This window comes from Vibrio agarilyticus (assembly GCF_012641465.1).
Lineage (GTDB): Bacteria > Pseudomonadota > Gammaproteobacteria > Enterobacterales > Vibrionaceae > Vibrio > Vibrio agarilyticus.
The window spans coordinates 1-230,686 of record NZ_JABAIK010000006.1; the positions used below are offsets into that span (position 1 = coordinate 1).

Sequence of the window (230,686 nt, forward strand, 5' to 3'; positions counted from 1 at the left end):
GATGTCACCGAGAGAGTACCGAGCTCTTAAAGTGGCGAGTTAAACTGTCCGTTTTAGTGGGGGCAACTACATCAGAGGCTTTGCTCGTTTTCCGCCTAGCTGCATCTTCAAGTGGTATAGGTATAGGTATAGGTATAGGTATAGGTATAGGTATAGGTATAGGTATAGGTATAGGTATAGGTATAGGTATAGGTATAGGTATAGGTATAAATAGAAAATAGAAAATAGAAAATAGAAAATAGATTTTAATTTATTAAAATAATCAATTTACCGACTAATTGATAAATTTGATCTTATTTCATATGAGATTTACGAAAAAAAACAACCGTGAAATAGCTCACTGGATTTGAGGATTTCACCCTTCTGATATCACATTTTGTTCATTGTCGCTCGACTAAGGTAAAGACTCATTTACTCAAGAGGGACAATTGATGAAAGTTAGACACGTTTCACTGCTTATTGCACTCGCGGCTTGCTCTGCACCGTCGTTCGCACTCAATGGTAAACTTGTACCCAATCAGGGCATTTTAACCTCCGTCGGTCAAGATGTGGATTCGGTGAACGATTATGCCTCCGCTATGGGCGTCACACCCGCAGGGGTCACGAACTACGTAGGCATCGTCTCGTTAGATGGTCTGAACTCAGACGCAGACGCGGGAGCGGGTCGTAACAATGTTGTCGCCCTTGCAAATCAATACCCAACAAGTGCGTTGATTGTCGGCGTATCAATGAACGGACAAATAGCGGCGGTGGCCAATGGCACTTATAACGCCAATATCGACACACTACTCAACACCTTGGGTCAGTTAGATCGCCCTGTTTACTTACGTTGGGCTTATGAGGTTGATGGTCCGTGGAATGGGCACAACCCTGAGGATCTCAAACGCAGTTTTCGCTATGTTCATCAACGTATTCTCGATTTAGGTCACGCTGATGCCATTTCACTGATTTGGCAAGTCGCGTCTTACTGCCCCACTCCTGGCGGTCAGTTATCACAGTGGTGGCCTGGCGCTGATGTCGTGGATTGGGTTGGCCTCTCCTATTTTGCCCCACAAGATTGTAATTGGGATCGCGTCAATGAAGCGGCGCAATGGGCACGTACGCACAACAAACCGGTGTTTATTAATGAATCGACTCCCCAGCGTTATCAAACCTCAGATTTAACCTATTCTGCCGATCCCGCCAAAGGCACCAATCGCGTCAATAAATCACAACAGCAAATATGGAATGAGTGGTTCGCGCCGTATTTCCAATTTATGACGGACAACCAAGATATTGTAAAAGGCTTTACTTATATTAACGCCGACTGGGACAGTCAGTGGCGCTGGGCCGCACCTTACAATGAGGGTTATTGGGGTGATAGCCGAGTTCAAGTTCAGCCACAAATCAAAGCGAACTGGCAAAATGAGCTAGCAAAAACGAAATACATCAATCATTCCGAACAATTATTTGCTCAACTTGGTTATGATGCCAGTGGCGATCCAACCGATCCGCCCACTAACCCACCAACAAACCCACCTGTGACACCACCGAATCCAACGCCATGCGATGAAGAATTTAGCTATCGCTATATTTCTGATAATACGATTGAAGTATTCCACAAAGACAAAGGTTGGAGTGCCAATTGGAATTATGTCTGCTTGAGCGATTATTGTTTGCCTGGCGTGCGCGAAAATGGGGAATTTACTAAGCAATTTAGTGCGACGTTGGGCCAAGAGTATGGCATTACGTTTAAGGTTGAAGATAATCAAGGGCAACAAATTATCGATAAAACCATCACCTTTGAAAATAAGAGCTGCGCTGCCAATTAATTTCTTATTTTGACACATTTATACCCAAGCAACTTGAAGATGCAGGTAGGCGGCAAACGCATCACCTTTAGCGAGACCAGTTGCGGTCAGTAATCGCTAGTATAAATCTCACACCGCTGTGTTGACGATGCGCTGAACAAGCTCTCGTAACCAGCGGTTTTTTTCTTCATTTGTTCGTGAACGATGCCATAACAATCCAATCTCGAAATCAGCCACGGGGATAGGTGGTGTAATTGACGCAAGATTATCGGCAAACACCGGAGCCATCGCCATTAAGCGTGGCACGATGGCGACTAAGCGTCGTTGACCTATCAAACGGCGCACTGTTAGAAAATGCCGCGAAGCAACGGTAACACGACGAGTCAGCCCTAAGTTGGCCAAAAGTGAGTCGACGCCAGTCACTAAATTACCATCAGCACTGACCAAAGCTTGCTCTACCTTGGCAAATCGCGCCACGTCGGTGATTTCATCCACCGCTACTCGCTTTGGATCGAAAAGACAAACATGTTGTTCTTGATACAGAGTCAGCGATTCAAATTGCGCAGGTGGGTTCGGTATACTTCCTATCACCAGATCCAATTTTTCTTGCTCAATAAGCTTTTGATAATTAGCGTGATTAACATGAATAAAACTGATTTGGGCTTGCGGCGCTTGCTGGCGCAGCGCATCATACAACGTCGGCGCAAAAATAAACTCGGCGTAATCGCTTAAACCCATTCGAACAACGCCTTGGTAACTGTCTGAGCTAAACGCTTCTCTATGAAGCAACTTATCACTCACCGTCACCAGTAATTGCTCAATCGTCGGCGCAATATGCTGAGCATAATCGCTTGGTACCATCACATACCCTTGACGCTCAAACAAGGGATCGCCAAATAGGGTACGTAATCTCGCCAAACTGTGACTCATCGCCGATTGACTCACGCAATTTTGCTCTGCAGCCAGACTGACGCTGCGATGCTGATACAGTGCGTGAAACGCGACTAATAAATTAAGATCGACCGATCTCCAGTTGATACCCTGTGCCATTGTCACACCTTCACTGATTGGCTTGCGCTACGAACCTATTTCATTCATACATACTATCCAAAGTATCAATTTGAGTCATTAACCAATTGTGCGTATTCTGGTTACAAACGACGCGAAGCACATACCGAATAGGCGTGATTCTTTAATGTCGTCATTTCATTGATTCCATAAAAAGTGAGAAAATGATGTTCTCGATATTTAAAACCTTTTTTGCCCTAGGATGGGTCAGTTTTGGTGGTCCTGCAGCGCACATTGGCTATTTTCGCCACACATTTGTTGAAAAGCTAGGCTGGTTAACGGACGAGGAGTACGGACAAATTGTGGCTCTGAGCCAATTTCTGCCCGGCCCCGGCTCTAGCCAAGTAGGCTTTGCGCTAGGTTACACGCGAGGTGGTTTGCTCGGCGGCTGCATGGCCTTTCTTGGATTCACATTACCGTCCATTTTACTCATGATGGTTTTGGCTTACGTCAGTAGCACCATCATGGATAACTCGCTATTTCAGCAAGTGGTCCATGGACTAAAATTACTCGCCGTGGTCGTGGTGGCTGATGCCACCTTGGGTATGTATCGCAATTTTTGTAAAACCCGCCTTGCGGTTGGACTCTGCGTCGCGACGGCATGCGCCCTCTTAATGCTGCACAGTGTGACCACACAAATTGTGGTGCTGATCGTCGCCGCCCTAGTGGGAGTGAAATATTTACGCCAAGATAATCTCACCGCATCAGCGCCGTTCAAACCGTCTATTTGGCCATTAGCACTGTTTGCGATACTGCTATTTGGGCTTCCTTTCGTTGCCTCACTGGCACCAAGTTTGGCACTGTTTGATCATTTCTACCAAGCAGGAAGTTTAGTCTTCGGTGGTGGACACGTCGTTCTTCCATTGCTACAAAATCTTATTGGGGGTGAACTCTCTCAAGACACGTTTTTAACCGGTTACGCTGCGGCTCAAGCCGTACCCGGTCCAATGTTTACCTTTGCTACCTTTTTAGGGTGGGAACTCATGCCGCAAAGCCCGGTGTTCGGCGCAATTGTTGCCACTATTGCGGTCTTTCTTCCCGGTTTTTTGCTTTTGCTTGGGGTGCTAAAGAACTGGCAATCCCTTGCCCAAAAGCCAGCAATTTCAGGAGCGGTTAATGGCGTTAATGCCGCGGTTGTCGGCTTACTTATTTCCGCGCTGTATCAACCTGTGTTTACCAGTGCAGTGACAGCGCCCTACGATCTCGCTGCCGTGTTGGTTGGACTCTATTTATTAAAGCAGTGGAAATTGCCGATCGTTTGGATGGTTTTACTGTTTATGTTGGTCGGCATTGTATTAGGCTTCGTTTATTAATTTAACTTCATTGACTAACGGGCGGGGTTTTCCTATCCCCGCCCTTTTTCAAATTGCAGGGCTTTTTGTCAACAAGATAAAGGCTGACTCTTACAAACCTCATCACATAGTTCATCTATGTTCACGAAGTGCTCAGAGGCTTTGTTCGTTTGCCGCCAACCTGCATCTCCAAGTTGTTTGGGTATATCAATATATCGCCGCTCAAGTCGCAATTTCGCACCTCATCCCTGTCGCATAAAAACTCAAACATGCTACGATTAACATGTTTTTAACAAACCATAAGATTATCAGAACTTTTTCCTTAGCTCTCAGCAAGACAAGCCCAACCCACAAACTGGACTTTTTCTATCGAAAGTCGGCACTTCATGGAGTGATATCATGGCTGATAATGGCGAAAATAGCGCGCGCTGCACCTTACCCCCACCAAATGAATTGATCTTGAAATGGGCCGATGAGCGGCCCAACGACGTTTACTTGAAACAGATCATCAACCGTCAATTCGTTGAATTCACCTTTGCCGATGTTGCCGGTCAAGCCTTGCGTCTGGTCAGCGCATTGCAAAGTCTTGGGGTCCAGCGTGGCGATAAAGTGGCGCTCATTTCAAAAAACTGCGCGGAATGGTTTATTTGCGATCTGGCAATGATGCTCGGCGATTTTGTCAGTGTGCCGATTTTCCCAACTGCAGGCAGCGACACGATTGATTTTTGCCTAACCCACAGCGACAGCAAAGCACTCATCGCGGGCAAACTCGATGATGTCAGCGCAACAGAAAAGGTACTCAGCCAATACCCTGCGCTCATTAGCATCAGCTTACCCTACGCCAGCGCCCCCTCGTGCCAGCATCAATACCGTGACCTAATTGCGCAGTTCGAACCTAGCACGCTGCGCCCAGAGCATCATGACGATAAATTGATGTCATTAGTATACACTTCAGGGACCTCCGGTGAGCCTAAAGGCGCCATGCTAACCTATGGCGCCTACAGTTGGTCAGTGCAACAATTGATCGATTGCATCGAAATCCAAGCAGACGACCGACTGTTTTCTTACCTGCCACTGGCCCATATTACTGAGCGAGTTTACATTTTTGGCTCATCCATCACCGGCGGGCTCGAAACTGCGTTTCCAGAAGCCCTCGATACCTTCATTGATGATGTCAAAATGCAAAGGCCAACCCTGTTTATTTCGGTGCCAAGACTATGGACGCTATTTCAGCAGCGTATTCAAGATAAACTGCCGCAAAAACGCTTATCCTTGCTACTGAAAATTCCATTGGTCAGTGGCCTTATCAAAAAGAAACTGGCCGATGGCCTTGGGCTTGATAAAGCTCGCGTACTCGGTTGCGGATCGGCTCCGGTCTCTCCTGCACTGCTTGATTGGTATTACAGTGTCGGGTTGAATATCACAGAGGCGTGGGGAATGACAGAGTCCTTTGCTTATAGCACGCTCAACTACCCATTTCGCGCGGACAAAATCGGCAGTGTTGGCCGAGCGGGACCTGGCGTAGAACTGAAAATTGCGGAAGACGATGAAATTTTGGTCCGCAGTAAAGGGGTATTTTCAGGCTACTATAAAAACAGCGAAGCGAGCGCGGAGAGTTTTAATCCGGAAGGCTGGCTGCACACCGGCGACATAGGTGCGATTGACAGCGACGGGTACTTAACCATTCAAGGGCGCAAAAAAGATACCTTTAAAACCGCAAAAGGAAAGTTTGTTGCGCCAGTTCCCATCGAAAAACGCCTAGTCGAATACTTGCGTGTTGAAATGCTCTGTCTGATCGGTCTTGGGTTGCCTGCTCCGATTTTACTGATTGTGCCCCATCAATTTCCCAACTTTGATCGAGAGCGCTACGAGCGCAGCGCGAAACGTGTGGTAGAACGCCTTAACAGTGAATTGGAGTCCCATGAGCAGATTAAAGGGGTTTTGATGATAAAATCGCCATGGAGTATTGAGAATGGCATTCTTACGCCAACGCTTAAGATTAAGCGCCACTTACTAGAAAAGCAGTATCATGACCAAGGCGCAAGCTGGCCAAAAGGCCAGCTTGTGGTTTGGGAATAACGATTAATCCCAAAATGATCGCCGCACTTCGTCTCTCACTTGGTGCGGCTCAATGCCAACATCCCGTAACAAGTGAGGGGGTAGCTCGTGCAGTTGACGCCGAGTGCGAGCATTACGGCGGTATAAAACCCACCGATATTTCAACACCTTTATCCAACGTTCTTTTGTAGCTAATGAGCGAACAGTAAAAGCGGTTAATGTAGTCATAGTTAGCTCCTATTGATGTCGGTGATGTACTGGACATATTTCAATAGTTTCAGCAATATGACAAACAATACTCAACCTCACTCAGTTAAGGAAAACTAATGTGATGGATAAGCTGCCTCCGCTACAAGGACTTTACTATTTTCATTTAGCTGCCGCGCGTGGTAGCTTCAAACAAGCAGCCCAAGAGCTGTTTGTGACCCCCGCCGCGATTAGCCAGCAAATTCGCCAACTCGAAGAGACGCTTGGGGTGCGACTTTTTATTCGCCAACATCGTAAAAATACACTCACCAGTGAGGGTGAACTGCTCGCAAGAGAAGTGGCTCAAGGCTTTACCTTATTGCAAAACGGCGTTCGTCAAATCAATCAAGATCCCCACCCCAATCAATTTTCGCTCTCTACACAACCGTCGTTTGCTCAGCACTGGTTGGTGCCGAGGCTCGGAAATTATCGCCAACGTTATCCTGAGCTTGAGCTGTTAATTGAGCCAACCAACAGTTTGATTAATTTCCAACAATCCACGATAGATCTCTGCGTTCGCTACGGCTGCGGCGATTATGCAAATGTTCAGTCGCATTATTTAATGAATGAGGTGCTTTATCCCGTTTGCCATCCGCTCTATCAGAAGCAGCATGGCATTTATCAGCTGAGTGACTTGCCCCGTGCAGAGTTGATTGAGGACAGTTGGCCCGATATCGACTGGCGTATCTGGCTTGAAACCATTGGCCAAATGCCTAAAGCAACACTGCGTTATAGTGGCTCCCAGTTTGTCTTGGAAGGGGCTCTGGCAGTTCAAGGCGTCGCGCTCGTCAAGCACAGTTTGGCATGGCGTTATTTGCAAGAGGGTAAATTGGTTCGAATTGGCGATCTGGGTATTAAACCGATTTACCAATATTACCTTTGCGCGCCAACGGGCTATTTCCGTCGTCCTAAGGTGGAACAATTTTGTGATTGGATCAGTGCGCAAGTCACTGAGTTTGAGACACAAGCACCATGGGATTTTAATGTGGTCGATGCGAAATACTAATCAAGCGCAGAAATAAATATACCCAAGTAACCTCAAGATGCATGGTTCAGCGTGAATGACTTGGTTTGTCAGTGAGGCGAGGATTTGAGGATTGAGTGGTTCTCAATCGAAAATCGTCAACAAAGCTGATGAGCCAAGGCTGCTCGCCCTTCGGGAGCCAATCACTGGACCGATGGCTGCGTTAAACAACTTGAAAATAGACTGGCTATTTCACAGCGTTGTTTGCCTTGCCCTCAGCCCAGTGAGCAGGCTCTGAATCCTGCATCTTGCAGTCACTTGGGTATAGGCCATCAATAAAAAACAAAAAGCCCGAAACCATATTGGTTTCGGGCTTTTATTAAGCGAGTAAGCTAAGAATTACTTCTTCGCGTCACGTGCTTTAACTTCAGCGATAACTTGCTCAGCAACGTTCATCGGACATGGCGAGTAGTGTGAGAACTCCATAGAGAACTGACCACGGCCAGAAGTCATAGTACGTAGAGTACCGATGTAACCAAACATTTCTGATAGAGGTACATCACCCTTGATACGTACGCCAGTTGTGCCTGCTTGTTGATCTTTGATCATACCACGACGACGGTTCAAGTCACCGATAACGTCACCAACGTGATCGTCTGGCGTGAACACGTCAACTTTCATGATAGGCTCAAGAAGCTGTGCGCCTGCTTTAGGCATAGATTGACGGAATGCGCCTTTCGCTGCGATTTCAAATGCAATTGCAGATGAGTCAACTGCGTGGAAGCCACCGTCGAACAGTTCAACTTCAACGTCTAGAGTTGGGAAGCCAGCTAGAACACCGTGGTCCATCATGCTTGCAAAACCTTTCTCTACTGCTGGCCAGAATTCCTTAGGAACGTTACCACCAACAACGGTAGACTTGAACGTAAAGCCTGAACCCACTTCACCTGGTTTGATACGGTAGTCGATCTTACCGAACTGACCTGAACCACCAGACTGTTTCTTATGCGTGTAGCTATCTTCAACTGGTTGAGTGATAGTTTCACGGTAAGCTACTTGTGGAGCACCTACTTCTAGCTCAACGCCGTAAGTACGTTTTAGGATGTCCACTTTGATGTCTAGGTGAAGTTCGCCCATACCTTTAAGGATGGTTTCGCCTGAATCTTCGTCAGTTTCAACTTGGAATGATGGATCTTCTGCAACCATTTTACCGATCGCGATACCCATTTTCTCAGAACCGTTCTTATCTTTAGGCTTAACAGCGATAGAGATTACTGGCTCTGGGAAGATCATTGGCTCAAGAGTCACTTCGTGCTTAGGATCACATAAAGTGTGACCTGTCTTCACGTTCTTCATACCAACAACTGCGATGATGTCACCAGCTTGTGCTGAATCGATCTCGTTACGCTCGTTCGCGTGCATCTCAACCATACGGCCGATACGCTCAGTTTTACCAGTAGCTGAGTTAAGGATAGTGTCACCCTTCTTCATCTTACCAGCGTAGATACGGATGAAGGTTAGTGCACCAAAGCGGTCGTCCATGATCTTGAACGCAAGCGCTTTTAGTGGCTCATCAGCAGATACAGTTGCAACTTCGCCAGTTGGCTCACCAGTTTCTGGGTTAGTCAGTGGTTGAGGATCTACTTCTGTTGGAGAAGGTAGGTAGTCAACTACTGCGTCAAGAATAAGTTGGATACCTTTGTTCTTGTACGCTGAACCACAGTAAGTTGGGAAGAATGCTAGGTCACGTGTACCTTTACGGATACAACGCTTGATGTCTTCTAGAGAAGGCTCTTCGCCATCCATGTAAGCCATCATTAGGTCATCGTCTTGCTCAACGGCAGTTTCGATTAGCATTTCACGGTATTCAGCCGCTTGATCAACTAGATCAGCAGGAATGTCTTGAACTGTGTAGTTTTCTGGAAGACCAGAGTCATCCCAGATGTACGCTTTTTGGCTTAGTACGTCAACCACACCGCAGAAGTCATCTTCGATACCGATAGGTAGCGTCATAACCAGTGGTTTTGCCGCTAGAACGTTTTGTACTTGGTCAACAACTTTGAAGAAGTCAGCACCCATACGGTCTAGTTTGTTAACGAAGATAATACGAGATACGTGAGATTCGTCAGCGTAGCGCCAGTTAGTTTCTGACTGAGGCTCAACACCACCAGAACCACAGAATACACCGATACCACCGTCTAGTACTTTAAGAGAACGGTATACTTCGATAGTGAAGTCAACGTGTCCAGGGGTGTCGATGATGTTTAGGCGATGGTCGTTCCAGAAACAGGTAGTTGCTGCTGACTGGATTGTGATACCACGCTCAGCTTCCTGCTCCATGAAGTCGGTAGTTGTTGAACCGTCGTGAGTGTCGCCGATTTTGTGGATTTTACCAGTTAGCTTAAGGATACGCTCGGTAGAGGTAGTTTTACCCGCATCTACGTGAGCAAAAATACCAATGTTTCTGTATTTTGATAAATCAGTCATTGTCATACTCTGTTAATAAGGTATAAAGTGCGCGCAGAGTATAACACAATCTGTCAAGACTGATACCCTTGCGTGCGGTTGGTGAAAAAAAAATTACCCCAGAGAAAATCAAGGATTTTGCGGTTCGCCACTTAGTTGCATTCTCAAAAATGAAACCTAAGCAATCTCAATAAGAAGACATTTCATTCAGAATTTAGACTGAGCTCAACTTAGCTCATCCCCCTTCCTCTCTCCTCCTAAGATCACAGTTCTGGAACCATTAAATTCAGTTTCAAAGCGCGAGACAGCGCTGCTGAATAATAATGCCTCTGCACAGGAGCGTCACAATGAACGGTAAGACTATCATCTTAGCATCGCTTGCTACATCTATAGGTATAGGGTTTGCTGCCCATGCGCAGTTACCCAACCCAAGTTATAGCCAAGATTTCTCCGGTTATGACAATCAATTTGACCGACCCAGCTGGGGGCTGATTGATCCCATTCCGTTTGATTTTCAAACCCGCGGCGTTAAAGCGGTCGATAAACCCAATTATACTCAATCTGGCGACATAGAGTTTGACGTTCGCTGGACGCGAAAAACGTTAAAGACACTGTTAGGCGATAACTTTGCGCCACTTAAAAATACGATTGGGATCCGTGGCATTCGGCAAGCATTCAACGCCCCGGATAGTCCATGCAAAGCCAAATTAGAAGTTGGTAAAGATTCAATTTATGACTGGGCTTTTACCTCTGGTTATGCCGCCGAGCTTGACAGTGACCGATACGATTGTGGTGATAGCATTGTCATCAATGGGCAGCCATACCCGTTAGATCGTTCAAACAACCCTTCGAGTATTCGAGTCCGTACCTTTATTCCAACCATTCCGGGCGCGACGTACTCTTTTGATATCCACTATAACAAACGCCTTGGTGCGCCCCACCATTTTGATGACAATGATGCGTTAATTGTTAAAGTGCAGGCGAAAAGCTTTGAGTCGGTTGTGCTGGATGGCATTCCGACACCAATAGAGGATGATACGTTTGAAGGGGGCCGAATCACGCTGCCTTTTGATGTTAATACCACCACCTATAACGGCTACTACAAAGCGACCATCACCTTCGTCGCGCAGCATTATTTTACGCGAATTATCATGCGAGGCACCGATGATCCAGACTCCTATGGCGTCATTATAGATAAGGTTGCGTCATCCAAAATTTCCGTGCCTCAAGGCCCATTCCAAATGTGCAGCATGTTTTACCAATATGGTTCGAAGAACTTTAAAAAGTGCATGCACGGCAAAAATGACGATTTGAACTTTGCTTGTGACTTTAATAATGTCGACCCCAACTCGCCCAATAGCGTACGCTACATTATTAATAAGCCGGGAATCCATACGCCAGGCAACCCTCAACGTTACCAGCCGATTAATATGGCATCGCAAACCCGCATCGACGGTAATGGCTCGCTGGGAACCTTTTACTCTGTTGGATTAGAGGGGAAAACGACGGTAAAACTTAACTGCCCAGTGGGGGGGAAATCGATTGTCTTTAACGAGTTCACCAACGGCGTCAACCAAGATATCAATTCTTACCCCGAGCGCGGTAAAGTGAAAGCCAAAATCAAATGTCTTGATCCTAACAATGACAACGATGGCTGGATTTTGCTAACGCGTGACTCCACGGACGTCAACGGAACAGAAGACAATTTCTTACTGACCAATGAATACATCAGTTATGATTTCAACGCCGAAGACTATAAAGGCTGCCGAATGACAAAACTGGTGTTCATCGATAAAACGACCGATCTGCCAAACGCGCCAAATGGTACCGATGGTATTGAAATTCAAGGATTGAAATTCGTACCAACGCCTCCGTAGAGCTTTACCTTATTTGAGTATCACATCAAAAAAGCGCGATTCGTTGTCGCGCTTTTTTATGCGGTTACTTCGGTATATAAGCTAAAGCACTCTCAGTTAAAGTTCATCAAACGCCTCAATCGCTTCAGACAACTTCTTAACCCCGTGAATTTGCATACCTTCAATGCCCCCTTTGGGCATATTTGCCGCAGGCACAATCGCGCGCTTAAAGCCGTGTTTAAACGCTTCATTCAACCGCTCTTGTCCACTCGGCACAGGGCGAATTTCACCCGCCAGACCCACTTCACCAAACACCACCACATCTTTAGGTAATGGCCTATCACGGAAACTCGACAATAACGCCATCACCAAAGCCAAATCGGCACTGGTTTCTGTCACTTTGACACCGCCGACCACGTTGACAAACACATCTTGGTCGGCCATTTGCAAACCGCCGTGTTTATGAAGCACCGCAAGCAGCAGCGACAATCGATTTTGCTCGAGCCCCACGGCGACCCGGCGCGGGTTAGCCAACTGCGAATAATCCACCAGCGCTTGAATTTCAACCAGCAGTGGTCTCGTTCCTTCCCACACCACCATAACCGAACTTCCCGAGGTTTCTTCCTCGCCACGAGACAAAAAGATGGCCGACGGATTGGAGACCTCGCGTAACCCTTGCCCTGTCATGGCAAAAACGCCCAACTCGTTGACGGCGCCAAAGCGGTTCTTATGGCTGCGTAGCGTGCGAAAACGGCTGTCACTGCCACCATCGAGCAATACCGAGCAATCGATAATATGTTCGAGCACTTTCGGGCCAGCCAGCGTGCCGTCTTTGGTCACATGACCGACAATAAAGACCGCCACATTATTTTGTTTCGCATACCGTGTCAGCGCAGTGGCAGACTCTCTGACTTGCGCGACACTGCCGGGCGAGGATTGTACATCTGATACGTGCATCACCTGAATCGAGTCAATCACCATAATGCGTGGCTGCTCTTTTTCAGCAATTTGGCAAATTTTATCCACGTTGGTTTCCGAGAGCATTTTCAAGTGCTGCTTAGGTAAACCGAGTCTTGATGCTCGCATCGCCACCTGCTGCAAAGACTCTTCCCCCGTCACATAAAGCGTTGGCATCTGGGCTGACAGGTAACACATGGTCTGAAGCAGCAAAGTCGATTTGCCCGCCCCAGGACTACCGCCGATCAAAATTGCAGCGCCTGGCACTATTCCACCGCCTAGCACACGATCCAGCTCTTTAAACCCGCTGGTAAAACGCGGCACTTCTTGCAGATCAATCTCGGCCAGCGTTTGAACTTTACTTTCCGCTGCATTTCCTGCATATCCGGAAAGACGCTCGTTGCGCGCGGCGGCAGGAGATGCGGCAAGGCGCACTTCGCTTATCGTATTCCAGCTCCCACAAGCATTACATTGGCCTTGCCAACGGGGAAAGTCTGCACCACAGTCATTACAGACATAAGCGCGTTTTGCTTTTGACATAGAGCCTCTTAGCCTTAATATTTAATAAATCAGCCTGTTATTGATGGCATTAGCCACACAACTTAATATCGTCACGCAGTGACGCCGTACCAAGTGAGACTGGCATCGCACTCTTAAATTAAATGAAGTGTGCGCTTCCAATTCAGCGCAATTGCAATTCAAGCTGCTAAACTTTCTGCCGATAACATGCTATTGAGTCAATGCCGATACCCAATGCGCTTCTAGTGACTGCATCGCGTGATTTGGGTGTAACGCCAACGCGAGTTTGGCCACCAATACTTTTACGAGCGATACCTTAACAAAAAATGGACCAATCCGAAATTATCACACTTGCTGAGCGCTTGATCCCGGTGTATCAAACCGATGAATTTGAGCGTGTGCTTCACCAAGTAATGAGTGACCGCCCAGCCTCTGGCAAGCTATTGATCAAAATGGAATTAAACCGATTGATGCAGCCATGTAAAAAAAGCATCGATTTACGCGGTCGTGTGCAAGGCGAATGTTGGGAATATCAGCTCGATGGCATAACGCATTGGCTGGATGACGTGGCTTTCAACGCATACCACAAAAAGGTCGAAAAATTTGGCGGGTATACGGAAGGGGTTTGGGATGCTCTGGTCAATACGCGCAACAATTTCCGCGTGATGCATCACAACACTCACTCGACTAACCCAAAAGTGCGTAAATCAAGCCCCTATGAAGCAGAAACGGTTCATCTTGGGTTCAATTTACGTCGCCAAGAAAAACGCTTGCGCGTGCAATCTCAAGTTTCGATCACGCTCGACAAAGGCCAAGTATTGCATGGCGTTAGCGTTGATCTTTCGCCCTCTGGCGCCAAGTTTAAGGTGCCAAGCGCCTTTGTCTATCGCTCAGGACAAATCATTCAGGTACGATTTGTTGAACTCGCTGCACAATCAACCTTACCCAAACTCGATAAACCTATCGAGTATCGAGTGCTCGCGATTGAAGAGTGTTACGACAACGACGCCGTCAAATTCATTCGCACATTACGCTTAACCGAAACAGACCGCATTGCTCGAGCCATCGATGAAGTTCTTAATAGCAATCTAAAACGGCTGCGCCACGATAACCAAGATAAAATCACGCTGGCTCGCAATCGTGGCTTTGAGCATGTGTTTATGAAACACACCTCTTCACTGCCGCTATTTTTCCACGGCGCGCGCGCCGAGCTGGCTCTGTTGACCCAAAATAACCAAGAGATTTGGCATTACTGGCACGATGAACGCAATCAACAGATGTTTGGCACGCTGTTCACGCCTGCGCGCATGAAAGCGATGATTCGAGCAGGCGTAAAAGGGGCCAGCTGCACGCTGTATGCTTTTAAGCATCATCACCAAAATAAAGACTGGTTCTACTCGATGTTGATGCCTGAAGCCACTCGTGAGCAACGACAACTATTTTGGCATTTAGGGGCGAAAAGGGACAGTTGGCGCGCCTTTCGAGTTTCGATTTATCCTCTGACCGCGAAAGAACGTCAGCATGTTGCGCAGTTTGCCGATGAACTTGGCGGCGCGACCGAATCGTTAACACACTATGGCACGATTGAAGAAATTGCGAGTGCGCTGGAAGGTGAGCAATACCTTCTAACCGAAAAACCGCAGTTACCATCGTCAACGCTGAATGGGTTCCGTCACCCGCGTAAAATTATTGGCAATCCCAAAGGACTTTCATTTGATGCGCTATCGCGCCGCAAAGAGCCGCGTTATGATTTTACCACTCCGCTGATTATCAAAAAGGCCGACGGCCAAGAAGTGCATGGGAAAACGGTAGACCTTTCCAAACGAGGCTTGAGTGTCGCGCTTGATACACCGTCAGCGTTCACTCAAGCAGAATCTGTACAGGTCAACTTTTTGGAATTGCAGCTTTATGATAAAAGCCTGCCGCTCGATGCCCTTCCCTACACCGCCGTTCGCCTCAGTCCTGACGGGACTCGGCTGCAACTGATGATCACAGAAAACAGTAAGACAATGAAATCGATAGCGTTCTTCAACGCCATCATTCATAACAACCAAGATAAACTGGTGATCCGTCAAGAAGTCCTACCGAGCGCGCCACTGCTACAAGCTCTACGTGGGATTATTTTACGCCGTATGGTTAGTACGCCAGTTTTTATTGGTCGCGAGTCGGGTGGGTTTTCCACGCGAGCGATTGGCGTTAATCATCCACTTGAGAGTTACTTACACGTTTTGGCTAAGTGGGGACAAAAAGAGCGGATTTCGTTAGAGCCCATTTACAAAGGCCGCACTAATACGCTACTTGCAACGCCTACCAAACGGATTGACGGCGCCAAACCGACGCAGCATGAAATTTATTTATCGGTCACTTTACTTGGTAATAAAGTCATTGACTTAGATGCTCAGTTAACCAGCGAATTCATCAGTTTGCAGGGTCGAATCGCCTTTATCAAACAAGCAAAAGCGCAAGGCAATTTCTTTGCCCTACGCTTAACAACGGCGCCAATCTTTGATATTCAAAGCGTTTTGCTTCATCAAGACTTGGTCGATCTCTCTCAGATCAGCATCCAATGCGCTGCAGCGATTGAAAAAGAACTGACCTCATTAATTGGATATGTCGAAATTCACGACATCACCGAAGAGGTATTAGTTCGTCTTGAATTAACTTAAGCGCATCGAACATTAAGGTTTACGCTGCCAACTCACCTTTTGCTGACGCGCCAACGCGCCTGACAAAATACAAATAACGCCACCAAGACCCGTAAAGCGGATCGCGCATTGCGCTTGTGCCTCTACTTTGGGTTTGGCGTGGTAAGCAATGCCTAGCCCTGCTTCAGCCATCATGACTAAATCATTCGCTCCGTCGCCCACGGCCACAGTGTTGTGCAACTCAACCCCATATTGCTCCGCTAGAGCGACCAAAATCTCAGCTTTGGTCTGAGCCGATACAACCTCACCAAGTACGTTTCCGGTGAGCACTTGGTCGACAATTTCAAGCTGGTTTGATTGAGCATAATCCAGCCCGAGCATCGATTTAAGGTGATCAGAGAAATAAGTAAAGCCGCCCGATGCTATCGCGGTTTTCCAGCCATACGCTTTCAATGTATTCATCATCGGCAGCAAATCTGGCATCAACGGAAGGCTTTGGCGGACTTCCTCTAAAATGCCAGCGTGAGCTCCCGCTAACTGTCCGACCCGCTGACGTAAGCTTTGTTCAAAGTCTAATTCGCCTTGCATTGCGCGCTCGGTTACCGCTGCAACCTGCTCGCCAACCCCTGCCAACTTGGCAATCTCGTCAATGCATTCAATTTGAATCACGGTTGAGTCCATATCAAACACAATAAGGCCGGGTTTGCTGAGATCGGGCACCTCACTCATTTTGGCAAAATCCAGCCCGAGCTGCGGCAGCAAATCGCTCTGTTCGATGCTTAACTCACCCGCCATTAATGCAACTTCGTATGAGCCGACTCGCCATGCATCAACGATGCGGCAAGGTATGCCGGTACGTTCGGTTAATGTGTCAAAGTGAGCCACTGTTAAGTGGCTGGCAAAAACAATCCAACCCGCTTGGCGTCTATCATGCTGTGTCGCTAAATGAATTTCGGGAAAACGGTGCAGAAACGATGTGTGACGACAGATCGGCAGGGTATTCAACATATCCATGTAACTTAGTCCTTTGCAAAATTAAGCCAACACTACCCTATTGCAATTTAAAAAGGCAAGTCCCAAACTGAGGATCACTTTATTGTTTACCTCAGAGTTTCATGAACGAATCACTTTTTTCATGGCGCAATGCGCTGCGTATCTTGGCTCTTATGGTGCTGAGCACCATGCTATTTATCACGATCCAAAACACCGTGGTGATAAGCCAAGGCAATGGCAAAATCCAAGCGCAGCAGCTAGAAACCCTTACTAAGGTTCTGATTTCACAAGCATCACTCTCGGCAAGTGAGCTATTGCGCCAAGACGACCCTGAACACTTACGCCGTCTTGCGAATCAGTTGGCACAAGATAATTTGGTGTTCGATGCGAGCATTTATAATGCAGAAGGGGTTCGACTGGCCGCAAGTGATAGCGCAACGTCGGTACGAGATGTACTGGGCTTAGATACGCCTCTGGCCACAGCCAGCATTGGTCGCCAACAGTTGGTTGAGCCAATTTATCAAGATAATCATATTGTTGGCTTTGTTCGCCTGACTTTTGAAACCGGTAAAGTGACGGCCATTTCCGACCACCACTACCGTAAAAGCGATCGCTACATGCTGCTTATGGTGCTAATGAGCTTTTTAGGTGGTGCGATCTTCATTGTGGTGCTGCGCAAAAAACCACAAGCGGGACAAGCGAATTTGCTACTCGAGAATCAAGATTAGACTGCTATACCCAAACAACTTGAAGATGCAGGTAGGCGACCAGCGAACAAAGCCTCTGAGCACTTCGTGAACATAGATGCGCTATGTGATGAGGTTTGTGAGTGCCCGTCCCTATCTCGTTAACAAAAAGCGCTGCAACTTCAAGTCGGACGGGTATATACCCAAGTTACCTCAAAATGCATGGCTCAGCGAGAATGACTTGGTTTATCGGTGAGGCGAGGATTTAAAGAACATTAGCGGCTTTTAATCGGGTGAATATAACAAGGCCCGCACAGTGTGCGGGCCTTGTGGTTTCATCTTAACTCAATTCTTTGGCAAGAAGAGCGTTTACTGTTTATCACCAATCAAAACAGACTCAAGAGCGATGATCATCATGTCATTAAACGTGTTTTGACGCTCTTCAGACGTGGTTTGCTCACCGGTCTTAATGTGATCAGACACAGTACAAATAGTCAGTGCTTTCGCACCGTACTCTGCAGCAACGCCATAGATACCCGCAGCTTCCATCTCAACGCCGATGATGCCGTATTTATCCATCACATCAAACATGCTTGGATCTGGCGTGTAAAACAGTTCAGCAGAGAACAGGTTACCAACTTTTACCTCGACACCGCGCGCTTTTGCCGCTTCTTCAGCCGCTTTCACCATGTTGTAGTCTGCGATAGCAGCAAAGTCATGATCTTTAAAACGAATGCGGTTTACTTTTGAGTCAGTACATGCGCCCATACCAATCACGACATCACGCACTTTAATATCTTCGTTAACCGCACCACAGCTGCCAACACGGATCACTTTCTTAACGCCAAAATCTTTAATTAGTTCAGTCACATAAATAGAGCATGAAGGAATACCCATACCATGACCCATCACAGAGATTTTACGGCCTTTGTATGTGCCTGTGTAACCGAACATATTACGTACATCACACACTTGGACAACATCATCAAGGAAGGTTTCTGCAATGTATTTCGCGCGTAGCGGATCGCCAGGCATCAATACTACGTCTGCAAAATCACCCATCTCAGCATTAATATGTGGAGTCGCCATGTTTATTTTCCTTGTTTTTGCGCTCGTTAACACCAAACACGCTTATTTGTGCGGCGGTTCAACGAGCGATTGGTGGTCTCATGAGCGGTATTTAGGCCGCTCCGTTTTATTAAGAGTTAAAGATCGAGCGTTATAAAAAGCTACGACCGTAATCCATTGCCGTGGTGTCAAAATAACTCGCTAAGGTTTGGCCAATATCGGCAAACGAGTCACGACGACCTAATGATCCTGCGGGAATCTTTTCACCATAGACCAACACAGGGATGTGCTCACGAGTATGATCGGTTCCCGGCCAAGTGGGATCGCAACCGTGATCGGCAGTTAAAATCAGTATGTCATTGGGTTGCATCAATGCCAAAATTTCAGGTAAACGCGCGTCAAAATACTCAAGCGCCGCGGCGTATCCAGCCACATCTCGACGATGACCAAACGCAGAGTCAAAATCGACAAAGTTCGTGAAAACAATCGTATTATCTTGCGCGTTAGCGATTTGCTCTAAGGTAGCGTCAAACAGCGCAGGAATACCGTTAGCTTTGACCTTTTGGGTAATACCACAGCCAGCGTAGATATCGGCAATTTTACCAATAGAGACGACCTCGCCCCCTTTCTCATCCACAAGCTTTTGCAAAACAGTGGTGGCAGGCGGTTCAAGTGAAAGATCGCGGCGGTTGCCCGTGCGCTCAAACTGCCCTTTACCCGCGCCGACAAAAGGACGCGCAATGACACGACCAATATTGTAATCACCCAGCTCTTCACGGGCAATTTGGCAAAGTTCTAGCAAACGATCTAAGCCAAAAGTCTCCTCATGACAGGCAATCTGAAACACTGAATCGGCCGAGGTATAGAAAATCGGCAATCCTGTGCGCATGTGCTCTTCACCAAGATCATCAAGGACTTGCGTGCCCGAGGCGTGACAGTTGCCCAAAAAGCCCTCAAGCCCTGCGCGCGCCAAAATGCGATCGGTTAACTCTTTCGGGAAACTGTTACTCTTATCCGTGAAGTAGCCCCAATCAAACAGCACAGGAACCCCTGCGATTTCCCAGTGCCCCGACGGTGTGTCTTTACCCGAAGAGAGCTCTGCGGCATGGCCATAAGCGCCAATGATCTCCGCATTCGAGTCCAACCCTAACGCCAACGCACCAGTAGACTCTTTATGCGCCAACGCCAAACCCAATTTGCTTAAGTTTGGTAACGAAAGTGGCCCTTGACGTTCATGATTGTCAGCCAACCCTTTGTCACATTGCTCTGCGATGTGGCCGAGTGTATCGGCGCCCACATCACCAAACTGCTGCGCATCTTCCGTCGCGCCAATCCCAAATGAATCTAGGACTAAAATAAATGCTCTTTTCATCGTTATTCTCCAGATCTTACGAACATGACATCACTCGATATCCTGCGTCTCTTTGATGGCGCATTCATGCGATAAGCAAGTTATGCCGCAGATCGTTACAACATAGAAATGAATCGGTATTGGTTCGCATGCCGTGACGCTATCAATGTCATCAGGCATGCGGAAATTTGACTAAATATCCGTTGCGCGAATTTGCTCATAGACATTTGGGGTGGGTTGATACTCACCACCAATCACAATCGCTTGGCGTAATGCGTTGGCCGCCTCTTGCCATTGCGCTTCGCTGCGAGCGTGAATGACCGCCAACGGTTTATCCGCATTCGCGTGCTCACCAAGACGAATAAAATCATCAAAGCCGACAGCGTAATCAATCGTATCGCTTGCCACTCTGCGACCACCGCCCATTGCAACCACCGCCATGCCGATAGCGCGCGTATCCATTGCTGATACGACACCGTCGAATTCAGCGTAGACCGGCTTAACAACCTCAGCGCGCGCCAAATAACGGTCGTAATGCTCAACGAAGTCGGCTGGGCCGCCAAGCCCTACTACCATTTTGCCAAAGCGGCGAGCCGCTTCGCCATTGTCGAGTACCGCCATCAATTTGGCGTTAGCCTCTTCGGTATCGCTTGCCAGCTGACCAAGTACTAACATCTCGGCGCACAGTGCAAGCGTCACTTCCAGTAGTCGAGGGTTACGATATTCGCCGGTCAGAAAACGTACGGCTTCGCGGACTTCAAGCGCGTTGCCCGCAGATGAGGCAAGCACTTGATTCATGTCGGTTAAGATCGCGGTGGTGCGGGTTCCCGCGCCATTGGCGACAGCAACAATCGAACGTGCAAGCTCTTTCGATGCCTCATAGGTTGGCATGAAAGCCCCTGAGCCGACTTTGACGTCCATGACCAAAGATTGCAGACCAGCTGCCAATTTTTTAGACAAAATCGACGCAGTGATCAGTGAAATGTTATCGACCGTAGCCGTAATATCGCGCGTGGCATAAACACGTTTATCCGCTGGAGCTAAATCACCAGTTTGACCAATAATCGCGACACCCGCTTCTTTGGTGACTTGACCAAACACGTCATTGGTCGGCGTAATGTTATAGCCGGGTATGGACTCGAGCTTATCCAGCGTGCCACCAGTGTGGCCGAGACCACGTCCGGAAATCATCGGCACAAAACCGCCACAGGCTGCGACCATAGGGCCAAGCATCAAGGAGGTCACATCGCCGACACCACCCGTGGAATGTTTATCAACGATCGGGCCATCAAAATGCCAAGCACTCCAGTCGATCACCATGCCGGAATCACGCATCGCGCAGGTGAGCGCAATGCGCTCAGGCATGGTCATTTCATTGAAGAAAATGGCCATTGCAAACGCCGCGATTTGGCCTTCGGAGACCGTATTGTCTGCGACACCTTGAATGAAAAAATTAATTTCATCTGCGCTAAGGACTTCGCCATCGCGTTTTTTACGAATAATTTCTTGAGGTAAATACATAAGCGCCTCTCAAAACCGTTAAGGTCTGTGCGTGAGGAGTTGCTGAGCGATGAACCCTCACTCAGCAACCGAATTAACAGCGAAAAATGATTAGTATGCGTTTGGATCCGCTACGTCGCTGCTAACGTCCAATGTATTTAATAGGTTGGTCAGTAAGCTTGATGCGCCAAAACGGTAATGACGCGCATCAGCCCAATCACTGCCGAGAATTTCATCCGCCATGGCAAGGTAAGCTGCAGCATCTTCTGCCGTACGCACGCCACCAGCAGGCTTAAAGCCAACCGTTTTGGCCACGCCCATATCACGAATCACTTCAAGCATCATGCGAGCGTAGTGTGGCGTTGCGTTTTCAGGCACTTTACCCGTTGACGTTTTAATAAAATCGGCACTAGCTTTAATCGCCACCTCTGACGCTTTTTTGATCAAAGCTTCTTCTTTAAGCTCACCGGTTTCAATGATGACTTTTAATAATACGTCATCGCCGCATACGTCTTTACACGCGCGCACAAGATCAAAACCCACTTGTTCGTTGCCATCCATTAACGCACGATAAGGAAACACCACATCAACCTCATCAGCGCCGTAAGCGACAGCGGCTTTGGTCTCTGCAATTGAGATCTCAAGATCATCATTACCGTGAGGGAAGTTAGTGACGGTTGCGATACGCACCTCTGGTGTGCCTTGCTCACGAAGCGTCTTCTTTGCAATAGGAATAAAGCGAGGGTAAATACAGATGGCAGCGGTATTTCCAACCGGTGTTTTTGCATCGCGACACAAGGCGATCACTTTTTCATCAGTGTCGTCATCGTTGAGTGTCGTTAGGTCCATCAGTTGAAGTGCACGTAGTGCTGCTGCTTTTAAATCGCTCATTTCTAGCTCCGATCAATTATCTTAAAAAGTTTTCACTCAACCGCCCAAAGGGGACTGAGTCAACATTGATGAACGGACTTGGTTCCTTGAAGACTCGATAACGGCTGCGTTATCAATTGCTTTCCTTGTCACCGCACAGTACCAGTTTGGTCTATGGCACGACAAACTCGATTGTCGTGTCTTAATATCACCCTTTATGACGAAACGTCATAACTCGGTGAAAAAGGCATTCATTGCCCTCAATTTACCAACCCACTGCCAGCAAATGCACTGGCCACTGCGGTATGGTGTGTACAGTATAGTTTTTTTCGAAAAAACTGTAGCGGCAAAAATAGCGCAAACGGTTTGGATCTCAATTTAATCGTTAGTCTCGCAAGCGACTAAATTCAACAGATACTGCATTGAAATTTAAAGTAAATAAAAAATAATATCGCCCTGCAACCAAACGGCTGCAGGGCGATAAATTCAGTTTAATTGGCGTCTATATTACAAACCGATGTAATTATAGAGCCGATAGGCTTAGGCAGAAGCCCGCAATCGTCGCTGCCATCAGGTTAGATAACGTACCAGCCAGTACTGCTTTCATACCCATGCGAGCAATGTCGCCACGACGTTTTGGCGCAAGACTACCCAGACCACCAAGCAAAATTGCAATTGATGATAGGTTTGCAAAGCCACATAGCGCAAATGAGATGATTGCGACTGTTTTCTCAGACAGCTCACCAATTACTGGAACGAACTCAACGTAAGCCACAAATTCATTGAGTACCAGTTTTTGACCGATGAATGAACCTGCTGTAATCGCTTCTTCCCATGGCACGCCGATTAGGAACGCAAGTGGTGCAAACACATAGCCAAGAATCAGTTGTAGTGTCAGCTCAGGGTAACCGAACCAACCGCCAATACCACCAAGCATACCGTTCACAAGCGCGATCAAACCAACGAAAGCAATCAGCATTGCACCTACGTTAAGTGCCAATTGCAGACCAGCTGCTGCGCCGCCTGCGGCTGCATCGATAACGTTCGCAGGCTTGTCTTCAACGCCAGCCATCGCTTCTTCAAAGTCTTCATTCGGCGTATCGGTTTCTGGATGCAGAATTTTTGCAAACAGTAGACCACCAGGCGCTGCCATAAATGACGCCGCAACCAAGTACTCTAGTGGCACACCCATTGATGCATAACCTGCCAGTACACCGCCAGCAACAGATGCCAAACCACCACACATTACCGCAAACAGCTCTGATTGAGTCATTTTTGGTACGAATGGACGAACAACCAAAGGCGCTTCTGTTTGGCCCACGAAAATGTTTGCCGCTGCTGACATCGATTCTGCGCGAGAGGTACCCAACGCTTTTTGCAGGCCGCCACCAAGGATCTTGATCACCCATTGCATGATGCCGACGTAGTAAAGAACAGAAATTAATGCAGAGAAGAAGATAAGCGTTGGCAATACGCGGAAGGCAAAAATGAAACCGCCGCCACCGAACACTTCAAACATTTTATCTGAAACCAGACCGCCGAAAAGGAACGCAATACCATCGTTACCATAGTTAATAACGTTAGAAACGCCGGTAGAGAAACTGTTTAGGAGGTCACGACCCCATGGAATGTAAAGAACAAATGCACCGAGTACAAATTGGATAGCGAATGCACCACCCACGGTTCTGAAATTGATAGCTTTGCGGTTTGAGGAGAATGCAACTGCAATCGCAATTAGCACTACCATACCGATCAGGCTCATTAACAAACTCATAGTCAATGGCTTCCTTATAAAATTGTTGGCGTGTAAAAAAGGGCTTAAAGCGGGCGCATTATACTCAGTGCGCCGCAAGGAAAGTAATACCGCCTTCTCACTTTCTTATAAAATTCATTATTGATTCATCCCATAACGTGATCACAATCACACTTTAGTTGTGAAATGAAATCGTTTGCAATTTTTTTTCCGGTCAATAATCATTCAATGAAAATAAATGGTTGCTATTTTCCCACAACTGTAGCGCAAACGGTTGCAGTGCTTCACTTCTCAATATCGCAATCGTTTCCAGCACCACACGCACGTTTTTAGGTTCATTTGCTTGACCTTGTTCACCATAAATGGGCATATCCGGCGCGTCGGTTTCGAGCAAAAAGCGCTCAGCAGGAAGACGAGACACCGCATCACGAGTTTTGCGCGCTCGTGGATAAGTAATAACCCCACCAATTCCCAAATAAAAACCGAGTCGCACCCACTCCATTCCTTGTTCATAACTGCCCGAAAAGGCATGTATCACACCACCATGAATTAGCTTGGCTTGTTTAACCAATTGAATCATTCGATTATGCGCGCCTCGGCTGTGTAAAATAATAGGCTTACGATGAGCTTTCGCCAGTGTGAGCTGTCTCTGTAATACCTCTTCTTGTACCGCCATCGGTGTCGGTGAAGTGGTATCTAAGCCACACTCACCAATGGCAACGCAAAGTACGTCGTTGTATGCCAAATATGTGTCGAGCAGGCCCCAGTTGGCCTCATCCATTCCATCGAGAAATTGCGGGTGAAACCCCAACGCGTAGTATAGACCCTGATATTGATGCGCCATCGCCTTCACTCGCGACCAATTTTGCGCGCCAACTGAGGGGATCAGCGCGCGCTGCACACCAGCGTGCTGCGCTCTTAACCACAGCGCCTCAAATTGGGATGAAATTTCGGTAAAATCAAGATGGCAGTGGGTGTCAAACAAAGGAATATTGCTAGGTAGAAGGGGCGATGTATTGTTGTGGCTCATCGGTCACTCCTTAGCTAAGGAAATGGGAGCGCGTTCTCTTGGCGCGATGTCTGCATTTGAGTAAAAAGAATAGACCCCGCAAAGCGGGGTCTAAACAAAGCGATTAATGTTCGCGAGTGGCTCTAAATTGAATATCAGGATGACGCTCCTGAGCAAGATTCAAGTTAACCATCGTCGGCGCGATATAAGTGAGGTTATCACCGCCATCAAGCGCTAAATTCGACTGGTTCTTACGCTGAAACTCATCCAGTTTCTTCGCATCACCACACTCAACCCAGCGCGCTGTCGCGACGTTAACACCTTCGTAGATGGCTTCAACGTTATATTCCGACTTCAAACGCGCAACCACCACGTCAAACTGCAGCACACCCACCGCACCAACGATCAAATCGTTGTTTTGCAACGGACGAAACACCTGTACCGCCCCTTCTTCAGAAAGCTGTACCAGACCTTTGAGCAGCTGTTTTTGCTTTAATGGATCTTTCAGACGAATACGGCGGAACAATTCTGGCGCAAAGTTGGGAATACCAGAGAATTTCAGCGCTTCACCTTGAGTGAAGGTATCACCGATTTGAATGGTACCGTGGTTGTGCAACCCGATGATATCCCCAGCAAACGCTTGGTCGGCTCGTGAGCGGTCACCGGCCATAAAGGTGACGGCATCTGAAATACTCACTTGTTTACCAAGGCGCACATGGTTCATTTTCATACCTTGAGTATAAGTGCCGGAAACAATACGCATAAACGCGATACGGTCGCGATGCTTAGGATCCATGTTCGCTTGAATTTTGAAAACGAAACCTGAGAATTTTTCTTCGGTTGCTTCCACATCACGTTCAACCGCTTGGCGCGTTTTTGGCGCAGGCGCCCACTCAGTCAAACCATCGAGCATGTGATCAACACCGAAGTTACCTAATGCGGTACCAAAGTACACCGGGGTTAATTCGCCTTTAAGGAACAATTCGAGATCAAACTCAGCGCAAGCGCCCATGACGAGCTCGAGTTCTTCACGAACACTTTCCGCAAGATCTGCGCCGACTTTGTCATCCAGCTCAGGGTTATTTAACCCTTTCACGATGCGCACTTCTTGGATTTCGTGACCGTGGCCTGATTCGTACAAAATCGTCTCATCACGGTGAATGTGGTAAACACCTTTAAACTCTTTACCACAGCCAATCGGCCAAGTGATTGGCGCGCACATCATGCCAAGTTCGTTTTCAACTTCGTCGAGCACTTCCATTGGATCGCGAACATCACGGTCCAATTTGTTCATGAAAGTCACGATAGGCGTGTCACGCAAACGGGTCACTTCCATCAATTTGCGAGTACGATCTTCGACACCTTTTGCCGCGTCGATCACCATCAAGCACGAGTCAACTGCCGTCAATGTACGGTAAGTATCTTCTGAGAAGTCTTCGTGTCCTGGAGTATCAAGCAGGTTGACCAAGCAATCGTTGTATGGGAACTGCATCACCGAGGTAGTCACCGAAATGCCACGCTCTTTTTCCATTTCCATCCAATCGGATTTTGCGTGTTGATTCGAACCACGACCTTTTACCGTACCGGCTTTTTGAATGGCGTTTCCGAACAGCAGCACTTTTTCAGTGATGGTGGTTTTACCCGCATCGGGGTGCGAGATGATCGCAAACGTACGACGTTTGGCCACTTCGCTCATAAAGGCATTTGACATGAATTGGTCTTCTTTTACGTAAGCTACGCCCACTGAAATCGCGTCAGCGACGGCGCAGTTTTATACCCAAACAGCTTAGCGTTGCAGGTAAGCAACAAGCACACAAAACCTTCAAGCATAGATGGACTATGTGGTGAGGTTTGCAAGTGCCAGTCAGCAAGACTGCAACTTAAAGTCGAAAGGGTATAGGATTCGATTCAAATTTGCGCGGTATTCTCGCTTATTATCGCGTTAGGGGCAACTTTGACAATGCACCACTTTAATCCGTTTGCGTGCGCAAACCCTCGCAATAAAGTAACGGCATTATTATTTTTGAGACAAAACCCCACCAATAAGACTTCGATTGCATATATTTCAGCAAATCGAGTTCGAACTCAGCCTCTCTAGCCTATAACTACCAAAGTAGAAAAATAAATTCGTTCAGTAGGCTTACATGCAAACAACGGCATCTCAATCTCTTGCCTTTATACAGGCCAAGACGGTATTTTGGCTTTCAATTACTATTGGTTTCTTATTTAGCGGGTACTGGCTCGTGCGCGATCTCAACCAAGAGCAAGCCCGTGTCATTGCGCGTTATCAAACTCAAATTCAGCACAGCCAAGCGTACGCAATCGCAGCCGCAAGTCGCCACAATGAAGGTTTGGCAAAGCAATTTATCACTCAGCTGATGAGCGATGATTCGATTCTTGCAGCGACATTAACCGATGATAGCGCTCAACTGCTTGCGCATCACAAGCGTCCTCATGCGTTTGCACCACCGCTCTACTTGTGGCTTAGCAAGCAAATTTTCCCCGACAGCAGTGAACTCAAATTTCCCTTAAATAACGCTGAAACTCCCGTTGGCGAGTTAACCATTACTGTTTGTGCCGTGACGGCCGCAAAACAATTTGTTGAGCGCAATGTGGGGCTGCTACTGAAAGATTTTCTCCACACGATGCTTTTGGCGTTCACCCTACTTGGGCTTTTTTATTGGCGACTCTCGCGCCCTATTGCATTATTAGACAGCTGGGTGACCACGCATCAAAAAAAACGCACACCCATGCCGCTGTTGCTGCGTGACCGCCGTGACGAACTGGGCCGCTTGGCTTTTTCATTTGACGCACTGTGTCGCGCTAGACAAACAGCAGAGAGTCGCCTAAACGCGCTGGCTTATTATGATTCGCTGACTGGGCTTGCCAATCGAAGTCGTCTATTACAGCTACTTGATGAGCGCTTAGAGCCGCTCAACGAAGCGGGTGCGTTACTGCATCTTGATATCGACCGATTTAAAACCATTAACGACTCGCTCGGTCACCCTATTGGTGATGAGCTCATGCGCGTTATCGCTTACCGAATTAATCGTTGGCTTACCGACAGTAATGTTTGCGCTCGTATCGGAGGCGATGAATTTGCGGTATTGCTACACCGAGTCACTCTGGCACAAGCAAAAACTCACGCCCAGACTCTGCTTGATCTGATCTCTCAGCCTTACAGCATTGATAACCACCAGCTCTATTGCAGCGTCAGCATTGGTATTGCCGCATTTTCACCACAAGCGCCGAGCGCCAGTATTGATCTCTTGCGCCAAGCAGACACGGCACTAAACCGCGCTAAATTGGCGGGAAAAAATTGCTTTGCCAGCTACGAGCAAAGTATGCAAACTCAAGTAGATACCTTTCTTGAAACCGAAAAAGGGCTGCATTTGGCGTTAGCCGAACACCAATTGGAGCTCTATTTTCAAACTCAAGTCAATGAAGCGTTTCAGCTGGTTGGCATGGAGGCGCTCGTGCGATGGCACCACCCGGAACGAGGGCTGCTTGGTCCGGATCAATTTATGCCGATTGCCGAAGAGACGGGGCAAATCCTGACCATTGGCCAGTGGATTGTTGAACGAGCTTGCCAGCAGATGGCTCGGTGGCTCGATATGGACATTTTGCCAAGTAGCTTTCAACGCTTGGCAATCAATATCAGTCCGCTGCAGTTTAATCACCGCAAGTTTGTCGACCAATTTCAAGAGGCGCTGAATAAAGCCCATCTTGACGGCCGCTGGATTGAGCTGGAAATTACTGAAAATCTGTTACTGGAAAATGTCTCCAACGCAGCTCGTAAAATGCGTCAGCTTAAACAATTTGGCGTCAGTCTCGCGATTGATGATTTCGGTACGGGCTATTCATCGCTGCGCTATCTGAAACATTTGGATCTTGATGTGCTCAAGGTCGATCGCTCGTTTGTCACAGGGCTGCACCTCAATGACAGCGATCAGGCAATCGTCGATAGTATCATCACCACAGCAAAACGATTAAACCTAGAGATTGTTGCCGAAGGCGTTGAAGACATTTTAGAAATGAAAGCGCTCACGCAAATGGGGTGCGAACGCTTTCAAGGCTTTTTGTTTGACACACCGCAACCGGTGGAATTTATCAATCAGCAATTAAGAAGTGGCAAAGGGCATCGCCATCAGGATGAACCCGCAATGACACACTGGTGATCTCACGTTAAGCGAAGCTAAAAAACATCATGCTCATGATGATGGCATCTTCTTTGCCATTTGAGGTTGGGTAATAGCCACGACGACGGTCGATTTCATTGAAGCCAGCCTGTTGGTATAAGGCAATTGCCGTATGGTTACTTTCGCGCACTTCAAGCCAAGCGCTCTCGGCACTGGCGGCATCACATTGCTCAATGAATCCGGTTAAAAGCCGTTGACCAAAGCCCTGACCTTGCGCCTTAGGTGCCACCGCTAAATTAAGCAATGTCACTTCGCCGACGATGTTTTGAGCATAAAAATAGCCCACCACCTCATCTTGTACAGTTAACACATGGTGACACGCCCCACGGCCGTTCAAATCGCGTAAGAGGCTTTCAGCCCATGGGTGAGAATGGGCTGCGCGCTCAATCTCAATCACGGCATCAAGATGCTGCGCCATCATAGGCTCAAGCTTTACATTAGAATTCATAGATAACCTTAGCTTTGGCGCCCTTTAAACGGGAGCGCCTAACGTTGCCAAACTGAATGTCATTACGCATTACCGGCTTGAGCCGATTGAATTTGCTGCCAAAGATCTCGGCGATGTTGCGTGTGGCCATCAATGTCTGACAAGCGAGGTGATGTAAGCACCCACCTTTCACGTTCGGTATCCAAACCTTGCGCAGAGCATCCTGCAAACCACAGCCATTGTAATGCTGAGCTTGGTTCCACTTGCGTCCACTGTTCTGGTGTCACCCACTGGGCCTGACTGAGCGTTAAATGCATCGCTTTGAGTACTCGCTCAAACAAACTCACTTCAGCGTCATTTGGCGCGACTGGAGTAACGAGCAGTAATTGGCAATCATGACTTAGCGTGATGGATGGGGGTTGATAACCAGCAAGCCGTTCTGGGTGCGCCAGCACATATTGATCGATACCCATTTCGCGCAAGTAGATAGCAGATACGGGAGACATGGCACACTCTCATCTCGGTCGTTTCAAATTGGGGCGATACTAACAGCGATACTGGCCGAACACCAGATATCGCTTAAGCTAAAACGTATCCTGTTGAAAAGCCAGTTCACCGTGTACCGCATCAAATCCACTGGTTTGCAGCGGCAGCAAATAAACTGGTTCGAAGCCATGTTGCCAGGTCACATTCACGTTCGCCGTACTTGCTGGCACCATGCCAAGCGAAGTCAATAACGCATCCTCACCTTGGGCAACGCAGACGGGATAACCTAATTCTGCCAGCATCTCGATGCCTTGCTGAGCCAAGTCTTGCGCAACTTGAGTGCAAAATTGCGGTTCAGCTTTCTCGTGCTGATGCGTTGCTTCTGGTTGCTCATCAAACAGATCAAGGCTGTCGCATTCCATCGCTAGATTGACAGTAAGTTGCGCCAATCCTTGCCAATAGGACTCTTCACCATTAATTAAAATCGGGCTAAACAGCGCATGCCCGACCAATACACCATCATCGCGGCAGGCGACCAAAGATAGTGTAGCCAGTCCATTCTCACGTAACCTCGCGACCGTATCAGCGCGAGAGCCGGTTGTTTGAGTGGCATTATCAACTGAGCGCAATAGACGCTCAATCACCCGTAGATCTGCGGGCGCTTCAGTTCGAATAAGCATGAGAACGACTCGTCACGGTTTCAGGTTGAACACCAAGATGAACAAATTGCGCAAGTTGATTTAAAGCCACTTGCATTGGTTTTGGCAGCTGAGTCAAATCAACACTGTCCATCAAGTTCTTAATTTCCAATCCAAGCTCAGTATCTCCCTCAATTTGCAAGCGACGCTGGAAAAACAGCGTATCGGGATCTTCTTTACGGCCAGCAATGAGCACCATGTCATTCAGCGTGCCGGAAAAACTCACATCTTCAGACTGAGGCTCATCAGCCACCACCAATTGTTCATTTTGGTAACTAATATACCAGCAAAGATTGAGATCTTTTATTTCAACTTTCAACCACTTATCTTCTAGAAACTCGAAGTCACCGTCTTCTAACGCCTCTTTAAAGACCAGCTGTAATCCTTCAAGTAGAGCTCGCTTTTGTAAACGATGAGGCAAAAGCTGGACTGGAGATCTCAAAATTGAAGCAGCATTTTGAACCAGTTGACGACGAATCTTGTTTAACACGCTCATTTTCCGTTATTTTGTCATATGGATGATCATCTTAGTGGATAGAATATGGCTTGTTTATGTCGTGCATCAATAAAGCATAACATGAACGGTCACCTTTCCACGGTGTCATACATCGAGTGAGATGTGCCAGTGTGAGTCAAATAAAAATTCGCTACGAACCTAGCTGACCAAGCTGCGACAAGAAGACTCACTCGATTGCCAATGCAGAGTAATACCATTGCCATCGTAGGGCAATAACGTCATTTCTTTGACCTGTGATGAAATATTGGCGCTATTTTGTTGATAAATACTTTAACTACCTGATATAGGACGTTATAGTAATTTTGTTCCTACCCAGACGGACCACCAATTCGTCGTTGAACACACCCACGCTATGGATTCGCGTGGCAAAGCGCATCAGGGCCTCTGCATGGACGCCATCGCGCAGTGTGACAAAAAAGGGTAAGCAATCTTTTCCAAATCGGAGTTGAATGGTCATGCTCTTAGGAGATGGTAGTCCCTGATGCCTACTCAGCAATTACATCATTGGTTTTCCAAGCTGACAGCCCATAGCCCGTTTTTCTTTGCGGTGCTTGATGCAAAGCACCATTATTGCATGGTCAACGAACGCTACAGTGAGCTTTCTGGTATTGCCTGTTCAGAATTGGTCGGGATGAATGATGCTCACGCATTAGGCGCTCATGTATACAACCAGCTTGCGCCCTACTATACCCAAGCGTTTACAGGCCGCTCTGTTGAAGCCGAAGTGATACTTGAGGGTGGCCAATTGAACACCACTCTCTATTTTTGCGCGTCACCGCTAAAACACAATGCCGACGGTAATGTGGAACAAATCGTGTTTCATGCGGTTGATATGTCAGAAAAACATATCTTACTGCGTTCACTTGAAGAGTCAGAAATCAAATTTAATCGGCTGAGCCAGCTGTTACCCGATGGGTTACTGCTCATCGAAGATGATGCCATTCTCTCGGCAAATCCGGCTGCCGCAAAAATATTGGGATTTCAGAGTGGCGGTGAGCTACTTGGAGAAACGCTGTCCAGCTTATTGGTTGCAGATAAACCCAATTTACACTACCGTCAACGCTTGTCTGAACAGCTATCCCAAGACGCTCTGTACTGCACCACTAGCGAACGTTGTCAGCGCGACACTCGAGTGCAGCTCTTTGCTGAGCAAGCAACAACTTATGGTCGCACCACTCAGCTTGTTTTGCTGCAAGCGTTAAACGCCACCGACAACGCGGTATCAGACAATGACAATAAGGCCAAAATCGATCCGTTAACCAACCTATACAACCGCTGCGGTTTTACAGAACGACTGGAGCAGTTCATTGAAGAAAATACGCCACTGGTTTTGCTGTATCTTGACATTGATAACTTCAAAAACATCAATGACTCTCTAGGGCACCACGTTGGCGATCGCGTGATCAAAGAGGTCGCGAAACGCCTTAAGCGCTTACTTCCTATTCAAGCGGTTATCGGCCATCTTGGTGGCGATGAATTTGGGATTGTACTGCCACAACCTGAGCACAAACGCATTCCTGAAGTGATGGCGGATCGCATCATCTCTTTGGTCAATCAACCTTTTGATTTGCAGCACTTTAGCAAACGCCTTGCCTGTTCTATGGGCTGCGTGATTTACCCTGATGATGCACAAGATGCGCGTCTTTTGTTGCAAAATGCCGATACGGCAATGTATGAGGCCAAAGAGCGTGGCCGTAATCGTATGATCCGCTTTGATGATCAAATGAACAAAGAAGCGCGAATGCGTTTATGGCTGGAAATTGAATTACAAAAAGCGTTAGCCCAAAACAGCCTTGATGTATGGTACCAACCCAAAGTCAATGCTCGTGACTTTAGCATCAATGGTGCCGAAGCGCTGGTGCGTTGGAAACACCCCGTTGAAGGTTATATTAGCCCAGCGGCTTTCATACCGGTTGCCGAGCGAGCTGGCCTCATTGAACATCTCGGCCGTGTGGTCATGCGCGAAGTGTTCAACACCGTCAAACGCTGGAAGCTGCAAGGGATCTTACCGGGTCGTGTGGCTATCAACCTATCGCCTGAGCAATTTGGTAATCCTCAGCTCATTGATTATATGGAAAAGTTACTCCATACCACCAAATTAGACCCAAGCTGCATCACCTTTGAGCTAACCGAAAGTGCGGTGATGAGTAATAGCGAACATACCATTCAGATGCTCAAAGCGATTAAAAAACTCGGTTTTCATTTATCGATAGATGACTTTGGTACTGGCTACTCTTCGCTCGCTTACTTAGCTCGTTTTCCGATTGATGAATTGAAAATTGATCGCGCATTTATTAATGAAATCGATACACTTCCTAAACAAGTGACGGTCATTGAAAATATCATCAATTTGGGGAAATCGCTTGATCTTAACGTGGTGGCGGAAGGGGTTGAAACTCAGCAGCAAGCAGCGCTGCTGTCTAATTTGAAGTGTCACTCAATTCAAGGGTTTCACTTTCATAGGCCGCAACCCAAACACGAAGTTGAGGCACTTTTTGCCATGAATCGTCGCCACAAACATTGAGCAAATTATCAGCACATTAACGCAAAACTAACAATTTATTGGGTCAAACCTAATTTATATCAAGTTCGTTATTCATAATTCTTCATAAAATGCGACCATGATTTTTTGCGTTAGAACACTGAGTATATGGAACTCCTTTGTCCTGCGGGCAACCTACCTGCGCTCAAAACCGCTATCGATTGTGGTGCCGATGCGGTTTACATCGGTTTTAAAGACGACACCAATGCGCGCCACTTTGCTGGGCTTAATTTTACCGATAAAAAGCTCGATAAAGCCGTACAGTATGTGCATGACAATGGTAAAAAGATCCACGTTGCGCTTAACACTTTTGCGCACCCCAATGGATTTGAGCGTTGGACACGTGCGGTTGATTGTGCTGCCGACCTTGGCGTCGATGCGCTGATCATCGCAGACATCGCAGTGCTTGAATATGCCGCGCGTCGATACCCTGAAATGGAATTGCACCTTTCGGTACAAGCCTCTGCCACTAACGTCGCCGCTATTGAGTTTTATCACCAAAACTTCAATGTCAAACGTGTGGTTTTGCCTCGCGTGCTTTCCATTCATCAAGTCAAACAGCTATCGCGTAATATTCCACCCAGTGTGGAACTTGAAGTATTTGCCTTTGGCAGCTTGTGCATCATGTCAGAAGGTCGCTGTTACCTTTCCTCTTACCTCACAGGCGAGTCGCCAAATACGGTGGGCGCTTGCTCTCCGGCCAAGTATGTGCGCTGGCAAGACACCGAACACGGGCTTGAATCACGCCTTAATGATATTTTGATTGACCGTTATGGCCCAGGCGAAAATGCCGGTTACCCGACGTTGTGCAAAGGCCGCTTTGACGCTCAAATAGACGGGCAAGCAAAGCGTTATCATGCGCTTGAAGAACCGACCAGTCTGAACACCCTATCAATGCTTCCTGAGCTGTTTGCTGCAAATGTGGCATCGGTGAAAATTGAAGGTCGCCAACGCAGCCCAGCCTATGTTGAGCAAGTAACGCGTACGTGGCGCGCAGCCATCGATCGCTACCTTGCCAATCCTGAGGCCTATCAGGTTGAAGAAGCTTGGAATGCGGCACTGGCAAATGTTTCAGAAGGCACTCAAACCACCTTAGGTGCTTATCATCGCAAATGGCAATAACCGCGTAGGAGAACGACATGAAATACGCTCTTGGCCCACTGCTCTATTTTTGGCCCAAAACCGAAGTCGAAAGCTTCTACCAACAAGCCGCAACGAGCTCTGCTGACATCATTTATTTAGGCGAATCGGTTTGCTCAAAGCGCCGTGAGCTGAAACCCGGTGATTGGTTTGAGTTGGCTCGCACACTTAATCAAGCCGGAAAACAAGTCGTTCTCTCGACTATGGCTCTGCTTGAGGCGCCGAGTGAAGTGACTGTAATGAAGAAATACATTGATAACGGTGACTTTATTATCGAAGCCAATGATGTCTCAGCCATTCAATTAGCCTCTGAAAAGGGTGTGCCTTTTGTGGTCGGCCCTGCGGTCAATACCTATAACGCGCACACATTAGCGCTGTTCTTAAAGCAAGGAATGACGCGCTGGTGCATGCCTGTCGAGCTCTCACGTGAGTGGCTGGTCAATGTCCTAGGTCAATGTGAGGATTTGGGCATTCGCGGCCAGTTTGATGTCGAAGTGTTCAGTCATGGTTATCTTCCTTTGGCCTATTCAGCGCGCTGCTTTACCGCTCGTGCAGAAAACCGAGCCAAAGATGAGTGTGAAACTTGCTGTGTTAAATATCCGACGGGCTTGCAAGTGCATAGCCAAGAAGGCCAAGCGGTGTTTAATTTAAATGGCATTCAAACGCAATCAGGTTACTGCTATAACCTGATTAATGATCTGCCTCAGATGCATGAGCTGGTTGATGTGGTGCGCCTAAGCCCACTTGGTGTGGATACACTACAGCACCTCGATCGTTTCCGTGCGAACGAGCAAGGGGAAAGACCCGAGCCACTAACGTCTCATCAGTGCAACGGCTATTGGCACCAATTAGCCGGGCTCAATGTGGTGAGCTAGTTCACTACAATACAAAGACGAATAGAAAGATGGCCAGTGTTATCACACTGGCCATCTTTTTGAACAATAACCTATCGCAGTTCTGGCTGAGGTTGTATTGTTCCACTCGGATCTCGCGGTGAATAACGCACATCACGCCAAAACATCACAATCACAACCGCACTCAACGCAATATTCGATAACGGAAAGGCCAACCACACCCCATCCAAACCCCAAATTTTGGGCATAATGTACAAAAAGGGCAGTTGAACTAGCATATTGCCTATCGTCACAAACATCGCTTTGCCACCACGATTAACCGCTTGATAATAGGCGGCAGCAACCACCAAAAAGCCATCCAAAAACATGGCAAACAAGTGCAAACGTAGCCCATGAACCGTGCTGTCCATTAACGCTTGATCGCTGTTGTTAAAGACTGACACAAATTGGTAAGGCAGCGCATTAAGCAGCAGCACAAACACAACCCCTACAGCGACAGCTGTAGTGATAGCAACCTTGACTAACTTTCGAATATTACTGTGGTTTTTGGCACCATAATGAAAACTGACCAGCGGCTGCATGCCATTGGCTACCCCTTCTGCAATCAAGTAATACATGGTTACTATGTAGCCTAAAATCGCATAAGCGCCAATTAATATCGGACTACCATATTGGCTAAATAGGGCATTGTGAATTGCCACCATAAACGACCCGTAGGCATACATAAAAAAGCTTGAGGTGCCAATCATAACGATGCTTGGGATCGCACTAAGGTTCAAGCGAAGCGTGGCTCGCGACAAACGCAGCGTTGCACGTTTGGAAAAGAAATACGCTAAGCCCAGCACCGTCACAACAATTTGAGCAATCATGGTTGCTAATGCCGCTCCGGTGAGCTCCCAGCCAAATCGAGCAATAAAAAGATAATCTAAAACAATATTAACTAATGCGCCCACGACCATGAGCATAGTGGCTAAATTAGGGCTGTCGTCATTCCGCAACAAAAATGGCATCGCGATCGAGCCTAAGGTAAAAACACACCCGATAATAAGCACATTGAGGTATTGCGAACCTAACTCAAAAATACGCCCTGAGACCCCTTGCCATAGCAAAAAGCTCTCAGAAAAATAGTAAAGAGTCACCGCAATTAAGGGGGCTAAAACCAGCAACATAATTAGGCCAGTGGCCAAAACCGACCGAGCGGCAGTCAAATCCTTTTCGCCTTGTTTGATGGAAGCAAGCGAACCGGTCCCGACTCCCACCATCATGCCTAAACCTAAAATCGCGCCAATAATCGGCCACGAGACGTTGATGCCCGCAAGACCATCTGCCCCAACATAGTGACCAATAAAAATACCATCTACCACTTGATACAATCCGTTCACCAGCATCGCGGCAACCGTTGGAATGGTGTAACGCCAAAATTGGCGATAAATCGATATTGCTTTCATGTTTCTTCCAAAAAAGTTAGCTAGGCTAACTAAATAAACGCACGAATACTCAAACAGTTGCATTAATGATCATCGGCGAACGAGCAACGTTGGGCTCATCCGCTGCATAAAGCTTTACTCAATAACGCGGTAAGTTGGTATTGTTCTTCACCGCTCAACTCTCGACATAGATCGTCAGCAATCGATTGATAAATACCTTCCTCGAGAGCCAAATGTTGCCGCGCTAGATCCGTGAGTACCACGCGCTTTGATCGCGCATCGTATTCACACGCAATTCTCTGAGCCAGACCACGCCGCTCAAGTCGCTGCACCATATTCGTCACTGAAGGTTTACTGACCTCCATTTCGACGGCCAAATCCGTTAAGCGAATTGGCGCTTGAGCCATCTGCAGCACTTTAAGATAGTCGTACTCATTAAAACTCAGCTGAGCCAACGGATCTTCTTTATTATGTTTACGCCAAACCTTAGCCGAAATACGTTCCAACTGAGCCAGTTGTAAAGGTAAGGCATCACTCTTATCGATATTGATTACGCTCATAACCGCCCCCTAGTCGACGAGATGAAGTGTACTCGAACTGCATTTAGTTAGCCAGACTAATCAAATGCAATTGCAATAAAAAAACCGCGTCGTCATAACGCGGTTTCCTTAACTTAATTCCACCGCATCCCTTTTCACTTGAAGCTGCTGGGGTTTTGGTTGCAAAGTAGAGGACTAGCTCTCACAAGCCTTATCACATAGCTTATCTATGTTCACGAAGTGCTCAGAGGCTTTGTTCGCTGCTCGCCTAGCTGCATCTTCACGTTGTTTGGGCAATGTTCATGAAGTGGTCAGAAGCTTTGCTCGTTTGCCGCTACCTGCAACCCCAGCTGATTGGGATATCAGTTATAAGCCATCTGCGTTTTCAGTGGCCGCTCGCTCTGCCTGCAACTGACGGTAAATCACCGCTAACTCTAAGAAGGCATAACGGTGTTCAATGTATTCGTAAACATTAAATGAGACCGCCAGCTTATACAGCGAAATGGCACTGGCGAAATCATTGGCCATTTGATGACGTTTACCTAGATAGAAATACGCCTCCGTTAAACGCTGAGCCAGTAACTCATTTTCTCGCGATCCGGCGATAATGGCACGAAATGCGTCTTCTTCCGTCACTTCGTCAAGCATCATAGCAACCAATACCCAGCCCCACTGCTCATCCTTGTGCTGATATAATTCGAGCAAATCCTTGCGTGCTTGCTCTGGTTGATCTTTTGCTTCAATAATATAGAGCCAAAGTGCTCGAAACGGATCTTGCTCATCTTGGACAAAGTGAGCACGAATCGCCTCAAGAGCGAGCGTCTGACGCCCACCGTAATAAAGTGCAATCGCTCGGTTACGCTCAGCGTAAATATTATCGGGGGCAAGCTCTAACGCCGCATCAAAAGCATCAAATGCTGCATCAAACTCACCTACTTGAGTAAAATAAACCCCAAGCAAATTAAAGATATCGGGTTGCGCTGGGTTGATCTGTAGCGATTGATTAAAGTCCAAGCGCGCTAAATCACGCAAACCGACACTGTCGTAATAATTACCCCGCTCGTACAGCATTTTTGCTCGAACGTCATCCTCGAGATCGCTGCGTTGCAACAATTGGGTCAAGCGCGCGATTTGCACTTCCTGCTGTAAACTCGGCTGCAGTGGAATTGCCATTGGCGGATAAACCCACTGACCTTGCGGCGCTTGCCCTGACGGCGCAGCACAACCGACCAGCGCTAGTGTGAGCAGCGCAGCAATACTACGAAACCATTTCACTCATTTATCTCCCTTCATACCCAGCAAGCTGCGTATCAAATCATCGGTATCAGTAAGACATGCCATAATGTCACACCCACGGATCCATTATCACAAGTCTTTAAAACCACAACAAATCACAACCATACGTCATACTCAACCAAATTGGTATGACTCAAGCGCTAATTTCTTGTACGAAAAAGGGAGCCTCTCGCTCCCTTTTTAATCTCACTACCGCTGCAAGTCTAAGTCAAAGCCGTTAGACATGTCACGGTAGTTACCGCTTCAAGCGAATGATCGCTTATTCAGCAGCTGGTGCATCTTGTGCATCATCAGCTTTTTCTACCGCTTCTTTCATGCTCAAACGAACACGGCCCTGACGGTCGATTTCCAGTACTTTAACTTGAACTTCTTGACCTTCGGTTAGGTAATCAGACACTTTCTCTACACGCTTGTCTGCGATCTGAGAAATGTGCACTAGACCATCTTTACCCGGTAGGATGTTCACAAACGCACCGAAGTCCGCTAGACGCGCCACTTTACCTGTGTAGATCTTACCCACTTCCACTTCAGCCGTGATCGCTTCGATGCGACGGATAGCCTCTTTCGCTTGCTCACCATCGGTTGCTGCGATCTTAACAGTGCCGTCTTCTTCGATTTCGATAGTCGTGCCCGTTTCTTCGGTCAACGCACGAATCACAGCGCCGCCTTTACCGATCACATCTTTGATCTTATCAACACCAATCTTCATTGTATGAATACGAGGTGCAAATTGAGAGATCTCTTCACGAGACGTCGAAATGGCTTGATCCATCACTGAAAGAATGTGAGTACGTGCGCCTTTCGCTTGGTTAAGCGCAATTTGCATGATCTCTTTAGTGATACCTTCGATCTTGATGTCCATTTGCAGCGCTGTGATACCAGTGTGAGTACCCGCTACTTTAAAGTCCATGTCACCAAGGTGATCTTCGTCGCCTAGGATGTCAGAAAGAACAACGAAGTCGTCACCTTCTTTTACTAGACCCATTGCGATACCCGCAACAGAAGACTTGATTGGCACACCAGCGTCCATCAGCGCTAGCGACGTACCGCATACCGAAGCCATTGAAGAAGAACCATTTGATTCAGTGATTTCTGAAACCACACGTACTGTGTATGGGAATTCTTCTGGAGATGGCATTACTGCTGCAATACCACGCTTCGCCAACTTACCGTGACCGATTTCACGACGCTTAGGAGAACCAACAAAGCCAGTTTCGCCTACACAGTATGGAGGGAAGTTGTAGTGAAGGAGGAAGTAATCTTTCTTCTCACCCGTCAGCTCATCGATGATTTGCGCATCACGTTGAGTACCAAGCGTTGCCGTTACGATAGCTTGCGTTTCACCACGGGTGAACAATGCAGAGCCGTGAGTACGTGGCAGAACGCCAGTGCGTACATCAAGTGCACGAACCATGTCTTTTTCACGGCCGTCGATACGTGGGTTACCCGCGATGATGCTGCGACGTACCACTGTTTTTTCTAGATCGTGGAAAATGGTGTGAATTTCTTTTGTATCCGCTTCTGGATCTTCAGCCAGAATCGCTGCGTTGACTTCACCTGCGATCTCGTGGATGCGGTCGTAACGCGCCATTTTTTCTGTAATTTGGTACGCTTCAACCAGTTTCGCTTCCGCAAGCGCTGCAATTTTATCATTAAGTGCAGTGTTCGCTTCTGGCGCAACCCAGTTCCACGATGGTGTCGCCACTTCGGCTTTGAACTCGTTAATCGCCTTGATAACCGCTTGCTGTTGATCGTGACCAAATACCACCGCTGCTAACATTTCAGCTTCAGTTAGGTTGTCAGCTTCTGATTCCACCATCAATACAGCAGATTCCGTACCAGCAACCACAAGATCAAGACGAGAAGCGTCAAGTTCTTTGTTGCTTGGGTTCAGAACAAGTTGACCATCGATGTGACCAACACGCGCAGCACCGATAGGACCGTTAAACGGAATACCAGAGATAGCGAGCGCGGCAGATGTACCAATCATGGTTGGGATGTCTGGCTGAACGTCTGGGTTAACTGACATTACTGTCGCGATAACTTGAACTTCGTTGGTGAAACCGTCTGGGAATAGAGGACGGATAGGACGGTCGATAAGACGAGCAGTCAACGTTTCGCCTTCAGAAGGACGGCCTTCACGCTTGAAGAAACCACCTGGAATTTTACCTGCTGCGTAAGTACGCTCTTGGTAGTTAACCGTTAGCGGAAAGAAATCTTGACCTGCAACTGCTTCTTTTTTACCAACAACAGAAACAAATACCGCTGTATCATCCATAGTAACCATAACCGCTGCGGTCGCTTGACGTGCGATGACACCCGTTTCTAGAGTGACAGTGTGGTTACCGTATTGAAACGTCTTAACAACTGGTTTTTCGAACATTAGATTTTCCTTGCTCTTTAAAGAGCTGAGAGTGTTTTACGATGCTCACTCGGTTACAAATCGCGACTAGTCCAAAGCGACGGCGTCCATTTTAATGGGCCATCGATTTGGAATAGTCGCGACCTTGTGGTCGACGAGGTTGACTGTAACGCCGTGAGCGTAAAGCGAGTTTCTTCGCAAAAATCGCCGTGCGTAGTATAACGATTAAATAGCACTTTGGCTAAATTTGGCGATGAAAAAAGGGGCTTACGCCCCTTTTTAAACAAACTTTCTATGCAGTCACTGATTAGCGACGTAGGCCTAGACGTTTGATTAGGTCTTGGTAACGTCCTAGATCTTTACCTTTTAGGTAGTCTAGAAGTTTACGACGGCTAGAAACCATGCGTAGAAGACCACGACGGCTGTGGTGATCGCCTTTGTGCGCTTTAAAGTGACCTTGTAGGTGGTTGATAGAAGCAGTTAGTAGTGCTACTTGTACTTCTGGTGAACCAGTGTCGCCTTCGCCACGTGCGTATTCAGCAACGATTGCTGCTTTAGTTTCTGCATTCAGAGACATAATTCTCTCCTAATAAGAGTAGGTTAATAACTGTGCCAGCCAATCTCTGATTCAGCCGACACGAGGAGCGCGAATTATAAGGAAGATTCGCTTACGAAGCAAGCAACGTTTACGCTTGCTCTTCGCGGCGAAACACCACCAAACGTTTTGGTGCAATTTGCCCTTCATCTGTCGCTTCAGCAACGCCGATAAACAGACGCTCGTCTCCGGCAGTCATACGAACCGTACCCACAGGGCTACCCAGCAACTGAACAGGTTGGCCATGCTGAACCATGTGCACCATTTGCGCGGTTAAATTCACCTCAGGCAAATCTTGTACCGCCGTGTCCATGGGCATTAAAAGTGCATCGAGTAACTCACGTGGTGCTCTTTCGTCACGATGTGCTTGTTCAACCAAGTCATTCAGTTGCTCTAGGGTAACCATTTTGTCATATGGATACTTCGCGACACCGGTACGACGCAGCATGGTCACGTGGGCACCACAGCCCAAAAGCTCACCTAGGTCATCAACAATCGTTCGAATGTAAGTACCTTTAGAACAGTGTACTTCCATCTCGACTTCATCGCCTTCAAAACGATGGAGTACGATCTCATACACGGTGATCTTACGTGATTCACGTGGCACCTCGATCCCCTTGCGAGCATATTCGTACAAAGGTTTCCCTTGGTACTTCAATGCCGAGAACATCGATGGCACTTGATCAGACTCACCTCGAAACGTCTCAATCGCCGCTTCCAGTTGGGTCAGATCCACATTCACGGGACGCGTTTCGACTACTTCGCCATCCGAGTCCGACGTATTCGTACGCTCACCTAATTTGGCGATAACACGGTAACGTTTATCGGAGTCCAATAGGAACTGAGAAAACTTAGTGGCTTCACCCAAGCAGATTGGCAACATGCCTGTTGCTAATGGGTCAAGCGCACCAGTATGACCCGCTTTTTCTGCAAAGTAGATGCGTTTCACTTTTTGCAGCGCATCGTTTGACGAAATACCGGTAGGCTTATCCAACAGGATCACGCCATCAATAGGACGACCTTTGCGACGACGTGCCATTACTCTTCGCCCTCACGGCCTGCATCTTGTTTACGAGCATTATCATTGTTGACCACTTCGGTGACCAAGTTTGACATGCGCATACCTTCAACCAAGGTGTTGTCGTAGTAGAAACGGATTTCTGGGGTCAAGCGCAGGCGAATGCGTTTTCCAAGCATCATACGAATGTGAACTTCATGTTCACGAAGTGCAGACAAACACGACTCTGGCGTTTGCTCACCAATGCACAAAAAGGTCACGAATACTTTGGCATAAGCCAAGTCACGAGACACTTCTACGTCAGAAATGGTCACCATACCTAGGCGAGAATCACGAACTTCGCGCTGAAGGATCATCGCAAGCTCTTTTTGCAGCTGCTGTGATACGCGCTGCGTGCGGCTAAATTCTTTTGACATATCTTTTCTCTCAAATAGCAAGAATGGGGGGATGGTTAACCCAGCCCCCCATGGCGTATTCAACGACCGATTATTGCCAGATCGCTGGCAATTGTAGTCAATTAATCGATAGTACGCTTGATTTCGATAACTTCGAAGACTTCGATTTGGTCACCAACGCGAACATCATTGTAGTTCTTAACGCCGATACCACACTCGTAGCCATTCTTAACTTCAGCAACGTCATCTTTAAAGCGACGCAGTGACTCAAGCTCACCTTCGTAGATAACCACGTTATCGCGCAACACGCGAATTGGGTTATTACGTTTGATGGTGCCCTCGGTTACCATACAGCCTGCGATTGCACCCAGTTTCGGTGACTTAAACACGTCACGAACTTCAGCAAGACCAATGATCTCTTGCTTAAATTCTGGCGCAAGCATACCGCTCATTGCCTGTTTCACTTCGTCAATCAATTGGTAAATGATTGAGTAGTAACGTAGGTCAAGCGCTGCGGTTTCAATCGCGCGACGTGCAGAGGCATCAGCACGTACGTTAAAGCCAAGAATGATAGCATTTGAAGCTTCGGCCAGTACTGCGTCAGTTTCAGTGATACCACCTACACCAGAACCGACGATGTTCACTTTCACTTCGTCCGTAGACAATTTCACTAGTGAATCAGCAATCGCTTCAACAGAGCCTTGTACGTCCGCTTTCAGTACTACGTTCAATTCAGCCACTTCGCCAGCTGCCATGTTCGCAAACATGTTTTCTAGCTTAGATTTCTGCTGACGCGCCAGTTTCACATCACGGAATTTACCAGCACGGTAGTTTGCAACTTCACGCGCTTTACGCTCGTCACGCACAACGGTTGCTTCGTCACCTGACGAAGGCACGCCAGATAGACCCAAGATCTCAACTGGAATCGATGGACCTGCTTCTGTGATCTCTTTGCCAACTTCATCGCGCATTGCACGTACGCGGCCGTATTCTTGACCACATAGTACGATGTCACCCTTACGTAGCGTACCAGACTGAACCAGTACCGTCGCAACTGGACCACGACCTTTATCGAGACGTGATTCAACCACTACGCCAGATGCCATACCTTCCGCAACAGCCGTTAGTTCAAGAACCTCTGACTGAAGAAGGATTGCTTCTAGTAGACCATCGATGTTCGTACCCTGCTTCGCAGAAATGTGAACGAACATGTTTTCGCCGCCCCATTCCTCAGGAATAACGTCGTATTGAGCAAGCTCATTCTTAACGTTGTCTGGGTTCGCATCTTCTTTATCGATCTTGTTTACAGCAACGATAAGTGGAACGCCCGCCGCTTTCGCGTGCTGGATCGCTTCCACAGTCTGTGGCATTACTCCATCGTCTGCTGCCACAACAAGAACAACGATGTCCGTCGCTTGAGCGCCACGAGCACGCATTGCAGTAAACGCCGCGTGTCCAGGAGTATCAAGGAAGGTGATCATACCGTTGTCAGTTTCTACGTGGTAAGCACCGATGTGCTGAGTAATACCACCCGCTTCACCTGAAGCAACGTGTGTACGACGAATGTAGTCAAGTGTCGATGTCTTACCATGGTCAACGTGGCCCATGATAGTTACAACTGGCGCGCGTGGAACCGCTTCTGCGTCGCTATCGCGATCAGATAGAACCGCTTCTTCCAGCTCATTTTCTTTACGCAACACCACTTTATGACCCATTTCCTCTGCTACCAATTGAGCAGTTTCTTGGTCAATCACTTGGTTGATGGTCGCCATTGCACCCATCTTCATCATCACCTTGATAACTTCTGTCGCTTTTACCGACATCTTGCTAGCAAGTTCAGACAATACGATGGTTTCACCGATCACGACATCTTGCTTCGCCACAACCGCTGATTTGTCAAAACCGTGCTGCATTGAGCTTGGTTTGGCCAATTTGCCTTTACCGCGGCCACGTGCACCACGCGGGTTACGGTTATTGCGTTCAGCTTGCTCTTCTTGTTTGGCGGAAGCTTTCTTCTTTTTCTTGCGACGAGAGCTTTCGTCGCGGCGATCTGCTTCATCTTCGGCTTCACGTGCATAACGTGAGGTCGTTACATGGTAATCTGTATCTTCCATATCACCCTTTTTCTTTTCAGCAGCAGACCAGCGTTCTTCGTTTTTCTCAGCCATCTCGCGGGCTTCTTCAAGCTTGCGCTGGCTTTCTTCTTCAGCTTTACGCTTAGCTTCTTCTTCCTGGCGACGCTTTAGCTCATCGGCTTCTTTTCGCGCTGCTTCTTGCTTCATTTTTTCAGCATCACGTTTTGCTGTATCCTCAACAGAACGTTTTGCATTCTCTTCTGCATCACGTTTGGCTTTTGCTTCTGCCTCACGTTTTGCAACCTCCGCGGCTTCACGTTTCGCTGCTTCTTCAGCGGCGCGTTTCGCTGCTTCTTCCGCTTCACGTTTCGCGGCTTCTTCAGCTTCACGTTGAGCTGCTAATTCAGCCTCACGTTGCGCTGCTTCTTCCGCTTCACGTTTCGCTTGTTCATCAATGGCACTGCGCTTCACATAGGTTCGCTTTTTGCGCACTTCTACTTGAACATTCTTACTCTTGCCACCACCAGCATTAACACTCAGCGTGCTGCGTGTTTTGCGTTGTAGTGTTAAACGAGTCGGCTCAGCGTCACCTGGGGCAACGCCATGCTCTTTTTTCAGGTGGGCTAACAGCTTTTGCTTCTCTTCATCAGAAACAAAATCCGCGCCCGATTTACTCATTCCAGCATCAGCAAGTTGATCTAGTAAGCGGTCAACTGGCGTACCAATTTCTTCACTCAGTGCTTTAACCGTAAGTTCTGTCATCCGCTCTCTCCTTGCTGAAATTATGCTTCTTCGCCGAACCAACAAATATTACGAGCTGCCATGATAAGTTCACCAGCACGCTCTTGTGTCAATCCGTCAATACCGTCTAAATCGTCAGTGCCTTGGTCAGCCAGATCTTCTAGCGTCACAACACCTTTTGCTGCCAACGCGAACGCCATTTCGCGCTCAAGTCCTTCAAGAGCAAGCAGATCTTCTGCCGGCTCAAGGCCTTCAAATGTCTCTTCTTGTGCAAGTGCAATCGTTGTAAGCGCATCTTTTGCACGGTTACGCAGCTCTTCAACCAAATCTTCGTCAAGACCATCCACTTCAAGCAGCTCGTTAACAGGGACGTAAGCCACTTCTTCTAGTGTTGAGAAGCCTTCTTCCACCAACAACTGAGCGAAGTCCTCTTCAATATCAAGGTACTTCATGAAGTTATCGATAGACGCTTGTGATTCTGCTGCGTGTTTTTTCTCAAGATCTTCAACGGTCATGACATTCAGCTCCCACCCAGTTAACTGAGAGGCGAGACGAACGTTTTGACCGTTACGGCCGATAGCTTGAGCTAAATTGCCTGCTTCAACGGCAATATCCATCGCGTGCGCATCTTCATCAACAATGATGGATGCTACGTCTGCGGGCGCCATTGCGTTAATAACAAACTGCGCTGGATTATCATCCCACAGCACAATGTCAATGCGCTCACCGCCAAGTTCGCCAGAAACCGCTTGAACACGAGCGCCGCGCATACCCACGCACGCGCCAACAGGGTCAATACGTTTGTCGTTGGTTTTTACAGCGATTTTCGCGCGCGAACCAGGATCACGAGCGGCACCCTTGAGTTCAATAATTTCTTCGGCAATCTCAGGCACTTCAACGCGGAACAGTTCGCAAAGCATATCAGGCTTTGAACGTGTTACGAAGAGTTGGAAACCGCGCGCTTCTGGTGCCACTTTGTAAAGGAGACCACGGACGCGGTCACCTGGGCGATGATTTTCACGCGGCAGCTGATCGTCACGTAGAATAACCGCTTCAGCGTTATTACCAAGATCCAATACGATAGTCTCGCGATTGACTTTCTTAACAACACCAGTCACAAGCTCGCCTTCGTTGTCAATAAATTGCTCAACGATTTGCGCACGCTCTGCTTCACGTACTTTTTGTACGATAACTTGTTTTGCTGTTTGGGTCGTGATGCGGTCAAATGTTACTGACTCGATTTGATCTTCGATGAAGTCGCCTAATTCAATGCTGTCGTCGTCATAACGAGCCGCTTCAAAAGAGATCTCTTTGGTTGGGCTCTCAACCTCTTCAACCACCAACCAACGACGGAAAGTGTCAAACTCGCCCGTTTTGCGGTCAATAGCAACACGAACATCAATTTCGATTTCGTATTTTTTCTTAGTTGATGTTGCTAGCGCAGTTTCTAACGCTTCAAAAATACGCTCACGAGGTACAGCTTTCTCGTTTGAAACCGCCTCTACAACCGCTAAAATTTCTTTACTCATTTAGTTAGCCTCTAAGCTTCAATTTTTAGGGACCTAGAATTTAGGGATCAGGTTTGCTTTTGCAATATTGCTAAGGGCAAACTGTTCTTCTTGCCCATCAACCATCACGGTAATAGTTTCGCCATCCACACCTTGGATGATGCCTTTCCATTTACGACGGTTACCAACGGCCATTTTTAGAACCAGATTGACCTCGTGACCAACGTACTTTTCGTAGTGGGCTGGTTTAAATAGAGGACGATCCAGACCTGGAGACGATACTTCAAGGCTGTAAGCCACCGAAATTGGGTCTTCAACATCGAGAACCGCACTCACTTGATGACTCACTTCGGCGCAATCGTCGACATTAATGCCATTTTCGTGGTCGATGTAGATGCGCAAAGTCGAATGCGCGCCTGCTCGAATAAACTCTAATCCAACCAACTCATAACCTGCTGCTTCTACAGGAGCTTCAAGCATTTCAGTCAGTTGTCTCTCTAAACCAGTCATTTAACCACTCCAGAAACAAAAAAAGGGCTCAGAGCCCATTCGATTTACCAAGCAACATTGAATTTTTCGGTGATTAACCTGAAAAAATTCAGATAACAAAAAACCCCGAAAGTCGGGGTTTTATGTTGCTGGACCCTGATACGTTGAGTGTAAGTGTAACACTCAACCCGCAGTGTGGTTAGCACTGCGCAAACTTGTACCAAACTTATCTTAAATTTGGTTGCGGGGGCCGGATTTGAACCGACGACCTTCGGGTTATGAGCCCGACGAGCTACCAAGCTGCTCCACCCCGCGTCCGACTTGCTGTGCATTATAAACGCAACAAGCTATGGTTTACAAGTTTGTGAACACATGGTGCCGAGAGAGGGACTCGAACCCTCACACCAAAGGCACTAGCACCTCATGCTAGCGTGTCTACCAATTTCACCATCTCGGCAAATAAGTTAAAACTTATTGAGGAATTTCATCACCTTTCGGCGCTGGAATGTCCTTTGCTGCATCAGCTGGCTGAACGATTTGACCTTGAGTTGGGTCAATCCATTGAGACTCTTCTTTGTGCGTAGTCATACGACCAAGAAGCAAGCTGCCTACAAAAAATACGGTTGCTAAAATCGCAGTTGTTCGGGTCAAAAAGTTACCAGAGCCGCTTGCGCCAAACACTGTGTTTGATGCGCCCGCACCGAACGAGGCTCCCATATCTGCGCCTTTACCTTGTTGAATCAACACAAGGCCAATCACACCGGCCGCTGCCAACAGGTAAATCACAAGTAGAACTGTAAACATTTTTCCACCTATGTTCCAAATTGTTGAGCTAGCGCCATTTAAACCGAATAAAACATCCAAATTCAAACTAAGCCAGCGTCCTCCTTACTGAAGGCCGAGCAATACTAGCGAATGCGCTTAGCACTGACAAGGGAAAAACGAAAAAAAGTTGGCGAAAGCCACTCAAGCGGATAAAAAAAACACAAAAAACGCCATTTCACCGACAATGCACACTACAAGGGAGTACATTGTCGGTGGTTTCATTATCTATTAACTGCTCATTCGCACCGCATCTGCGATTTGTTCCGCACAGCGTTGAACTTGAGCCTCGTCTTCCCCTTCAACCATGACGCGAATGAGAGGTTCGGTACCCGACTTGCGCAATAGCACACGACCTTTTTCACCCAATTCGTTCTCAGCCATTTCTGTTGCCATCAATACCGCTTCACTTTGTAATGGATTACCCTCACCACTAAAGCGCAAGTTAATCAGTACTTGCGGGTAAAGCGTCATACCTTGAGAAAGGTCATGCAATGTCATTGCACTGCCGACGACAGAGGCAAGTACTTGCAGCGCGGCAACGATGGCATCACCGGTAGTCACTTTATCAAGCAAAATGACATGGCCTGAGTTTTCAGCACCGATTTTCCAGCCTTTTTCTAGCAGTTTTTCCATCACATAACGGTCACCCACTGCCGCTCGTATAAATGGAATTCCCAGTTGTTTTAGCCCATTTTCCATGCCAAGGTTTGTCATCAAAGTGCCGACGACGCCCCCTTTTAGCTCACCACGGCGCAAGGCATCACGAGCAATAATATACGCGATTTGGTCGCCATCGATTTTATTGCCCATGTGATCAACCATAATAATGCGGTCGCCATCACCATCAAACGCCAAGCCTACGTCGGCATTTTCGGCAACCACACGCTGTTGCAACGCGCGCACATCAGTGGCGCCAACTTCGTCATTAATGTTGGTGCCATTTGGCTCCACACCCATTGCAATGACATCGGCGCCAAGCTCAGCAAATACCGATGGCGCAATGTGGTAGGTGGCACCGTGAGCGCAATCCACCACAATTTTTAATCCCGCCAAACTCAACGAGGAGGGGAAGGTACTTTTACAAAATTCGATATATCGTCCAGCAGCATCGTTGAGACGCGTTGCTTTACCTAACAAAGCCGACTCAACACATTCAATTGGTTTGTCTAACTCCGCTTCGATAGCAAGCTCAATATCGTCAGGAAGTTTGGTCCCTTCCGATGAAAAAAACTTAATCCCATTGTCGTAATAAGGATTGTGCGACGCCGAAATAACAATCCCAGCCTCAGCTCGAAACGTTTGAGTCAAATAAGCCACTGCTGGGGTCGGCATCGGTCCAGTAAAGGTGGCCTTTAACCCCGCAGCGGCAAGCCCGGCCTCAAGCGCAGACTCAAGCATATAACCAGAGATGCGCGTATCTTTACCAATAATGACCTTTTTCGTACCTTGTTTTGCTAATACGCGTCCAGCTGCCCAGCCAAGTTTGAGTACAAAATCAGGAGTGATAGGGTATTGTCCAACCTTACCGCGTACTCCATCTGTACCAAAATAACGTCGTTTTTCAGACATGTGATACCTTCATTTTTTTTTGTGATATTGAATTTATTGCTTGAGCGCAGCAAGAATTTTCATTGCTTGCTGAGTTTGCGCGACATCATGCACTCGAATGATCTGAGCTCCTTTTTGCGCTGCGATGGTCGCGCATATAACACTGCCCACTACGCTTTGCATCGGCGTAACGTCAAGCAGATTACAAACCATGGATTTACGCGACATCCCCACAAGTAGAGGTAAGCCAAACTGATGAAGCTTTTCAAGATGCGCTAACAACTGGTAGTTATGTTCGAGTGTTTTGCCAAACCCAAACCCGGGATCCAATACCAAGCGCTCGCGCGCAATACCCGCAGCTTCACATACTGCGATACGCTCTGCTAAAAAAGCACTGACGTCATCTTCAATATTTTGATAGCAAGGTGCTGATTGCATGGTTTTCGGCTGTCCCTGCATGTGCATTAAGCAAATCGGCACATTTGACTGAGCGGCCACTTCAAGCGCACCAGGCTCGGCTAATGCCCGCACATCATTTATCAAATCAGCGCCAGCCGCAACGGCTTGGCGCATCACTTCGGCTTTGCTGGTGTCGATGGATATCCAGACATCAAAACGAGAACGCAGAGCTTCGATGACGGGGATGGTTCGTGCTAACTCTTCATCAAGGGGTACCTCTGCGGCCCCCGGTCGTGTTGATTCACCACCAACATCAATGATAGTTGCGCCCGAGGCTATCATCGCCTCTGCTTGCGCAAGCGCATTATCAAGTGAGGTGTAACGCCCGCCATCTGAAAAGGAATCTGGCGTCACGTTTAAAATCCCCATAATTTGGGGCTGAGTGAGATCTAATGTTTTATTATTCGTAATTAATTTCATGGCAAAAACACAAAAACCCCGAGTTTCCTCGGGGTTTTACCGTTAAATTAAGAGATCAATCTGCATCTTTTTTATCTGCAATCGGCGCTGCGTTTTCAGCAGAAGCGCCATCTTGAGACTTCGCTTGAACGCTTTCTTGATCACCCTTTTGCTCTGGCTTATCCGTCGGCTCTTGGGATTTAGCTTCAGAGCTTGGTGGTGTATTGTCACCATCAGTCCAGCCAGCAGGCTCACGGATTTCGCTCTTACGTGCCATCAAGTCGTCGATTTGACCCGCATCAATGGTTTCATATTTCATCAATGCATCTTTCATTGCATGCATGATATCCATATTGTCTTCAAGCAGCTTACGCGCGCGTTCATAGTTACGGTCGATAAGTTTGCGCACTTCGTCATCAATGGTCTTCGCCGTATCATCTGACATATGTTTGCTTTGACTCATCGAGCGTCCTAGGAAGACTTCACCTTCCTCTTCCGCATAAAGCATCGGGCCCAATTTCTCAGAGAAGCCCCATTGAGTCACCATCTTACGCGCAATATCTGTCGCACGCTCAATGTCATTTGATGCTCCAGTCGATACCTTTTCTTTACCGTAGATAAGCTCTTCTGCCAGACGACCACCATATAAACTCGAAATCATTGACTCCAAGTGCTGGCGCGACATACTGACGCGATCCCCTTCCGGTAAATACATAGTAACGCCAAGCGCGCGACCACGAGGAATAATCGATACTTTGTAGACAGGATCATGCTCAGGAACCAAACGGCCTACAATTGCATGACCGGCTTCATGATAAGCCGTCGACTCTTTGGTCTCTTCAGACATCACCATAGAGCGACGTTCCGCACCCATCATGATTTTGTCTTTTGCTAATTCAAACTCAACCATAGAGACATTGCGCTTGTTACCACGCGCCGCGAACAATGCTGCCTCGTTGACTAAGTTAGCTAAATCAGCGCCCGAGAACCCTGGCGTACCACGCGCAATAAGTGAAGGCTCAACGTCACTTGCTAATGGAACTTTGCGCATATGCACTTTAAGGATTTGCTCACGCCCACGTACGTCAGGTAAGCCAACCACGACTTGACGGTCAAAACGCCCTGGTCGAAGCAGTGCAGGATCTAGCACATCTGGACGGTTTGTTGCGGCGATAACAATAATACCTTCATTACCTTCAAAACCGTCCATTTCCACCAGCATTTGGTTCAATGTTTGCTCACGCTCATCGTGACCACCACCAACACCCGCACCACGCTGGCGACCCACAGCATCGATTTCGTCAATAAAGATGATGCACGGTGATGCCTTTTTCGCTTGCTCAAACATGTCGCGCACACGAGAAGCACCCACACCGACAAACATCTCAACGAAATCAGAGCCTGAAATAGTAAAGAAAGGCACTTTGGCTTCACCAGCGATCGCCTTCGCCAGCAAGGTTTTACCTGTACCTGGAGGACCAACCATCAGTACGCCAGTTGGGATTTTACCCCCCAACTTTTGAAAGCGGCTCGGGTCGCGAAGATAGTCGACCAGCTCTTTAACATCTTCTTTCGCTTCATCACAGCCAGCCACATCCGCAAAGGTCGTTTTGATTTGCTCTTCGCTCATCATACGCGCTTTACTTTTGCCAAAAGACATGGCTCCTTTGCCACCGCCCCCTTGCATTTGACGCATAAAGAAAATCCATACGCCGATCAGCAAGATCATTGGGAACCACGAGATGAAGATGGTGCCCAATAGACTCTGCTCTTCTGGTGGTGTGCCTTGAACTTTTACGTTGTGATTGATGAGATCATCCAACAGCTTTTGATCACGTAGTGGCATGTAAGTAACGTATTTACCGCCACCACCACGACGCATATAAGTGATCTCGCCGCCTTTAAACGTTGCTTCTTGAACTTGGCCTTGGCCAACTTCATGTACAAACGTGCTGTAATCGACCGTGCGTCCGTTGCTTTCTCCAGGACCGAAGTTCTGGAATACCGACATCAGTACGACAGCAATTACAAGCCACAGAATTAAATTTTTTGCCATGTCACTCAAGGTGTCAGCCTCGCGATAACCAATTGTAATGAAAGGTAGGGTACTACAGTTTTTCAGCCGTAGCCATAGTGTTAACTTGTGCTAAAAGCAGCAAAAGCGTTAGCCTTTGTAACCAGTTGCGACTACAAAAACTTCTCGCGAACGCGCTCGAGACGAGTCAGGTTTGCGAATTTTTACCGTATGAAACAGTTCTCGAACCTCTTTGACATATTGGTCAAAGCCTTCACCTTGGAACACTTTAACCACATAACTGCCGCCGGGCGCGAGCACTTGTCGACACATATCCAGCGCTAACTCAACAAGATACATTGCACGAGGTTGGTCTACAGAATTGTTGCCTGCGATGTTGGGAGCCATGTCTGACATCACAACATCCACCAGCGAGGGTTGAATTCGCTCAAGTAACGCTTCAAGTACTGCATCATCACGAAAATCACCTTGTAAAAAGCTGACGCCTGCGATGGGATCCATCGGCAACAAGTCACAAGCGATGATTTGACCTTGCTCTCCTACTATCTTAGCAGCATATTGCGACCAACCACCGGGCGCAGCACCTAAATCGACGACTGTCATCCCATTTTTCAACAATTTGTCTTTGTTTTGGATCTCTTCAATCTTGAAATAGGCACGCGAACGATAGCCTTTTTTACGCGCCTCGTTAGCGTATTTGTCGTCGAAGTGCTCTTTTAACCAACGGCCAGAACTGGCCGAATGCTTTTGTTTACTCATTAATATCCCAACAAGCTATGCGTATCCATTGCCAATAAATTATAGTCTTTGACAATAGATGGCGTTAATATGACGGCTTTTCAACCCATAGATTACAGAAATTGGCGGCGCAATGAACCTAAGCACCAAACAAAGACAGCACCTCAAAGGCCTAGCACACAGTTTAAAACCTGTGGTTTTGCTTGGCGCAAATGGCTTAACTGAAGCCGTGCTGGCCGAAATCGAAATCGCGCTCGATCACCATGAGCTGATCAAAGTAAAAGTGGCTTCAGAGGATCGCGAAACCAAACAATTGATCATTGATGCGATTGTGCGTGAAACTGGCGCTGAGAAAGTACAGACCATCGGTAAAATCCTTGTTCTGTTCCGTCAAAGCGAACAACGCAAAATCGAGCTACCACGTAAATAATCGTCATTATTGTGTCGATGATGAAAAAGGTCGCATTTGCGACCTTTTTTGTTTTTATACCTAAACGACTTCACAATATGAGGCTGGGCATAACATCAATGATTGGATCAATTAGAGATATTCAACGCGATCTATCTCAAAATCCTTCTGGCCACCAGGGGTCGTAATCACCACCTCATCGCCTTCCATTTTGCCAATCAAACCACGCGCCATCGGTGAGCTTACCGAAATCAAACCAAGTTTGATGTTTGCTTCATCATCGCCGACGATTTGGTATTTTTTCTCTTCGTCACTTTCTAAATCAATCAGAGTAACTGTTGCACCAAAAATAACTTTGCCGCTGTTATCCATCTTAGATACATCAATCACTTGAGCGACAGAAAGCTTATATTCGATATCACGAATTTGCGCTTCACAAATGCCCTGCTCTTCACGAGCAGCGTGATACTCAGCATTTTCTTTCAGGTCACCTAACTCACGAGCTTCGGCAATCGCTTCCGAAATTTGTGGACGAAGCTTTAACAATCTTTCGAGCTCAGTACGAAGCAACTGCTCTCCGCGGACGGTCATCGGAACTTTTTCCATTTAAAACTCCCATGCCAAAGTCAAACTTTGGACAAAATAAAACCACCCGACCGACAGGTTGGGTAGTTATCAAAATCAATGAATTTGACTTAGTTTAAACAAACTTTGCGGCTAAATCATCTTAATTCGTCATAGCCAATTCGGCAGAAAGAACCATTTTGCGCAAAAAAACTCGAGCCAAATCACAGTTTTAATTTTCGACATTTAGACCAAAAATATAAAATTTTATAAATCACCCAAATAAAACCTCTCACCCTTCCGGTTACAACACGCTGTTTTTTATAGTGAAGCCGTTATACCACAGTGCCTACAGCAGAATTTCGACCGAATTTATATATTTTTACTCACCTATTGCCAATTTTATCAGTAAAACATTCCCAGCTCAGAAGCGGTCACATCGCGAATCGAAAACTATAAGTGACCCTTTCTGCCAGCCATGCAGTGCTCATGTTGGGCACGAGTGGAAAACATAGGAATGAACAATGAAAAAGACTCTAATTGCACTGACTATCGCGTCGATGGCAGCAGGCGTAAACGCAGCTGAACTGTACAACCAGAACGGCAACACACTAAACCTAAGTGGTCGTGCAGAAGCAGTTGTCTCACATCAAGACGCAACCGCAACTCGCGGCGATTTTGAAGATCAATCTCGCGTTCGACTCAATGTTGCAGGTACGACCCAAATCAACGACGCCCTGTACGCCGTTGGTGTTTGGGAAGGCGAATTTGTTACAGCTGATAAATCGGCTATCGATACTCGCTACGGTTTTGCCGGTATTGGCGGTGAATTTGGCCTAGTGACCTATGGTAAAAACGACGGTTCTCTTGGCATGATCACCGATTTTACCGATATCATGTCTTGGCATGGCGCGGGCGCGGGTCAAAAGTTGTCAGTTGCGGATCGTACAGAGAACAACTTGGGCTACGTTGGTAATTTCGCTGCACTAACCGTGAAAGCAAACTATCGCTTTGACGATGCGACGGCAGGCCAAACATCTACCGATGGCTTCTCTATCGGCGCTAAATATGCACTAGGCAACAGTGGCTTTGCTCTAGGTGCAGGTATGGCAAGCGAAAGCTCTGTTGAGCAATATATGCTGGGTGCAGGATACGAACTAAACAACCTTTACTTCGGCGCTCTTGCAACAAGCAAAACCTTTGACAACAGCAACGATTACTTCGGTTACGAGCTTGCAGCTCAATACACGCTAGACAAAACTGTACTAACAGGTACTTATGCAAATGGTGAGTTTGACAACGATACCGATGCTAGCGTGGATCAAATCGCACTTGAAGCGGCATACTTCTTCAAGCCAAACTTCCGTGGTTACACATCTTACAACTTCAACATGGTTGATGGTCAAGATGACGAGCTAATCCTTGGTCTTCGTTACGATTACTAAGAGATACCCTTAACAACGCCAGCGCCATGCTGGCGTTGTTGTATCAGACCATAGGGCCAGCTGCTTCAAGTCTGCAAGGGATGGGTATATACTCAACCCATCACATTTCAGCCCACTGCCACTATGCGCTCCCTTTTTTCTCTTCAATCACTGCTAGTTATTGGGATCATTGTCCTATCTATTGCTTCAGCGCGCTCTTCTTCTCTCATGGCTGACCGATATCATGCGATTGAGCCTTTAGCTAACCGCGACACGCGGCAAAACAGTCAGAAAAAAAATACGTTAAAATCCACAGGTTCACATCAAACCCTGTCTGTTTTAGACAACACACACACACAACTTTACCCACCAGCGAGCACACTCAAGATCCTTACTGCGCTAGCCGCGAAAGCCAAACTGGGGGATGAGTTTCGTTACACCACAGCATTAAGCGCAAGTGACTCAGACTGGGTATTACGGTTTTCTGGTGACCCCACTCTAACTCGTGAAGATCTTAATCGCTTACTGGTAACAGCCAAACGACTCGGTCATCGAAAGATAAACGGCGATTTGTGGCTCGATGACAGCGCCTTTAGTGGTTATGACCGCGCGGTTGGCTGGCCTTGGGACGGGCTTGGAGTGTGTTATAGCGCGCCCGCTTCGGCTATCAGCCTCGATGGCAATTGCGCTCACGCAGCGTTATATAGCCAAAAAAATGGCCAAACTCGAGTTAACCTGCCAGCTCATTATCCACTCAAGGTGATTACCACAACCCAAACCGTGTCAGAAAAAGAACAAAAAGCGCGTCATTGCGGTTTAGAGTTACACAGCGACAACACCAATCGCTATCACCTTTCTGGCTGCATGACGTCGCGTGATAAACCGCTGCCGCTTAAATTTGCAATCCAAAACAGCGCCTTGTACACCAAAGCGGTGCTTAAAACCCTATTAAAAGCCAACGGCATCGTACTCAATGGCTCGATTCGCATAGGACAGCCTTCAACGAATACAGCGCGCCAAACCATTGCACGTCATCACTCAAATCCCCTGCCATCGTTGTTAAAGGTGATGCTACAAGAATCAAACAATCTCATTGCAGACAATCTCACGAAAAGCCTAGGCGCGGCGGTCTATCAAACGTCCGGCTCATTTGCCAATGGCACGGCAGCCATCATTGAGGTATTGGCTCAGTTGGGTATTTCTTTAGAAGGCGCACAATTGGTCGATGGTTCTGGCTTATCACGCAACAATCGACTATCACCACAGCAAATGTTTGCCGTCCTGCATTACATTGCAAACCACGATGCGCAATTACAGCTGATTACCTTGTTGCCCAGTTCGGGGCTAGACGGCACACTAAAATACCGCCCGAGCATGCGCGCTGAAGACATAACAGGACGTATAAAAGCCAAAAGTGGCTCCTTGTATGGCAGCTATAATATGGCCGGGTTTGGTCTTAATGAGACAGGAACACCACACACCGCCTTTGTCCATTTTGTGCGAGATTTCTTCCCCGACAAAACACTTGGCCAAGGTTATCAGATGCAAGATCTGACCAACATTGAACAACACTTCTTTCGCCAAGTGATTAAGCAAAGCCAATAGGTTAGCGTTCGCATTATTCTCTGCGAACCTCGCGACTTGAGCTGAGCTAGTTTATCAATATAAAAAAAGCGCCCAAAGGCGCTTTTAAATTTCGGTACTCAATGCTTGTTCTAAGCAATCGTTACTCGAGCAAATTTACGCTTACCCACTTGAATAACGTAACAACCTGCAGCAAGCTCTAACTTCGCATCGGTGATTTTCTCGCCATCAAGTTTTGCAGCGCCTTGTTTGACCATGCGCATCGCTTCAGACGTCGATGAACACAGCTCAGCGTCTTTCAAGACATTTGCCATCGCCGTTCCCACGCTGAATGTAAATTCAGGCATCTCATCCGGGATTTGATTTTTCGCAAAGCGATTAACGAACTCTTGCTCTGCATTGTCAGCATCCGCCTCGCTATGGAAACGCGCAATGATCTCTTTTGCCAGTAATACTTTAAGGTCGCGAGGGTTTTTACCTGCTGCAACGTCAGCTTTAAACTGAGCAATTTCTTCGAGTGGACGGAAAGAAAGCAGATCGTAGTAGCTCCACATCAAATCATCGGAAATCGACATGATCTTGCCAAACATCTCACTCGGCGCTTCGCTAATACCGATATAGTTGTGTGCTGACTTTGACATTTTCTTTTCGCCATCAAGCCCGACAAGCAATGGCATAGTCAATACCACTTGAGGTTTTTGACCGTACGCTTTTTGCAATTCACGGCCCATCAAAAGGTTGAACTTTTGATCGGTACCACCAAGCTCGACATCAGTTTCCATCGCAACCGAATCGTAGCCCTGCAATAGCGGGTACATGAACTCATGGATTGCAATTGGCTGACCGCCGGTATAGCGTTTCTTAAAATCATCACGCTCAAGCATACGTGCTACCGTTTGCTGAGCGGCAAGACGGATCATTCCTTCAGCGCCAAGCTCAGAGAGCCATTCAGAGTTAAATTGAATTTTCGTTTTGGCTGGGTCAAGGATCTTAAACACTTGCTCTTTATACGTTTCCGCATTACGCAACACGTCTTCACGCGTTAGCGGCGGACGGGTTGTGTTTTTACCGGTTGGATCACCAACCATACCGGTAAAGTCACCAATCAAAAAAGTGACATCATGACCTAGCTCTTGGAACGTGCGCAGTTTGTTCAAAATGACGGTATGGCCTAGGTGAATATCTGGCGCGGTTGGATCGGCACCCAGTTTAATTCGTAGTGGACGTCCTTCTTTTAACTTTGCGATCAGCTCTTCCTCAGGAATCAGCTCTTCAACGCCGCGCTTGATCTCGGCTAATGCAGCTTCAATGCTCGCCATTCTTGTTACCCCACAGATTTGGCAAAAATATTCTAGTCGAACATCTTACTTGAATAGCGATGCATTTTGAAACAGGTTAGACTAGAGCGTTGTGATTTTTCTTCTTGTGCGAAACTTGGACTCTCATGCTATCCATTTATTCCAGTTTGCCAAAACTGCATAAAATTTTGATTGCGACGCTCACTGCGGCGACGCTTATCGCAGTGATGTTGTTGCCCGACCCAAAACAACTGCAACCCAAAGTTGGAAAATTACAAGTTGGCCAACTCTACCCGGTTGCGATAGACACTCAAAGTCTCAACACATCAAACTCATCGTTCCCAGTCTCAATTCGTTGGGAAAATTATACGGTTCAAAACGGCGAAAGTGCTGCGGTTTTATTCTCTCGTATCGGCCTGACACCAGCGCTTCTTCACCAGTTGGTTAGCACCAATAAAACGATCTCTGAGCAGCTTTCTCGCTTACGTCCTGGCGATGAATTGCAATTTGGTTTCGACGCCGATAGTCAACTGGTTCAGCTCAAAAGACCACTCAATATTTACGAAACCTTTATCATCACCCAGACAGCCAATGGATTTGAGAGTCGTCTCGAGAAAAAAGAGCTCGATTATCGTTACAACTACGCAGAAGCGACGATTACCTCCAGTTTTTGGAATGCCGCTATCGCGACGGGACTTAGTGCCAATCAAATTATGGAAATTGCCGGTATTTTTGGTTGGGATATTGATTTTGCACTTGATATTAGGGCCAAAGACCACTTCAAGGTGTTGTATCAAGAAGAGATTTATCAAGGTGAAGTGATTGGTCGCGGCAAAATTATCGCCGCGGTATTTCAAAACCAAGGCGACACTTTCATGGCTATCTTAGATGATAAGACTGGGAATTATTACGATGAAAACGGCCGAGCGATGAAGAAAGCGTTTCTCCGCGCGCCAATCGATTTTCGCCGCGTCAGTTCTAACTTTAATCCGCGCCGTTTGCACCCAGTCACCGGAAAAGTCGCTCCTCATAGAGGCACGGATTACGTTGCGCCGGTTGGCACCCCAATTTGGGCTGCAGGTGATGGCATCGTCGAGAAATCCTCGTACAACAAGTTTAATGGCCACTATGTTTTCATTCGTCACAGCAACACATACATTACAAAATACCTGCACTTAACAAAGCGAACAGTGAAAACCGGCCAACGTGTTAAACAGGGCCAGACCATTGGCACACTCGGTGGAACGGGCCGAGTCACTGGGCCACATCTTCATTACGAATTTTTAGTCAATGGGGTCCATAAAAACCCTCGAACGGTGAAGCTACCACAATCGAAATCGCTCACGGGTAAGGATCGCACTACTTTTATCGCTAATGCCAATAGGCGTCTCGCCGCCTTAGAGCAATATGGTCGCATATTGCTCATGGGGGAGACCAATCCGAATCAATAGCTATTTGCTATCTCTTTTGTCACCTTCGCGCTAGAGGAAGGTTGCGAGCGTGAGTCACGCTCGCCTTGATTCAAAACGACTTTTTGCCCCTCAAGCGCGTGGGTCGTTTCACATGGCGGCACGTTTAACTCACCGCGCGCCGCTGGAGAAGTTTCATTGTTCTCAAGTGGCGACGTTATTTTAGGCGCTCGCCCTAGCATTAATAAGCATGGGGTTAACACCAGCGTGAGTACGGTTGCAAACGCCAATCCTCCAGCCACCGCAGTAGCCAATTGCGACCACCACTGGGTACTAGGCGCGCCGAACTCAATACGTTGATTGATCAAATCAACGTTCATCTCTAACACCATCGGCATTAACCCTAAAATGGTAGTGACAGTCGTGAGCAGAACCGGACGAAGACGCTGAACCCCAGTACGCAATATCGCCTGCTCTTTACTTAAACCTCGCTTCAACAGTTGATTGTAGGTATCAATCAGTACGATATTGTTATTCACCACAATGCCCGCTAACGCAATCACTCCAATACCGGACATCACGACGCCGAAAGGACGCTGAAAGATCAATAACCCAGCAAAGACGCCCACGGTCGAGAAAAGCACCGCGCTCAAAATCAAAAATGCTTGGTAGAAGCTATTAAACTGCGTCACCAAAATCAAAGCCATCACTGCAAGAGCGACTAAAAATGCGTTTTGCAAAAAGGCCGATGAGTTCTGCTGTTCTTCATTTTGGCCACGAAGACGAAACTCAATCGTTCTTGGCAGGCCAAGCTCTGTCAACGCTTGTTCAATTTTCGGCAACTCTAACGCCAAGTTATAGCCTTCTGCTATATCGGCATTAATGCTTATTACCCGCACGCCATCAACACGATTAATCGTATCTTGCTTTTGCTCTGGTTTAATATCAGCAAAGTTAGTGATCGGCACCAAGCCAGCAGCCGTCTTCACGCGAAGCTCGTCAAAACGACCAATATCACGCTTTGACTCCGGATAGCGAACCAAAATATCGACTTCTTCATCCGCATCGTCTGGCAAATAATCACCGATTTTGAGCCCATTGGTAACAAATTGAACCGTATTCCCCACTAAGGTGGCGTCCGCACCAAAGCGTGAGGCGTCATCACGGCGAATATCAATTTGCCAATCAATGCCCTCTTTGCTTGAATTGTCGCTCAAATTTGTCAGTGCTGGATTTTGATTCGCCCAAGCGCGAACCCGTTTTGCTGCGCTGTCCAGCTCTGCAGGCAGGCGCGCAGCCAGTTCAATAACGAGATCATTTTCGACTGGCGGCCCCGCATCAGGAAACTTAAATTCAATTTCAACCCCTGAAAAACGCGCGGTGGTCTGGCGCAATTCGGCAATGATGGCATTCACTTTACGTCGATACTGCCAATCCACGGGGGTAATTTGAATTTGGCCAATTTCGTCTTTTCCGCCCGTGCGAGTGTAGACACTCTCAAATTCATCATGACCTATCATCACCGACTCAATTTGACGCATGACAGCGTCCTTTTCATCGATGGAGAGATCGCCATAAGAACGCACTTTCACGGTGAAATAAGCAGGATCAACCTCAGGGAAAAACTCGGCGCCAAGCCCTGCTTTTGAATAGCTCACGCCAACACCAACAGCCAAGGCAATGGCCGCCAGCAATATTTTTACCGGATGGCGAATCGCTATCGCTAAGGTTTTGTAATAAGCACGAGTTATGCCCTTAGCTTGAGTAAAATCACCATTATGCAGCGCCTGCATTTGCGCTCGCTTAGCCGCAGAAAATGCTTGAGGTCGGCCAAATAAACCACCCAATACAGGCACAAAAAGCAGAGCCATCATTAAAGAGGCGGTTAAGGTTGCAATTAATGTCAGCGGTAAAAAGCGCATAAATTCGCCAGTAATATCTGGCCAAAACAACAAAGGCGCGAACGCGGCAAGTGTGGTGGCGGTCGATGCGGTAATTGGCCATGCCATGCGCTTAGCTGCATCTCGATACGCCTCTTTACGGGTGCGCCCTTCCAACATGCGTCGATCGGCAAATTCTGTCACCACAATCGCCCCATCGACGAGCATGCCCACGGCCATGATCAATGAAAATAGTACGACGATATTGACGGTCAGACCAAAAACAGAAAGCACCAATAACCCGGTAAGAAAAGAGCCAGGAATGGAAATGCCAACCAACAGTGCAGTTCGAACCCCCATGATGGCAATGATCACAATCACGACCAAAATAATCGCTGATAAGATGTTATTTTGCAGATCGTTGAGCATGACTTTAACGTCATCCGATTGATCAAACGTATATTTGACCAATAGATTACTCGGCCATTGTTCGCGTTTTTGTCCTTCAGTGATGACCGCTTTGACAAGTTCAACGGTTTCGATGATGTTCTCACCCGCGCGTTTTTTTACATCCAACACCACGGCCGATTCACCATCTAACCGTGCATAGCTATCGGGATCGCGAAACGCACGCCGTACTGTAGCGACATCGCCAAAGGTAATCACTTGCTTACCGTCAACCTTGATCGGCAATTCCAAAACATCTTTAAGCGAATCAAACACCGACGGCACCTTGACCGAAAATCGGCCATAACCTGTGTCAACAAAACCAGCAGCAACAACACGGTTATTGAGCGCAATCAAATTATAGATATCCGCCTGATCCAGCCCATAGCTCTCCATCAGCAAAGGATCGACAATAATTTCAACGACGTCATCTCGATCACCTGCGATATCCACTTCCAAAACTTGTCGATAGCCTTCCAATGTGTCGCGCAGTTGTCGCGCTACGGCGATAATGGTCCGTTCTGGTACGGTGCCATATAACACCACCGACAACACCGGCTCTTCAGACGCAAACGTCACCTCATTCACCGTCGGCTCATCACTGTCCTCTGGCAGTTTTGGCTTCGCCAAATCAACCGCATCGCGCACATCTGCCATTGCTTTATCAAGATCGGACCCAACACTAAATTCAAGTGTGACTGACGCATGGCCTTCCGATGCGGTCGCGGTCATCTCTTTGACCCCTTCAATCGCTCGCAGCTCTTGTTCAATCGGCCGCACTAACAAGCGTTCAGCGTCTTCTGGCGAAATGCCCTGATGACCCACAGAAACGTAAATAATAGGAATCGTAATGTCCGGACTGGACTCTTTGGGAATCGTAAGATAGGTGGCAATACCGGCAATTAATATCATGACCAGCAGCGACAGCATCGTCCGCGAACGAGCGAGGGCCGCATCAATTAAAGCGTACATGATCCCCCCTTACGGCTCAGATTTGAGTTCAAGTGAGGTATCATCAAGCTGGCGACGCGCAATGACATCATCGCCATCACGAACAAAACCTTGCCCTAACGTAATAATGTCAGCTTGCGTTCCAAGCCCGCTAAGCCAAACGCCATCTTGTTCCGCTTTGACGAGTTGAATAGGGACAAAATGAACTCGAGAATTCTTGAGCGTTTTTACGCCCAAATTGCCCTGCTCATCAAGCGCCAACATGGCAGCCGTCACCTTGATAGCAAGCGCATCACTCAGAGGTAAATCAACCTCGGCACTCACGCCCGCCGGAATACTCATATCACGATTATCTATCGCAATTTCAATTGGGAACGTGTTGGTTGACTCAGATGACAGTTGGCCAATATAGCGAATTTCGCCCTCAATCTGCTGACCATTGATAAGCTTAACATGCGCTTTCTGACCAAGTTGCAGCGCCTGCACATGGCGCTCGCTGACATCGGCTTCAATCAATAAGGTATCAAGTTCGATTAACGTCGCGATTGGGTCGCCAACAGAGACAAAATTGCCTAGTTCAACAAATCGGTGATCCAAAATGCCGCTAAACGGTGCAACAATTTCTGTTTTCCCCAATGCCGTCTCAACATTACGCACATTGGCTTGCGCTTCAACAAGCGCTGCCTGAGCGGTTGCTAAAGCCACTTCACCTTGTAAGCCGCGTTTGTTCAGTGATTGAGCCGCTTGATACTCTTTTTGCCTTACCGTTAGTTGCGCTTGAGCGCGTTTCAGCTGAATGGCCAAATCACCACTATCAATGCGCGCAATCAACTCCCCTTTGCGCACAAACTGACCTTTTTTCGCCACGAGCGTGCGTATCGTTCCGGAATATTCCGCGCCGAGTTGAGCCTGACGAATGGGGGCGGTGCGGCCATATAACTCAATCGTTTTGTGGGTTGGCGTTGCGACAAAAGTATCAAAAACCACTTTCGCAAGTGGGATCGGTGCCTCACCTGAGGCCTGGGTGGTGGGCTCCTGTGCTTGACCTTGAGCCAACCACAAAGAGAGTAGAATAATAAGAACTAATGAGACGATCCACGGCCGCTCATTCAGCGCGTGACGCGCGAGATTAGTAGGCATACGACATTCCTTTGTTATGCGCTCAATCGAGCACTCTTTACGCAACCTCCTTATACGCAAAGAATGACGTTTACTGCCAATCAGATGGCAGTAAACGATAAGTCCATTTTATGCTTATACGCTAAACGACGCACCGCAACCACAGGTTGTGGTGGCATTGGGGTTATTGACAAAAAAACGCGACCCTTCAAGCCCTTCGGTGTAATCGACTTCTCCTCCAATGAGGTACTGTAAACTCATCGGGTCGACCACCAAGGTGACGCCGCTGTTTTCAATCGTAGTGTCGCCCTCATTAACGGCTTCATCAAAAGTAAAACCATATTGAAAGCCGCTACAACCGCCACCCGTGATGTAAACGCGCAGCTTTAGTGCAGGGTTCTCTTCTTCAGCGATTAGGGCTGCCACACGCTGCGCTGCAGCATTAGAAAACGACAGTGGAATAGTTACTTCACTCACGATGACCTCTCTCAATCGAGTCCGGCTCAGTCTGATACCTCACAGGCTGCAAGGCGTTACTCCGTCTCGTTATATTACTTTGTTGAGGATTATCCATTACCTGACCAATACGTTCAAGTATTCACCCTATTTCTTCGACTTGATTCTGATGCTGCAACCGCATAATCATGGCGAAGAAGCAACTGATGTAACTTTAGTAAAGACAATAAGATATCGACAATTTTTAACCAAAATTTCAACTCATGTAACCTATCTTGGCAAAGAAATCGTTGCAAAAGATTTCTTACTGTTCGCCAGAGGGGTACAATCGCTGCCAAATTGGCATTTGCTTTTTCGCATTGCAAAGCGGCCACGACTGTAAAAAACCGAATCAAGAAGGATAACCCATGACCAAATCGTCTGAGTTGTATCAAAAAGCGCAACACACCATTCCTGGTGGCGTTAACTCACCAGTGCGCGCATTTAATGGCGTGGGGGGCTCACCAATCTTTATCGAACGAGCAGACGGCCCACTGATTTTTGATGCCGATGGTAAAGCCTACATTGACTATGTCGGTTCCTGGGGACCCATGATTCTTGGCCATAACCACGCCGCAATTCGTGAAGCGGTCATCGATGCTGCGCAACGTGGCCTCAGCTTTGGCGCACCGACCGAAATGGAAATCGCGATGGCAGAACTGGTGTCTCAGCTCGTACCGTCAATGGAGCAACTGCGTATGGTCAGCTCTGGAACCGAAGCCACCATGAGTGCTATTCGTTTGGCTCGTGGCTTTACCGGTCGCGATAAGATCATGAAATTTGAAGGTTGCTACCATGGCCACGCAGACAGTTTGCTCGTAAAGGCAGGCTCAGGTGCTTTAACCCTTGGCCAACCGAGCTCGCCTGGCGTTCCTGCTGATTTTGCGAAATATACGCTAACCGCCACGTTTAATGATCTCGACTCCGTTCGCGAACTGTTTGCGGCCAACAAAGGTGAAATTGCCTGTATTATCGTTGAACCTGTTGCGGGCAACATGAACTGCATTCCACCTGTTCCGGGCTTTCACGAAGGGCTGCGTCAAATCTGCGACGAAGAAGGCGCGTTGTTAATTTTTGACGAAGTTATGACTGGGTTTCGCGTGGCACTTGGCGGCGCGCAAGCACACTACAACATCAAGCCAGATTTAACCACATTAGGTAAAGTGATTGGCGGTGGTATGCCGGTTGGCGCATTTGGTGGTCGCAAAGAGGTAATGCAATATATCGCACCGACAGGTCCGGTTTATCAAGCTGGCACCCTCTCTGGTAACCCTGTTGCTATGGCGGCGGGTTTTGCTTGCTTAAATGAGCTAAAAGCCCCTGAAAATGAAAAACGTCTGGCACAAATTACCGCGCAACTGGCACAAGGCTTTAAAGAAGCGGCAAACAAACATGGCATTCCACTGGTGGTAAACCAAGTCGGTGGCATGTTTGGCTTTTTCTTTACCGCTCAAGAACAAGTCACTTGCTATCAAGAAGTTGCACAGTGTGATGTCGAACGCTTTAAGCGTTTTTTCCATCTTATGCTTGACCATGGTATCTATCTAGCGCCTTCTGCTTTTGAAGCCAGCTTCACGTCACTTGCCCACGGTAGCCGTGAGATTGCGGCAACACTTGAGGCGGCTGATCGCTGCTTTGCCATTTTGGCCCAAGAAGCCTAATTACAGCGAAACCACTTGGAATTGCCGCTAAGGGAAATGAATACAGCCTCATCATATCGATGAGGTTTGTTAAAATTGGTCAACTGCACCGCAGTTTCAAGTATGTGTATACCCAAGTAACCTCAAGATGGATGATTCAGCGAGGATGACTTGGGTATAGTATCATTGCCATGCAATCCAATTAGCGTCATTATTAATGCACTCTATTATGCTAATCGGAAAATACATTGTGCCCACCCCCGTTCGCATTACGTCAAGTCACTGGGTTTTAATTGTTGCCTTATTGGCTGCCGCACTCGCCTGTTATTTGCTGGTCGCCCCATACATGAACTCCATTGTGATGGCGTTTATCTTGTCTCTGCTGATTTTCCCTATCCATCAGTGGTTCGACAATCATTTACCTAAGCATCGTAATATTTCATCCTTGCTTTCATGTGTGACTTTGACGGTGATTATTGTGATGCCTCTGCTGCTGGTTTTTGGCGCTATTGTCCAGCAAGGTACTGTCTTTGCCCAAAATATGTACCAGTGGGGTTCGCAGGGGGGGATTCAAGAGTTGTTGGCTCATCCATGGGTCAAATCTGGCTTAGCGTTTGTCAATCACTACTTACCTTTTGAAACGATTGAACCCAAAGAGATTGCTCAGCGGGTCGGCGAATTCGCCACCACAACAGGCTCAACCTTAGTCAGTTTCAGCGCCAAACTCTTGGGCGATGCCACTAACTTCATTTTGCATTTTTTCCTGATGCTGTTTGTTTTGTTCTTTTTGCTCCGTGATCATGACAAAATTATTCGCTCATTGCGTCATATTTTGCCGTTATCACGCAGCCAAGAAGATCGACTACTCGATCAGATCGAAAAAGTATCAAAATCCGCTGTCATGGGATCTTTTCTTACCGCTATCGCGCAAGGCTTAGCCGGTGGTTTTGGTATGTGGCTCGCCGGATTTCCTGGGCTCTTTTGGGGCACCATTATGGGCTTTGCCTCATTCATTCCCGTGGTAGGGACTGCGCTCGTATGGATTCCAGCGACTATCTATTTGCTGCTTACCGGCCAATTTGGTTGGGCGACCTTTTTGCTCATTTGGAGCGTTGCCGTGGTCGGTTCAATTGATAACTTGTTACGTCCATTCCTAATGCAAGGCAGTGCAGGAATGAATACGCTTTTGATCTTTTTCTCACTATTGGGCGGCATTCAGTTATTCGGTTTGATCGGCCTAATCTACGGACCTTTGATTTTTGCCATTACTATTGTGCTGTTCAATTTGTACGAAGAGGAATTCCAACAGTTTCTTGATAAACAAGACAACAGCTAAAACGCGCTTGTACCCAGGATGCGTTAACCTTGCATGCTGGGTGCAATTCCCCTTCCGCAAAGCTTGCCATTGCGAACGATTGTGCGAAAATCGCCGCATCTTTTTTTGATAATCTCACTCACCGCTTATGTCTGCTTATACCGCCCCCAGCCAAATCGCCCAGCGCCAACTCGACTATTTCGCGGATAAGCATGTGCTTGTCGCTGGTGAAATTGAAGATCAATTCCCGCTTGAACTGGTCGATCATTGTCAATCCGTCACGGTGTTTAGCTCCAATTACAGCTACTACCGTTCGATAAAAGACAACGCGAAAATCACCGCTTATTTTGGTTGTGAGTTTAAGGCCGATACCAACGCTGATCTTATTTTACTGTACTGGCCAAAAGCCAAAGCAGAGGGTGAATATCTGCTTGCTATGCTACTTGCAAAACTCGGCGTTGATACTGAAGTGGTGGTGGTCGGTGAAAACCGCTCGGGAGTCAACAGCATCGCTAAGTTATTTGCTCAGTATGGACGGATCACCAAATACGATTCGGCGCGCCGCTGCTCATTTTACTGGGGCGTGTGCCAAACCGCGCCAGCGGCCTTTGACCAGCAAGCATGGTTTAAAAACTATTCGATTGAGGTGGCGGGCGTTACTCTGACAATTAAAAGCTTACCTGGCGTTTTCAGTCACGGCAGCTTTGATCTTGGCAGCCAATTACTGCTCGAGACACTACCAGCACTTGATGGCAAGGTGCTTGACTTTGGTTGTGGTGCTGGGGTTATTGGTGCCTATATGGCGAAAACCAATCCCAACGCCAGCGTCCATTTATGCGACATTAACGCTTACGCCCTAACCTCAAGCGCCGCAACACTTGCGGCAAATCATCTTAGAGGTCACGTGTTCGCTTCCGATATTTATTCTGATATCAGTGAGCAATATCAATTTATAGTGTCAAACCCACCCTTTCACAGTGGGCTTGAAACCAATTATAACGCCGCCGAAACTCTACTTGGTGAGGCACCAAACCATTTAACCGGTGGTGGCAGTCTGATCATTGTGGCCAATAGCTTTTTAAAATACCCACCAATTATCAACCGAAGCTTTGGTACATGCCAGCTTCTGGCTAAAAACAGTAAATTCACCATTTATCGTGGTGACAAAACCGCCTGACTCTTATCTTAAAAACAGGCGTACTCAATACGGTGCGCCTGTCCAGTCAAGACTTAACCTGTTTCACATTGACGACACGTTAAATAATAAAACGCCTTATTTACGTTTCTGCGGCGCACTCCACGATTTATTGGTAATCGAGTTGTCATTTTTTGTAGACACGTTAATTTCGTTAAATTGATTATTTAACACAACCCTCTTTAAATGATGAACGGTCTATCGATTTGATAGTTAATCCTTCAATCAATGGCAGCATCTATATTCGAGAGTTAAATTGATTGAAAACTCGAATGAATCCCTATCTAAAGTTATTCATCAAAAATATACCAACACGTTTTCAAAAAAATAATAAATATTGATAACTTGAGTTATTCGCCATGTTCAGTTTTTATCGTAAACGAAAATTCAAACGACTACAAAGCACGTTAATGGCTGCGTTTCTCGCTCTCAGCTTAACGCCACTGACCGTCATTGCCCTCTTCTTTTTGCAAGCCCACACTGCCGATTTACAAGAACAAAGTACGTCACATCTACGCTCAATGTTAGAAACAAAGCAGCGGCAGCTACAAAACTATTATCTAGCACAAGAAGCACAAGTCATGGGCTTTGTTCGTTCAGAACTGGCTTATAACAGTGGTGGCCGCTTCTATGGTCTGGTTAATGCGTTTAAGAGCTTAGGCCATACCATCGCCGAAGCTCGAGTGAATGCCCAACAGCGCTACATAAAAGGTTCAGGCGATTTAATAAAAACCACTATGCGACCAGAATCCAGCGCGTACGTAGGGAGCGAACGATACCGATTATTGCATGAGCGATATCACTGGGCCTTTCTCGAATTACTCAAGCGATCGGATTTCGATGATATTTTATTGGTCGACATCGAAGGTAATGTCACCTATTCCATTTACAAGCATGAGAACTTTGGAACAAATTTATTAAACGCCCCCCAGCAAGCAACGCTCCTTGGTCGAACTTTTCGCGCGTTAAGCGAAAATGTTCATAAAATGCGCAAACAAAACGAAGATTATACGCCGGTTTATCTTTCTGACTTTACGACGGAAAACGGAAAAAGTTATGCATGGCTTGGCGCCCCCATTATTAAGCAAGGCTATTTGCACAGTTTCGCCATGTTCCGTCTACCCAGTAATGGCATTAGCAAACTGATTGCTGATAGCGAGCAAAATACGTCGATTCAAACCTTATTGGTCGGTGATGATCGCAAACCTCGCTCATTAGCCAGCGAGCAGTCAATCATAAATAACAGCGCTCCAATTATTAATCGCGCATTTGATGGTCAAAAGGACGTTGGTAATTATACCAATGGTATCGGCGAAACCCTCATTGCTGGATTTGCACCGATCACGTTAGGAAATTTAAGTTGGGCACTTGTCGTACAGTTGCCTGAGGCAGAAGCGTTTGCACGCATTCATCAATTAGAAAAAGTGTTTATCATTGCGATGGTAACGGCCATCGTGCTTGTGGTGATTGCATCACACTACCTATCTAATTTTATTACTGCCCCATTATTGCGTCTTACTTGGGCTGCAGAAAAAGTCTCTGCTGGGGATCTTGAAGAAACCGTCATCAATACTGAACGTAAAGATGAAATTGGCCGACTAGCCATCAGTTTTGAACGGATGCAACGCTCCATTCGTGAAAAGATCCAGCTGATCAAAACTCAAAATCAAGAACTTGAAAGTAACCTTTTACTGATCAAAAAACAAAACCGCGAACTGCAACTTGCAGATAAACTAAAAGACGAATTTCTTGCGACGACCTCGCATGAATTGCGTACCCCACTTCACGGAATGGTTGGTATTGCGGAAACTTTGATGTCAGGGGCCAATGGCCCAATTCCAACCAATCAAAAATACCAACTGGATATCATAGTAAAAAGTGGTCATCGCCTTGCTAACTTAGTAGACGATCTACTGGATTATCACAAAATGCGGTTCGGCAGCCTAGATATTAACCATAGTGCCGTCGATCTTGCCAGCTCAACCCGTCTGGTGCTTGAACTGTCCAATCATCTCGTCGACAAAAAGCCCTTGCGGATCATCAATCAAGTGCCTAGCGACCTGCCTTTAGTTTCTGCCGATCCACAGCGGCTTGAGCAGGTGTTGTACAATTTGGTTGGCAATGCGATTAAATACACCTCTGAAGGCAAAGTCGTGATCTCCGCCAGCGTTAGCGATGAACAAGTGCGAATTCAAGTGGTTGATACTGGACAAGGGATCCCCGCTGACTTACTTGAGTACATCTTTGAACCGTTAACGCAAATAGGCGATGCCAATGGGCGTTTTCGTCAAGGCACGGGACTGGGATTGTCGGTCAGTCGCCAATTAATTGAACTGATGGGCGGTAATTTGTACGTCAGCTCCCAGCCTTTGGTCGGAACCACATTCAGTTTCAACTTGCCTTTAGCAACCGAAGCACAAATCGCGGATCGCGATAACTCGATACAGAACCATCACTTTCAGTTGCCTGATGATTTTGACATCAACGCACTTGATGAAACCTCTTTACCCGAAAACCCTCAGGGTCAATTGGTTTTAGTTGCCGACGATGAGCCTGTCAACTTACGTATTCTCGAAAGCTTCCTACGCATCGAAGGCTACCGAGTGCAAACCGCCCAAAATGGCCACGACACGTTAGAAAAAATCGCCCAAGAACCACCAGCCCTACTTCTGCTGGACATCATGATGCCCGGGATGAGTGGCTATGAAGTGTGTAAGACGCTACGCCAGCACCATGACAGCGACACGCTGCCTGTCATCATGTTAACGGCGTTAAATCAAGCTGAAGATCGTCAACGCGGATTTGAGTCTGGCGCCAATGATTATCTGTCAAAACCGTTTAATAAACAAGAGCTCATAGCTCGAGTTCAAGCGCACCTTAGTGCCAGCCAAGCCAATGCACAACTGCAACAAAACGAACGGTTACACCAAGAATTAAAACAGCGTAGTCAAATTGAAGCCGACCTACTCGAAACTCAGCAACGTTTACTTGAACAGCTGGATTCGGCTCCGGAAGCGGTTGTCTGTTTGCGAGAAAATGGCCGCATTCATTACGCTAACCGAGCGGCAGCAAAATTATTTAAACGCAGTATTGATCAACTCAAGCGCTCCCAGGGTGACGAAATTATTGCGCCAAAATATTTAGCTCAATCCCAAAGCCACTACTGTGGTGAGATTGATATTTATGTCGCGGATGTTCGTCAGCATATTGAATGCGATATTTTGCGTCTTCCACAAGGTGTTGAAATCGATTCAATGTTTATTTTCAATGTCGGTGGTGGCGCTAATGTTGCTCGAATTCATCAGCTCGAAACCGCACTAGACGTGCTAGCTCGCTACGCATTTGATGGCGATAAAGAGCAATTACAAACACTAAAAGAGCTCGGCGGTGAATTTACTCGTTTAGCAGATAAAGCCCTTGGTGATGCGAAATCTAAGCAAGATCTCATGCGGGAATTGTTGGTTGATGTCATGAGTAATGCCTTAGATTATTGGGAGTCTGCAACGGGGGAAAGTAAGTTTTCTTTCGCTGAAAAGAGTGGGTTGTGGCGCGTATACCTTGACCGAAGTACGTTACAAACGCGTACCTTGGATAAATATATGCGAATTGAGACGCTCCCTAAAACGCCCCGTTGGCGCACGGTGATTAGCTCCATCGAATTTATCTTAGAGCATTGTAAAGAGCCGACACCGCAGCGTCAGCATATTGAAGCGCTAAAAGATAAGCTGCAACATCTGTTGAGCAACTAACCTCCGCTTGTCCCCTTCACCACTGACGCTACCCCATTGCTGGCTGAGCACTAGGCAGCCAGCAATGTTTTCCTAACCAATGGCTCAATTCCCTTCGGTTTATACCCAAGTGACCTCAAGATACTGGATTCAGAACCGGCTCACTGGGCTGAGAGCAAGGCAAACAACGCAGCGAAATAGCCAGTCTATTTTCAAGTTGTTTAACACAGCTTAACGATTCAAATTAGCGACAAGCGAACAGAGCTAGTGAGCCGAGACATGCGATGCGGTGAGGTTAGTGAAAGTGGACTCTTGAGCAGTAGGTCTCATTCGAGACGGGATAACTCACTTAATTTCCATATAAAAACAAGGCCATTTAGGTCGGCAGTAACCGCTAAAAAACAGCGAAAAATGGTGCTTATTCAGCTTGTTTTTAAAGTTATTAGCTAATATTGCGATAATAATCACAACAGAACGGCAGATTAATTTTTCGCGCAATAATTAGCGTTATTTTGCCATGTGATCATGATCCCAGCCCTAACCGCACCTCCTTAAAAGCAATTATAAAAAGGAGCTACGGACGAAGTGTACACTTACATACAACTTTTCAAACAAGGTGGTTTGCGAGTGAGTTCACAATGACAAATCATAATCCCAACAACAAAAACAGCATAAAAATGACGGAAATAACGGAGCTTGAGCGAATTTTAACGTTTTTAACGGTAATGGCGTTTGCTTATTTTCAGCAGAAGGTGTTTTCTTAGCCTTGCCAAAGGCCTACAGGCCACTTTGAAACAGGTCAAACTGCTTAACAAAGGTGGGTCTTGGAGAGTGTTTATCAATTGATTGACATTCCAACCATTGTGAAATGAAAGCAATTAGTAAGGAACAGCTATGCTTACCAATATTAAAAAAACAGCTCTAGCCGCCGCAGTTGTCGCAACAACAGCGGCAGCGGTTTCCGCCCCAGCAATGGCGCGCAGTGAGCTAACAATTGTACCCGATTTCTACCCGCAAATGGTTCGTAACTTTAACCCGTACCTAGCGACCAATCTTCGTACTACCACTGACTTTATTTACGAGCCTTTGGTTATCTTCAATGAAATGAAAGGCAACGAGCCAGTAATGCGCTTGGCTGAAGATTTCCGTATGTCGGATGACCTAATGAGCGTCACATTTGATGTTCGTAAAGGTGTGAAATGGTCTGATGGTGAAATGTTTACTGCTGATGACATCGTTTACTCGTTTGGTCTTCTTAAAGACAAACCTGAACTCGACCAACGTGGCATCAACAAATGGGTTAAAAGTGTCGAAAAACTCGGTGAATACCAAGTACGTTTCCGTCTGACTGAAGCAAACTCTAACGTGCCTTACGAAATCTCTTTGATTCCTATCGTTGCTCAGCACGTTTGGTCAAAAGTGGAAGATCCAACCACTTACACCAATGAAAACCCGGTTGGTACTGGTCCGTTCACAACTATCGATACCTTTACACCGCAACTTTACATTCAGTGCCAAAACCCAAACTACTGGGATAAAGCGAACCTAGAAGTAGATTGTCTGCGCGTACCACAAATCGCAAACAACGATCAACTTTTGGGCAAAATTATCAACTCTGAACTGGACTGGACGTCATCATTCATTCCAGATATCGACCGCACATACGCCGCAGCGAGTCCAAACCACCAATACTGGTATCCGCCATCAGGCACACAAGCGTTTGTTGTCAACTTCAAAAACCCAGATGCGGCGAAAAATGAAGCACTGACCAACGTTGAATTCCGTCGCGCCTTCTCAATGGCATTGGATCGTCAAACCATCATTGACATCGCTTTCTACGGCGGTGGTACCGTGAACGACTTCGCATCAGGTCTTGGCTATGCATTTGAAGCTTGGTCTGACAAAGCGACTCATGACAAGTACAAAGCTTTCAACACTTATAACGTTGACGGTTCTAAAGCGCTTCTAGAGCGTGCAGGCTTCAAAGATGTGAATGGTGACGGCTTTGTTGACACCCCATCAGGCAAGTCTTTTGAACTGCTTATTCAATCACCAAACGGTTGGACTGACTTTAACAACACGGTACAACTTGCGGTTGAACAGCTCGCTGAAGTCGGCATTAAAGCACGTGCTCGTACCCCTGAATTCGCGGTTTACAATCAAGCGATGCTCGAAGGAACTTACGACGTAGCTTACACCAACTACTTCCACGGGGCGGATCCACACCTATATTGGAACAGTGCTTACCACTCAAACCTTCAAAAAGGTGATGGTATGCCACGTTTTGCAATGCACTACTACAAAAATGCGAAGCTAGATAGCCTACTTGATAGCTTCTACAAAACCGCGGACAAAGAAGAGCAAGTCACTATTGCTCACGGCATCCAAGGTATCATCGCAAAAGACCAAGTAACGATTCCTGTCTTGTCTGGCGCAAACATGTACCAATACAACACCACGCGCTTCACTGGCTGGTGGAACGAAGAAAATCCAAAAGGCCGTCCAAACGTTTGGGCTGGTATTCCTGAGCGTCTACTGCACGTACTGGATCTCAAACCAGTTCAGTAATTCGTTCATTCCCCGCGGCGCACACTCCGTGCGTCGCACCCAAAAATCCCCTTACGCTGCTTTCGTTATGGCGCTCGTCGTCAGGGGATTTTTCGTGCTCAAAATGGGCCGACCTGAACCAGTAACAGGGCAAAAAGTCTGGGTAAGTAAGGTGAGTTATGGGTTATTTTTTAAGACGTTTGTCATTTTATCTTGTCGCGCTCTTAGTTGCAGCGACGTTAAACTTCATTATTCCACGGGCCATGCCTGGGGATCCGGTTACCATGATGTTTGCTAATGCGACCACACAGGTAACACCTGAGCGTATTGCGGCAATGACCAAGTTACTCGGCTTTGTCGATGGCCCTTGGTATGTGCAGTATCTGACTTACTTAAAAAGCATCTTTAGTTGGGAGCTGGGCATCTCAATCAAATTCTATCCATTAAGCGTCAATGAGCTGTTAGCCAACTCTGTCGGTTGGTCACTGTTCCTCGCTGGCAGCGCGGTGGTACTTTCATTCTCTATTGCTTCGATCATGGGTATCTTCGCCGCATGGCGCCGTGGCAGCAAATACGACGCCTTTGTAACCCCAGGCACCTTGATCATTCAAGCGATTCCGCAAATGGTTATCGCACTTCTGGCGATGTACACCTTTGCCATTGGCTTAAAATGGTTCCCATCCGGTTACGCATATACCGCGGGCACCATCCCTGACTGGACCAGCTGGGCCTTCTATAAGGACGTGGCTTATCACGCTGTCCTACCGCTTTTCTGCGCCACTATCGTTCAGATCGGCGGCTTCTTGGTCAACATGCGCAATAACATGATTAACCTGCTCGCTGAAGATTACATCACCATGGCCAAAGGTAAGGGACTCACGCAAAACCGCGTTGTGTTCAACTACGCTGCGCGTAACGCATTGTTGCCCAGTGTGACGGCACTCTCTATGTCTCTGGGGATGGCGATTGGTGGTCAGCTTATTATTGAGATGATTTTCAACTATCCCGGCCTTGGCACCGTCTTGCTTAATGCTATCCATGCTCGCGATTATCAAGTGCTGCAAGGTCAGCTGATTATCATGACGCTCTTTATGCTCTGCTTTAACTTAACCGCAGACATGCTTTATCTCGTCCTCGACCCTCGCCTACGCAAGGGAGGCAAGTAATCATGAAAAACTTATTTAAACTTATAGTCGGCAATAACTTTGCTCGTATTGGTCTTGGCATTCTCTCGGTCTTTTTATTCATTGCCGTGGCAGCGCCCCTAATAACCAGCCACGATCCAGCAAAACGCACGGGTAACCCTCATGAATACCCAAGTTTTGTGGTTAAAGCTGCGCAAAGCAACCCTGATGGTTGGGTGGCGGAAAACTTGGCAGATGATCGCCGCACGTTAGCCATGTCAAAGAACGCTGAACACGTTCTAGGCACCTCGCGTATGGGCCGTGATATTTGGTCACAAGTGGTGTATGGCGCACGTGTTTCACTTGGTGTTGGCTTTGGCGCAGGGATCACCGTCTGCTTCCTTGCCACTATCATTGGGATATCTGCTGGCTATTTTGGTGGCCGTGTTGACGACATTCTCAGTGCCGCTATGAACATCATGCTGGTGATTCCGCAATACCCATTGTTGTTCGTGCTTGCCGCTTTTATCGGCGAAGCCGGTCCGGTCACCATCGCATTAATTATCGCGATGACCTCCTGGGCTTGGGGCGCGCGGGTCGTTCGAGCGCAAACCATGGCACTGCGTGAAAAAGAGTTTGTTAAGGCGGCGGAAGTGCTTGGCGAAAAGTCTTGGCGCATCATCTTTATTGAAATTTTACCCAACTTAATTCCTATCGTTGGCGCCAGTTTCATTGGTTCGGTCATGCTGGCCATCAATACCGAAGCTGTTATTTCATTCCTCGGTCTTGGCGATCCTAATACCACCAGTTGGGGGATCATGCTCTACAACGTACAAACCTCGTCTTCCATGCTGATCGGCGCATGGTGGGAAGTATTAGCGCCTTGTTTGGCATTGACGTTACTCGTAACCGGTCTTGCATTGCTTAACTTTGCCGTCGATGAAATCGCCAACCCACAACTTCGTTCACACAAAGGAATGAAACGCTGGAAGAAAATGGCACAGCAAGACAAAAAAGAGCGTCAACCAACGACGTTGGCGACTGATAACGCGATCTTGAGCGGAGATAAATAATCATGACAGCACCACTCATCTCTATCCGCAACCTTTGCGTCGACTACATCACTGACGCTGGCGATGTTCGCGCCTGTAACAATGTCAGCTTTGACATTGCACCAGGTGAAGTTTTTGGTCTTGCTGGTGAGTCCGGCTGTGGTAAGTCTACCGTTGCCTTCTCACTGATGCGCCTACACAAGCCGCCCGCGTTCATTACCGGTGGTGAAGTGATCTTCAACGGCGAAGACATTTTGCAATACAGTGACGAGCGCATGCAGGCGTTTCGCTGGAGCGAAATGTCTATGGTGTTCCAAAGTGCGATGAACGCGCTCAATCCTGTATTAACGATGGAAGAGCAATTTTGTGATGTGATTATGCGTCACACCAATATGACGCGTGAGCAAGCGCGCCGCCGCGCTGAGGGATTATTGGAAATTGTTGATATTCACCCTAACCGCCTGAGCGACTACCCCCATCAATTTTCGGGCGGTATGCGTCAGCGTTTGGTGATAGCGATTGCACTTGCGCTTAATCCGAAAATGATTGTGATGGATGAGCCAACCACAGCGCTTGATGTTGTAGTTCAGCGTGAAATTTTACAAAAAATTTATGCGCTCAAAGAAGAGTTCGGTTTCTCAATTTTATTCATTACGCATGACTTGTCTTTGATGGTCGAATTCTCCGACCGCATTGGCATCATGTACTCAGGTGAACTGATTGAGGTTGCGCCTTCAAAAGAGATTTTACAGAGCCCTTATCATCCTTACACCAAGGGACTGGGAAGTTCATTCCCACCATTAACTGGACCCAAGACGAAACTGACTGGTATTCCTGGTAATCCTTTGAACTTGCTTGAGATCCCGCAAGGATGTCGCTTCCAAGCTCGCTGCGATCGCGTCCACGAAACCTGCACTCGAGTACCGACGCACTTGCGTCAGATCGAGCCCGGACGCTTATCAAACTGTCACCTTTATGGTGAACCGATTGCTCAAACCAAGCTGTGATCATCGCACCACACAATACGAATTCTGGAGACCAATATGAGCAAACAATACGGTGAGCTTTTGATAGAGGGCAAAAATGTCGTCAAAGACTTTCCTCTCAATAGCAACGCGCTAAAACAAACCAAAATGCGCGCGATTAACGATGTGTCGTTCAAAATGTACAAAGGCCGTGGCCTCTCTGTGGTGGGTGAGTCCGGTTCGGGTAAATCCACGACAGCAAAAATGATCGCCAAAATGTATGCGCCAACCCAAGGTGTGATTGAGTATAAAGGGCGAGATATTGAAACGATTACTCAGCGTCAAGAACTGATGGCGTATCGGGAAGGCATTCAAATGGTGTGGCAAGATCCCTTTGGATCGCTCAACCCCACCCACAATATTTTTCACCATATTGCGCGGCCGCTGCTTATCCATAAAAAAGTGGACCCTCGCAACAAGAAAGAGCTTGAAGAGCGCGTGTACGCCCTGCTTGAGCAAGTGGGCCTCATTCCTCCTAAAGAGACCGCGCAGAAATTCCCTCACCAGCTTTCAGGGGGACAGCGCCAGCGTGTCAATCTTGCGCGTAACATTGCCGTAGGCGCTGAGGTCGTACTCGCCGACGAACCGACATCCATGCTCGATGTGTCCATTCGCGCTGGCGTGCTTAACCTGATGGAAGAGATGAAATTTGAGCAACAAATGTCGCTTTTGTACATCACGCATGACATCGCAACGGCTCGCTACATTGCGGAAGATTTGGCGGTGATGTACGTCGGTCACATGGTGGAATGGGGCGACACCGAGGAAATCATTCACGATCCTCAGCACCCTTACACTCAGTTGCTCGTGTCCGCAGTGCCCGATCCAGCGAAATCGATTCATGAGCCACTCAAAGGCAATAAGGGAGACATTCCACTTTGGACACCAGAGTCGGTGGGATGCCCATTTGCAGGGCGTTGTGAACATGCCACAAATCGTTGTCGAGAGCAGTTACCTGCGGTCACTCAGTTATCAGACAACCACTATGTCCGCTGCTATTTGTTTGAGCAGTGATCTCGTTTAAGCAGTAACCCAAACCCGTGAAGCGTTCGACGGCGGCCAGCAAATCATTTGAACACTTCACGGCGATGGGCGCACCGTGCGCCATCTCATCAAAATAAAAAGAGATAGCGCACACCACCAAACATATCAAACGAGTTTTGGAGAATGGCATGTTGCTTCTAACCAATCACATCGGCTATGAACAAACGGGCACCAAACGCGCCATTTTGCAATCGCGACAAGCTCGACTCTCTAGCTACAGCGCGCAGCTTATTTGCGCCAAGAATCATCTGACGGTGGCAACCTTGCCCATTACAAAAGCTGAAAAAGTGGCCAAATGGCATCAAGGCTATTTTTATGGTATTGATTTTTCAGACTTTAACCAAGAAGGCCTTTTCTATCTACGGGTTGAACACACGCGTTCACACCCCTTTCAAATTGGCCAAGATGTTCTGATGCAAACGACATTTTCCGATCTGCTGCACTATTTTAAGTCCCAACGCTGCAGCGGCATTTTTGACGCTCAAGACGTTGCTGCGCCCATCTATGGACAACAACGCACGGTGGATGTTCATGGCGGCTGGTATGACGCCTCTGGTGATGTGAGCAAATATTTGAGTCATCTCTCTTACGCTAATTATTTCAACCCTCAGCAGACCCCTATGATTGTATGGAATCTGTTAAAAGGGCATCAAATGCTGTGTAACGAGGGCGATTTACCACGATTTTTACAATTACGCCTTACTGAAGAAGCGCTGTTTGGCGCTGATTTCCTGTATCGCATGCAAGATCCGCAAGGGTATTTCTACACCACAGTGTTTGACCAGTGGAGCAAGCAGACCGAACAACGCGAGATTTGTGCTTACGAGACTCAACAAGGGCATAAATCGGCCGATTATCAAGCAGCTTTTCGCCAAGGTGGCGGCATGGCAATCGCCGCACTTGCCGCCGCCGCTCGGCTAACCAGTCACGGCCAATACAGTCAAGACCAATATCTAGCCGCAGCAGAGCGGGGCTATTGGCACCTTAAAACTCATAATCACAGCTACACCGACGACGGCGTTGACAACATCATTGATGAGTATTGCGCCCTATTGGCCAGTGTTGAGTTGTATCGCACCACAAAGCAAACTCGCTATCTTGATGAAGCGCGCGATTGGGCTTTACAACTCAGTGCTCGTCAGCACAGTGATGACCAAATGCACTATTTTTGGTCTGCCAATCACGATGGCTCCCGCCCCTATTTTCACGCTAGTGACGCTGGCTTACCTGTTATCGCACTGTGTGAATACCTCAGCATTGAAAGCGACAGTGCGCGTTACAACATCATCCAAACGGTGGTCAACCAAGCGTGCGAATTTGAATTGGCCATTACCAAGAAAAAAGCCAACCCGTTTGGCTACCCACGGCAATACGTTAAAGGGATGAATGAAAATAAGCGTGATGCCTTTTTTATCGCTCACGACAATGAAACTGGCTATTGGTGGCAGGGAGAAAATGCGCGCCTAGCCTCACTGGCAGCGATGAGCCTACTCGCACAACCTTTTGTCAATAAAGAGGCATCTCAACCCTTGCTGGCGTTCGGTCAAAACGCCCTTAACTGGATTGTGGGACTGAACCCTTTTGATATCTGTATGCTCGATGGACATGGACACAACAATCCAAACTACCTTCCAGAACTGGGGTTTTCCAACGCAAAAGGTGGCGTCTGTAATGGCATTACCGGAGGCTTTGATGACGAGGACGATATCGCCTTTAACCCAGCGCCCCACCATCGCGATATGTTGCAAAACTGGCGCTGGGGAGAGCAATGGATCCCGCACGCAGGGTGGTTATTGCTTGCGGTGATGAGCCAAAGCCATCACCTAAATCAACGCACCTCATCACAGCAAAAAACCACTAACGATGCCATCAATCAGGCCGCTTCATCGGCGCACGACTCTTTGAATCAACCAGTGCAAGGAGCCGTCCTATGAGTCTGTATTACGTGGGAGTTGATGGCGGTGGCACTTCATGCCGCGCGCGGATTCGCGATGAACACGGTCAATGGGTAGGTGAAGCCAAAAGCGGCAGCGCCAATATTTTGCTGGGTGTTGAGCTAGCTATGCAATCGATTATCGAAGCGATTGAGCAAGCGGCGCGCCAAGGCGGAATATCATCGACTCAGTTTTGCCAAATGCACGTCGGACTGGCACTGGCAGGCGCTGAACAAAAACAAGCGTGGCAAGATTTCATGGCACTCCCTCATCCGTTTGCCTCTCTGACCTTAAATACCGATGCTTATGGCGCTTGCATCGGCGCTCATAATAAAGGCAATGGTGCCATTCTAATTGCAGGAACCGGTTCTTGCGGCATTTTGCTTCAAGAGGGTGTCCAGCATGTTGTCGGCGGTCATGAGTTTCCGATTTCCGATCAAGGCAGTGGCGCGGTAATGGGGTTGCGTCTGATACAGCAAGTTTTACTGGCTTATGATGGCGTTCGCGATCATAGCGCCCTATCTCACCGCATACTTGCCCATTTTAACGATGATATTGACACCATTGTTCAATGGTCAAAAACCGCGCTACCTCGAGATTATGGCCAATTCTCTCCTGATATTTTCGTCTATGCCCAGCACGGAGACCCCTTGGCCAAAGAGTTACTAAGCCAAACCGCCGCCGATATCGATATGTGGCTATCCGCACTGCAGCAAAAAGGCGCGCAACGCATCTGCCTAATGGGTGGCATTGCCGAACGCATTGGTCCTTGGCTTTCACCGCCCCTGCGCCACCTTATCGTCGAGCCACAATTCGATGCCATTGAAGGCGCTTTGATGTTTGCCAATTGCGCTGAGCATAACCTTTACCCCGAGTTTCTTAATTAGGAGCTATTATGGATTACCGTCTTGACCTTGTGGTCTTATCAGAGCATGACCAAACCTGCCGCTTCGGTATGACACTGCACAATCTTGGCGAACAAGATCTGATCAACTGGTCGCTAACATTTGCCTTCACTCGTTTTATTACTCCCGGCTCGATGACGCATGGTGAACACCATCAAGTCGGCAGTTTTTGTCAATTAAAACCTGACACGCTCGTGCTCGCCGCGAACCATCATTATTACTGTGAATTCAGCGTCGGGTCGTTTCCATTTCGTTATCACACCGATGGGATTTTGGACGCTTTTGTTGAATCAGAACAACAAGGCCAAAAAGTACGGGTTCCCGTCGCATTAACCCCTTTAGTGCTGAACAGCCCACATACAGAGCGCAGTTTTGTACCAAGCGTTATCGCCAATGAATTGGCATTACTGCCACACCCCAATCAACTACAACGTGATAATGGCCACTTTGTGGTGAAGCGCACACTAGGTGTTGCGTGTCATAGTGAGCTTGCCACGTCAGCGACTCAGTGGCTGATTGATGAATTTGCGCGAATTCACCAAATGAAACTGAGCAACAGTCGCAATGGATTGCTGATTATGAAAAGCAATCCAACACTGGATGAAGGGGAATACAGCCTTAAAGTGACCCTTGAGGGCATCAAAGTCGAAGCGGGATCTCGCTCAGGTTTTACTCACGCCTGCGCTACATTACTTCAGCTTGCGCAGCTCACTCCGCAAGGAACAAGCGATCAGGTTCAATTCCCCTGTGTCACGGTTCGTGATGCACCACGCTTTCGCTATCGCGGCATGATGCTTGACTGTTCACGTCATTTCCATTCAGTGGCAACCGTGAAACGACTTATCAATCAATTAGCACACTACAAGTTTAATACCTTTCATTGGCATTTAAGCGATGATGAAGGTTGGCGGATTGAAATTAACGCCTACCCCGAACTCACCGAAAAAGGCGCTTGGCGCGGACTCGATGAAGTGTGTGAGCCGCAATACAGCCATTTGTTGCATCGTTATGGTGGTTTTTATACTCAAGCACAGGTCCGCGATGTGATCGAATACGCGCACCAGCGCGGCATCACGGTGATCCCGGAAATCGATATTCCCGGACACTGCCGTGCTGCCGTTAAATCGCTGCCTGATTTACTGGTGGAAAAAGAAGACACCACTGAGTACCGCAGCATTCAAAATTACCGCGACAATTTATTAAACCCAGGGCTTGCGGGGACTTATCAGTTTCTCGACCGAGTACTTGAAGAAATCGCCGAACTCTTTCCTGCTCCCTTTGTTCACATTGGCGCAGATGAAGTTCCTCACGGAGCATGGACTGGCAGTCCTAGCTGTCAGGCTCTTATGGAACAAGAAGGGTATTGCGATTCAAAAGAGCTTCAGGGCCATCTGCTGCGCTACGCTGAAAAAAAACTGCGCTCACTTGGCAAACGGATGTTGGGCTGGGAAGAAGCACAACATGGCGACAAAGTCAGTAAAGATACCGTGATTTATTCATGGCTAAGCGAAGAGGCGGCGCTCAATTGTGCGCGTAATGGCTTTGATGTGGTGTTGCAGCCAGGGCAATCGACTTACCTCGATATGGCCCAAGATTTTGCCCCCGAAGAGCCTGGCGTCGATTGGGCTAACGCACTGCCGCTTGAACGAGCATATCGTTACGAACCGATGAGTGAGATCCCTAACGACGATCCCCTGCGCAAACGCATTTGGGGAATCCAAACCGCATTATGGTGCGAAATCATCAACCACCCTGCTCGCGTTGATTACATGATTTTCCCAAGATTAACCGCAATGGCTGAAGCGGGCTGGACCCAAAATTCGCGTCGCGACTGGCTTGATTACCTTGGTCGCCTAAAAGGGCACTTGGTGATGTTAGATAAACAAGCGATTACCTATCGCAATCCGTGGAAATAAACCGAAGCTAGCCGGTTTTAACCACATCATTTTTGACTGTTTGACCGCGTCATTTTGCGGTCGTTAAACTAAGGAAAACACCATGCAATACGGCTATTTCGATAATGACAATCGTGAATATGTCATCACCCGTCCTGACGTTCCTGCGCCATGGACTAACTATCTAGGGACTGAGAAATTTTGTACGGTCATTTCTCATAACGCGGGCGGTTACTCGTTCTACAACTCGCCTGAGTACAACCGTGTCACGAAATTCCGCCCGAATGCGACATTTGACCGCCCTGGACACTACGTCTACCTGCGTGATGATGCCACTGGTGACTACTGGTCAATCTCTTGGCAACCGGTAGCGAAAAGCCTTGAAGAAGCCAGCTATGAAGTGCGTCATGGTTTGTCTTACTCTAAATTCAAATGTGAATACAACGGCATCACTGCGACCAAAACCCTCTTCGTACCAAAAGGCGAAGATGCCGAAATTTGGGACGTTGTTGTCAAAAACACCTCAGATAAGCCTCGCACCATCAGTGCCTTCTCGTTTGTTGAGTTCTCTTTTAGCCATATTCAATCGGATAACCAAAACCATCAGATGTCGTTGTACTCTGCTGGTACCGCGTACAAAGATGGCGTGATTGAGTACGATCTCTACTACAACACCAATGATTTCGAAGGTTTCTACTACCTAGCCTCAACATTTGACCCTGACTCGTACGACGGTCAACGTGACAGTTTCCTTGGTCTATACCGTGATGAGTCAAACCCACTGGCGGTTGAGCAAGGTCAGTGTTTCAACACAGCGCAAACCTGTTACAACCACTGTGGTTCACTGCACAAACAATTTGTGATTCAACCCGGTCAAGAAGTGCGCTTTGCTTACATTCTTGGTATCGGTAAAGGCAATGGTGAGCGTTTGCGCGCGAAATATCAAAACCTTGCCGAAGTTGACAACGCCTTTGCTGGCATCAAAGCCCACTGGGATGAGCGCTGCGGCAAGTTCCAAGTGAAGTCGCCAAACCAAGGTCTTGACACCATGATCAACGCTTGGACGCTGTATCAAGCTGAGACGTGTGTGGTTTGGTCTCGCTTTGCTTCATTTATCGAAGTGGGTGGTCGTACTGGTTTGGGTTACCGCGATACTGCGCAAGACGCAATTTCTGTCCCTCACGCAAACCCAGCAATGACGCGCAAACGTATTGTTGACCTACTTCGTGGTCAAGTGAAAGCAGGTTACGGCTTGCACCTATTTGATCCAGATTGGTTCGATCCTGAAAAAGCCGACGTCAAACCGTCTAAATCGCCAACGGTTGTGCCAACGCCATCGGATGAAGATAAGATCCACGGCATTGAAGACACCTGTTCTGATGACCACCTATGGTTAGTGCCTACCATTTGTAAATACGTGATGGAAACCGGCGAGCACAGCTTCTTTAATGAAATGATCCCTTACGCAGATGGCGGCGTCGCCACCGTTTACGATCACATGAAAGCCGCACTGGATTTCTCTGCCGAATACGTCGGTCAAACCGGCATCTGTAAAGGTCTACGCGCTGACTGGAACGACTGTCTGAACCTTGGCGGTGGTGAGTCTTCTATGGTGTCATTCCTGCACTTCTGGGCACTGCAAGAGTTCATCGACCTTGCAAAATTCCTAGGCAAAGAAGACGACGTTGAAAAATACACCATCATGGCAGCAAACGTGCGTGAAGCGTGTGAAACGCACCTTTGGGATGATGAAGGCGGTTGGTACATCCGTGGTCTAACCAAAAACGGTGACAAGATCGGTACCGCGCAGCAAAAAGAAGGCCGTGTCCACCTTGAGTCAAATACCCTAGCGGTACTGTCTGGTGCCGTGTCTCAAGAGCGCGGTGAGAAAGCGATGGATGCGGTGGATGAGAACCTGTTCTCTGAATACGGGCTGCACCTAAACTCACCATCGTTTGCCACGCCAAACGACGACATCGGCTTCGTGACTCGTGTATACCAAGGCGTGAAAGAAAACGGCGCTATCTTCTCGCATCCAAACCCATGGGCTTGGGTCGCCGAAGCCAAACTGGGCCGTGGTGATCGTGCAATGAAGTTCTACGATGCATTGAACCCGTACAACCAAAACGACATCATCGAAAAACGCATTGCAGAACCGTACTCTTACGTGCAATTCATCATGGGTCGTGACCACCAAGATCATGGCCGTGCTAACCACCCATGGTTAACCGGTACCTCTGGCTGGGCGTATTTCGCCGTCACCAACTTCATCCTTGGTGTGCGTACGGGCTTCGATGGTCTGACGATCGATCCTTGTATTCCAACTAACTGGCCTGGTTTTGAAGTAACGCGCCAATGGCTGGGCGCGACATACAACATCAAAGTTGAAAACCCAAGTTCCGTGAGCAAAGGCGTGAAGACGATTACCGTCAACGGTGAAGTAATCAGCGGGGCATCGGTGCCTGTTCAGCCTGAAGGCAGCGTCAACGACGTCGTTGTTGTGCTTGGCTAATCATTAAGGCAATGGCTCAGCGACTTGCTGAGCCATTTTTGCCAAATCGAAAGGAATTCAACATGATCAAATTTGGTACAGGCGGCTGGCGCGCCTTTATCGGTGAAGAGTTTACCAAGGACAATGTCTGTTTAGTTGCTCAAGCCCTTGCCAACATCATTCACAATGAAAATGTGGCCGAGCGCGGTTTTGTGATTGGTTATGACCGCCGCTTTTTATCTGACAAAGCCGGCTGCTGGTTTGCTGAGGTTCTCGCTGCCAATGGCGTCAAGGTCAGCTTTATCGATAAATTTGTTCCAACCCCTATCGTAATGTTCAAAGCCAAAGAAATGGCCTGCGCGTATTCGGCGTGTATCACCGCGTCACACAACCCGGCCGATTACAACGGCATTAAAGTGTTTATTGAAGGTGGCCGTGACGCCGATGAAGTGATCACGCAAAAGATTGAAGAACAAATCGCTCACCTGACGCTTGCCGACGTCCAAAGCGTTGAGTTTGAACAAGCAGTGGATGACAAGCTGATTGAAATCATCAATCCGATGAACGAGTTCGTTGATTCGATCATCGACTTTATCGACATTGAGGCGATCAAAAAAGCCAATTTACGTGTGCTTATCGACCCTATGTTTGGCGTGGCGAAGAACGCTTTGCAAACCGTGCTGATCAACGGCCGCTGTGAAGTGGACGTGATCAACGACGGCAAAAACCCAGATTTTGGCGGCTTAATGCCTTCACCAAGCGCTGCAACCCTGTATCGCCTGATGCACCTTGTCGCGCAAGAAGGTTACGACATCGGTATCGGCACCGATGGCGATGCGGATCGCCTTGGCATTATTGATGAAAAAGGCAACTTCATTCACCCGAACGAAGTGCTGGTCCTGCTTTACTACTACTTGCTTGAGTACAAAGGCTGGCACGGCTCTGTGGTTCGCAATATCGCCACCACTCACCTTCTTGATAAGATCGCCGAAGATCACGGCGAAAAGTGTTTCGAAGTGCCCGTGGGCTTTAAGCACATCAGCTCACAAATGGAAGCCGATGATTCTCTGATTGGTGGCGAAAGCTCTGGCGGCCTTACCATTCGTGGTCACATCAAGGGTAAAGACGGCGTGTTTGCCTCAAGCCTATTGGTGGAGATGATCTCCGTTACCGGCAAGAAACTCTCTGAACTGCTGGATGAAATCTACGGCAGATACGGCTATGCCTACACCGCAGAGGGCGATTGCAAATTCAAACCCGCACTGAAAGAGGCGCTTTACAACAAGATTTACGTTGAGAAGCAGCTGCCCGAGTTTGAATACGAGATTGAAAAAGTCAGCTACGAAGATGGCGCGAAAGTCTACTTCAAAAATGGCGGCTGGGTGATTGCTCGATTCTCTGGAACCGAACCCTTGCTGCGCATCTTTGCTGAGATGGAAAATAAATCGCAAGCAGAGCAAGTACTGCAAACGATGAAAACGTTTCTCGCCCTATGATAACCGCAAGACCTCGAGTCACACTCGAGGTCTAAATTAGCAGTACATTCGATTAAATTCGCATTAAACGAAAACCTTAAATATCGAGCATATTCGAAAGTTAATCACAATCAAGAATATCACCGTGGTACATATGTCTCACCTTGGTTTTTCTGCTTTTAGGTGGATCAACCTCTTTCATTGCAACATAGATTGTACCATCTCCGCCTTTTTTTACTTTTTTAACTTCAAAGTAGCTATCAGGCCTTAATAATATTTCAGCTTCTTTAGTAAAAGTCGGTGAAAAGTTCGAAATATTGACACCATCGGTTGATTCAATTGCAAAGACAACCTTTTCTACTCCTGCTCCTCCAACACTGTCGGCGAACTCTTTCGCAATTGAGGCGCTATATGAGGTGGAAGCAAAAATGTTATTATAAACGACATTCCCTTTCTTAATCAGTTTACTATATACCCCTTTTGGGTAAGCACCGCCACGATAAGTGACTCGAGTCTGAGTTGGCAATTTTTCTAATGAAGAATCTAAGACTTTAGCAAACATACTTTGAGGGTCATCAATATCATAGCCATCTTTCAACATTTCATTAAACATTTCTGGATTAATTGTATAGTTTTCAATAAAGCCAACCTGATCAGGTGTTAAGTATTTCTTATAGTCTGCTCCTTCCTTTAAAGCTTTTTCTAACATTTTAGCCTGCTCATCAGTCGCTTGATGACTTCCAACAATCATATTCATCATATAATTAATCCATGAATCATAGTTTGTTGCATAAGACTGCACTGATGATAATAACGCAAACGCTATTAATAATGAGTTAAATAATTTTTTCATAAACTTATCTCACATGGGCTACACGGTTCACTGTAGCCCATAATTAAAACATCAAATTAATTATTAAATAGGGCAAGTCATTAACTTTATTTTTTTACTTCCCGCCTGCTTTGCCGCTGACTTTTTAACGAGCCCTTTTGCAAGATCGCCTAGGCCAGCCGCAGGATTCATTTCTTGAAGTGTCGATTTAACGATTGCACCTGCAATATCTTTCGCTTCAACTTTTGCCGCGACTCGATTAACTTGAACTAATGCACCCGATGTTGGCTTAAGATCATTGATAATAACACCAGCGCCTTGACCTAATAGCTTTGACGGCTTATGAGTAACAAACTTATTTGGTTTTAAGAATGAGTCCATGTTTGATGCTACACCTGTAAAGAACATGGCATCGCCTAATAAGCCCAAAGCCGCACCTAGACCATCTTTTTTCTCAAAAGATTCAACTGTACCCCAAATAGGAATAAACATTTGTAAAACAGCAAATAAAGTATCTCGGTTTGTTTGAACGGTTTTAAGATCCCATTTATGCTTTTTCATCATTTCAGAAACAATATGATAATAAGCATCTTTCATGGTATCGGAGCTATTATCTCTCGTGATGTAAAATAATCCGCATTGCCAATGAATCTTTTCAAGCCCTAAAGCACCTGGTTTCGTAGGTGAGTCGTGATAGCCATATTCCCATGATGGCTTACTACACCATTTATCTGCATGATTTTTATTCATTGCCTCAAATAATTCAATATCACGAGATCCATAAGCCGTATTAGCCGACTGATCATTGTAAAATTTATATTTTTTATCAAATGAAATATTAGAAAGAGACATGAAATCATAGATATTACTGGCAGTCTTTACGCTGTAGTCAATATTAGGGCCATAAATCAGCCAGTTATTTACATCTGATTTCCAATTATTCCAAATACCATTGAAATACTCTGACCTAATATGCTCATCCACTTCCATTCCATAAACAATCCTTAACTTACTGTCTCGAACATTTTTGCCTTCCATTGGTTCAAAACCACTCAACTTAGCTTTATAATCAATTAACGTTGATAAATGCTTAGCTGCGATAGGAACAATAGCATTAAAATAAGACTCCCACATATCTTGCACAGATTTATTGGTTGTCTTTCTTTCATTATCCAAATGTTTTGACGTAATTCTTGAATCAGAAACTCGAGATAAAAATCCTTGCTTGAGATAACTCTTCCAAAGATCCTCAACCATTTTTGCACTCAAACCATATTTAAAAAGTTGAGCACGTGCAAATAGCTCATCACTTAGAGGAATTGTTTGTACTGGATAACCGTTATCATAGGTAACAATTGCATAATGCTCAGCCAATTCCTGTTGCGCTTTATCTAGTTCAACGAGACCATCATACACAACTTGAGATACCGTAACCGTTCCTTCAGGTTTATTATTAGCGTAGGATGATTTTCTTAAAACTTGTAATGAACTAACTGAGTTAGCCACTGGCAAAGTATGGGTTCCCGCTCCACGCGTCCAATAGTTTCCCGTGTAATTTCCATGTTCATAAAAACGAACTTCCCATCCCTCAGGAATGTGAACTTTTACTGCTTTATCATTAAAATCATCTAGCCAAGAGGTGCTATCTGATAATTTTAGTGTTTTGCTATTTGAATAAAATGAATCAAAAAGTGTAACGACCTGATCTTCTGGCTTCTTCATTATTTTAATAGAACTAATGCGATCATTAGCAGGTAAATCCCTTTGACCACTCCCTAGCGTCCAGTTGCTTCCACTATAATAACTTCCTTCATAAACACGAATTTCCCAACCAGCAGGAACATTCACTGAAGACGCGATATTATCGAAGTCGAAGATTGACAAATCAGGCTCATTCTCACGAATTAATACTGATTTACCACCAGAATTCCCATGCTCAAATAACTCAATTGCTTCGCCTGTCTCTATTTCGAAATTTTCATTAGCAATAACGCCATTCAATCTAAAATTTCGACCAACAAAATCATGAACTAGGCTATCAAAACTCATATTACTAAATTGATCATTATTAGCAATAAGCTCATCCAATACAAAGGGTTCGACACCAGTGCCAATGTTATCAAGCATCGAGCTTTCATTGCTTTCATGAGCGATTCGTGCGTAGATAGAAGCTTTTACATTATTAAGACTTCCATAAGGATATAAGGTATCAATAAAGATCGCATCCATTGCTGCTTGTGTATAAATAGTTTGAGCACGAGTGACATCTTTCGCTTCAACATCAAAAGCTAATGCAGCGATATCTAATACGTTTTTACCAAGCAAACCTCCACCAGATTCTTTGGAATAGATTATTAGATTCATTTCATCTATGTGAATATTGCCATTTTGCTCCAAAACCGCTTTTGCTAAATCGACACCGTCTAAGCCGCTAAATTTTATCGCATGCTGGATAAAATCGAATTGATCATCTGGTGAAACCAACTCATCCAGTGGTGATGAATTTGGATCTAAATATTTCCAGTTATCACTGCTTGTTCTATCTGTTGGGAAATAATCTCTATAATTTCCTTTAAGCTCAAAGAGATCAATTGCATTATTGTACGGGTTTTCATACAAATAGATATCACCCGAATTCCCATAAGTATTCCAATTTCTAGGGCCAATAAATTCCCAATGAGAATTGGATGTTCTATTGGTTGGGAAGTAGCTATAGTTAGAGCTCTTTAACCGAAATATATCTGTCTGTCCGCTATAAGGGTTGTCATAGACATACAAATCGCCTACTTTACCCTGCCCACTTCCTGACCATGTTTTAAAATTGAATGGCAGATTATAAATAGCTAACGTTTTTTCATCAGGTTCAGAGAAAGATGGTTTTGCTTTTCCTTGTTCCAAGTAAGCATTAAATTCTTTTGCGTATGTATCAAATTCACGCAGTAAGAAGTCATTACCTAATAATTTAGGAACCAGCCCACCTTCATCCATTTGAAAAGAAGGGTACATAACACTTGATTGAGTCAGTGCTACACTAGCTTTAATATGATCATCAGAGCCATATTCATAAGTTGTATTTTGTGACAAATTAGTAAGAATATACTTCCTGATATAATCAGCAAAAGATTCGTTTTCTAAATTATCACCAACAATGCCTAATTCAACTGCTTTTCTAACTAAGGAGTCTAGCAAAAATTGGTTAATTTGAGAATGATATCTCAAATCAGTAAAATCAATTGAATACCCTGCGTCATTTGCCCCCTGCCAACCAAGGTTTCCTGATGTCGCCATATTTACGAGTTCTTTATATGCGTCAAAATTATTGGTTTTCACTAAACGAAAGTCTTGATAATCTATATCAGTAAAATCACCATTCAAGTGTGAAATAAACAAACGAGCAAGCAATGGAGCAGCTATATATTTATTCGTAATTGGGCCAGATGTAAGATCATCAGTTGCAATTTTAAATATAGATCCACTTATAGCGCTATTATTCATCACAGGATAGGTAGCACCAGCAACACTGACATTAGTGACAAGGCATTCTACGCCACTATGCTGTTCTCGAACACTTTGAGCTTCTGCAATGAGGCCAATTCCCGTCTCTCGAAACTTAGAAATAACCTTTTCGCTGCCTAATATTTTACGACTTGAACGATCAATAAATGTCATTTCAGCGATAACCAAAGGTAGCTGGTCATGGCCCGTCGTGAGTTTTTTATCGTCCATCTGACTAATTTTTACTTTACACACACCATTTTCATTACGGCTGGTAACAGAAAAGTCAGACAATATTCCATTCATTCCATTGTTTTGGTTATTATTGTTATTGTCTAGTTCTCCTTCTAAAAGGCCAGCTCCTGGGTCGATAATACTATACGCTAATGCATCTGATGACGTCATACTGATGCTTAGCACCGCCATAATAGAGGCAGATAAAAGACTATATCTCATATTTATTGCTCACTGATTTTTAAGCTTTCAATGCTTGTATACGTAATTTGAATGCTACAAAAAATACAGGAGCTGAATTTGATATAAATCAATATTAACCTGACTCAAACTAACGCTCATCAGACCAGAAACAAAATAACTCATCCAACCAGTTGTTTTTTCTACTCTTGATCTTAACCAAACTGGTAATTATTAATTTGTAATTTATAAATTCAAATCAATTACTTAATGAATTGTAGGTAAAGTGAATACATCAATGCCACCAATGATAGATTCAATCACTAGCTATAAATTGTAAAAGCCGAGTTAAATATAACCAAAAAAGGATAATTAATGATAATTAGTCAATAATTTATCCACACCTCTTCAATAACGCAGCTTATACAGTCCGAGAGGATTAATTGCCGATGTTAATTTTTGATAAGTTTAATAAATTGATAATTATTATTTTCAATTTCTAGCTAAAACGCCAACACCCCTTGGGTTGTTACTTTAACGGCAACCGCTTGACCAATCATCAGTGGCTCTGATGAGCTCGCATAGAGCTTGTGGCCATTTGCATCAATCACATAACGGCAGTGATCGCCCATAAATTGCTGCTCCATGACGTGAACAGCGCTCTCTTCAGCTGCATCAATCAAGACATGTTGAGGCCGCAGTAAGAGCTCACACCATTCATCCAGCTCAATCGGCTGCTGGGCTGTTGCTTCAATCACGCCAAATTCCGTATCGAACAAGTTCTCAGCAATTCGTTTGGCTCGCAAATAGCTGCCCCCGCCTAAAAAGTCTGCGACAAACTTACTCGATGGTTGGTAATACAACTCACTCGCCGTCCCATATTGCTCAATAACACCATGATTCATCACCGCCATTTTATCGGCAAACGCGAACGCTTCTTCGCGAGAATGAGTGACAAAAATAGCCGTAACACCTTGTTGTTTGAACAATCGGCGAATTTCTCCAATCAGTTCGTGTCTCACTTGGGTGTCAATATTGGAAAACGGCTCATCGAGTAACAGCAGATCAGGCTTATAAGCCAGCGCCCGTGCAATCGCGACACGTTGCTGCTGGCCACCCGACAGTTGGTGCGGGTAACGGGAGGCAAAATCATTCAAGTGCACCAGGGCCAGCATCTCTTCAATCTTTTGCTTTCGCTCTGTCGCGCTCATAGCACGTAGACCAAACCCCACATTTTGCGCCACCGTCAAATGCGGAAATAGAGCATAATCTTGAAAAATCATGCCAATATTGCGTTTTTCTGGTGCTAGCCACTGCTTTCCATCGTCCATGACTCGACCATTAAGATGCAATTTCCCTTCGCTTATTGGCTGTAAACCGGCAATGGCTTTGAGCAACGTAGTTTTGCCGCAGCCACTGGCGCCAAGCAAACAGACAATTTCACCGCGTTCAACCTCCAATGACAAGTCATCCAGTACCGAGGTATCCCCATCGTAATGACAGCTTAAATGGCGAATAGATAAGGCACTGTGCATCATTTCATTTGCTCCAAAGAACGATTAACTAATACCAAGGGCAGCAGTCCAACCAAGACCAAAATCACCGCGGGCATTGCTGCTAACTCCAATTGTTCATCCGATGCGAAGTTGTAGACATAAGTGGCCAAGGTTTCGAAATTGAACGGCCGTAATAATAAGGATGCATTAAGCTCCTTCATTGATTCAATGAAAACCAACAACGCAGCAATAAGTGCGCCTCGGCGGATCAGCGGAAAATGGACTCGGCGTAACATCTCATTCGCGCTGCATCCCATTGTACGAGAAGCCATATCTAATGACGGAGAAACTTTGGCAAGACTGCTCTCAATACTGCCAATCGCCACCGCAGAAAATCGCACGACCAAAGCAAAAATAATGGCAAACATGGAGCCGGAAAATAGCAAGCCAGGCCGCCCCCAATCCAACACTTTTGCCATGTCGTTAATGCTGCGATCAACAAATAAGACTGCGACCATGACACCAATCGCCAACACAGTGCCGGGAACGGCGTACCCCAGTGACGATAAACGCATAAACGTTCGAGCGCGGCGCAGCCCTGTCAGACGCTGATAAAAATTGACCACCAGTGCCACCAGCACCGCCAGTACCGCCGCTGAGAGTGAGACATAGAGGCTGTTCAGCGCGTAACTAGCAAATTCATCGGTCCAACTTTGAGCAAAATAACGATAGCCATACAGGGCCAATTGCCCCAAGGGCAACACGAAAGCCACGATGACTAGACCCCAGCACCACAAAAGCGCAAGCCATTTACGCCAGCCGGTAAGACGATAGCGCTGCGACTCACCACGACGAAACTGATTTTGAAACAGTTTTTGTTTGCGGCGGCTGTAACGCTCTGAAGAGAGCAGCGCCAACACGACGAGCAGCATCAACGCTGAAATTTTGGCCGCCGCCGTCAAGCTCGAATAACCAAGCCAAGTATCGTAAACCGCGGTGGTCAATGTGTTCACGGCAAAGTAACTTACCGTGCCAAAATCCCCTATTGTCTCCATTGCGACAAGAGACAGTGCTACGGCAATAGCCGGACGCGCAAGCGGAAGCGACACACGAGTAAAACTTTGCCAAGGTGAGCATTTTAACAGCCGAGCGGACTGCAATAAGCTGATATTTTGCTCCATGAAAGCGGCGCGACAAAGCAAGTAAACATAAGGATAGAGCACCAATGCCAATACAACGGCTGCGCCGCCAAGGGTACGAATATCAAAGAACCAGTAATCGCCAGCTTGCCAGCCAGTTAGGTTCCGCAACCCCATTTGAATCGGGCCTGCGTAATCAAACCAGTCGGTAAACACATAACCAACAATGTAACCCGGCATTGCCAAAGGCAAAACAAGCGCCCACTGTAAAATACGTTCGCTTGGTAATCGGCACATCGCCATCAGCCAAGCACTAGGAATACCAAACAGCAATGAAAGTAGCATTACCGCCAGCGTCAACCAGATCGTATTGAGGGTGTAGGTCGGTAACACAGTCGCAAATAGATGCGAAAACAAGGCATCGGTTTCACCGACGGCGGTGTAAAAAATGGCGATAATAGGCAAAACCAGCAGTAACGTCACTGCGCTGCTGCTGGTTTGCCAAAGAGAGCTGATTTTGTTCATGTTACCTTGGCCAACGATATATTTATCAACATATGCCAAGCAAAAAGCCAAAGTTACAAATCAAATTTTACTTCATCAATCAATTTGATTGCCGCTTGGTGGTGGCTTGCAATGTCATCAAGCGAAATCGTATCCGCTTTAAATTCCCCCCATGACGCCACTAATTCTGATGGAGCGACATCGGCTTTAACTGGGTATTCATAATTCACTTCAGCATACATGCTTTGAGCCTGATCGCCGACCAAAAATTCCATTAACTTCAGTGCATTGTCACGATTTGGCGCGTATTTCGCCATCGCCATACCCGACACATTCACATGGGTACCCGTCGTGTTTTGGTTGGGGAAGTTAATGTAAACCGCATCTGCCCAAGCTTGCTGCTCTTTATCGTTGACCATTTTGCCTAGGTAGTAACTGTTACCAAGTGAAACGTCACACAAACCTTCTTTAATCGCTTTCACTTGAGCGCGATCATTACCTTGTGGCTTACGCGCTAAATTGGCTTTAACACCTTCCAACCACGCTTTGGTTGCCGCTTCACCCTGCTCAGCTATCATGGCCGAGACTAAAGAGACATTGTAAGGATGCTTACCACTGCGCGTGCAAATTTTGCCTTTATAAGTCGGCGAGGCGAGATCGGCATAGGTAAACTCTTGTCCCAGACGGCCTACACGGTCACGTGACGAGTAAACATTGCGCGTACGAACCGTCAACGCAAACCATTCGTTTTCATTGTCTTGGTATTGTGCCGGTACGTTTGTTTCAATGATTTTGCTTTCAACAGGTTGCACTAAACCTTTCTCTGTCAGCTCCGCCAAACGACTAATATCGGTGGTTAGGATCACATCAGCAGGACTGTACTCGCCCTCTTGCGCCAACTTTTCAGCTAACCCTTTCTTGGCAAATTTAACGTTAACTTTGATGCCAGTTTCTTTGGTAAATTCATCAAACATAGGCTCAACAAGAAACGGTTGGCGATAAGAGTAAACATTCACTTCTTCTGCAGCAATGGCGGGAGCGACAACCATCGCGTTGGTGGTGAGGCCAGCACCAACAAGTGCGGCAAGTGTGAGCATTTTTTTCATTTGACTGTCCCTAGGCTAATTAATGATCGCAATACGAATATTTATCAGTTGCGTTATTATAATCAACCCCAATCCTATCACAATCTAATAACAAAAAAACCCGCCAAAAAGGCGGGCTTTGTTAACAGTTATTTCGGTGATGATGTATCACTGAGACAAACTCTTATTTTAGTGACACAAACTCTGGGTAAGCGCCTACGCCACAGTCATGAAGATCCATACCTTCTAACTCTTCTTCTTCGGTTACGCGAATGCCCATTGTCGCTTTAAGAATGCCCCAAACAACCAGGCTTGCTCCAAATACCCAAGCGAAAATCACAGCTGCGCCAAAGAACTGTGCGCTAAATGTCGCGTCTGCATTGCTCAAAGGCACAACCATCAGACCAAAGAAACCACACACACCGTGAACAGAAATCGCACCAACTGGATCATCAATCTTAATTTTATCCAATGCCACGATGCTAAACACCACAAGGGCACCTGCAACCACACCAATCGCTACCGCATAAAGAGGGGTTGGTGATAGCGGATCCGCAGTGATTGCCACTAAGCCTGCCAATGCGCCGTTCAAAATCATGGTTAAGTCTGCTTTACCCCACGTGGTTTTGCACACAAGTAGCGCGGCAATCGCACCCGCGGCGGCGGCGGCATTGGTATTTAAGAAGATTTGACCTACAGCGGTTGCGTTTTCAAAATCCGACACCATCAATTGTGAACCGCCGTTAAAGCCGAACCAACCAAGCCATAGGATAAAGGTACCCAAAGTTGCTAATGGCATGTTTGAACCTGGGATAGGGTAAATCGCGCCATTTTTACCGTATTTGCCCTTACGAGCGCCAAGCAGAAGAACGGCGGCAAGTGCTGCTGCTGCGCCCGCCATGTGAACGATACCTGAGCCTGCGAAGTCGCTAAAGCCCGCTTCTGATAAGAAGCCACCGCCCCATGTCCAGTACCCTTCTACTGGGTAGATAAAGCCGGTCAAAACGACTGAGAAAACGAGGAAGGCCCAAAGCTTCATACGCTCAGCAACGGCTCCTGATACCACAGACATCGCCGTGGCAACGAAAACCACTTGGAAGAAGAAATCCGACTCAAGTGAGTGATCAGCCCCTTCTGCTTGTGTACCAATAAGCGTGCCAATCGATGGGATCCAACCGCCTTCAGTGTTATCAACATACATAATGTTGTAGCCAATCAGCAAAAACATGGTGCACGCGATGGCATAAAGACAAAAGTTTTTGGTTAAAATTTCAGTGGTGTTTTTTGAACGAACCAGACCGGCTTCTAACATCGCAAAGCCTGCTGCCATCCACATAACCAACGCACCCGAAATAAGAAAGAAAAAGGTGTCGAGTGCGTAGCGTAATTCCGTTACTGTTACTAACAATTCCATAGTTATCACTCCCTGTTAAAGTGCTTCTGTATCCATTTCACCCGTGCGAATGCGCACTGCATGGCTCAGATCATAGACGAAGATTTTGCCGTCGCCGATCTTTCCGGTGTGCGCCGCTTTACTGATTGCATCAATCACACGCTCAACATTATCGGCTTGCGTTGCAATTTCCAGCTTAACTTTAGGCAAAAAATCCACCTGATACTCAGCACCACGATACAATTCCGTGTGTCCTTTTTGGCGGCCAAAACCTTTGACCTCTGAGACAGTCATCCCTTCGATACCCACATCGGCGAGAGCCTCTCTTACATCATCCAATTTGAATGGTTTAATTATGGCGTTGATTAATTTCATCGACCTTTCTCCATACTCAGTAGTTTCCGTCGTTAATAGTAATCCAAAGAGCGTGCCATAATTCTAAGTTGCTGTTTTTGAAGAGTTAGTCGTTGATATCACATTTTTAAAACAAAAAAAACGCACCAAAATGGTGCGCCCTTTTCACTATTCCAATGCAAAATTGGTGCAATCACCAATTTGGTGCCCAACCAATAAATTCACACCAGCGTTGGATCAGCTGTTCAAAGTCATCCAAACCACAACTTGCCTGACTCTCACAATCATAATAATCAAATTCATCAGTGAGTAAGTCACTCTCAAACGCTAATGCATTTTCAGCCACTGTCACTTCATCGCCTGCGATCAGCAGTGAAATTTCGCGGCCCGATAAGCGCGTTTCTTGCGCAGGATTGGTGCGCGCGCGTAACAAAACATTCACTAGCTGCTGTAATTTTGTGCGATCTGTACCAATCTCATCTTGCAGCCAGCGACCAACGACTTCGTGATCCATGCTGCATTTGACATAATATTCACCCAACAGGGTATTTTTAGTAAATTCAAATTCCATAGATTCGCTCGTTTCTCTCAGTCACTCTTACATACCCAAACCACTCGAATGCGACAATATCACGCGCAAGCGTCCGTTCACTTACGGCGCTACTACGGGTGTCGAGTCTGCCGCAAGGATGTGAGGCGCGATATTTAATGGTGAAGGGCAATCATACGCGTTTCCCATCATAGTAACAGAGCCGGTAAAACGCATTGGCGGGTAAAGATAGAGCAAATTGCCCCCCTGCTCGGCGGTTTTTTTACGCATTTGGTTCATCGCCCCCCACACCATGTCTTTGTCTGCATGAAGCCAAAAGTCATAAAAATGACCTTCCGAGCCATACACAGTGCCGCGATATTCACAGCCCTGCAAAGCCGCTTCGTTATCCCACGCGACTGCAACGGCGTTAGATTGATCGGTTGGAAATGTCACACAGCCACTTAGGGCAAATACAGACGCAACAGCAATAAGCGGCAAGCGAGCAAAGTTGAGTGATGCCACTGAAATACGTAAATTCTTTGTCATAATGATAAACTCATAATTAATGCTCGCGAAGTTTACTCACTCGCGCTGGAAAAACAAGCACCGCAGTGACACTAAGCAGCCCTATTTCGAAGCATCATCACGCTTGATGCTTGTTACAATCGCCGCCCATTATTCGGTATTACTTATGCAATTAAACGCGACCATCGCACGAAATATCGTTGAGCGTACGATGAAGATCATCCCTTATTCAGTGAATGTGATGGACGATCTTGGCCGTATCATTGGCTCTGGCGATCCCACACGCCTTGGGCAAAAACATGAAGGCGCCATTCTTGCCCTTACCGAGCAGCGTGATGTTGTGATTGATGAGGCCACGGCGCAACACCTTAAAGGCGTACGTCCTGGAATTAACCTTCCTATCGTTGACCAAGACAAAGTGATTGGCGTGATTGGCATCTCTGGAGCACCTGAACTGGTTCATCAATATGGTGAATTGGTCAAAATGACCGCAGAGCTAATTGTCGAACAGGCCGCCTTAATGTCTCAAATTGAATGGCACAAACGCCATCGTGAGGAATTGGTGTTGCAATTAATTCAAGGGGCAAAGCGCAATGATCGTCAAATTCAACGTATTGCCGAGCGACTAGAGCTTGATCTCAGCACGCCACGAATTGCTGCTATTGTAAAAGTCATTCCAGAGGCCAATCGCCCTTTGTCTCTCGAACATTTACAGCAGTTGGTGCATCTTCTTGAATACCCTGAACGCGATAATCTGGTTGGTATTTTATCCGTTTCCAATAATGAAGTGGTCGTGCTCAAACCTATCGTATTAAGTGATTCTGGTTGGTCGATTGAACATGAAAATGCGCGAGTCACGAAATTGCTCAAACGCGTCAGAAAGCAGGGAAACTTTAAAATAAAGATTGCATTGGGCGATTATTTTGCCGAGCCCGATGGCTTAGCAAAATCGTATCAAACCGCTCAAATGACGCTGGATGCCGTTGCACAACGTCAAGAAGATGTCTTTTTTTATCAACAATATAAACTCCCCGTTTTGCTCACCAGCCTATTAGATGAGCCGTGGAAAGCGGCGCAGTTACGGCAACCAGCTGAACTTATCAAAGAGCAAGACACTAAAAACGTTCTACTTCGCACGCTGCGCGCCTATTTTGAACAAAATTGTGACGTTCATCTAACTTGCGAAACGCTACATATTCACCGTAATACACTTCGTTATCGCCTAGACCGAATTGAGTCCATTACTAATTTAAATATCAATAAATTAGAAGACATTCTACAACTTTATCTGGCTTCCACACTGCTCACTCAATAACACTTGATTTGTGCATTTGCACAAATCAAGTCCCAATAAGCCGATTGAGATTTGGCAGTCGGCCTAAAGACCCTTCCCACCTATCACTTTATAGTCCGCTGCAGATTTTCCTTTTTCACTTTTTGGCAGTAAACAGATGATTGAAGTATCAACACTTGGCGCTCTCGCTGCACTGGTTGTAGCCATCGCTTTGATTCTAAAAAAGGTTCCGCCTGCATACGGCATGATTATTGGTGCGTTAGTCGGTGGCGTTGTTGGCGGCGTGTCATTGACAGACACCGTGAACTTGATGATTGGTGGCGCTCAAGGCATCGTCACTGCCGTTTTGCGTATTCTCGCTGCGGGTGTGCTTGCGGGCGTATTGATTGAATCTGGCGCGGCAACATCAATCGCCGAAACGATAGTCAAAAAAGTGGGAGAGACACGAGCCCTTCTTGCCTTGGCGCTCGCAACACTGATTTTAACCTCTGTGGGTGTCTTCGTTGACGTTGCTGTGATCACGGTATCGCCCATCGCTTTGGCAATCGCTCAACGCGCTAACATTTCAAAAACCGCTATTTTGCTGGCCATGGTTGGCGGCGGTAAAGCGGGGAACGTGATGTCGCCAAACCCAAATGCCATTGCCGCCGCTGACGCCTTCAACGTGCCACTGACTTCCGTTATGGCTGCAGGGGTGATCCCTGGTATTTGCGGGCTTATTTTGGCGTATTTGATTGCCAAACGCTTAGTCAACAAAGGCAGCATGGTCGCAGAGCACGAAGTGGTTAGCGTTGATCACAGCAAGTTGCCCGCCTTTCGCGCTGCGATTGTCGCGCCACTGGTTGCGATTGCACTTCTTGCACTACGACCGATTGCAGGGATCAATGTCGACCCACTAATCGCCCTTCCACTTGGTGGCTTTATCGGTGCGGTCGTTATGGGACGATTCAAAGAGAGCAATCATTTCGCCGTCTCTGGATTGAGCCGCATGGCCCCTGTCGCCGTGATGCTTCTTGGTACGGGTACTCTGGCCGGCATTATCGCCAATTCAGGATTGAAAGATGGCCTAATTGATGTACTCACCGCGTCTGGTTTGCCATCGTATCTGCTCGCACCAATTTCCGGCGCAATGATGTCGCTTGCAACCGCATCGACCACCGCGGGTACCGCCGTCGCTGCCAGTGTCTTTAGTCACACTATTTTAGAACTTGGGGTTCCAGCCTTGGCAGGCGCGGCCATGATTCATTCTGGTGCCACCGTGCTTGATCACATGCCTCACGGTAGCTTCTTCCACGCAACGGGCGGCGCCGTTAACATGGACATTCGCGAGCGATTGAAACTCATTCCTTATGAGTCGGCAGTCGGTTTGATGATTGCTTTTGTTTCTACCCTGCTGTTTGGCGTATTCGGTTTATTTGTTTAAGGCTTAAGGTTTGATTATGAAAATTGTTATTGCTCCTGATTCTTATAAAGAAAGTTTGAGTGCTATGGGCGTCGCTTGCGCCATCGAACGCGGCTTTAAACAGGTACTACCGCACGCACAATACATCAAATTACCCATGGCCGACGGCGGCGAGGGCACTGTTCAGTCTCTTGTCGATGCCACCGGCGGTGACATTATTGAGCACACCGTCACTGGACCGCTCGGTGAGCCTGTGGTTGGGTTTTACGGCTTGCTTGGTGATGGCCAAACGGCCATTATCGAAATGGCGGCAGCCTCTGGCTTACATTTGGTTGAACCTGCGCTGCGTAATCCACTTATCACCACCACATTTGGTACCGGCGAACTGATTAAAGCGGTCCTCGACCGTGGTGTGAAACATATTATTGTTGGTATTGGCGGTAGCGCCACCAATGATGGTGGTCTTGGTATGGCCCAAGCGCTCGGTGTTCGTTTGTTAGATGAAGCAGGCGAGCCACTTGGCTTTGGCGGCGGCGCGTTAAGCGCGTTGCACACCATTGATATGACGAATGTTGACTCACGACTTGCCAATGTTCGTCTTGAGGTTGCATGCGATGTGGATAACCCACTGTGTGGTGAAAAAGGCGCTTCACACGTGTTTGGTCCACAAAAAGGGGCGACGCCAGAGATGGTTGCGACGCTAGATAGCAACCTCGCTCACTACGCGGCAATCATTAAAGCGCAACTTGGCCAAGATGTGCTTAATCGCGCTGGCGCGGGGGCCGCTGGTGGACTTGGCGCAGCCTTGATGGGTGTGTTCAATGCAACACTACGTCCTGGCATTGAGATTGTGATGGATGCGGTCAATCTCAGCGAGATTGTCTCAGACGCACATCTGGTTATTACCGGTGAAGGCCGTATTGACAGCCAAACGATTCACGGAAAAACACCGATTGGTGTTGCTCGTACGGCAAAACGTTACGATGTGCCAGTGATTGGCATCGCAGGTTGCCTCAGTGAGGATTGTCATGTAGTGCACGACCATGGCATTGACGCGGTCTTCTCTGTGGTCAACCGTGCGGTAGATTTACCAACGGCATTGGCGGAAGCGGCACAAAACATTGAAATTACGGCACGTAACGCTGCTGCAGCGATAACGCTCACACTTCGATAACGCCTTCTCATCGAGCGAAAAGTAAGACCAAACCTATCGCTTGGCGTATTGCTTAGTGGAGACAAAAAATAGCGCTATTAAGCACACCCAATATGCGGTTAAAGGTGAGGCCTCAAAGAACACGGATATCTCGGCTCAACTGCTGGGCAGTCATTTCACTGCCCAGCGACAGGGACATACTTTTAAGTCACAGAACGGTGAATTTCATTCCAAGAAGCTTCTCCGTCATATCCCAAAGCTTGTCTTGCTGTTCAATATCATAAGAGGCTGAACTGGTAGGCTCCACTTGGGCATCTTTGTCGAGAAAAATAGCGTTTTTTCCCTGAAGTGAAGGCGATGTCACGGCCTCTATCATGCTGACAGCCCCTAGTTCCACTGGGACGGCTCGCTGGACCAATTCCGGTGTGCGCTGGGGGTTTAAATGGGTATCAGTCAGTCCTGGTGTAATGGCAAGCACGGTAAATCCTTTGCCTTCTAATACTCTGGATAATTTATAACTAAACAGTAGATTTGCCAGTTTGGTGTTTGAGTAATAATCATACAGGCTATAAGCTTCCTTACCGTAAATATAATCAAAATGAAAATACTGCATGTTCCGGTGCATTTCAGAACTGACATTAATGATTCTTCGGCATTCAGACTTCAGAAGTAAATCGATGATTGAGCTTGTCAGCAAGAAGGGCGCTATATGATTAACCGCAAAACCCACCTCCACGCCTTCGTCGGCAAATCGAAGTTCATGAAACTGAGCGCCAACATTATTCACCAGAACATCAATTCTGTCGTATTTTTCGTGTAGCTCCTGCGACATCTTTTTTATAGCAGGCAGAGATTCAAAGTCGGCTTCAACCCAATCGATATTACAGCCTGGAACACTGTTTTGGATAGTGCTTGCTGTAGCCAGAATTTTTTCTCTGTTTCTCCCATGCAAAATAATGTGATAACCCATTTTGGCTAATGCCATAGCAGCATATTTGCCAATACCATCGGTTGCCCCTGTGATTAATACGATTTTCTCATTCATAATTCCTCACCGCGCTGACCAAGCCCGCTTATGGGCTATCTTATTCCAGTGAACTCCGGCTCCAGAGAACTTAAAACCTTTCAGATCAAAGTAAAAGCCGAAAACACCATCGAACTGATAAATGAAGCAATAATTGACTATAGTTCCAGTAAATATAACAATCAAACAATATAGCAACGATGAATGTAATATTTCAACTTACCAAACATACATTCAGAACTATGGGGTTATTTGTAGAGCTACCCGTTGCAATAGCGCTTGAACATTCTGCTCAATAAGCCTTGTTCTTCAGGCCGCTGTAGCCACTGTTCATCATCAAATCTGGTTCTATCCATATCGCACAAAAGCGACAATTTACAGACAATTTCTTATGTCAACAGAACCACACCACCGATTATCTATCAGCAGAAACTTCTCGCTTGGTTAAATTTCATGGGAGACTAAGCAAGTATTCGCTATCGACCCAAGAAGAAATATGTATAATTTCCAGTTAGATAATTAAGTATATGTTCCGATCACCCTACAAACCCTCAAACTCTAACAGAGCTGAACTATAAACAATAAAAAGGGACCTAAGCCGCACTTAGATCCCTTCTATTTATCAGCCTAATTATTTAGCGCTGGTTTTTTATATACCCATCAAAATTTTCGATACTACTTAAGCGGGCTCTTGAAAGATCACTTCTTCCGCTTTTTTGGTGTACTGAGCCATTTTATGGAAATTCAAGTAACGATAGGTATCTGCAGCGGTTGCATCTATTTGCTGCGCAAACTCCAGATACTCCGCTGCGGTTGGGATCTTACCTAAAATCGCACCTACCGCAGCAAGCTCCGCCGACGCCAAGTAAACATTCGCACCATTACCTAATCGGTTGGGGAAGTTACGAGTTGAGGTCGAAATGACAGTCGCTTTATCGGCAACTCGAGCTTGGTTACCCATACATAGAGAACATCCCGGCGTTTCAATGCGCACACCAGCGCGGCCGTAAATGCCATAGTAACCTTCTTCTGTGAGCTGATCGCGATCCATCTTAGTCGGTGGTGCAATCCATAACCGCGTATCAAGCTGCCCTTTGTAATTCTCAAGCAGCTTACCGGCTGCGCGGAAATGGCCAATGTTGGTCATGCACGAGCCGATAAAGACCTCATCAATAGGCGTGTTTTGAACCTCAGAAAGCAGACGCGCATCGTCTGGATCGTTTGGCGCGCAAAGGATCGGCTCTTTGATCTCGGCCAAATCAATCTCAATCACATGAGCGTATTCCGCATCGCTGTCAGCTTCCATTAATTCAGGATTGGCCAACCACGCTTCCATGGCGCTAATACGACGCTCAATCGTACGGCGATCGCCATACCCTTCAGCGATCATCCACTTAAGCATGGTGATGTTAGACTGCAGGTACTCTTCAACCGATGCTTGCGACAATTTCACCGTACAACCCGCAGCGCTGCGCTCTGCCGAAGCATCAGACAGCTCAAACGCTTGCTCAACAGTCAGATGTTCTACGCCTTCAATTTCAAGCACGCGACCTGAAAATTCATTAATTTTACCCGCTTTCTCAACGGTCAGTAGACCTTGCTGAATCGCGTAGTAAGGTATGGCATGAACCAAATCACGCAAAGTGATTCCTGGCTGCATCGTGCCTTTAAAACGAACCAAAATCGACTCTGGCATATCTAATGGCATCACACCTGTGGCTGCAGCAAACGCCACCAGACCAGAACCGGCTGGGAAAGAGATGCCCAGAGGGAAGCGAGTGTGAGAGTCACCACCAGTACCTACGGTATCAGGCAACAACATGCGGTTTAACCAAGAGTGGATCACGCCATCACCCGGACGCAATGAAACACCACCACGATTCATAATAAAATCAGGTAGCGTATGGTGGGTGTTCACATCGACCGGCTTTGGATACGCTGACGTGTGACAGAACGACTGCATCACAAGATCCGCTGAAAAACCCAAACACGCCAGATCTTTCAACTCATCACGCGTCATAGGACCTGTGGTATCTTGCGATCCCACAGTGGTCATTTTCGGCTCACAATATTGCCCTGCGCGAACGCCTTCAACCCCACACGCTTTACCAACCATCTTCTGAGCAAGCGTGTAGCCTTTTGTCGAAGCAGATGGGTCGATAGGTTTTGCAAATAAATCGGTATCTTCAAGGCCAAGAGAAGCGCGAGCGCGCGTAGTCAGACCTCGGCCTATGATAAGAGGAATACGACCACCAGCGCGAACTTCATCAAGCAGCACTTTGCTTAATGTAAATTCGGCAATGACTTCATTATTCTTGCGTACAACCCCTTCGTATGGATAGATATCAATCACATCACCCATATTCATGTTTTGAACATCAAGCTCAATGGGTAACGCGCCGGAATCTTCCATAGTGTTGTAGAAAATAGGCGCAATTTTACCGCCCAAGCAGATCCCGCCAGTGCGCTTATTCGGCACAAACGGAATGTCCTCTCCCATAAACCAAAGTACTGAGTTAGTTGCCGATTTACGCGAAGAGCCCGTCCCCACAACATCGCCAACGTAGGCCAGTGGAATGCCTTCCTCTTGCAGCGCTTCAATCTGTTTGATTGGACCAACCGTGCCTGGCTCATCAGGGATAATACCATCGCGTTCCATTTTCAACATTGCACGCGCATGGACAGGAATATCTGGGCGTGACCATGCATCTGGCGCAGGAGAAAGGTCATCGGTGTTCGTTTCACCGGTAACTTTAAAGACCTTAACTGTGATTTTTTCGGCCACTTTAGGTTTGGCGGTAAACCACTGCGCATCGGCCCACGACTGCATCACTTGCTGGGCAAATGGATTGCCGGCTTTCGCTTTCTCTTCAACATCAAAAAACGCATCAAACATCAGCAACGTATGCGACAGCGCTTTCGCGGCAATCGCAGCCAAAAGCTCATCATCAAGCAAGTCAACCAGTGGCGCAATGTTATAACCGCCTTGCATAGTGCCCAGCAGTTCAGCGGCTTTTTCACGGCTGACTAACGGAGAGCTGACTTCGCCTTTGGCGACTGCGGTCAGAAAACCCGCTTTCACATACGCGGCTTCATCAACGCCAGGTGGAATACGATTTTCAAGCAGGTCAAGAATGACACTTTCTTCACCTTGTGGGGGATTTTTGAGTAGCTCAACCAAACCAGCGACTTGTTCTGCGTCTAGTGGTTTGGGGACAACTCCTTCAGCGGCACGCTCTGCGACGTGTTTACGATAGGCTTCAAGCACGACTTATTCCTCTCATTGCGGTTCCCTTAGCGTATTGCTCGAGAACATCCTTGGAAATTTGGCTCTCCATTGCCGTACATACCGTGCAGATCACTCCAATACTTTGCGGTGACGATCCTCACTTGCTACCAAGGCGTCATCGCGAAGTTCACTGTGTGATACATGGCGTGGAAGAGGCCAATCAGTGGCGCATAGCATAGCAAGTTTAACTTGAAATTAAAATCTCACCATCTTGACCAACATAGCAAGTTAGACCGAAAGTACTAGGCAAAAGAGTCCTAAAGATCAGCGAAATGAGGTACCAATAATAAGGTAAACCGCATCAAGGTTTTGCTCTGTGCGACCATAAGCCAGCACCACAGGGCCAATTGGTGAGTCAATGCCAGTGAACACCGAAGAAGCCAAATAGAGTGGTGCATTGGACAGGTTTAAATCTGTGTCAGACCAAACACCGCCATACTCAATCGATGCGCCAAGATAAACCGGCGCTTCAAATAGGCCAAAGTCGTTATCAAACCAACGGTAGCGATACTCAAGACTCGTAAAGAATTTGTTTTGACCAATCAAACTGTTACGCGGAATTCCCGATAAATTCAAAAAGCCACCAATTGATTTGGGATCAAGCGGCACATAGGCATTTTTGCTTTTCACCACTTCATATTCACCATGCCCGACCAAAGTATGACGCGAAAATGTGCGCGCAACCTTGGCCGCCAAGGTAATTTCCGTCACGGTATCACGAACTATCTCACCATCGACATTGCTGGAAAAAATCGCCGGACTGTCGTCATGAGACAGCAGCACTTCGGCGTTGAAATACTGCCCTGTCGAAGGCAGCAAAAAACTGTCTAAGTTATCAAATCGATAACGCGCAAACGCACCGATGCGCTTGTAGCTGTTGCGTCCTGCAGATTGAACATTGGTGTATTCAATAAAGCCATCGTTATAACGTGTACCGAGCTGATACTCTTGCCATGGCGCAGGCTGATACCCTATGGCTAACTCGGCAATTGTCTGATTGTAGGTGATAGGAAAATAATCATAAGCGGCCTCTAGCGGCGGGTTATCAAACCCATCAATTGGCACGCTGCGTTTGGTTGAGCTGTAACCAAGTCGCCCACTCGTAAACCAGTCGGGCTGAGTAAACAGCGGCACAAACAGCTCAGCGTCCGCGTGTTTATCAGTGCCCATCTCTAAATTAAGTAGCAGCTCCGCGCCCATAATACCGATATCACTATAAAGGGCTGAAGTCCCAAGACCATACTGGCTATCGGTATTAAAGTCGTCTTCGAGAAAGAAACGAAAATTGAGATAACTCGGCCCCCAAGATTTCTCTTCCACCGCGACCACCAGCTGCTTTTCACCACTGTCACTGGGTTCAAAGCGGTACGTGATGCGCTCAAAACGGTCTAATGCGTACAGGGCTTCAATTTTTTCCTCGATGGCCTCATCAGGCCAAGCGCGCCCTGCGGTCAATTGCAGATGGTTGTTGAGCCACTCATCGCTAAAATGCGTTGAATTTTCTAATACGACACGGTCAATGACCGCACTCTCATTGCGCTCTAACGCTCTGCGCTGACGCAATTTTTGATTTTGATAGGCTTGATAATCCGCTGGCGTTAAAGCGTAACGCGCCAACGCGGCTTGATTCTGATAAGCGATTTGATAGCCCGCATCAAAGGCCTCTGTCATACGGTCAAATTCGGTGGTCTCCATCGAGCCCACTTCGGGTTTTAAGTACACATCGTCTTGAGTCAAGGTTGCCGCTTGCTCTGCTGTGCTGCGCCGCACCATAAAATTAGACAGTTGGTCAGCAACCACAAACAAGCTGGTAAAATCTTGTTTTTTCTTATAATCAGTACTGATATCAACCGCAATGACGTGATCTGCCCCCATGTCACGCGCGACATCGACCGGCATATTATTGATAACACCGCCATCAACCAATAAGGTGCCTTGAAGCTCATAAGGCGGTAGAGCGCCGGGAACCGACATACTGGCCATCATGGCATCAACAAGGTAGCCATTATCAATCACCACCTCTTCAAGCGCCAAAATATCGGTGGCAACCGAGCGAAACGGCACCGCAAGTTGATCAAATGAACTCAGCGCGGGAAGATTGCCCGTGGTGTGACGCAAAATGCGCAACATGTTTTGCCCCTGCACAACCCCTCGAGGCGCCTCAGCTGAATTAAGGTTAATCCCTAAATCCGTTCGCAGTTGAAAACGATCTTCATTTTCCTTATCACGAATGCGGCGCTCACCTCGTGATACTCTGTCACGATAGCCTTGATTCCAGTCAACCTCTTCAATAAAGCGCTCAATTTCGCTCGCGCTCATGCCTGTCGCGTACAAGCCGCCTACAAACGCGCCCATGCTAGTGCCGGTAACGTAATCAACTGGTATCCGCATCTCTTCAAGCGCTTTAAGCACCCCGATATGAGCGGCGCCTTTCGCGCCGCCACCGGCGAGTACGAGAGCAATGCTCCCGCGTGGACTCATATCGCTCAATGATGTCGAATCGCTCTGGGCAATAAGCGGCGTTGCACATAACGTGGCAAAAGCCGGCAAGCATAGCGCCGTCATGCCACGACGTATCCATGCCATGAACGGTTTACGAGAAGAGTTACTACGTTGCGACACACTGACATCCACAACCATTGAGCATCCTTATCAATTGAGCCTTACTATACCCAAACAACTTGAAGATGCAGCTAGGCCACAAGCGAGCAAAGCCTCTGAGCACTTCGTGAACATAGATGAACTATGCGAGCGCCAATCCCTTACTTTGTTAAAGAAAGGCGCTACAACGTTAAGTAGGACGGATATATGCATTCTGAGATGTGTATTATGTACCTGAAACCCCACACCGCTTCAAGTAAGACAACCTATTGATTACCAACTCAATAACTTATCAATCCAGCTTGCTTGCTTATCGCATCGCTGCTGCCATTGGCCGCTATTGTCCCACACTGGCAGTTTGTAGCGATTGTTACAATCCAAAGTCAGTCCTCCAGTGGTCGTGGCACGAAACCCCACGGTTGCTATCTGTTTTGGCCAAGGCAACACCAAAGGTTGAGGCGTGCGCAAGCTTAGATAATCGTGATACACCCGCAGCGCGCCGGAAGAGCCCGTCAATTTGATCGGTTGATTATCATCTCGGCCAAGCCAAACCGTGGTCACTTCTCTGCCATCCACCCCGACAAACCAGCTGTCGCGGTTATCATTGGTGGTGCCGGTTTTCCCTGCCAGTGCCGCCCAAGCAAACTGACCTTGAAGATACCGCGCGGTACCATCAACAACCCCTTGTTTTAACGCATAAGTCGTTAGCCACGCGGCTTGCTCACTCACCGCTTGTTCCGTCTGCAGCGTCGCGCGATAAATCACCTTTTCGTTATCAACCACCGCGCGTAACGCGGTCAATGGCGCTTTTTGCCCCGAGTTGGTGAGGGTCTGATACATTTGCGCCACTTCTAATGGCGTGAGTGAAAATGCCCCAAGAAACATGGCTGGTACTGGGCGAATTTCATCGCGCTGCACGCCGAGCTGTTCAAGCGTGTCAATCACGCTATCCATGCCTAAGGTTAACCCCAAGCGCACAACAGGCACGTTAAGCGAAGTGGCAAGTGCTTGAGTTAATGAAACTTCACCGCGATACTGACGATCGTAATTTCTCGGCGTCCAAACCGAACCTTTGCTTCCCTGCACTGTGAGTGGTGTATCTTGCAGCGTAGTGGCCAAATCGTAATGCGCAGGATTGGATAACGCGGTCAGATAAACGGCAGGCTTAACCAAAGAGCCGATAGGACGCGAGGCGTTTAGCGCTCGGTTAAAACCATCGAAACTGGTGTTTTTGCCGCCCACCATAGCGCGGATCTCACCAGTGTGGCGGTCAACGGCAACGGCCGCAGCTTCCAGTTTATCACCCGCCGTTTTGGCCAATTGCGGGATCTTACGTTCAATCGCCCGCTCAAGCTGAGCTTGAGAGACAGGATCGAGGGAAGTAAACAGCCGTAGCCCTTGCTGCGCTTGAAACGCACGACCCACCTTTTGTTTTAGCTCGATGCGCAGCTGCTCAAAATACGCGGGTTGACGTGAGGCAATGCGTGGTTTTTTCAATACATCAAGGGGCCTTGATGCGGCTTGATCAAACTCACTGGCCGTAAGCAGGCCGTGCTGCATCATCAAGCGCAGCACTAAATCACGTCGCGTTTGCGCGCGCTCAGGGTAGCGCACAGGGTTATAGTAAGAGGGGCCTTTGATCATGCCCACCAACAGTGCCAATTGATCCACGCGCAGCTCTTGTACTGGCTGACCAAAATAGTAACGCGCCGCCAAACCAAAACCGTGCACCGCTTGGTTGCCACTTTGCCCAAGGTAGACCTCGTTAAGATACACTTCCAACAGCTTATCTTTGCTGTAGCGGTAATCCAAAATCAGCGCAATAAACGCCTCTCGCACTTTGCGCCAAAGCGTACGCTCTTGAGTTAAAAAGAGGTTTTTGGCGAGCTGCTGCGTTAAGGTGCTGCCACCTTGAACTGTACGTCCCGCTTTTAAGTTCACCACTAAGGCTCGAGCAATCGCCATCGGGGCGACGCCGTCATGCTGATAAAAGTCCCGATCTTCGGTAACAAGCAATGCATCAACCATCACCTCCGGAAACTCTTCTCGGCGCAGATAGAGCCTCTGCTCATCAACACTTTCCAGCATGCCAAGCATCTTAGGTTCAATACGCAACTGAGCGTGGTCGCCGTTTGATCCCAAGGATTGAATTCGCGCCAAACCCAACGCATCAAAATGAAGCATGACATGCCGGCTTGGCTCTGGCCCGTCTTCAAAATCAAAGGGACGACGGATCAACTCAATTTTGCTTGATGAGGCGGAATATTCACCAGGATAGCGCGGCTGAGCCACTTTACGATAATTGAGCGCATCCAACTCACTGCGTAGCTCGGCAAGTGTTAATCCCTGCCCCGGTGTTAGCGTTAGCACACGAGCATAAACCACCGTTGGCAAATCAAACAACGCACCATCAAATCGCTCTTTGACAACGCTATTAAGATAAATCCCGATAAACAGCAGCAAAGCGACCGCAGCTAACGTCCCCTTCCAAGCGAGACTCCACAAAAAGGCGCCAAGACGTCGGCTACGTGACACAGGCTTAGTCTGTTTCGATGAGCTTGTTTTACGACGACGTGGCTTAGGCGCTTTATCGCCTGGCACATTTTTTTTCGTCGTCGCTTTTTTTCCACGTTGTGGTTCGTTCTTCGCCATTACTCTTTTCCGCTCGCGCGCGTCATTTGTCGTTTGGTTTGTGTAGTCGGTTGATGGGTGGCGGGATCATCCGGCCACACATGTTTGGGATAACGCCCTTTCATCTCTTTTTGCACTTCTTTGTAGCTACCTGCCCAAAAGCTTGCCAAATCACGTGTCACTTGCAAGGGACGCATCGCGGGTGACAATAACTCAACCACAACCGCTTGGCGCTGCTTCGCAATCAAAGGCGATGTTTGCTCACCAAACATCTCTTGCATTCGCACCGACAATTTCGGCGCGCCATCCAACTGATAGTGAATTCGATGTCGATTTCCCGTAGCCAAGGTGTAGTGGGTTGGCAGCCATTGATTGATGTGCTGATTAAGCGGCCACCCTAAATATGCGTCAAGCATTTGAGTTACATCCAGCTGTTGCAACTGCTTCACTGAGCGGATGTTTTGCAAATAGGGCGCCAACCAAACCTCAAGTGAATCCAATAGCCCCTGTTCAGAACAATCGGGCCAAGGCTCTTCCGTCAGCCACACACTCGCACAGCAAATTCGCGTACGTAATGCGTTTGCACTATCACTCCAAGGCAAAGCATCAAGGCCAACACGCCGCACATAATTGAGCAGAGCTTGGCTCATTTGCGCTGCATTTGGCGCTTGCCCATCGCGTTTGCGCACTACCAACTCACCAATGCGCCATTGACACTGTGAGACCAAAACGCCACGCGCGTCATCCCAATCAACGTAATCGACTTGCTGAAATAGATGAGCAAAATGGTGTTCCAGCGCGTCGATATCCAATGCGGCTGCCAATTTTATCTCACTTGCATTGCCCTGACTGCGCATCAAATCGACCGCGACCAAATAGTCACAGTCTGCCAAATGACTCTCTTGCTGTATTTGCCCGCCGTGCCCGTTAGCCAGCAAAAAGCGGCCGCTTTGCTGCACGCGGCGCTGAGCGATTCGATCGGGAAATGCCAACGCCAAAACGAGCGCCATCTCTGTTGCTTGCACATTTTGCAGCGAAAAACTATGCCCAAGCGCGCGAGCTAAGTGCTGCGCGCGGCGCTGCCATATGCGTCCCATCGACGTTCGGCTGTGCTGCCAGTTGTGCAAGCTGTGGCTTAAATCACTCACTTGACGCTCGGGCTCCTCAAAGATTGCCGCAGCCGCCAAAGCCGCATCAAGCCAATGATGAGAACGAAACGAAGCCGATTGCGCGTCCAGTAACATGGCCGCCAAACGTGGCTCGCAGCCCAGCGCATGCGCAGCGCGGCCTTTTTCGGTTAGTTGACCTTCATTATCAATCAGTTGCAATGAATGCAGCAGCTGTTTTGCTTGCGCAATTGCCGCCATCGGTGGTGTATCTAACCAGCGCAATTGGTTGATATCAGACGCGCCCCACTGCAACAGCTCCAACATCAAAGACGCCAAATCCGATTGAACAATCTCAGGGCTGGCCACTTTCGGCTGCTGCTGAAACTGGGTTTCACTATACAGGCGAACGCACAGGCCATCGGCCACACGGCCTGCACGACCGGCGCGTTGAATTGCCGAAGACTGCGCAATGCGCACCTGCTCAAGTCGCGTTAGCCCGGTTTTAACATCAAACCGCGCCACACGTTCAAGTCCAGAGTCCACCACAATACCAATGCCTTCAATAGTGAGTGAGGTTTCAGCAATATTGGTCGCCAGCACAACTTTGCGCTCTCCTGCGGCAGTAACTGCGATAGCTTGCTGCTGCTCAGCCAAGGAAAGCTGACCATATAAGGGGTTAATCTTAATTGAATTCGCAAAAGCGGGCTCTTGCTCTTCCAACCAAAGCGTTAATCGCTCCGCCGTTTGACGAATGGCACTGACACCAGGCAAAAAGGCCAAGATAGAGCCTGCTTCTTGCCTTAATAAGGTACTGATGGTTTTAAACATTGCGTCAGGCAATCGCTGATTCACCGCTAGCGGCTGATAACGCTGCTCAACGGCAAAACTGCGCCCACTTGATGCCACAAACGCCGCGTTGGGCAACAATGTCGCCAACGCCGTTTCATCTAAGGTTGCCGACATGACCACTAGCTTGAGATCAGGGCGAAACACCTCTTGCACCTCAATGCTGAGCGCCAAAGCCAGATCCGCATGCAAACTGCGCTCATGGTATTCATCAAAAATCAGCATAGCGACACCGCTCAGCTCAGGGTCTGCCTGCAGCAATCGCGTCATAACGCCTTCTGTCACTATCTCGAGCTGCGTGTTATCACTGACCTTAGTCTCGCCGCGCAACCGGTAGCCAACCCGCTCGCCCACTGTCTCTCCCAACTGTGTTGCCAAGTAGTGAGCAATCGAACGCGCCGCCAAACGCCGAGGTTCCAACATGATGATCTTTCCGCCAAGCGACTGGCTCAAAAGCAGTTGCAATGGAAAGTGAGTGGATTTACCAGCGCCGGGATCGGCTTTGAGGATCAATTGGCAATGCGAGGCCAATGCGGCCATGATGTCGGGCATCACCGCCTGAATGGGCAGTTGTGACAAGAGGAGCACCTTATGGTCTAATAATGCTTCCATTGTACTGGAAATCTCCGCGAATGCATTTCAAACCCGAACTCGAGCGCGCGATTTTACGCCAGCGCTATAAACGCTTTTTAGCCGATGTCACTCTCGCTGACGGCACTCTGACCACGATACACTGCGCCAATACGGGTGCCATGACTGGTTGCGCAACACCGGGGGATACGGTGTGGTACTCGCGCTCAGACAACCTTAAGCGTAAGTATCCCTTAAGTTGGGAACTCACCGAGACGGCAAGGGGTGACACCATTTGTGTCAATACCGCGCGCGCCAATCCGCTAGTGGTTGAGGCAATTAATGCTGAACAGATCCCTGAGCTCATGGGGTATGACCAACTTCGCACCGAAGTAAAATATGGCGAAGAAAATAGTCGAATTGATATCTTACTCAGCGCAAAGCACAAGCCAGCATGCTATATAGAAGTCAAAAGCGTCACCTTGCTCGATGCTGAAAAGCACGGACAAGGTTATTTTCCTGATGCGGTGACCACTCGCGGCCAAAAACACCTGCGAGAGCTCACAGAAATGGCAAGTAATGGATGTAGAGCGGTACTTTTTTTCGCGGTTTTGCACACTGGCATTGAAAATGTATCAGCGGCCCACCATATCGACGCCGAATATTCACAATTACTCAAAAAAGCGCAACAGGCCGGAGTAGAAATTCTATGTTACAAAGCCACCTTGACTCGTAACCAAATCAAACTCGAACAAAAATTGCCGTTTATCTAAACCCAGTGCGCAACAGCAATTTGTGAGGCAGATTCAGTCATTAAATCGAATTCGATGACGTTTTACTGATAACGCCAAGAAGTTTGAAGGGAGTATTTGCCAGCCTCGGTCCTTTCTGATATAGATACCCGCCTTAAAATTGACTGCAAAGCAGTTGACTGGGTGTAAGTAGGAGATGCTGTATGCCAGAAACTAAGAAAAAATCGCTAGGCATCCTAGCCATTGCCGGAGTGGAACCGTACCAAGAAAAACCAGGTGAAGAATACATGTCACCGGTGCAATTGGACCACTTCCGTAAAATTTTACAAGCTTGGCGTAATCAGCTTCGTGAAGAAGTCGATACCACTGTACAACATATGCGTGATGAAGCGGCTAACTTCCCTGATCCGGTTGACCGTGCGTCACAAGAAGAAGAGTTCAGCCTTGAGCTACGCAACCGCGATCGCGAACGCCGTTTGATCAAGAAAATCGAAAAAACCCTCGACAAAATTGAAGAGGACGATTTCGGTTTCTGTGATTCTTGTGGTGTTGAAATTGGCATTCGTCGCCTTGAAGCGCGACCTACGGCTGATTTGTGTATCGACTGCAAAACGCTTGCTGAAATCAAAGAAAAACAGATGCAAGGCTAAACCGCCGAGCAGTGATTGGGGTGAGTGGCCTGCTTTTTTGGTTGCTACGACCCATAATATTTAGGGAGCCTTGGCTCCCTTTTTCATGTGCTGTCGATAGACAGTGACGGAGTCTTAATGACATATATTGGCCGCTTTGCACCCTCCCCTTCAGGGCCTTTGCACTTTGGCTCACTGATTGCTGCTTTGGGCAGCTACTTTCAAGCTCGCTCACAGCAAGGGGTGTGGCGAGTTCGTATCGAAGATCTCGACCCGCCGCGCGAAATGGTCGGCGCCAGCGATTGGATTTTACGCGCGCTGGATGCCTATCAGCTCCATTGGGATGGTGATGTCGTCTATCAAAGTCAGCGCCACGCGCTCTATCAAGCGCAAATAGATACCTGGCTTGCCGAAGGAAATGCCTATTACTGCCAATGCAGTCGCAAGCAAATCAAGGAAATGGGTGGCTTTTACAATGGCCACTGTCGCAATCTTGGTCACACTGATGGCGCAATACGGCTGAAAATGGCGACGCCAATCACCGAATTTACCGATGTGCGCTATGGCACGATGCACATTCCGCTCGCGTTGGCGCAAGAAGACTTTATCATTAAACGTCGTGATGGACTGTTCGCCTATAACCTTGCAGTGGTGCTTGATGATATTGACCAAGGTATTACTCAAGTGGTACGTGGTGCGGATTTGATTGAACCTACCGGGCGTCAAATCAGTTTGTACCGCATGCTAGCGCGAGCGCCGGTAAGTTACCTTCATTTGCCGTTAGCCATGGATGCTCGAGGTGGCAAACTGTCAAAACAAAATCATGCCACGGCGATTGACATCAAACAGCCCAAAACGACACTGCTTGAAGCGATGCGCTTTTTGGGTTTCACTTTACCTTCTGAGATTGAAAGCGCAGAAATTGAACACATTTTGCACTGGGGCTGTCAAAATTGGCAATTATTCCAACTGCCTAATCAGTTAGCGATGACAGTACGATTCTCAAATGAAGCGCTGTGAGCTATTATAAGCCGCAAATTCGCGCCAATACGCGCTAAAACCAGATAAGCAAGCTCAGAAAAAACTGAGCATTGCCGGATGCCCATGAATACAAACGACGACACATCAAGCGAGATGGTATCTTATCCTGAGCTAGCCCTGAACGTGATCACTCGTGATGAGCACACTATTTCGCGCAAGCAAATCAGTGATAACGCACTGAAGGTGTTATATCGCCTTCAAGGTGCAGGATTCGACGCCTTTCTTGTTGGCGGTGGCGTTCGCGATCTGCTTTTGGGACAACGCCCAAAAGATTTTGACATTGCGACCAACGCGACGCCAGAACAGATCAAACACCTTTTCCGTAACTGCCGCCTTATCGGTCGCCGCTTTCGACTGGCGCACATTATGTTTGGCCGTGACATTATTGAAGTCGCGACATTTCGTGGCCATCACCAAGAGCCAAGCCAAAACGTGGCGCAGCAGTCAAAAGAAGGCATGCTCTTGCGTGACAACGTCTACGGTACCGTAGACGAAGATGCAGAACGCCGAGATTTCACCATCAACTCGATGTACTACAACATCGCCGATTATTCGATTCACGATTACGCACGTGGCATTGATGATCTGGAAGACAAATTGGTCCGGTTGATTGGCGATCCTCAAACTCGTTATCGAGAAGATCCAGTTCGCATGCTGCGGGCAATTCGTTTTGCCGTCAAACTTGATTTTGACATTGAAGAAGACACCGCAGAACCGATTGAGCATATGGCTTATCTATTGCGAGACATTCCCGCAGCACGTCTGTATGAGGAGTCGTTGAAACTATTGCAAGCGGGGTACGGTCTTGAAACCTACCACTTATTGCGTGAATACAATCTGTTTCAACAGCTTTTCCCTTCTATCTCGGAACAATTTACGCCAGACTACCACTCGCAAACCGAGCAAATGCTCGATTTAGTGTTGGACTCGACGGATATGCGCATTGAAGAAGGCAAGCGAATTAATCCTGCCTTCATGTTTGCTGCCATGCTTTGGTATCCAATGCTGGCGATCGCGCAAAACCTAATGAACCAACGTGGCTTTAGCTATTACGATGCGGTTATGGAAGCCAGCAACCTAATTTTGGATGAGCAAATCAAAACCATTGCGATCCCGCGCCGCCACACGGCGACCGTTCGCGAGATTTGGCAATTGCAGTTGCGCCTTCCTCGTCGTAATGGCAAGCGTGCAATGCGTCTAATGGAACTCAATAAATTCCGCGCAGGATTTGATTTTCTTGAAATGCGTGGCGAAGTAGAAGGGGGTGAGACTGCCACACTCGCCAAGTGGTGGGCAACATTCCAAAACGCCGGACGCGAAATGCGCCAAGCCATGGTCAATGACCTTGACCACGCGACGCCAAGCAAATCGCCGCGACGTAAACGTCCACCGCGTAAGAAAAAGAGCCCAGCAAAATCATGACGCTCGTATACATAGCGATTGGCAGCAATCTAGAACAGCCGCAAGCGCAAGCCAATCAAGCCATTGAAGCGCTGGCCCAGTTACCGGATTCGCAGCTTGTGGCACGCTCACAGCTATACAGCAGCACGCCGATGGGGCCGCAAAATCAACCCGATTATATCAACGCCGTCGTGGCGCTTGACACCACGCTGACGCCCTTTGAGCTGCTTGATAGAACACAAGCGATTGAGCTTGAGCATGGCCGCGTGCGTAAAGCAGAACGTTGGGGACCGAGAACGCTGGATCTCGACATTTTGCTTTATGGAAATGAGGTTATCGACTCAGAGCGCTTAATCGTGCCTCACTATGGCATGAAAGTGCGCGAGTTTGTGCTCTATCCACTGGCTGAAATTGCACCAAACCTGAATTTGCCCGATGGCAGTTCACTTCAACAGTTATTAACGCAAGTGCCACAAAATGGCCTGCGAGTTTGGCAAGCGTAACGCTTGACAACAAAAAGGTCGCACCGCTGACCAATGAAGGATTTGTGATGAAAAAAGTGACGATTAATGACCTAATGCTGTGGAAACAAGAAGGTCGAAAATTTGCAAGCTCAACCGCGTATGACGCAAGCTTTGCCCAACTTTTTGAACAGCAAGAGATGCCCGTATTACTGGTAGGTGACTCTCTGGGCATGGTACTTCAGGGGCTCAGCGATACACTGCCAGTCACAATTGATGACATGGTTTACCACACCCGCTGTGTTCGCGCTGGCAATAGCAAAAGCCTATTAATGGCTGATATGCCTTTTATGAGTTACGCCACACCAGAACAAGCGTGTGATAATGCGGCAAAACTAATGCGCGCTGGCGCCAATATGGTCAAAATTGAAGGCGGCGATTGGCTGGTTGATACCGTCAAAATGCTTACCGAACGCGCCGTCCCGGTTTGCGCTCACCTTGGTTTAACCCCACAATCCGTTAACATTTTTGGTGGATTTAAAGTACAAGGACGCGAGCAAGATAAAGCGGACCGTATGGTACGCGATGCGATTGCACTGCAAGAAGCAGGCGCTCAAGTCATTTTATTAGAATGTGTTCCTGCTGAGTTAGCCGCGCGTATCACTGAGGTACTCTATGTGCCTGTGATTGGTATTGGCGCAGGCAATGCCACCGACGGTCAAATTTTGGTGATGCATGATATGTTCGGCATTTCTGCCAACTATATGCCAAAGTTTTCAAAGAACTTTCTCGCAGAGACCGGTGACATGCGTAAAGCCGTCTCTCTGTACATTGACCAAGTGCAATCGGGCGAATTTCCAGATGCCGCTCACACCATTGCTTAGAGGACGTTAAGCATGCAAATTTTTGCTGAAATTTCAGCGCTGCGCGAGCAGATAAAACAGTATAAACGCGAAGGCAGGAAAGTCGCGTTTGTTCCTACCATGGGTAATTTGCACGAAGGTCATCTCACCTTGGTGCGCACGGCACGCAAACACGCTGACGTGGTGGTGGTCAGTATTTTTGTCAATCCGATGCAATTTGACCGTGCAGACGATCTGAATAACTACCCACGCACCCTTGATGATGATGTGGCAAAACTCAGTGGCGAATCGGTCGAGCTGATTTTCACTCCAACGCCAGAAATCATTTACCCACAAGGGGTTGAAAAGCACACCATCGTTGACGTTCCAAGTCTCTCCACCATGCTAGAAGGCGCGTCACGTCCTGGTCATTTTCGTGGCGTTTCAACGGTTGTGACCAAGTTATTTAATATTGTTCAACCTGATGTTGCCTGTTTTGGTGAAAAAGACTTTCAGCAGTTGGCGGTGATCCGCAAAATGGTCGACGATCTGGCCATGGATATTGAGATCATTGGCGTGCCAACCGTTCGAGAAATGGATGGCCTGGCCATGAGTTCTCGCAATGGACTATTGACTATTGATGAACGCCAGCGCGCGCCAGTGCTTGCGCGCACGATGCGCTGGATCTCAAGTGCCATTCGTGGTGGACGTGATGATTACGATTCGGTCATCGAAGACGCCAATGATCAGCTTCGCGCCGCTGGGCTGCAACCGGATGAGATTTTCATTCGTGATGCACGCACACTTCTTCCGCTAACCAGCGAGAGCACGCAAATGGTCATTTTAATGTCTGCCTTTTTAGGCAAGGCACGCTTGATTGACAATCAAGTGGTTGAACTCGCAACAGAAAACAAAGAAGACGCGCCAGCTGAAGCTTAAATTAAGACAAACAGCGATAAAAAAGAGGGCGAACCACTTGGTACGCCCTCTTTTTTTATGAAAACATTAGGGTCTATACCCAAACAACTTGAAGATGCAGGTAGGCAACAAGCGAGTAAAACCTCAGAGCATAAATAGGCTATGTGATGAGGTTTGTGAGTGCCAGTCTCTATCTCGTTAACAAAAGGCGCTGCAACTTCAAGTGGGACGGGTATATTTAAGTTCTTAACCCAACACCCTTACTCACCAAGCGATAAGCAATCGCATAAAGCACCACAACAAAGCCAATCAGAACACTAAAACTGGCCCAAATTCCCACATCCGAAATGCCCAAGAACCCATAACGAAATGCGTTAACCATATAAACAATCGGATTAATTTTCGACACGCCTTGCCAAAACTCAGGTAGCAAACTGATCGAGTAAAACACGCCGCCAAGATAGGTCAGCGGCGTTAGCACAAACGTAGGAATAATAGAGATATCATCGAACGTTTTGGCGTACACCGCATTAATCAGTCCTCCCAGAGAGAAGACCACCGAGGTCAGCACTAAGGTGATAATAACCGCCCACCAATGCTCCACTTGTAAGCGAACAAAAAACAACGAGACCGCGGTTACGATGATCCCCACTAACAAACCGCGCACTAATCCCCCGACGACATAACCAAGAATAATCACGTAATTAGGCACGGGAGCGACGAGGATCTCTTCGATATTGCGTTGAAATTTGGCACTAAAAAATGACGACGCCACGTTTGAGTATGAATTGGTGATCACCGACATCATGATAAGACCAGGGACGATGTAAGCCATATAGCTTACCCCTTCCATATCACCAATACGCGAGCCAATAAGATTACCAAAAATAATAAAATAGAGTGTCATTGTGATGGCTGGTGGGACTAAGGTTTGCACCCAAATTCGCATAAACCGATTGATTTCTTTGGTCAAGAGCGCGCAAAACGCCGTCCAATAAATTTGGTACATATTACTGTCCCCCTTCGCGCACAATACTCACAAACAGCTCTTCGAGACGATTGGCCTTATTACGCATTGACATCACATTGATCCCAAGGTCACTCAGTTGAGCAAAAATGGGGTTAAGACCTTGGCTTTTCTCCACTTCAATTTCCAGCGACCCATTGACCCAGTGCTGGCTGACAACATTCTTAAGTGGCGGCACTTGGGTATCCGTCGCTAAGTCGAGAATAAAGGTTTCCACATGCAGCTTATTAAGTAGCGCTTTCATACTGGTATTTTCAATCAATTCTCCACGACTGATAATACCAATATTGCGACACAGCATCTCCGCCTCTTCTAAATAATGAGTCGTAAGAATGATGGTGATGCCTTCTTCTCGATTAATACGCGCTAAAAACTCCCACATTGAGCGGCGTAACTCAATATCGACGCCAGCGGTGGGCTCATCTAGGATCAGAAGCTTAGGTTCATGCATCAAAGCACGTGCAATCATTAAACGCCGCTTCATACCACCCGACAGATTACGCGCTCGCTCATGACGTTTCTCCCATAAATCCAATTGGGTTAGATACTTCTCTGCGCGCAAGCGCGCTTGAGCTCGGCTCACGCCGTAGTAGCCCGCTTGTTGTGTCACAATTTGCTCAACCGTTTCAAATTGGTTGAAATTGACTTCTTGCGGTACCAGTCCAAGGTGCTGCTTTGCCAGCTCTAGCTGGCTATCAATATCAAAGCCAAACACTTTAACCGTGCCCGACGTTTTATTGACCAAAGAGGATATAACGCCAATCGTGGTCGATTTCCCAGCGCCGTTTGGCCCAAGCAGCGCATAAAAGTCCCCTTTGGCCACATTAAGCGAAATCCCTTTTAACGCCTCAAAGCCACCCGCGTAAGTTTTACGCAGCTGTTCAATTTCCAATGCGTACATGGTGTGATTGCCTTTGTTGTCGTACTGTTTTAAATAAGCTTATCGTTAAAAGACGATGAACACAATCTAATCCAAGCGCGACGTCACCCCTTGGTGCCCGCGCATAAACTAAATGGATTGCAATGCCATCTCTTGAGCTCGAGCGCGATTGACCGCGGCATTCAGCGCCTGATAGCGAAACTTATAAATGTTGTCATTTGGAACAAGATCAATCACATGAAACTTTTCAAGCTGCTCGCGTGTGCGCTGACTTGGGCACAATAGATAAACTTGGCATTCGGCTTCTTGTGCGTCTTTGATTGCATTTTCCAATGCCAGCCCTACTGTTACATCAATCATTGGAACATCGGTTAAGTCCAAGATCATAGCTTCATAATCTGCAATGCTGGTGTGTTGACGAGATATCGCTTTTGAGACACTGAAGATCATGGGTCCAGAGAGATAAAAGAACAACACCTTACCGTTAGCGCTGTCCAATATCGCTCGCTCACTATCGGTGAGTGGCACATCATCTTGATCTGCATCGCTTATCGCTTTGACTTGCTTGGCCTGCTCGCGGCTTAGGCGCTCAATAATAATGATGTTGGAAATGAATACGCCAAGGCCCACTGCGACGATTAAATCCACGAATACGGTCAATAGCATCACGCCATACATAATCGCCATCCCTTGGACACTGACCTTATGCGCACGCTGAATGAAACTCCAATCAAGAATATTAAAACCGACATACAGCGCAATACCAGCTAGGACTGCCATCGGAATCGGTTCGGTTAACCCACTGGCGACTAACACCACCAGCGCTAAGATGAGCGCTCTTACCACACCTGAAAGTGGCGATCTCGCGCCCACTTGAATATTTGTCACCGTGCCCATGGTCGCCCCCGCGCCTGGTAGCGCGCCAAACAGGCCTGAAATCATGTTGGCTAAACCCTGCCCACGCAGCTCCTGATCCGAATTGTGCTCTTTGCGTGTCAGAGAATCACCGATAACTGCGGTTAATAACGTATCAATGCAGCCCAGCGTTCCGAGTACTAAGGCATCGATGACCATGGTGGTAAAAATCTCAGGATGAAATGTGGGTACCACCAAGGATGGCAGCCCTGCTGGGATCTCGCCAATTCGACGAATCTCATTGGTATCGAAGAAGAGTAAAGAAAGTAACGTTACCGCAATTAAGGCCACCAACTGAGCCGGAACGTATTTGCGATAATGTTGAGGAAACAAAAATAGAATGGCTAAGGTCAAGCCGCCAAGCAAAAGCTCACCAAAACGAATACTTTCGATAAGTTGCGGCAACGCCTTTAACGTTCCCATAACGCCACCTGGCGGTGCGGCGTGACCGAGCAGCGGTGACAACTGCAAAATAATCAGTATCACCCCAATACCGGACATAAAGCCAGAAATCACACTGTAAGGCATCAGGGTAACGTATTTTCCAAGCCGCAGCGTACCAAGCAGGATTTGAAACGCTCCCGCCATCATTACCACAGTAAAGGTCATCGCCATTCCCGTCTCAGGATATTTGGCCATCATGCTGGTGAGTACTGCGGTCATTATCACCGTCATCGGCCCGGTCGGTTCAGATATTAACGTCGATGAGCCACCAAAAAGAGAAGCAAAAAGACCGACCATTATCGCGCCCCAAAGGCCAGCTTCCGCGCCAGCACCAGAGGCGACACCAAACGCCAACGCCAGTGGCAGTGAAATGATTGCCGTGGTCACGCCACCAAAAAGATCCCCTTTCAGGTTCCATTGATTAAATCGATCACCGAACACATTCTGCTCCTTGCACTCGAATAAAAACCGTGCGCCATAATAACAAATTCACGCAAACCTGTAACATAATTACAAACTAAGAAGAGAGACACCAACATTACGCATTATTTGCTTAAACCCAAGTAGGACGGGTATCAATGTCGCCTCATAACACCTCAGATGAGTGTAAATAACCACATTTCTACGAGCTTGAAGATGTAACATTGTGTATATTCGAGGCGAATGACAACGGAAGTATCTGACACCATGCCTGAAATTAACCATATCTTTAAAAACAACGTCAAATGGGCCGACTCGATTAAAGACGAAAACCCTGAATATTTTACCAAGCTGGAAGCCGGGCAAAATCCGGAGTTTTTATGGATCGGCTGTGCCGACAGCCGCGTGCCAGCAGAACGATTGACAGGACTCTATTCCGGGGAGCTGTTTGTTCACCGAAACGTGGCAAACCAAGTAATTCACACCGATCTTAACTGCCTTTCTGTGGTGCAGTACGCGGTGGATGTATTGAAAGTAAAGCACATTATCGTATGCGGCCATTACAGTTGTGGCGGCTTAGATGCTGCGATTGAAAATCCTAATCTTGGCTTAATCAATAACTGGCTACTGCACATACGCGATCTCTATCTCAAGCATCGGTCTTACATTGACCAAATGCCCGAAAAAGACCGTGCTGACAAATTGGGTGAAATTAACGTAGCAGAGCAAGTCTTTAGCTTAGGGAACTCAACCATCATGCAAAACGCTTGGGAACGCGGCCAAGAAGTTGAAATTCACGGCGTCATTTATGGCATTGGTGATGGAAAATTAAAATATTTAGGTGAGCGCTGCTATTCACGCGAGTGTGTCGAAACCACATACGCCTCGTCAATGAAAGCGATCTTAAATCCAGAGCAAAGACTGCTTTGTCGCTAATATCACACAAAAAACGCCCGCAATTGCGGGCGTTTTTTTGAATACAGAACCATTACTCAGCGAGAGGAACAACTTTACCGATATAGGGCAAGTGGCGGTATTTTTGCGCATAATCAATGCCAACCCCAACCACAAATTCATCTGGAATTTGAAAACCAATCCAAGTCACATCAACCTCGACCTCACGACGCGATGGTTTATCCAATAGAGTACAAATCGCAATTGAATTAGGCTCGCGTAGTGACAGAATCTCTTTAATTTTGCTTAAGGTATTACCGGTATCAATAATATCTTCAACGATAAGCACATCTTTGCCTTTTATATCATCATCGAGATCTTTAAGGATACGTACGTCTCGTGAGCTCTCCATCGTGTTGCCGTAACTTGATGCGGTCATAAAGTCCACTTGATGGATTAAAGGAATCGCTCGACAGAGATCCGCCATAAAAACAAAAGAGCCACGAAGCAGCCCAACCAAAACCAAATTTTCACTGTTTTGATAATGCAAAGAGATTTGCTGACCCAATTCGCGAATGCGCTCTTGAACCTGCTGCTCAGAAATCATAACGTCTACTTTATGCTTCATACGGTACTCATTGTTGATTAAATGAAATGCTGCCTAAGCCCCACACGTACTTATCAAGCTCGTTGTACGCAGAGCCGTTTTAATTTCACTTTTAGGCGATTAAGCGCTGAGTGTATCACGGCCATTTTTGTTGTGGGTAGCGTAAAAAAAACTCTCATTTTTAAGACGGCCAGCCAAAATCAATGCATATTAAATGACTAACTTAACAATATTAAAAAAAATGACTACAAATTAGCCACCTAAGATTGACCCATAGCATATGCACCAGTACACTCATCAGGCTGATAATAATAATAAAGTAATTTTGTTTTTCATGTACCCAAATCACTTGATGATGCACGCATCTCATTGAGCCTATATCGATTTCAGCAATTGTAGGAATGAAAAAGAGCAAGGTTCGCTCGATCTGCTGCCTCGTCAAGCGGGACAATATAACAACCCATTGGCAAGGAAAGAATTATGGATTCAATTGCAAAGCGACCTCGTACGAGACTGTCGCCTCAAAAACGTAAGCAGCAACTGATGGAGATTGCATTAGAAGTATTTGCAACTCGTGGTATTGGCCGTGGTGGCCACGCCGATATTGCTGAAATCGCCCAAGTATCGGTCGCGACTGTATTTAACTATTTTCCGACTCGTGAGGATTTAGTTGATGACGTGTTGACTCAAGTTGTGCGTCAATTTTCAAACTTTCTCTCGGATAATATCGATTTAGATTGTCATGCTAAAGAGAATCTCTCTAGTATCACATCAACCATGATTGAGCTTATCAAAGAAGATTGTCACTGGCTTAAAGTGTGGTTTGAATGGAGCGCTTCAACGCGTGACGAAGTTTGGCCTCTGTTTGTCACCACCAATCATACCAATCAGCTACTGCTGCAAAATATGTTTGCCAAAGCGATTGAGCGTGATGAAGTCTGTTCAGAACATGATGTGGAGCACCTTGCTAATCTATTTCAAGGGATCTGCTACTCACTATTTGTTCAAGCCAATCGAAGCAAAAGCCCGGAAGAGCTCGACAGCTTAACTCAAACTTATCTCGATATGCTGTGCATTTATAAACAAGTGCATTAAATATCGTTATATATACCCAAACAACTTGAAGATGCAGGTAGGCGACCAGCGAACAAAGCCTCTGAGCATAGATGAGCTATGTGATGAGGTTTGTGAGTGCCCGTCAACACCGCTGCAACTTCAAGTAGGACGGGTATACTCAAGACCACTTGAAATGCAGGTAGGCCGTAAACAAAGCCTTTGAGCACGTCGTTAATCTAGATAAACAATGTGATAAGGTTGGCGAACACCTGCCTTTTCCTCACAACGACCTTTTCTTTACAACGAAAAGCACTGCATCTTCAAGTGGAAAGGGACAAGCAATAAAAAACCGCTGTATAGACAGCGGTTTTTTCGTTTGAGGTTAGGCTCAAGACCTATTTTTTCTTCTTCACCGCTTTTTTGTTTGGCAGATCAGTAATTGAACCTTCAAACACTTCAGCCGCAAGACCGACCGACTCGTGCAGCGTTGGGTGCGCATGAATAGTCAATGCGATATCCTCAGCATCACAGCCCATCTCAATAGCTAAGCCGATTTCACCAAGCAGTTCACCACCGTTTGTGCCCACAATAGCACCACCGATGACGCGGTGAGTCTCTTTGTCAAAGATAAGCTTAGTCATACCGTCAGCGCAGTCCGATGCGATTGCGCGACCTGAAGCTGCCCATGGGAATGTTGCCACTTCGTAGTTGATGCCTTCTGCTTTTGCTTCTTTCTCAGTCTTACCAACCCACGCCACTTCTGGCTCAGTGTACGCGATTGATGGAATAACTTTCGGGTCGAAGTAGTGCTTCTTACCTGAGATCACTTCAGCCGCAACATGGCCTTCGTGCACCCCTTTATGAGCAAGCATTGGCTGGCCGACAATATCACCGATAGCAAAAATATGAGGTACGTTTGTGCGCATCTGCTTGTCGACATTGATAAAACCACGCTCATCAATTTCAACGCCAGCTTTTTCGCCATCAATGAGCAAGCCGTTGGGCACACGACCGATAGCGACGAGAACCGCGTCATAGCGCTCCGCTTCTGCTGGGGCTTTTTTGCCTTCCATTGAAACGTAGATACCGTCTTCTTTCGCTTCAACCGCGGTCACTTTGGTCTCGAGCATCAAGTTGAATTTCTTCTCGATACGCTTAGTGAAGACTTTCACGATGTCTTTGTCTGCTGCCGGGATCACTTGGTCAAACATCTCAACCACGTCCACTTTCGAACCCAGTGAGTGGTAGACCGTACCCATTTCTAAACCGATGATACCGCCGCCCATGATCAGCAGTTTTTCAGGGACTTCTTTTAGCTCAAGCGCGTCTGTTGAGTCCCAAATACGCGGATCTTCATGCGGAATAAATGGCAGTTTGATTGGACGAGAGCCTGCAGCAACAATCGCATTATCAAAATTAACCACGGTTGGCTCGCCTTCACCTTCAACCAAGATGCTGTTAGGGCCAGTAAATTTACCGTAACCGTTCACCACGGTAACATTGCGCATTTTCGCCATACCCGCAAGGCCACCAGTCAACTGATTAACCACCTTCTCTTTCCAAATGCGGATTTTGCTGATGTCGGTTTGCGGCTCACCAAACACAACACCATGCTCGGCCATCGCTTTTGCTTCTTCGATGACTTTTGATACATGAAGTAATGCTTTTGATGGAATACAGCCAACGTTCAAGCAGACACCACCCAGTGTGCTGTAACGTTCAACTAAAACAGTGTGTAACCCTAGGTCGGCACAGCGAAATGCCGCTGAGTATCCCGCAGGACCCGAACCAAGTACCACGACTTGGGCTTTAATTTCTTTGCTCATTTTGACCTCTTGTAGTCATTATCCCTAACAGGCTGAGAAATTGATTTTTATCTAATGGCGCTGGTGTTCAACGATTATTTTTGTTCGTCAACAGTTTACAGAGATGTTAACGATGTGAAAAGTGAATCAATTTGGCCTGTGAGCTGAACGACAGTTCGATAGTAACGGCCATGATAACTCGATGCTCATTTCGCCCTGTCGCTTTATTTTGTTGAGGCGGCCAAGGCCGCCTCAAGACGCTTTTGAGTATTACAATACCAAACGACGAATGTCAGAAAGACAACTGTTAAGGTAAGTAATGAAGCGCGCCCCTTCCGCACCATCAATAACGCGATGGTCATAAGAGAGTGACAATGGCAGTTGCAAGCGTGGCGCAAACTCTTTGCCATTCCATACCGGTTTCATTTCAGATTTAGATACCCCAAGGATACCGACCTCTGGTGCATTCACGATAGGGGTAAATGCAGTGCCGCCGATACCACCTAGGCTCGAGATGGTAAAGCAGCCGCCCTGCATATCCGCAGCGGTAAGTTTACCTGCGCGTGCTTTCTTAGACACCACCATCAGCTCTTCAGAAAGCTCGTAAATACCTTTCTTGTTCACATCTTTAAAGACAGGAACAACCAGACCATTTGGCGTATCAACGGCAATACCGACGTTCACGTATTTCTTGAGAATGATGCTTTCACCATCTTCAGAAAGAGAAGAGTTAAACGCAGGGAAGGCTTCAAGTGCTTTGGCGACCGCTTTCATGATGAACACCAGCGGCGTGATCTTCATGCCTGTGTCTTTCTTCGCTTCAATCGCATTTTGCTCTTTACGGAATGCTTCAAGTTCAGTGATGTCGGCGTTATCCCATTGCGTAACGTGCGGGATCATCACCCAGTTACGGTGTAGGTTCGCGCCAGAGATCTTCTTGATCTTAGAGAGCTTCTGAACTTCAGTTTCGCCGAACTTGCTGAAGTCCACTTTTGGCCAAGGCAGTAGACCTAGCGCGGCGCCGTCGCCTTTACCAGAGGCTGCTGCACCTGCGCCAGACTCAAGACGCTTCAGTGCCTCTTTCACGTAAGCTTGAACGTCTTCTTTAAGAATGCGGCTCTTACGACCAGTACCTTTAACCTTAGATAGGTTAACGCCAAATTCACGAGCAAGACGACGAACTACCGGAGACGCGTGCGCGTACTCGTTATTTTCTTCAAAATTGCCAGCTACTGCTGGATCTTCAGCTTTTGGACGCTCCGCCGATGCCGCCGCTGCCGGAGCAGGAGCTGCTGCTTGTGCCGGCGCTGCAACAGGCGCTGAAACTTCGCCTGCCGCTGTAGCGAAAATCATGATTAGAGAGCCGGTCGTCACTTTGTCGCCTGCGGCAATCTTAATTTCTTTTACTGTGCCGGCAAATGGTGCGGGTACTTCCATTGACGCTTTGTCACCTTCCACAGTAATGAGAGATTGCTCTTCTTCTACTGCGTCGCCAACTGCAACCATGATTTCCGTCACTTCGACTTCGTCTCCGCCAATATCTGGCACGTTAACGTCTTTGTCTGCGGCTACCGCTGGCGCTTCAACCGCTGCAGGAGCTGGAGCCACAGCACCTGAGCCGGCCACCGGACTGCCGGCCACCTCAAATACCATCACAAGAGAGCCTGTTGTGACAGAGTCACCCGTCGCAATCTTGATCTCTTTAACCGTACCGGCAAAAGGTGCTGGTACTTCCATTGACGCTTTGTCGCCTTCAACCGTGAGAAGTGATTGCTCTTCTTCTACTGCATCGCCAACTGCAACCATAATTTCAGTTACTTCGACTTCGTCGCCACCGATATCAGGTACGTGAACTTCTTTCAGCTCACTGGCAGCAGGGGCTGCGACTGGCGCTGTCTCTGCGGCTGGAGCCGCTGCTGCTTCAACGGACGATCCAGCCTCTTCAAAAATCATGATGAGAGAGCCTGTTGTAACAGAATCACCTTCCGCGACTTTGATTTCTTTCACAATGCCAGCTTGAGACGCAGGTACTTCCATCGACGCTTTATCGCCTTCCACCGTGATAAGTGACTGCTCTTCCTCTACCTTGTCGCCAACGCTGACAAGGATTTCTGTCACTTCAACCTCATCCGCACCGATATCTGGTACATTAATTTCGATTGCCATGTCTATTTCCTTCGTTAATTCAGCGCTATTTACGCGTAGAGTGGGTTGGTTTTTTCAGTGTCGATATCAAATGTCTTGATCGCTTCTGCAATCACTGACGTTTCGACTTCGCCACGTTTTGCCAGTTCAGTTAACGCTGCCACCACCACATAACCTGCGTTCACTTCAAAGTGACGACGTAGGTTTTCACGGCTATCGGAGCGGCCAAACCCATCTGTGCCCAGCACTTTGTATGATTCAGCAGGAATAAACGCACGTACTTGCTCAGCGTAATTCTTCATATAATCGGTTGCCGCAATCGCAGGTTCAGTTCCCATGACTTGTTGAATGTAAGGCACTTGCGCTTCGGCATTCGGGTGCAACATATTGAAACGCTCACAAGCCTGGCCATCGCGGGTCACTTCGTTAAATGAAGTGACAGAATAAACATCAGATGCAATGCCGTACTCATCGCTCAAGATCTTCGCCGCTTTACGCACTTCGTTCATAATGGTGCCTGAGCTCATTAGCTGAACTTTGCCCTTCGAACCCGCGTAAGTTTCAAGTTTGTAGATCCCTTTGCGAATGCCTTCTTCCGCACCCTCTGGCATTGCTGGCATGGCGTAGTTTTCGTTCATCAGTGTTAGGTAGTAGAACACGTTCTCTTGGTTCTCACCGTACATGCGACGAATACCGTCTTGCATAATCACCGCCACTTCGTAGGCAAAAGTAGGGTCATAAGAGATACAATTTGGTACCGTACTCGCCATAATGTGCGAGTGACCGTCTTCGTGTTGTAAGCCTTCACCATTTAGTGTGGTGCGGCCTGCTGTTGCCCCTAATAGGAAGCCACGCGCTTGTTGGTCACCGGCCATCCATGCCATGTCGCCAACACGTTGGAAACCGAACATTGAGTAATAGATGTAGAACGGGATCATAGGCAGATCGTTGGTCGAGTATGACGTCGCAGCCGCAACCCACGAAGACATCGCACCAAGTTCATTGATCCCTTCTTGCAGAACCTGACCTGAAGTCGCTTCTTTGTAGTAAGAAACAATATCGCGATCTTGTGGGGTATAGTTCTGACCGTGTGGGTTATAAATACCGATTTGGCGGAACAAGCCTTCCATACCAAAGGTACGCGCTTCGTCAGCGATGATAGGCACGATGTTCTTACCGATATTTTTATTCTTAAGCAGAACGTTCAACGCACGCACAAACGCCATCGTCGATGAGATCTCACGCTTTTGCTCTTCCAGCAGCGGTTTAAATTCGTCTAGCTCAGGCACGACAAGATCTTGAGTGAATTTTGGTAGGCGCTGTGGCGTATAGCCATGCAGAGCTTGGCGACGCGCGTGAAGATATTCGTACTCTTTTGAACCTTGCTCTAGTTTCAGATATGGAAGCTCTTTCACCGCGTCATCGGTCAAAATATCTTGAAGACCAAGACGATCACGCAGGTGCAATACGTGCGTCATATCCATCTTCTTAACTTGGTGCGCAATGTTCTTACCTTCTGCAGCCTCACCCATACCATAACCTTTTACGGTTTTCGCTAGGATAACCGTCGGTTTCCCTTTGGTCTCTTCGGCATTTTTGTATGCAGCGTAAAGCTTCGATGAGTCATGACCACCGCGTTTGAGCGCAAAAATCTCATCGTCGGTCATATCCGCAACCAGCGCTGCCGTTTCTGGGTATTTTCCAAAGAAGTGCTCACGCACGTACGCACCATCTTTAGCTTTGAAGGTTTGATAATCACCATCAATGGTTTCATTCATCAGCTGCAATAGCTTACCTGTGGTGTCTTTAGCAAGCAGAGCATCCCAATTATTGCCCCAGATAACTTTCACCACATTCCAACCTGCGCCTTTAAACAAGCCTTCAAGTTCTTGAATGATCTTACCGTTACCCATGACAGGGCCATCAAGGCGCTGCAGGTTACAGTTGATAAGGAAACATAGGTTATCCAGTTTCTCACGCGCGGCGAAAGAGATTGCACCACGCGATTCTGGTTCATCCATCTCACCGTCACCAAGGAAGGCATAAACACGCTGCTCGGCGGTGTCTTTCAAACCACGACCTTCAAGATATTTGAGGAAACGCGCTTGATAGATAGAGGCAATTGGGCCTAATCCCATAGAAACCGTTGGGAATTGCCAAAACTCTGGCATCAATTTCGGGTGTGGATATGAAGGAAGACCTTTGCCATCGACTTCCTGACGGAAGTTGTCCAACTGCTCTTCTGTCAAGCGGCCTTCAACAAATGCACGAGCGTAGATCCCCGGAGAGATATGACCTTGGTAGTAAACCAAATCACCGCCATCTTTTGCGTTTGGCGCACGGAAGAAATGGTTAAAGCAGGTTTCATAAAACGCGGCTGACGATTGGAATGAGGCCATATGCCCCCCCAAGTCCAAATCTTTTTTCGACGCACGCAGTACGATCATGATGGCATTCCAGCGGATGATCGAACGAATGCGACGCTCAAGCGTGGTATCGCCCGGATAAGCCGGCTCTTGCGAGGCAGGAATGGTGTTAATGTAGTTGGTTGTAATGCCAGTTGGCATATCAACGCCATCTAGGCGCGCTTTGTCGAGCACTTGCTCAAGTAGAAATTGAGCACGCTCAATTCCCTCTTCGCGAACAACCGACTCAAGCGCAGCTAACCACTCCTGAGTTTCCAGTGCATCTACGTCATGCTTGATATCAGACATGGCGATCTATCCTTCTAATAGTGGGATCAAACAAGATAAATTACGTCGTGGATGAATTATTCCCTTGTTGAATTCGTCGAAGAGAGCGCTCACGACGCGACTCCTCTCGACTGAGATCCAATAAGGTTTCTTCGATATAAGCCAAATGGGCGTGACACATTTCGCGCGCCTGCTCTGGCTGGCCAGAAACGATCGCGTCAACAATGTTGGCGCGGTGTTTACTGACTTTCACCACCACTTCTTCACGGCGGTGTAACAGCTTCAAATTCTGTAACACGTTTTGCTCTAACAAAGGCGCAAGGCTGCGCACGATATGCAGCAAAACTACGTTGTGAGCCGCTTCGGTTAAGGCAACCAAAAACGCCATAACCGCGGCTGCTTCTGCCTCAATATTTTGCGCTGTTTGCTCATCACTGATGCTTTCGAGCGTACTGACAATGCGCGCAAAATCGGCCTCGGTTCCGCGCAACGCGGCAAAATAAGCGGCAATACCTTCTAGCGCATGACGCGCTTCAAGCAAGTCCAATTGAGTTTCGGAATGGCTGGCTAGCAGATTCAAGAGCGGATCGGAAAAACTGGTCCAAATGTGCTCGCTAACAAAAGTCCCCCCGCCCTGACGACGGGTCAATAGGCGCTTTGCCTCCAAACGTTGAATCGCTTCACGTATCGAAGGTCGTGACACCTCAAATTGTTTTGCCAATTCACGCTCTGGCGGTAGTTGCTGGCCCGGCGCTAAGGTTCCTTCTACTATCAGCCGCTCCAACTCTTGCTCTATCACATCAGAGAGTTTTGGCTGACGAATCCGTTGATAGGTCATTATCAAAGCCACTTTTTCGCGTTGCTGTTAATTGGTCTTACCAATTTATTCAATGCACAAAAATTAACATATCAAATACATTAATGTCTAGATAAATTTGATGTAAATCATGGAAAGGAGAGGATGCACACAAAGAATTAACAGATGAGTGTCTAAATGATAAATACTTTGGTCTTACCAATTACACATATGCAACGGAGGTGCAGCGAATATTCTGAGCGGTGTCATGCAAATGACGCAAATTGGTAACATATTTTGCGCCATCTCATTCGATGAGTGAGCGGTGGATGAACGAGGTAAAACGGTCAATGCCGCTCAAGTATGGTGAAAAAATGGATACCCAAACCACTTAGAGCTGACGCTTAGCTTGCGCTAGCTCACCATGAAAATACCGCCAATCAAAACACAAACCCGGATCGGTTTTTCGCAGTGGTGCTATGTATTGATGACCGGTGATCCGCTCGTTGACCATTTCAGGGTAACAACACTGCAGCTGCGCAGTCAGCTCGGCCAAGCTGTGATACTGCTCGGTGGTATAATGCGTAAAATCAGTGCCTTCGAGTTCAATACCAATTGAGTAATCGTTACATCGCTCACGGCCGGCAAATGATGAAATACCGGCATGCCACGCGCGATGCTCGAACGACACAAATTGCACAACCTCACCGTCACGACGGATCAAGCAGTGAGCTGACACTCGCATTTTTTCAATTACCTGAAAAAAGGGATGTTGCGATGCGTCCAGCTGACCTAAAAAAAAGTCCTCAATAAAAGGGCCACCAAATTGGCCCGGCGGCAACGAAATGTTATGAAGCACCAAAAGTGAAATATCACAGGGTAAGCCAGACATTGTTGGTGTTGGACGTAGATCATAATGGGGAGACGGCACGCGACGCGCCTTTCGCCACCATCCTTGCTCGATTTCATGACAGATTTGCTGCATAACTCGGTTCCCGTGCGATTTGTGCTGAAAATTACTGAAATTGTGCTACGCCAAGAGTATCATTTGCTTCCCATCCCCTTTCAAGAACGATGTGCATGAATCAAACTCACAACAGCCAAGCGCGTCTTGAGGCGCTCAAGCAATCACTGCCTGCCGATATTACTCGTGCGGTGCGCGACACGCTCAAAGAGGATCTCGGTGGTACGCTCGATGCCAGCAATGATATCACCGCAGCGCTCATTCCCGCCGATGTTCGTAACCGAGCCACAATTATCACTCGTGAGGCTGGCGTGTTTTGTGGCCAAGCTTGGGCCGATGAAGTGTTTAAACAGCTTGGCGGTGACGTCACTATCACTTGGCATGTTCAAGATGGCGATGCTCTCACGCCAAATCAAACGCTGTGTACACTTGAAGGCCCGGCGCGCGCGCTATTAACAGGCGAGCGCAACGCGATGAACTTTATTCAAACCTTATCTGGCTGCGCGACCGTGACCGCCCGTTATGCTGCCAAGATTGCTCATACTCAATGCCGTCTGTTGGACACGCGAAAAACCATTCCTGGCCTGCGCAGTGCGTTGAAATACGCCGTTGCCTGTGGCGGAGGGGACAATCATCGTATTGGGGTTTTTGACGCCTACCTCATTAAAGAAAATCACATCATAGCATGCGGTGGCATCGCTGCCGCGATTCACACCGCCAAAGCGCTCAACCCTGGCAAACCGGTAGAAGTCGAAACCGAGTCTTTAGATGAGCTGCAACAGGCCATTGATGCCGGTGCCGACATCATTATGCTTGATAACTTTACCACAGAGATGATGCGTCAAGCCGTGGCGATCAATGCTGGCCGTGCCGCCTTGGAAAACTCAGGCAATGTGACGCTTGATACCATTGCTGAGTACGCCGAAACCGGTGTCGATTACATCTCGGTTGGCGCGCTGACCAAGCACATTCAGGCGCTAGACCTTTCGATGCGCTTTTGCCAAGAATAAATTCTTAATCGGTCGCCCTCAATAACAATAACCTCGCAAATTGTTGCGAGGTTATTGCAACAGTTGAATAATTTTTGACTTTGCCTCGCACACCCCGCCACAATCTCTTTTGCTCAAGTTTATCCGCTGTTTACTCTAGCCGTCATCGTCTCTCTAAATAGTAAGGACTAATGATGAAACAGAGTCAACGCATGACACAACGCGGTTTTACCCTCGTTGAATTGATGATTGTGGTGGCGATTGTCGCAATTTTGTCTGCCTTCGCCATTCCAGCCTACCAAGATTACACCAAACGTGCGAATGCCACGAATATGCTCCAAGCCACCTCAGCAATGAAATCTGCTGTGACGATCTGTTTAGCGTCAGGTAACACCTTAGCAGATTGTGATTCGCCAAATAACGGCATTCCGGCAACCCAAGATCTGGGTGATTTCACAATCACAACAGAAAATGGCGTTATTACTGCGCTTAGCTCCGCTGGATTTGGTTCGTTACCGGCCAAAAGTTCAGTCATTTTGACACCAACAGAAAAAGTAAAAGATGGTGTTACCTTTGGCTATACATGGCAAGTCAGTTGTGAAGTAGATGACACTGTCGTCACCGATTGGTGTCCAAGCAGCTAAGAGTTAAACGCCTTTGATTATGTCGCACCCGATTTTTGAGCTGCTGGCGCAACATCAGCACCTGAGTGCCAATGCGCTGCTGCAACTTGAAGCGCAGTGGGCACAAGGCGAAGCAAGCGCGGCTGAGTTATTGATTCGTGGTCAGCATATTGAAGCCAAACAACTGGCAGCATTTTTAGCTGCCACGTTTGGCTTGCGTCAAATCGAACTCACCGAATTTGACTATGCCGCGACTTGTCAGCAACTCGGCCTGCGCGCGCTCATCACGCGCCACCAAGCCTTGCCGCTACAGATTGTCGATGGCACGTTACTGCTCGCCCTCGCCGACCCTACCAGCCAGCAAGCCGAAGAGGAATTTCGCTTCTCTTCAGAGTTCCATGTTGAGCCCGTATTGTGTGACATTACCTCTCTTCAAAGCGCCATACGCCACCTCTATGGCCAAACGCTTGCCGCCAGCGCATCAGCCTCGCAGGGAAAAGAGATCAACCGCGATGAGTTAGCCACACTGGTACGCGTCTCTGACGATGAACTTGAACAAATCGAGGATTTAAGCCAAGACAGTGCTCCCGTTGCCCGTTTCATCAACCAAATCTTACTCGATGCGGTGCGTAAAGGCGCTTCTGACATTCATTTCGAGCCCTATGATAATCACTACCGCGTTCGGCTGCGCTGTGATGGATTATTGATTGAAACTGAGCAGCCTCCGACTCAACTCAGTCGTCGCTTGTCATCGCGACTCAAAATTATCGCCAAACTCGACATTGCTGAGCGCCGCCTACCTCAAGATGGCCGTATCAAATTGCGCCTCAATGATACCACTGCGATTGACATGCGTGTCTCTACCCTGCCAACGCTATTTGGTGAAAAAATTGTGTTACGACTGCTAGAGAGCAGCGCAAACAAGTTAAACCTTGACCAACTCGGGTTTAATCCGCAACAAAAAGCCCTCTATGTCAATGCGCTGAAAAAACCTCAAGGGATGATATTGATCACAGGCCCAACCGGCAGCGGCAAAACCGTGTCACTCTACGCTGGGCTGAGTCTCATTAACCGACCCGAAATTAACATTGCAACGGCAGAAGACCCAATAGAAATCAACCTATTCGGTATCAATCAGGTGCAAATTCAGCCCAAAATTGGCCTTAACTTTGCTACCGCACTGCGCGCATTTTTACGTCAAGATCCCGATGTAATCATGCTTGGGGAGATCCGCGATAGCGAAACCGCAGAAATCGCCATTAAAGCGGCGCAAACGGGACACCTTTTGCTCTCGACCCTTCATACTAACTCTGCCGCTGAAACGGTCATACGCCTTACCAACATGGGGATTGAAGCCTATAACCTTGCCGCCTCTCTCAGCCTGATCATTGCGCAGCGACTCGCACGCAGGTTGTGTCCCCATTGCAAATGCGCCACAACCGTGACGGCGGCGCAAAGTGCGCTTGGGCTTCACTTAGGCAGTACGATTTATCGCGCTAATCCGGCAGGTTGCAGTCAATGTAACCTTGGTTACAGCGGCCGCGTTGGACTTTATGAAGTGATGGCATTTAATTCCCCCCTTGCCGATGCCATCTTTCATAACGCTTCCGCTTATGAGATTGAACGTCTCTCGGCTGAGCAAGGCATGCTCACGTTAACCCAATCCGGGCTTGAGAAAGTGAGTGCTGGAATCACCAGTTTTGAAGAGTTGCAGCGAGTGCTTTTTATTGATTAGGCCACAGCTATGAAGCCAAGAATGCTAAAAAACTACGATTGGAAGGGCCAAAACAGCGCGGGTCAAAAATGCGCCGGACGTCTGCTGGCCATGAGTGAAATCGAGGTGCGCGAAAAACTCAAAGCGCAGCGAATCCAAATCCGCAAGCTCAAAAGCCGTCGTGTCTCACTCATCAGCCGCATCAGAAACCGCCTCAAACCGCGAGATATCACGTTACTGACGCGCCAACTTGCCACCATGCTCGCCACCGGCGTTCCGATTTTACAGGCGCTAAAACTGGTCAGTGACAATCATAAAAAAGCCGAAATGAAGTCGCTTTTACGCCATGTCTGTCAATCGATTGAAAGTGGCATGCCACTGGCGAAAAGCTTGCACCAAGCAAGTTCACTGTTTGACCCTTTGTATATTGATTTGGTCGCCACAGGAGAGCAATCGGGTCAGTTAGATGCGATATTTGAGCGCCTTGCTCTTTATCGTGAAAAGAGTGAGCAGTTGCGAGCAAAAGTCATTAAAGCCTCTATTTATCCTAGTATCGTCGTGATCATCGCCATGCTGGTTTCCTATTTAATGTTGGTGCTGGTGATCCCTCAATTTAAAACCATGTTTGCCAGCTATGGCGCCGAATTGCCCTTTTTTACTCGTCAAGTGCTGGTGCTCTCAGACTGGGTCCAGCAATATGGCGCATGGGTAATGAGTGTCAGCGCAATAGGGGGACTTTTGTTACTCAAAGCCAAACAGCGTTCTTCGCACTTAACCTACCTGTTAGCTCGCTTAAGTTTACGGCTTCCGATTTTAGGCTCGATACTCACCAAAGCGGCTATTGCCCGGTTTAGTCGCACTTTGGCCACCAGCTTTAGCTCGGGTATTCCCATTCTCATGGGGTTACAAACCACCGGAAAAACCGCAGGAAATGCGTATTTCGAGCAAGCGGTGAAACAGATTCATCGCGATACTGCGGCAGGCGTGCCAATGTATATTGCCATGCGCAATACCGAAGCGTTTCCTGAGATGGTGCTGCAAATGGTGATGATAGGAGAAGAGTCTGGTCAGCTCGATAGCATGCTCAACAAAATCGCCGCTATCTACGAATTTGAGGTGGATAACACGGTCGATAATTTAAGTAAGATCTTAGAGCCACTGATTATCGTGTTTCTCGGTGTGGTGGTTGGTGGTTTAGTGACGGCGATGTATCTGCCTATCTTCAACCTAATGAGTGTTATGGGTTAGAATAACGACTCCTTTGCGCCGCCGTGCGTACCACAACCTTGTGTATAACAGATGATAGAGCTTTTTATTATGATGCCGTGGAGTTTTGCGCTTTTTGCCGCACTCCTTGGCCTAATTATCGGCAGTTTTTTAAATGTCGTGATTGCACGCCTACCGCGCATGATGGAAATCGCTTGGCAAAATGAGTGCGCTGAATCATTTCCCAACGCCAACATTGCCCCCGTCACCGAAACACTGAGTTTAAGTTTACCACGCTCAACCTGCCCGCATTGTCATACCGCGATTCGAGTCCGCGACAACATTCCGCTGCTCAGTTGGCTTTGGTTAAAAGGCCGCTGCCATCATTGCCAGCACGCGATTAGTGTTCGTTATCCACTGGTTGAATTATTAACCGCTTTGGTTTCCGGTTGGGTTGCTTGGCATCTGGGCTACAGTGACATGACGCTTGCGATCATCGCGCTATCATGGGTACTTATCGCTGCGACCTTTATCGATTTGGATACCATGTTGCTGCCCGACCAGCTCACTTTGCCCCTGCTTTGGGCAGGGATTTTATTGGCGCTGTTACAAATAAGCCCCGTTTCATTGCAAGATGCGGTCATTGGTGCCATGGCAGGTTATCTATCGCTGTGGAGTGTTTATCACTTATTTCGTCTGATCACCGGCAAAGAGGGAATGGGCTATGGGGATTTCAAATTGCTCGCAGCCCTTGGCGCTTGGTGTGGCTGGCAAGCCCTACCGATGATCATTTTGCTCTCCTCGCTGGTTGGCGTGGTATTTGGCCTAATTCAACTGCGACTGCAAAAGCAAGGGATCAACAGCGCATTCCCATTTGGGCCTTATTTGGCCATAGCCGGCTGGGTGGCCTTACTTTGGGGCAATGACATTCAGCAGTGGTATTTTCACGCGGTTTTGGGGCTTTAATATGAGTTTCGTCGTTGGCCTCACTGGCGGCATTGCCAGTGGCAAGACCACAGTTGCCAATCGCTTTCATCAAGCATACGGCATTGATTTGGTTGACGCCGATGTGATTGCTCGGCAAGTTGTTGAACCGAAAACACAAGGTTTGCAGCAAATTGCCGCGCACTTTGGACCGCAAATTTTAAATCGTGATGGCACGCTTGACCGCGCCCAATTGCGTGAACGCATTTTTAATAATGATGCCGATAAACAGTGGCTCAATGAGTTAATGCACCCTTTAATTCGCACGCAAATGCAACGTGCGCTTACCCAAACTCAGTCACCGTATGCATTATTAGTCGTACCGCTATTGATAGAAAATCAGCTGCAATCCTTATGTGACCGCATTTTGGTGGTGGATGTGGATGAACAAACCCAAATTGCACGTACCTGCGCTCGCGATGGGGTCTCTGCCGAACAGGTTCAAGCCATCCTTGCAGCACAAGCGACTCGCGCTCAGCGCCTGAGTTACGCCACCGAAGTCGTGGACAATCTCACGGATCAGCACACTCTTTTTGACAAAATTGACCAATTACATCGAAAGTACCTAGCCATAAGTACACAAAATGGGCCAAAATAGCGGCATCATTTCTACTGACTGAATAGCATGAGCACGCACAAATTCGAACATCCGTTGAATGAAAAAACTCGTATTTATCTGCGAGTCGAATCTCTGTTGCGCCAAGCTCATGCCGCTGCGCAATTTCACGATCCCCACCAGTATCTGCTTTTTTTTCGTGCGCTGTTTGATCTCCTTGAGATCTTTGAACAGATCCAGCTCAAAAGTGAACTGGCCAAAGATCTGGAAAAACAGCGACAAACCTATCGAGCTTGGCTGGATGTGGATGGCGTTGATCAAGCCACTTTACGCACCTTGCTTGATGAACTGAGTCAAATTCATGCTCGCCTTATGGCAGCGGAGCGGTTTGGGCAATCACTAAAAGAAGATCGATTTTTAGCCGCGATTCGTCAACGATTCAACTTGCCTGGTGGCGCTTGCTGCTTTGACTTGCCCGCCCTGCACTTTTGGCAACATTTGCCAACGGAACGTCGCCAACGCGACAGTCAAAAATGGTTGAACTCATTACGCCCGCTCAGTGAGTCTCTCGCATTATGGCTTAAATTAACGCGAGAAACGGGTCACTTAAAGCCGCAAATTGCGCGTACTGGTTTTTTCCAAAGCGACGCGGAAGAGGCCAATATTTTACGCCTTGAGATCCCATTAGAATTTGGGGTTTATCCGATGATTTCAGGCCATAAAAGTCGATTTGCGATTAAATTCCTCTACTTTGAAACCGGACAAGCCACCGCTCAAGATGTGACCTTTCATCTTGCTGTTTGCAATTAGCTCCCCATTGAGCACCAGGTAATGCGGCCAAAGACTGGGCTTGGGCTTGATGACAGTTTCGCGTACACTGGCGGCTCTGTACCCAACCCACTTGGCATGGCTGTTATACCCAAACAACTTGAAGATGCTGGTCGGCGACCAGCAAACAAAGCCTCTGAACATAGATATACTATGTGATGAGGTTTGTGAGTGCCGGTCAACAACGCTGCAACTTCAAGTAGGAAGGGGATAGACGGCACAATGCTGTAACATCAAGTTCCCAGCACTTGCTGAGTATGATTAACGTGAGTATTTATCATGAACCAACCGACGATTGTTTCTTGCCCACAATGCGGCACCCAAGTCACTTGGGGTGAACAAAGTCCTCACCGTCCGTTTTGCAGTAAAAAATGCCAAATGATCGATTTTGGCGAGTGGGCGGATGAGGAAAATAGCATTCCTGGCGCGCCAGATATGTCAGATTCTGATGGCTGGTCAGAAGAACAGTACTAACTTAGTTCTATGGTTCTGTGGAACACCCCACAGGAACACAGCACCTTAGGACCACTCTTAAACGTCGTCCTAACCCTCGTCACTAGCAACCCGCCCCTTTCCTTTCTCCATAAAAAAACGGAGCCCCGAGGGACTCCGTTAATACTATGAGAACGCTAGTTATAGCATTACTTCTTAGCAAGTTTCTCTTTGATACGAGCTGACTTACCAGAACGCTCACGTAGGTAGTACAGTTTGGCACGACGTACTGCACCGCGGCGTTTAACTTCAATGCTATCAACAACTGGAGAGTGAGTTTGGAACGTACGCTCAACACCTTCACCGTTAGAGATCTTACGTACAGTGAATGCAGAGTGTAGACCACGGTTACGGATAGCGATTACAACGCCTTCAAAAGCCTGTAGACGCTCACGCTCACCTTCTTTTACCTTAACTTGAACAACAACAGTGTCACCTGGTGCAAATTTAGGTAGGTCTGATTTCATTTGCTCTTGCTCAAGAGCTTTGATGATGTTACTCATTTTCAATTTCCTAGAATAAACTGATACTAAATAAATTAGGTTACTGCGCTTTGTGTTCACGAATGAACTCAGCGAGCAATAGTTCCTGTTCGTCAGTCAGAGCTAGGTTTTCCAGAAGCTCTGGTCTTCTCAGCCAAGTTCGGCCTAGCGATTGCTGTAATCGCCAGCGACGAATCGCCTGATGATTGCCTGACATCAACACCGTCGGAACGGTTTTATCGTCGAGGATCTCAGGGCGCGTATAGTGCGGGCAATCGAGTAAGCCATTCGCAAAAGAATCTTCTTCTGCAGAGGCAAAATCGCCTAACACTCCAGGGACAAAGCGCGATACCGCATCAATGAGCGTCATCGCCGGAATTTCTCCGCCGGTCATTACAAAGTCACCAATTGACCATTCTTCGTCAACTTCGGACTGAATAATGCGCTCATCTACCCCTTCGTAGCGGCCACAAATGAGAAGCAAGTTCTCGTTTGTTGCCAGCTCAACAACCCCTTTTTGGTCGAGCTTGCGACCTTGAGGCGAGAGGTAAATGACTTTCGTCTTACCCGGTGAGGCTGCTTTGGCTGTGTGAATAGCGTCGCGCAAAGGCTGCACCATCATCAACATACCGGGGCCACCACCGTAAGGTCTATCATCGACAGTTCGATGCTTATCGTGAGTGAAATCACGAGGATTCCATGTCTCAATCGATAAGAGACCTTTTTTAACCGCTTGACCTGTTACTCCAAAATCCGTAACAGAACGGAACATTTCTGGAAATAGGCTAATAACGCCAACCCACATGTTAAATTCGCTCTGTAGTTTTGAAGATTAGAATCCAGGATCCCAGTCAACTTCGATCCGTTGAGCTTCGCGATCCACTTTAATGATCACTTGCTCTTCAAGGAACGGAATTAATCGTTCCTTTTGCCCAAAAGCATCTTTTAGATTGGCTTTTACTACCAAAACATCGTTCGAGCCAGTTTCAAGCATGTCTGTGACTGTGCCTAAATCGTAACCTTTAGTGGTCACTACTTGCATTCCGAACAATTCACGCCAGTAGAACTCGTCTTCTGACAATTCTGGTAATACCGCCGGGTCAATCGCAATTTCGACATTGGTTAGCAGATGCGCGTCTTCGCGTACTTCTAATCCTTCAAGCTTTACCACCATACCTTTGTTATGGCGCTTCCAGCTTTCGACTTTGTGCTCAACCCACTGCCCTTTTTCGTTAACAAACCAAGGGCTGTAATCAAAGATGTTTTCAGCATTGTCTGTGTAGGAAAAAACCTTGAGCCAACCACGAATGCCATAAGTAGCACCAAACTTACCTACAACCATTTTTTCGTTGCTCATTGTTTCTTTACCTTTCATCGACATAAGCTAATTTCTACTTTCGTTAGAATTAAGCCGCTTTTTGAGCGTCTTTAACTAGCTTAGCAACGCGGTCAGATAGAGATGCGCCTTGACCAACCCAGTGGTTAACGCGATCTAGATCGATACGTAGACCTTCTTCTTGACCTTGTGCAGTTGGGTTAAAGAAACCCACTTTCTCGATGAAACGGCCAGTTGCAACATTGCGGCTGTCCGCTACTACGATTTGATAGAATGGACGCTTTTTCGCGCCGTGACGTGCCAAACGAATGGTTACCATGTCGTCCTCTTTGCTTTCTCAAAAATAAAATTAACCCCAGTAACCGCTTAAATTTATTAAACAGTTTGGGGTCTCGTGCCAAAATAAAGCTCCGGAATTTTACTCTTATTCCGAAGCAATGCAAGGTCTTTAGCTACTTTTTCACCACCACAAACTGAGCCGTAATGATGTGATCTCGCTAACACCTTGAAACTTTATGCTCAAACAACTGAAAGGGTTAGAGATGCGTTAGCATCAAAACCACAGCGCTGCGATTAACGACCAAACGGATTAAAACCACCACCGCCCATGCCACCCATCATGCCTTGCATGTTGCGCATCATGCCTTTCATGCCGCCCTTTTGCATTTTCTTCATCATCTTCTGCATCTGGGTAAACTGCTTGAGTAGACGGTTAACGTCTTGCACTTGAGTGCCAGAGCCTGCTGCAATCCGTTTTTTGCGCGAGCCTTTAATCAGTTCTGGACGCTGACGTTCTTTCATCGTCATTGAATTGATAATGGCTTCCATCTGCTTAAACATTTTGTCATCGACCTTGTCTTTGACATTAGCAGGAAGTTGCGACATGCCTGGAAGCTTATCAAGCATTCCCATCATGCCGCCCATATTTTGCATTTGGCCTAACTGCTCACGAAAATCTTCCAGATCAAAGCCTTTCTTCTCTTTGAACTTTTGTGCCAGTTTCGCCGCTTTTTCGTGGTCAACGTTACGCTGCAGATCTTCAATCAGCGACAACACATCGCCCATGCCGAGAATGCGTGATGCTACGCGGTCAGGGTGGAACGGCTCTAGTGCATCGGTTTTTTCACCGACACCCAAGAATTTGATGGGCTTACCTGTAATATGACGTACCGATAGCGCCGCACCGCCGCGAGCATCGCCGTCGACCTTAGTTAAAATAACCCCGGTCAATGGCAGTGCGTCACCAAACGCTTTTGCCGTATTGGCCGCATCTTGACCTGTCATGGCGTCAACCACAAACAAGGTTTCGACTGGATTTATCGCTGCGTGCAACTGCTGAATTTCAGCCATCATCTGCTCATCAATCGCAAGACGACCCGCCGTATCGACCAGCAGCACGTCATAGAATTTCTTCTTAGCGTGATCAATGGCGGCATTGGCAATATCAATCGGCTTTTGATCTGGGCTTGATGGGAAGAAATCAACGCCCACATCGGTGGCAAGCGTTTCAAGCTGCTTAATTGCTGCAGGGCGATAAACGTCGGCAGACACGACCAGCACTTTCTTTTTATCGCGCTCGGTCAAAAGTTTGGCCAACTTACCCACAGAGGTCGTTTTACCAGCCCCTTGCAAACCCGCCATCAACACCACAGCAGGTGGCTGAGCGGCAAGGTTGAGCGCTTCATTAGACTCACCCATAACCGCTTCAAGCTCAGCTTGAACAATTTTGATAAACTCTTGGCCTGGCGTGAGCGACTTTGATACTTCAACCCCTACCGCGCCAGCTTTAACGCGATTAACAAACTCGCGAACCACAGGTAGGGCGACATCCGCTTCAAGCAGCGCCATGCGCACTTCGCGCAGCGTCTCTTTGATATTGTCTTCGGTCAGGCGACCTTTGCCGCTGATGTTTTTCAGCGTTCTGGATAAACGATCCGTTAAATTCTCAAACATTGTCGTCTCTTATGTCGAATCTTCGTTGCCATTTTCATCGACGCTGTTGATACCCAACCCTATATCGATGCAGGTCAGCCCCTCATAAGCAAAGCCTCTGAACATAGACACGCTATGTAGTGAGGTCTGTGAGAGCAAGCTGACAACCCCGCAACGTCAAGTAGGAAGGGGATATAAGCGTCATTTGGCTGCCATGCAGGCAAACAATAGAATGAGTATACCTTAGCCAAAGATTGAGTTACACCTAAGTCGTGAGAGCTAGGATATAAACAGTTCACAAACCGCCACAAAAAACGGTGCGAAAGGTCAACACACCTCATCACTTCGTATATAATGCGGCCACTGACTTTTGGAATATTACCTAAAATTATGGACTCTATTATCGCCGTCGCTGCTGCTTTACTCTATGCGGTGGCCATCGCCACTATTGTGCCAGGCCTTGCACAACAAACGGGGATAAAAATTCGTATCGTGCTTGTGGCTGCAACCGCAGCACTGATTTGTCATGCTTGGCTATTAAGCGATCTTATCTTTAATGACAGTGGCCAAAATCTCAGTATTTTGAATGTCGCATCACTCATCAGTTTTATCATTTCGCTGGTTCTGAGTGCCGCCATGCTCAAACAGCGTTTATGGTTTTTGCTTCCTGTCGCATACTGTTTTGCCGCGATTAATCTCACGGCCGCAAACCATCTTCCCAGCACTTTTCTGCATCATTTAGAAAACGACCCTAAGTTATTGATTCATATTTCACTGGCGCTGTTTTCATACGCCACATTGACGATAGGGACACTGTACGCATTACAACTGGCATGGCTGGATAATCGGTTAAAAAGTAAAAAATCACTGGCGATTAACCCCAATATGCCACCGTTAATGCTGATTGAACGCCATTTGTTTAAGATCATTCTCGTCGGCAACCTCTTATTAACGGCCACTTTGCTAACTGGATTTATTTTTGTGCACGATATGTTCGCTCAAGGTAAAGGTCACAAGGCCATTTTATCTTTCATGGCGTGGGTGGTTTATTCGGTGCTGCTGTGGGGCCACTATCAGCAAGGTTGGCGAGGTAAAAAAGTGACGTGGTTCGCCATTGTCGGCGCCACATTGCTTACCTTGGCGTATTTCGGTAGCCGCTTTGTGCGCGAGATCATTCTCAGCTAACGCAGAGAAAATTAGATTGACTGGCGATAAAACGTCCAATTGACAACTTAGCTTCAATAGCGCACAGTGAGACCATACAGCACAAGGATTGGGTAAGTTTTGGACGACATCTCTACGGGTATCTTATTGACGCTACTCGCGTGTCTTATCGTCATATCAGGTTATTTTTCCGGCTCAGAGACTGGCATGATGGCTCTGAACCGTTATCGACTTAAGCACCTTGCTAATCAAGGTCATAAGGGCGCTAAACGCGTTGAGCGCCTGCTTGAACGTCCTGATCGGCTTATTGGTCTCATCTTGATTGGCAACAATCTGGTCAACATTCTCGCCTCCGCGATTGCCACCATTTTAGGTATGCGCTTATTCGGCAATCTTGGCGTTGCCATTGCCACGGGCGCTCTCACCTTAATCATTTTGGTGTTTGCCGAAGTTACGCCAAAAACCATTGCGGCGCTCTACCCCGAACGTGTCTCTTTTGCCAGTAGCATTGTTCTCACCGCTCTAATGAAATTACTTGCGCCATTGGTGGCGTTAGTTAACCTCATCACCAATGGCTTCATTCGGCTGCTTGGTGTCAATACCGCGCAAGAGAGCAAAGACGAACTAAGCAGTGATGAGCTGCGCACTGTGGTGAATGAAGCAGGCAATCTTATCCCCTCTCGTCACCAAGATATGCTGGTTTCTATTTTGGATCTCGAACACGTGACGGTGAGCGACATTATGGTGCCACGCAATGAAATTAGCGGCATCGATGTGAATGACGATTGGAAATCTATCGTACGCCAACTCACTCACTCGGCTCATGGGCGTGTGGTTTTGTACCGCGACAATATTGATGATGTGGTCGGTATGCTGCGGCTGCGCGAAGCGTATCGCATTATGTTAGAGAAAAATGAGTTCAATAAAGAGACGCTGCTGCGCGCAGCCGATGAAGTCTACTTCATTCCTGAAGGAACTCCGCTGAATGTTCAACTGCTAAAATTTCAAAGAAAGAAGCAGCGAATTGGCCTGATTGTGGATGAATATGGCGACATCAACGGACTTATCACGCTTGAAGATATTCTTGAGGAGATCGTCGGCGAATTTACCACGTCGATTTCGCCCAGCCTAGCGGATGAAATCACCCCTCAGCAAGATGGCAGCTTTTTAATCGAAGGCTCGACCAACATTCGCGACATCAACAAAGGGCTGAAATGGCGTTTGCCAACCGATGGACCACGCACACTTAATGGCCTTATTTTGGAACACTTAGAGCACATTCCAGAAAGCCATCTCAGTTTGCAAGTTGCAGAGCATGCGATGGAAATCGTTGATCTCGAGGAAAATCGAGTCAAGTTAGTTCGAGTTTATCCCAAAAGTAAACCGCTCGGTGATTTCACGCCCGCGTCATCGTAAACGAGCCTTACACCCATCGCCGCCACATTAAAGAGACGGGCTGACGATAAACAAAACGGCGATAGGCTCAAACAATTTGACGTTGCCGATTCAATAAGGCCAGCTTTCGCTGGCCTTATTATCATTCTACTCTTGCTCAAGTATCGCTTTGGCTACGGCTTCAGCCACTTTGATCCCATCAATCCCTGCAGACAAAATGCCCCCCGCATACCCAGCGCCTTCACCCGCGGGGTAGAAACCTTTAAGATTGACGCTTTGGAAGTCTTTCCCGCGTTTAATGCACACTGGCGATGACGTACGTGTTTCAACGCCAGTCAGCAAACCATCTTCGCTGGCAAATCCTTTGATTTTACGATCAAACGCTGGAATCGCTTCACGAATCGCTTCAATCGCAAACGGAGGCAAGGCTTTAGACAAATCCGTCAATTTGATGCCCGGCGTGAATGAGGGTTCAACATCACCCAATGCACTCGGATCGCGGCCTTTTAGGAAATCGCCAATCTTCTGCGCTGGCGCGTCATAGTTCTCGCCGCCGAGTAAGTACGCGTTAGATTCCAATTCACGTTGAAAACGAATACCCGCCAAAGGATCGCCCGGGTAATCCACCTCAGGCGAAATACCAACGACAATCGCACTATTGGCATTACGCTCAGCGCGCGAGTATTGGCTCATACCATTGGTCACAACGCGGCCTTCTTCCGATGTTGCCGCCACCACAGTGCCGCCAGGACACATACAGAAACTGTACACAGTGCGGCCATTTTTACAGTGATACACCAACTTATAATCCGCCGCGCCGAGCAATGGATGTCCTGCATTACTGCCAAAACGCGCTTCATCAATCATCGATTGTTTGTGCTCAATACGGAAACCGACGGAAAATGGTTTGGCTTCCATATAAACGCCACGTTGATGCAGCATTTCAAAGGTATCACGGGCACTGTGCCCCACGGCTAATACCACGTGACGAGATTTTATCGTTTCGCCGCTCGATAAGGTGACGCCGGTAATTTGACCATCTTCAATATGCAAATCATCAACGCGAGTGCTGAAATGAATTTCACCACCGAGCTCAATAATTTTGGCGCGCATTTTTTCAATCATGGTGACCAGTTTAAAAGTACCAATGTGCGGTTTACTCACGTAGAGAATTTCTTCTGGAGCCCCCGCCTCAACAAATTCGGTGATCACTTTACGGCCGTAAAAATTAGGATCTTTCACTTGGCTATAAAGTTTGCCATCGGAAAACGTACCTGCACCACCTTCACCAAACTGCACATTCGACTCAGGGTTTAATGTGCGCTTGCGCCAAAAGCCAAACGTATCTTTGGTCCGTTCGCGCACTTCTTTACCGCGCTCAACAATAATCGGATTAAAACCCATTTGAGCCAAAACAAGCCCCGCAAACAGACCACAAGGGCCAAAGCCAATCACTACCGGGCGCTCGGTAAGATCTGCCGGCGCTTTTCCAACAAATTTGTACTCCATATCTGGCGTTTGACGCACATGAGGATCGCGTTCAAATTTTGCGAGCAACTGAGCCTCATCGCTCTCCACCAGCACATCGAGCGTATAAATCAGATGAATATTGCTTTTCTTACGAGCATCATAACCACGTCTAAACACATTGAATGAGAGAACTTGCTGCGCCGAAATCGCCAATTTTTTGGTGATGGCTTCGAGCAATGCGTCTTCCGCGTGATCGAGCGGAAGTTTGATTTCATTTAAACGTATCATTTTGATGTCTCGTCTTATTTTGGTGTCTTAGCCAACAAGGAAGGGGGAATGAGATTTCAAACGCCATACTTGCCGCTCACAATGGCGCGCATTTTACGAAACTTTGGATTGTCTGTCATACTAATTCCCAGCCTCGCCAAATTCGGCTCAGTTGAAATTTGGCGCTGGATAAGTATCATCGCTGCACTTTTTAGACCGACTCAGAGTGGACGATCATGGCGTTTGTAGTCACAGATAACTGTATTCAATGCAAATACACCGATTGCGTGGCGGTCTGCCCGGCCGATGCCTTTCATGAAGGGCCCAATTTTATGGTCATCAACCCCATCGAATGCATTGATTGTGGTTTGTGTGTGTTTGAGTGTGATGCCGCCGCCATCTTTCAAGAAGATGAGCTTGATGAAGACCAGAAAATTTTCATTGAACTCAATGCTGAATTATCACAAAGCTGGCCCAATCAAACCGAAGTCAAACCCGCGATGGATGACGCCGACAAATGGAATGGGGTTCCCAATAAGTTAAATATGCTCGAAAAATAAACCGCATTTCGCAGCGTAAATCTTGAATAAATTTAACTGTGCTGACGACGAATATTATCTAAGATGATCCCCGTGGCCATCGCCACATTCAATGACTCGGCACCACCAAACGCAGGAATGGTGATTTTGTCCGTCACACATTGAGCAGCTTCCGCTCGTATGCCGTGAGACTCACTGCCCATTAGCACAATTCCCGCCGCCGAAAATTGGGTACGGTGAACACTTTCCCCTTCCAAAAACGCACCATAAATCGGTAACGTACTGCGAGCTAAATACGCAGGCAAGTCGGTTTGATGCACTTTGACTCGAGCAAAACTTCCCATGGTGGCGCTGATGGTTTTAGGGTTATAAGGATCTGCGCAATCATGACTGGCAATAATGTGCTCCACACCATACCAATCTGCAAGACGAATAATGGTGCCCAAATTGCCCGGATCGGAAACGCCATCAAGGGCGATCATTAAGCCATCGGCGTTAGGTAACGTAAAGCTTGGCACATTGACCACCGCAATTGCGGCATTATTGCTGACTAAGGTGCTGGCTTTAGTCAGCTCATCAAGTGAGGCTTCAACACATTCATAGCCAGATAATGCGTGTTGATTTTCCGCCAAAAAAGCTTCCGTCGCAAAGACTTGCTTGACACTCAATCCGCTACCAACCAGCTCAAGCACGTTTTTTTCACCTTGCACCAAAAACAGGCCGAGTGCTTTACGCTGTTTTTTTTGGCCCAATGCACGAAGTAATTTGAGTTGGTTTTTCGAGATCATAATGTTGCCCTAGGTTCAATCACGGCGATTATAACCTTAGACGAGAAAGAAGGAGAAGAGGAACGAAGAGAAAGGGACGAGGAAGAGTAAGAGCTAAAGCGGCCCTTGGCCCTAAGGCCCTGTGGTTGATTGCTGATGGTTCAGTGCTCAACGTCCGATGTGATTACAAAAGCGCCGCTGTCGAAAACTGAATGAGACAAACCAAAATCTCCCCATAGGACTACAGGAGCAAGGCTCTAGGGACTAGGAAAAGAGCACGCCTCAATCTTACTCACCAAATAAAGAAAAACCTCGGCAAGCCGAGGTTTTAACATCACTTCACTTTCAGCTCTTGTAGCATCGACTCCGGCAAGGCCAGTTCATCATTTCGATTGACCGAAATGCCTACGTCAATAATGGTTTGCGCGATGGCCTTCGCTTCATCGAGGGAATGCATCGCAGCAGTACCGCATTGGTACTCATTTAACTCGGGAATCTGGTCTTGGCTGGCAACGTTTAAAACATCTTGCATGGCCGCTAGCCAAGCCGTTGCAACGTCAGCTTCTGTTGGCGTACCAATCAAACTCATGTAAAAGCCAGTACGACAGCCCATCGGTGATATATCGATGATTTCAACCGCATCCCCATTAAGATGAGCACGCATAAAACCTGCGTAAAGGTGCTCAAGCGTATGAATGCCTTTTTCCGATAAAATGGCTTGATTAGGTAAGGTAAAGCGTAAATCAAACACGGTTATCGTATCGCCCTTTGGGGTTTGCATCGTTTTTGCCACACGTACCGCAGGCGCCTGCATGCGTGTGTGATCAACCGTAAAACTGTCTAATAATGGCATGTTTTCACTCCTGAAAATCGTTCCTTAAATTCAAACAAACGCAGGGCTTAAAAAAACCAACTGCGATTATCTTCCAACTCTTTGCGGCACTGCTTGAGTTGCCAACCATAATCTTTGGCTTGCTGCTCTACTTTACGCGCCACCTTGAGTAGGCTGGGCTTATGACGGTAGGTTTGCCGTTTATAACCGCCCCGCCCTTCATGGTACGCCAAATACTGGTTATAGGGATCCCAAAGCGAGATACCCAGCTGAGTGCGAGTCTCGTTGGTGTACCAGCCGATAAACATCAATGCATCAGCAAAGTCGGTGCGTGATCCGCCATAATTGGTCGCTTTTTGAAAATCGGCCCAGGCAGGATCTTGCGCTTGAGCATACCCATATGCGCTGCTAACGCGACCCCACGGAATGAAACCTAATAAGTAATCTTTTGGTGGACGCGCGTCATGGCGAAAGCTGCTTTCTTGTTTAACAAACGCCATGGCCACATGAATTGGCGTGCCCCATTCCTCTTCCATCGCAACCGCATCGTCATACCAGCTGTCATGCTCACGAAAAATCTCACACACATGGTTTTGATTTTGCGGTGGTGGTGTCGCGCAGCCAACCAGTGCCATTGCCGCGCCCATCACAAGTGTTCGAATTAGGGTATCTCGCATATCGCTTTGCTGTCCTTAGGCGTTGAGATAATCAAAGTAGTTGGCCAAATAGTCATCAAAACTGACGTCGGATTGCGCCTCAATCGCTTGCTGAGCGTCGATTGAGCGAGCCACTTCCTCTTCCATTTGCGCCTTCGTGTAAAATTGATAGGGTCGAGCGAGATTAGCCTGACGGTAGTGCTCTCCGAGCGCAAATCCCGTTTTACCCACTCCGCCGTGCGCGCGGATCTGTTCCATCAATTGGCCAGAGAGAGTTAGCTCCGGTGAGTCAATCCACTGGCGCAAGGTTTTGCACACGTCTTGATATGTGTCACTGCCATGTGCCTTATCCATTTCAATCGCAATCAACTCCAGTTCATCAAACACGCGATGCGCCCAAGTCTGCAGCGAAAGTTGCTCCCCTTGACACCCAATCGTGAGGTTTAAACCAACTTCTCGACCAGACACCACCACTTTACTCCAGTTGGAACGCCAACATTCAAGCTCGCAGTTGTCCATAGGATCCGAGTCCGATAACACCGCCCAAGTGAGGAAAAGATCGAGAAAACGCACTTGATCTGCGGTAATGCCCACCGGACTGAATGGGTTAACGTCAAGTGAGCGCACTTCAATATACTCGACACCGCCACGCTCTAGCGCCTCTGATGGCTTTTCGCCACTTTTCGCTACACGTTTAGGCCGAATTGGCGCATAAAGTTCATTTTCAATTTGCAAAATATTGCTATTGAGCTGTCGATACTCGCCTTGTACTTTAACGCCGATTTGCGCAAATTGATCGGAAGGACGACGAATGGCATCATGCAGCCCTTCAAGGTATTGCTCAAGACTATTAAAGCCGATCTTCAGCGTACTTTGCGCGCTACTGGTATAACCCAAATCGCTTAAACGCAACGAGGTTGCATTGGGTAAAAACAGCGTGTTATTGAGTAATTCAAATGGCAGTGCAGTTTCACGATCGGCCAAAAATGAGCGACATAACGCCGGCGAGGCACCAAAAAAGAAGGGGATCAACCAACCGAAGCGATAGTAATTGCGGATCAAGGCAAAATAAGCCTCAGATTGACTTGCTTGACGCTCACTGTCGCTCTGCTCACCAAACAGGGCCGTCCAAAAATCATCGGAAAACGAAAAGTTAAAATGCACCCCAGAGATAACTTGCATTAAACTGCCGTAACGTCGTTTAAGTCCTTCTCGATACAGGGTTTTCATTTTGGCGGGATTCGAACTGCCATACTGAGCCAGCATAATATCCGTGTCATGCTCGACATAACACGGCATAGAGAGCGGCCACATGCCTTCCTCACCAAGTTGGCTTTGAGTGAAGTGGTGAATATCATCCAATTGCGCCATCAGCGTCTCGATATCATGAGAAACCGGCGTGATAAACTCCAACAGTTGCTCAGCAAAATCTGTGGTGATCCAATGGTTGGTGAATGCAGAACCTAAGCCTTTGGGATGTGGCGTTTTTGCCAAAGCACCAGGCGCTTGATACCGCAGCGTTTCTCGCTCGACCCCACGGCCAAATTGTTGCAATACGGTCGGTTGGAGAGCGATTTTTTTCAATCGCGTAGCAAAATCATTCACACTTTGATTCACTTCTATCAAGGCGATCGCGTGCGATCGCAAATGCTATTAACGCTCAATAAAATCTTGTTCGCCTGCCTGCGCTAAAACGGCAATGCGCGCAAGACCATGGCAAGTGATGTTGTCCCTCGCCATGGCGTTTATTGCTGTTTTCAAGAGTGCAACATTGCACTAACTTGTTTACATAGATTGTTACTCTAACGGACGATTTCAAGCTCGGCTATTGGTTTTGCTAACTTTTCTAATTGTGGACGAAGGGTTTTCGCATCCCCCACCACAATAATTTGGTAATCATTAGGGTTAAACCATTTCTCAGCCAATTGATTTAACGTACTTTTTTCAACATTCGCGACAATCGCATTACGTTGAGCGACATAATCTTTGTCTAATCCATAGCGTAAAATATTACTGATCAAGCGCGCTTTTTGACTTGGCGTTTCGTAGTTCAATGCATCATTTTGACCAATGGCTTGGCGCATAAATTGCAGCTCATCGTCCGTCATTCCCTCGGCACTGTATTGACTCAGTTCATGCTGCAACTCTTGTAATGCTGCTATGGTCGCGTCGGCGCGCACTTGCGCAGAAAAGACCACGGCGCCCGTTTCGGCTGAAGCAGTAAAGTAACCTGATGCGCCATAGGTATAACCTTTATCTTCGCGAAGGTTGAGGTTAATTCGGCTATTGAAATTGCCCGCCAAATTAAAGTTCGCGAGTTGACCTAAAAACATCTCACCTACCGCATCATAGGGCAGACCTCTTCGCACCATTCGAATCACGCTTTGCGGTGCGTTGGGCTTGTCGACCAAATAGATAGTGCTCTCCCCTTCCGAAGCCATCACTGGCGAACGATAAAGCGGCGCCGCCTCACCTTGCCAGTCGCGCCAAAAGGTCAGCTCAGTTTCCACTTGGCGTGGTGTCATATCTCCGACAATCACAACTTGCGCGCCTTGAGGGGTGTAATGCTGATGGTAGAAGGCTTTGACATCCTCTAACGTGATGCTGGCCAACGATTGCGCCGTGCCTTCAGGCGAGCGAGCGAGCAGTGAATCACCATACACCACTTGACGTGTTGCCTGCTGAGCCAACCAGCTCGGCTGCTGATGATCGTAAATCAGCGCCTCAACCGCTTGTTTTTTAACACGTGCAAAATCGCCGGGATTAAACGCAGGATGGCGCAGTACGTCATCCAAAATCGCTAGTGTTTGCGGCAATTGACGGGCGAGTGCCGTCACCGACAATGTTGTTGTGTACGTCCCCGCATCAATCGACAGCGAGCTGCCTAATGCATCCAGTTTGGCTTGGATCTGCTCCATCGTTTGATTTGAGGTGCCTTCACTTAGCATTGCTGCTGTGAGATGAGCAAGCCCCTCCTTTCCGGGCGCAACATAACGCTCACCAGCGGGAAGCGCAAACTGCAGCATGACGGTAGGTGTTTCATCACTTTCAGCGCCGAGCACTTCAGTTCCGTTAGCAAAATGAAGCGAATAGAGCTGTGGCATTTTTGCGGCTACAGGCGCGCCCGCCTTTGGCGCAAGTGAGCGGTCAAAGTCATCACTGGCGGGGCGATACGATAAATCGGCTTCATCAACCGCCTCATAGTTAGGCAAAGTGCGTGGTGGCGTAACAAACGTTGCTGGTTTAACAGCAAGCTCCGCCGCGCCTTTAGGCACCACACTCAAAGTAACACTTGGCTTATTGGCAACAAACGCTTGATACGCCTGCATGACAGAAGCTGGAGTCACAGCACGCAATTGCTGCAACGTCGCTTCGATACGGTCTGGTTGACCATAGAAGGTTTCATTGGCCGCCAACTGTGATACTTTGCCCTTGACACTTTGAAGCGCAAAAACGGCATCGGCTTCTGCCTTGCCAATAATTTGCTCAAGACGTTCTGAACTAACCCCTTCAGAGGCAAAGCGCTGAATACTTTGCTGCAATTTTTGTTCAAGCGCGGCTAAGCTCTGCGTGCCACTCGAGTCACCCATTGCGTAGACATAGAAATTACACGCAAGCTCTGCGCAATCATGAAAGGCACCAACATCCACCGCCTGCTCGGTCTTAATTAAGTCTTGATACAAGTAGCTGTTGCTGCCATTACCCAGCACTTTGGCTAAAGTATCGAGAGAGGCTTGCTGCCCCTCGCCCATATAAGTGGTTGGCCAGCCAATAAGCACCATTGGCTGACGAATTCGATCTTCAAGCGTAATGTACTTACTCTCGCTCAGTGTTGCGGGTTGTTTTTGATCCGCTGCCACTTCCGGCCCTCGCGGAATCGAGCCAAAATACTTCTCAACCCACGCTAGGGTTTCGTCAACATCAATGTCCCCTCCAATCGTCAGCACGGCATTATTGGGGCCATACCAACGTAAAAAGAACGCTTTAAGATCATTCACATCAACACGGTCAAGATCTTCTACATACCCTATGGTCTGCCAAGAGTATGGGTGGCCTTCGGCATACATTGCCTCACTCATACGCTCCCAAATCAAACCATAAGGTCGATTATCGTAATTTTGCGCCCGTTCATTTTTGACCGTATCGCGCTGATTCTCAAATTTCCGCTGCGACACCGCATCGAGCAAAAATCCCATTCGATCAGACTCAAGCCACAACATTTTTTCCAGTTGATTGGCCGGAACCGTTTCAAAATAGTTGGTCCGGTCACGATTGGTCGTGCCGTTTAGTGTACCGCCCGCTTCGGTAATTAATTTGAAATGCTGCTCATCGGCGACATTTTCCGATCCTTGAAACATCATATGCTCAAAGAAATGCGCAAAACCTGACTTTCCAATCTCTTCCCGTGCCGAGCCAACATGGTACGTGACATCGACATGGACGAGCGGATCAGAGTCATCCGGTGACAAAATCACGGTCAGGCCATTTTCTAACTGATATTTTTGATACGGAATCGTCAAACCCAACTGTTCCGGATTGGATTCTTCGATCAGGGTAACACCGGTTGGAAGGGAGTTTAAAAATGGCACCTTTAACGTTGGTGCGACCGAGCATCCCGCGAGCACCATTAGGGCACACGTGCTCAAGGCCAGTTTTCTCATGCTGTTACCTTAAATAAATTGGAAATAAATTGCCGCCAATACGCCATAGCGCGCCGCCTTGCCAATAGCAATCAAAATTATGGATGGGAGCCACTGCATTCTAAGCCAACCTGCGGCTAAACAAAGAACGTCCCCAATTAAAGGCAGCCAGCTAAACAATAGCCCCCAATAGCCATAGCGCGATAGCCACTTTATCGCTTTATGACTGTGTTTTTGCTGATGAGTTCGATTGGGAAGAAATAAACCAAGCCAATAATTGGTCATTCCGCCCAGTGTATTGCCTGCTGTCGCAACTACGATAATGGTTGCAACCGAATATTGATTAAGGGAGAGAGTCGCAATCAGGCTAGCTTCTGACCCGCCGGGCAATAAAGTGGCACTCAAAAAACCAGTTAAAAACAATACCCAAAGCGCTGAGTCAGAAAACCACCGCGCCAATTGACTAAAATAAAAATCAAAAAAATCTAACATTGCATATTCAATATAATTTTACCGCGTGTATGGCCTGTCTCTTGCGCTTCATGAGCAAGTACCGCTTCTCGTAAACGGAGTGTCTGCGCAACGTCGATTTTCAACAGGCCGACGCTGACCATGTAGAGCAATGTTTCCAGCTGGTCACGATTACCAGTCACTAACATGCCTGTCGCATCAAATCCGAGCATCGCCGCCTTTTCACAGATCAAATCGGCGCTTAAGGTCGGCACTGTCACGACTCGAGCATTGTCATTCAAACACTTTAACGCATCAAGAGCCGTATCTCCGCCCACAAGGTCAATCAAAACATCAACCTCTTGCAAGCGTTCTGACACCGGAGCAAATTGGTAATTAATCGCGGTCGCGCCAAGGGTTGCAAGGTAATCTAAATTAGCGTCACTGCAAGTGGCAAATACGTGCGCTTTAGCGGCGACGGCAATCTGTACGGCAAGGTGACCAACACCACCAGCCCCCGCTAAAATAAGCACGCGCTCACCCTCTTTCACGGCCGCTTTATTAAGCGCTTGAGCGGCGGTGAGCCCAGCCAGCGGAAGCGCCGCGGCGGCCTCATAGGTTACGGCATCAGGAATTCGACTCAGTTCAAGCTCTGGTACTGCAACGTATTGGCTATAGGCACCACCCCGCAGTGGAAAACCAATCATGCCACAAACTTTGTCACCAACCGAAAATTGCGTCACGCCATCGCCACAGGCCACGACTTTGCCGGACATATCGTAACCTGGCACCCAAGGTAACTTGTCTTTATTTTGCGCGGCGGCCCAGCCCATCCCTGCGCGAGTTTTGCAATCGATAGGATTCACACCAGCAAACAGCACCTTAACCACCACTTCGCCTGCACTCGCACTTGGTAGCGCGCCATCTCGCAGAGTTAATGTATTGGCAGAACCGAATTTGCTGATCACAATTTGCTGATTTTCCATGGTGTTACCTCCTTTGTCATGCAAAAAAATAGGGATGCCTAAGCATCCCTACGACTATAACTGAATCCCGGTTAACAGGTTATGATAACGCTAACAAACTGGCTCTTTTGGCTGTGCTTTGTGCAAGTCTGCACAGATCCTATAAAGCCCGTCGGCTAACATTCTTAGCCTTATCCAACTAATGCCAGCAAAATACCCGCAGCAACTGCTGAGCCTAAGACACCCGCCACATTTGGCCCCATTGCGTGCATGAGCAAGAAGTTTTGCGGGTTAGCTTCAAGACCAACCTTGTTGACCACACGCGCAGCCATTGGCACCGCCGAAACCCCTGCAGCGCCAATAAGCGGGTTAATTGCCTCTTTTGAAAACTTATTCAGCAGTTTTGCCATAATTACGCCCGCACCCGTACCAATACTAAATGCGACCGCACCTAAGCCCAAAATACCCAAAGTCTCCAAATTAAGGAACTGATCTGCCTGAAGTTTTGAGCCAACACCTAGCCCCAAGAATATGGTCACTATATTGATAAGCTCGTTCTGCGCGGTTTTCGATAAACGCTCAACCACACCGGCCTCGCGCATTAGGTTACCGAGACAGAACATACCGACAAGCGGTGTTGCCGAAGGCAAAAACAGAATGGTCATAGCCAATACAGCGAGCGGGAAAATCACTTTTTCCGCTTTGCCGACGTGGCGCAGCTGAGCCATTTTGATCTTACGCTCCTCTGGTGTGGTCAGTGCTTTCATGATTGGTGGCTGAATGATTGGTACCAGTGCCATGTAGCTATAGGCGGCAACCGCAATCGCTCCCAATAAGTCTGGCGAGAGACGACTGGCGAGGAAAATGGCTGTCGGGCCATCGGCACCACCAATAATCGCAATGGATGACGCATCCTTCATGGTAAATTCCATACCAGGAATGAAGTTAAGAATGATTGCGCCAAACAAAGTCGCAAAAATACCAAACTGCGCTGCCGCGCCGAGCCACAAGGTTTTAGGGTTAGCAATCAACGCGCCAAAATCGGTCATCGCCCCAACGCCCATAAAGATGAGCAGAGGGAAAACCCCTGACTCAATCCCGATGTAGTAGACGTAGTACAAAATACCACCCGGCTCGGTAAAACCTGCGTTGGGAATGTTAGCTAAAATGGCACCAAAACCAATCGGAAGCAAAAGCAGTGGCTCAAAGCCACGCTTGATCGCCAAATAAAGCAAAACACAGCCCACTGCCATCATGCACAGTTGGCCGAATTCAAAATGGGCGATCCCTGTTTCAGACCATAAGGTCATCAATCCTTCCATGATACTCCCTTACGCCAAGCTCAATAGAGGCGAGCCAACGGTAACAGCGTCGCCCTCTTTAACATTAAGCTCTTGCACGATACCGCTGCGCGCTGCGCGAACTTCCGTTTCCATCTTCATCGCTTCTAGGATCAGTAACACGTCACCCTCAGCCACTTCACTGCCCGGTTGAACATGGACTTTAAAGATGTTACCGGCCAACGGTGCTGGCACGGCCTCTGCGGCAGGCGCTGCAGCTGCAGGCGCAGGTGCACTCGCACCGGCTGGCGTCACAGAGGTCAACTCACCTTGAGGGCCAACTTCGACTTGATACACTTGGCCATCGACGCGAACGCTATAACTCTCTACTGAGGTATTTAATGCAACTGGCGAGCTTGCTACTGCTGGTTGCGCTGCTTCTAACGTTGGCGCTGGTTCAAATGCATCAGGGTTGCCGCGATTTTTGAGGAATTTAAGCCCAACTTGTGGGAACAAGGCGTAAGTTAAAACATCGTCCACTGCGTCTTTAGCCAGTGCGATATTATCCTGTTTGGCTTTGTCCAATAGATCGGCTGTTAGAGTATCAAGCTCAGCCTCAAGCAGATCGGCAGGGCGGCAAGTGATGGCACTAGCCCCATCCAATACGCGAGCTTGCAATTGAGCATTGACTTCCGCAGGTGCCGCGCCGTATTCGCCTTTGAGCACGCCAGCGGTTTCTTTGGTGATGCTCTTATAGCGTTCGCCGGTCAACACGTTGATCACCGCTTGCGTACCAACAATTTGTGAGGTTGGTGTGACTAGTGGAATGTAGCCAAGATCTTGACGCACGCGTGGGATCTCTTCGAGCACTTCATCAATGCGATCCGCCGCGCCTTGCTCTTTGAGTTGACCTTCCATGTTCGTCAACATGCCACCTGGGACTTGAGCAATCAAAATTCGAGAATCGACCCCTTTGAGTGATCCTTCCCACTTGGCGTACTTTTTACGTACTTCTCTGAAATACGCCGCAATCGGCTCTAACTGCTCAAGTTTGAGCCCAGTATCACGCTCAGTGCCTTGCAACATAGCAACCACAGTCTCGGTCGGTGTATGACCGTACGTGCAGCTCATCGAGGAAATTGAGGTATCGAGAATATCAATCCCGGCTTCAACGGCCTTCACTGCAGTGGCGGTTGAAAGGCCAGTGGTGGCATGACAATGCAGCGCTAATGGCACATCACATGAGGCTTTAATGCGCGTAATGAGCTCTTCAGCCTCATAAGGTTTAAGCAAACCCGACATATCTTTGATACACAAAGAGTGACAACCGAGATCTTCCAAACGTTTAGCTAAATCAACCCAAGTGTCAGTATTGTGAACCGGGCTTGTCGTGTATGACAGCGTACCTTGCGCATGAGCCCCCACATCCACGGTTGCTTTAACCGCTTTTTGGAAATTACGAACATCGTTCATCGCATCAAAGATGCGAAATACATCCATACCATTGGTATGAGCGCGTTCAACAAATTTTTCTACAACATCATCAGCATAATGACGATAGCCCAACAAATTCTGCCCACGTAGCAACATCTGCATTGGAGTGTTTGGCATGGCTTTTTTCAGCTCACGCAAACGCTCCCAAGGATCCTCTCCCAAAAAACGAATACAGGCATCAAAAGTTGCTCCACCCCAAGTTTCAAGTGACCAGTACCCCACTTTGTCGAGCTCAGCTGCGATTGGCAGCATATCTTCGATACGCATGCGAGTCGCAAAAAGCGATTGGTGGGCGTCACGTAATACCACATCGGTTAGCGCCAATGGTTTAGACATGCTTTAAAACTCCTTTTTATGTTCCAACAACTGTTATTTCGCGACCGCTGAACGGTGCTGATGAACCGCAGCAGAGATTGCCGCCACAACTTGCGGACTGACAGCGGTTGGAGAAGATTGATTCTGTATTTTTTTTGTGGGCGTCGCGACAGGCTCTGGCGCGTCTTCAGGTAGCAGTCGCGACATCAACTGCACCAAGTAGACAAGAATGGTCAGAAATAAAAATACGAAGCACATGCCCGTTGCCATTAGGGCTGCCGCATCGATAAGTAGGCTTCCAATATTTGTCATTTTGCTTCCTTTCAATGATGTTCAGTGCATTTGATTGATTCTCGTCACTGCCTCTCTATGCGCCATGCAGCACAGATCGTAGCGCAAACACACTAACTCACCGATTATCTCGATTGGTTAAATATTGTCAATTTTGTTGAATAACAGCGCAGCTTTTGACGCAATTTTGATTATTTATTCATAAGCCAGATCACATAATCGACAGAAAAAATTCTGCTATTAACTGTTTTTTTCAGCCTAATTGAGCCATGAAAGGAAATCTGAGAGCGAGGTTATAATTCGCAAAGCACGCAATGCTGAAAATAAGCAAAGCGCGGCTTAAAGCACAAAATTCGGGGAAATATGAAATTGGTGGCGATTTATAATCACACTAGTCGATTCTCAGTGGTAAACCGTCAGCACAATTAACGACTCCTATCTGACAATGCGAGCGTCAATTACTAAAGCCAGTTACTTTGACTATGCGTCTTTTCGTCAACCCGCAATTAATGAATACATACGCACTTTTAACAACATTTTTGCAACATGCATATGTCGTGCGGTTACGGTCGAGTGATTAGACTAAAGAAGTGTGAAAAGAGTAAATTGGACGAATAAAAAAGGCCTCGCAAATGCGAGGCCTTAATATAATATGGCGCGCTCGAGAGGATTCGAACCTCTGACCGCCTGGTTCGTAGCCAGGTACTCTATCCAGCTGAGCTACGAGCGCGCTGTTTTTTGTATATCGATGAAAAAAATCCAACGATACACTGGGCATTACCCTAAATTCTCTTCTCTTAAAGAGAAATGGCGCGCTCGGGAGGATTCGAACCTCCGACCGCCTGGTTCGTAGCCAGGTACTCTATCCAGCTGAGCTACGAGCGCGCTGTTTTTTTGTATATCGGTGAAAAAATCCAACGATACACTGGGCATTACCCTAAATTGTCTTCTCTTAAAGAGAAATGGCGCGCTCGGGAGGATTCGAACCTCCGACCGCCTGGTTCGTAGCCAGGTACTCTATCCAGCTGAGCTACGAGCGCGCTGTTTTTTGCTTTCAATTTATTAATAAATTAAAAACAGGGCTTTCGCCTAATTTTGCAATATAACGGTTCCTCACTTCAACTTTTCGTTAAAGAAAAGAAGAATGGCGCGCTCGGGAGGATTCGAACCTCCGACCGCCTGGTTCGTAGCCAGGTACTCTATCCAGCTGAGCTACGAGCGCGCTGAGGATGTGAACTATATCACAAAGATTTTCTTTAGGAACAAAAAAATTGACCTTTCAGTCAATAAAATGGCGGTGAAGGAGGGATTCGAACCCTCGATACGGGATAAACCGTATACTCCCTTAGCAGGGGAGCGCCTTCAGCCTCTCGGCCACCTCACCACTTTTTATTTCTGTTCTCATAAAGAGAATGGCGCGCTCGGGAGGATTCGAACCTCCGACCGCCTGGTTCGTAGCCAGGTACTCTATCCAGCTGAGCTACGAGCGCGCTGAGGATGTGAACTATATCACAAAGATTTTCTTTAGGAACAAAAAAATTGACCTTTCAGTCAATAAAATGGCGGTGAAGGAGGGATTCGAACCCTCGATACGGGATAAACCGTATACTCCCTTAGCAGGGGAGCGCCTTCAGCCTCTCGGCCACCTCACCGTCTTGCGGAGGCACATATTACGATTTACCGAAAATAAGTCAAACACTTTCTGTGAAAAAATTGCGGAAAATCGCTTGAGTGCCGAGCATTTAACCAAAGCGTCGATTTATCCAACACAACTGGCCTCAGAGCAGTTCTCTAAGCATAAAAAAGCGATAAAAAAAGACCAACATAACGTTGGCCTTTTTTGATTGCGATCACTAAGTGTGGCACGATTAATAATTGCCAGAAGCAACGTTACCATTGCCCTTTTCTGCCTGTATACGCATATAAATTTCTTCACGGTGAACCGAAACCTCTTTTGGAGCGTTCACACCGATGCGTACTTGGTTGCCCTTTACTCCAAGCACAGTTACAGTAACTTCATCACCAATCATCAGAGTTTCGCCAACGCGGCGAGTCAAAATCAACATTCTTTAGCTCCTTGAGTCATCTCTAATTTGCTTGCTACTTCGCTATTATCCATCAAAATTTATAATTTCGTAAACTCTCTATTCAACAATCTCGTTAAACAGTGCTGTTTTCGCCTACGCAAACGTTGGCGTCATAACCACATACGTATCATGAAGAATATTAGCCGCACACTCTAAGGCATTTGGCACCACACTAAAGGATACGGTGCTCGCTCCGCTTGCTTGCAAGAGTGGCGTGATATGCTGCGAATCAAGCAGCGATTTTGCGTGCTCTGCTAACTCGCTCGCTTGAGTTCCAACTAGCGTCAGCAAAGATACCCAATCACTATTGTGGATTTTACTATCAAATACCAGCTCCAATTTTGCGAAAGCCTCTTGTCTTATCAAGAGTTGAAGCTTGCTCTCATTCTCAACATGCGCAACGACCTCAATTCCAACCGACTGACATTGGATCAAAACAGTTTCGAGACTCACATCATGTAACTCAACTTGCACCGCATCTTTTAATAGCGCCAGTCCTGTCACTGGTGCGGCTTGACTATGCACTACCATACTTCCACCGTCGGTATCAAACGTCGAAAGCACGCGTAATGGGATATTGTGTTGAGCCGCGTAGCGTACTGAAGGAAGATGTAGCACTTTGGCCCCGAAACTGGCCATCACCTCCATTGAATCAAAATCAATACTCGCTAACTTACGTGCGCCAGTCACGATACGAGGATCGCTGGTATAAACCCCATCAACATCGGTGTAAATTTGACACTCCTCGGCACTGAGCGCGCCGGCAAGCACCACTGCACTGGTATCGGAGCCGCCGCGACCCAGTGTGGTGATATCACCGTGTTCAGTGACACCTTGAAAACCCGCCACAATAACGATCGTATCTTGCGCCAATAGCCTGCGTATGGGCGTGCAATCAATATGACGAATGGTGGCATCATTGTGTTGAGTGTTGGTCAGAATTCGCGCTTGCGCGCCATTGAGCGATTGCGCGCGATAGCCTCGTGTATTTAACGTCATAGCCAACAACGCCATGGCCACTTGTTCGCCTGCCGCTAGCAGTACATCCAGTTCTCGCGCCTGTGGCACCGCATCGATTTGCTGCGCGAGACCCAATAGACGGTTGGTTTCACCGGCCATTGCCGAAACCACCACCACCACGTCTTGTCCGGCCTCTTTTGCCGCTATTACATGCTCAGCAACCTTTGCAATTCGCTCAATAGAGCCCATTGATGTGCCACCAAACTTTTGCACCACGACTGGCTTATTCACTAACGTTTACCTTCTTAGGGTCTGCTATGTTCATCTCATTCAACGCGCTGGCTCTGAATGCCGTATCTTGGGATCACTTAGGTATATATACCCAAACAACGTGAAGATGCAGGTAGGCGACCAACGAACAAAGCCTCTGAGCATAGATACACTATGTGATGAGGTTTGTGAGTGCGCGTCAACACCGCTGCAACTTCAAGTAGGACGGGTATAACAAAATAAGGGCGCGCCAACGCGCACCCTTTTCATTATGGCTAAGAGCGCTGGTGTCCAGCGCTCGTTCCGGTGATATCAATCACAGGCGCTCAGTAAGCCAAGCCTCAACACTGTCAAGCGCGGCAGGAAGCGCTGCAGCATCGGTACCACCCGCCTGAGCCATATCAGGACGACCGCCACCTTTACCACCAACTTGCTGCGCCACCATGTTGACGAGCTCGCCCGCTTTCACTTGGCCGATAAGGTCTTTTGTCACACCCGCAATCAGGCCGACTTTATCATCTGCGACATTGCCAAGCATAATAACGCCACTGCCGAGTTGATTTTTCAGCTCATCAACCATACCGCGCAGTGCTTTGTTATCAGCACCATCAAGCTTGGCAACCAGCACTTTGATGCCATTGATCTGTTTAACTTGATTAATCAAGCTTGCGCTGGCTTGGGCTGCTAACTTGTCTTTTAGCTGTGCGAGCTCTTTTTCCAATGCTTTCGCTTTGGTTGCCGCTTCCGCAAGCTTGGCTTCAAATTTATCTTGCTGCGCTTCAATCGCATCCAGTGCGGCTTCACCCGTCACCGCTTCAATACGGCGAATGCCAGCTGCAATACCGCTTTCTGATGTGATCTTAAACAGACCGATATCTCCGGTATTATTGGCATGAATACCACCGCAAAGCTCAGTAGAGAAATCGCCCATCGAAAGCACTCGAACTTGGTCGTCGTATTTCTCACCGAACAATGCCATTGCGCCTTTTTCTTTGGCAGCGTCGATATCCATGATGTCAGTTTCAATCACAAGATTGCGACGAATTTGCGCGTTAACCAAACGTTCAACCGTCTTAATTTCTGCGGCTGTCATCGCTTCAAGATGCGAGAAGTCAAAACGCAAGCCTTCGGCTTTCACCAGTGAGCCTTTTTGGGTCACGTGTGTACCGAGCACTTGACGCAGCGCAGCATGAAGTAAGTGAGTTGCTGAGTGGTTCAGCGTAATGGCTGCACGGCGCTCTGCATCAACCAAAGCGTCAACATTGTCACCTTTTGCCAACACGCCTTCAACCATTACACCATGATGCGCAATCGCATTGCCCAGTTTTTGCGTATCTTCAACACGGAACAGACCTGCTGGCGTTTTAAATACACCCGCATCGCCACTTTGGCCGCCTGACTCGGCATAAAACGGCGTCTGCTCAAGCACAACGACCGCTTTGTCGCCTGCTGAGAGTGCATCGACCGCTTTGCCGTCAACAAACAGATCCGTCACCGAACTTTGACCTTCTGTGGCCGCATAACCACAGAACTCACTCGCGGTATCCACTTTGATTGCCGCGTTGTAATCCGTACCAAACTGCCCCGCTTCACGTGCACGTTGGCGCTGCTCTTCCATTGCTTTCTCAAAACCAGCTTCATCAATCGCCAGTTCACGTTCGCGAGCAACATCGTTGGTTAAGTCTGCCGGGAAGCCGTAAGTGTCGTACAGTTTAAAGACCGTTTCGCCGTCCAGTACTTTACCGTCAAGATTATCTAACGCGTCGTTTAGAATTGTCATGCCACGTTCAAGAGTACGTCCGAAGTTCTCTTCTTCGATACGAAGCACTTTCTCAACCAGCGCTTGCTGTTTCTTAAGCTCTTCACCTGCGCTACCCATCACCTCAGCAAGCACACCGACCAGCTTGTAGAAGAATGCGCCTTGTGCACCAAGCTTATTACCGTGACGCACAGCACGACGAATGATACGACGCAGTACATAGCCACGGCCTTCGTTTGATGGCATTACACCATCAACGATCAAGAATGAACATGAACGAATGTGGTCTGCAATCACGCGTAAAGATTGGTTAGACAGATCGTCATAACCTATGGTGTCTGCCGCCGATTTGATCAGTTTTTGGAACACATCGATTTCGTAGTTAGAGTGTACGCCCTGCATGATCGCAGAAATACGCTCGATCCCCATACCCGTATCCACAGATGGCTTAGGAAGAGGCTCCATCGTGCCATCAGCATGACGGTTAAACTGCATGAATACGTTGTTCCAGATTTCGATGAAACGGTCACCATCTTCTTCTGGCGAACCCGGAGGACCACCCCAAATATGATCGCCGTGATCGTAGAAGATTTCAGTACATGGACCACAAGGACCGGTATCGCCCATTTGCCAGAAGTTGTCTGACTCAAACGCTTTACCGCCTTCTTTATCACCAATGCGCACGATACGTTCGGCAGGAATGCCAATTTGCTGATTCCAGATCTCAAACGCTTCGTCATCGGTTTTATACACAGTGACTAACAGACGTTCTTTCGGCAATTGCAACGTTTCGGTCAAAAACTCCCACGCAAACTTAATCGCGTCTTCTTTGAAGTAGTCGCCAAAGCTGAAGTTACCTAACATTTCAAAGAATGTGTGGTGACGCGCCGTGAAACCTACGTTTTCAAGGTCGTTGTGTTTACCACCAGCACGTACACAACGCTGCGCCGTCGCCGCTCGAGTGTAGGCACGTTTTTCTAGGCCCAAGAAACAATCTTTAAATTGGTTCATGCCGGCGTTGGTGAATAATAAGGTCGCATCGTTGTGCGGGACCAACGATGAACTTTCTACAATCTGGTGTCCTTTGCTTTCAAAGAACTTGAGAAACGCATTGCGAACCTCATCAGTGCTCATGTACATGCAGCTCTTCCTGAAAATCGTCGAGTGAAAATTTTGCCGTATTGTAGATCATGCTTAGTGCTTCGACTAGTTTTCTGGTGGAAAACAACGCAGACGATGCGATTTTGACCACCTACTATCGTTTATTGCACTTAAACCCGAACTACTGATGGTCCTCTTTTGCCAGAGCGTAGCGAATTTGTTCAAAGTCAAACCCACGATATTGTAAAAAGCGCACCTGCTTAGCATAGTCCTTGGCGTCCATTGCGATACGCCCTTTGAATTTTTTCTTCGCCGTGGTTCGAGCCAGTTCAAACCAATCGACTTCAGCCTCGTCCAGAACCGCTGCAATAATAGTGTCGTCAACGCGCTTTTGTTGCAGTTCTTGTCGTATTCGTCGTTCGCCATGGCCTTTGTATAAATGCTGACGCAGTTGAGCCTGAGCAAAACGCCTATCATCCAAATAACCATATTCGGCGCACAGCGATAGCGTCGCTGCAACATCCTGCGGCTCAAACCCTTTCAATAACAGCTTTTGCTCAAGTTCATAACGGCCATGGTCACGCCGACTCAGCAATTGAATCGCGGCCTCTTTTGCACTGATTTTCTGTGGAGGGGAATACGCCATGTTACTCCTTGGTCATAGGCAGATGCTGAGTGCCGTCTTTAACTCGATGATAAATAAAACAGCGACACCAATAAAAAACCCTACCGAAGTAGGGTTTAATATCAAACTGAGTCAGTTTAAAACTCTTCTTGCTCTGGCGCTTCATCCGCCTCTTGCGCTTCCATTGTCGCAGGTGATAGCAGCATATCACGCAATGTTTTATCAATGGTTTTTGCAATGTCTGTGTGTTCGCGCAGGAAATTACAAGCGTTGGCTTTGCCTTGGCCAATCTTGTCACCGTTATAGCTATACCAGGCGCCGGCTTTTTCAATCAGCTTATGCTTCACGCCCAAATCAACCAATTCACCTTCACGGTTAAAGCCTTGGCCGTACATGATTTGAGTATTGGCTTCTTTAAATGGCGCTGCAATCTTGTTCTTCACCACTTTAATGCGGGTTTCATTACCCACCACTTCGTCACCCTCTTTGATAGAGCCGGTACGACGAATATCTAGACGCACTGAGGCGTAGAATTTGAGCGCATTACCACCTGTTGTGGTTTCTGGGTTACCAAACATAACCCCAATCTTCATACGAATTTGGTTAATGAAGATACACATACAGTTTGATTGCTTCAGGTTACCGGTCAACTTACGCATCGCTTGCGATAGCATACGCGCCTGCAAGCCCATATGGCTGTCACCCATCTCACCTTCGATTTCGGCTTTCGGTGTCAATGCGGCGACTGAGTCCACCACCATTACGTCTACCGCACCTGAACGTGCCAACGCATCACAAATTTCAAGCGCTTGCTCACCAGTATCAGGTTGAGAAACCAAAAGCTCATCAATGTTAACGCCCAATTTCTTCGCATAAACAGGGTCAAGAGCGTGTTCCGCATCGATAAACGCACAGGTTTTACCTTCACGTTGAGCTGCAGCAATCAGTTCCAGTGTCAAGGTGGTTTTGCCCGAAGATTCTGGTCCATAGATTTCAACAATGCGGCCCATTGGCAGGCCACCAGCGCCTAAGGCGATATCAAGAGAAAGTGAGCCCGTTGAAATGGTTTCGACATCCATAGCTCGGTTATCACCGAGGCGCATGATTGAGCCTTTACCGAATTGCTTTTCAATTTGACCTAATGCGGCGGCCAGAGCTTTTTGTTTGTTCTCGTCCATCACTTTCTCCGTTGAACTAATAGCGTGAATGCGCTTTAGCTAAAATGGTCAGCCAACAACTTGAGTCCATCTCGCAAAGATTGGGCACAATCTGCGAAACGTCATTGCCGTCGTCATTGGCAGAATTAAATTGATCTCAACTCAGTTGAGTTTATGCCGTCATTATACTGTTGATTCATACAGTGTCCAGAGGCGAGTACAAATTTTCCTGCATCATCACATTTTGGGTTCCACGCATGACAAAGATTGCTATGCGATTCTATACCCAAGTAACCTCAAATATCATCGGCATAATGATCCAGCATCACTTGCAACGCATACCGTACCACCTCGGCTCTCACCTGAGCACGATCCCCTGAAAAGTGCCGAGTTTCACAATGACGCCAACCGTAGCTGTCAGCCCACGCCAAGCAGACCGTTCCCACTGGCTTAAGTGGGGTTCCTCCGGTTGGGCCAGCAATGCCGCTCACCGCAACCGCGGTACGTGGTAACTCTACGCCTAACGCGCCGAGTGCCATCTGCTGAACAACAGGCTCACTCACCGCGCCGTATTGCTCTAGAGCCTGAGTGGTCACATTTAGCATTTGCTGCTTGGCCTCGTTTGTATACGTCACATAGCCGCGATCAAACCAAGCGGAGCTGCCTGCAACATCGGTCATCGCACTCGCAATGCCCCCGCCAGTACACGACTCTGCTGTTGCCATCATAAGGCCTTGACGGACTAGTGCCTGCCCAAGCTGAGCGCTTAACTTTAACGTACTCATCACGCTTTCCTTTTATAATCAGTGGCGCTTTCGCTTTCTAACTCGTTAAAAAATAACATAACCATAAGTGGAGAAAAGCTCAAATATCATCGTGCAGTCATGAGCGCTGTTCGATTCTCTTTTGGCCCGATTTTTGTTATTATTTCGAGCTGCCTTATTGCAGCTCATCAATCCGATTTCACCTCATTGGAACGGCCAATATTGAAGCCATGCCAACCACTCAAGCATTGAACTAAATAAGATGAAACAGAAGACCAGCCCGCTAAAAGACAAAAACGCCACGCATACCCCTATGATGCAGCAATACCTAAAGCTTAAGGCCGAAAACCCCGACATCTTACTCTTCTATCGCATGGGGGACTTTTACGAGCTGTTTTATGATGATGCGAAACGTGCATCGCAACTGCTTGATATTTCGCTGACCAAGCGTGGCGCTTCGGCAGGCGGGCCAATCCCAATGGCAGGTGTTCCCTATCATGCTGTCGAGGGTTACTTGGCAAAGTTAGTGCAACTGGGGGAATCGGTCGCAATTTGCGAACAAGTTGGCGACCCTGCCACCAGCAAAGGCCCTGTTGAGCGTAAAGTTGTTCGAATTGTCACACCCGGCACCGTAACCGACGAGGCTTTGTTATCGGAACGAACTGATAACCTGATCGGCGCTATTTTTCATCATCAAGGCCATTTTGGTTACGCGACTCTTGATGTCACCTCAGGTCGTTTTCAACTCACCGAGCCTGCAACTCAAGAGGCGATGGCGGCCGAATTGCAACGTACCGCACCACGCGAGCTGCTGTTTCCTGAAGATTTTGAGCCAGTTGAACTTCTTGCTCATCGTCATGGTAATCGTCGTCGCCCAGTGTGGGAGTTTGAGCTTGATACCGCTAAGCAGCAGTTAAATCAGCAATTTGGCACTCGTGATTTGGTTGGCTTTGGCGTTGAACACGCCACATTGGGTTTGTGCGCGGCAGGTTGTTTAATTCAATATGTCAAAGACACTCAGCGTACCGCGCTGCCTCACATTCGCTCGCTCACACTGGATCGCCAAGATAACTCAGTAATCCTTGATGCGGCCACTCGCCGCAATCTTGAGCTCACAGTCAATCTTGCGGGTGGCAACGATAATACGTTAGCAGAGGTGCTCGATCATACCGCTACCGCGATGGGCAGCCGCATGTTAAAACGCTGGCTTCATCAGCCAATGCGCACTCGCGAACTGTTGGATCAGCGCCTTGATGCGATTGGTGAAATTAAAGCCTCGGCACTGTTTGAAGAACTTAACCCCACACTCAAACAGATTGGCGATATCGAACGTATTTTAGCCCGTGTCGCATTGCGTTCCGCACGCCCAAGAGATCTCGCACGGCTGCGTTACGCGTTGCAGCAATTACCCGAGTTAGCAGGCCATCTGACTAGCCTAAGTCATACGCACCTTGAGCAGCTGCGCATCGATGCATCGCCGCTGCCCGAACTGTGCGATTTATTAGAACGTGCCATTTGTGATAACCCACCAGTGGTGATTCGAGATGGCGGGGTGATTGCTCAAGGCTATAATGCCGAACTGGATGAGTGGCGCGATTTGGCTAATGGCGCGACCGAATACTTAGAACGCCTTGAATCTGACGAACGCGAGCGTCATGGCATCGACACGCTGAAAGTCGGTTATAACGCCGTTCATGGGTTTTATATTCAGGTCAGCCGAGGGCAAAGTCATCTCGTACCGCCGCATTATGTTCGCCGTCAAACATTGAAAAATGCCGAACGTTACATTATTCAAGAATTGAAAGAGCACGAAGACAAAGTATTAAATTCAAAATCAAAGGCACTGGCCGTTGAGAAAAAACTGTGGGACGAATTGTTTGATTTGATTCTGCCGCAGCTTGCAACCTTGCAAACCCTTGCGGCGGCCGTGGCTCAACTCGATGTACTGCAAAATCTGGCAGAGCGTGCCGAGACATTGGATTATTGCCGTCCCGTATTGAGCTTAGAGCCGGGTATCGACATTCTAGCTGGTCGCCACCCTGTGGTTGAACGCGTTGCAAAAGATCCTTTTATTGCCAACCCTGTGGCTCTCAACCCGGAACGTAAAATGTTGATAATTACCGGCCCGAACATGGGCGGTAAATCGACGTATATGCGTCAGACGGCTCTTATTGCACTACTAGCGCATATCGGCTGTTATGTCCCGGCTGCGCAAGCCACCATTGGCCCGATTGATCGTATCTTTACTCGTATTGGTGCCTCAGACGATCTCGCCTCTGGTCGCTCCACCTTTATGGTCGAAATGACCGAAACCGCTAATATTTTGCATAACGCAACCCAAAACAGCCTCGTGCTAATGGATGAAATTGGCCGTGGTACGAGCACTTATGATGGTCTCTCATTGGCCTGGGCAAGTGCTGAATGGCTTGCCAGCCGCATCGGTGCGATGACGTTATTTGCGACCCACTATTTTGAGCTAACTGAGTTGCCCGCATTACTGCCCAATCTCGCCAACGTGCACCTAGATGCAATTGAACATGGCGATAGCATTGCCTTTATGCATGCGGTTCAAGAAGGCGCGGCCAGTAAATCATTTGGTTTGGCAGTAGCAGGACTGGCAGGCGTGCCAAAAGAGGTGGTGCGGCAAGCGCGCAATAAACTGACTCAGTTAGAGCAGCAAGGCCAACATCAATCGATTGTCAGCCAGCCGCGTTCGGCGGTCGATGTCGCCAACCAACTCAGCCTGATCCCTGAGCCATCTGAGGTTGAAAAAGTTCTTGCCGAGATCAACCCTGATGAACTCTCGCCACGTCAAGCGCTCGAAGAGTTGTATCGATTAAAGCAGCTGCTTTAGAGTCCACTCTAAGCGCTGACCAATAAAAAGGCGATGGTTTCAATCCATCGCCTTTTCGCATCAGCAGCACACTGGTTAAACGTCGTCCTCAACGCTAAACAAATTTTCCATATTGAGGCCTTGCTTAAGTAAAATCTCACGCAATCGACGCAAGCCTTCAACCTAAATTTGACGCACACGCTCTCGCGTCAAACCGATTTCACGCCCAACTTCCTCAAGCGTTGACGGTTCATAACCGAGTAAACCAAAACGGCGAGCGAGTACTTCCTTTTGTTTCGGATTGAGTTCATCGAGCCAGTCGATTAAAGAGGTCTTAATATCTTCATCTTGTGTCGAGACTTCTGGATCTGAATTGTTTACATCCGGAATAATATCCAACAGCGCTTTCTCGCCATCGCCACCGATTGGCGTGTCGACCGAGCTGATGCGCTCATTCAAACGCAGCATCTTACTCACATCTTCAACTGGAATATCGAGCTGAGCAGCGATTTCTTCCGCTGTGGGCTCATGATCGAGTTTTTGTGAGAGTTCACGCGCGGTGCGCAAATAGATGTTAAGTTCTTTGACAACATGGATGGGCAAGCGAATGGTGCGAGTTTGGTTCATTAATGCACGTTCAATCGTTTGACGAATCCACCACGTTGCGTAGGTGGAAAAACGAAAGCCACGTTCTGGGTCAAACTTCTCTACCGCTCGAATGAGACCCAAATTGCCTTCTTCGATTAAGTCGAGCAATGCCAGTCCGCGATTGCTGTAGCGTCGAGAAATCTTCACCACAAGGCGTAAATTACTCTCTATCATTCGTTTGCGTGCCACTTCATCGCCGCGTAAGGCTCGACGTGCATAAAGCACCTCTTCATCTGCGGTTAGAAGTGGTGAAAAGCCGATTTCACCGAGATAAAGTTGAGTCGCATCCAAACTTTTGTTACTGGCATCAAACTCCTCGCGTTGTGATGCCTTTTCGTCTGTTGCCGTTTTTTCAACTTCTGTTTCTATGGTATCCAGTGCATTTGGATCCATTTCAAATTCATCAACTTTGGCTGCTGTATTGCTTATGCTCATAAACGCCTCCCCCTGGCGAGTTAGCAAACATTACTGCTTAATATGTTAGCTTCGTAGTTTCACAAGTCTTAAGTTTCGCAAGTCTGTTCAAAGTTCGGTTTAGGGCAAATACCGCTTCGGATTTACCGATTTGCCTTGATATCGAATTTCAAAGTGCAATCGAACGCTCTTACTTCCTGAGCTGCCCATGGTGGCAATTTTTTGACCAGCCTTTACACCTTGTCCTTCTTTCACTAACAACTGATCGTTGTGAGCGTATGCGCTTAAATAATTATCGTTATGTTTTATTATAATAAGATTGCCATAGCCTCTGAGCGCATTTCCAGAGTAGACAACGGTACCACTGGCTGTTGACACAATGCTTTGGCCTCGCCTTCCGGCAATATCAATCCCTTTATTACCTTGTTCGCCAGCCGAATAGTTTTCAATTACCCTCCCTTTTGTTGGCCATAACCATTTGGACACCTTTGCATTACTGACTGTTTTATTGACAGGAGTAATAGATTTTGCTGGTTTATTAACCGTTTCTTTACCTTTTGCAACAACATACTCTTTTGGTTTAGATTGTTCAACCTCCTTCGATGGCACCTTCTTTGGGGGAATGGGTGCCTTGGGCGCTGAGTTTTTACTCAAATTGGAGGTTGGCTTGGGTAACGCGGCAGGGGCCGCCGCAACGACTTTCGCTGGCGCTGTAACCTTGGATACCGCGACACTGCTGGGTTTGCTCTTTGGTACCACTTTACCAAATTGTGGCGCGACATATTTCTCACCCCACAACTTTAACTTCTGCCCGGGAAATATGGTGTAGGGTGCGTCCAGCTGATTGTAAACGATAAGATCGTTTACATTCTTATCTGTGAGATAAGCGATGAAATAAAGAGTATCGCCTTTTTGCACTTCATAGTAACTGCCACGGTAGCTCCCCCGTTCAACGCTGTCATAATCTTTGTTCAATCCGGAAACTGGCGCAGGGTAACGACTTACACATGCGGTAAGCAAAGACGTCAAAAGCAGAGAGAAGGCAATGCGGCTAAACATAGGTTGAAAACTCTTACGCTAAATCACCTGAAATCAAGGGAACAAAGTGGACGGCTTCAACCTCAGTGGTTGTCACCTCACCCTCACGGCGCTCAATGAGCAGCAGTTGCTGCGCTAACTCACCGACGGGGATCACCATTTTCCCCCCTTCCGCTAATTGATCCACAAGGCTGGTTGGTACAGACTTCGCGGCAGCGGTGACAATAATGGCATCAAATGGGCCCTTTGCGGCCCAGCCCAGCCAGCCATCCCCGTGCTTTGTTGCAACATTATACAAATCCAGTGCTTTTAAGCGACGCTTCGCGTCCCATTGCAACGTTTTGATCCGTTCTACGGAATAAACCGAATCGACCAACTGTGCTAACACTGCCGTTTGGTAGCCAGAACCAGTCCCAATTTCAAGCACTCGGTGATGACGTTCTAATTGAAGTAACTGGGTCATTTTCGCCACGATATAGGGCTGTGAAATTGTCTGACCTTGTCCGATTGGTAACGCATTATTACTGTAGGCTTGATGATGCATTGCATGAGAAACAAAGTGCTCACGAGGCACACGATATATTGCTTCAAGCACTTGACTGTCTGTGATGCCATGATTGGCAAGAAAATGCACTAAGGTTCGTGCATGCGGATTTGTCACGCTATTTGTCCTGTAACCAAAGTGCCATTGCAGCAAGCGATTGATGAGCGGTTAAGTCCACCTGAAGTGGTGTTATTGAAACAAACCCCTGATCAATAGCATAAAAATCAGTGCCTTCTCCCGCATCTTGCTCTTTACCGGGAGGGCCTAACCAATATATATCATGACCGCGTGGATCGTGTTGCTTAATCATGGCTTCTGCGTGATGGCGCGCGCCTAATCGAGTCACTCTTTTGCCGGCTAACTCCGCATACGGTTTATCGGGTACATTAATATTGAGCAGTCGGTTGGCTGGTATGGCAGAGATAAGATGCTGCTCAACCACCTCACGCGCCACTTGCGCCGCGGTAGCAAAATGATGTTGGCCGACAAGCGAAAGTGCTATGGATTGAACACCAAGAAAATGCCCCTCCATCGCAGCAGCAACCGTACCAGAATACAGCACATCATCGCCCAAATTCGCTCCATGATTGATGCCAGTGAGTACTAAGTCGGGCAGCGCGTCTTTCATCAATTCGTTAAGCGCGTAGTGAACACAATCGGTTGGTGTTCCTTGCACCGAGTAGACATTCGGCGCAATTTGCTGCACGCGAATAGGCTGTTCTAACGTCAAAGAATTGGACGCGCCTGAACGATTACGATCAGGTGCGACAATCGTGATATCAGCCAAATCACGCAAGGCGTCAGCTAAGGCGTGGATCCCTTGCGCATGAACGCCATCGTCGTTACTCAACAAAATGCTCAGACGAGCGCCGTTGTGATAAAGTTGTGACGTTTGACTCATGAGTAATGCCGCTCAACCACAATTTCCTCCACCAATTCGCGCACAATTGCGGTCGCAAAAGAGCCGGCATCCAATGAAAAAGAGAGAGTAATCGCGTCCTTTGCCACTTCCCAGCTCAAATCGTGGGGCATCAACGAGATCGCTCGACGATCATGACGCATGCGATTGCCGCGGATCAATTGCATTAACTCAGGCTCTGATTCCAATATAGGCTGTTCAAGTGCAAGTGCAGCTCCTTGGGTTGGCAGCGCATTATCACCGGCTAAGGGAGCGGTAATCGCTGCTTTTCGTTCCGCTAATAATACTTGGTAATCGGCCAACGTAGCTTCCGTGACCAACTCATTTTGAGATTCCATTTGAGCGATATCGCCTTCAATAAAACCGTCAAAACACCCTTGTTCAATGCGCGCAGAGACCACCTGGTTAAAAATCCAAGAACGCGCGGTTGAAAGCATTAAGCTACGCTGGTTAGCGTTGCGCGTACGAACGTTGTCGCGCCCCCAACGCCGAGCCTCAACTAAGTTGTTGCCATCGCGACCAAAGCGCTGCTCGCCAAAATAGTTTGGTACGCCATGCTTGGCGATGTTAGTCAATCGAGCCAGCACCTCTTCAACGTCGGAAACCTCGGTTAAAGTCAGGGTAAAGTGATTGCCCAACAGCTCACCAGGACGCAGCTTTTTGTGATGGCGCGTCATGGCAATGATATCAATACTTGGGTATTGAGCTAGAAAACCCTGTAAATTCGGCATTTCACCATTTGGCAAATGCACACTAAGCCATTGCTCCGTGACGGCATGGCGGTCCTTTAGCCCCGCCCAACTAACATCTTTTGATTTCACGCCGCACGCTTTCGCTAACTCATTCGCGACAAAACTGGTGTTCTCGCCAGTTTTGCGAATGTGAACCATCAGGTGTTCACCGCTACCGGAAAAACGATACCCCAGCTGCTCTCTGACTTGAAAATGCTCAGGCTTTACTTTTAGTTTTGCTGTCGTGGTCGGCTTGCCGTTAAGGTAGGCCAGCGAAGATAAAATATTCGACATGGTTTTCTCTTTGCTTTACGAATTCGCATTGCGTTATGGTTATCAAATGCAAGCGAAAGTGATCATTTCGAGCTTACGCTCAATGGGTAAGTGTATACCCAAGTGGCCTTAATAGGCAGACGTCACAGACTCACGCCTGTGACATGCGCTGTAATAGCACTACAGCCTCGGTCGCAATCCCTTCTTTACGTCCAGTAAAACCGAGCTGCTCTGTTGTGGTTGCTTTAACGTTAATATTGCCGATGTCGGTTTCAAGATCGCATGCAATCGTGTGGCACATTTGCTCAATAAATGGCGCCATTTTGGGCGCTTGTGCGATGATAGTAATGTCGGCATTTCCCAAAATGTAACCACGCTGTTTGACCAACTGATAAACCGACTTTAATAATTCTCGACTATCCGCGCCTTTCCACTTGGCGTCAGTATCAGGAAAATGGCGACCGATATCACCGGCGGCGATTGCCCCAAGTAAAGCGTCAGATAACGCATGGAGTGCAACATCGCCATCAGAATGTGCAATCAAACCGTGTTCATAAGGTATCGCAACACCACCGATGATAACCGGGCCATTACCACCAAATTTATGGACATCAAAACCGTGACCGATTCGAATCATTCCTCTCTCCCTTTATGCGTTAAGTAAAACTGAGCTAGAGCCAAATCCTCTGGCTGGGTGATCTTAATATTGGCGCTTGAACTTGCCACCAATCGTGGAGCACGTCCCAACCACTCTATGGCAGAGGCTTCATCGGTAATGTTCACCTTTGCTGCCAGTGCGCCAGCCAGAGCATGATAAAGCAATTTCGCATCAAAAAACTGGGGCGTCAGTGCATGCCAAAGTTGGCAGCGTTCAACCGTGGCACTGATATATTGACGGCTATCACCTCGCTTCATGGTGTCACGCACTGGCGTGGCTAAAATCGCCCCATCGGGGCTCATACTGCCTTGTTCGATCAATTGGTCAATATCGGCCAATTCCACGCATGGACGAGCCGCATCGTGCACCAAAACCATACCGTCATAACCGTCGCTCAGCACTTTTTCCAATGCAGATAACACAGAATCGGCACGTTCTTTACCCCCATCGACACGAGTGACCGCAGGGTGGGTGGCCAAAGGTAGTGTCTCAAAGTAGGGATCATTAGCGCCAATTGCGATGTAAACCTGTTTTATCTGAGGATGCGCTAATAGTTTATTGACCGTATGTTCCAATACCGTTTGCTGCGCGATACGCAGATACTGTTTGGGTTTATCCGCTTGCATACGGCTGCCAACGCCGGCGGCGGGAACAATCGCAACGAATCCATTTTCAGATACCATCTAAGGTTGCTCCTGATTTAACATACGATAGAAAGTCTCACCTTCTTTAACCATGCCAAGCTCATGTCTTGCACGTTCTTCAATCGCGTCAAGCCCCTGACGCAAATCATCAATTTCGGCGTACATTTCATCGTTGCGACTTTGCAACTTCGCATTCACTTGCTGCTGCGCAACAATGTCTTGCTCAAGGGACCAATAGTCGTTGATGCCATTTTTACCAAACCACAGGGTATACTGTAGCCAACTCAATAATGAGAGCAAAAAGAGCAAAAAAAGACGCATCGTTACTATGCCTTATCGAGCGAAAGAGGTGTCGGCTTTTATAGCACAGAACCGTGTCGCTTTCGAGCCAACTGCTTGATGAAGTGGCACAATCATCACGGACAATACAGGCGGAACGTGACGGTTTTCCTTGATATAAAAAAACGCCCCGCGAATGCGAGGCGTTTCTAAAAGCTTCAATCTAAGCAATTAATTCAATATAGAATTAAGCTTGACCTTTTACTTCTTTAAGACCGTTGAAAGGTGCACGCTCACCAAGAGCTTCCTCGATACGGATAAGTTGGTTGTACTTAGCAACACGGTCAGAACGGCTCATAGAACCAGTTTTGATTTGACCTGCCGCAGTACCTACCGCAAGGTCTGCGATAGTTGCATCTTCAGTTTCGCCAGAACGGTGAGAGATTACTGCTGTGTAACCTGCGTCTTTAGCCATCTTGATTGCAGCTAGAGTCTCAGTTAGAGAACCGATTTGGTTGAACTTGATAAGGATAGAGTTAGCGATGCCTTTCTCGATACCTTCCGCTAGGATCTTAGTGTTAGTTACGAATAGATCGTCACCAACAAGTTGAAGTTTGTCACCTAGAAGTTGAGTTTGGTGTGCAAAACCAGTCCAGTCAGACTCGTCTAGACCGTCTTCGATAGAAACGATTGGGAACTTGCTTGCTAGGTCAGCTAGGTAGTGGTTGAACTCTTCAGAAGTGAAGGTTTTGCCTTCGCCTTTCATATTGTAGATGCCAGCTTCTTTGTCGAAGAACTCAGACGCTGCACAGTCCATAGCAAGAGTAACGTCTTTGCCTAGCTCGTAGCCAGCTGCTGCAACCGCTTCTGCGATAACTTCTAGTGCTTCAGCGTTAGACTTAAGGTTAGGAGCGAAACCACCTTCGTCACCAACTGCAGTGCTGTAGCCTTTAGACTTAAGAACTTTCGCTAGGTTGTGGAATACTTCTGCACCGATACGTAGAGCTTCTTTAAGAGTTTTCGCGCCAACTGGTTGGATCATGAACTCTTGGATGTCAACGTTGTTGTCAGCGTGCTCACCACCGTTGATGATGTTCATCATTGGAAGAGGCATAGAGAAAACACCAGCAGTGCCGTTTAGCTCAGCGATGTGCTCGTATAGAGGCATGCCTTTCGCAGCAGCTGCTGCTTTTGCGTTTGCTAGAGAAACCGCAAGGATTGCGTTTGCACCGAAGTTAGATTTGTTTTCAGTGCCGTCTAGTTCGATCATGATAGCGTCGATTGCCGCTTGATCTTTTGCATCTTTACCAACTAGAGCGTCAGCGATTGGGCCATTTACAGCTTCAATTGCTTTAAGAACGCCTTTGCCTAGGAAACGTGATTTGTCGCCGTCACGTAGCTCAAGCGCTTCACGAGAACCAGTAGATGCGCCAGATGGAGCAGCTGCCATACCAACGAAACCGCCTTCTAGGTGTACTTCAGCTTCTACTGTTGGGTTACCACGTGAATCGATGATTTCACGACCTAGAACTTTAACGATCTTAGACATTAATGTTTCCTCTCGTTTAAATTAAATGTCAAATTTAAAAAAGCAGCAGCACAACCTTCGCGACTGCCTGTATCCATTTTAATTTACTTCAGCTCACCGCGCGCATTTTCACCCGCTGCTTTGATAAAACCAGCAAACAATGGGTGACCATCACGTGGGGTTGAAGTGAACTCCGGGTGGAACTGAGCGGCCACAAACCAAGGATGATTTGGGATCTCGATCATTTCGACTAATTTCTTATCGGCAGACAGACCCGACACTTTTAGGCCCGCTTTTTCGATTTGCGGACGCAACAGGTTATTCACCTCATAACGGTGACGGTGACGTTCGTGAATCGTATCGCTGCCATAAAGCGCACGAGCTTTAGTGCCTTTTTCAAGATGGCACAATTGAGAGCCAAGACGCATTGTACCGCCAAGATTTGACGTTTCTGTGCGAGCTTCAACGTTGCCTTCCGCATCAACCCATTCTGTGATCAAACCAACCACAGGGAATTGAGTCTCTTTATTAAATTCTGTTGAGTGCGCGCCTTTCATACCCGCTACGTTGCGAGCGTATTCAATCAGGGCCACTTGCATACCTAGACAGATACCAAGGTATGGCACTTTGTTTTCGCGCGCGTATTGCGCCGCTAGAATTTTACCTTCGACGCCACGGTCACCGAAACCACCAGGAACCAAAATAGCATCCAGGCCTTCAAGCACCTCAACCCCTTTGGTTTCAACATCTTGTGAGTCAATGTATTTAATGGTAACGCTTAAACGATTTTTAAGACCAGCGTGTTTTAACGCTTCGTTTACCGACTTGTAAGCGTCTGGCAATTCAATGTATTTACCAACCATACCAATGGTAACATCGCCCGTTGGGTTGGCTTCTTCGTAAATAACCTGTTCCCATTCCGACAAATCCGCTTCTTTCGCCTTGATACCAAAACGCGCACACACAAGATCATCAAGGCCCTGTGATTTGATAAGTTGCGGAATTTTGTAGATAGAATCGACGTCTTTCATCGAAATAACGGCTTTTTCAGACACGTTACAGAACAGCGCAATCTTCTTACGTTCGTTGGCTGGGATCATGCGATCTGAGCGACAAACGAGAATGTCTGGTTGGATACCGATTGATAGCAACTCTTTTACTGAGTGTTGCGTTGGTTTGGTCTTCACTTCACCAGCCGCCGCTAGGTATGGTACCAGCGTTAGGTGCATGAACATGGCGCGTTCGCGACCAATCTCAACGGCAAGCTGACGAATCGCCTCCATAAATGGCAATGACTCGATATCACCGACCGTACCACCGACTTCAACGATCGCGATTTCGTGACCTTCTGAACCAGCGATAACGCGGTCTTTGATCGCATTCGTGATATGTGGGATCACCTGAATAGTGGCACCTAAGTAATCACCACGGCGCTCTTTTGCTAAAACGTCAGAATAAACACGACCTGCGGTAAAGTTATTACGCTTCGTCATTTTGGTGCGAATGAAACGCTCGTAGTGACCTAAGTCAAGGTCCGTTTCGGCGCCATCTTCAGTAACAAACACCTCACCGTGTTGAGTTGGGCTCATAGTGCCTGGGTCAACGTTGATGTAAGGGTCAAGCTTCATCATGGTCACTTTAAGACCACGAGCTTCAAGAATTGCGGCAAGAGATGCGGCTGCAATGCCTTTACCTAGAGAGGATACAACCCCGCCAGTTACGAAAATGTAATTAGTTGTCATGCTTAACCTGAAATTGGTTGAATGAGGGAAAAGGATTTCATCTGGACGGGACGTAAATATACCAGAAGCTCCCTAGCGCCACAACGTGAAATCTATCACAGTGCGGCTTTTTCTTTTTTGCTTCAAATCAACTTCAATCGATGCTCGAATTCTCAACCAGAACAAAGTGAAAGCACGCGCCATTACGGCGCTTGCTGGGGTATTACTGCCGCTTTTCAGCGGCTTTGACTTGTTGCCAAAACCCATCGAGCTCTGCCAAAGAGTATTCGCTCAGCGCTTTACCCTGCGCTTGCGCTCGTTGCTCAACCCCATGAAAGCGAGTGCTAAACTTTTGATTGGCTTTGCCCAATGCCACTTCAGGGTTGCAATTTAAGTGACGAGCCAAATTCACCGTCGCAAATAACAGATCGCCCACTTCCGACTCAACTCGCTCAGCGTTTGGTGTGATTTGCTGCGCTTCCGCCAGCACCTCATCAATTTCTTCATGCACTTTGTCTACCACTGGACCCAGTGTTGGCCAATCAAAACCATATTGAGCCACTTTCTTTTGAATTTTTGTTGCGCGCGCCAGTGCAGGCAGTGCAGCAGGAACCCCATCAAGCACGCTACTGAACACCTCGCCACGTGCGGCTTTTTCTTTGGCTTTTTCTGCTTCCCAGTTGGCTTTAATTTCGGCCTCATCAGCAAAAGAGGTGTCAGTAAACACATGAGGATGGCGACGAGTTAATTTTTCATTTACCGTGTTCACCACATCAGCAAAGTCGAACCATTGCTGCTCTTTGGCCAATTGGCTATAAAAAATCACTTGAAACAGCAGATCGCCCAGTTCTTCTTGCAAATTAGCCCAATCGCGTTTGTGTATCGCGTCAACGACCTCATACGTTTCTTCTATCGTGTGCGGCACTATGGTGTCAAAGGTCTGTTTTTTGTCCCATGGACAACCGCGCTCAGGGTCGCGCAGCGTCGCCATAATGTCCACTAACTGTTCGATTGGGTGACTCATAGTCGAATCCTTAAAGTATCTAAAGAAAAAGGTGAGCAGCTAAACCACTCACCTTCTCATTATTTTATTAACGGATAACACAACGTAAATATTTCCGTTGGTTTATAACAATTTGGTTTCCAAGCGCTTAGTTTCTAAGTAGTTGGCGACTAGCTCTCGGCGGCAAAATGATTTCGACATCTGAGCATAGATAACTATGTGATGGTGCGGAATCAGTGCCGCCAACAACGAGGTAGCGCCAAATACGACGAAACCTATCCTAAGCGTTTCACGTTCATCACATCCTTGATCTGCTCAATCCGTTTACTAATTCGGCTGAGCACATCAATATTGGACACCTCGAGATCAAAATCCATGATAGACAACTGACTGCGATAATCAGTCCGACTCTTCATGCTAACCACTTTAATTTTTTCGTTGGAAAACAGCGTCGTGATATCTTTAACGAGTCCAGAACGCTCCATTGCTTCAACACGCATCGTCAAAATGTAAGAGCCAACAAACCCACTGCCCCAGACCGTGTCGATGATCCGCTCCGGCGCGTGATGGCGTAACTCTTCTAACTGCTCACAATCACTGCGATGGACCGAAATACCGCGCCCTTGGGTAATGTAGCCACTGATAGCATCACCTGGGATCGGCTGACAGCATCGAGCCAGATGGGTCATAAGGTTATCAACACCTTCAACCACGACGGCATCTTTGTGGGGCCGCGAGTGGGCGTGAGCGCGATGTTCTTTCCCTTGCAGTTTTTCAAGCGCCTCACGGTCTTCTTGCTCTGCGGTGGGCTTATTCACTAACGCATTAATGTGGTTAATGATTTGATTAATTCGCAAATCACCACTGCCCACACCCACGTAAAGTTCATCAGCGCTGTTGACATTGAAACGCTTCACCGCGTAACGCTCTGCGTCTTTAAGGGTTGCGCCAATTTTTTGCAGCTCGTGCTCTAAGATCTCACGCCCTGCTTCTAAATTTTTCTCGCGAGATTGTTTGCGAAACCACGCGTTAATTTTGGCGCGCGCACGGCCTGAGGTAACAAAGCCAAGCGATGGGTTGAGCCAGTCTCGCGACGGATTCGGCTCTTTTGACGTGATAATTTCAACCTGATCGCCCATTTGCAATTTATGGGTAAACGGGACAATTCGACCGCCAACTTTAGCGCCAATGCAGCGGTGGCCCACTTCTGAGTGAATATGGTAGGCAAAGTCTAGTGGGGTCGCGCCCATCGGTAAGTCCACCACATCGCCGCGAGGCGTAAACGCGTAGACGCGATCATCAAACACTTGGCTACGCAGTTCATCCAACATTTCGCCAGAGTCAGACATCTCTTCTTGCCAATCGAGCAGTTTGCGTAACCACGTAATTTTCTCATCGTAACCACTGCGACCACTGCCACCTTCTTTGTATTTCCAGTGCGCTGCAACCCCAAGCTCAGACTCTTCATGCATCTGCTTAGTTCGAATCTGAATTTCAATGGTTTTGCCTTCCGGGCCTAAAATCACGGTGTGAATTGATTGGTAACCGTTGGGTTTGGGGTTTGCGACATAATCGTCGAACTCACTGGGCAAATGGCGGTATTTGGTATGAACAACCCCAAGTGCGGCATAACAATCTTGCAGTTGGTCAGCAATAATACGCACCGCTCGCACATCAAACAGCTCATCAAAGGCCAAACCTTTTTTCTGCATTTTACGCCAGATGCTGTAAATGTGTTTCGGACGGCCACTCACCTCGGCATTGATGCCAGAGACTTTCATCTCCGCGGACAAATCATCCACAAAGTCTTTGATATATTGCTCGCGTACAATGCGGCGCTCAGCAAGCTGTTTGGCAATTTGCTTGTAGGTGTCTGGGTGCTGATAACGAAACGCGTAATCTTCAATTTCCCATTTTAACTGACCAATACCGAGACGGTTTGCCAAAGGCGCATAGATGTTAGCACACTCTTTTGCCGCCGCTCGGCGCACCGCGTCGGGGGCTTTTTTGACTTCAATGAGGTTGCAAATTCGCTCAGCAAGCTTAATCACGACGCAGCGAAAATCATCCACCATCGCAAGCAACATACGGCGCACATTATCCACTTGCACCGAGGCTTCACTGCCTTCTAAAGTGATATTCAGTTGCCCCAATGCGGCCATTTCATCGACGCCGTCAATCAGCTTAATGATCTCTTTACTGTAATGCTCTTCTAGCCATTCATGCGGCAACGCGCCGGTTGAGACGAGCGGAAACAGTTGCGCTGCAACCAATGTAGGGCCATCCATCGACAAAGTGATCAGGATTTCAATCATTTCACGGCCACGCCAAAGCAATAACTCGCCTTGAGGATGGTCAATTAGCATTTGCTCACAATGACGGTAAACCTCGGTGAGTCGCCGACTGATTTTAGCCTCTTGATTTAAGCTTGCGATCCAGCTCTCGAGTATAAATTGGCCATCGGGGTTTAAATGTGCGCTTCTTACCGCAACCATGGTGTCATCCTAGTTCAAAATGTCGTTGGTTTGACTCGCTTTATCCTAGCGAGTTCAGTGCGTGGCGTTGAGATATTCAACGCCACGCCGTCTATTCTACCTCACCCGACTCGCGTTATGGGTAAGTCTTACTGTTTACTGTTTAACAAAAAGCGCCATTGACTCTAAATGGCTGGTATGCGGGAACATATCGAGCATGGCTAATTTACGCAACTGGTACCCTTGTGCATAAAGGCTTTGGCTATCACGAGCTAGCGTAGCAGGATTACACGAAACATAAACCACCTGCTGCGCGCCAAGACTTGAGATTTGATCAATGATCCCAACCGCGCCAGCGCGGGCTGGATCAAGCAGCACCTTGTTAAATTGCTCACGCGCCCAAGGCTGATCCAAAAATTGCTCTTCCAAATTGGCGTGAAAAAACTGAACCTGAGTCAATCCATTCGCTTTGGCATTGGCTTTGGCGCGAGCCACCATTGCCGGAACGCCTTCCACACCACAAACAAACGCTGCGCTCTGTGCTAGCGGTAGACTAAAATTGCCGACGCCGCAGAACAAGTCTAAAACACGATCATCCTTATCCAACTCAAGCCATTCAATCGCCCTTGCCACCATCATTTGATTTACGCGCTGATTCACTTGAATAAAGTTATTAGGCGCAAACGCAATATCCACCCCAACTTCTTGGTAACATGGTTCATCACCACACACACGATGTAATTCATCCGCTTGTGGCATGAGATATAGCGAGGCCTGATGACTTTGCGCTAACGCCACCAGAGCGGCTTGTTCATGCTCTTTCAATGGCCCCATATGGCGCAGAGTAATGCACGGTCCATTGTCACCAAGCACCAATTCCACATGCCCCAAACGAGACTTGTCGACAAATTGGGCAAGACATTGCTGCAGCGGTTTCAACAATGCATTGAGCGGGCTGACCAGAACGGGGCAGTCTGTCACAGGCTCAATTGCATTACTTTGTTTACGACGAAAGCCAAACCGTAACTGACCGCTTTTTTTATCCACTTGTAAGCTGATGCGCGCTCGACGGCGGTAATGGCGTGAGTCGCCGACAATCGGCTCAGACAATGCCACTGTATTGCCGGAGAATTTTTGCATTAATTGCGACAAGGTGGCTTGTTTGTGTGCGAGCTGCGCCTGAGCTTCAAGATGCTGAAGATCGCAGCCGCCACAAGCGTCGTAATGAGGACAAAATGGGGTTACCCTTTGTTCGCTCGGTTTCAACACTTTAATTAATTTTCCTCGTGCGAAACGACTTTTGGACTCCACTAACTGCACTAAAACCTCTTCACTTGGCAGCGCGCCCGCGACAAATACTGGTTTTTTATTAATGAATGCCACGCCTGCGCCTTGATGATCGAGCCGTTCAATCGTCATCGGCTGATGTTTTGTGCTAGGTTGCGTCTTCTTTTTAGGTTGAAAAAATTGCGCCATGTTTCTTTGCTCAGTGGAAATCGGTTCATCACTGCACACTACATCACTATTTCGCTATAGTGCCGTTGTGCCAACGAGGTGTTCTGATTATTCTATACCCATGCTTTAAGGGTATCCCTATTTTCCCACATCCAGACCTTGATGTAATTAGCAAACATGACCAGATACGGCTTACGAGCGCGAGTGATCACCCTGACACTGGCGCCAACTTTAATTATCGGCCTCTTGCTGAGTACCTTTTTTTCGATTAACCGCTATCAAGATCTTGAGCGGCAAGTGATCAACACGGGTACTAGCATCATTGAACCTCTTGCGATTGCCAGCGAAGCTCACTTGGTCACCGACAGCCGAGAGTCGGTTAGACGATTGCTCAGCTATGCGCACCGCCGTAACTCTGATTTAGTACGCAGTATCGCCGTATTTAATGCCAACCATGAGCTGTTTGTTACCTCAAACTTTCATCCTAACTTTAGCTTACTCGCGTTCGACAATACTAAGCCTATTCCGCAAGTTGGAAATGCCGAAATCAGCGACCAGACACTGATTTTACGCGCGCCAATTATCACTGAAGGACGCTTTATTAACCAACTCAATGGCAAACCGCCGATCACCCAAGCGGTGGGGTATATTGCGGTTGAGATGGATCTTTCCTCATTGCGGTTGCAGCAATATCAAGAAATTTTTTCTGCGGCTTTGGTGCTTGTTATCGGCATCGGTTTGGCAGCCATGTTTGCATCACGACTGATGCACGATGTCACTCAACCGATAACACATATGAAGAATGTCGTTGACCGCATACGTCGCGGCCACCTCGATGTGCGAATTGAAGGTACGATGCACGGTGAACTCGATGCGTTGAAAAAAGGGATCAACGCGATGGCGATTTCGCTGTCCGAATATCACATCGAGATGCAGCATAGCATCGACCAAGCCACCTCAGATCTGCGCGAAACACTAGAGCAATTAGAGATCCAAAACGTTGAGCTCGACATCGCCAAAAAACGGGCTCAAGAAGCGGCGCGAGTCAAATCCGAATTTTTGGCCAACATGTCCCATGAGCTGCGCACTCCGCTCAATGGGGTATTGGGCTTTACGCGTCAGATGCTGAAAACGCACCTATCAAAGAGTCAAACTGATTACTTGCTAACGATTGAAAAATCAGCCAATAACCTACTGACCATCATTAATGACATTCTCGACTTTTCAAAACTCGAAGCGGGCAAGCTGGCTCTGGAAAACATTCCGTTTGATTTTCGCGATAGCTTAGAAGAGGTCATCAACCTTCAAGCCACCAGCGCGCATGAAAAAGGATTGGAACTGACACTTCGCATTGATCCGAAAATTCCGCCCGGTCTTGCTGGCGATCCATTGCGAATGCAGCAGATCCTCACTAACTTAGTGGGCAACTCAATTAAATTTACCGAAAAAGGCAACATTGATGTCAGCGTTGAGCTGCGCGCGCAAAATGGCAATGCAGTCGACATTCAGTTTATGGTGCGTGATACCGGAATAGGCATTTCCGAGCGCCAGCAAGCTCAATTATTTCAAGCCTTTAGTCAAGCGGACGCCAGCATTTCTCGCCGTTACGGCGGCACAGGGTTAGGTCTGGTGATCACACAAAAATTGGTCTCACAAATGGGCGGCGAAATCAGTTTGACCAGTCGTCTACACCAAGGCTCTACGTTCTGGTTCACTTTGCGGTTACAAGCAACCGATTTACCGATGTTAGAAAGTGTCGACACACAATCGCTACAAGGCAAACAGTTGCTGCTGGTTGAGCCTAATTTGCAAGCGGCGACTGTATTGCAAAATATGCTGTCTTTAGAAGGGCTAACGATCACCTACAAAGCGGATATTTATGACAGCCACGGCCATTTTGATTTTGTGTTACTCAACCTAGCACCTAACGCTCATCATAGTGAGCAGCAAGTGCGTGATTGGCTTAACCACGGACAACAATTATCCGCCAATGTTATCTTGGTAACGCCAAGCACAGAGCTGGCACTGGCCGATAAATTAATGAGCCAATTTGACATTCAATGCCTCACCAAACCACTGTCTCGGCGTAAATTATTGCAAAGCCTGATTGTGGCTAAGCCTGACGTGGTAACCGTGCCTTTACCGATTGCCGACGAGGCAGATAAACTGCCGTTGCAAGTGATGGCGGTCGACGATAATCCAGCGAACCTTAAACTCATCACCGCGCTTTTGGCCGAGCGCGTGCTAAATGTGGTGCAGTGCAGCAGTGGCCAACAGGCCGTGGATTTAGCTAGCCAGCAGCATTTTGATATTATCTTCATGGATATTCAGATGCCTCATATGGATGGGGTTACAGCATGTCACTTAATCAAGCAGAGCCGCCTGAATCGAGCAACACCGGTTATCGCGGTGACCGCCCACGCGATGAGCGGTGAGCGCGACCGACTGCTTGCCGAAGGGATGGACGATTATTTAACCAAACCGATTGAAGAACATGTGCTGCAGCAAGTCCTGATCCACTGGGGGCCAGATGCCGAGCAACTGGTGGCAAAAGTCGCCCCCGGTTATTTCGACACGCCAGAAGATGCCGCAACGCAGCAGCAAGGGTTGCAATCTGAAATCATCATTGATTGGCAATCAGCGCTAAAGCAGTCGGCCAATAAACCGGATCTGGCCAAAGAACTCCTAAGCATGCTGGTGGATTATATTCCTGAAGTCGAAACCGTACTTGAGCGAGCGTTGGATGGCGATGAGAATGTTCGTGATGAACTATTGCATGTGATTCATAAATTGCATGGCAGCAGCTCGTATTGCGGCGTACCACGACTCAAAGCGTTATGTGGGCTGATTGAAGAAGCATTGCGTGAATCGCGCCTGTTTGAAGACATTGAGCCAGAACTGTTTGAACTGCAAGATGAGATGAACAAAGTCACGGTGACGGCTCAGCTCTATCTCAATCCAGCTCAGGTGCCTGAATAACCGTGCAAAACACGGTTAGCACGGTTAAATCGATTCTAAAATCACACTGGCCACCGCATAATGCTGCTCATCAGACAAGGTTAAATGAGCGCGTGCGCCATGGGTTAATTCCCGCGCTCGGCCTTGCAGCGTTAATTGTGGTCGTCCCAATTCGTCATTCGTTATTTGAAAGTCGTGAAACGTCACGCCACACGCAATCCCAGTGCCTAGTGCCTTGGAGGCGGCTTCTTTGGCGGCAAAGCGCTTAGCCAAAAAGCGCTCTGGGGCTTTAAGCGCAATGAACTGAGCCATCTCGGCGTCAGTTAAAATGCGTTCAGCAAAAGCGCGACCCGAACGAGCCAGCGCTTTTTCCACTCGCGCAATTTCAACAATGTCTGTGCCAAAACCGCAAATGGCCATTAACGACGCGCCGCAACCATGACGGCTTTCATATCAGCAACCGCTTTGTCTAAACCATCAAACAACGCACGCCCAATGATTGAGTGACCAATGTTCAGCTCATAAATTTCAGGCAGTGCAGCAATAGGCGCGACATTATGATACGTCAGCCCATGACCTGCGTTAACAATCAGCCCTAAATCTGAGGCGTAACTGGCACCGGCGGCAATTTTTTTGAGCTCAGCTTGCTGCGCAGCTTCATCAGTTGCATCGGCGTAATGGCCAGTATGCAATTCAATAAAAGGCGCGCCACACGCTTTTGCGGCATCAATCTGCGCGCGGTCAGCATCAATAAAGAGCGAGACTTTAATGCCTGCCGCGGTCAATGTTTCGGTCGCCGCTTTCACTTTGTCAAAGTGGCCTTTGACATCCAGCCCACCTTCAGTTGTAAGCTCTTCACGCTTTTCTGGCACCAAACAAACATATTCAGGCTGCGTTTGCAGCGCAATTTCCACCATTTCATCGGTTACAGCCATCTCAAGATTCATGCGTGTTTGCAATGTCTCGCGCAAAATGCGTACGTCTCGGTCAGTGATATGACGACGATCTTCACGCAAATGAATCGTGATGCCATCCGCGCCTGCTCGCTCTGCCACTTCTGCGGCATGAACAGGATCTGGATATTTGGTGCCACGTGCATTACGCAGTGTCGCGACATGGTCAATGTTAACGCCAAGATAAATTGAGCTCATTACTTCATACTCCTTCGTTTCGCGATGCGCTGCGCCATCAATTCCGGTGACGACAAAAACAGCTCGCGACTCTTCAATGGTTTGCCGCCAAGATACGGCTTTAACGCTATCCGTGTAAAGCGCTTTGCGGCGCTTAATTGTGCTTTAGTGACAAAGCGGCGCTCACTGATCGCAATCAATTCATCGCCTAAAAAGGTTAAGTTATCGCGGCGCACTGAAGCAATAAACCCTTGCTGTTCACGATAACGATACGTCATGGTCGGAGCAATGGGCTCGCCCGTTCCAGCGCAATGTAAAAAATCCACCCCGTACCCCAACGCCGCAAGCAAGGCTAATTCAAAGCGTCGCAATGCAGGCTCTGGATTTTGGCTTTGCGCTAACTCAGTCAATGCCAGTAAATAATCGTGAAAGAGCCCGGGCATCGCCACCTCAGGTGCCAACACGCGCTCAATCAATTCATTGAGATAAAGACCCGAATAAAGTTGGATGCCACTCAAAGGCAAACCAAGGCTTATCGGCTCAGCTTGACGCAACGTTTTCATCGACCCTTGCCCTGACCATTTCAGCAGCAGTGGCGTGAACGGTTGCAACGCCCCTTTTAGATGTGAACGACGGCTACGAGCCCCCTTTGACATGAGTGTTAAGCGCCCATACTCCTCGGTAAACACATCTAAAATTAGGCTCGACTCGCTGTAAGGGCGACGGTGCAGCACAAAGCCGCGTTGTAACCCTTGGTTTGAGAGATTCAATCCTAACCTCGCTTTATGACGATTTGATGGTTAGCGCTTACGCAAACCATGCCCCTACCAATGCAAATGTCAGTGTAAATGAATAAAAGGAGCCTCTGGGCTCCTTTTATAAAACAATCTTGCGGCACTGAGACCTGACTACTGTGAGTCCACATTAGACTCAAAGATCATCAATATAACCTAACGAGCGCAGCGCTCGTTCGTCATCAGCCCAGCCGGATTTTACTTTGACCCAAGTTTCAAGGTAAACCTTGCGACCAAACAGCTCTTCCATATCGAGACGCGCCTCGCGTCCGATAGTTTTGATCTTCTCCCCGCCTTTACCAATGACCATTTTCTTTTGACCACTGCGTTCAACCAAAATCAACGCGTTGATATGAAAACCGTCGGTTTCGGGGTTGTAATCAAAACGTTCGATTTCCACCGTCACCGAGTAAGGTAACTCGTCGCCGGTAAAGCGCATCAATTTTTCGCGAACAATCTCTGAGGCCATAAAACGCTGAGAGCGATCGGTCACATACTCTTCCGGAAAGTGATGTGTTGCTTTAGGTAAATGCTCACGCACCAATTTACGCAAAACATCGATATTTTTACCGTGCTTGGCCGAAATTGGCACTACATCGACAAAGTTCATCTTTTGCGACAACGTCATCATGTGCTGCATCACTTCGGTGCGATCACCAACGTTATCGACTTTGTTGATGCAAAGTACCACGGGAAAATTCGATTTTTGCAGCTTGGTCAGAACCATCTCATCATCGGCGGTCCAGTGGGTACCGTCGACCAGAAATAGCACCAAGTTAACATCGCTGAGCGATGAACTGGCCGCGCGGTTCATTAAACGGTTAATTGCGCGCTTTTCTTCAATGTGCAGCCCGGGGGTATCAACATAAATCGCTTGGTAATCGCCATCGGTTTCCACGCCCATAATACGGTGGCGTGTGGTTTGAGGCTTACGCGATGTAATGGAGATCTTCTGCCCCAGCAGCTTATTCAGTAACGTCGATTTGCCCACATTAGGGCGACCGACGATAGCAATAAAGCCACAATGCTCGTTTTCAGCCGAGCGTGGTTGGGGTTTTGATGCGAAAAACGCATCGATATCAAATGGAGTGTTATCTGTTGAATCAGCCATGGTTCAATTGCTCTAGTGCCGTTTCTGCAGCCGCTTGCTCTGCCTTGCGGCGACTGGTACCTTTTCCGACCACAGGCTTATCCATACCTGCAACATGACACTCAACCGTAAATTCTTGGTTGTGCGCCTCACCTTTAATATTAGTCACTGTATATTCAGGTAGCGGTTTTCTGCGCCCTTGCAAGAACTCTTGCAATCGGGTTTTGGGATCTTTTTGTGACACGCCCGGCTTAATTGCCTCAAGACGACTTTGATACCACGCTAATACCGTGTGACGAGCCGCTTCGATGCCACTGTCGAGATAGATAGCTCCGATGATGGCTTCAACCGCGTCAGCTAAAATAGAATCGCGACGAAAACCGCCACTTTTCAGCTCACCTGGACCTAATTTTAAGTGATCTCCCAAGCCAAATTCGCGTCCCAATTCCGCTAAGGTATGGCCACGAACCAAAGTGGCACGCATGCGGCTCATATCACCTTCATTCACTTTGGGAAAGCGTTGGTAAAGATCGTCAGCGATGACAAAACTTAAAATTGAATCGCCCAGAAACTCGAGACGTTCATTATGTTTACTGTGCGCACTGCGGTGCGTCAGCGCCAAACTCAAAAACTCAGCATCAACAAAGCGATAGCCAAGCTTGGTTTCTAATTTCTCTACTGGAGACGTCATACTTACTCAATATTTAAAGGTAACCTAACCCACCCAACTTGACGTTACTGTGGTGTTGGCAAGCTCGCACAACGCTCATTACATAGCTATCTATGCTAAAAGCACTCGCTCGCTTGCCGCCCACCAGCTATTTCAAGCGGTGTAGGTATCGTTCGGTTCTAGGGCTTAATGAATCGCCCCAATGCGATTAAAGCGTACGCCTGTCGGCACCCATGTGGGTAAAATGCTTGACTCATCACGGTCAAATTCAAAGCTTATCCAAATCGCCACAGCTTTACCAACTAAGTTCTGCTCAGGTACAAAGCCCCAATAGCGACTATCGGCACTGTTATCGCGATTATCGCCCATAACGAAGTAGTGATCTTTTGGAACGATCCACTCGTTCATGCCCGGTCTCGGTTGATAAGCACTTACGCGGTCACGGCGCAGTGGGTTGACTAAGATTTCATGGGTCTGTTCACCCAACTTCTCGCTCATTTCAATCAGCGGTATGCCATCTTGAATAAACTCGCTCTCTTCGACCTGGCTCAGTGGCACAGGTTGACAGTCACGCGTTCCTTTAGGCTGTACACACAACTCTTTGTTTGCGTTGTAAATCACTTTATCGCCTGGAAGGCCGACAATGCGTTTTATGTAATCAATGTTCGGTTGCGGTGGGTATTTAAACACGGCAATATCGCCACGTTCTGGCTTACCCGTTTCGATAAGTTCAGCGCGAAATACGGGATCTTTGATGCCATAAGAGAACTTCTCAACCAAAATAAAATCCCCCACCAATAGCGTTGGCATCATAGAGCCAGACGGAATTTGGAAGGGTTCATAAATGAAAGAGCGCAGCACCAACACAAAAGCGATCACGGGAAAGATAGAGACGCTATTTTCAATCCACCAAGGCTGAGTTTGCATTTTCACTTTTGTCGCGTCGTCAAGCCCCGATTCGGTTTGCGCTTCCGCTTGTGCTAATTTCAGTTGGCGTTGCTTTGCAAACACCCACTTTTCCAGTGCCCAAACAATACCAGTAATGACGGTCACCAAAACTAGCAGAAGTGAAAATGTATTTGCCATTGATTTCCCTTATTAAGCAAAGCGCAAGCTCAATATCACTCAAAAAAGCGCTCAGAAAAACGAAAAGTGAAAGGACGAAGTCCTTTCACTCAACCGAGTTGCATAGATAATATTATGTTTCCGCCTAAAATAGGCGGAAAGGGCCGCGATTAATTAATCTTTACCCACATGCAAGATGGCTAAGAACGCTTCTTGGGGTAACTCAACGTTACCAATTTGCTTCATGCGTTTCTTACCTTCTTTCTGCTTCTTCAGCAGTTTCTTCTTACGGCTCACGTCACCACCGTAACATTTCGCCAGTACGTTCTTACGTAACTGCTTCACTGTTGAACGAGCAATAATGTGGTTGCCAATTGCCGCTTGAATCGCGATATCAAACATTTGGCGAGGAATGAACTCTTTCATTTTCTCAACCAGCAAGCGGCCACGAGTTTGTGACTGATCTTTGTGCGTGATAATCGCAAGCGCGTCCACTTTATCGCCGTTGAGCAACACGTCAACGCGAACCATGTTCGACTCTTCAAAACGCTGGAAGTTGTAATCCAACGACGCGTAACCCCGTGACGTCGATTTCAAACGGTCAAAGAAGTCTAGAACCACTTCTGCCATCGGAATGTCATAGGTCAGTGCGACTTGGTTACCATGGTAAACCATGTCGACTTGAACACCACGTTTTTCAATACACAAGGTGATCACATTGCCGAGGTAATCCGATGGTACCAAAATGTTACAACGGGCAATCGGCTCGCGGATCTCTTTAATGTCATTTACCGCTGGCAATTTCGCTGGGCTGTCGACATACAAAATTTCATTATTATTTTGCACAACCTCATACACTACTGTTGGCGCAGTGGTGATAAGGTCAAGATCGTACTCACGCTCTAGACGCTCTTGAATGATCTCCATGTGCAACATGCCAAGGAAACCACAACGGAAACCAAAGCCCAGTGCAGCTGAGTTCTCTGGTTCATAAAAGAGCGATGCATCGTTCAGGCTAAGCTTTCCTAGTGCATCACGAAACGCTTCATAGTCGTCCGATGATACGGGGAATAGGCCGGCATATACCTGCGGTTTGACCTTTTTAAAGCCCGGTAACGGTTTTTCAGCGCCATGCTTAGCCAGTGTCAGTGTATCACCGACGGGCGCGCCCAAAATGTCTTTGATACCACAAACCACCCAGCCTACTTCACCGGTACGCAATACGTCAGTGTCGACTTGCTTAGGCGTAAAGATACCAAGACGGTCCACACCCCAGATTTGGCCAGTGCTCATCACCTTAATTTTGTCGTTTTTCTTCAATACGCCATTTTTAATCCGTACCAAAGAAACCACGCCAAGGTAGTTATCGAACCAAGAGTCAATGATAAGCGCTTGCAGCGGCGCGTCAGGATCGCCTTCTGGCGCTGGGATCGCTGAGACAATTTTTTCTAGAACATCATCAACGCCCAAACCAGTTTTGGCGCTGCAACGCACTGCATCAATCGCGTCAATACCAACAATATCTTCAATCTCTTCGGCAACACGCTCAGGATCAGCAGCTGGCAAGTCAATCTTGTTTAAGATTGGCACAACCTCAAGATCCATCTCAATGGCGGTGTAACAGTTAGCTAGTGTTTGCGCTTCAACGCCTTGACCTGCGTCGACAACGAGCAGTGCCCCTTCACACGCAGCCAAAGAGCGTGATACTTCATAAGCAAAGTCGACGTGTCCTGGAGTATCGATGAAGTTTAATTGGTAGGTTTCACCATCTTTGGCAGTGTAGTTTAGCGTCACACTCTGAGATTTGATGGTGATACCGCGCTCGCGCTCAAGATCCATAGAATCGAGAACTTGCTCGGCCATTTCACGGTCACTCAAGCCACCACACACTTGAATTAAGCGGTCTGATAGCGTGGATTTACCATGGTCGATATGGGCGATGATCGAAAAGTTACGAATGTGCTTCATAGGTTCGGTGTGACTAAACTCGTTAAATCTGAAACCAAAAGACTCAATTGGGTAACTTGAGCCTCAATAAATTTGGCAGATTCTACCCAATTTCATCGCAAGACGCATCATCTTTAGGCGATAGGTTCGCCAAGCACTCTTAGCAATGAGACGAATTGTTGCGAACGCTCAGCAAAGCGGTGTGAGAAAAACTTGGCGCAGCGGTAACCGAAATACCCGCCCAAAGCGCCACATACAATGACGGGAAGCTCACCAAAGTTTAGAGCTTTCACAAGTCCCCACTGACCCAATAATGCCCCAATAAGCAACCCTAACAGTGGCAATAGGTAGACCAACAGTGCGGATTGCAACAAAGGCCCTTCCGGCAAACCAATTTCGACTATCTGGCCTACCTTTAATGGATTTTTTGTGTGAAGACGCCACTGGTGCGTTTTATTACCAATGGCTTTGGTGACGATGCCGGTGCCACAAGAGTGATTTGACGCGCAGCTTTGACAGCTGGTTTGCTGCTGACAGCTCACCTCAACGTCAAAGCCAAGCTGCCCATCATGAGATGGGCGCACAAGTGTCACAGTCGCCAATGCAGTCATCATGGCTGAGCTAACTCGGTATTCGGCGTTTTAAAACTGACTGACTGTGCGATACGCTGCGCAGTCGCTGGCGGAATATCACCGACAACCGTAATTTCGTGCCCGCCTTTAACCACACTGTGTAGTGTGCGCCGCCCTTGTCGAATCAACTGCCCTTTCATCGAGTGGCTATCTTTGTTAGCAACATAAACGGAAAAACTAAACAGACCATCACTGTAGAGCTGGCTCTCTACCATCTGTTCAGTAACCGCCAAACGATAACGATTCAACTCATTAGGGACAAACCCTTGCGGCACCCAATTAACCTGCCAATGACTTTGGGCAAATTCGGCCGCTGGCAATTGCAGAACTTGGGGTAACTCGGCGTTATCCAACGGGCTCATCAACTCGGCAATTTTAGGGCTAACAGCGTAGGAGACCGTTCGATATTGTTCCAGCACTTCGCCATCGCGATCGACCAAATCGGCGCGCAGTGGCAACTTAGAGCCTTCATCAATCCAGACGATATAGGAATAGCGCAAGCCATCTTTGGGCACAATGCGCAGCACTTGTGATGGTGCGCCAGCCTCGCGAGCTCGCCCCACTTGAATGTAATCGTAGTACTGCTTCAAGGTGTCAATATCGGCATTAAGCAAAGGCATCATAGGGGCGATCATTTTGCCCGATTCTATCGTAAACGGTTCGTTGCCCGTTTCGATATAACTGACCTCACGCCCACGACGAATCACTTCTCGAATTGGCCCACTGAGATACATCAAGTGCGCCAACTCTTTACTCTCTCGATTGGCGTGGCGATAGAGCAAGGGTTCAATGCTGTTTTGTTTAATCAGCATGTAGGAGAGCTCATAACTCAGCTCATGAGACGCTTGGCTCATCTCATGTAACAATGCCTCTGCAGGCTGTTCGCTTGCAAAGGCATTAAACGCAGTTGCACTAAACAGAGCGCAAACACTGATCAAAATTTTATTCATTCAATATCCGCAGAATGAGTATCTTGGTGCGCTGTATGGTCGTCACCATTAAGGCGCAGTTGCAATTCGTAATCGTGCAGCATCGCTTGAATACGTTTATGCCGCTCTTGGATTTGCGCTTCACTGCCACGCTCAGGGGCATGACCTTTTATATAACTTACAGGCTCAACACTTCCAGCAAATGGCACCGTTTCTAACACAGGTAAGTCTGTCACAGGCATAACCTCTTGGCCCGATTCACCGCTGTACTGCTGCACACCGAAAATCACCACCAAGGACACGCTTGCCGCAATCGCCACCTGCCCCATTTGGTGCATCCAACCAGGCCAGTTGCGCTTTGCCTGCTGAGGCGTCGGTTGCGACTCCAGCAAAGGCACCGCAGCGCTAACAGCGCCCTGACGAGTGTGTGGCAGTTCATCTTCCAACGCTAGCGCGACTCGCTCAGCAATATTCCATTCAGGGTGTGCTGGCGCCTCACCACGCATCACATCACCGATCAGGTGATAATTTTGCCAAATAGTACGCTTTGTCTCATCGTTTTCAAGCGACTGAATCAGCGCCTTGTCGATGACTTCTCCATCCATGAGCGCTGAAAGTTGTTCTTTGTCAGCCATTATCTTCACCATTAATTCGTTTGGTTAATGTGACCGTTAATCAATTAACGCTGCAATAGCGGTTGAATTTTTCGTTCTACCGCTTCTCTCGCACGGAAAATACGTGAGCGCACCGTTCCAACTGGACAATCCATGACTTCCGCGATCTCTTCATAACTCAAGCCATCCAGTTCGCGTAACGTGACGGCTGTTTTCAAGTCTTCAGGCAGCGCATCAATGGCACTAAATACCACGCGCTTCAATTCATTGGACAACGCCAAATTCTCTGGGTTCGAAATTTCTTTCAACGCACTGCCGGTTTCATAAAATTCAGCATCATCGGCGTCTACATCCGTCGCTGGTGGTCTACGACTTTGCGCCACAATGTGATTCTTTGCCGTGTTCACCGCGATGCGATACAACCAGGTATAAAAGGCACTTTCGCCACGAAAACTGGGAATCGCTCGGTATGCTTTAATAAACGCTTCTTGCGCTACATCAGGCACGTCACCCGGATTACTGATGTATCTGGAAATAAGATTACATACCTTATTTTGGTATTTAGAGACCAAAAGGTTAAATGCTTGCTTATCGCCACTCTGAACTCGCTCAATCAAGACTTGATCGGTCAACTGCTCGTTCATGCGAGCGAATACTCCTGTTTATGCTCCTCAACTACGCAACGAATACCGTCGCTTGCCGAAAATGAGGAATTATTATTCGAAATGTACTATTGACACTACTCACTGGTTGAGCACTATTGTGACTCGTTGCTCAAACAAAAGTTCCAAGCAGTTCAATTTTTTTCTCAACCAAGCCGCACAATGTGATGTAATACAACGCAGAGCACAAACATGGCGATATATGAACTACTTAACTTGGTTCGAGTATATACCCAAACGACGTGATGTTGCAGTCGGCGGCAAACGAACAAAGCCTCTGAGCATAGATATGCTATGTGATGAGGTTTGTGAGTGCCAGTCAACAACGCTGCAACTTCAAGTGGGAAGGGGCTACCATGCTGCAAGAAAGCAGCGCCGTTGACAAACACTTCTTTTGTGAATTGATGTCAGCATAATGAAATTGGCCACGGCTAAACCCAATTCATGGACTTACCGCGCGCCAATCACCTTGATGGTTGAGCTCAGCGTGTCACCCATGCACATGGAGCGTCATTAGTATTTAGGATCGCAAGATCTGAAAATAATGTCGAAGTAGGGACTCCAAAAACAGTGGGAATAGCAAAGCGAGTCGGAGGGACTCGTTTCAGTCAGGATCAAACAAATTATGAATCAAACTCGTGAACATCAATGTGATGTGCTCGTTGTCGGTAGCGGCGCTGCTGGCCTATCGTTAGCACTTCGTGTGGCTAACCACTGCAAAGTCGTCGTTCTCAGCAAAGGGCCACGCAGTGAAGGCGCAACATTTTACGCTCAAGGCGGCATTGCTGCGGTTTTTGACGAAACCGACAGCGTTGACTCTCATGTCCAAGATACTCAGATTGCCGGTGGCGGCATTTGCGAAGAGGCGACCGTTCGCTTTATTGCGGAAAACGCAAAAGAGTGCGTACAGTGGCTCATTGACGGTGGTGTGCCTTTTGACCGCGAGGAGGATGACAGTGACGACGCGCCACGCTACCACCTAACTCGAGAAGGTGGCCACAGCCATCGCCGAATCTTACACGCAGCGGATGCCACCGGTATGGCCATGCAAACATCCCTGCAAGATAACGCGCACAACCATCCTAACATTACCGTGCTTGAGCGCCACAATGCGTTGGATTTGATCACCGAAGATAAAATCGGCGGTGACAAAAATACGGTGATTGGCGCTTACATCTGGAACCGTAATGAAGAGCATGTCGAAACCGTACGCGCCAAATTTGTCGTACTCGCCACGGGTGGGGCATCAAAAGTGTACCAATACACTTCCAATCCTGATGTGTCTTCGGGTGACGGTATTGCGATTGCTTGGCGTGCGGGCTGCCGCGTGGCCAACATGGAGTTCAATCAATTTCACCCAACGTGCCTTTATCACCCCGAAGCACGTAACTTTTTGCTGACCGAAGCCCTTCGTGGTGAAGGCGCCTACCTACGTCGCCCTGATGGCAGCCGATTTATGCCTGATTTTGATGCGCGCGAAGAGCTGGCCCCGCGCGATGTGGTGGCTCGAGCTATCGACTATGAAATGAAACGTTTGGGCGCAGATTGTATGTATCTTGACATCAGTCACAAGCCTGCGGATTTTATCAAGAAACATTTTCCGACCATCTTTGCCCGCTTGCTGGATTTGGGCATCGACATGACCAAAGAATCGATTCCCATCGTGCCAGCGGCGCACTACACCTGTGGTGGCGTGATGGTCGATACGCAAGGTCGCACTGATTTAAACAATCTGTATGCCATTGGTGAAGTGAGCTATACCGGACTTCACGGCGCGAATCGTATGGCATCCAACTCGCTGCTCGAGTGTGTGGTTTACGCCTGGTCTGCGGCCAAAGACATTTTAGGCCGTTACCAAAACGTGGCGTTACCCGCAACGTTGCCACAATGGGATGAGAGCCAAGTGAGCAACAGTGATGAAGAGGTGGTGATTCAGCATAACTGGCATGAATTGCGACTCTTTATGTGGGATTACATGGGTATTGTGCGCACTGACAAACGATTGGCTCGCGCGCTGCGTCGCATTCAGCTGTTACAACAAGAGACCCATGAGTACTACAGTCATTTTCGAGTCTCAAATAACTTGCTTGAGCTGCGTAACTTATTGCAGGTCGCTGAGCTGATGGTGCGCTGCGCGATGCAACGTAAAGAGAGCCGTGGCTTGCACTATACTCTCGACTATCCAGACGCACTGCCTGTTAGTGGACCAACCATTTTAACGCCTGACAACCAAGAGTCGAAAACGGCATAGTCCAAACGCGGCCTTTAAAAATAAGCCAAGCCTTGATGCTGATGCGTTTCGCTTGGCTTATTTGTCGCAATATCCCCAAGTGACTTCAATATATACCCTTTTCGCTTGAAGCTTCCCAGTGCCTTGAGTATCGAAATTATCTATCATGCGCATCGGCTTGCCAGAGCACGGCCCAGCGCTGCAGGGCACGATAGTCCTCTAAGCGACATGCATCGCGCCAGATAAAGCACGAACTCCCATCTGCTAAGGTTAGCTTGATGAACCACCAGTATACGCGACGGTCGACATTAACGATGGTGTGCCAGCCTTGGTTATACCACAGCTGAGATCGCGCATTGATATGGCAAAAGAAACCTAGCGCTGGTGGCCAGCATCGACAAGAAAAACTGAGTGCAAGGTATGGCAGCAGTGTGCAAAACGGTGCTAAAGGCAGGGCTGAAATTAATAACGCCCACACCACCAGCAAACCAAACGTTAACTGCGTCATGCGGGCCATTATTGAAAATGACAATAAAAAATTAACGGACTTTGCTGAGGTTGTAAGCAACGATTTTATCAACCATCGACGCGTGTCCTAAATTCTCACTACGACCATGTCCCATGATCCAAGTAAACAGATCAGGATCATCACACTCAAGCAGTGATGCGAATTCACGCTGCTCACGCTCATCGAGCGTTTCAAAACACTCATCAAAGAAAGGCATGATCACCACATCCAGCTCTAACATGCCGCGGCGACATGCCCATTTAATCCGCGCTTTCTCTTCCGCCGTGTACATCGGTTTTCCTCAGCTTTAGGTTGAATTAGCCGGAGTGTAACAAGCTCAATCAGCGCACTCTAGTGTCGCGCTCACAACTTTGTCTTCCGTCGCAGCAATTATTCCGCGGCGTAACCTTTCAGCAAATTTTAACGTTAACTGGCAAACTGAGCTGACAAATATCATTGTCCGCTTTACCATACCAAAATGACTGACAGATTAGGTAGTGTTCACTATGGACTGGCAAAACTTATTTTCGCCGCTCGCATTAGCTCAAAATGCGTCGCTTCCCGCACTTTCACTTGCACTATTGCAGGACATCCAAGCTATCACCTTGGTGGGGGACGATAAAAAATCGTATCTTCAAGGGCAAGTTACCTGCGATGTCGTCACACTGCCCGCCAACCAAAGTACGCTCGGTGCCCATTGTGATGCCAAAGGTAAAGTATGGAGTGTCTTTCGCCTGTTTCACCATGGTGAAGGCTATGCCATGGTACAAGATGCGGCGGTCATTGATGTTGAACTGCGAGAAATTCAAAAGTACGCGGTATTTTCTAAAGTGACCATTGAGCGCAGCACTGATATTGCCTTTGGCGTATTGGGCCCTCACGCCCAAGCATTCATCGATGCATTAACGCCAGAAAGTAGCGCGGATGATGACGTGCGACCGCTCGAAAGTGGTACGGCGGTCAAAGTAGGCGAGCAGCGCTGGCTATTGTTGGTCAAGGCGTCAGCAGTAGAGTCTATCATCGCGGCGGCGCGTGAAATGGAACCGACACTGGCGCTAACAACACAAGCGTTATGGGACTTAACTGACATTGAGGCGGGAATGCCGCGCTTAACCGCAGCGCAGCAAAATAGCCATATTCCTCAGGCGCTAAATTTACAGGCCCTTAATGGAATAAGCTTTACCAAAGGCTGTTACACAGGCCAAGAGACTGTGGCTCGAGCGAAATACCGTGGCATCAACAAACGTGCCTTGTATCGCGTCACGACCGATGCGATGCCCAATATTGCTCAGCCTTGGTCGCTCGAACGTCAAGTCGGCGAGAATTGGCGCCATGCTGGCGAGTTACTGATTGGTTATCAATTTGCCGATGGGGCGGCTTGTGGCTTAATCGTTTTACCCAACGATCTTGAAGCTAACACGCTACTGCGTCTTGCCCAAGCGCCTGAGTCACAGTGGCACCTTGCCGATCTGCCTTACGCCGTTAATGAACCGAGCGCTTAATTTTAACGCCTAAACCCAAATAGCTTGGAGTTTCAGGTAGGCGGCAAACGAGCAAAGCCTCTGAACACTTCGTGAACATAGACGAACTATGTGACGAGATTTTTGAGAGCGAGTCCCTTAATTTTTCATAGAAAAGCGCTGCAACTTCAAGTGGAAAAGAGATAATGTTGACGAGGGCTTGGCAACAACCAAGCTCTGCTTTCCGATTCAAAATTCACTCCCTCGACGGCTTCCAGTCGCAGTCAATGTTGCGCACTTAATTGCGCAAAATCAAAATAACAATCTATTCTTATTCCTGTAACATTCACTTGGCTAAATACTCACGCCGCTGTTTCAGCTTGCTTTATCACGTTTTATTACGCGCCTTGCTCTACCTGTCGATCTCTTTCTTGGCAATGGTGTTGTATCCGTGATTTTGCCATTTTGTGCTTAATCTCACGAAGCTTATTAAAAGCTCTAACAAAAGTTGATACAGCAGCACAAAAAACCAAACAAATAAAAATTACTCGTAAAAAACCCCATAGACTTCACGGTCTATTTGAATTGAGAACCGTAAAATATTTTCGCTAAGCTAGGTAAGGATGAAAGATGAGACTGTTTAAACGCTACACACCATGCATGATAGCAAAACATATTATTCGCCTCTTTAAAGGGCGGATCTATATACATGGTGTCGGTCGATTTGACTTTGACCAAGGCAAACTCATTTTGCCAGAAAAAGCGGAAACGCAGCATTTTCGTGCGGTGAAAGAAATCAATCTTGAAGTGAAAAGATTACGCAGTGCCTATGCCGCGTGAATACACGGGTTAAAGATTTTTCAAAGATCATTGCGACAGAATACCAAAGCATACCGCACCTTGACTTCAGCGGCCGTTGCGGCCGCCGGCAGCATTTAATCCACTTTTGCCAGCGATGGCAACTCCCCTTTTAAACCTAACGCATGGCGCATAGCTTCTTCTTTTAACCCAGGCACAACATTGGAAAATGTCATCCCCAAACCACGGGCCAATTTCTTCACCGGATTATCACCGTCAAAGAGATCGCGAAACGCTTGCATCGACGCAATCAATTTCATCGCTTCTGCCTTACGCCAGCGTTCATAACCGCGCAAATGACGCTGACTGCCAATATCATGCCCAGCATTCCACAGTGCAATCACCTCTTGCGCCAAACTCGCGGCATCCATTAAACCTAGGTTTACGCCTTGCCCTGCAAGCGGGTGAATCGTATGCGCCGCATCGCCTACCAAGGCGACTCGTTCACGAACGAAGTCACGCGCATAACGCATCTTAAGTGGCACAGTTTGTCGCTCACTCACCACCTCACAAAGCCCCAAACGCATATCAAATGCGGCGCTAAGTGCTTTATTGAAAGCAACATCTGGCATGGTGAGCAGTGCATGTGCATCGGTCGGATCAATCGACCAAACAATCGAACACTGATTTGCGTCACTCAAAGGCAAGAACGCCAGAGGGCCGTCTGGCGTAAACGTTTGACGCGCCACCTGCTGATGGGCCATTTGCGTTTGGACGGTAGCGACCAAGGCGTGGTGGCCATAATCCCAATGCGTGAGAGGAATCGATTGAGTTTGACGCACCCAGGAATTGGCGCCATCGGCTCCGACAACCAATTTTGCGGTCACCACCTGACCATTATCGAGAGATAACCAGGCTTCTCGCTCGCCAATAGCCAGCGACTGACAGCGTTGTGGCATGAACAAAGTGACATTTTCTTGCTGCGAAACCAGATCGAGCAACGCCAATTGAATGACACGATTTTCAACAATATGACCAAGATTTGGTTGATTCAGTGAAAGAGCGTCAAAATCTATATGGGCAAAACTGTCTCGCTCCCAAACGTCCATTGCCATAAAAGGGGCGGCGCGGCGCGCTTCGATACCGGGCCACGCGCCCAAACGTCGTAGCAAAGTTTCACTGGCGCGATTGAGCGCAGACACTCGAATGTCGGGGATCTCTCCTAGCGCGCTATCGACTGTATGGCTTTCGATAATCGCAATGCGTAATTCGCTCTCTTTGAGCGCCGCGGCAAGCGCGAGCCCTACCATACCGCCACCCACGATGGCAACGTCAACACTTTGCATCATATTGCTATTGATCACCTTTGTACTCCTAGGGTTCGTCGCAGTAGTGGCGCTTTAAACGCCGAGACATTATCCATCATCGCTAATCCCAGATTACGCCCAAGTCGCAAAGGAAGCCAATCATTGGAAAATAGATGCACCATGGACGCGGTGAGTGTCATGATTGCTGTTCTATCTGGCTCACGACGCTGGCGATAACGACTCAGCATTCGATATTCGCCAACATCCGCGCCCTGTTGCCAGTTTGCTACAATGATTTCAACCAAATCAGCCACATCGCGCAGTGCTAAATTAAAACCTTGCCCCGCAATGGGATGCAACGCTTGTGCGGCATTGCCCACCACCACCGCGCGGTGGGTGATGATGCGCTCTCGATAGCGCAGTGCTAACGGGTAACTGGCACGAGTACCGACTGATGCCAATCGCCCCAAGCGCCAACCAAACTCAGCTTGCAGCGCGTTCTGAAAATCGACATCAGAACTGTTAAGCAATGTTTGGGCTCGTTCAGTGGATAGACACCAAACCAATGACATTCTTTGGTCACTCATCGGCAATAGCGCCAAAGGGCCGGCTGCAGTAAAACGCTCAAAGGCTTGGCCACAGTGCGGCTGGCTCAGTCCAATATTAGCGATAACGGCCGTCTGCTCAAAAGAGTGTGTGGTGAGTGACAGCCCCAGCTGCTGCGCGCAAAAAGAGTCGGCACCATCTGCTGCCACCAGCAAGCGCGTTTCAATCTCAACGCCGTCATCCAGCAAAACTTGCACGCTCGACGCTTGTTGGGTCAATTGCTTGACGGTATTGGGACAAAAGAGAGTAATCGATGATTCACGTTCAAGCATCGCGTGCAACTGCGCGCCGACTGGCTCCAATTCCACCACGTAACCGAGTGCGGATAGCCCTTGCTCCTTTGCGTCAATCTCAGTCATTCCAGCATGATGCTGATCGGACACATGAATGCGACGCAAAGGCTCAGCCAATGCAGAAAGTGAAGCCCAAACCCCGAGCGATGCTAATGTTTGAGCTGTACCATGCGCTAATGCGATAGAGCGACTGTCAAATCCTGGGTGAGTGTTGGGCTGTGCCACATGGGATTCCACCAAGGCTATCGACATCGCCCCTTGCGTTAAATGAGCCAGTCCCAGAGCCAAACAAGCCCCGGTCATACCACCACCGACGACGAGCACGTCGAACCGCATCATCTGCGAGCTCCTCAACTCTAGTGGACTGTTGGCGCTTGAGTTGGTTCCGGCTTGGCACCAAATTCAGCGTGAATGATCAGCACGCAAGCTTTTACATGCTCAATGACCTGCTCCAATAGCTCGCTTTGCTCTTCCAACGAGTCATCCTCATCAATACCCAACTTGGCAATTTCTTCAAGATCGTTAAGTGCTTCACGAGACTCTTGAGACATCGACGTTAAGTCAGCGCCAATCAACCCAAGACCAGAAATAAAGTGGTTAACCCACTCTGCAAGATTATCTGCTAATGCAAACAGTCCTTCAATACTGTCATCTGAAGGCAAAAGTAAAGACAGCGTCATATCACCAGAGGTTAATTCCGCGGTGGCAGCACTTAAGACACGCTGCGCCTGTGCCAATGCAGAAGCCGGCCAGCCCATGCCATCATTGGTGTAATCAAACAGCAATGGCTGCCAACTTAAATCATGCAAATTTAAGCCACCACTGAGCATTCCTATGAGTAAACCTTGCAGCTCAGAAGGCGTTACGGCAAGCGCCGCGTTTTTTAACTCAGTTTCCAATAGCGAATAGTTAGGCAGTCGGTTTTCACTCATGATTAGCAGCTCACACTCTATTAATGTTTCCAGTTAATGGCTCAAGATAACCAAAGGTCACCACCATAAAACTCGAATAAAATCATTCAATCCCGCCATGCTACCATTTTCCCCGAATCGGAAAAACGCTCATCACTGCGATATTGCGCAGCATTTGGCCAAAATGAGCAAAAGCTGGGTGATTGCTTAGTCATTTGCAAAGAGAGCTTTGCGAAAAGCTTGAATCTTGAGAACGCTTTACCTATAGTTCCTCCTCGGTAGGCAAAGAATGCTTACCCTCAATGGCGCGTTTGAAGAGTTTATTCCATCATGAGCAACCAAGCGGTAGATGTTGAAATTTTAGGTAAGATGACTCGGGTTAATTGCCCTGCAGGTCAAGAGTCATCGCTGTTGGTTGCAGCAGAGGATCTCAATCGCCGATTGAAAGAGATGGCCGAACGTACTAAGGTAACGAATGAGGTTCAACTGCTCACTTTTGCTGCCTTAAACGTCTGTTATGAATTGAATAATCAATCTCAACAACGCTCGGGAGAAGAGCAAGCTGTCATCGAACGCCTTGAAAAACTGACTGCATCGCTTGAACAAGCGCTGGTGAACATTTCGCCAACAGAACGTTAAACGCAGTCATTTTCTCATTGTTTGTTCAAAACCAAATTTACCCTGGGGTGTGCGTCAGCAGGATTTACGTCCCTGAGCCGATAAGCAACACTAAAGGGTTGGTATTCGTTGACTATTGAGCAAGCTCGGCCTGGACCGAGAAGCCTACGGTTGACCTTATTGACCCGCCTTGAACCAGCTGGTTCAAGGGCTAAAATCCTCAACGGCACTCTGGGGTTCCTTCATGCCAACTCGTCATGCACTTCGCAAACAGATGCGCCAGCGGCGCCAATCATTGAGCCCGCGGCAGCAGCGAGAAGCCAGCCACCAGCTGGTTGAACGCTTTACCACGTTAGCGCACTATGAGCGCAGTGAGCACATTGCCCTCTATCTCACCAACGATGGTGAACTCGATACTCACCCCTTAATCGAAACGCTCTGGCAACACAATAAATCTGTCTACTTACCGGTTTTGCACCCGTTTGCCAAAGGCCATTTGCTGTTTTTGCGATACCAGCCTGATACCCCAATGACCATCAATCGCTATGGCATTCTTGAACCCCAACTTCGGGTTGATTTGGTGCAGCCAGTGCGCGAGCTCGACCTCATCGGCACGCCACTGGTGGCCTTTGATGCGAAGGGACAACGCCTTGGTATGGGTGGGGGCTATTACGACCGAACACTTGCGATGACTTTTTCCTCGTCTCAACCCGATGCGCTGAGTGCAAGCGGCCCCATCACGATGGGTCTTGCTCACGACTGCCAAGAAGTCTCACAACTGCCCGTAGAAAGTTGGGATGTACCGTTATCAAAAATTGTTACCCCAACGCGCATTATCACCGGTGACAAGTAGATGTGAGATCGCTTGGGTATCAAGCTCACTTGAGTATATAATCGCGGCATGTATACCCCTATCCGTTCCGTGATAAGGATTTTTCCAGTGCAGGAGATGAGCATGACTCAAGATGAAATGAAAAAAGCAGCCGGTTGGGCGGCACTTAAATACGTCGAAAAAGGAAGTATTGTTGGTGTAGGAACAGGCTCGACCGTGAATCACTTCATCGACGCGCTGGGAACCATGAAAGACGAAATCAAAGGGGCAGTCTCCTCATCTATTGCTTCAACCGAGCGTTTGCAAGCTCTGGGAATTGAAGTCTTTGACTGTAATGATGTGTTTAAACTCGATATCTACGTTGATGGTGCAGATGAAATTAACGCACAACGCGACATGATCAAAGGTGGCGGCGCAGCATTGACCCGTGAAAAAATCGTCGCGGCCATTTCAGACAAGTTCATCTGTATTGTCGACGACACCAAAGCGGTAGATGTGCTTGGTCAATTCCCACTCCCTGTTGAAGTGATCCCAATGGCACGTTCTTATATCGCGCGTGAGTTAGTCAAACTGGGCGGTGATCCTGTCTACCGTGAAGGTGTTATCACCGATAACGGTAATGTGATCCTTGATGTTCATAATATGCAAATCACCGATCCAAAAGCGCTTGAAGACAAAATTAACGCGCTACCAGGCGTGGTGACCGTTGGCCTATTCGCACATCGTGGCGCCGATGTCGTGATCACAGGCACACCTGAAGGAGCCAAAATAAGCGAATAAGCACGCTGTTTTGATCCGATAACAACAAAAGCGAGGTGATTATACCTCGCTTTTTGATTACCTCGTCTTCCCCCTCCTAACGTTTGATCATAACCGTCTAGAATTCTGAATATTATTTGGTAATTTTCTTACCCAAATCGGCGATTTTTTGTTACTTTATTGCTCAGTAGACGCACAAGGGAAACGTTTGCTTTTTAGGGTCTCTTTCTCTCTAGCTAGCTTGAGTGAAATTATGACCTGCGCCCTCGCAAACGTCCGTTCTGCGCGCCACATTTTGCCCCTTTCCATTTTTTAAGGACGAGAACAATGGCCAGAGTTTCACTGGAAAAAGACAAGATCAAGATCCTACTGCTTGAGGGTCTGCACCCTTCATCCGTTGAAGTGCTGCAAGCAGAAGGTTACAGCAATATTGAATACCACAAAGGCTCATTAAGTGATGCTGAGCTACTTGACGCGATCAAAGACGCGCATTTTGTCGGCATTCGTTCTCGAACTAATCTGACACAAGAAGTGATCGATGCGGCGAAAAAGCTGGTGGCTATCGGCTGTTTCTGCATTGGTACTAACCAGGTTGATTTAAACGCGGCAGCAGCGCGAGGAATTCCCGTCTTTAACGCACCATTTTCTAACACACGCAGCGTGGCTGAATTGGTACTAGGCCAAATTTTGTTACTGTTACGTGGCATTCCAGAGAAAAACGCTCTGGCGCACCGTGGTATTTGGAAAAAAAGCGCCGATCACTCATACGAAGCACGCGGCAAACGCCTTGGCATCATCGGTTACGGCCACATTGGTACTCAGCTAGGGATCATTGCTGAAAACTTAGGTATGCGTGTCTATTTCTACGATATCGAAAACAAGCTATCGCTTGGCAATGCGACACAAGTTGCGACCATGAGCGAGCTACTTAACAAATGTGATGTGATCTCACTTCACGTACCAGAAACACCAGATACCAAGAACATGATGGGCAGTGATGAATTTGCCCGCATGAAACCAGGAGCCATCTTCATCAATGCGGCGCGTGGCACTGTTGTTGATATTGAGGCTTTATGCCATTCACTGGAATCTGGCCACATCGCTGGCGCCGCTGTCGATGTGTTCCCTACCGAGCCAGCAACTAACGCCGAGCCATTTGAATCACCACTGCAAAAGTACGACAACGTGATCTTAACGCCACACGTTGGCGGCTCCACTCAAGAAGCGCAAGAAAACATCGGTCTTGAGGTTGCGGGTAAACTGGCCAAATATTCAGATAACGGTTCAACGCTTTCGAGTGTTAACTTCCCAGAGGTATCACTACCTCAGCATCGTGAGTGCTCTCGTCTTCTGCACATTCACAAGAACCGTCCGGGCATCCTAACGCAAATCAACACCATTTTTGCAGAGGAAGGGATCAACATCGCCGGTCAACACCTACAAACGTCTGCCGATCTCGGTTACGTTGTGATTGATGTAGAAACAGAGCGTTCAGAAGAAGCCTTAGTTAAGCTCAAAGAAATTGAAGGCACCATTCGCGCGCGAATTCTGCACTAAGTTTTAATCGCAATAAAAGGGCTCGGTGATTTAACCTGATGCCATTTTACTAAAAAATCCGATATTGCCTTGTTAATATCGGATTTTTTATATCTTTTATCCCTAAATTTTATAAATGCACTTTAAATGTATCATTCAAAAAGGCGAGTTCATCATCAGACAAAAGCGAGGTTGCTTTTTGAATAGCAGATTCTTTTATCTTTAACTCGATACGCTGAGATAGTGCCATTAATTCTTCAGTCGACATTTCTGATAATTTCAATTCTAAAAAAGAATCTGCCTCTCTCTCAAAATCATCTTTCAACTCAAATAATTCACCTGACTTTTGGGGATGAACTTCTGACATATATGGAACTGAATTTAGAAGGCCTCCCAACTCTTTTGGAGGTAACGATGCAATGGCCTCAATAAGATCGCTCATAAACACAACACACTATATATGCAACAAGTTAATTATATATGCTTTTTTAAGAACCATTTAACTATTTCACTTCCATTGAAAAATAATGTCAAAAGCGGTCTTTATGATTGGCAAGATGTTGAGCCATCTAGAACATTCCATAACATCATTTAGAACGCGTGTACCGACAGTTTAAGGCGGATTGACAGTATGAGTCACACCTGTTGATTTAAAACCTAAAACGCCCAATGAAGGGCGTTTTTTCAATATTTATCTGTCGTGTCCAAACTTAAAAATGGTATCGAAGCCCTATCGTTACCCCTTGGATCTCCGCATCAAAACCATTAAAGCCAGCTTCGCGGTAACGATAGCCAAGGGAGAAATCGAACGCGTCCAGCATCACACCCATTTCCACGCCCAATTGATATGAAAATTCTGTGTCTGAATCCGACAGGCCGCTGATGTGCCCCTCCCCTTTTAACCCACCAATACCCAAAATCAGTGCGCTGTATAAGATATTATCCGCATCGGTAAATTTTGGTCTTGCATTAACATAAAACGCCTGACCATCAACACTCACCCCAGGGGCAAATTCCGCTTTACCAAAATACTGATATTCGACCTCGAGTCCCAAATCGATATTAGGGTGCACATCAAACTCATAACCAGCATAAAGGCCCGCGCCAACATCGTTATTTTCATCGATGTCGATACTACCTGCGTCAAGTGTGGTGTTATGACCTAGCAATACGTTTGCTCCAACGTAAGGATGCTCGCTTTCAGCTGAAACACTTGCACTTAAAAGCGCTAAAAAGATCCATTTTTTCAAAGTAATACCTCATAAATTGAAACAAGTACCACATTGTGCATTTGGATGCGTTTCATTCCTATGCGCTAGAACAATATTTGACCGATCACCATTGTGAAGGAGGCAGATCTTCTCAATAACACTAACATGAGGTCGCGTTACTATAGTCGGATAAGTAAAGAAACGAATGAACGAGTAAAAATGATTAGAAAAAGAAACACTGCCACGCAGAGCTCGAGTCTGACTTAGATAAGCTCAGAGCAAAATGGCCCTGCTTGAACCCCAAAACGCCTTTAGTAGGCGTTTTGGGGTATTCTAACTGATTGAGGGTTACTAATGATTTTCAATGAAACCTAATCAATTTTATAGATCACTTGAACCTGATCTGCGATGACAATAGCTGCATCCTGATAACCGGCATTTTCTTGTTTCGCGTTCAGCATCGCACCACGCATCAGTACTGGTGGTTGAGTCGGTGATTGATACTCAATTTGCCAAATTTTTCCTAATTTTCGTTCAAACCCTTTTGCTAAAGCGGCCGCTTTGGTTTTGGCATCAAGAATGGCGGCGTCGCGTGCTTGAGCTTGGTATTTGGCCTCATCACGCACTTTCAGCGTAATATTATCGACTTGATTCACTCCCGCGTTCAGCGCTAAATCTAATAAATTATTTAAGTTAGCTAACTGATTCACCGTCACATCAATTGAGCGAGAGGCGCGATATCCGGTCAACTTTGGCTGACCCTCTTTCGGGTATTGATACTGAGGTGCAAGAGATAAGTTAGAACTTGCAATATCACTTTGACTCACGCCAGCTTTCTCTAACTTAGCGATAAAGTCACTGACCACATCATCCACCGCCGATTTGGCCGCTTCTGCGCTGTCCTCCATTTTGCTCACCTGAACGCTAAACGTCGCCATATCCGGTTTTGCGGTTACTTGCCCAAAACCTGTCGTCATCAAATGCGCAAATTCCGGTTGAAAAGCGATTGCCGATGTCCCCACCAGCGCCAAAGATAACACCACACCTTGAATAAACTGTCGCATAACGTGTCCTACCCTTATGAATATTGTATCAATAATAGGCGAAAACCCTCAGCGAGCAACGTCGCCTTCTCAGCTTATTGGCTTTTTTGACACAATCTTAACCAAAACCCATTATTGGGGCAGGTGCTCACGCGCATACTCAATAATTGCCGTAGAAATCTGCTGAAGCACACCAGTTTCAAGTTGCCAGTGATGCCAATAAATTCGATAAGTCACTAAAAATCCAGGGAGAATATCCACAAGATCGCCTTGCTCTAATTCGCGCTGAATTTGCAACTTTGGGATCAAGCAATACGCGATTCCCGATGTCGCCAGGCGCACAAATGCCTCAGAATTGCTGACGTGATGATTGACCACACTCTCTCGAGCCAGATTAAAATGCTCTTGTAAAAACGTTTTATGCATATCGTCATATTTATCGTATGAAACCGAAGGCGCTTGCTGCAATGCGCTTTGGTCCACGCCATCAGAAAAATAACGTTGGATAAACTCAGGACTTGCCACACAAACATAATCCATTCGACCAAGATAATCCGCTCGGCAACCGGTGATAGGTTGCGACTCAAGGCTAATTGCGCCCGCCACTTCGCCGCTTTTGAGTTTTTCGATACTGCGCTTTTCACCATAAATAGACAAATTCAATTCAACATGACGATGCTTCATCACCTCTGTTAATGCTGGGATCAGCCAAGTTGCCAAACTATCTGCGTTGGTTGCAAGTGCCAATTGAACCGCGCGTTGTTCATCACTATTGAGTAGCTCTGGCAAGAGCTCTTGCTCAAGCACCGTCACTCGTTGGTATAGCGCAAGCAATTTTTTTCCGACCGGCGTCGGCTTTGGCGGTTGGGCGCGAATCACGACAGGTTGCGCGAGAAACTTCTCCAGCTGTTTGATCCGTTGTGATACCGCCGACTGCGATATAAATAACTGCTCAGCGGCACGCTCAAAGCTGCCCTGTTCAATCACACTGTGCAGCGCTTCAATGCCTTTGTAATCTAACCCACGCATCACTTTTCCCTTAACTAAAAGCCAATCACAAACCACATAAGAAAAACTGATAATAAATTAATATTATTAATTTTATTAAAGATAACATAAAGCGTACGCTTCAGCGATGCAGTTAAACTTGCGCCAAAAAAAGAGTGCGCAGCCTTGATAACATAACGCAGCGAGCCGTCATTGCCGTTGCGACCGCGTTACGTATTCAAGTATGAATCGAGAATGAAGTAGGTGATATTGTGAGTTTTTGGGTTTTATTACAGGGGTTTGGTCTTGGCGCGACAATGATTATTCCCATCGGCGCGCAAAACGCGTATGTACTCAATCAAGGTATTAAGCGCCAGCATCACCTGACCACAGCGACCATATGTTCTTTGCTCGACACTTTATTTATCTCGCTAGGTATTTTTGGTGGTGGCGCATTTTTGTCTCAAAATGAAACGCTATTAACCTTGGTGACTTTGGGAGGCATTGCCTTTTTGCTCTTTTATGGCGCGCTGTCATTAAAAAGCGCGTTTCGTTCCGCGCAAAGCCGCGAAGATTCTCAAGCGGTATTGGCTCGCGGCAGACGCACTGTCATTTTAGGCGCTCTGGCTGTCACGCTACTTAACCCCCACTTGTATCTCGATACTGTGGTGATTTTAGGCTCGATTGGTGGTCAATTTGAAGGTGACGATCGAATTGCTTTTGCTCTAGGCACCATCATGGCGTCGTTCTGCTGGTTCTATGCGCTATCAATGGGCGCCGCAAAATTGGGCCCAACCCTGTCCAAGCCACGGGTAAAACAGGGCATTGATATTGGCGTCGCACTAATGATGTTTACCATTGCCGCGATGCTAGCAAAAGGACTCATGGCATAATAATTCACTGATTTAAAATAGAAAAAGCGAGTATTACCTCGCTTTTTCTGTTTTACACGTCGCTTGTAATTAAGCGTTTGCTGCTGAATCTACTTTATTCAGATGCACATCCATTTGCGGGAATGGGATCTCAATACCATTTTCATCCAGCGCTTCTTTAATCGCTTGCATCGCATCAAGGTAAACATCCCAATAATCGACGGTGCGACACCATGGACGCACAACCAAATTCACCGAGGAATCGGCCAGCGCTAAAACGCCAATTTGAATGTCAGGATCTTTCAAGATACGGCTGTCTTTTTCCAAAGTTTCACGGATCACTCGCTTGGTGAGCTGCAAGTCGGACTTATAGGACACACCAATCATCAAATCAATACGACGCGTATCATGGCGTGAATAGTTGGTAATGGGTCCGCCGATAATCGCCGAGTTTGGTACCACAACCATTTTATTATCCGGTGTTTTTAATACGGTTTGGAAAATTTGAATTCCTTCAACCGAACCGGCAACGCCAGAAACCTCGACATAATCCCCCGATTTAAATGGACGAAACGCCACAATCAGCACACCTGCGGCAAAGTTTGACAATGAGCCTTGCAGCGCCAAACCAATCGCTAAACCTGCAGCACCAATCACCGCCACAACCGATGCGGTTTGAACACCGATGCGACTTAGCGCAGCAATTAAAACAATCACGAGCAGTGTATAGCGTACTAAGCCATGCAGAAATTCGACAACAGCCGGATCCATCTTCTTACGGTGAAGCACTTTGGCAACACTGCCTGCAACCCCTTTGACCACCAAATTACCGACAAATAGGATCAGCAGCGCAGACACGATGTTTACCCCGTATTGCACCAAAAGATCGCTATTGTTTGAAAGCCAAAGAGTAAGCTCTTTTATCGTCCAAGTTTCCAGACCCGTCTCTGTTACTTGTGTGGTTGATTCGGTCACGTTTTCATCCTCTTCATGTTAAATGTGCCGCTTTAGCGCAAAAGATACTTAATCTTAGCTTTTTTACAACAGCAACTGAGTAGATTTGCAAACAAAGACGCTCTTATCACTCGCGCTAAAAACAAAAAAACCCGCTCAAAAGAGCGGGTTAATCTCGTTACATTAAGCTAGCAGCTTATAGTACGTCGATTGCGTTAAGATCTGCGAAAGCTTTCTCAAGGCGTGCAACCATAGACTCTTGACCTGCACGTAGCCATACGCGTGGATCGTAGTATTTCTTGTTAGGCGCAGCTTCACCCGTTGGGTTACCGATTTGACCTTGTAGGTAATCGTGGTTCTTCGCTTCGTATTGACGGATACCGTCCCAAGTTGCCCACTGAGTATCAGTATCGATGTTCATTTTGATAACACCGTAAGAGATAGACTCTTTGATTTCAGCTTCAGAAGAGCCAGAACCGCCGTGGAATACGAAGTTTAGCGCATTTGGAGCGATACCAAATTTCTCTGCACAGTATGCTTGAGAGTCGCGTAGGATAGTTGGAGTAAGAACAACGTTACCCGCTTGGTAAACACCGTGTACGTTACCGAAAGAAGCCGCGATAGTGAAACGGTGGCTGATTGGGCTTAGTTTCTCGTATGCGTAAGCAACGTCTTCTGGAGAAGTGTATAGCTCAGACTGATCCATATCAGAGTTGTCTACGCCGTCTTCTTCGCCGCCAGTACAACCTAGTTCAAACTCTAGAGTCATACCCATTTTTTCCATGCGAGTTAGGTACTTAGCACAGATTTCAATGTTCTCTTCTAGTGACTCTTCAGAAAGGTCAATCATGTGAGAAGAGAATAGAGGCTTACCAGTTTGAGCGAAGAACTCTTCGCCAGCATCTAGTAGACCGTCGATCCAAGGAAGCAGTTTCATTGCTGCGTGGTCAGTGTGAAGAATCACTGGCACACCGTAAGATTCTGCTACTGCGTGAACGTACTTAGCACCCGCTACTGCGCCAAGGATTTGCGCTTCTTGACCTTCAAGTTTTAGACCTTTACCACAGAAGAATGCCGCACCGCCGTTAGAGAACTGAACAACTACTGGCGCTTTTGCTTTTGCCGCAGCTTCTAGAACACCGTTGATAGAATCAGTGTTTACTACGTTTACCGCAGGTAGAGCAAAGTTATTTTCTTTTGCTACTTCAAATACTTTTTGTACGTCGTCACCAGAGATAACGCCTGGTTTTACGAAGTCGAAGATCTTAGACATGGATAGAGTCCTATTTATCTGTCGTTTAAAATGAAAACTTGGGAAGTTTAAAGTCTGTAAACGTTTGCTAACAGGTCTGTGATTCTAACAAAAATCGTCGCCTGATGCAGCAAACAAGAAAGCGGGGATTATACCCCCGCTTTCAATAAATTATGCTTTTGCGCGTGCTTCTAGCATTTCAACTGCTGGAAGAACTTTACCTTCAACGAACTCAAGGAAAGCACCACCGCCAGTAGAGATGTAAGAGACATCTGCTTTGATACCGAATTTGTCGATAGCAGCGAGTGTGTCACCACCACCTGCAACAGAGAATGCTGGAGACTTAGCGATCGCTTCAGAAATACCTTTGGTACCCGCTTCGAAGTTTTTGAATTCGAATACGCCAACTGGGCCATTCCAAAGAATGGTTTTTGCGTTTGCGATGATGTCAGCTAGAACCGCAGTTGAATCAGGACCTAGGTCAAAAATCATGTCGTCGTCTTGAACGTCAGCAACGTTTTTGATTTCCGCTTCTGCGTTTTCATCAAATGCTTTTGCACAAGCAACGTCAGTCGCAACAGGAATTGCACACTCTTTCATCAATTTTTGCGCAGTTTCAATTAGGTCAGCTTCGTATAGAGACTTACCAACGTTGTGGCCTTCAGCTGCGATGAACGTGTTTGCGATACCGCCACCAACAACCAATTGGTCTGCGATTTTAGATAGTGACTCAAGTACAGTCAGTTTAGTCGAAACTTTAGAACCACCAACGATAGCCACTAGAGGACGCTCTGGGTTGCTCATTGCTTTACCAAGTGCTTCTAGCTCAGCCGCAAGTAGAGGACCTGCACACGCCACGTCTGCAAACATACCAACGCCGTGAGTTGACGCTTGCGCGCGGTGCGCAGTACCGAATGCGTCCATTACGAATACGTCACAAAGCGCAGCGTATTTCTTAGATAGCGCTTCGTCGTTTTTCTTCTCGCCTTTGTTGAAGCGAACGTTTTCAAGAACAACTAGCTCACCTGCGTTTAGCTCTAGGCCATCTAGGTAATCTTTCGCCAGTTTCACTTCGCAATCTAGTGCGTCGTTTAGGTAGTTTACTACTGGTTGTAGAGAGAACTCTTCAGCGTATTCACCTTCAGTTGGACGACCTAGGTGAGATGTCACCATAACTTTCGCGCCAGCTTCTAGGCATAGTTTGATAGTTGGAAGAGATGCGATGATACGTGCATCTGAAGTTACTTTACCGTCTTTTACTGGCACATTTAGGTCAGCACGGATGAATACACGTTTACCTGCTAGATCCAGGTCAGTCATCTTGATTACAGACATGATTTGTCCTCTCAATATTATTCAAAGTTTTTGAAAAGCCCAGCACCCTGCCAAGCTTAGAAATTAAAATCGATATGCTCACGAGCTGCGCGCGATTTAAACTCACTTACGTAGTATTTAATCAGCAAAAGCAGCGTAGTAACCCAGCAAGCCCACTGCTATCGTGCATGATGCATCGCTATGGCAGTATCTAGCATTCGATTAGCAAAACCCCACTCGTTATCACACCAAACCAGCATTTTGACCAGATGGCCATTGCTCACGCGAGTTTGGGTTCCGTCGACGATCGCGCTGTGCGGATCATGATTAAAGTCGATGGAAACAAGCGGCGCCTCAGTATAGTCAACGATGCCCTGTAATGTACACCGAGAAGCGTTAATAATGGTTTGATTTACGTCATTAACTTTCACATTTGCATGAATTGTGACACTGAGATCCATCGCGGTCACATTTACCGTGGGCACGCGCACCGAAATCGCCTCAAATTTGTTGGAAAATTTCGGAAATATTCGTTCAATTCCTTTATGCAGCTTTGTATCGACGGGAATAATGGACTGGCTGGCCGCGCGGGTACGACGTAAGTCAGTATGATACGCATCAATCACTTGCTGATCATTCATCGACGAATGGATCGTGGTTATGGTACCCGACTCAATGCCAAAGGCGTCATCCAATGCTTTTATGATCGGAACAATACAATTGGTGGTGCATGAACCACTCGATACAACGTGATGTTCAGCGGTAAGCGTTTCATGATTAACGCCATAAATAATGGTGTTATCTAAATCATTTGCACCAGGGTGAGAGAACAGTACCTTCTTCGCCCCAGCGGCAATGTGCGCTTGTCCATCGGCTTGAGAACCAAAGACTCCGGTGCAATCAAGGACCATATCCACCTCAAGATTACGCCAAGGCAATAAATCGATACTTTCTGAGTGCAATATTCGAATGGTATCGAATTGACCATCAGGATGATGAATGTAGAGATGCTCTTGGTCGTGACTGACTTTCTTTGCAAAACGCCCATGACTGGTGTCGTATTGCAGCAAATGTGCCATTGCCTCTGGTTGAGCTAATTCGTTGACTGCAACGACTTCTATTTGATCGTGTTTGCCGCTTTCATAAATGGCACGCAGAACATTGCGACCAATACGACCAAATCCATTGATTGCCACTTTTAGCATTTATTTGCTTCCCGCTAAATTCGTTGCTCGCATCTTAACTGATAGCGCCGTACTCAAACAACTTGGAGTTACCCGTCTGTGCTAAACCACTTGCCGTGGCGGCTCAAACAAAAAATATCGACATAAAAAAACCGAGCGTGAAGCTCGGTTTTTGAAGATAAACTTGCTAAATCGATTTACGCCAGCAGTTCTTTCGCGGTGTTTACAGCATTTTCGACCGTAAAGCCGAACATTTCGAACAGTTGCTCAGCGGGCGCAGATTCACCAAACGTTGTCATACCGATGATGCGGCCACCAAAGCCAACATATTTGTACCAAAAATCAGCAATACCTGCTTCAATCGCAATACGCGCGGTCACATCTGATGGCAATACAGACTCACGGTAAGCCGCATCTTGCTTATCAAACGCATCCGTCGATGGCATTGATACAACACGTACTGCTTTGCCTTCTGCTGCCAACGCTTCTGCCGCTTTCACAGCAAGTTCCACTTCAGAGCCTGTTGCAATAAAGATAAGCTCAGGTTTGCCTGCGCAATCTTTCAAGATGTAAGCACCTTTTGCAATGTCTGCCACTTGCTCCGCACTACGTGGTTGCTGAGTCAAGTTTTGACGCGAGAAAATCAGTGCTGATGGGCCATCTTTACGCTCAATCGCCAGTTTCCAAGCCACTGCAGATTCAACTTGGTCACATGGACGCCATGTGCTCATGTTTGGTGTCAAACGCAGTGACGCCATCTGCTCAACCGGTTGGTGAGTCGGGCCATCTTCGCCAAGACCAATCGAGTCGTGCGTGTACACTTGAATGTTTTGCACTTTCATCAGTGCTGCCATACGCATCGCGTTACGAGCGTACTCCATGAACATCAGGAACGTAGCACCGTAAGGTATGAAACCGCCGTGTAGCGCGATACCGTTCATAATCGCAGTCATACCAAATTCACGCACACCGTAGTGAATGTAGTTACCTGAGAAATCATCCGCCGTCAGCGATTGTGAGCCAGACCACATAGTGAGGTTAGAAGGCGCTAAGTCCGCAGAGCCGCCCATAAATTCTGGCAGCATGGCACCAAACGCTTCTAGCGCGTTTTGTGATGCTTTACGTGATGCGATGTTCGCAGGGTTAGCTTGAAGATCCGCAATAATTTGAGTTGCTTTCTCTTCCCACTGCGCAGGAAGTTCACCGTTTAGGCGACGCTTAAGCTCCGCAGCTTCTGCTGGGTAAGCCGCTGCATATGCGTCAAATTTTGCGTTCCAAGCCGCTTCTTTCTCGCTGCCAGCCGCTTTGGCATCCCACTGCTCGTAAACATCAGCTGGGATTTCAAATGGACCATAAGGCCAGCCAAGGAATTCACGTGCCGCTTTGATTTCTTCGGCACCCAGTGGCGCGCCGTGGCAATCGTGAGAGCCTGATTTGTTTGGTGAACCAAAACCGATGATGGTTTTAGTACAGATAAGCGTTGGACGAGGATCCGCTTTAGCGGCATTAATTGCCGCATTGATCGCATCAGCGTCATGGCCATCAACCGCAGGGATAACATGCCAACCGTACGCTTCAAAGCGTTTTGGCGTGTCATCTGAGAACCAGCCTTCAACATGACCGTCGATAGAGATGCCGTTGTCATCCCAAAATGCGATCAGTTTGCCAAGGCCTAAAGTACCTGCAAGCGAACACGCTTCGTGAGAGATGCCTTCCATCAAGCAGCCATCGCCCATGAACACGTAAGTAAAGTGATCAACGATATCGTGACCATCTTTGTTGAATTGCGCGGCTAACGCTTTTTCTGCCATGGCCATACCAACTGCGTTGGTAATGCCTTGGCCAAGTGGACCTGTCGTGGTTTCAACACCGGGTGCGTAACCGTATTCTGGGTGACCTGGCGTTTTAGAGTGCAATTGGCGGAAGTTTTTCAAATCGTCAATCGAAAGCTCGTAACCCGTCAGGTGAAGCAGTGAATAAATCAACATTGAACCGTGGCCGTTTGACAACACAAAACGGTCGCGATCCGCCCACTCTGGGTTCGCTGGGTTGTGATTGAGATGAGAGCGCCAAAGCACTTCGGCAATGTCAGCCATGCCCATTGGGGCGCCTGGGTGACCAGAATTCGCTTGTTGAACGCCATCCATGCTTAAGGCACGGATCGCATTCGCTAGGTGTTTACGAGAAGACATGTCTGCTCCTGAAATGGATACGCAAGTAATTAACAAAACGGTGTTGGTTTAGCGCGCAGTATTGTCTCAAAGCCCTTTTGCAACTGCAAACGTTTAGCGTGACTTTATGACGAAAAAATAATGAGTTGTTGGGAAAGTGACGTTAACTGCGTGATTTGAACATCAACTTTTCATTTTTGATTTTCTTCTAACTCACTCTACGAATATACCCAAGTGACTTCAAGATGCTGGATTCAGAGCCGGCTCACTGAGCTGAGAGCAAGGCAAACAACGCTGCAACTTCGAGTAGAAAGGGTATAAGTAACTGCACGTACTTTCGAGAATAATTCACATTTCCGCGCTCATCAAATGGCGAAATTATCACCCGAATTGGTCAGGATCACGAAAAATAGCTTGAAATCGGCCAGTTCGAAATTAAAATAGACGTCTAGATGTGAATACACCTAACCATATATACGCTTTGATGTTCACAAAACATTCAAGTGTAAGTCGGTTCTTGCCAACGCCTGTGGTTTTAAATTGGCACAATGACGAGAAACGTCACCTCAATACGCTGGTGACACGGCAATCGTCGCAATAGCAGATGCCCGTGTATTCGTATGCAACCCATTCAAGATATTATTGGAGCTCTCATGGCTAAGCACCTATTCACTTCTGAGTCAGTTTCAGAAGGTCATCCAGATAAAATCGCAGACCAAATTTCAGATGCGGTTCTTGATGCGATTTTAAAACAAGACCCGAAAGCACGCGTTGCCTGTGAGACTTACGTCAAAACTGGCATGGTGATGGTAGGTGGTGAAATCACAACATCAGCTTGGGTTGATATCGAAGAATTGACGCGTCAAACGGTTCGCGACATCGGTTATGTTCATTCAGATATGGGCTTTGATGCTGACTCTTGCGCGATTCTAAATACCATTGGTAAGCAGTCTCCAGACATTAACCAAGGTGTTGATAAAGCCGATCCAAAAGAACAAGGTGCCGGTGACCAAGGCATTATGTTCGGCTATGCCTGTAACGAAACTGACGTATTGATGCCAGCTCCCATTACATACGCGCATCGCTTGATGGAGCGCCAAGCGCTCGTACGTAAAAACGGCACCCTACCTTGGCTTCGTCCAGATGCGAAATCTCAGGTAACTTTCCAATACGACCAAGGTAAAATCGTCGGTATTGATGCTGTTGTGCTTTCAACTCAGCATTGCGACACTATCTCAACGCCAGATCTGCGTGAAGCGGTCATGGAAGAGATCATTAAGCCGGTATTGCCTTCTGAGTGGCTAAACCAAGAGACCAAATACTTCATTAACCCAACCGGTCGTTTTGTGATTGGTGGTCCTATGGGTGACTGTGGTTTGACTGGTCGTAAGATCATTGTTGATACCTACGGCGGCGCAGCGCGTCACGGCGGCGGTGCATTCTCTGGTAAAGATCCATCTAAGGTTGACCGCTCTGCCGCTTACGCTGCGCGCTATGTTGCGAAAAACATCGTGGCTGCGGGTCTTGCTGAGCGCTGTGAAATTCAATTGTCTTACGCTATCGGCGTGGCAGATCCAACCTCAATCATGGTAGAAACCTTTGGTACTGAAAAAGTCTCATCTGAGATCATTATCGAAGCCGTTCGTCAGCACTTTGATCTGCGTCCATATGGTCTGCAAGAGATGCTAAATCTACTGCAACCTATTTATCAAAAGACGGCCGCTTACGGTCACTTTGGTCGTGAAGAATTCCCATGGGAAAAAACCGACAAAGCCGCTGATATCCGCGCCTTCGCTGGCCTATAAATTCGCGTTCCAACGCTCCATTCGCCTCAGCTATGCTGGGGCGTTTTCATTTCTATCGCTCATTCGCACCTCTAACACCAGCATCATTGTACAGCGCTTGCGCCATTGCTTTATTTATCGATTAAAAGTTGTATTTTTCACTCACGCCAACAATAGTTAAAAAAATGTTAACAGCATTTTTACCCCCTATTACTTGGCTTTTGAGCATGAGCACTTACCCAAGCCGTCTAAGATGTGTGACTCACGCGAGAAGAACTCGCTTTGTCTCCCAATGCGCTTTCAAGTAGGCAGGTATAGAACGGGGTTCAAATCGGTCGCTAAAGGAGGAGCCATGCCCCGTTCCATTCAATCAAACAATTTTGAGAAAGAGAAACTACCGAAAAACGCGCCAGTTACATCGGAATACGCCCGAACCATAAAATGTCATCGCGTCGAAGCTTATGAGCCGATTAATTGGCTTATTTTGGGCTGCCGTGATTTTTTTGCAATGCCGATAATTAGTGGTTTTTACGGGCTCTGTTTTATGGCAGCTGCGGTGGCGATTGTCCTATTGATCCAATGGCAAGGGACTCATCTTGTGATCATGCCCGCCTTAATTATTTTTATGCTTATTGGCCCTTTTTTAGCATTAGGACTCTATGACGCCAGTTGGGCGTGCGAGAAAGGCCACCAGCCCAGTTTACTTCATTCAATGCGAGCGATTGGGCGCAATTCTGTCTCACAATGGGCATTCGCCGTTTTACTCGCAGTGGCAATGATGTTTTGGATGCGCATTGGCGCCTTACTTCACGCCCTTTATCCATCGGTCACAGGCGCGCCATGGCAAGACTTTCTGCCTTTTCTTTTGATTGGCTCTGCGGTGGGTATTGTATTGGCTACTATCGTGTTTGCTATCTCGGCGTTTTCCATTCCACTGATGATGGAACGCCGTGTCGATATGATGACCGCCGTATTTACCAGCGTGAATGCGGTGCGATCTAATCTATTAGCAATGGCGCTCTGGGCAGCCATTATTGGTCTTGGGGTGTTGATAGGGTTTGCTACCTTTGGCGTAGGCATGCTAATCACCATCCCCATTTTGGGTTATGGAACGTGGCACGCGTATCGAAATGTCATTTCCAGAAGACATCACTAAACCAAGTTTGCTATTCTGCGCATGAGCTGCGGCAATCATCACCACCGCAGCTCACGTGCTTCCATCGTTTTTTCACGTGGAGCCGCTTTTCATATCACTTCGTTTTCACATAACTAAAGGTAAACACGACAAAATGGCAGTATCGCTCACTTCCTTAGCTGGACGAAGCGAGAAGGAACTTAGCTCAGCGCCAACAACACCTCGCCGCACAAGCAGTAAACCAACACTTTCAACCTCATTGCAACACGCAGCGCACACGCGCTTAGAGCAGTGCCTTAACCACGCTAATCGTATGTTGAAGCGCAATTTTGCAAAGCCCGAACTTCTTTTTTCAGTGCGCGGAAAAGCCGCGGGAAAAGCGTACCTGCAATCGCAACAAATCCGTCTTAATCCGACGTTATTTGCCGAAAACCCACAAGCTTTCTTAGATGAGGTGATCCCTCATGAGTTAGCTCATCTGCTGGTTTACCAGCTATATGGCCGAGTAAAGCCCCATGGCCGCGAATGGCAAACTATCATGAAAAACGTGTTTGGCTTACCTGCGCGAACCACTCACGACTTTGCCGTTGCCTCAGTTCAAGGCAAAACTTTTGAATATCGCTGTCAGTGCCAGACATTGCCATTATCAGTACGCCGCCACAACAAAGTCCAACGTGGCGAAGCGAGCTATCACTGCCGCCGCTGCCGCGCTCAATTGCACCACACAGGCATTCAACTAAGTTAAATTCTTCTTTGAAACCTGCTTCCTAAAAATCAGATTGAATATCCCCAAACCACTTGACGTTGCAGGTAGGCAGCAAATCAACAAAGCCTCTGAACAGCGCTGCACTATGTGCTGAGGTTTTGAGGTTTGTAAGAGCCCCTCTGTAACGTCAACTAAAAAGCGGATAAACCTCAGTTTATCCTTCGCTGTAGTGACAATATCCCACTCAACTAATTACTCATCCATCAATATCAGCTATAAATTTTGCGTGCTAAACTGAGTTACACCATACTTTACTCATACTTTTAGCATCATGATGATTCAACGGATAATCACCGCCACCTTATTAACGCTTGTCAGTGGCATGGCTTTCGCGGCGCCCCCCTCCTCTTTTTCTCGAGCCAAAACAGAAGCGGTGAAGAT

184 protein-coding genes, 9 tRNA genes, 1 other RNA gene and 3 pseudogenes (1 of these 197 cut by a window edge) are annotated in these 230,686 nt (G+C 47.6%); 69 read left to right on the forward strand and 128 right to left on the reverse strand.

The annotated features are described in order from the left end of the window. A partial coding sequence (locus HGP28_RS19115; protein WP_211091919.1) for a hypothetical protein occupies positions 1-221 on the forward strand: 221 nt, incomplete at its 5' end. Between the two features lie 210 nt (positions 222-431). Continuing rightward, a complete protein-coding gene (locus HGP28_RS07200) occupies positions 432-1,811 on the forward strand; it encodes a family 31 carbohydrate-binding protein (protein ID WP_168835794.1) in 1,380 nt (459 codons plus the stop codon). 108 nt (positions 1,812-1,919) lie between these two features. On the opposite strand, the gene HGP28_RS07205 is transcribed toward HGP28_RS07200, so the two are convergent. Continuing rightward, on the reverse strand, positions 1,920-2,840 hold the full coding sequence (locus HGP28_RS07205; RefSeq protein ID WP_168835795.1) for a LysR family transcriptional regulator: 921 nt from the start codon (positions 2,838-2,840) through the stop codon (positions 1,920-1,922). A gap of 185 nt (positions 2,841-3,025) precedes the next feature. Between HGP28_RS07205 and chrA the strand changes: the two genes are divergently transcribed. Continuing rightward, on the forward strand, positions 3,026-4,171 hold the full coding sequence (chrA, locus tag HGP28_RS07210) for a chromate efflux transporter (RefSeq protein WP_168835989.1): 1,146 nt from the start codon (positions 3,026-3,028) through the stop codon (positions 4,169-4,171). 378 nt (positions 4,172-4,549) lie between these two features. Continuing rightward, positions 4,550-6,229, forward strand: coding sequence for an AMP-binding protein (locus HGP28_RS07215; protein WP_168835796.1), 1,680 nt, complete (start codon positions 4,550-4,552; stop codon positions 6,227-6,229). A gap of 3 nt (positions 6,230-6,232) precedes the next feature. Here HGP28_RS07215 and HGP28_RS07220 read toward each other — a convergent pair whose 3' ends face one another. Continuing rightward, entirely contained in the window at positions 6,233-6,436 is a 204-nt protein-coding gene (locus HGP28_RS07220; RefSeq protein WP_168835797.1) for a DUF1127 domain-containing protein, read from the reverse strand. A gap of 103 nt (positions 6,437-6,539) precedes the next feature. Here HGP28_RS07220 and HGP28_RS07225 point away from each other — a divergent pair, with 103 nt between their 5' ends. Beyond that, on the forward strand, positions 6,540-7,460 hold the full coding sequence (locus HGP28_RS07225; protein WP_211091920.1) for a LysR substrate-binding domain-containing protein: 921 nt from the start codon (positions 6,540-6,542) through the stop codon (positions 7,458-7,460). 357 nt (positions 7,461-7,817) lie between these two features. On the opposite strand, the gene fusA is transcribed toward HGP28_RS07225, so the two are convergent. Further along, positions 7,818-9,905: an elongation factor G gene (fusA, locus tag HGP28_RS07230; protein WP_168835799.1), complete on the reverse strand. Its 2,088-nt coding sequence runs from the start codon at positions 9,903-9,905 to the stop codon at positions 7,818-7,820. 326 nt (positions 9,906-10,231) lie between these two features. Here fusA and HGP28_RS07235 point away from each other — a divergent pair, with 326 nt between their 5' ends. Further along, on the forward strand, positions 10,232-11,761 hold the full coding sequence (locus HGP28_RS07235) for a hypothetical protein (protein ID WP_168835800.1): 1,530 nt from the start codon (positions 10,232-10,234) through the stop codon (positions 11,759-11,761). Between the two features lie 96 nt (positions 11,762-11,857). Here HGP28_RS07235 and radA read toward each other — a convergent pair whose 3' ends face one another. Further along, the gene (radA, locus tag HGP28_RS07240; protein WP_168835801.1) at positions 11,858-13,237 is read right to left on the reverse strand and encodes a DNA repair protein RadA; all 1,380 of its coding nucleotides are present in this window, start codon (positions 13,235-13,237) and stop codon (positions 11,858-11,860) included. Between the two features lie 305 nt (positions 13,238-13,542). On the opposite strand from radA, the gene HGP28_RS07245 reads away from it, so the two are divergent. After that, complete coding sequence (locus tag HGP28_RS07245; protein ID WP_168835802.1) at positions 13,543-15,882, forward strand: PilZ domain-containing protein; 2,340 nt, start codon at positions 13,543-13,545, stop codon at positions 15,880-15,882. 12 nt (positions 15,883-15,894) lie between these two features. Here HGP28_RS07245 and serB read toward each other — a convergent pair whose 3' ends face one another. Further along, positions 15,895-16,875, reverse strand: a complete 981-nt coding sequence (gene serB / locus HGP28_RS07250; protein ID WP_168835803.1) for a phosphoserine phosphatase — start codon at positions 16,873-16,875, stop codon at positions 15,895-15,897. 101 nt (positions 16,876-16,976) lie between these two features. Here serB and HGP28_RS07255 point away from each other — a divergent pair, with 101 nt between their 5' ends. Further along, positions 16,977-17,582, forward strand: a complete 606-nt coding sequence (locus HGP28_RS07255) for a YtjB family periplasmic protein (RefSeq protein WP_168835804.1) — start codon at positions 16,977-16,979, stop codon at positions 17,580-17,582. Between the two features lie 327 nt (positions 17,583-17,909). On the opposite strand, the gene deoD is transcribed toward HGP28_RS07255, so the two are convergent. From deoD to prfC, 7 genes are all read right to left on the reverse strand, one after another. Then, entirely contained in the window at positions 17,910-18,629 is a 720-nt protein-coding gene (gene deoD, locus HGP28_RS07260) for a purine-nucleoside phosphorylase (RefSeq protein WP_168835805.1), read from the reverse strand. 130 nt (positions 18,630-18,759) lie between these two features. Next, the gene (locus tag HGP28_RS07265; protein WP_168835806.1) at positions 18,760-19,980 is read right to left on the reverse strand and encodes a phosphopentomutase; all 1,221 of its coding nucleotides are present in this window, start codon (positions 19,978-19,980) and stop codon (positions 18,760-18,762) included. 171 nt (positions 19,981-20,151) lie between these two features. Next, positions 20,152-21,480 (reverse strand): thymidine phosphorylase, encoded by a 1,329-nt coding sequence (deoA, locus tag HGP28_RS07270; protein WP_168835807.1) that lies wholly within the window; start codon positions 21,478-21,480, stop codon positions 20,152-20,154. 90 nt (positions 21,481-21,570) lie between these two features. Then, complete coding sequence (gene deoC, locus HGP28_RS07275; RefSeq protein ID WP_168835808.1) at positions 21,571-22,350, reverse strand: deoxyribose-phosphate aldolase; 780 nt, start codon at positions 22,348-22,350, stop codon at positions 21,571-21,573. 502 nt (positions 22,351-22,852) lie between these two features. Further along, positions 22,853-24,103, reverse strand: a complete 1,251-nt coding sequence (locus HGP28_RS07280; RefSeq protein ID WP_168835809.1) for a NupC/NupG family nucleoside CNT transporter — start codon at positions 24,101-24,103, stop codon at positions 22,853-22,855. Between the two features lie 193 nt (positions 24,104-24,296). Next, the gene (locus HGP28_RS07285; RefSeq protein WP_439333844.1) at positions 24,297-25,073 is read right to left on the reverse strand and encodes a TatD family hydrolase; all 777 of its coding nucleotides are present in this window, start codon (positions 25,071-25,073) and stop codon (positions 24,297-24,299) included. A 142-nt stretch (positions 25,074-25,215) separates the two neighbouring features. Continuing rightward, positions 25,216-26,802: a peptide chain release factor 3 gene (gene prfC, locus HGP28_RS07290; RefSeq protein ID WP_168835811.1), complete on the reverse strand. Its 1,587-nt coding sequence runs from the start codon at positions 26,800-26,802 to the stop codon at positions 25,216-25,218. A 433-nt stretch (positions 26,803-27,235) separates the two neighbouring features. On the opposite strand from prfC, the gene HGP28_RS07295 reads away from it, so the two are divergent. Next, entirely contained in the window at positions 27,236-29,269 is a 2,034-nt protein-coding gene (locus HGP28_RS07295; protein ID WP_168835812.1) for a putative bifunctional diguanylate cyclase/phosphodiesterase, read from the forward strand. Positions 29,270-29,276: 7 nt separating this feature from the next. Here the strand turns inward: HGP28_RS07295 and rimI are convergent, their stop codons facing one another. From rimI to ubiT, 4 genes are all read right to left on the reverse strand, one after another. Then, on the reverse strand, positions 29,277-29,738 hold the full coding sequence (rimI, locus tag HGP28_RS07300; protein WP_246225632.1) for a ribosomal protein S18-alanine N-acetyltransferase: 462 nt from the start codon (positions 29,736-29,738) through the stop codon (positions 29,277-29,279). A gap of 62 nt (positions 29,739-29,800) precedes the next feature. Continuing rightward, positions 29,801-30,223 (reverse strand): DNA polymerase III subunit psi, encoded by a 423-nt coding sequence (locus HGP28_RS07305; protein WP_168835813.1) that lies wholly within the window; start codon positions 30,221-30,223, stop codon positions 29,801-29,803. Between the two features lie 78 nt (positions 30,224-30,301). Next, complete coding sequence (locus HGP28_RS07310) at positions 30,302-30,883, reverse strand: GNAT family N-acetyltransferase (RefSeq protein ID WP_168835814.1); 582 nt, start codon at positions 30,881-30,883, stop codon at positions 30,302-30,304. After that, positions 30,867-31,391 carry a ubiquinone anaerobic biosynthesis accessory factor UbiT gene (ubiT, locus tag HGP28_RS07315; RefSeq protein ID WP_168835815.1) on the reverse strand — a complete coding sequence of 175 codons (525 nt, stop codon included), beginning with the start codon at positions 31,389-31,391 and terminating at the stop codon, positions 30,867-30,869. The genes HGP28_RS07310 and ubiT overlap by 17 nt, the downstream gene beginning before the upstream one ends. A gap of 508 nt (positions 31,392-31,899) precedes the next feature. On the opposite strand from ubiT, the gene HGP28_RS07320 reads away from it, so the two are divergent. The 3 genes from HGP28_RS07320 (at position 31,900) to HGP28_RS07330 (ending at position 35,975) form a co-directional block, all read left to right on the forward strand. Next, a complete protein-coding gene (locus tag HGP28_RS07320) occupies positions 31,900-33,942 on the forward strand; it encodes a bifunctional diguanylate cyclase/phosphodiesterase (protein ID WP_168835816.1) in 2,043 nt (680 codons plus the stop codon). Between the two features lie 126 nt (positions 33,943-34,068). After that, positions 34,069-35,082: a ubiquinone anaerobic biosynthesis protein UbiU gene (gene ubiU / locus HGP28_RS07325; RefSeq protein ID WP_168835817.1), complete on the forward strand. Its 1,014-nt coding sequence runs from the start codon at positions 34,069-34,071 to the stop codon at positions 35,080-35,082. Positions 35,083-35,099: 17 nt separating this feature from the next. Next, the gene (locus HGP28_RS07330) at positions 35,100-35,975 is read left to right on the forward strand and encodes a U32 family peptidase (protein ID WP_168835818.1); all 876 of its coding nucleotides are present in this window, start codon (positions 35,100-35,102) and stop codon (positions 35,973-35,975) included. A 71-nt stretch (positions 35,976-36,046) separates the two neighbouring features. Here HGP28_RS07330 and HGP28_RS07335 read toward each other — a convergent pair whose 3' ends face one another. The 17 genes from HGP28_RS07335 to rlmE all read right to left on the reverse strand — a co-directional run bounded on the left by HGP28_RS07335 (position 36,047) and on the right by rlmE (position 54,424). Next, entirely contained in the window at positions 36,047-37,402 is a 1,356-nt protein-coding gene (locus tag HGP28_RS07335; RefSeq protein ID WP_168835819.1) for an MATE family efflux transporter, read from the reverse strand. Positions 37,403-37,497: 95 nt separating this feature from the next. After that, the gene (locus HGP28_RS07340; RefSeq protein ID WP_168835820.1) at positions 37,498-37,941 is read right to left on the reverse strand and encodes a MarR family winged helix-turn-helix transcriptional regulator; all 444 of its coding nucleotides are present in this window, start codon (positions 37,939-37,941) and stop codon (positions 37,498-37,500) included. 345 nt (positions 37,942-38,286) lie between these two features. Continuing rightward, positions 38,287-39,195 carry a lipoprotein NlpI gene (gene nlpI / locus HGP28_RS07345; protein ID WP_168835821.1) on the reverse strand — a complete coding sequence of 303 codons (909 nt, stop codon included), beginning with the start codon at positions 39,193-39,195 and terminating at the stop codon, positions 38,287-38,289. 280 nt (positions 39,196-39,475) lie between these two features. Further along, the gene (pnp, locus tag HGP28_RS07350) at positions 39,476-41,599 is read right to left on the reverse strand and encodes a polyribonucleotide nucleotidyltransferase (protein WP_168835822.1); all 2,124 of its coding nucleotides are present in this window, start codon (positions 41,597-41,599) and stop codon (positions 39,476-39,478) included. A gap of 286 nt (positions 41,600-41,885) precedes the next feature. After that, entirely contained in the window at positions 41,886-42,155 is a 270-nt protein-coding gene (gene rpsO, locus HGP28_RS07355) for a 30S ribosomal protein S15 (RefSeq protein WP_168835823.1), read from the reverse strand. A gap of 109 nt (positions 42,156-42,264) precedes the next feature. Next, positions 42,265-43,212 (reverse strand): tRNA pseudouridine(55) synthase TruB, encoded by a 948-nt coding sequence (truB, locus tag HGP28_RS07360; protein WP_168835824.1) that lies wholly within the window; start codon positions 43,210-43,212, stop codon positions 42,265-42,267. Beyond that, the gene (rbfA, locus tag HGP28_RS07365) at positions 43,212-43,607 is read right to left on the reverse strand and encodes a 30S ribosome-binding factor RbfA (protein ID WP_168835825.1); all 396 of its coding nucleotides are present in this window, start codon (positions 43,605-43,607) and stop codon (positions 43,212-43,214) included. Before rbfA ends, truB begins: the two co-directional genes overlap by 1 nt. A 101-nt stretch (positions 43,608-43,708) precedes the next feature. Beyond that, the gene (gene infB / locus HGP28_RS07370; RefSeq protein WP_168835826.1) at positions 43,709-46,423 is read right to left on the reverse strand and encodes a translation initiation factor IF-2; all 2,715 of its coding nucleotides are present in this window, start codon (positions 46,421-46,423) and stop codon (positions 43,709-43,711) included. A 20-nt stretch (positions 46,424-46,443) separates the two neighbouring features. Beyond that, entirely contained in the window at positions 46,444-47,931 is a 1,488-nt protein-coding gene (gene nusA, locus HGP28_RS07375; protein ID WP_168835827.1) for a transcription termination factor NusA, read from the reverse strand. 33 nt (positions 47,932-47,964) lie between these two features. After that, positions 47,965-48,420, reverse strand: coding sequence for a ribosome maturation factor RimP (gene rimP / locus HGP28_RS07380; protein ID WP_168835828.1), 456 nt, complete (start codon positions 48,418-48,420; stop codon positions 47,965-47,967). Between the two features lie 217 nt (positions 48,421-48,637). After that, positions 48,638-48,714: transfer RNA gene (locus HGP28_RS07385), tRNA-Met, on the reverse strand. Positions 48,715-48,772: 58 nt separating this feature from the next. Next, positions 48,773-48,856, reverse strand: a tRNA-Leu gene (locus HGP28_RS07390). A 14-nt stretch (positions 48,857-48,870) separates the two neighbouring features. Then, positions 48,871-49,203 carry a preprotein translocase subunit SecG gene (gene secG, locus HGP28_RS07395; RefSeq protein ID WP_168835829.1) on the reverse strand — a complete coding sequence of 111 codons (333 nt, stop codon included), beginning with the start codon at positions 49,201-49,203 and terminating at the stop codon, positions 48,871-48,873. 249 nt (positions 49,204-49,452) lie between these two features. After that, a complete protein-coding gene (gene glmM, locus HGP28_RS07400; RefSeq protein ID WP_168835830.1) occupies positions 49,453-50,793 on the reverse strand; it encodes a phosphoglucosamine mutase in 1,341 nt (446 codons plus the stop codon). 33 nt (positions 50,794-50,826) lie between these two features. Next, entirely contained in the window at positions 50,827-51,651 is an 825-nt protein-coding gene (folP, locus tag HGP28_RS07405; RefSeq protein ID WP_168835831.1) for a dihydropteroate synthase, read from the reverse strand. Positions 51,652-51,706: 55 nt separating this feature from the next. Beyond that, positions 51,707-53,695, reverse strand: a complete 1,989-nt coding sequence (gene ftsH, locus HGP28_RS07410; protein WP_168835832.1) for an ATP-dependent zinc metalloprotease FtsH — start codon at positions 53,693-53,695, stop codon at positions 51,707-51,709. Positions 53,696-53,794: 99 nt separating this feature from the next. Next, positions 53,795-54,424 (reverse strand): 23S rRNA (uridine(2552)-2'-O)-methyltransferase RlmE, encoded by a 630-nt coding sequence (rlmE, locus tag HGP28_RS07415; RefSeq protein ID WP_168835833.1) that lies wholly within the window; start codon positions 54,422-54,424, stop codon positions 53,795-53,797. Between the two features lie 112 nt (positions 54,425-54,536). Here rlmE and yhbY point away from each other — a divergent pair, with 112 nt between their 5' ends. Continuing rightward, positions 54,537-54,833 carry a ribosome assembly RNA-binding protein YhbY gene (yhbY, locus tag HGP28_RS07420; RefSeq protein ID WP_168835834.1) on the forward strand — a complete coding sequence of 99 codons (297 nt, stop codon included), beginning with the start codon at positions 54,537-54,539 and terminating at the stop codon, positions 54,831-54,833. A gap of 111 nt (positions 54,834-54,944) precedes the next feature. Here the strand turns inward: yhbY and greA are convergent, their stop codons facing one another. Then, positions 54,945-55,418 (reverse strand): transcription elongation factor GreA, encoded by a 474-nt coding sequence (gene greA / locus HGP28_RS07425; protein WP_168835835.1) that lies wholly within the window; start codon positions 55,416-55,418, stop codon positions 54,945-54,947. A 482-nt stretch (positions 55,419-55,900) separates the two neighbouring features. Between greA and HGP28_RS07430 the strand changes: the two genes are divergently transcribed. Next, positions 55,901-56,821, forward strand: coding sequence for a porin (locus HGP28_RS07430; protein ID WP_168835836.1), 921 nt, complete (start codon positions 55,901-55,903; stop codon positions 56,819-56,821). A gap of 207 nt (positions 56,822-57,028) precedes the next feature. Further along, positions 57,029-58,405, forward strand: a complete 1,377-nt coding sequence (dacB, locus tag HGP28_RS07435) for a D-alanyl-D-alanine carboxypeptidase/D-alanyl-D-alanine endopeptidase (RefSeq protein WP_246225635.1) — start codon at positions 57,029-57,031, stop codon at positions 58,403-58,405. A gap of 110 nt (positions 58,406-58,515) precedes the next feature. Here the strand turns inward: dacB and tyrS are convergent, their stop codons facing one another. After that, complete coding sequence (tyrS, locus tag HGP28_RS07440; RefSeq protein WP_168835838.1) at positions 58,516-59,703, reverse strand: tyrosine--tRNA ligase; 1,188 nt, start codon at positions 59,701-59,703, stop codon at positions 58,516-58,518. Positions 59,704-59,828: 125 nt separating this feature from the next. Here tyrS and shyC point away from each other — a divergent pair, with 125 nt between their 5' ends. After that, complete coding sequence (shyC, locus tag HGP28_RS07445; RefSeq protein WP_168835839.1) at positions 59,829-61,133, forward strand: peptidoglycan DD-endopeptidase ShyC; 1,305 nt, start codon at positions 59,829-59,831, stop codon at positions 61,131-61,133. Between the two features lie 184 nt (positions 61,134-61,317). Here shyC and HGP28_RS07450 read toward each other — a convergent pair. From HGP28_RS07450 to erpA, 3 genes and pseudogenes are all read right to left on the reverse strand, one after another. After that, positions 61,318-64,390, reverse strand: a pseudogene (locus HGP28_RS07450) (efflux RND transporter permease subunit); the annotation flags it as partial. Positions 64,391-64,399: 9 nt separating this feature from the next. Continuing rightward, entirely contained in the window at positions 64,400-65,509 is a 1,110-nt protein-coding gene (locus HGP28_RS07455; protein ID WP_168835841.1) for an efflux RND transporter periplasmic adaptor subunit, read from the reverse strand. Between the two features lie 114 nt (positions 65,510-65,623). Next, positions 65,624-65,965, reverse strand: coding sequence for an iron-sulfur cluster insertion protein ErpA (gene erpA, locus HGP28_RS07460; protein WP_168835842.1), 342 nt, complete (start codon positions 65,963-65,965; stop codon positions 65,624-65,626). A gap of 386 nt (positions 65,966-66,351) precedes the next feature. Between erpA and hemL the strand changes: the two genes are divergently transcribed. The 15 genes and pseudogenes from hemL (at position 66,352) to HGP28_RS07530 (ending at position 89,374) form a co-directional block, all read left to right on the forward strand. Continuing rightward, positions 66,352-67,644, forward strand: coding sequence for a glutamate-1-semialdehyde 2,1-aminomutase (gene hemL, locus HGP28_RS07465; protein WP_168835843.1), 1,293 nt, complete (start codon positions 66,352-66,354; stop codon positions 67,642-67,644). A gap of 208 nt (positions 67,645-67,852) precedes the next feature. After that, complete coding sequence (locus tag HGP28_RS07470; RefSeq protein ID WP_211091923.1) at positions 67,853-68,959, forward strand: AI-2E family transporter; 1,107 nt, start codon at positions 67,853-67,855, stop codon at positions 68,957-68,959. Between the two features lie 127 nt (positions 68,960-69,086). Further along, the gene (rsmC, locus tag HGP28_RS07475) at positions 69,087-70,115 is read left to right on the forward strand and encodes a 16S rRNA (guanine(1207)-N(2))-methyltransferase RsmC (protein ID WP_168835844.1); all 1,029 of its coding nucleotides are present in this window, start codon (positions 69,087-69,089) and stop codon (positions 70,113-70,115) included. Between the two features lie 377 nt (positions 70,116-70,492). Beyond that, a complete protein-coding gene (locus HGP28_RS07480; protein WP_168835845.1) occupies positions 70,493-73,882 on the forward strand; it encodes a response regulator in 3,390 nt (1,129 codons plus the stop codon). A 617-nt stretch (positions 73,883-74,499) separates the two neighbouring features. Next, positions 74,500-74,625: a hypothetical protein gene (locus HGP28_RS19345; protein ID WP_281355540.1), complete on the forward strand. Its 126-nt coding sequence runs from the start codon at positions 74,500-74,502 to the stop codon at positions 74,623-74,625. Between the two features lie 130 nt (positions 74,626-74,755). After that, positions 74,756-76,429, forward strand: a complete 1,674-nt coding sequence (locus HGP28_RS07485; RefSeq protein WP_168835846.1) for an ABC transporter substrate-binding protein — start codon at positions 74,756-74,758, stop codon at positions 76,427-76,429. 158 nt (positions 76,430-76,587) lie between these two features. Next, positions 76,588-77,574 (forward strand): ABC transporter permease, encoded by a 987-nt coding sequence (locus tag HGP28_RS07490; protein ID WP_168835847.1) that lies wholly within the window; start codon positions 76,588-76,590, stop codon positions 77,572-77,574. A gap of 2 nt (positions 77,575-77,576) precedes the next feature. Then, a complete protein-coding gene (locus HGP28_RS07495) occupies positions 77,577-78,605 on the forward strand; it encodes an ABC transporter permease (protein ID WP_168835848.1) in 1,029 nt (342 codons plus the stop codon). Positions 78,606-78,607: 2 nt separating this feature from the next. Continuing rightward, the gene (locus tag HGP28_RS07500; RefSeq protein ID WP_168835849.1) at positions 78,608-79,591 is read left to right on the forward strand and encodes an ABC transporter ATP-binding protein; all 984 of its coding nucleotides are present in this window, start codon (positions 78,608-78,610) and stop codon (positions 79,589-79,591) included. A gap of 36 nt (positions 79,592-79,627) precedes the next feature. After that, a complete protein-coding gene (locus tag HGP28_RS07505; RefSeq protein WP_168835850.1) occupies positions 79,628-80,623 on the forward strand; it encodes an ABC transporter ATP-binding protein in 996 nt (331 codons plus the stop codon). Between the two features lie 158 nt (positions 80,624-80,781). Then, a pseudogene (locus HGP28_RS07510) lies at positions 80,782-82,503 on the forward strand (glycoside hydrolase family 9 protein); the annotation flags it as partial. An 80-nt stretch (positions 82,504-82,583) separates the two neighbouring features. Beyond that, entirely contained in the window at positions 82,584-83,474 is an 891-nt protein-coding gene (locus HGP28_RS07515; RefSeq protein ID WP_168835852.1) for a glucosamine kinase nucleotide-binding domain-containing protein, read from the forward strand. A gap of 8 nt (positions 83,475-83,482) precedes the next feature. Further along, positions 83,483-85,408 (forward strand): beta-N-acetylhexosaminidase, encoded by a 1,926-nt coding sequence (locus HGP28_RS07520; RefSeq protein ID WP_168835853.1) that lies wholly within the window; start codon positions 83,483-83,485, stop codon positions 85,406-85,408. A gap of 82 nt (positions 85,409-85,490) precedes the next feature. Further along, positions 85,491-87,899, forward strand: coding sequence for a glycoside hydrolase family 94 protein (locus HGP28_RS07525; RefSeq protein WP_168835854.1), 2,409 nt, complete (start codon positions 85,491-85,493; stop codon positions 87,897-87,899). A gap of 62 nt (positions 87,900-87,961) precedes the next feature. Continuing rightward, positions 87,962-89,374, forward strand: coding sequence for a phosphoglucomutase/phosphomannomutase family protein (locus tag HGP28_RS07530; RefSeq protein WP_168835855.1), 1,413 nt, complete (start codon positions 87,962-87,964; stop codon positions 89,372-89,374). Positions 89,375-89,474: 100 nt separating this feature from the next. Here the strand turns inward: HGP28_RS07530 and HGP28_RS07535 are convergent, their stop codons facing one another. The 9 genes from HGP28_RS07535 to HGP28_RS07575 form a co-directional block, all read right to left on the reverse strand. Then, a complete protein-coding gene (locus HGP28_RS07535; protein ID WP_168835856.1) occupies positions 89,475-90,206 on the reverse strand; it encodes an ADP-ribosyltransferase domain-containing protein in 732 nt (243 codons plus the stop codon). Between the two features lie 63 nt (positions 90,207-90,269). Then, complete coding sequence (locus HGP28_RS07540; RefSeq protein ID WP_168835857.1) at positions 90,270-94,136, reverse strand: beta/gamma crystallin family protein; 3,867 nt, start codon at positions 94,134-94,136, stop codon at positions 90,270-90,272. A gap of 461 nt (positions 94,137-94,597) precedes the next feature. Then, positions 94,598-95,629 (reverse strand): ABC transporter ATP-binding protein, encoded by a 1,032-nt coding sequence (locus HGP28_RS07545; RefSeq protein WP_168835992.1) that lies wholly within the window; start codon positions 95,627-95,629, stop codon positions 94,598-94,600. Then, a complete protein-coding gene (locus HGP28_RS07550) occupies positions 95,629-97,254 on the reverse strand; it encodes an ABC transporter permease (protein ID WP_168835858.1) in 1,626 nt (541 codons plus the stop codon). Before HGP28_RS07550 ends, HGP28_RS07545 begins: the two co-directional genes overlap by 1 nt. A 53-nt stretch (positions 97,255-97,307) precedes the next feature. Continuing rightward, positions 97,308-98,339 (reverse strand): Fe(3+) ABC transporter substrate-binding protein, encoded by a 1,032-nt coding sequence (locus HGP28_RS07555; RefSeq protein WP_168835859.1) that lies wholly within the window; start codon positions 98,337-98,339, stop codon positions 97,308-97,310. A 163-nt stretch (positions 98,340-98,502) separates the two neighbouring features. Further along, the gene (locus HGP28_RS07560) at positions 98,503-99,732 is read right to left on the reverse strand and encodes an ammonium transporter (RefSeq protein WP_168835860.1); all 1,230 of its coding nucleotides are present in this window, start codon (positions 99,730-99,732) and stop codon (positions 98,503-98,505) included. A 15-nt stretch (positions 99,733-99,747) separates the two neighbouring features. Continuing rightward, complete coding sequence (glnK, locus tag HGP28_RS07565; protein WP_168835861.1) at positions 99,748-100,086, reverse strand: P-II family nitrogen regulator; 339 nt, start codon at positions 100,084-100,086, stop codon at positions 99,748-99,750. 172 nt (positions 100,087-100,258) lie between these two features. Continuing rightward, on the reverse strand, positions 100,259-100,636 hold the full coding sequence (locus tag HGP28_RS07570; RefSeq protein WP_168835862.1) for a YacL family protein: 378 nt from the start codon (positions 100,634-100,636) through the stop codon (positions 100,259-100,261). 81 nt (positions 100,637-100,717) lie between these two features. After that, complete coding sequence (locus HGP28_RS07575) at positions 100,718-101,143, reverse strand: DUF4156 domain-containing protein (RefSeq protein ID WP_168835863.1); 426 nt, start codon at positions 101,141-101,143, stop codon at positions 100,718-100,720. Positions 101,144-101,288: 145 nt separating this feature from the next. Here HGP28_RS07575 and HGP28_RS07580 point away from each other — a divergent pair, with 145 nt between their 5' ends. From HGP28_RS07580 to HGP28_RS07590, 3 genes are all read left to right on the forward strand, one after another. Further along, a complete protein-coding gene (locus HGP28_RS07580; protein WP_168835864.1) occupies positions 101,289-102,437 on the forward strand; it encodes a sugar diacid recognition domain-containing protein in 1,149 nt (382 codons plus the stop codon). 136 nt (positions 102,438-102,573) lie between these two features. Then, positions 102,574-103,839 carry a GntP family permease gene (locus HGP28_RS07585; protein WP_168835865.1) on the forward strand — a complete coding sequence of 422 codons (1,266 nt, stop codon included), beginning with the start codon at positions 102,574-102,576 and terminating at the stop codon, positions 103,837-103,839. Positions 103,840-103,855: 16 nt separating this feature from the next. Next, complete coding sequence (locus HGP28_RS07590; protein ID WP_168835866.1) at positions 103,856-104,992, forward strand: glycerate kinase; 1,137 nt, start codon at positions 103,856-103,858, stop codon at positions 104,990-104,992. A 187-nt stretch (positions 104,993-105,179) separates the two neighbouring features. Here the strand turns inward: HGP28_RS07590 and HGP28_RS07595 are convergent, their stop codons facing one another. The 5 genes from HGP28_RS07595 to hrpB all read right to left on the reverse strand — a co-directional run bounded on the left by HGP28_RS07595 (position 105,180) and on the right by hrpB (position 117,050). Next, positions 105,180-106,016, reverse strand: a complete 837-nt coding sequence (locus HGP28_RS07595; protein ID WP_168835867.1) for an SDR family NAD(P)-dependent oxidoreductase — start codon at positions 106,014-106,016, stop codon at positions 105,180-105,182. 658 nt (positions 106,017-106,674) lie between these two features. After that, positions 106,675-109,263, reverse strand: coding sequence for a bifunctional aconitate hydratase 2/2-methylisocitrate dehydratase (gene acnB / locus HGP28_RS07600; protein ID WP_168835868.1), 2,589 nt, complete (start codon positions 109,261-109,263; stop codon positions 106,675-106,677). A gap of 285 nt (positions 109,264-109,548) precedes the next feature. Then, complete coding sequence (locus tag HGP28_RS07605) at positions 109,549-111,849, reverse strand: patatin-like phospholipase family protein (protein WP_439333845.1); 2,301 nt, start codon at positions 111,847-111,849, stop codon at positions 109,549-109,551. 309 nt (positions 111,850-112,158) lie between these two features. Beyond that, the gene (gene mrcB / locus HGP28_RS07610; protein ID WP_168835869.1) at positions 112,159-114,537 is read right to left on the reverse strand and encodes a penicillin-binding protein 1B; all 2,379 of its coding nucleotides are present in this window, start codon (positions 114,535-114,537) and stop codon (positions 112,159-112,161) included. Next, positions 114,537-117,050 (reverse strand): ATP-dependent helicase HrpB, encoded by a 2,514-nt coding sequence (gene hrpB / locus HGP28_RS07615; RefSeq protein WP_168835870.1) that lies wholly within the window; start codon positions 117,048-117,050, stop codon positions 114,537-114,539. The genes mrcB and hrpB overlap by 1 nt, the downstream gene beginning before the upstream one ends. A 53-nt stretch (positions 117,051-117,103) precedes the next feature. Here hrpB and sfsA point away from each other — a divergent pair, with 53 nt between their 5' ends. The 7 genes from sfsA to panC all read left to right on the forward strand — a co-directional run bounded on the left by sfsA (position 117,104) and on the right by panC (position 123,106). Next, positions 117,104-117,814: a DNA/RNA nuclease SfsA gene (gene sfsA / locus HGP28_RS07620; protein ID WP_168835871.1), complete on the forward strand. Its 711-nt coding sequence runs from the start codon at positions 117,104-117,106 to the stop codon at positions 117,812-117,814. Between the two features lie 182 nt (positions 117,815-117,996). Next, positions 117,997-118,443, forward strand: coding sequence for an RNA polymerase-binding protein DksA (gene dksA, locus HGP28_RS07625; protein ID WP_168835872.1), 447 nt, complete (start codon positions 117,997-117,999; stop codon positions 118,441-118,443). 117 nt (positions 118,444-118,560) lie between these two features. Continuing rightward, entirely contained in the window at positions 118,561-119,442 is an 882-nt protein-coding gene (gene gluQRS, locus HGP28_RS07630; RefSeq protein ID WP_168835873.1) for a tRNA glutamyl-Q(34) synthetase GluQRS, read from the forward strand. Positions 119,443-119,526: 84 nt separating this feature from the next. After that, positions 119,527-120,885, forward strand: a complete 1,359-nt coding sequence (pcnB, locus tag HGP28_RS07635; RefSeq protein ID WP_211091924.1) for a polynucleotide adenylyltransferase PcnB — start codon at positions 119,527-119,529, stop codon at positions 120,883-120,885. Further along, complete coding sequence (folK, locus tag HGP28_RS07640; protein WP_168835875.1) at positions 120,882-121,367, forward strand: 2-amino-4-hydroxy-6-hydroxymethyldihydropteridine diphosphokinase; 486 nt, start codon at positions 120,882-120,884, stop codon at positions 121,365-121,367. The genes pcnB and folK overlap by 4 nt, the downstream gene beginning before the upstream one ends. Positions 121,368-121,414: 47 nt before the next feature. Further along, positions 121,415-122,209: a 3-methyl-2-oxobutanoate hydroxymethyltransferase gene (panB, locus tag HGP28_RS07645; protein WP_168835876.1), complete on the forward strand. Its 795-nt coding sequence runs from the start codon at positions 121,415-121,417 to the stop codon at positions 122,207-122,209. A 12-nt stretch (positions 122,210-122,221) separates the two neighbouring features. Next, entirely contained in the window at positions 122,222-123,106 is an 885-nt protein-coding gene (gene panC / locus HGP28_RS07650) for a pantoate--beta-alanine ligase (protein WP_168835877.1), read from the forward strand. Between the two features lie 217 nt (positions 123,107-123,323). Here the strand turns inward: panC and HGP28_RS07655 are convergent, their stop codons facing one another. The 3 genes from HGP28_RS07655 to HGP28_RS07665 form a co-directional block, all read right to left on the reverse strand. Further along, positions 123,324-124,094 carry an ABC transporter permease gene (locus tag HGP28_RS07655; protein WP_168835878.1) on the reverse strand — a complete coding sequence of 257 codons (771 nt, stop codon included), beginning with the start codon at positions 124,092-124,094 and terminating at the stop codon, positions 123,324-123,326. 1 nt (position 124,095) lies between these two features. Beyond that, positions 124,096-125,013, reverse strand: a complete 918-nt coding sequence (locus tag HGP28_RS07660) for an ABC transporter ATP-binding protein (RefSeq protein WP_168835879.1) — start codon at positions 125,011-125,013, stop codon at positions 124,096-124,098. 108 nt (positions 125,014-125,121) lie between these two features. After that, complete coding sequence (locus HGP28_RS07665; RefSeq protein WP_168835880.1) at positions 125,122-126,792, reverse strand: solute carrier family 23 protein; 1,671 nt, start codon at positions 126,790-126,792, stop codon at positions 125,122-125,124. A 246-nt stretch (positions 126,793-127,038) separates the two neighbouring features. Here HGP28_RS07665 and can point away from each other — a divergent pair, with 246 nt between their 5' ends. Next, a complete protein-coding gene (can, locus tag HGP28_RS07670) occupies positions 127,039-127,707 on the forward strand; it encodes a carbonate dehydratase (RefSeq protein ID WP_168835994.1) in 669 nt (222 codons plus the stop codon). A gap of 52 nt (positions 127,708-127,759) precedes the next feature. Here can and hpt read toward each other — a convergent pair whose 3' ends face one another. Continuing rightward, the gene (hpt, locus tag HGP28_RS07675; RefSeq protein ID WP_168835881.1) at positions 127,760-128,293 is read right to left on the reverse strand and encodes a hypoxanthine phosphoribosyltransferase; all 534 of its coding nucleotides are present in this window, start codon (positions 128,291-128,293) and stop codon (positions 127,760-127,762) included. A gap of 459 nt (positions 128,294-128,752) precedes the next feature. On the opposite strand from hpt, the gene HGP28_RS07680 reads away from it, so the two are divergent. Then, positions 128,753-129,367 (forward strand): LuxR/HapR/OpaR family quorum-sensing transcriptional regulator, encoded by a 615-nt coding sequence (locus HGP28_RS07680; protein WP_168835882.1) that lies wholly within the window; start codon positions 128,753-128,755, stop codon positions 129,365-129,367. 356 nt (positions 129,368-129,723) lie between these two features. Here the strand turns inward: HGP28_RS07680 and lpdA are convergent, their stop codons facing one another. The 5 genes from lpdA to ampD form a co-directional block, all read right to left on the reverse strand. Next, positions 129,724-131,154, reverse strand: a complete 1,431-nt coding sequence (gene lpdA / locus HGP28_RS07685) for a dihydrolipoyl dehydrogenase (RefSeq protein ID WP_168835883.1) — start codon at positions 131,152-131,154, stop codon at positions 129,724-129,726. A gap of 249 nt (positions 131,155-131,403) precedes the next feature. Next, positions 131,404-133,299 (reverse strand): pyruvate dehydrogenase complex dihydrolipoyllysine-residue acetyltransferase, encoded by a 1,896-nt coding sequence (aceF, locus tag HGP28_RS07690; RefSeq protein WP_168835884.1) that lies wholly within the window; start codon positions 133,297-133,299, stop codon positions 131,404-131,406. Between the two features lie 29 nt (positions 133,300-133,328). Further along, positions 133,329-135,992, reverse strand: coding sequence for a pyruvate dehydrogenase (acetyl-transferring), homodimeric type (aceE, locus tag HGP28_RS07695; protein ID WP_168835885.1), 2,664 nt, complete (start codon positions 135,990-135,992; stop codon positions 133,329-133,331). A 40-nt stretch (positions 135,993-136,032) separates the two neighbouring features. Then, entirely contained in the window at positions 136,033-136,809 is a 777-nt protein-coding gene (gene pdhR, locus HGP28_RS07700) for a pyruvate dehydrogenase complex transcriptional repressor PdhR (protein WP_168835886.1), read from the reverse strand. A gap of 349 nt (positions 136,810-137,158) precedes the next feature. Beyond that, positions 137,159-137,752 carry a 1,6-anhydro-N-acetylmuramyl-L-alanine amidase AmpD gene (gene ampD, locus HGP28_RS07705; protein WP_168835887.1) on the reverse strand — a complete coding sequence of 198 codons (594 nt, stop codon included), beginning with the start codon at positions 137,750-137,752 and terminating at the stop codon, positions 137,159-137,161. A gap of 95 nt (positions 137,753-137,847) precedes the next feature. Between ampD and nadC the strand changes: the two genes are divergently transcribed. From nadC to yacG, 8 genes are all read left to right on the forward strand, one after another. Then, positions 137,848-138,741 (forward strand): carboxylating nicotinate-nucleotide diphosphorylase, encoded by an 894-nt coding sequence (gene nadC / locus HGP28_RS07710; RefSeq protein WP_168835888.1) that lies wholly within the window; start codon positions 137,848-137,850, stop codon positions 138,739-138,741. Between the two features lie 173 nt (positions 138,742-138,914). After that, the gene (locus HGP28_RS19350) at positions 138,915-139,364 is read left to right on the forward strand and encodes a pilin (RefSeq protein WP_281355542.1); all 450 of its coding nucleotides are present in this window, start codon (positions 138,915-138,917) and stop codon (positions 139,362-139,364) included. 19 nt (positions 139,365-139,383) lie between these two features. Beyond that, on the forward strand, positions 139,384-141,078 hold the full coding sequence (gene pilB / locus HGP28_RS07720) for a type IV-A pilus assembly ATPase PilB (protein ID WP_168835890.1): 1,695 nt from the start codon (positions 139,384-139,386) through the stop codon (positions 141,076-141,078). A gap of 9 nt (positions 141,079-141,087) precedes the next feature. Continuing rightward, positions 141,088-142,305 (forward strand): type II secretion system F family protein, encoded by a 1,218-nt coding sequence (locus tag HGP28_RS07725; RefSeq protein ID WP_168835891.1) that lies wholly within the window; start codon positions 141,088-141,090, stop codon positions 142,303-142,305. A 69-nt stretch (positions 142,306-142,374) separates the two neighbouring features. Then, a complete protein-coding gene (locus tag HGP28_RS07730; protein WP_281355543.1) occupies positions 142,375-143,229 on the forward strand; it encodes a prepilin peptidase in 855 nt (284 codons plus the stop codon). Between the two features lies 1 nt (position 143,230). Then, positions 143,231-143,845 carry a dephospho-CoA kinase gene (coaE, locus tag HGP28_RS07735; protein ID WP_168835893.1) on the forward strand — a complete coding sequence of 205 codons (615 nt, stop codon included), beginning with the start codon at positions 143,231-143,233 and terminating at the stop codon, positions 143,843-143,845. Positions 143,846-143,872: 27 nt separating this feature from the next. Next, positions 143,873-144,613, forward strand: coding sequence for a cell division protein ZapD (zapD, locus tag HGP28_RS07740; RefSeq protein WP_168835894.1), 741 nt, complete (start codon positions 143,873-143,875; stop codon positions 144,611-144,613). A 297-nt stretch (positions 144,614-144,910) separates the two neighbouring features. Next, positions 144,911-145,105 (forward strand): DNA gyrase inhibitor YacG, encoded by a 195-nt coding sequence (yacG, locus tag HGP28_RS07745; protein ID WP_168835895.1) that lies wholly within the window; start codon positions 144,911-144,913, stop codon positions 145,103-145,105. Positions 145,106-145,272: 167 nt separating this feature from the next. Here yacG and rplS read toward each other — a convergent pair whose 3' ends face one another. From rplS to ffh, 5 genes are all read right to left on the reverse strand, one after another. Continuing rightward, positions 145,273-145,626, reverse strand: coding sequence for a 50S ribosomal protein L19 (gene rplS, locus HGP28_RS07750; protein WP_168835896.1), 354 nt, complete (start codon positions 145,624-145,626; stop codon positions 145,273-145,275). Between the two features lie 40 nt (positions 145,627-145,666). Then, positions 145,667-146,410: a tRNA (guanosine(37)-N1)-methyltransferase TrmD gene (gene trmD, locus HGP28_RS07755; protein ID WP_168835897.1), complete on the reverse strand. Its 744-nt coding sequence runs from the start codon at positions 146,408-146,410 to the stop codon at positions 145,667-145,669. A gap of 27 nt (positions 146,411-146,437) precedes the next feature. Next, on the reverse strand, positions 146,438-146,986 hold the full coding sequence (rimM, locus tag HGP28_RS07760; RefSeq protein ID WP_168835898.1) for a ribosome maturation factor RimM: 549 nt from the start codon (positions 146,984-146,986) through the stop codon (positions 146,438-146,440). 25 nt (positions 146,987-147,011) lie between these two features. After that, positions 147,012-147,260, reverse strand: a complete 249-nt coding sequence (gene rpsP / locus HGP28_RS07765) for a 30S ribosomal protein S16 (RefSeq protein WP_011079541.1) — start codon at positions 147,258-147,260, stop codon at positions 147,012-147,014. A 254-nt stretch (positions 147,261-147,514) separates the two neighbouring features. Further along, a complete protein-coding gene (ffh, locus tag HGP28_RS07770) occupies positions 147,515-148,894 on the reverse strand; it encodes a signal recognition particle protein (protein WP_168835899.1) in 1,380 nt (459 codons plus the stop codon). 369 nt (positions 148,895-149,263) lie between these two features. On the opposite strand from ffh, the gene HGP28_RS07775 reads away from it, so the two are divergent. Beyond that, positions 149,264-150,058, forward strand: a complete 795-nt coding sequence (locus HGP28_RS07775; RefSeq protein WP_168835900.1) for a cytochrome C assembly family protein — start codon at positions 149,264-149,266, stop codon at positions 150,056-150,058. Positions 150,059-150,157: 99 nt separating this feature from the next. Next, positions 150,158-151,453 (forward strand): HlyC/CorC family transporter, encoded by a 1,296-nt coding sequence (locus tag HGP28_RS07780; protein WP_168835901.1) that lies wholly within the window; start codon positions 150,158-150,160, stop codon positions 151,451-151,453. A gap of 126 nt (positions 151,454-151,579) precedes the next feature. Here the strand turns inward: HGP28_RS07780 and HGP28_RS07785 are convergent, their stop codons facing one another. Further along, positions 151,580-153,190 carry an NAD(P)/FAD-dependent oxidoreductase gene (locus HGP28_RS07785; RefSeq protein WP_168835902.1) on the reverse strand — a complete coding sequence of 537 codons (1,611 nt, stop codon included), beginning with the start codon at positions 153,188-153,190 and terminating at the stop codon, positions 151,580-151,582. 215 nt (positions 153,191-153,405) lie between these two features. Here HGP28_RS07785 and fdxA point away from each other — a divergent pair, with 215 nt between their 5' ends. After that, positions 153,406-153,729, forward strand: a complete 324-nt coding sequence (gene fdxA, locus HGP28_RS07790) for a ferredoxin FdxA (protein ID WP_168835903.1) — start codon at positions 153,406-153,408, stop codon at positions 153,727-153,729. 32 nt (positions 153,730-153,761) lie between these two features. On the opposite strand, the gene HGP28_RS07795 is transcribed toward fdxA, so the two are convergent. The 23 genes from HGP28_RS07795 to HGP28_RS07905 form a co-directional block, all read right to left on the reverse strand. Then, positions 153,762-154,496, reverse strand: a complete 735-nt coding sequence (locus HGP28_RS07795; RefSeq protein ID WP_168835904.1) for an RNA methyltransferase — start codon at positions 154,494-154,496, stop codon at positions 153,762-153,764. Between the two features lie 313 nt (positions 154,497-154,809). After that, positions 154,810-155,328 carry an S-ribosylhomocysteine lyase gene (luxS, locus tag HGP28_RS07800; protein WP_168835905.1) on the reverse strand — a complete coding sequence of 173 codons (519 nt, stop codon included), beginning with the start codon at positions 155,326-155,328 and terminating at the stop codon, positions 154,810-154,812. Positions 155,329-155,375: 47 nt separating this feature from the next. After that, complete coding sequence (locus HGP28_RS07805) at positions 155,376-155,984, reverse strand: transglycosylase SLT domain-containing protein (protein ID WP_168835906.1); 609 nt, start codon at positions 155,982-155,984, stop codon at positions 155,376-155,378. A gap of 15 nt (positions 155,985-155,999) precedes the next feature. Beyond that, on the reverse strand, positions 156,000-157,568 hold the full coding sequence (gshA, locus tag HGP28_RS07810; protein ID WP_168835907.1) for a glutamate--cysteine ligase: 1,569 nt from the start codon (positions 157,566-157,568) through the stop codon (positions 156,000-156,002). Between the two features lie 197 nt (positions 157,569-157,765). Continuing rightward, positions 157,766-160,624 (reverse strand): M16 family metallopeptidase, encoded by a 2,859-nt coding sequence (locus HGP28_RS07815; RefSeq protein ID WP_168835908.1) that lies wholly within the window; start codon positions 160,622-160,624, stop codon positions 157,766-157,768. A 9-nt stretch (positions 160,625-160,633) separates the two neighbouring features. After that, the gene (locus HGP28_RS07820) at positions 160,634-161,095 is read right to left on the reverse strand and encodes a YqaA family protein (RefSeq protein WP_168835909.1); all 462 of its coding nucleotides are present in this window, start codon (positions 161,093-161,095) and stop codon (positions 160,634-160,636) included. Then, complete coding sequence (locus tag HGP28_RS07825) at positions 161,089-162,039, reverse strand: NADP-dependent oxidoreductase (RefSeq protein WP_168835910.1); 951 nt, start codon at positions 162,037-162,039, stop codon at positions 161,089-161,091. The genes HGP28_RS07820 and HGP28_RS07825 overlap by 7 nt, the downstream gene beginning before the upstream one ends. Before the next feature lie 170 nt (positions 162,040-162,209). Next, a complete protein-coding gene (locus HGP28_RS07830; protein ID WP_168835911.1) occupies positions 162,210-163,340 on the reverse strand; it encodes a sodium ion-translocating decarboxylase subunit beta in 1,131 nt (376 codons plus the stop codon). 9 nt (positions 163,341-163,349) lie between these two features. Further along, positions 163,350-165,128, reverse strand: a complete 1,779-nt coding sequence (oadA, locus tag HGP28_RS07835) for a sodium-extruding oxaloacetate decarboxylase subunit alpha (RefSeq protein WP_168835912.1) — start codon at positions 165,126-165,128, stop codon at positions 163,350-163,352. Positions 165,129-165,161: 33 nt separating this feature from the next. Next, on the reverse strand, positions 165,162-165,419 hold the full coding sequence (locus tag HGP28_RS07840) for an oxaloacetate decarboxylase subunit gamma (RefSeq protein ID WP_168835913.1): 258 nt from the start codon (positions 165,417-165,419) through the stop codon (positions 165,162-165,164). A 632-nt stretch (positions 165,420-166,051) separates the two neighbouring features. Continuing rightward, positions 166,052-166,128, reverse strand: a tRNA-Arg gene (locus HGP28_RS07845). A 78-nt stretch (positions 166,129-166,206) separates the two neighbouring features. Beyond that, positions 166,207-166,283: transfer RNA gene (locus tag HGP28_RS07850), tRNA-Arg, on the reverse strand. A 78-nt stretch (positions 166,284-166,361) separates the two neighbouring features. Then, a tRNA-Arg gene (locus HGP28_RS07855) sits at positions 166,362-166,438 on the reverse strand. A gap of 105 nt (positions 166,439-166,543) precedes the next feature. Then, positions 166,544-166,620: transfer RNA gene (locus HGP28_RS07860), tRNA-Arg, on the reverse strand. Between the two features lie 70 nt (positions 166,621-166,690). After that, a tRNA-Ser gene (locus tag HGP28_RS07865) sits at positions 166,691-166,782 on the reverse strand. Between the two features lie 29 nt (positions 166,783-166,811). Next, a tRNA-Arg gene (locus tag HGP28_RS07870) sits at positions 166,812-166,888 on the reverse strand. Positions 166,889-166,958: 70 nt separating this feature from the next. Beyond that, a tRNA-Ser gene (locus HGP28_RS07875) sits at positions 166,959-167,050 on the reverse strand. 216 nt (positions 167,051-167,266) lie between these two features. Then, a complete protein-coding gene (csrA, locus tag HGP28_RS07880; protein WP_004415691.1) occupies positions 167,267-167,464 on the reverse strand; it encodes a carbon storage regulator CsrA in 198 nt (65 codons plus the stop codon). Positions 167,465-167,578: 114 nt separating this feature from the next. Beyond that, positions 167,579-168,736, reverse strand: coding sequence for an aspartate kinase (locus HGP28_RS07885; protein WP_168835914.1), 1,158 nt, complete (start codon positions 168,734-168,736; stop codon positions 167,579-167,581). A gap of 295 nt (positions 168,737-169,031) precedes the next feature. After that, positions 169,032-171,614, reverse strand: a complete 2,583-nt coding sequence (gene alaS, locus HGP28_RS07890) for an alanine--tRNA ligase (protein ID WP_168835915.1) — start codon at positions 171,612-171,614, stop codon at positions 169,032-169,034. A gap of 142 nt (positions 171,615-171,756) precedes the next feature. Then, positions 171,757-172,221, reverse strand: a complete 465-nt coding sequence (recX, locus tag HGP28_RS07895; RefSeq protein ID WP_168835916.1) for a recombination regulator RecX — start codon at positions 172,219-172,221, stop codon at positions 171,757-171,759. A gap of 116 nt (positions 172,222-172,337) precedes the next feature. Further along, on the reverse strand, positions 172,338-173,378 hold the full coding sequence (gene recA / locus HGP28_RS07900) for a recombinase RecA (RefSeq protein ID WP_168835917.1): 1,041 nt from the start codon (positions 173,376-173,378) through the stop codon (positions 172,338-172,340). Positions 173,379-173,653: 275 nt separating this feature from the next. Further along, complete coding sequence (locus tag HGP28_RS07905; RefSeq protein WP_500691550.1) at positions 173,654-174,145, reverse strand: nicotinamide-nucleotide amidohydrolase family protein; 492 nt, start codon at positions 174,143-174,145, stop codon at positions 173,654-173,656. A gap of 238 nt (positions 174,146-174,383) precedes the next feature. Between HGP28_RS07905 and mutS the strand changes: the two genes are divergently transcribed. Further along, positions 174,384-176,975 carry a DNA mismatch repair protein MutS gene (mutS, locus tag HGP28_RS07910; protein WP_168835919.1) on the forward strand — a complete coding sequence of 864 codons (2,592 nt, stop codon included), beginning with the start codon at positions 174,384-174,386 and terminating at the stop codon, positions 176,973-176,975. Between the two features lie 75 nt (positions 176,976-177,050). On the opposite strand, the pseudogene rpoS reads toward mutS, so the two are convergent. The 13 genes and pseudogenes from rpoS to rlmD form a co-directional block, all read right to left on the reverse strand. Continuing rightward, positions 177,051-178,037 (reverse strand): annotated as a pseudogene (gene rpoS / locus HGP28_RS07915) (RNA polymerase sigma factor RpoS). A 99-nt stretch (positions 178,038-178,136) separates the two neighbouring features. Beyond that, positions 178,137-179,075 (reverse strand): murein hydrolase activator NlpD, encoded by a 939-nt coding sequence (gene nlpD / locus HGP28_RS07920; RefSeq protein WP_168835920.1) that lies wholly within the window; start codon positions 179,073-179,075, stop codon positions 178,137-178,139. A 13-nt stretch (positions 179,076-179,088) separates the two neighbouring features. Further along, positions 179,089-179,715, reverse strand: a complete 627-nt coding sequence (locus HGP28_RS07925) for a protein-L-isoaspartate(D-aspartate) O-methyltransferase (protein WP_168835921.1) — start codon at positions 179,713-179,715, stop codon at positions 179,089-179,091. 1 nt (position 179,716) lies between these two features. Continuing rightward, a complete protein-coding gene (surE, locus tag HGP28_RS07930; protein WP_168835922.1) occupies positions 179,717-180,499 on the reverse strand; it encodes a 5'/3'-nucleotidase SurE in 783 nt (260 codons plus the stop codon). After that, a complete protein-coding gene (truD, locus tag HGP28_RS07935; protein WP_168835923.1) occupies positions 180,496-181,542 on the reverse strand; it encodes a tRNA pseudouridine(13) synthase TruD in 1,047 nt (348 codons plus the stop codon). Before truD ends, surE begins: the two co-directional genes overlap by 4 nt. A 130-nt stretch (positions 181,543-181,672) precedes the next feature. After that, positions 181,673-182,158, reverse strand: coding sequence for a 2-C-methyl-D-erythritol 2,4-cyclodiphosphate synthase (gene ispF / locus HGP28_RS07940; protein WP_168835924.1), 486 nt, complete (start codon positions 182,156-182,158; stop codon positions 181,673-181,675). Then, positions 182,155-182,862 (reverse strand): 2-C-methyl-D-erythritol 4-phosphate cytidylyltransferase, encoded by a 708-nt coding sequence (gene ispD / locus HGP28_RS07945; RefSeq protein ID WP_168835925.1) that lies wholly within the window; start codon positions 182,860-182,862, stop codon positions 182,155-182,157. The genes ispF and ispD overlap by 4 nt, the downstream gene beginning before the upstream one ends. Next, positions 182,863-183,144: a cell division protein FtsB gene (gene ftsB / locus HGP28_RS07950; RefSeq protein WP_168835926.1), complete on the reverse strand. Its 282-nt coding sequence runs from the start codon at positions 183,142-183,144 to the stop codon at positions 182,863-182,865. It abuts the gene before it with no gap. A 205-nt stretch (positions 183,145-183,349) separates the two neighbouring features. Next, positions 183,350-184,651, reverse strand: coding sequence for a phosphopyruvate hydratase (eno, locus tag HGP28_RS07955; protein ID WP_168835927.1), 1,302 nt, complete (start codon positions 184,649-184,651; stop codon positions 183,350-183,352). Between the two features lie 83 nt (positions 184,652-184,734). Beyond that, entirely contained in the window at positions 184,735-186,372 is a 1,638-nt protein-coding gene (gene pyrG, locus HGP28_RS07960) for a CTP synthase (RefSeq protein WP_168835928.1), read from the reverse strand. A gap of 202 nt (positions 186,373-186,574) precedes the next feature. Then, positions 186,575-187,375 (reverse strand): nucleoside triphosphate pyrophosphohydrolase, encoded by an 801-nt coding sequence (mazG, locus tag HGP28_RS07965; RefSeq protein ID WP_168835929.1) that lies wholly within the window; start codon positions 187,373-187,375, stop codon positions 186,575-186,577. A 254-nt stretch (positions 187,376-187,629) separates the two neighbouring features. Further along, the gene (gene relA / locus HGP28_RS07970; protein WP_168835930.1) at positions 187,630-189,849 is read right to left on the reverse strand and encodes a GTP diphosphokinase; all 2,220 of its coding nucleotides are present in this window, start codon (positions 189,847-189,849) and stop codon (positions 187,630-187,632) included. A 135-nt stretch (positions 189,850-189,984) separates the two neighbouring features. After that, a complete protein-coding gene (gene rlmD, locus HGP28_RS07975) occupies positions 189,985-191,304 on the reverse strand; it encodes a 23S rRNA (uracil(1939)-C(5))-methyltransferase RlmD (RefSeq protein ID WP_168835931.1) in 1,320 nt (439 codons plus the stop codon). A 156-nt stretch (positions 191,305-191,460) separates the two neighbouring features. Between rlmD and barA the strand changes: the two genes are divergently transcribed. After that, entirely contained in the window at positions 191,461-194,262 is a 2,802-nt protein-coding gene (gene barA, locus HGP28_RS07980) for a two-component sensor histidine kinase BarA (protein WP_168835932.1), read from the forward strand. Positions 194,263-194,286: 24 nt separating this feature from the next. Here the strand turns inward: barA and acpS are convergent, their stop codons facing one another. From acpS to rpoE, 11 genes are all read right to left on the reverse strand, one after another. Next, a complete protein-coding gene (gene acpS / locus HGP28_RS07985) occupies positions 194,287-194,661 on the reverse strand; it encodes a holo-ACP synthase (RefSeq protein ID WP_168835933.1) in 375 nt (124 codons plus the stop codon). Beyond that, entirely contained in the window at positions 194,661-195,392 is a 732-nt protein-coding gene (gene pdxJ, locus HGP28_RS07990) for a pyridoxine 5'-phosphate synthase (protein ID WP_168835934.1), read from the reverse strand. The genes acpS and pdxJ overlap by 1 nt, the downstream gene beginning before the upstream one ends. Further along, positions 195,392-196,141, reverse strand: coding sequence for a DNA repair protein RecO (gene recO / locus HGP28_RS07995; RefSeq protein WP_168835935.1), 750 nt, complete (start codon positions 196,139-196,141; stop codon positions 195,392-195,394). Before recO ends, pdxJ begins: the two co-directional genes overlap by 1 nt. A gap of 160 nt (positions 196,142-196,301) precedes the next feature. Further along, entirely contained in the window at positions 196,302-197,276 is a 975-nt protein-coding gene (gene era / locus HGP28_RS08000) for a GTPase Era (RefSeq protein ID WP_168835936.1), read from the reverse strand. Further along, entirely contained in the window at positions 197,269-197,946 is a 678-nt protein-coding gene (gene rnc, locus HGP28_RS08005; RefSeq protein ID WP_168835937.1) for a ribonuclease III, read from the reverse strand. Before rnc ends, era begins: the two co-directional genes overlap by 8 nt. A 165-nt stretch (positions 197,947-198,111) precedes the next feature. Further along, positions 198,112-199,011: a signal peptidase I gene (lepB, locus tag HGP28_RS08010; protein ID WP_168835938.1), complete on the reverse strand. Its 900-nt coding sequence runs from the start codon at positions 199,009-199,011 to the stop codon at positions 198,112-198,114. Between the two features lie 153 nt (positions 199,012-199,164). Further along, a complete protein-coding gene (lepA, locus tag HGP28_RS08015) occupies positions 199,165-200,958 on the reverse strand; it encodes a translation elongation factor 4 (RefSeq protein WP_168835939.1) in 1,794 nt (597 codons plus the stop codon). A gap of 113 nt (positions 200,959-201,071) precedes the next feature. Continuing rightward, entirely contained in the window at positions 201,072-201,551 is a 480-nt protein-coding gene (locus tag HGP28_RS08020; RefSeq protein WP_168835940.1) for a SoxR reducing system RseC family protein, read from the reverse strand. Further along, complete coding sequence (gene rseB / locus HGP28_RS08025) at positions 201,548-202,519, reverse strand: sigma-E factor regulatory protein RseB (RefSeq protein WP_168835941.1); 972 nt, start codon at positions 202,517-202,519, stop codon at positions 201,548-201,550. The genes HGP28_RS08020 and rseB overlap by 4 nt, the downstream gene beginning before the upstream one ends. Further along, positions 202,516-203,133, reverse strand: coding sequence for a sigma-E factor negative regulatory protein (locus tag HGP28_RS08030; protein ID WP_246225638.1), 618 nt, complete (start codon positions 203,131-203,133; stop codon positions 202,516-202,518). The genes rseB and HGP28_RS08030 overlap by 4 nt, the downstream gene beginning before the upstream one ends. Before the next feature lie 44 nt (positions 203,134-203,177). Beyond that, on the reverse strand, positions 203,178-203,756 hold the full coding sequence (gene rpoE / locus HGP28_RS08035; protein WP_168835943.1) for an RNA polymerase sigma factor RpoE: 579 nt from the start codon (positions 203,754-203,756) through the stop codon (positions 203,178-203,180). A 643-nt stretch (positions 203,757-204,399) separates the two neighbouring features. On the opposite strand from rpoE, the gene nadB reads away from it, so the two are divergent. After that, positions 204,400-206,025, forward strand: a complete 1,626-nt coding sequence (gene nadB, locus HGP28_RS08040) for an L-aspartate oxidase (protein ID WP_168835944.1) — start codon at positions 204,400-204,402, stop codon at positions 206,023-206,025. A 136-nt stretch (positions 206,026-206,161) separates the two neighbouring features. On the opposite strand, the gene HGP28_RS08045 is transcribed toward nadB, so the two are convergent. Together HGP28_RS08045 and HGP28_RS08050 are read right to left on the reverse strand one after the other, a co-directional pair. Next, a complete protein-coding gene (locus HGP28_RS08045; protein ID WP_168835945.1) occupies positions 206,162-206,512 on the reverse strand; it encodes a hypothetical protein in 351 nt (116 codons plus the stop codon). A gap of 31 nt (positions 206,513-206,543) precedes the next feature. Next, positions 206,544-206,804 carry an FAD assembly factor SdhE gene (locus HGP28_RS08050; RefSeq protein ID WP_168835946.1) on the reverse strand — a complete coding sequence of 87 codons (261 nt, stop codon included), beginning with the start codon at positions 206,802-206,804 and terminating at the stop codon, positions 206,544-206,546. A 214-nt stretch (positions 206,805-207,018) separates the two neighbouring features. Here HGP28_RS08050 and ygfZ point away from each other — a divergent pair, with 214 nt between their 5' ends. Both ygfZ and HGP28_RS08060 read left to right on the forward strand, forming a co-directional pair. Beyond that, positions 207,019-208,014 (forward strand): tRNA-modifying protein YgfZ, encoded by a 996-nt coding sequence (gene ygfZ / locus HGP28_RS08055; RefSeq protein ID WP_168835947.1) that lies wholly within the window; start codon positions 207,019-207,021, stop codon positions 208,012-208,014. Between the two features lie 588 nt (positions 208,015-208,602). Continuing rightward, a complete protein-coding gene (locus tag HGP28_RS08060) occupies positions 208,603-208,812 on the forward strand; it encodes a DUF1107 domain-containing protein (RefSeq protein WP_168835948.1) in 210 nt (69 codons plus the stop codon). Positions 208,813-208,907: 95 nt separating this feature from the next. On the opposite strand, the gene HGP28_RS08065 is transcribed toward HGP28_RS08060, so the two are convergent. The 3 genes from HGP28_RS08065 to HGP28_RS08075 are packed head-to-tail and all read right to left on the reverse strand — an operon-like array spanning position 208,908 to position 211,908. After that, positions 208,908-210,119 carry an FAD-dependent 2-octaprenylphenol hydroxylase gene (locus HGP28_RS08065; RefSeq protein ID WP_168835995.1) on the reverse strand — a complete coding sequence of 404 codons (1,212 nt, stop codon included), beginning with the start codon at positions 210,117-210,119 and terminating at the stop codon, positions 208,908-208,910. A gap of 11 nt (positions 210,120-210,130) precedes the next feature. Next, the gene (gene ubiH / locus HGP28_RS08070) at positions 210,131-211,315 is read right to left on the reverse strand and encodes a 2-octaprenyl-6-methoxyphenyl hydroxylase (protein ID WP_168835949.1); all 1,185 of its coding nucleotides are present in this window, start codon (positions 211,313-211,315) and stop codon (positions 210,131-210,133) included. A 17-nt stretch (positions 211,316-211,332) separates the two neighbouring features. After that, positions 211,333-211,908 (reverse strand): YecA/YgfB family protein, encoded by a 576-nt coding sequence (locus tag HGP28_RS08075; protein ID WP_168835950.1) that lies wholly within the window; start codon positions 211,906-211,908, stop codon positions 211,333-211,335. A gap of 309 nt (positions 211,909-212,217) precedes the next feature. On the opposite strand from HGP28_RS08075, the gene zapA reads away from it, so the two are divergent. From zapA to serA, 5 genes are all read left to right on the forward strand, one after another. After that, positions 212,218-212,526, forward strand: a complete 309-nt coding sequence (zapA, locus tag HGP28_RS08080) for a cell division protein ZapA (protein ID WP_168835951.1) — start codon at positions 212,218-212,220, stop codon at positions 212,524-212,526. 36 nt (positions 212,527-212,562) lie between these two features. Continuing rightward, positions 212,563-212,747, forward strand: a non-coding RNA gene (gene ssrS / locus HGP28_RS08085) — 6S RNA. Between the two features lie 2 nt (positions 212,748-212,749). Next, positions 212,750-213,358: a 5-formyltetrahydrofolate cyclo-ligase gene (locus tag HGP28_RS08090; protein ID WP_168835952.1), complete on the forward strand. Its 609-nt coding sequence runs from the start codon at positions 212,750-212,752 to the stop codon at positions 213,356-213,358. Between the two features lie 102 nt (positions 213,359-213,460). Next, a complete protein-coding gene (gene rpiA / locus HGP28_RS08095) occupies positions 213,461-214,117 on the forward strand; it encodes a ribose-5-phosphate isomerase RpiA (protein ID WP_168835953.1) in 657 nt (218 codons plus the stop codon). 306 nt (positions 214,118-214,423) lie between these two features. Beyond that, positions 214,424-215,653, forward strand: coding sequence for a phosphoglycerate dehydrogenase (gene serA, locus HGP28_RS08100; RefSeq protein ID WP_168835954.1), 1,230 nt, complete (start codon positions 214,424-214,426; stop codon positions 215,651-215,653). A 109-nt stretch (positions 215,654-215,762) separates the two neighbouring features. Here the strand turns inward: serA and HGP28_RS08105 are convergent, their stop codons facing one another. The 4 genes from HGP28_RS08105 to HGP28_RS08120 form a co-directional block, all read right to left on the reverse strand. Further along, entirely contained in the window at positions 215,763-216,074 is a 312-nt protein-coding gene (locus tag HGP28_RS08105) for a hypothetical protein (RefSeq protein WP_168835955.1), read from the reverse strand. Positions 216,075-216,342: 268 nt separating this feature from the next. Further along, positions 216,343-216,882 (reverse strand): porin family protein, encoded by a 540-nt coding sequence (locus HGP28_RS08110; protein ID WP_168835956.1) that lies wholly within the window; start codon positions 216,880-216,882, stop codon positions 216,343-216,345. A 332-nt stretch (positions 216,883-217,214) separates the two neighbouring features. Next, the gene (locus HGP28_RS08115) at positions 217,215-217,907 is read right to left on the reverse strand and encodes an oxidative stress defense protein (RefSeq protein WP_168835957.1); all 693 of its coding nucleotides are present in this window, start codon (positions 217,905-217,907) and stop codon (positions 217,215-217,217) included. A 111-nt stretch (positions 217,908-218,018) separates the two neighbouring features. Beyond that, positions 218,019-218,915 carry a LysR family transcriptional regulator ArgP gene (locus HGP28_RS08120; protein WP_168835958.1) on the reverse strand — a complete coding sequence of 299 codons (897 nt, stop codon included), beginning with the start codon at positions 218,913-218,915 and terminating at the stop codon, positions 218,019-218,021. Between the two features lie 230 nt (positions 218,916-219,145). Between HGP28_RS08120 and HGP28_RS08125 the strand changes: the two genes are divergently transcribed. Then, positions 219,146-219,766: a LysE family transporter gene (locus HGP28_RS08125; RefSeq protein WP_168835959.1), complete on the forward strand. Its 621-nt coding sequence runs from the start codon at positions 219,146-219,148 to the stop codon at positions 219,764-219,766. 69 nt (positions 219,767-219,835) lie between these two features. On the opposite strand, the gene HGP28_RS08130 is transcribed toward HGP28_RS08125, so the two are convergent. From HGP28_RS08130 to tkt, 5 genes are all read right to left on the reverse strand, one after another. Next, positions 219,836-220,684, reverse strand: coding sequence for a mechanosensitive ion channel domain-containing protein (locus HGP28_RS08130; protein ID WP_168835996.1), 849 nt, complete (start codon positions 220,682-220,684; stop codon positions 219,836-219,838). 211 nt (positions 220,685-220,895) lie between these two features. Beyond that, a complete protein-coding gene (gene fbaA / locus HGP28_RS08135) occupies positions 220,896-221,972 on the reverse strand; it encodes a class II fructose-bisphosphate aldolase (RefSeq protein WP_168835960.1) in 1,077 nt (358 codons plus the stop codon). 150 nt (positions 221,973-222,122) lie between these two features. Next, the gene (locus HGP28_RS08140) at positions 222,123-223,286 is read right to left on the reverse strand and encodes a phosphoglycerate kinase (RefSeq protein WP_168835961.1); all 1,164 of its coding nucleotides are present in this window, start codon (positions 223,284-223,286) and stop codon (positions 222,123-222,125) included. A 158-nt stretch (positions 223,287-223,444) separates the two neighbouring features. Further along, positions 223,445-224,470: an erythrose-4-phosphate dehydrogenase gene (epd, locus tag HGP28_RS08145; RefSeq protein ID WP_168835962.1), complete on the reverse strand. Its 1,026-nt coding sequence runs from the start codon at positions 224,468-224,470 to the stop codon at positions 223,445-223,447. 176 nt (positions 224,471-224,646) lie between these two features. Continuing rightward, positions 224,647-226,641 (reverse strand): transketolase, encoded by a 1,995-nt coding sequence (gene tkt, locus HGP28_RS08150; RefSeq protein WP_168835963.1) that lies wholly within the window; start codon positions 226,639-226,641, stop codon positions 224,647-224,649. A 632-nt stretch (positions 226,642-227,273) separates the two neighbouring features. On the opposite strand from tkt, the gene metK reads away from it, so the two are divergent. The 4 genes from metK to HGP28_RS08170 form a co-directional block, all read left to right on the forward strand. Continuing rightward, on the forward strand, positions 227,274-228,425 hold the full coding sequence (metK, locus tag HGP28_RS08155; protein ID WP_168835964.1) for a methionine adenosyltransferase: 1,152 nt from the start codon (positions 227,274-227,276) through the stop codon (positions 228,423-228,425). A 331-nt stretch (positions 228,426-228,756) separates the two neighbouring features. After that, positions 228,757-229,560, forward strand: a complete 804-nt coding sequence (locus HGP28_RS08160) for a DUF2189 domain-containing protein (RefSeq protein WP_168835965.1) — start codon at positions 228,757-228,759, stop codon at positions 229,558-229,560. A 133-nt stretch (positions 229,561-229,693) separates the two neighbouring features. Then, positions 229,694-230,284: a SprT family zinc-dependent metalloprotease gene (locus HGP28_RS08165; protein WP_168835966.1), complete on the forward strand. Its 591-nt coding sequence runs from the start codon at positions 229,694-229,696 to the stop codon at positions 230,282-230,284. Positions 230,285-230,579: 295 nt separating this feature from the next. Then, positions 230,580-230,686, forward strand: the 5' end (the start) of a protein-coding gene (locus tag HGP28_RS08170; RefSeq protein ID WP_281355546.1) for an endonuclease. 604 nt of this gene lie beyond the right edge of the window; 107 of the gene's 711 nt are visible here — the first part of the coding sequence; the start codon lies at positions 230,580-230,582; its stop codon lies beyond the right edge, outside the window.

Bases quoted from the DNA above. Each gene is read 5' to 3' on its own strand.
- HGP28_RS07200 (WP_168835794.1), top strand. From the start codon at position 432: ATGAAAGTTAGACACGTTTCACTGCTTATTGCACTCGCGGCTTGCTCT.
- HGP28_RS07205 (WP_168835795.1), bottom strand. From the start codon at position 2,840: ATGGCACAGGGTATCAACTGGAGATCGGTCGATCTTAATTTATTAGTC.
- chrA (WP_168835989.1), top strand. From the start codon at position 3,026: ATGTTCTCGATATTTAAAACCTTTTTTGCCCTAGGATGGGTCAGTTTT.
- HGP28_RS07215 (WP_168835796.1), top strand. From the start codon at position 4,550: ATGGCTGATAATGGCGAAAATAGCGCGCGCTGCACCTTACCCCCACCA.
- HGP28_RS07220 (WP_168835797.1), bottom strand. From the start codon at position 6,436: ATGACTACATTAACCGCTTTTACTGTTCGCTCATTAGCTACAAAAGAA.
- HGP28_RS07225 (WP_211091920.1), top strand. From the start codon at position 6,540: ATGGATAAGCTGCCTCCGCTACAAGGACTTTACTATTTTCATTTAGCT.
- fusA (WP_168835799.1), bottom strand. From the start codon at position 9,905: ATGACTGATTTATCAAAATACAGAAACATTGGTATTTTTGCTCACGTA.
- HGP28_RS07235 (WP_168835800.1), top strand. From the start codon at position 10,232: ATGAACGGTAAGACTATCATCTTAGCATCGCTTGCTACATCTATAGGT.
- radA (WP_168835801.1), bottom strand. From the start codon at position 13,237: ATGTCAAAAGCAAAACGCGCTTATGTCTGTAATGACTGTGGTGCAGAC.
- HGP28_RS07245 (WP_168835802.1), top strand. From the start codon at position 13,543: ATGGACCAATCCGAAATTATCACACTTGCTGAGCGCTTGATCCCGGTG.
- serB (WP_168835803.1), bottom strand. From the start codon at position 16,875: ATGGATATGTTGAATACCCTGCCGATCTGTCGTCACACATCGTTTCTG.
- HGP28_RS07255 (WP_168835804.1), top strand. From the start codon at position 16,977: ATGAACGAATCACTTTTTTCATGGCGCAATGCGCTGCGTATCTTGGCT.
- deoD (WP_168835805.1), bottom strand. From the start codon at position 18,629: ATGGCGACTCCACATATTAATGCTGAGATGGGTGATTTTGCAGACGTA.
- HGP28_RS07265 (WP_168835806.1), bottom strand. From the start codon at position 19,980: ATGAAAAGAGCATTTATTTTAGTCCTAGATTCATTTGGGATTGGCGCG.
- deoA (WP_168835807.1), bottom strand. From the start codon at position 21,480: ATGTATTTACCTCAAGAAATTATTCGTAAAAAACGCGATGGCGAAGTC.
- deoC (WP_168835808.1), bottom strand. From the start codon at position 22,350: ATGAGCGATTTAAAAGCAGCAGCACTACGTGCACTTCAACTGATGGAC.
- HGP28_RS07280 (WP_168835809.1), bottom strand. From the start codon at position 24,103: ATGAGTTTGTTAATGAGCCTGATCGGTATGGTAGTGCTAATTGCGATT.
- prfC (WP_168835811.1), bottom strand. From the start codon at position 26,802: ATGTCAAATGCCTTTATGAGCGAAGTGGCCAAACGTCGTACGTTTGCG.
- HGP28_RS07295 (WP_168835812.1), top strand. From the start codon at position 27,236: ATGCAAACAACGGCATCTCAATCTCTTGCCTTTATACAGGCCAAGACG.
- rimI (WP_246225632.1), bottom strand. From the start codon at position 29,738: ATGAATTCTAATGTAAAGCTTGAGCCTATGATGGCGCAGCATCTTGAT.
- HGP28_RS07305 (WP_168835813.1), bottom strand. From the start codon at position 30,223: ATGTCTCCCGTATCTGCTATCTACTTGCGCGAAATGGGTATCGATCAA.
- HGP28_RS07310 (WP_168835814.1), bottom strand. From the start codon at position 30,883: ATGCTTATTCGAACTGAAGCGCCCGCAGATCTACGGGTGATTGAGCGT.
- HGP28_RS07320 (WP_168835816.1), top strand. From the start codon at position 31,900: ATGCCTACTCAGCAATTACATCATTGGTTTTCCAAGCTGACAGCCCAT.
- ubiU (WP_168835817.1), top strand. From the start codon at position 34,069: ATGGAACTCCTTTGTCCTGCGGGCAACCTACCTGCGCTCAAAACCGCT.
- HGP28_RS07330 (WP_168835818.1), top strand. From the start codon at position 35,100: ATGAAATACGCTCTTGGCCCACTGCTCTATTTTTGGCCCAAAACCGAA.
- HGP28_RS07335 (WP_168835819.1), bottom strand. From the start codon at position 37,402: ATGAAAGCAATATCGATTTATCGCCAATTTTGGCGTTACACCATTCCA.
- HGP28_RS07340 (WP_168835820.1), bottom strand. From the start codon at position 37,941: ATGAGCGTAATCAATATCGATAAGAGTGATGCCTTACCTTTACAACTG.
- pnp (WP_168835822.1), bottom strand. From the start codon at position 41,599: ATGTTCGAAAAACCAGTTGTTAAGACGTTTCAATACGGTAACCACACT.
- rpsO (WP_168835823.1), bottom strand. From the start codon at position 42,155: ATGTCTCTGAATGCAGAAACTAAAGCAGCAATCGTTGCTGAATACGCA.
- truB (WP_168835824.1), bottom strand. From the start codon at position 43,212: ATGGCACGTCGTCGCAAAGGTCGTCCTATTGATGGCGTGATCCTGTTG.
- rbfA (WP_168835825.1), bottom strand. From the start codon at position 43,607: ATGTCAAAAGAATTTAGCCGCACGCAGCGCGTATCACAGCAGCTGCAA.
- infB (WP_168835826.1), bottom strand. From the start codon at position 46,423: ATGACAGAACTTACGGTTAAAGCACTGAGTGAAGAAATTGGTACGCCA.
- nusA (WP_168835827.1), bottom strand. From the start codon at position 47,931: ATGAGTAAAGAAATTTTAGCGGTTGTAGAGGCGGTTTCAAACGAGAAA.
- rimP (WP_168835828.1), bottom strand. From the start codon at position 48,420: ATGACTGGTTTAGAGAGACAACTGACTGAAATGCTTGAAGCTCCTGTA.
- secG (WP_168835829.1), bottom strand. From the start codon at position 49,203: ATGTTTACAGTTCTACTTGTGATTTACCTGTTGGCAGCGGCCGGTGTG.
- glmM (WP_168835830.1), bottom strand. From the start codon at position 50,793: ATGTCTGAAAAACGACGTTATTTTGGTACAGATGGAGTACGCGGTAAG.
- folP (WP_168835831.1), bottom strand. From the start codon at position 51,651: ATGAAATTAATTACGAATAATAAAACATTAGATCTCACTCAGCCCCAA.
- rlmE (WP_168835833.1), bottom strand. From the start codon at position 54,424: ATGAGTAAACAAAAGCATTCGGCCAGTTCTGGCCGTTGGTTAAAAGAG.
- yhbY (WP_168835834.1), top strand. From the start codon at position 54,537: ATGAACCTAAGCACCAAACAAAGACAGCACCTCAAAGGCCTAGCACAC.
- greA (WP_168835835.1), bottom strand. From the start codon at position 55,418: ATGGAAAAAGTTCCGATGACCGTCCGCGGAGAGCAGTTGCTTCGTACT.
- HGP28_RS07430 (WP_168835836.1), top strand. From the start codon at position 55,901: ATGAAAAAGACTCTAATTGCACTGACTATCGCGTCGATGGCAGCAGGC.
- dacB (WP_246225635.1), top strand. From the start codon at position 57,029: ATGGCTGACCGATATCATGCGATTGAGCCTTTAGCTAACCGCGACACG.
- tyrS (WP_168835838.1), bottom strand. From the start codon at position 59,703: ATGGCGAGCATTGAAGCTGCATTAGCCGAGATCAAGCGCGGCGTTGAA.
- shyC (WP_168835839.1), top strand. From the start codon at position 59,829: ATGCTATCCATTTATTCCAGTTTGCCAAAACTGCATAAAATTTTGATT.
- HGP28_RS07455 (WP_168835841.1), bottom strand. From the start codon at position 65,509: ATGCCTACTAATCTCGCGCGTCACGCGCTGAATGAGCGGCCGTGGATC.
- hemL (WP_168835843.1), top strand. From the start codon at position 66,352: ATGACCAAATCGTCTGAGTTGTATCAAAAAGCGCAACACACCATTCCT.
- HGP28_RS07470 (WP_211091923.1), top strand. From the start codon at position 67,853: ATGCTAATCGGAAAATACATTGTGCCCACCCCCGTTCGCATTACGTCA.
- rsmC (WP_168835844.1), top strand. From the start codon at position 69,087: ATGTCTGCTTATACCGCCCCCAGCCAAATCGCCCAGCGCCAACTCGAC.
- HGP28_RS07480 (WP_168835845.1), top strand. From the start codon at position 70,493: ATGTTCAGTTTTTATCGTAAACGAAAATTCAAACGACTACAAAGCACG.
- HGP28_RS19345 (WP_281355540.1), top strand. From the start codon at position 74,500: ATGACAAATCATAATCCCAACAACAAAAACAGCATAAAAATGACGGAA.
- HGP28_RS07485 (WP_168835846.1), top strand. From the start codon at position 74,756: ATGCTTACCAATATTAAAAAAACAGCTCTAGCCGCCGCAGTTGTCGCA.
- HGP28_RS07490 (WP_168835847.1), top strand. From the start codon at position 76,588: ATGGGTTATTTTTTAAGACGTTTGTCATTTTATCTTGTCGCGCTCTTA.
- HGP28_RS07495 (WP_168835848.1), top strand. From the start codon at position 77,577: ATGAAAAACTTATTTAAACTTATAGTCGGCAATAACTTTGCTCGTATT.
- HGP28_RS07500 (WP_168835849.1), top strand. From the start codon at position 78,608: ATGACAGCACCACTCATCTCTATCCGCAACCTTTGCGTCGACTACATC.
- HGP28_RS07505 (WP_168835850.1), top strand. From the start codon at position 79,628: ATGAGCAAACAATACGGTGAGCTTTTGATAGAGGGCAAAAATGTCGTC.
- HGP28_RS07515 (WP_168835852.1), top strand. From the start codon at position 82,584: ATGAGTCTGTATTACGTGGGAGTTGATGGCGGTGGCACTTCATGCCGC.
- HGP28_RS07520 (WP_168835853.1), top strand. From the start codon at position 83,483: ATGGATTACCGTCTTGACCTTGTGGTCTTATCAGAGCATGACCAAACC.
- HGP28_RS07525 (WP_168835854.1), top strand. From the start codon at position 85,491: ATGCAATACGGCTATTTCGATAATGACAATCGTGAATATGTCATCACC.
- HGP28_RS07530 (WP_168835855.1), top strand. From the start codon at position 87,962: ATGATCAAATTTGGTACAGGCGGCTGGCGCGCCTTTATCGGTGAAGAG.
- HGP28_RS07535 (WP_168835856.1), bottom strand. From the start codon at position 90,206: ATGAAAAAATTATTTAACTCATTATTAATAGCGTTTGCGTTATTATCA.
- HGP28_RS07540 (WP_168835857.1), bottom strand. From the start codon at position 94,136: ATGAGATATAGTCTTTTATCTGCCTCTATTATGGCGGTGCTAAGCATC.
- HGP28_RS07545 (WP_168835992.1), bottom strand. From the start codon at position 95,629: ATGCACAGTGCCTTATCTATTCGCCATTTAAGCTGTCATTACGATGGG.
- HGP28_RS07550 (WP_168835858.1), bottom strand. From the start codon at position 97,254: ATGAACAAAATCAGCTCTCTTTGGCAAACCAGCAGCAGCGCAGTGACG.
- HGP28_RS07555 (WP_168835859.1), bottom strand. From the start codon at position 98,339: ATGAAAAAAATGCTCACACTTGCCGCACTTGTTGGTGCTGGCCTCACC.
- HGP28_RS07560 (WP_168835860.1), bottom strand. From the start codon at position 99,732: ATGGAATTGTTAGTAACAGTAACGGAATTACGCTACGCACTCGACACC.
- glnK (WP_168835861.1), bottom strand. From the start codon at position 100,086: ATGAAATTAATCAACGCCATAATTAAACCATTCAAATTGGATGATGTA.
- HGP28_RS07570 (WP_168835862.1), bottom strand. From the start codon at position 100,636: ATGGAATTTGAATTTACTAAAAATACCCTGTTGGGTGAATATTATGTC.
- HGP28_RS07575 (WP_168835863.1), bottom strand. From the start codon at position 101,143: ATGACAAAGAATTTACGTATTTCAGTGGCATCACTCAACTTTGCTCGC.
- HGP28_RS07580 (WP_168835864.1), top strand. From the start codon at position 101,289: ATGCAATTAAACGCGACCATCGCACGAAATATCGTTGAGCGTACGATG.
- HGP28_RS07585 (WP_168835865.1), top strand. From the start codon at position 102,574: ATGATTGAAGTATCAACACTTGGCGCTCTCGCTGCACTGGTTGTAGCC.
- HGP28_RS07590 (WP_168835866.1), top strand. From the start codon at position 103,856: ATGAAAATTGTTATTGCTCCTGATTCTTATAAAGAAAGTTTGAGTGCT.
- HGP28_RS07595 (WP_168835867.1), bottom strand. From the start codon at position 106,016: ATGAATGAGAAAATCGTATTAATCACAGGGGCAACCGATGGTATTGGC.
- HGP28_RS07605 (WP_439333845.1), bottom strand. From the start codon at position 111,849: ATGACGGCGCTATGCTTGCCGGCTTTTGCCACGTTATGTGCAACGCCG.
- mrcB (WP_168835869.1), bottom strand. From the start codon at position 114,537: ATGGCGAAGAACGAACCACAACGTGGAAAAAAAGCGACGACGAAAAAA.
- sfsA (WP_168835871.1), top strand. From the start codon at position 117,104: ATGCATTTCAAACCCGAACTCGAGCGCGCGATTTTACGCCAGCGCTAT.
- dksA (WP_168835872.1), top strand. From the start codon at position 117,997: ATGCCAGAAACTAAGAAAAAATCGCTAGGCATCCTAGCCATTGCCGGA.
- gluQRS (WP_168835873.1), top strand. From the start codon at position 118,561: ATGACATATATTGGCCGCTTTGCACCCTCCCCTTCAGGGCCTTTGCAC.
- pcnB (WP_211091924.1), top strand. From the start codon at position 119,527: ATGAATACAAACGACGACACATCAAGCGAGATGGTATCTTATCCTGAG.
- folK (WP_168835875.1), top strand. From the start codon at position 120,882: ATGACGCTCGTATACATAGCGATTGGCAGCAATCTAGAACAGCCGCAA.
- panB (WP_168835876.1), top strand. From the start codon at position 121,415: ATGAAAAAAGTGACGATTAATGACCTAATGCTGTGGAAACAAGAAGGT.
- panC (WP_168835877.1), top strand. From the start codon at position 122,222: ATGCAAATTTTTGCTGAAATTTCAGCGCTGCGCGAGCAGATAAAACAG.
- HGP28_RS07655 (WP_168835878.1), bottom strand. From the start codon at position 124,094: ATGTACCAAATTTATTGGACGGCGTTTTGCGCGCTCTTGACCAAAGAA.
- HGP28_RS07660 (WP_168835879.1), bottom strand. From the start codon at position 125,013: ATGTACGCATTGGAAATTGAACAGCTGCGTAAAACTTACGCGGGTGGC.
- can (WP_168835994.1), top strand. From the start codon at position 127,039: ATGCCTGAAATTAACCATATCTTTAAAAACAACGTCAAATGGGCCGAC.
- hpt (WP_168835881.1), bottom strand. From the start codon at position 128,293: ATGAAGCATAAAGTAGACGTTATGATTTCTGAGCAGCAGGTTCAAGAG.
- HGP28_RS07680 (WP_168835882.1), top strand. From the start codon at position 128,753: ATGGATTCAATTGCAAAGCGACCTCGTACGAGACTGTCGCCTCAAAAA.
- lpdA (WP_168835883.1), bottom strand. From the start codon at position 131,154: ATGAGCAAAGAAATTAAAGCCCAAGTCGTGGTACTTGGTTCGGGTCCT.
- aceF (WP_168835884.1), bottom strand. From the start codon at position 133,299: ATGGCAATCGAAATTAATGTACCAGATATCGGTGCGGATGAGGTTGAA.
- aceE (WP_168835885.1), bottom strand. From the start codon at position 135,992: ATGTCTGATATCAAGCATGACGTAGATGCACTGGAAACTCAGGAGTGG.
- pdhR (WP_168835886.1), bottom strand. From the start codon at position 136,809: ATGACCTATCAACGGATTCGTCAGCCAAAACTCTCTGATGTGATAGAG.
- ampD (WP_168835887.1), bottom strand. From the start codon at position 137,752: ATGCAGCAAATCTGTCATGAAATCGAGCAAGGATGGTGGCGAAAGGCG.
- nadC (WP_168835888.1), top strand. From the start codon at position 137,848: ATGAATCAAACTCACAACAGCCAAGCGCGTCTTGAGGCGCTCAAGCAA.
- HGP28_RS19350 (WP_281355542.1), top strand. From the start codon at position 138,915: ATGAAACAGAGTCAACGCATGACACAACGCGGTTTTACCCTCGTTGAA.
- pilB (WP_168835890.1), top strand. From the start codon at position 139,384: ATGTCGCACCCGATTTTTGAGCTGCTGGCGCAACATCAGCACCTGAGT.
- HGP28_RS07725 (WP_168835891.1), top strand. From the start codon at position 141,088: ATGAAGCCAAGAATGCTAAAAAACTACGATTGGAAGGGCCAAAACAGC.
- HGP28_RS07730 (WP_281355543.1), top strand. From the start codon at position 142,375: ATGATGCCGTGGAGTTTTGCGCTTTTTGCCGCACTCCTTGGCCTAATT.
- coaE (WP_168835893.1), top strand. From the start codon at position 143,231: ATGAGTTTCGTCGTTGGCCTCACTGGCGGCATTGCCAGTGGCAAGACC.
- zapD (WP_168835894.1), top strand. From the start codon at position 143,873: ATGAGCACGCACAAATTCGAACATCCGTTGAATGAAAAAACTCGTATT.
- yacG (WP_168835895.1), top strand. From the start codon at position 144,911: ATGAACCAACCGACGATTGTTTCTTGCCCACAATGCGGCACCCAAGTC.
- rplS (WP_168835896.1), bottom strand. From the start codon at position 145,626: ATGAGTAACATCATCAAAGCTCTTGAGCAAGAGCAAATGAAATCAGAC.
- trmD (WP_168835897.1), bottom strand. From the start codon at position 146,410: ATGTGGGTTGGCGTTATTAGCCTATTTCCAGAAATGTTCCGTTCTGTT.
- rimM (WP_168835898.1), bottom strand. From the start codon at position 146,986: ATGTCGATGAAAGGTAAAGAAACAATGAGCAACGAAAAAATGGTTGTA.
- rpsP (WP_011079541.1), bottom strand. From the start codon at position 147,260: ATGGTAACCATTCGTTTGGCACGTCACGGCGCGAAAAAGCGTCCATTC.
- ffh (WP_168835899.1), bottom strand. From the start codon at position 148,894: ATGTTTGAGAATTTAACGGATCGTTTATCCAGAACGCTGAAAAACATC.
- HGP28_RS07775 (WP_168835900.1), top strand. From the start codon at position 149,264: ATGGACTCTATTATCGCCGTCGCTGCTGCTTTACTCTATGCGGTGGCC.
- HGP28_RS07785 (WP_168835902.1), bottom strand. From the start codon at position 153,190: ATGATACGTTTAAATGAAATCAAACTTCCGCTCGATCACGCGGAAGAC.
- fdxA (WP_168835903.1), top strand. From the start codon at position 153,406: ATGGCGTTTGTAGTCACAGATAACTGTATTCAATGCAAATACACCGAT.
- HGP28_RS07795 (WP_168835904.1), bottom strand. From the start codon at position 154,496: ATGATCTCGAAAAACCAACTCAAATTACTTCGTGCATTGGGCCAAAAA.
- luxS (WP_168835905.1), bottom strand. From the start codon at position 155,328: ATGCCATTATTAGACAGTTTTACGGTTGATCACACACGCATGCAGGCG.
- HGP28_RS07805 (WP_168835906.1), bottom strand. From the start codon at position 155,984: ATGCGAGATACCCTAATTCGAACACTTGTGATGGGCGCGGCAATGGCA.
- HGP28_RS07815 (WP_168835908.1), bottom strand. From the start codon at position 160,624: ATGAGAAAACTGGCCTTGAGCACGTGTGCCCTAATGGTGCTCGCGGGA.
- HGP28_RS07820 (WP_168835909.1), bottom strand. From the start codon at position 161,095: ATGTTAGATTTTTTTGATTTTTATTTTAGTCAATTGGCGCGGTGGTTT.
- HGP28_RS07825 (WP_168835910.1), bottom strand. From the start codon at position 162,039: ATGGAAAATCAGCAAATTGTGATCAGCAAATTCGGTTCTGCCAATACA.
- HGP28_RS07830 (WP_168835911.1), bottom strand. From the start codon at position 163,340: ATGGAAGGATTGATGACCTTATGGTCTGAAACAGGGATCGCCCATTTT.
- oadA (WP_168835912.1), bottom strand. From the start codon at position 165,128: ATGTCTAAACCATTGGCGCTAACCGATGTGGTATTACGTGACGCCCAC.
- HGP28_RS07840 (WP_168835913.1), bottom strand. From the start codon at position 165,419: ATGACAAATATTGGAAGCCTACTTATCGATGCGGCAGCCCTAATGGCA.
- csrA (WP_004415691.1), bottom strand. From the start codon at position 167,464: ATGTTGATTTTGACTCGCCGCGTTGGCGAAACTCTGATGATTGGTGAT.
- alaS (WP_168835915.1), bottom strand. From the start codon at position 171,614: ATGTACATGAGCACTGATGAGGTTCGCAATGCGTTTCTCAAGTTCTTT.
- recX (WP_168835916.1), bottom strand. From the start codon at position 172,221: ATGGCGTATTCCCCTCCACAGAAAATCAGTGCAAAAGAGGCCGCGATT.
- recA (WP_168835917.1), bottom strand. From the start codon at position 173,378: ATGGACGAGAACAAACAAAAAGCTCTGGCCGCCGCATTAGGTCAAATT.
- mutS (WP_168835919.1), top strand. From the start codon at position 174,384: ATGAAACAGAAGACCAGCCCGCTAAAAGACAAAAACGCCACGCATACC.
- nlpD (WP_168835920.1), bottom strand. From the start codon at position 179,075: ATGTTTAGCCGCATTGCCTTCTCTCTGCTTTTGACGTCTTTGCTTACC.
- surE (WP_168835922.1), bottom strand. From the start codon at position 180,499: ATGAGTCAAACGTCACAACTTTATCACAACGGCGCTCGTCTGAGCATT.
- truD (WP_168835923.1), bottom strand. From the start codon at position 181,542: ATGTCGAATATTTTATCTTCGCTGGCCTACCTTAACGGCAAGCCGACC.
- ispF (WP_168835924.1), bottom strand. From the start codon at position 182,158: ATGATTCGAATCGGTCACGGTTTTGATGTCCATAAATTTGGTGGTAAT.
- ispD (WP_168835925.1), bottom strand. From the start codon at position 182,862: ATGGTATCTGAAAATGGATTCGTTGCGATTGTTCCCGCCGCCGGCGTT.
- ftsB (WP_168835926.1), bottom strand. From the start codon at position 183,144: ATGCGTCTTTTTTTGCTCTTTTTGCTCTCATTATTGAGTTGGCTACAG.
- eno (WP_168835927.1), bottom strand. From the start codon at position 184,651: ATGTCTAAGATCGTTAAAGTTCTAGGTCGTGAAATCATCGATTCACGT.
- pyrG (WP_168835928.1), bottom strand. From the start codon at position 186,372: ATGACAACTAATTACATTTTCGTAACTGGCGGGGTTGTATCCTCTCTA.
- mazG (WP_168835929.1), bottom strand. From the start codon at position 187,375: ATGAGTCACCCAATCGAACAGTTAGTGGACATTATGGCGACGCTGCGC.
- relA (WP_168835930.1), bottom strand. From the start codon at position 189,849: ATGGTTGCGGTAAGAAGCGCACATTTAAACCCCGATGGCCAATTTATA.
- rlmD (WP_168835931.1), bottom strand. From the start codon at position 191,304: ATGGCGCAATTTTTTCAACCTAAAAAGAAGACGCAACCTAGCACAAAA.
- barA (WP_168835932.1), top strand. From the start codon at position 191,461: ATGACCAGATACGGCTTACGAGCGCGAGTGATCACCCTGACACTGGCG.
- acpS (WP_168835933.1), bottom strand. From the start codon at position 194,661: ATGGCCATTTGCGGTTTTGGCACAGACATTGTTGAAATTGCGCGAGTG.
- pdxJ (WP_168835934.1), bottom strand. From the start codon at position 195,392: ATGAGCTCAATTTATCTTGGCGTTAACATTGACCATGTCGCGACACTG.
- era (WP_168835936.1), bottom strand. From the start codon at position 197,276: ATGGCTGATTCAACAGATAACACTCCATTTGATATCGATGCGTTTTTC.
- rnc (WP_168835937.1), bottom strand. From the start codon at position 197,946: ATGACGTCTCCAGTAGAGAAATTAGAAACCAAGCTTGGCTATCGCTTT.
- lepB (WP_168835938.1), bottom strand. From the start codon at position 199,011: ATGGCAAATACATTTTCACTTCTGCTAGTTTTGGTGACCGTCATTACT.
- lepA (WP_168835939.1), bottom strand. From the start codon at position 200,958: ATGAAGCACATTCGTAACTTTTCGATCATCGCCCATATCGACCATGGT.
- HGP28_RS08020 (WP_168835940.1), bottom strand. From the start codon at position 201,551: ATGATGACTGCATTGGCGACTGTGACACTTGTGCGCCCATCTCATGAT.
- rseB (WP_168835941.1), bottom strand. From the start codon at position 202,519: ATGAATAAAATTTTGATCAGTGTTTGCGCTCTGTTTAGTGCAACTGCG.
- HGP28_RS08030 (WP_246225638.1), bottom strand. From the start codon at position 203,133: ATGGCTGACAAAGAACAACTTTCAGCGCTCATGGATGGAGAAGTCATC.
- rpoE (WP_168835943.1), bottom strand. From the start codon at position 203,756: ATGAACGAGCAGTTGACCGATCAAGTCTTGATTGAGCGAGTTCAGAGT.
- nadB (WP_168835944.1), top strand. From the start codon at position 204,400: ATGAATCAAACTCGTGAACATCAATGTGATGTGCTCGTTGTCGGTAGC.
- HGP28_RS08045 (WP_168835945.1), bottom strand. From the start codon at position 206,512: ATGACGCAGTTAACGTTTGGTTTGCTGGTGGTGTGGGCGTTATTAATT.
- HGP28_RS08050 (WP_168835946.1), bottom strand. From the start codon at position 206,804: ATGTACACGGCGGAAGAGAAAGCGCGGATTAAATGGGCATGTCGCCGC.
- ygfZ (WP_168835947.1), top strand. From the start codon at position 207,019: ATGGACTGGCAAAACTTATTTTCGCCGCTCGCATTAGCTCAAAATGCG.
- HGP28_RS08060 (WP_168835948.1), top strand. From the start codon at position 208,603: ATGAGACTGTTTAAACGCTACACACCATGCATGATAGCAAAACATATT.
- HGP28_RS08065 (WP_168835995.1), bottom strand. From the start codon at position 210,119: ATGATGCAAAGTGTTGACGTTGCCATCGTGGGTGGCGGTATGGTAGGG.
- ubiH (WP_168835949.1), bottom strand. From the start codon at position 211,315: ATGATGCGGTTCGACGTGCTCGTCGTCGGTGGTGGTATGACCGGGGCT.
- HGP28_RS08075 (WP_168835950.1), bottom strand. From the start codon at position 211,908: ATGAGTGAAAACCGACTGCCTAACTATTCGCTATTGGAAACTGAGTTA.
- zapA (WP_168835951.1), top strand. From the start codon at position 212,218: ATGAGCAACCAAGCGGTAGATGTTGAAATTTTAGGTAAGATGACTCGG.
- HGP28_RS08090 (WP_168835952.1), top strand. From the start codon at position 212,750: ATGCCAACTCGTCATGCACTTCGCAAACAGATGCGCCAGCGGCGCCAA.
- rpiA (WP_168835953.1), top strand. From the start codon at position 213,461: ATGACTCAAGATGAAATGAAAAAAGCAGCCGGTTGGGCGGCACTTAAA.
- serA (WP_168835954.1), top strand. From the start codon at position 214,424: ATGGCCAGAGTTTCACTGGAAAAAGACAAGATCAAGATCCTACTGCTT.
- HGP28_RS08105 (WP_168835955.1), bottom strand. From the start codon at position 216,074: ATGAGCGATCTTATTGAGGCCATTGCATCGTTACCTCCAAAAGAGTTG.
- HGP28_RS08115 (WP_168835957.1), bottom strand. From the start codon at position 217,907: ATGCGACAGTTTATTCAAGGTGTGGTGTTATCTTTGGCGCTGGTGGGG.
- HGP28_RS08120 (WP_168835958.1), bottom strand. From the start codon at position 218,915: ATGCGTGGGTTAGATTACAAAGGCATTGAAGCGCTGCACAGTGTGATT.
- fbaA (WP_168835960.1), bottom strand. From the start codon at position 221,972: ATGTCTAAGATCTTCGACTTCGTAAAACCAGGCGTTATCTCTGGTGAC.
- HGP28_RS08140 (WP_168835961.1), bottom strand. From the start codon at position 223,286: ATGTCTGTAATCAAGATGACTGACCTGGATCTAGCAGGTAAACGTGTA.
- epd (WP_168835962.1), bottom strand. From the start codon at position 224,470: ATGCTAAAAGTGGCAATCAATGGATTTGGTCGTATTGGTCGCAATGTT.
- tkt (WP_168835963.1), bottom strand. From the start codon at position 226,641: ATGTCTTCTCGTAAACACCTAGCGAATGCGATCCGTGCCTTAAGCATG.
- metK (WP_168835964.1), top strand. From the start codon at position 227,274: ATGGCTAAGCACCTATTCACTTCTGAGTCAGTTTCAGAAGGTCATCCA.
- HGP28_RS08160 (WP_168835965.1), top strand. From the start codon at position 228,757: ATGCCCCGTTCCATTCAATCAAACAATTTTGAGAAAGAGAAACTACCG.
- HGP28_RS08165 (WP_168835966.1), top strand. From the start codon at position 229,694: ATGGCAGTATCGCTCACTTCCTTAGCTGGACGAAGCGAGAAGGAACTT.